The organism is Pseudomonas monteilii (assembly GCA_001534745.1).
GTDB classification, from domain to species: domain Bacteria; phylum Pseudomonadota; class Gammaproteobacteria; order Pseudomonadales; family Pseudomonadaceae; genus Aquipseudomonas; species Aquipseudomonas alabamensis.
Window position 1 is genome coordinate 1,149,362 of sequence record CP013997.1, and the last position, 230,686, is coordinate 1,380,047.

General features: G+C 63.9%; 193 protein-coding genes, 10 tRNA genes and 2 pseudogenes (2 of these 205 cut by a window edge). 111 read left to right on the forward strand and 94 right to left on the reverse strand.

Annotated features, from left to right (window positions below):
- Window positions 1–1,328, reverse strand: partial view of a ribosomal protein S12 methylthiotransferase RimO gene (rimO, locus tag APT63_05155; GenBank protein ID AMA45066.1) — the 5' portion only. The gene continues 10 nt to the left of window position 1, outside the view; only the first 1,328 of its 1,338 coding nucleotides appear in the window; it begins with the start codon at window positions 1,326–1,328; the stop codon falls past the left edge of the window.
- A gap of 506 nt (window positions 1,329–1,834) precedes the next feature.
- Here rimO and APT63_05160 point away from each other — a divergent pair.
- Window positions 1,835–2,122, forward strand: a complete 288-nt coding sequence (locus APT63_05160; protein AMA45067.1) for a hypothetical protein — start codon at window positions 1,835–1,837, stop codon at window positions 2,120–2,122.
- 756 nt (window positions 2,123–2,878) lie between these two features.
- Window positions 2,879–4,777, forward strand: coding sequence for a potassium transporter Kup (locus APT63_05165; protein ID AMA45068.1), 1,899 nt, complete (start codon window positions 2,879–2,881; stop codon window positions 4,775–4,777).
- 31 nt (window positions 4,778–4,808) lie between these two features.
- On the opposite strand, the gene APT63_05170 is transcribed toward APT63_05165, so the two are convergent.
- From APT63_05170 to APT63_05190, 5 genes are all read right to left on the reverse strand, one after another.
- A complete protein-coding gene (locus APT63_05170) occupies window positions 4,809–6,101 on the reverse strand; it encodes a virulence factor family protein (GenBank protein ID AMA45069.1) in 1,293 nt (430 codons plus the stop codon).
- Window positions 6,101–8,743, reverse strand: a complete 2,643-nt coding sequence (locus APT63_05175) for a hypothetical protein (protein AMA45070.1) — start codon at window positions 8,741–8,743, stop codon at window positions 6,101–6,103. The genes APT63_05170 and APT63_05175 overlap by 1 nt, the downstream gene beginning before the upstream one ends.
- Before the next feature lie 257 nt (window positions 8,744–9,000).
- Window positions 9,001–9,077, reverse strand: a tRNA-Met gene (locus tag APT63_05180).
- Window positions 9,078–9,197: 120 nt separating this feature from the next.
- Window positions 9,198–9,274 (reverse strand) — tRNA-Met (locus APT63_05185).
- 134 nt (window positions 9,275–9,408) lie between these two features.
- Window positions 9,409–9,485: transfer RNA gene (locus APT63_05190), tRNA-Met, on the reverse strand.
- 206 nt (window positions 9,486–9,691) lie between these two features.
- Between APT63_05190 and APT63_05195 the strand changes: the two genes are divergently transcribed.
- Entirely contained in the window at window positions 9,692–10,756 is a 1,065-nt protein-coding gene (locus tag APT63_05195) for a DNA polymerase IV (protein ID AMA45071.1), read from the forward strand.
- A gap of 117 nt (window positions 10,757–10,873) precedes the next feature.
- On the opposite strand, the gene APT63_05200 is transcribed toward APT63_05195, so the two are convergent.
- The 3 genes from APT63_05200 to APT63_05210 form a co-directional block, all read right to left on the reverse strand.
- A complete protein-coding gene (locus APT63_05200) occupies window positions 10,874–11,827 on the reverse strand; it encodes a hypothetical protein (GenBank protein AMA45072.1) in 954 nt (317 codons plus the stop codon).
- Window positions 11,828–11,848: 21 nt separating this feature from the next.
- The gene (locus APT63_05205) at window positions 11,849–13,564 is read right to left on the reverse strand and encodes a proline--tRNA ligase (protein AMA45073.1); all 1,716 of its coding nucleotides are present in this window, start codon (window positions 13,562–13,564) and stop codon (window positions 11,849–11,851) included.
- 150 nt (window positions 13,565–13,714) lie between these two features.
- Window positions 13,715–14,989 (reverse strand): porin, encoded by a 1,275-nt coding sequence (locus tag APT63_05210; GenBank protein ID AMA45074.1) that lies wholly within the window; start codon window positions 14,987–14,989, stop codon window positions 13,715–13,717.
- Window positions 14,990–15,700: 711 nt separating this feature from the next.
- Here APT63_05210 and APT63_05215 point away from each other — a divergent pair.
- On the forward strand, window positions 15,701–16,132 hold the full coding sequence (locus tag APT63_05215; GenBank protein ID AMA45075.1) for a histidine triad (HIT) protein: 432 nt from the start codon (window positions 15,701–15,703) through the stop codon (window positions 16,130–16,132).
- A complete protein-coding gene (locus APT63_05220; GenBank protein ID AMA45076.1) occupies window positions 16,129–16,335 on the forward strand; it encodes a hypothetical protein in 207 nt (68 codons plus the stop codon). The genes APT63_05215 and APT63_05220 overlap by 4 nt, the downstream gene beginning before the upstream one ends.
- 79 nt (window positions 16,336–16,414) lie before the next feature.
- Here the strand turns inward: APT63_05220 and APT63_05225 are convergent, their stop codons facing one another.
- On the reverse strand, window positions 16,415–17,005 hold the full coding sequence (locus APT63_05225) for a cold-shock protein (GenBank protein AMA45077.1): 591 nt from the start codon (window positions 17,003–17,005) through the stop codon (window positions 16,415–16,417).
- 267 nt (window positions 17,006–17,272) lie between these two features.
- Between APT63_05225 and APT63_05230 the strand changes: the two genes are divergently transcribed.
- The 18 genes from APT63_05230 (at window position 17,273) to APT63_05315 (ending at window position 30,896) form a co-directional block, all read left to right on the forward strand.
- On the forward strand, window positions 17,273–17,746 hold the full coding sequence (locus tag APT63_05230; protein AMA45078.1) for a DNA starvation/stationary phase protection protein: 474 nt from the start codon (window positions 17,273–17,275) through the stop codon (window positions 17,744–17,746).
- Window positions 17,747–17,908: 162 nt separating this feature from the next.
- The gene (locus APT63_05235) at window positions 17,909–18,277 is read left to right on the forward strand and encodes an aryl-sulfate sulfotransferase (protein AMA45079.1); all 369 of its coding nucleotides are present in this window, start codon (window positions 17,909–17,911) and stop codon (window positions 18,275–18,277) included.
- 63 nt (window positions 18,278–18,340) lie between these two features.
- Window positions 18,341–18,562, forward strand: a complete 222-nt coding sequence (locus APT63_05240; GenBank protein ID AMA45080.1) for an FmdB family transcriptional regulator — start codon at window positions 18,341–18,343, stop codon at window positions 18,560–18,562.
- Window positions 18,563–18,659: 97 nt separating this feature from the next.
- Complete coding sequence (locus APT63_05245) at window positions 18,660–20,435, forward strand: aspartate--tRNA ligase (GenBank protein AMA45081.1); 1,776 nt, start codon at window positions 18,660–18,662, stop codon at window positions 20,433–20,435.
- A gap of 111 nt (window positions 20,436–20,546) precedes the next feature.
- Complete coding sequence (locus APT63_05250) at window positions 20,547–21,293, forward strand: hypothetical protein (protein AMA45082.1); 747 nt, start codon at window positions 20,547–20,549, stop codon at window positions 21,291–21,293.
- 100 nt (window positions 21,294–21,393) lie between these two features.
- Window positions 21,394–21,918: a crossover junction endodeoxyribonuclease RuvC gene (locus tag APT63_05255; protein ID AMA45083.1), complete on the forward strand. Its 525-nt coding sequence runs from the start codon at window positions 21,394–21,396 to the stop codon at window positions 21,916–21,918.
- Window positions 21,919–22,026: 108 nt separating this feature from the next.
- Window positions 22,027–22,644, forward strand: a complete 618-nt coding sequence (locus APT63_05260) for a Holliday junction ATP-dependent DNA helicase RuvA (protein ID AMA45084.1) — start codon at window positions 22,027–22,029, stop codon at window positions 22,642–22,644.
- Window positions 22,641–23,687, forward strand: a complete 1,047-nt coding sequence (gene ruvB / locus APT63_05265) for an ATP-dependent DNA helicase RuvB (GenBank protein ID AMA45085.1) — start codon at window positions 22,641–22,643, stop codon at window positions 23,685–23,687. Before APT63_05260 ends, ruvB begins: the two co-directional genes overlap by 4 nt.
- 125 nt (window positions 23,688–23,812) lie before the next feature.
- Window positions 23,813–24,265 carry a 4-hydroxybenzoyl-CoA thioesterase gene (locus tag APT63_05270; protein ID AMA45086.1) on the forward strand — a complete coding sequence of 151 codons (453 nt, stop codon included), beginning with the start codon at window positions 23,813–23,815 and terminating at the stop codon, window positions 24,263–24,265.
- A gap of 2 nt (window positions 24,266–24,267) precedes the next feature.
- Window positions 24,268–24,963, forward strand: a complete 696-nt coding sequence (locus APT63_05275) for a protein TolQ (protein ID AMA45087.1) — start codon at window positions 24,268–24,270, stop codon at window positions 24,961–24,963.
- Between the two features lie 14 nt (window positions 24,964–24,977).
- Window positions 24,978–25,430 (forward strand): protein TolR, encoded by a 453-nt coding sequence (locus APT63_05280; protein ID AMA45088.1) that lies wholly within the window; start codon window positions 24,978–24,980, stop codon window positions 25,428–25,430.
- Window positions 25,430–26,584: a protein TolA gene (locus tag APT63_05285; GenBank protein AMA45089.1), complete on the forward strand. Its 1,155-nt coding sequence runs from the start codon at window positions 25,430–25,432 to the stop codon at window positions 26,582–26,584. The genes APT63_05280 and APT63_05285 overlap by 1 nt, the downstream gene beginning before the upstream one ends.
- Window positions 26,585–26,610: 26 nt before the next feature.
- On the forward strand, window positions 26,611–27,882 hold the full coding sequence (locus APT63_05290) for a translocation protein TolB (GenBank protein AMA45090.1): 1,272 nt from the start codon (window positions 26,611–26,613) through the stop codon (window positions 27,880–27,882).
- A gap of 53 nt (window positions 27,883–27,935) precedes the next feature.
- Window positions 27,936–28,445, forward strand: coding sequence for a peptidoglycan-binding protein (locus APT63_05295; protein ID AMA45091.1), 510 nt, complete (start codon window positions 27,936–27,938; stop codon window positions 28,443–28,445).
- 6 nt (window positions 28,446–28,451) lie between these two features.
- Window positions 28,452–29,261, forward strand: coding sequence for a tol-pal system protein YbgF (locus APT63_05300; protein ID AMA45092.1), 810 nt, complete (start codon window positions 28,452–28,454; stop codon window positions 29,259–29,261).
- A gap of 159 nt (window positions 29,262–29,420) precedes the next feature.
- Window positions 29,421–30,068, forward strand: coding sequence for a 7-carboxy-7-deazaguanine synthase (locus APT63_05305; GenBank protein ID AMA47792.1), 648 nt, complete (start codon window positions 29,421–29,423; stop codon window positions 30,066–30,068).
- Between the two features lie 16 nt (window positions 30,069–30,084).
- Window positions 30,085–30,759: a 7-cyano-7-deazaguanine synthase gene (locus tag APT63_05310; GenBank protein AMA45093.1), complete on the forward strand. Its 675-nt coding sequence runs from the start codon at window positions 30,085–30,087 to the stop codon at window positions 30,757–30,759.
- Window positions 30,760–30,820: 61 nt separating this feature from the next.
- A tRNA-Lys gene (locus APT63_05315) sits at window positions 30,821–30,896 on the forward strand.
- 126 nt (window positions 30,897–31,022) lie between these two features.
- On the opposite strand, the gene APT63_05320 is transcribed toward APT63_05315, so the two are convergent.
- Window positions 31,023–31,625 carry a heme oxygenase gene (locus APT63_05320; GenBank protein AMA45094.1) on the reverse strand — a complete coding sequence of 201 codons (603 nt, stop codon included), beginning with the start codon at window positions 31,623–31,625 and terminating at the stop codon, window positions 31,023–31,025.
- Between the two features lie 173 nt (window positions 31,626–31,798).
- On the opposite strand from APT63_05320, the gene APT63_05325 reads away from it, so the two are divergent.
- Window positions 31,799–33,301: a hypothetical protein gene (locus APT63_05325; protein AMA45095.1), complete on the forward strand. Its 1,503-nt coding sequence runs from the start codon at window positions 31,799–31,801 to the stop codon at window positions 33,299–33,301.
- A gap of 227 nt (window positions 33,302–33,528) precedes the next feature.
- Complete coding sequence (locus tag APT63_05330; GenBank protein AMA45096.1) at window positions 33,529–34,587, forward strand: quinolinate synthase A; 1,059 nt, start codon at window positions 33,529–33,531, stop codon at window positions 34,585–34,587.
- Window positions 34,588–34,659: 72 nt separating this feature from the next.
- Here the strand turns inward: APT63_05330 and APT63_05335 are convergent, their stop codons facing one another.
- Window positions 34,660–36,093: a peptidase M48 gene (locus tag APT63_05335; GenBank protein ID AMA45097.1), complete on the reverse strand. Its 1,434-nt coding sequence runs from the start codon at window positions 36,091–36,093 to the stop codon at window positions 34,660–34,662.
- Window positions 36,094–36,217: 124 nt separating this feature from the next.
- On the opposite strand from APT63_05335, the gene APT63_05340 reads away from it, so the two are divergent.
- Both APT63_05340 and APT63_05345 read left to right on the forward strand, forming a co-directional pair.
- A complete protein-coding gene (locus tag APT63_05340) occupies window positions 36,218–36,457 on the forward strand; it encodes a response regulator SirA (GenBank protein ID AMA45098.1) in 240 nt (79 codons plus the stop codon).
- Between the two features lie 20 nt (window positions 36,458–36,477).
- Window positions 36,478–37,548 (forward strand): permease, encoded by a 1,071-nt coding sequence (locus tag APT63_05345; protein ID AMA45099.1) that lies wholly within the window; start codon window positions 36,478–36,480, stop codon window positions 37,546–37,548.
- A 511-nt stretch (window positions 37,549–38,059) separates the two neighbouring features.
- Here the strand turns inward: APT63_05345 and APT63_05350 are convergent.
- A complete protein-coding gene (locus tag APT63_05350; GenBank protein AMA45100.1) occupies window positions 38,060–38,536 on the reverse strand; it encodes a peroxiredoxin in 477 nt (158 codons plus the stop codon).
- 10 nt (window positions 38,537–38,546) lie between these two features.
- Window positions 38,547–39,107 (reverse strand): glycine cleavage system protein R, encoded by a 561-nt coding sequence (locus APT63_05355; GenBank protein ID AMA45101.1) that lies wholly within the window; start codon window positions 39,105–39,107, stop codon window positions 38,547–38,549.
- 256 nt (window positions 39,108–39,363) lie between these two features.
- Between APT63_05355 and APT63_05360 the strand changes: the two genes are divergently transcribed.
- From APT63_05360 to APT63_05395, 8 genes are all read left to right on the forward strand, one after another.
- Window positions 39,364–40,242 carry a 4-hydroxy-tetrahydrodipicolinate synthase gene (locus tag APT63_05360; GenBank protein ID AMA45102.1) on the forward strand — a complete coding sequence of 293 codons (879 nt, stop codon included), beginning with the start codon at window positions 39,364–39,366 and terminating at the stop codon, window positions 40,240–40,242.
- A 17-nt stretch (window positions 40,243–40,259) separates the two neighbouring features.
- Window positions 40,260–41,375 carry a hypothetical protein gene (locus APT63_05365; protein ID AMA45103.1) on the forward strand — a complete coding sequence of 372 codons (1,116 nt, stop codon included), beginning with the start codon at window positions 40,260–40,262 and terminating at the stop codon, window positions 41,373–41,375.
- Window positions 41,376–42,134: an MBL fold metallo-hydrolase gene (locus APT63_05370; protein AMA45104.1), complete on the forward strand. Its 759-nt coding sequence runs from the start codon at window positions 41,376–41,378 to the stop codon at window positions 42,132–42,134. It abuts the gene before it with no gap.
- A gap of 29 nt (window positions 42,135–42,163) precedes the next feature.
- A complete protein-coding gene (locus APT63_05375) occupies window positions 42,164–42,874 on the forward strand; it encodes a phosphoribosylaminoimidazolesuccinocarboxamide synthase (GenBank protein ID AMA45105.1) in 711 nt (236 codons plus the stop codon).
- Window positions 42,875–42,966: 92 nt separating this feature from the next.
- Window positions 42,967–43,056, forward strand: a tRNA-Ser gene (locus APT63_05380).
- 520 nt (window positions 43,057–43,576) lie between these two features.
- Window positions 43,577–44,065 carry a DNA-binding protein gene (locus tag APT63_05385; protein ID AMA45106.1) on the forward strand — a complete coding sequence of 163 codons (489 nt, stop codon included), beginning with the start codon at window positions 43,577–43,579 and terminating at the stop codon, window positions 44,063–44,065.
- A 247-nt stretch (window positions 44,066–44,312) separates the two neighbouring features.
- Complete coding sequence (locus APT63_05390; GenBank protein ID AMA45107.1) at window positions 44,313–44,822, forward strand: hypothetical protein; 510 nt, start codon at window positions 44,313–44,315, stop codon at window positions 44,820–44,822.
- Complete coding sequence (locus APT63_05395) at window positions 44,822–45,130, forward strand: hypothetical protein (GenBank protein AMA45108.1); 309 nt, start codon at window positions 44,822–44,824, stop codon at window positions 45,128–45,130. The genes APT63_05390 and APT63_05395 overlap by 1 nt, the downstream gene beginning before the upstream one ends.
- Window positions 45,131–45,154: 24 nt before the next feature.
- Here APT63_05395 and APT63_05400 read toward each other — a convergent pair whose 3' ends face one another.
- Window positions 45,155–46,024: a hypothetical protein gene (locus APT63_05400; protein AMA45109.1), complete on the reverse strand. Its 870-nt coding sequence runs from the start codon at window positions 46,022–46,024 to the stop codon at window positions 45,155–45,157.
- A gap of 438 nt (window positions 46,025–46,462) precedes the next feature.
- Here APT63_05400 and APT63_05405 point away from each other — a divergent pair, with 438 nt between their 5' ends.
- Window positions 46,463–47,371, forward strand: a complete 909-nt coding sequence (locus APT63_05405) for a hypothetical protein (GenBank protein AMA45110.1) — start codon at window positions 46,463–46,465, stop codon at window positions 47,369–47,371.
- 76 nt (window positions 47,372–47,447) lie between these two features.
- Here APT63_05405 and APT63_05410 read toward each other — a convergent pair whose 3' ends face one another.
- Both APT63_05410 and APT63_05415 read right to left on the reverse strand, forming a co-directional pair.
- Window positions 47,448–47,993, reverse strand: a complete 546-nt coding sequence (locus tag APT63_05410; GenBank protein ID AMA45111.1) for a lipocalin — start codon at window positions 47,991–47,993, stop codon at window positions 47,448–47,450.
- A 478-nt stretch (window positions 47,994–48,471) separates the two neighbouring features.
- Window positions 48,472–51,123: an excinuclease ABC subunit A gene (locus tag APT63_05415; GenBank protein AMA45112.1), complete on the reverse strand. Its 2,652-nt coding sequence runs from the start codon at window positions 51,121–51,123 to the stop codon at window positions 48,472–48,474.
- Window positions 51,124–51,441: 318 nt separating this feature from the next.
- Between APT63_05415 and APT63_05420 the strand changes: the two genes are divergently transcribed.
- Both APT63_05420 and APT63_05425 read left to right on the forward strand, forming a co-directional pair.
- Window positions 51,442–51,693 (forward strand): hypothetical protein, encoded by a 252-nt coding sequence (locus tag APT63_05420; GenBank protein ID AMA45113.1) that lies wholly within the window; start codon window positions 51,442–51,444, stop codon window positions 51,691–51,693.
- Between the two features lie 59 nt (window positions 51,694–51,752).
- Window positions 51,753–52,655 carry an Mn-containing catalase gene (locus APT63_05425; GenBank protein AMA45114.1) on the forward strand — a complete coding sequence of 301 codons (903 nt, stop codon included), beginning with the start codon at window positions 51,753–51,755 and terminating at the stop codon, window positions 52,653–52,655.
- Between the two features lie 69 nt (window positions 52,656–52,724).
- Here APT63_05425 and APT63_05430 read toward each other — a convergent pair whose 3' ends face one another.
- The 7 genes from APT63_05430 to APT63_05460 form a co-directional block, all read right to left on the reverse strand.
- Window positions 52,725–53,234 (reverse strand): hypothetical protein, encoded by a 510-nt coding sequence (locus APT63_05430; GenBank protein AMA45115.1) that lies wholly within the window; start codon window positions 53,232–53,234, stop codon window positions 52,725–52,727.
- A 40-nt stretch (window positions 53,235–53,274) separates the two neighbouring features.
- A complete protein-coding gene (locus tag APT63_05435) occupies window positions 53,275–54,372 on the reverse strand; it encodes a peptidase M42 (protein AMA45116.1) in 1,098 nt (365 codons plus the stop codon).
- 30 nt (window positions 54,373–54,402) lie between these two features.
- Window positions 54,403–55,071: a hypothetical protein gene (locus APT63_05440; GenBank protein ID AMA45117.1), complete on the reverse strand. Its 669-nt coding sequence runs from the start codon at window positions 55,069–55,071 to the stop codon at window positions 54,403–54,405.
- 358 nt (window positions 55,072–55,429) lie between these two features.
- The gene (locus APT63_05445) at window positions 55,430–56,314 is read right to left on the reverse strand and encodes a LysR family transcriptional regulator (protein AMA45118.1); all 885 of its coding nucleotides are present in this window, start codon (window positions 56,312–56,314) and stop codon (window positions 55,430–55,432) included.
- Window positions 56,315–56,377: 63 nt separating this feature from the next.
- A complete protein-coding gene (locus tag APT63_05450; protein AMA45119.1) occupies window positions 56,378–57,277 on the reverse strand; it encodes a bestrophin in 900 nt (299 codons plus the stop codon).
- A 21-nt stretch (window positions 57,278–57,298) separates the two neighbouring features.
- Complete coding sequence (locus APT63_05455; protein ID AMA47793.1) at window positions 57,299–58,243, reverse strand: cyclic pyranopterin phosphate synthase MoaA; 945 nt, start codon at window positions 58,241–58,243, stop codon at window positions 57,299–57,301.
- 190 nt (window positions 58,244–58,433) lie between these two features.
- Window positions 58,434–58,892, reverse strand: coding sequence for a transcriptional regulator (locus APT63_05460; GenBank protein AMA45120.1), 459 nt, complete (start codon window positions 58,890–58,892; stop codon window positions 58,434–58,436).
- Window positions 58,893–59,050: 158 nt separating this feature from the next.
- Between APT63_05460 and APT63_05465 the strand changes: the two genes are divergently transcribed.
- The 4 genes from APT63_05465 (at window position 59,051) to APT63_05480 (ending at window position 62,628) form a co-directional block, all read left to right on the forward strand.
- Window positions 59,051–60,226: a cystathionine beta-lyase gene (locus APT63_05465; GenBank protein AMA45121.1), complete on the forward strand. Its 1,176-nt coding sequence runs from the start codon at window positions 59,051–59,053 to the stop codon at window positions 60,224–60,226.
- 61 nt (window positions 60,227–60,287) lie between these two features.
- Window positions 60,288–61,013, forward strand: a complete 726-nt coding sequence (locus tag APT63_05470) for a hypothetical protein (protein ID AMA45122.1) — start codon at window positions 60,288–60,290, stop codon at window positions 61,011–61,013.
- On the forward strand, window positions 61,010–61,705 hold the full coding sequence (locus tag APT63_05475) for an allophanate hydrolase (protein ID AMA45123.1): 696 nt from the start codon (window positions 61,010–61,012) through the stop codon (window positions 61,703–61,705). The genes APT63_05470 and APT63_05475 overlap by 4 nt, the downstream gene beginning before the upstream one ends.
- On the forward strand, window positions 61,702–62,628 hold the full coding sequence (locus tag APT63_05480) for an allophanate hydrolase (protein ID AMA45124.1): 927 nt from the start codon (window positions 61,702–61,704) through the stop codon (window positions 62,626–62,628). The genes APT63_05475 and APT63_05480 overlap by 4 nt, the downstream gene beginning before the upstream one ends.
- 351 nt (window positions 62,629–62,979) lie before the next feature.
- On the opposite strand, the gene APT63_05485 is transcribed toward APT63_05480, so the two are convergent.
- From APT63_05485 to APT63_05495, 3 genes are all read right to left on the reverse strand, one after another.
- Window positions 62,980–64,158, reverse strand: a complete 1,179-nt coding sequence (locus tag APT63_05485) for a hypothetical protein (protein AMA45125.1) — start codon at window positions 64,156–64,158, stop codon at window positions 62,980–62,982.
- Between the two features lie 12 nt (window positions 64,159–64,170).
- A complete protein-coding gene (locus tag APT63_05490) occupies window positions 64,171–65,016 on the reverse strand; it encodes an AAA family ATPase (GenBank protein ID AMA45126.1) in 846 nt (281 codons plus the stop codon).
- 444 nt (window positions 65,017–65,460) lie between these two features.
- Window positions 65,461–66,534: a hypothetical protein gene (locus APT63_05495; GenBank protein AMA45127.1), complete on the reverse strand. Its 1,074-nt coding sequence runs from the start codon at window positions 66,532–66,534 to the stop codon at window positions 65,461–65,463.
- 124 nt (window positions 66,535–66,658) lie between these two features.
- Here APT63_05495 and APT63_05500 point away from each other — a divergent pair, with 124 nt between their 5' ends.
- Entirely contained in the window at window positions 66,659–67,633 is a 975-nt protein-coding gene (locus APT63_05500; protein AMA45128.1) for a cysteine synthase, read from the forward strand.
- Between the two features lie 202 nt (window positions 67,634–67,835).
- Window positions 67,836–68,771, forward strand: coding sequence for an aspartyl beta-hydroxylase (locus APT63_05505; protein ID AMA45129.1), 936 nt, complete (start codon window positions 67,836–67,838; stop codon window positions 68,769–68,771).
- An 80-nt stretch (window positions 68,772–68,851) separates the two neighbouring features.
- On the opposite strand, the gene APT63_05510 is transcribed toward APT63_05505, so the two are convergent.
- From APT63_05510 to APT63_05520, 3 genes are all read right to left on the reverse strand, one after another.
- Window positions 68,852–69,298: a hypothetical protein gene (locus tag APT63_05510; GenBank protein ID AMA45130.1), complete on the reverse strand. Its 447-nt coding sequence runs from the start codon at window positions 69,296–69,298 to the stop codon at window positions 68,852–68,854.
- A 137-nt stretch (window positions 69,299–69,435) separates the two neighbouring features.
- Window positions 69,436–70,314 carry a multidrug DMT transporter permease gene (locus tag APT63_05515; protein ID AMA45131.1) on the reverse strand — a complete coding sequence of 293 codons (879 nt, stop codon included), beginning with the start codon at window positions 70,312–70,314 and terminating at the stop codon, window positions 69,436–69,438.
- Window positions 70,315–70,781: 467 nt separating this feature from the next.
- Window positions 70,782–71,654, reverse strand: a complete 873-nt coding sequence (locus APT63_05520; protein AMA45132.1) for a hypothetical protein — start codon at window positions 71,652–71,654, stop codon at window positions 70,782–70,784.
- 126 nt (window positions 71,655–71,780) lie between these two features.
- Here APT63_05520 and APT63_05525 point away from each other — a divergent pair, with 126 nt between their 5' ends.
- Entirely contained in the window at window positions 71,781–72,617 is an 837-nt protein-coding gene (locus APT63_05525; protein ID AMA45133.1) for a GntR family transcriptional regulator, read from the forward strand.
- Here the strand turns inward: APT63_05525 and APT63_05530 are convergent, their stop codons facing one another.
- The 4 genes from APT63_05530 to APT63_05545 all read right to left on the reverse strand — a co-directional run bounded on the left by APT63_05530 (window position 72,618) and on the right by APT63_05545 (window position 76,721).
- Window positions 72,618–72,998, reverse strand: a complete 381-nt coding sequence (locus tag APT63_05530) for a hypothetical protein (GenBank protein AMA45134.1) — start codon at window positions 72,996–72,998, stop codon at window positions 72,618–72,620. It lies immediately after the preceding gene.
- 129 nt (window positions 72,999–73,127) lie between these two features.
- Window positions 73,128–74,966 (reverse strand): multidrug ABC transporter ATP-binding protein, encoded by a 1,839-nt coding sequence (locus tag APT63_05535; GenBank protein AMA45135.1) that lies wholly within the window; start codon window positions 74,964–74,966, stop codon window positions 73,128–73,130.
- 54 nt (window positions 74,967–75,020) lie between these two features.
- Window positions 75,021–75,578 carry a peptidylprolyl isomerase gene (locus tag APT63_05540; GenBank protein ID AMA45136.1) on the reverse strand — a complete coding sequence of 186 codons (558 nt, stop codon included), beginning with the start codon at window positions 75,576–75,578 and terminating at the stop codon, window positions 75,021–75,023.
- 219 nt (window positions 75,579–75,797) lie between these two features.
- Window positions 75,798–76,721: a LysR family transcriptional regulator gene (locus APT63_05545; GenBank protein ID AMA45137.1), complete on the reverse strand. Its 924-nt coding sequence runs from the start codon at window positions 76,719–76,721 to the stop codon at window positions 75,798–75,800.
- A 129-nt stretch (window positions 76,722–76,850) separates the two neighbouring features.
- Between APT63_05545 and APT63_05550 the strand changes: the two genes are divergently transcribed.
- Together APT63_05550 and APT63_05555 are read left to right on the forward strand one after the other, a co-directional pair.
- Window positions 76,851–77,450, forward strand: coding sequence for an FMN-dependent NADH-azoreductase (locus APT63_05550; protein AMA45138.1), 600 nt, complete (start codon window positions 76,851–76,853; stop codon window positions 77,448–77,450).
- 1,008 nt (window positions 77,451–78,458) lie between these two features.
- Window positions 78,459–79,196, forward strand: coding sequence for an amidotransferase (locus APT63_05555; protein ID AMA45139.1), 738 nt, complete (start codon window positions 78,459–78,461; stop codon window positions 79,194–79,196).
- Between the two features lie 107 nt (window positions 79,197–79,303).
- On the opposite strand, the gene APT63_05560 is transcribed toward APT63_05555, so the two are convergent.
- The 3 genes from APT63_05560 to APT63_05570 are packed head-to-tail and all read right to left on the reverse strand — an operon-like array spanning window position 79,304 to window position 85,041.
- Complete coding sequence (locus tag APT63_05560; protein ID AMA45140.1) at window positions 79,304–80,731, reverse strand: multidrug transporter; 1,428 nt, start codon at window positions 80,729–80,731, stop codon at window positions 79,304–79,306.
- A complete protein-coding gene (locus APT63_05565) occupies window positions 80,728–83,880 on the reverse strand; it encodes a multidrug transporter (GenBank protein AMA45141.1) in 3,153 nt (1,050 codons plus the stop codon). The genes APT63_05560 and APT63_05565 overlap by 4 nt, the downstream gene beginning before the upstream one ends.
- Before the next feature lie 3 nt (window positions 83,881–83,883).
- A complete protein-coding gene (locus APT63_05570; GenBank protein AMA45142.1) occupies window positions 83,884–85,041 on the reverse strand; it encodes an efflux transporter periplasmic adaptor subunit in 1,158 nt (385 codons plus the stop codon).
- 288 nt (window positions 85,042–85,329) lie between these two features.
- On the opposite strand from APT63_05570, the gene APT63_05575 reads away from it, so the two are divergent.
- On the forward strand, window positions 85,330–85,962 hold the full coding sequence (locus APT63_05575) for a TetR family transcriptional regulator (protein AMA45143.1): 633 nt from the start codon (window positions 85,330–85,332) through the stop codon (window positions 85,960–85,962).
- Window positions 85,963–85,997: 35 nt separating this feature from the next.
- On the opposite strand, the gene APT63_05580 is transcribed toward APT63_05575, so the two are convergent.
- Window positions 85,998–87,452, reverse strand: a complete 1,455-nt coding sequence (locus APT63_05580) for a disulfide bond formation protein DsbA (protein AMA45144.1) — start codon at window positions 87,450–87,452, stop codon at window positions 85,998–86,000.
- Between the two features lie 360 nt (window positions 87,453–87,812).
- Here APT63_05580 and APT63_05585 point away from each other — a divergent pair, with 360 nt between their 5' ends.
- Both APT63_05585 and APT63_05590 read left to right on the forward strand, forming a co-directional pair.
- Window positions 87,813–88,682 (forward strand): oxaloacetate decarboxylase, encoded by an 870-nt coding sequence (locus tag APT63_05585; GenBank protein ID AMA45145.1) that lies wholly within the window; start codon window positions 87,813–87,815, stop codon window positions 88,680–88,682.
- 55 nt (window positions 88,683–88,737) lie between these two features.
- Window positions 88,738–88,980: a hypothetical protein gene (locus APT63_05590; GenBank protein AMA45146.1), complete on the forward strand. Its 243-nt coding sequence runs from the start codon at window positions 88,738–88,740 to the stop codon at window positions 88,978–88,980.
- Between the two features lie 42 nt (window positions 88,981–89,022).
- Here the strand turns inward: APT63_05590 and APT63_05595 are convergent, their stop codons facing one another.
- The 5 genes from APT63_05595 to APT63_05615 all read right to left on the reverse strand — a co-directional run bounded on the left by APT63_05595 (window position 89,023) and on the right by APT63_05615 (window position 96,835).
- Window positions 89,023–89,628: an Asp/Glu/hydantoin racemase gene (locus APT63_05595; protein ID AMA45147.1), complete on the reverse strand. Its 606-nt coding sequence runs from the start codon at window positions 89,626–89,628 to the stop codon at window positions 89,023–89,025.
- A gap of 128 nt (window positions 89,629–89,756) precedes the next feature.
- Window positions 89,757–91,076: an MFS transporter gene (locus tag APT63_05600; GenBank protein ID AMA45148.1), complete on the reverse strand. Its 1,320-nt coding sequence runs from the start codon at window positions 91,074–91,076 to the stop codon at window positions 89,757–89,759.
- A gap of 330 nt (window positions 91,077–91,406) precedes the next feature.
- On the reverse strand, window positions 91,407–92,741 hold the full coding sequence (locus APT63_05605) for a C4-dicarboxylate ABC transporter (protein ID AMA45149.1): 1,335 nt from the start codon (window positions 92,739–92,741) through the stop codon (window positions 91,407–91,409).
- Window positions 92,735–94,492: a two-component system sensor histidine kinase gene (locus tag APT63_05610; GenBank protein AMA45150.1), complete on the reverse strand. Its 1,758-nt coding sequence runs from the start codon at window positions 94,490–94,492 to the stop codon at window positions 92,735–92,737. The genes APT63_05605 and APT63_05610 overlap by 7 nt, the downstream gene beginning before the upstream one ends.
- Window positions 94,493–94,549: 57 nt before the next feature.
- Complete coding sequence (locus APT63_05615) at window positions 94,550–96,835, reverse strand: beta-glucosidase (GenBank protein AMA45151.1); 2,286 nt, start codon at window positions 96,833–96,835, stop codon at window positions 94,550–94,552.
- A 186-nt stretch (window positions 96,836–97,021) separates the two neighbouring features.
- On the opposite strand from APT63_05615, the gene APT63_05620 reads away from it, so the two are divergent.
- The 4 genes from APT63_05620 (at window position 97,022) to APT63_05635 (ending at window position 100,330) form a co-directional block, all read left to right on the forward strand.
- Complete coding sequence (locus APT63_05620; GenBank protein AMA45152.1) at window positions 97,022–97,624, forward strand: hypothetical protein; 603 nt, start codon at window positions 97,022–97,024, stop codon at window positions 97,622–97,624.
- Window positions 97,624–98,376 carry a methanol dehydrogenase gene (locus APT63_05625; GenBank protein AMA45153.1) on the forward strand — a complete coding sequence of 251 codons (753 nt, stop codon included), beginning with the start codon at window positions 97,624–97,626 and terminating at the stop codon, window positions 98,374–98,376. The genes APT63_05620 and APT63_05625 overlap by 1 nt, the downstream gene beginning before the upstream one ends.
- A 27-nt stretch (window positions 98,377–98,403) precedes the next feature.
- The gene (locus tag APT63_05630) at window positions 98,404–99,021 is read left to right on the forward strand and encodes a hypothetical protein (GenBank protein ID AMA45154.1); all 618 of its coding nucleotides are present in this window, start codon (window positions 98,404–98,406) and stop codon (window positions 99,019–99,021) included.
- 361 nt (window positions 99,022–99,382) lie between these two features.
- Window positions 99,383–100,330 carry a transposase gene (locus APT63_05635; protein AMA45155.1) on the forward strand — a complete coding sequence of 316 codons (948 nt, stop codon included), beginning with the start codon at window positions 99,383–99,385 and terminating at the stop codon, window positions 100,328–100,330.
- A 200-nt stretch (window positions 100,331–100,530) separates the two neighbouring features.
- On the opposite strand, the gene APT63_05640 is transcribed toward APT63_05635, so the two are convergent.
- Window positions 100,531–101,364: a hypothetical protein gene (locus APT63_05640; protein ID AMA45156.1), complete on the reverse strand. Its 834-nt coding sequence runs from the start codon at window positions 101,362–101,364 to the stop codon at window positions 100,531–100,533.
- A gap of 141 nt (window positions 101,365–101,505) precedes the next feature.
- Between APT63_05640 and APT63_05645 the strand changes: the two genes are divergently transcribed.
- On the forward strand, window positions 101,506–102,741 hold the full coding sequence (locus APT63_05645; GenBank protein AMA45157.1) for a methyltransferase: 1,236 nt from the start codon (window positions 101,506–101,508) through the stop codon (window positions 102,739–102,741).
- A 12-nt stretch (window positions 102,742–102,753) separates the two neighbouring features.
- Here APT63_05645 and APT63_05650 read toward each other — a convergent pair whose 3' ends face one another.
- Both APT63_05650 and APT63_05655 read right to left on the reverse strand, forming a co-directional pair.
- Entirely contained in the window at window positions 102,754–103,767 is a 1,014-nt protein-coding gene (locus tag APT63_05650; GenBank protein AMA45158.1) for a hypothetical protein, read from the reverse strand.
- An 87-nt stretch (window positions 103,768–103,854) separates the two neighbouring features.
- Window positions 103,855–106,059, reverse strand: a complete 2,205-nt coding sequence (locus tag APT63_05655) for a protein involved in RimO-mediated beta-methylthiolation of ribosomal protein S12 YcaO (GenBank protein ID AMA45159.1) — start codon at window positions 106,057–106,059, stop codon at window positions 103,855–103,857.
- Window positions 106,060–106,317: 258 nt separating this feature from the next.
- Here APT63_05655 and APT63_05660 point away from each other — a divergent pair.
- The 5 genes and pseudogenes from APT63_05660 to APT63_05680 all read left to right on the forward strand — a co-directional run bounded on the left by APT63_05660 (window position 106,318) and on the right by APT63_05680 (window position 109,377).
- Window positions 106,318–106,704, forward strand: a pseudogene (locus tag APT63_05660) (hypothetical protein).
- A 77-nt stretch (window positions 106,705–106,781) separates the two neighbouring features.
- Entirely contained in the window at window positions 106,782–107,675 is an 894-nt protein-coding gene (locus APT63_05665; protein ID AMA45160.1) for a hypothetical protein, read from the forward strand.
- An 84-nt stretch (window positions 107,676–107,759) separates the two neighbouring features.
- The gene (locus tag APT63_05670) at window positions 107,760–108,194 is read left to right on the forward strand and encodes an oxidoreductase (GenBank protein AMA45161.1); all 435 of its coding nucleotides are present in this window, start codon (window positions 107,760–107,762) and stop codon (window positions 108,192–108,194) included.
- 199 nt (window positions 108,195–108,393) lie between these two features.
- Window positions 108,394–109,113 carry a hypothetical protein gene (locus APT63_05675; GenBank protein ID AMA45162.1) on the forward strand — a complete coding sequence of 240 codons (720 nt, stop codon included), beginning with the start codon at window positions 108,394–108,396 and terminating at the stop codon, window positions 109,111–109,113.
- Window positions 109,114–109,197: 84 nt separating this feature from the next.
- Complete coding sequence (locus APT63_05680; GenBank protein ID AMA45163.1) at window positions 109,198–109,377, forward strand: Fe-S oxidoreductase; 180 nt, start codon at window positions 109,198–109,200, stop codon at window positions 109,375–109,377.
- A gap of 340 nt (window positions 109,378–109,717) precedes the next feature.
- Here the strand turns inward: APT63_05680 and APT63_05685 are convergent, their stop codons facing one another.
- Window positions 109,718–110,665, reverse strand: coding sequence for a transposase (locus APT63_05685; GenBank protein ID AMA45164.1), 948 nt, complete (start codon window positions 110,663–110,665; stop codon window positions 109,718–109,720).
- A gap of 404 nt (window positions 110,666–111,069) precedes the next feature.
- The gene (locus APT63_05690) at window positions 111,070–113,142 is read right to left on the reverse strand and encodes a TonB-dependent receptor (GenBank protein ID AMA47794.1); all 2,073 of its coding nucleotides are present in this window, start codon (window positions 113,140–113,142) and stop codon (window positions 111,070–111,072) included.
- Between the two features lie 303 nt (window positions 113,143–113,445).
- On the opposite strand from APT63_05690, the gene APT63_05695 reads away from it, so the two are divergent.
- The 3 genes from APT63_05695 to APT63_05705 all read left to right on the forward strand — a co-directional run bounded on the left by APT63_05695 (window position 113,446) and on the right by APT63_05705 (window position 116,197).
- A complete protein-coding gene (locus tag APT63_05695; GenBank protein ID AMA45165.1) occupies window positions 113,446–113,874 on the forward strand; it encodes a hypothetical protein in 429 nt (142 codons plus the stop codon).
- Complete coding sequence (locus tag APT63_05700) at window positions 113,871–115,166, forward strand: sorbosone dehydrogenase (protein AMA45166.1); 1,296 nt, start codon at window positions 113,871–113,873, stop codon at window positions 115,164–115,166. The genes APT63_05695 and APT63_05700 overlap by 4 nt, the downstream gene beginning before the upstream one ends.
- Before the next feature lie 134 nt (window positions 115,167–115,300).
- Entirely contained in the window at window positions 115,301–116,197 is an 897-nt protein-coding gene (locus APT63_05705; GenBank protein AMA45167.1) for a kinase, read from the forward strand.
- Between the two features lie 39 nt (window positions 116,198–116,236).
- Here APT63_05705 and APT63_05710 read toward each other — a convergent pair whose 3' ends face one another.
- Both APT63_05710 and APT63_05715 read right to left on the reverse strand, forming a co-directional pair.
- A complete protein-coding gene (locus APT63_05710; protein ID AMA45168.1) occupies window positions 116,237–117,139 on the reverse strand; it encodes a hypothetical protein in 903 nt (300 codons plus the stop codon).
- A gap of 553 nt (window positions 117,140–117,692) precedes the next feature.
- Entirely contained in the window at window positions 117,693–117,992 is a 300-nt protein-coding gene (locus APT63_05715; protein AMA47795.1) for an ArsR family transcriptional regulator, read from the reverse strand.
- A 91-nt stretch (window positions 117,993–118,083) separates the two neighbouring features.
- On the opposite strand from APT63_05715, the gene APT63_05720 reads away from it, so the two are divergent.
- Both APT63_05720 and APT63_05725 read left to right on the forward strand, forming a co-directional pair.
- On the forward strand, window positions 118,084–119,175 hold the full coding sequence (locus APT63_05720) for an NADH:flavin oxidoreductase (protein AMA45169.1): 1,092 nt from the start codon (window positions 118,084–118,086) through the stop codon (window positions 119,173–119,175).
- Window positions 119,176–119,298: 123 nt separating this feature from the next.
- Complete coding sequence (locus tag APT63_05725; protein AMA45170.1) at window positions 119,299–120,414, forward strand: mechanosensitive ion channel protein MscS; 1,116 nt, start codon at window positions 119,299–119,301, stop codon at window positions 120,412–120,414.
- A gap of 650 nt (window positions 120,415–121,064) precedes the next feature.
- Here the strand turns inward: APT63_05725 and APT63_05730 are convergent.
- Window positions 121,065–122,027: a LysR family transcriptional regulator gene (locus tag APT63_05730; protein AMA45171.1), complete on the reverse strand. Its 963-nt coding sequence runs from the start codon at window positions 122,025–122,027 to the stop codon at window positions 121,065–121,067.
- 109 nt (window positions 122,028–122,136) lie between these two features.
- Here APT63_05730 and APT63_05735 point away from each other — a divergent pair, with 109 nt between their 5' ends.
- On the forward strand, window positions 122,137–123,327 hold the full coding sequence (locus APT63_05735) for an MFS transporter (protein ID AMA45172.1): 1,191 nt from the start codon (window positions 122,137–122,139) through the stop codon (window positions 123,325–123,327).
- A gap of 42 nt (window positions 123,328–123,369) precedes the next feature.
- On the opposite strand, the gene APT63_05740 is transcribed toward APT63_05735, so the two are convergent.
- Window positions 123,370–125,724 (reverse strand): formate dehydrogenase, encoded by a 2,355-nt coding sequence (locus APT63_05740; GenBank protein ID AMA45173.1) that lies wholly within the window; start codon window positions 125,722–125,724, stop codon window positions 123,370–123,372.
- A 108-nt stretch (window positions 125,725–125,832) separates the two neighbouring features.
- Window positions 125,833–127,011: a diguanylate cyclase gene (locus APT63_05745; GenBank protein AMA45174.1), complete on the reverse strand. Its 1,179-nt coding sequence runs from the start codon at window positions 127,009–127,011 to the stop codon at window positions 125,833–125,835.
- Between the two features lie 218 nt (window positions 127,012–127,229).
- Here APT63_05745 and APT63_05750 point away from each other — a divergent pair, with 218 nt between their 5' ends.
- The 4 genes from APT63_05750 (at window position 127,230) to APT63_05765 (ending at window position 129,920) form a co-directional block, all read left to right on the forward strand.
- Window positions 127,230–128,324: a catalase gene (locus APT63_05750; protein ID AMA47796.1), complete on the forward strand. Its 1,095-nt coding sequence runs from the start codon at window positions 127,230–127,232 to the stop codon at window positions 128,322–128,324.
- A gap of 82 nt (window positions 128,325–128,406) precedes the next feature.
- A complete protein-coding gene (locus tag APT63_05755) occupies window positions 128,407–128,913 on the forward strand; it encodes a damage-inducible protein CinA (GenBank protein ID AMA45175.1) in 507 nt (168 codons plus the stop codon).
- A 29-nt stretch (window positions 128,914–128,942) separates the two neighbouring features.
- The gene (locus APT63_05760; GenBank protein ID AMA45176.1) at window positions 128,943–129,446 is read left to right on the forward strand and encodes a hypothetical protein; all 504 of its coding nucleotides are present in this window, start codon (window positions 128,943–128,945) and stop codon (window positions 129,444–129,446) included.
- A 9-nt stretch (window positions 129,447–129,455) separates the two neighbouring features.
- Entirely contained in the window at window positions 129,456–129,920 is a 465-nt protein-coding gene (locus APT63_05765; GenBank protein AMA45177.1) for a hypothetical protein, read from the forward strand.
- Between the two features lie 242 nt (window positions 129,921–130,162).
- On the opposite strand, the gene APT63_05770 is transcribed toward APT63_05765, so the two are convergent.
- The 3 genes from APT63_05770 to APT63_05780 form a co-directional block, all read right to left on the reverse strand.
- On the reverse strand, window positions 130,163–131,161 hold the full coding sequence (locus APT63_05770) for an NADP-dependent oxidoreductase (GenBank protein ID AMA45178.1): 999 nt from the start codon (window positions 131,159–131,161) through the stop codon (window positions 130,163–130,165).
- A 133-nt stretch (window positions 131,162–131,294) separates the two neighbouring features.
- Entirely contained in the window at window positions 131,295–132,029 is a 735-nt protein-coding gene (locus APT63_05775; protein AMA47797.1) for an ABC transporter, read from the reverse strand.
- Window positions 132,030–132,102: 73 nt separating this feature from the next.
- Window positions 132,103–133,401, reverse strand: coding sequence for a serine/threonine protein kinase (locus APT63_05780; protein ID AMA45179.1), 1,299 nt, complete (start codon window positions 133,399–133,401; stop codon window positions 132,103–132,105).
- 233 nt (window positions 133,402–133,634) lie between these two features.
- Here APT63_05780 and APT63_05785 point away from each other — a divergent pair, with 233 nt between their 5' ends.
- Complete coding sequence (locus APT63_05785) at window positions 133,635–133,994, forward strand: hypothetical protein (protein ID AMA45180.1); 360 nt, start codon at window positions 133,635–133,637, stop codon at window positions 133,992–133,994.
- Window positions 133,995–134,754: 760 nt separating this feature from the next.
- On the opposite strand, the gene APT63_05790 is transcribed toward APT63_05785, so the two are convergent.
- Window positions 134,755–136,329, reverse strand: a complete 1,575-nt coding sequence (locus tag APT63_05790) for a beta (1-6) glucans synthase (GenBank protein ID AMA45181.1) — start codon at window positions 136,327–136,329, stop codon at window positions 134,755–134,757.
- 217 nt (window positions 136,330–136,546) lie between these two features.
- Between APT63_05790 and APT63_05795 the strand changes: the two genes are divergently transcribed.
- The 11 genes from APT63_05795 (at window position 136,547) to APT63_05845 (ending at window position 151,952) form a co-directional block, all read left to right on the forward strand.
- A complete protein-coding gene (locus APT63_05795; protein AMA45182.1) occupies window positions 136,547–137,395 on the forward strand; it encodes a glycine/betaine ABC transporter substrate-binding protein in 849 nt (282 codons plus the stop codon).
- A 517-nt stretch (window positions 137,396–137,912) separates the two neighbouring features.
- Window positions 137,913–138,224 (forward strand): hypothetical protein, encoded by a 312-nt coding sequence (locus APT63_05800; protein AMA45183.1) that lies wholly within the window; start codon window positions 137,913–137,915, stop codon window positions 138,222–138,224.
- Complete coding sequence (actP, locus tag APT63_05805; protein AMA45184.1) at window positions 138,221–139,885, forward strand: cation acetate symporter; 1,665 nt, start codon at window positions 138,221–138,223, stop codon at window positions 139,883–139,885. The genes APT63_05800 and actP overlap by 4 nt, the downstream gene beginning before the upstream one ends.
- A 277-nt stretch (window positions 139,886–140,162) precedes the next feature.
- A complete protein-coding gene (locus tag APT63_05810; protein AMA45185.1) occupies window positions 140,163–140,639 on the forward strand; it encodes an adhesin in 477 nt (158 codons plus the stop codon).
- Between the two features lie 104 nt (window positions 140,640–140,743).
- Entirely contained in the window at window positions 140,744–143,248 is a 2,505-nt protein-coding gene (locus tag APT63_05815; protein AMA45186.1) for a pilus assembly protein PapC, read from the forward strand.
- Between the two features lie 212 nt (window positions 143,249–143,460).
- Window positions 143,461–144,501 (forward strand): hypothetical protein, encoded by a 1,041-nt coding sequence (locus APT63_05820; GenBank protein AMA45187.1) that lies wholly within the window; start codon window positions 143,461–143,463, stop codon window positions 144,499–144,501.
- 184 nt (window positions 144,502–144,685) lie between these two features.
- Window positions 144,686–145,423 (forward strand): pilus assembly protein, encoded by a 738-nt coding sequence (locus tag APT63_05825; GenBank protein AMA45188.1) that lies wholly within the window; start codon window positions 144,686–144,688, stop codon window positions 145,421–145,423.
- A 33-nt stretch (window positions 145,424–145,456) separates the two neighbouring features.
- On the forward strand, window positions 145,457–146,083 hold the full coding sequence (locus APT63_05830) for a LuxR family transcriptional regulator (GenBank protein ID AMA47798.1): 627 nt from the start codon (window positions 145,457–145,459) through the stop codon (window positions 146,081–146,083).
- A complete protein-coding gene (locus APT63_05835) occupies window positions 146,080–149,778 on the forward strand; it encodes a hypothetical protein (GenBank protein ID AMA45189.1) in 3,699 nt (1,232 codons plus the stop codon). Before APT63_05830 ends, APT63_05835 begins: the two co-directional genes overlap by 4 nt.
- On the forward strand, window positions 149,775–150,983 hold the full coding sequence (locus APT63_05840) for a hypothetical protein (GenBank protein ID AMA45190.1): 1,209 nt from the start codon (window positions 149,775–149,777) through the stop codon (window positions 150,981–150,983). Before APT63_05835 ends, APT63_05840 begins: the two co-directional genes overlap by 4 nt.
- 636 nt (window positions 150,984–151,619) lie before the next feature.
- Window positions 151,620–151,952, forward strand: a complete 333-nt coding sequence (locus APT63_05845) for a hypothetical protein (GenBank protein AMA45191.1) — start codon at window positions 151,620–151,622, stop codon at window positions 151,950–151,952.
- A 3-nt stretch (window positions 151,953–151,955) separates the two neighbouring features.
- Here the strand turns inward: APT63_05845 and APT63_05850 are convergent, their stop codons facing one another.
- The 6 genes from APT63_05850 to APT63_05875 all read right to left on the reverse strand — a co-directional run bounded on the left by APT63_05850 (window position 151,956) and on the right by APT63_05875 (window position 158,130).
- Window positions 151,956–152,183, reverse strand: a complete 228-nt coding sequence (locus APT63_05850; GenBank protein ID AMA45192.1) for a hypothetical protein — start codon at window positions 152,181–152,183, stop codon at window positions 151,956–151,958.
- 87 nt (window positions 152,184–152,270) lie between these two features.
- A complete protein-coding gene (locus tag APT63_05855) occupies window positions 152,271–153,464 on the reverse strand; it encodes a peptidase M42 (protein AMA45193.1) in 1,194 nt (397 codons plus the stop codon).
- A 15-nt stretch (window positions 153,465–153,479) separates the two neighbouring features.
- Window positions 153,480–155,225 (reverse strand): GNAT family acetyltransferase, encoded by a 1,746-nt coding sequence (locus tag APT63_05860; protein ID AMA45194.1) that lies wholly within the window; start codon window positions 155,223–155,225, stop codon window positions 153,480–153,482.
- Between the two features lie 3 nt (window positions 155,226–155,228).
- Window positions 155,229–157,016, reverse strand: coding sequence for an asparagine synthetase B (locus APT63_05865; protein ID AMA45195.1), 1,788 nt, complete (start codon window positions 157,014–157,016; stop codon window positions 155,229–155,231).
- A gap of 163 nt (window positions 157,017–157,179) precedes the next feature.
- Window positions 157,180–157,539: a hypothetical protein gene (locus tag APT63_05870; protein AMA45196.1), complete on the reverse strand. Its 360-nt coding sequence runs from the start codon at window positions 157,537–157,539 to the stop codon at window positions 157,180–157,182.
- A gap of 3 nt (window positions 157,540–157,542) precedes the next feature.
- Window positions 157,543–158,130, reverse strand: a complete 588-nt coding sequence (locus APT63_05875; protein ID AMA45197.1) for a hypothetical protein — start codon at window positions 158,128–158,130, stop codon at window positions 157,543–157,545.
- Window positions 158,131–158,372: 242 nt separating this feature from the next.
- On the opposite strand from APT63_05875, the gene APT63_05880 reads away from it, so the two are divergent.
- The 3 genes from APT63_05880 to APT63_05890 all read left to right on the forward strand — a co-directional run bounded on the left by APT63_05880 (window position 158,373) and on the right by APT63_05890 (window position 161,731).
- A complete protein-coding gene (locus APT63_05880; protein ID AMA45198.1) occupies window positions 158,373–160,511 on the forward strand; it encodes an ATP-dependent DNA helicase RecQ in 2,139 nt (712 codons plus the stop codon).
- 456 nt (window positions 160,512–160,967) lie between these two features.
- The gene (locus tag APT63_05885) at window positions 160,968–161,405 is read left to right on the forward strand and encodes a MarR family transcriptional regulator (GenBank protein ID AMA45199.1); all 438 of its coding nucleotides are present in this window, start codon (window positions 160,968–160,970) and stop codon (window positions 161,403–161,405) included.
- 44 nt (window positions 161,406–161,449) lie between these two features.
- Window positions 161,450–161,731 (forward strand): selenoprotein, encoded by a 282-nt coding sequence (locus APT63_05890; protein AMA45200.1) that lies wholly within the window; start codon window positions 161,450–161,452, stop codon window positions 161,729–161,731.
- An 11-nt stretch (window positions 161,732–161,742) separates the two neighbouring features.
- Here the strand turns inward: APT63_05890 and APT63_05895 are convergent, their stop codons facing one another.
- Window positions 161,743–162,510, reverse strand: coding sequence for a hypothetical protein (locus APT63_05895; protein ID AMA45201.1), 768 nt, complete (start codon window positions 162,508–162,510; stop codon window positions 161,743–161,745).
- A gap of 275 nt (window positions 162,511–162,785) precedes the next feature.
- On the opposite strand from APT63_05895, the gene APT63_05900 reads away from it, so the two are divergent.
- The 5 genes from APT63_05900 (at window position 162,786) to APT63_05920 (ending at window position 163,345) form a co-directional block, all read left to right on the forward strand.
- Window positions 162,786–162,861 (forward strand) — tRNA-Glu (locus APT63_05900).
- Window positions 162,862–162,863: 2 nt separating this feature from the next.
- Window positions 162,864–162,939 (forward strand) — tRNA-Gly (locus tag APT63_05905).
- 91 nt (window positions 162,940–163,030) lie between these two features.
- Window positions 163,031–163,106, forward strand: a tRNA-Glu gene (locus tag APT63_05910).
- Window positions 163,107–163,109: 3 nt separating this feature from the next.
- Window positions 163,110–163,185, forward strand: a tRNA-Gly gene (locus APT63_05915).
- A gap of 84 nt (window positions 163,186–163,269) precedes the next feature.
- Window positions 163,270–163,345 (forward strand) — tRNA-Gly (locus APT63_05920).
- 97 nt (window positions 163,346–163,442) lie between these two features.
- Here the strand turns inward: APT63_05920 and APT63_05925 are convergent.
- The 4 genes from APT63_05925 to APT63_05940 all read right to left on the reverse strand — a co-directional run bounded on the left by APT63_05925 (window position 163,443) and on the right by APT63_05940 (window position 172,793).
- Window positions 163,443–164,525, reverse strand: coding sequence for a fimbrial protein (locus APT63_05925; GenBank protein ID AMA45202.1), 1,083 nt, complete (start codon window positions 164,523–164,525; stop codon window positions 163,443–163,445).
- 46 nt (window positions 164,526–164,571) lie between these two features.
- Window positions 164,572–166,944 (reverse strand): ferrous iron transporter B, encoded by a 2,373-nt coding sequence (locus tag APT63_05930; protein AMA47799.1) that lies wholly within the window; start codon window positions 166,942–166,944, stop codon window positions 164,572–164,574.
- Between the two features lie 447 nt (window positions 166,945–167,391).
- The gene (locus APT63_05935; protein ID AMA45203.1) at window positions 167,392–172,518 is read right to left on the reverse strand and encodes a hypothetical protein; all 5,127 of its coding nucleotides are present in this window, start codon (window positions 172,516–172,518) and stop codon (window positions 167,392–167,394) included.
- A gap of 2 nt (window positions 172,519–172,520) precedes the next feature.
- The gene (locus tag APT63_05940) at window positions 172,521–172,793 is read right to left on the reverse strand and encodes a hypothetical protein (GenBank protein AMA45204.1); all 273 of its coding nucleotides are present in this window, start codon (window positions 172,791–172,793) and stop codon (window positions 172,521–172,523) included.
- Window positions 172,794–174,040: 1,247 nt separating this feature from the next.
- On the opposite strand from APT63_05940, the gene APT63_05945 reads away from it, so the two are divergent.
- The 4 genes from APT63_05945 (at window position 174,041) to APT63_05960 (ending at window position 184,826) form a co-directional block, all read left to right on the forward strand.
- Window positions 174,041–175,351, forward strand: coding sequence for a hypothetical protein (locus tag APT63_05945; protein AMA45205.1), 1,311 nt, complete (start codon window positions 174,041–174,043; stop codon window positions 175,349–175,351).
- 81 nt (window positions 175,352–175,432) lie between these two features.
- Window positions 175,433–177,886 carry a hypothetical protein gene (locus APT63_05950; GenBank protein ID AMA45206.1) on the forward strand — a complete coding sequence of 818 codons (2,454 nt, stop codon included), beginning with the start codon at window positions 175,433–175,435 and terminating at the stop codon, window positions 177,884–177,886.
- Window positions 177,887–178,000: 114 nt separating this feature from the next.
- Complete coding sequence (locus APT63_05955; protein AMA45207.1) at window positions 178,001–180,778, forward strand: hypothetical protein; 2,778 nt, start codon at window positions 178,001–178,003, stop codon at window positions 180,776–180,778.
- Window positions 180,779–180,857: 79 nt separating this feature from the next.
- Window positions 180,858–184,826: a hypothetical protein gene (locus tag APT63_05960; protein AMA45208.1), complete on the forward strand. Its 3,969-nt coding sequence runs from the start codon at window positions 180,858–180,860 to the stop codon at window positions 184,824–184,826.
- A gap of 309 nt (window positions 184,827–185,135) precedes the next feature.
- Here the strand turns inward: APT63_05960 and APT63_05965 are convergent, their stop codons facing one another.
- On the reverse strand, window positions 185,136–185,858 hold the full coding sequence (locus tag APT63_05965; protein AMA45209.1) for a pilus assembly protein: 723 nt from the start codon (window positions 185,856–185,858) through the stop codon (window positions 185,136–185,138).
- A 64-nt stretch (window positions 185,859–185,922) separates the two neighbouring features.
- Window positions 185,923–186,477: a type 1 pili subunit FimI gene (locus tag APT63_05970; protein AMA45210.1), complete on the reverse strand. Its 555-nt coding sequence runs from the start codon at window positions 186,475–186,477 to the stop codon at window positions 185,923–185,925.
- Window positions 186,478–186,739: 262 nt separating this feature from the next.
- Between APT63_05970 and APT63_05975 the strand changes: the two genes are divergently transcribed.
- Complete coding sequence (locus APT63_05975) at window positions 186,740–188,254, forward strand: hypothetical protein (GenBank protein AMA45211.1); 1,515 nt, start codon at window positions 186,740–186,742, stop codon at window positions 188,252–188,254.
- A 12-nt stretch (window positions 188,255–188,266) separates the two neighbouring features.
- Here APT63_05975 and APT63_05980 read toward each other — a convergent pair whose 3' ends face one another.
- The 11 genes from APT63_05980 to minC form a co-directional block, all read right to left on the reverse strand.
- Window positions 188,267–188,677 (reverse strand): dehydrogenase, encoded by a 411-nt coding sequence (locus tag APT63_05980; GenBank protein ID AMA45212.1) that lies wholly within the window; start codon window positions 188,675–188,677, stop codon window positions 188,267–188,269.
- A gap of 64 nt (window positions 188,678–188,741) precedes the next feature.
- The gene (locus APT63_05985; GenBank protein AMA45213.1) at window positions 188,742–189,731 is read right to left on the reverse strand and encodes a spermidine/putrescine ABC transporter ATP-binding protein; all 990 of its coding nucleotides are present in this window, start codon (window positions 189,729–189,731) and stop codon (window positions 188,742–188,744) included.
- Between the two features lies 1 nt (window position 189,732).
- Window positions 189,733–190,542 (reverse strand): ABC transporter permease, encoded by an 810-nt coding sequence (locus APT63_05990; GenBank protein AMA45214.1) that lies wholly within the window; start codon window positions 190,540–190,542, stop codon window positions 189,733–189,735.
- Entirely contained in the window at window positions 190,532–191,365 is an 834-nt protein-coding gene (locus APT63_05995; GenBank protein AMA45215.1) for an ABC transporter permease, read from the reverse strand. The genes APT63_05990 and APT63_05995 overlap by 11 nt, the downstream gene beginning before the upstream one ends.
- A gap of 46 nt (window positions 191,366–191,411) precedes the next feature.
- Window positions 191,412–192,482 (reverse strand): ABC transporter substrate-binding protein, encoded by a 1,071-nt coding sequence (locus tag APT63_06000; protein AMA45216.1) that lies wholly within the window; start codon window positions 192,480–192,482, stop codon window positions 191,412–191,414.
- 478 nt (window positions 192,483–192,960) lie between these two features.
- Window positions 192,961–195,120: a mechanosensitive ion channel protein gene (locus APT63_06005; protein ID AMA45217.1), complete on the reverse strand. Its 2,160-nt coding sequence runs from the start codon at window positions 195,118–195,120 to the stop codon at window positions 192,961–192,963.
- 972 nt (window positions 195,121–196,092) lie between these two features.
- Window positions 196,093–197,382 (reverse strand): aminopeptidase, encoded by a 1,290-nt coding sequence (locus APT63_06010; protein AMA45218.1) that lies wholly within the window; start codon window positions 197,380–197,382, stop codon window positions 196,093–196,095.
- A gap of 190 nt (window positions 197,383–197,572) precedes the next feature.
- A complete protein-coding gene (locus APT63_06015) occupies window positions 197,573–198,208 on the reverse strand; it encodes an RNA pseudouridine synthase (protein ID AMA45219.1) in 636 nt (211 codons plus the stop codon).
- An 89-nt stretch (window positions 198,209–198,297) separates the two neighbouring features.
- Window positions 198,298–198,552, reverse strand: a complete 255-nt coding sequence (locus APT63_06020) for a cell division topological specificity factor (protein ID AMA45220.1) — start codon at window positions 198,550–198,552, stop codon at window positions 198,298–198,300.
- A gap of 3 nt (window positions 198,553–198,555) precedes the next feature.
- Window positions 198,556–199,368 carry a septum site-determining protein MinD gene (locus APT63_06025; protein ID AMA45221.1) on the reverse strand — a complete coding sequence of 271 codons (813 nt, stop codon included), beginning with the start codon at window positions 199,366–199,368 and terminating at the stop codon, window positions 198,556–198,558.
- Between the two features lie 98 nt (window positions 199,369–199,466).
- Complete coding sequence (gene minC, locus APT63_06030; GenBank protein ID AMA45222.1) at window positions 199,467–200,228, reverse strand: septum formation inhibitor; 762 nt, start codon at window positions 200,226–200,228, stop codon at window positions 199,467–199,469.
- A gap of 111 nt (window positions 200,229–200,339) precedes the next feature.
- Here minC and APT63_06035 point away from each other — a divergent pair, with 111 nt between their 5' ends.
- Window positions 200,340–201,272, forward strand: coding sequence for a lipid A biosynthesis lauroyl acyltransferase (locus APT63_06035; protein ID AMA45223.1), 933 nt, complete (start codon window positions 200,340–200,342; stop codon window positions 201,270–201,272).
- A 100-nt stretch (window positions 201,273–201,372) separates the two neighbouring features.
- On the opposite strand, the gene APT63_06040 is transcribed toward APT63_06035, so the two are convergent.
- Both APT63_06040 and APT63_06045 read right to left on the reverse strand, forming a co-directional pair.
- Window positions 201,373–201,831, reverse strand: coding sequence for a MarR family transcriptional regulator (locus APT63_06040; GenBank protein ID AMA45224.1), 459 nt, complete (start codon window positions 201,829–201,831; stop codon window positions 201,373–201,375).
- A gap of 56 nt (window positions 201,832–201,887) precedes the next feature.
- Window positions 201,888–202,844, reverse strand: coding sequence for a LysR family transcriptional regulator (locus APT63_06045; protein ID AMA45225.1), 957 nt, complete (start codon window positions 202,842–202,844; stop codon window positions 201,888–201,890).
- A gap of 121 nt (window positions 202,845–202,965) precedes the next feature.
- Between APT63_06045 and APT63_06050 the strand changes: the two genes are divergently transcribed.
- The gene (locus tag APT63_06050; GenBank protein AMA45226.1) at window positions 202,966–203,712 is read left to right on the forward strand and encodes a hypothetical protein; all 747 of its coding nucleotides are present in this window, start codon (window positions 202,966–202,968) and stop codon (window positions 203,710–203,712) included.
- Window positions 203,713–203,924: 212 nt separating this feature from the next.
- Here APT63_06050 and APT63_06055 read toward each other — a convergent pair whose 3' ends face one another.
- On the reverse strand, window positions 203,925–205,274 hold the full coding sequence (locus tag APT63_06055) for a phospho-2-dehydro-3-deoxyheptonate aldolase (GenBank protein AMA45227.1): 1,350 nt from the start codon (window positions 205,272–205,274) through the stop codon (window positions 203,925–203,927).
- 114 nt (window positions 205,275–205,388) lie between these two features.
- Here APT63_06055 and APT63_06060 point away from each other — a divergent pair, with 114 nt between their 5' ends.
- Both APT63_06060 and APT63_06065 read left to right on the forward strand, forming a co-directional pair.
- A complete protein-coding gene (locus APT63_06060; protein ID AMA45228.1) occupies window positions 205,389–206,144 on the forward strand; it encodes a spermidine synthase in 756 nt (251 codons plus the stop codon).
- A gap of 318 nt (window positions 206,145–206,462) precedes the next feature.
- Window positions 206,463–208,133 (forward strand): RNA helicase, encoded by a 1,671-nt coding sequence (locus tag APT63_06065; protein AMA45229.1) that lies wholly within the window; start codon window positions 206,463–206,465, stop codon window positions 208,131–208,133.
- Between the two features lie 638 nt (window positions 208,134–208,771).
- Here APT63_06065 and APT63_06070 read toward each other — a convergent pair.
- Window positions 208,772–209,659, reverse strand: a complete 888-nt coding sequence (locus APT63_06070) for a zinc metalloprotease HtpX (GenBank protein ID AMA45230.1) — start codon at window positions 209,657–209,659, stop codon at window positions 208,772–208,774.
- Window positions 209,660–209,885: 226 nt separating this feature from the next.
- Complete coding sequence (locus tag APT63_06075) at window positions 209,886–211,097, reverse strand: aminotransferase (GenBank protein ID AMA45231.1); 1,212 nt, start codon at window positions 211,095–211,097, stop codon at window positions 209,886–209,888.
- Between the two features lie 168 nt (window positions 211,098–211,265).
- Between APT63_06075 and APT63_06080 the strand changes: the two genes are divergently transcribed.
- Both APT63_06080 and APT63_06085 read left to right on the forward strand, forming a co-directional pair.
- Entirely contained in the window at window positions 211,266–211,661 is a 396-nt protein-coding gene (locus tag APT63_06080) for a peptide methionine sulfoxide reductase (GenBank protein AMA45232.1), read from the forward strand.
- 43 nt (window positions 211,662–211,704) lie between these two features.
- Window positions 211,705–212,193 (forward strand): glutathione peroxidase, encoded by a 489-nt coding sequence (locus tag APT63_06085; protein ID AMA47800.1) that lies wholly within the window; start codon window positions 211,705–211,707, stop codon window positions 212,191–212,193.
- Here the strand turns inward: APT63_06085 and APT63_06090 are convergent.
- Entirely contained in the window at window positions 212,153–214,471 is a 2,319-nt protein-coding gene (locus APT63_06090) for a hybrid sensor histidine kinase/response regulator (protein ID AMA45233.1), read from the reverse strand. The two genes, APT63_06085 and APT63_06090, sit on opposite strands and share 41 nt — an antisense overlap.
- A 103-nt stretch (window positions 214,472–214,574) precedes the next feature.
- Here APT63_06090 and APT63_06095 point away from each other — a divergent pair, with 103 nt between their 5' ends.
- Both APT63_06095 and APT63_06100 read left to right on the forward strand, forming a co-directional pair.
- On the forward strand, window positions 214,575–215,465 hold the full coding sequence (locus tag APT63_06095; GenBank protein ID AMA45234.1) for an AAA family ATPase: 891 nt from the start codon (window positions 214,575–214,577) through the stop codon (window positions 215,463–215,465).
- Window positions 215,462–215,944 carry a GAF domain-containing protein gene (locus tag APT63_06100; GenBank protein ID AMA45235.1) on the forward strand — a complete coding sequence of 161 codons (483 nt, stop codon included), beginning with the start codon at window positions 215,462–215,464 and terminating at the stop codon, window positions 215,942–215,944. The genes APT63_06095 and APT63_06100 overlap by 4 nt, the downstream gene beginning before the upstream one ends.
- A gap of 68 nt (window positions 215,945–216,012) precedes the next feature.
- Here APT63_06100 and APT63_06105 read toward each other — a convergent pair whose 3' ends face one another.
- Entirely contained in the window at window positions 216,013–217,467 is a 1,455-nt protein-coding gene (locus APT63_06105) for a potassium transporter TrkH (GenBank protein ID AMA45236.1), read from the reverse strand.
- Window positions 217,468–217,710: 243 nt separating this feature from the next.
- Here APT63_06105 and APT63_06110 point away from each other — a divergent pair, with 243 nt between their 5' ends.
- Window positions 217,711–218,265, forward strand: coding sequence for an NAD(P) nitroreductase (locus tag APT63_06110; protein ID AMA45237.1), 555 nt, complete (start codon window positions 217,711–217,713; stop codon window positions 218,263–218,265).
- A 794-nt stretch (window positions 218,266–219,059) separates the two neighbouring features.
- Here the strand turns inward: APT63_06110 and APT63_06115 are convergent.
- From APT63_06115 to APT63_06135, 5 genes are all read right to left on the reverse strand, one after another.
- Window positions 219,060–220,394 carry a histidine kinase gene (locus APT63_06115; GenBank protein ID AMA45238.1) on the reverse strand — a complete coding sequence of 445 codons (1,335 nt, stop codon included), beginning with the start codon at window positions 220,392–220,394 and terminating at the stop codon, window positions 219,060–219,062.
- Window positions 220,395–220,460: 66 nt separating this feature from the next.
- The gene (locus APT63_06120; protein AMA45239.1) at window positions 220,461–220,877 is read right to left on the reverse strand and encodes an LTXXQ domain protein; all 417 of its coding nucleotides are present in this window, start codon (window positions 220,875–220,877) and stop codon (window positions 220,461–220,463) included.
- Window positions 220,878–221,096: 219 nt separating this feature from the next.
- Window positions 221,097–221,774 (reverse strand): two-component system response regulator, encoded by a 678-nt coding sequence (locus APT63_06125; protein ID AMA45240.1) that lies wholly within the window; start codon window positions 221,772–221,774, stop codon window positions 221,097–221,099.
- Between the two features lie 46 nt (window positions 221,775–221,820).
- Window positions 221,821–222,120, reverse strand: a complete 300-nt coding sequence (locus APT63_06130; GenBank protein ID AMA45241.1) for a hypothetical protein — start codon at window positions 222,118–222,120, stop codon at window positions 221,821–221,823.
- A gap of 1 nt (window position 222,121) precedes the next feature.
- Window positions 222,122–222,730 carry a septation protein A gene (locus APT63_06135; GenBank protein ID AMA45242.1) on the reverse strand — a complete coding sequence of 203 codons (609 nt, stop codon included), beginning with the start codon at window positions 222,728–222,730 and terminating at the stop codon, window positions 222,122–222,124.
- Between the two features lie 67 nt (window positions 222,731–222,797).
- Between APT63_06135 and APT63_06140 the strand changes: the two genes are divergently transcribed.
- The 6 genes and pseudogenes from APT63_06140 to APT63_06165 all read left to right on the forward strand — a co-directional run bounded on the left by APT63_06140 (window position 222,798) and on the right by APT63_06165 (window position 229,218).
- Window positions 222,798–223,658, forward strand: a complete 861-nt coding sequence (locus tag APT63_06140; GenBank protein ID AMA45243.1) for a phosphoesterase — start codon at window positions 222,798–222,800, stop codon at window positions 223,656–223,658.
- Between the two features lie 13 nt (window positions 223,659–223,671).
- Window positions 223,672–224,301: a threonylcarbamoyl-AMP synthase gene (locus APT63_06145; protein ID AMA47801.1), complete on the forward strand. Its 630-nt coding sequence runs from the start codon at window positions 223,672–223,674 to the stop codon at window positions 224,299–224,301.
- Window positions 224,298–225,119, forward strand: a complete 822-nt coding sequence (locus tag APT63_06150; GenBank protein AMA45244.1) for a chromosome segregation protein ScpA — start codon at window positions 224,298–224,300, stop codon at window positions 225,117–225,119. The genes APT63_06145 and APT63_06150 overlap by 4 nt, the downstream gene beginning before the upstream one ends.
- 22 nt (window positions 225,120–225,141) lie before the next feature.
- Window positions 225,142–225,948, forward strand: coding sequence for a segregation and condensation protein B (locus APT63_06155; protein ID AMA45245.1), 807 nt, complete (start codon window positions 225,142–225,144; stop codon window positions 225,946–225,948).
- A 151-nt stretch (window positions 225,949–226,099) separates the two neighbouring features.
- A pseudogene (locus tag APT63_06160) lies at window positions 226,100–227,122 on the forward strand (pseudouridine synthase).
- 716 nt (window positions 227,123–227,838) lie between these two features.
- Window positions 227,839–229,218: an aromatic amino acid transporter gene (locus tag APT63_06165; protein AMA45246.1), complete on the forward strand. Its 1,380-nt coding sequence runs from the start codon at window positions 227,839–227,841 to the stop codon at window positions 229,216–229,218.
- A gap of 25 nt (window positions 229,219–229,243) precedes the next feature.
- Here APT63_06165 and APT63_06170 read toward each other — a convergent pair whose 3' ends face one another.
- Window positions 229,244–230,128, reverse strand: coding sequence for a LysR family transcriptional regulator (locus APT63_06170; GenBank protein ID AMA45247.1), 885 nt, complete (start codon window positions 230,126–230,128; stop codon window positions 229,244–229,246).
- Between the two features lie 185 nt (window positions 230,129–230,313).
- Between APT63_06170 and APT63_06175 the strand changes: the two genes are divergently transcribed.
- Window positions 230,314–230,686, forward strand: the 5' end (the start) of a protein-coding gene (locus APT63_06175) for a hypothetical protein (protein ID AMA45248.1). It continues 2,648 nt past the right edge of the window; only the first 373 of its 3,021 coding nucleotides appear in the window; its start codon is at window positions 230,314–230,316; its stop codon lies off the right edge, out of view.

The following is a 230,686-nucleotide window of genomic DNA, read 5'->3' on the forward strand; positions in this document are numbered from 1 at the left end:
TCGGCCCACAGGTCGTACTCGTCGGCATCGACCACGCGGCAGCGTACCGTGTCGCCGGGCTTGAAGCCGTGATCACCATCGATGAACACGCTGCCATCGATTTCCGGCGCGTCGAAGAAGCTGCGGCCGACCGAACCTTCGGTTTCCACTTCGTCGATCAGCACGTCGATTTCCCGGCCGATGCGCTGCTGCAGGCGTGCCGCGCTGATGGCCTGCTGATGCGCCATGAAGCGGTCCCAGCGATCCTGCTTGATGGCATCGGGTACTTCGTCCAGGCCCAGCTCGTTGGCCGGTGCGCCTTCGACCGGCGAGTACTGGAAGCAGCCGACGCGGTCCAGCTGCGCCTCGGTCAGCCAGTCCAGCAGGTACTGGAAGTCCTCTTCGGTTTCGCCTGGGAAGCCGACGATGAAGGTCGAACGGATCACCAGCTCCGGGCACTGTTCACGCCACTGCTTGATGCGCGTCAGGGTGCGGTCTTCGAACGCCGGGCGCTTCATCGACTTGAGCACCTTGGGGCTGGCGTGCTGGAACGGGATGTCCAGGTACGGCAGGATCTTGCCGGCGGCCATCAGCGGGATCACGTCGTCGACGTTCGGGTACGGGTAGACGTAGTGCAGGCGCACCCAGGCGCCCAGCGTGCTCAAGGCTTCGCACAGCTCGAACAGACGCGTCTTGACCGGGCGGCCGTTCCAGAAGTCGGTCTTGTAGCGCACGTCCACACCGTAGGCGCTGGTGTCCTGGGAGATCACCAGAAGCTCTTTGACGCCGGCCTTGACCAGGCGCTCGGCCTCGCTCAGCACCTCGCCGACCGGGCGGCTGACCAGCTTGCCGCGCATCGACGGGATGATGCAGAAGCTGCAGCTGTGGTTGCAGCCCTCGGAGATCTTCAGGTACGCGTAGTGACGCGGGGTCAGCTTGACGCCCTGGGGCGGCACCAGGTCGATCAGCGGGTTGTGATCCTGGCGCGGCGGCACCACCTCGTGCACCGCATTGACCACCTGCTCGTACTGCTGCGGACCGCTGACCGAGAGCACGCTCGGGTGCACGTCACGGATGTTGCCTTCCTCGACGCCCATGCAGCCGGTGACGATGACCTTGCCGTTTTCCTTGATGGCTTCGCCGATGACTTCCAGCGACTCGGCCTTGGCGCTGTCGATGAAGCCGCAGGTGTTGACCACCACCACGTCGGCGTCTTCGTAGGTCGGCACGACTTCGTAGCCTTCCATGCGCAGTTGCGTGAGGATGCGCTCGGAATCGACCAGCGCTTTCGGGCAACCCAGCGAGACGAATCCGACCTTCGGGATGGAAGATGCAGGCGTGGTGGACATGGCTAACCTCGGTATTGAATGCAGGTCGTCCGCCGGAATCGGGGACGAGCTTGACGGGCGCTTCTGGCGCCTCTGATCAAAAAGTGCGCAATTCTAGCGATCACGGGGGCGCTTGACCAGCGGAAATACGACGAGCGTGCGTGTGTGCGGTAAAAGAGCTGCATGTGTCGAGTGACCGTGCATGACCAGAGATTCAGAACAAATTCTGTGGGGTAGCAGCTTTCATTCGATATCATCCGCATCGGAGAGATGTGTGTAGCAACCGGCTATACGTGTATTCTATAGCTACACATCATGCTATTGTCTCATGTGTTGAGCCATGGAGCAGGCGGCGCTCTGCGTAACCAGGTCCAGCTGCTCTATGTGAGTAACCTGTGGCTCGGCCTACCTTTATAGCTACATATGGCAGAAGACGCCGTCATGGAAACGTCTGGAAAACGCGGCTGTTTCCAGGTGAAAACGAACAGGGATAATTGATTGCTTCACAAACGATCGGAGTCATAGCCATGGAGCGAGTCACACCTACAGGCGTAAAGCCTGTGTCCATCAATATGAGGGCTGATCCAAAGCGACGGGACCTTATTGATGCGGCAGCTGAGATTCTCAGCGTTGATCGGACCAGCTTTATTCTTGATGCGGCCTGTCGGCGCGCTGAAGAGGTCATTGTGGACCGTAAGCTTTTTGTGCTTAGCGAGGAGGCGTTTGACCGCTTCGAGAAAGCGCTCGATGCACATCCCATCAAGAGTAACGAATGCGTCAAAAGACTGCTTGCAAGACCGAAACCTTGGAGCTGACGCCTCCGGAGAAATTGGCCGAGCATCATGTGGTTTCTGAGTTCGATTGCGGTGAACTGTCGATCAACGAGTTTCTGCGCCACAGAGCATTGAAGGCCCAGGCTGCCAGGCACACAGTGGTCTACGTTGTGTGCTTCAAGGGCACCTGTAATGTAGCGGCGTATTACACGCTTTCCAACAGCGCGGTTGATCGCCGATACGGCGCTACCGCCAAGATCCGCCGTAATGCACCAGATCCATTACCTGTTACCGTCTTAGGTCGTATGGGCGTGACAGCCTCCGCTGCAGGTCATGGCTTATCGCTGGCATTGCTCGCAGATGCGGTCGAACGAAGTCTGATCGCCTCTGAAATGATCGGATCCACCGCGTTGATCGTGCATCCATTGACCGAACGACTTGCCACGTACTATGCAAAGCATGGTGGATTCGTACCGTGTCCTGATCTTGCTCCCATGACGATGATGCTCCCCCTGCGATGACACACTGCGTAAGTCCGCTCTTGATAGGTGTGTCGCTGTCGTGAAAGCCGAACGCCCGATTGGCTGGAAATCGCCAAAGGGTCATTCGAGAGGGCGCTATCGTGTCTACGACCAGGCGGCTAACCGTTCTGGCAGACGTTACGCTATGCTTCGCGCCATTGGCTCGGTAGGGCCCAAGAGGCTCTCGGCATTCGCCGTGCAGCTGTGCCGATCCGGTAAGGTCCGACCGGTGGCAACCTGTCATCTCGGCCTCGCAGGCCATCAGTAGGAGCAGTCGATGGTTCAGGCAAGCAGCTCTGCCGAAGGCGGGCAGGGCATCACGCGTTCGGTCAGCCTGTTGGTGGCGGCGGTGGGTGTGGTCTATGGCGATATCGGTACCAGTCCGCTCTACACGCTCAAGGAGGTGTTCTCCGGTGGCTATGGCGTGGCCGTCAACCATGACGGGGTGCTGGGCATCCTGGCGCTGATCTTTTGGTCGCTGATCTGGGTGGTGTCGATCAAGTACATCCTGTTCATCCTGCGCGCCGATAACCAGGGCGAGGGTGGCACCATGGCGCTGACGGCGCTGGCCCGTCGCGCCGCAGCGCCGTACCCGCGCCTGCGCATGCTGATGGTCGGGTGTGGCCTGGTGGGCGCCTCGCTGTTCTACGGCGACAGCATGATCACCCCGGCCGTCTCGGTGCTCTCGGCGGTGGAGGGCATGGGGCTGGCCTTCGACGGCATCGATCACTGGGTCGTGCCGATCTCGCTGGTGGTGCTGGTGGCGCTGTTCGTCGTGCAGAAGCATGGCACCGCCAAGATCGGCACCTTGTTCGGGCCTGTCATGGTGCTGTGGTTCGTGGTGCTCGGCGCACTGGGCATCCATGGCATCCTGCAGAGCCCGGAAGTGCTCAAGGCCGTGAACCCGGCCTGGGCGGTGCGGTTCTTCGTGGTCCACCCGGGCATGGGCGTGGCCATCCTGGGGGCGGTGGTGCTGGCCTTGACCGGTGCCGAGGCGCTGTACGCCGACATGGGCCACTTCGGCCGCAAGCCGATCGCCCGCGCCTGGTTCCTGCTGGTGCTGCCGGCGCTGGTGCTCAACTATTTCGGCCAGGGCGCCCTGTTGCTGCAGAACCCGGAGGCCGCACGCAACCCGTTCTACCTGCTGGCGCCGTCCTGGGCCCTGCTGCCGTTGATCGGCCTGGCGACGCTGGCGACGGTGATCGCTTCGCAGGCAGTGATCTCGGGTGCGTTCTCCTTGACCCAGCAAGCCATCCAGCTGGGCTATATCCCACGCATGCAGGTGCAGCACACGTCCAGCGCCGAGCAGGGGCAGATCTACATCGGTGCGGTGAACTGGACCCTGATGGTGGGCGTGGTGCTGCTGGTCTTGGGCTTCGAATCGTCCGGCGCCTTGGCCGCTGCCTACGGCGTCGCCGTGACCGGCACCATGCTGATGACCACACTGCTGGTGGCGGTGGTGATGCTGTTGCTGTGGAAGTGGCCACCGCTGCTGGCGGTGCCTGTGCTGCTCGGCTTTCTGGTGGTCGATGGGCTGTTCTTCGCCGCCAACCTGCCCAAGGTGCTGCAAGGTGGCGCGTTCCCGGTGATCGCCGGGATCGTGCTGTTCGTGCTGATGAGCACCTGGAAGCGCGGGCGGCAGATTCTCGTCGAACGCATCGATGAAGGCTCGCTGCCCCTGCAGGTGTTCATCAGCAGCATCGCCGTGCAACCGCCGCACCGCGTCGAGGGCACCGCCGTGTTCCTGACCGCCCGCGCCGATGCCGTGCCCCACGCCCTGCTGCACAACCTGTTGCACAACCAGGTGTTGCACCATCAGGTGGTGCTGCTGACGGTGATCAGCGAGGACCGTCCGCGGGTACCGGAGGCCGAGCGCTTCGAGGTGCTGGCCCATGGCAACGGCTTCTTCCGTGTGCTGCTGCATTACGGGTTCATGGACGAGCCTGACGTGCCGGCAGCGCTGGCGCTGTGTCAGCGGGACGACCTGGACTTCAGCCCCATGCGCACCACCTACTTCCTCAGCCGTGAAACGGTGGTGGTGTCCCGTCTGCAGGGCATGGCGCGCTGGCGCGGCACCCTGTTCGCCTTCTTGCTGAAGAACGCCAACGGCACCTTGCGTTTCTTCAAGCTGCCGTTGAACCGGGTGATCGAGCTGGGTACCCAGGTGGAGATCTGAACCCGATCTCCACCGGGTTAGCGGCCCTGATTCAGGGCTGCTTGGTCGTACCGGCCTTGTCCTGGCGTGCGTCGATCTCGCCGATCAGGCGCTTGGCCAGGGCCGGGTAGTTTTCGTCGAAGTGATGCCCGCCAGGCAGCTTGACCCGCTCGCCGACGGCGGTGCTGTCGGTGCAACCACTCTCGGCGGCTTCCTCTTCACCGTAGATGCACACCACCTTGTTCGCGGGCAGGCGCGCCATGTCCGGACCGGTAGGCGCCTCCTGGCCTTCCTTGCCCAGCCAGCCCTCGACCTCGATCTCGAAGCTGCCGCTGCGGGCGAAGGCGAGCAGGATGATGGCGTCGACGCGCTGCTGGTCTTCGGCAGGCAAACGGTTGTAGATCGCGGGCAGTACATCGGCGCCGAACGAATAACCGGTCAGTACGAAGCGCTTGGTGCCCCACTTGTGGCGGTAGTGCTGCATCAGCTCCACCAGGTCGGTGGCGCTCTGCTCGGGCGTCTTGTGCTGCCAGTAGTAGCGCAGGGTGTCGATGCCCACCACCGGATAGCCGAGCTTGGCCATCTCCCCGGCGACGTCGCGGTCCAGGTCGCGCCAGCCGCCGTCACCGGAGAGGAACAGCGTGACGGTGTCGCTGGCCTGGCCGGCGGGCACCTCGACCACCGGAATGCTCAAGGCGGTACCGTCCGGGCCGACCAGGGCCTGGGTCAGCTGGTTCTTAAGCACCTGTGGCAAGTGGATGTCATAGTCGCTGATGCTGGTGTCGGCATTGGGCTGGTTGCGCACGAACGCTGCACTGGCGTCGTCCGGGTTGTCGTTCCAGGCCACGCTCCAGTGGCCGTGGGCGGCCGAGGCGGGCAGGGCCTGCGAGCAGCCTGGCTGTTCGGTCTTGAAGTCCACGGAGATCGCATGGGCCTGGTCGTCGTTCTGGCTGGCCAGCCAGCGCCAGGCCTCGCTGGCCCCCGCGCCGATACCGGCGACCAGGGACGGCGGGCTGGACAACGCGCCGAGGGCCTCGGTCATGGCCGTGTGCTGGGCCGTGCAGTCCGTATCCTGCAGCACCACCTGGACCAGTTGCGCATCGGCCGCCTGGCTCAGGTCGAGCAATTGCCGCTCGGTCAGCCCTTGGCCTGCCGGCACGCCGATGGCCACATGGGTCTTGGCATGACCAGCAGGGGTGACCTTGATCAGGTCGCCGCCCTGGCCCAGTGTGAGGTGTTCGAGCCGCGGCGCAGGCGCCGGGCGTGTCCAGAACCAGAAGCCGACCGCAGCGATGGCCACGAGCAGGAGTACGCACAGCAGAGACAGTCGAAAGCGTCGAGTCATCAGCGTTTCACCAATCCGGTCAGGCCGCCCGCGATCAGGGCGGCAGTATCAGCCAGGGCCACCAAGGGGTCGAGCCCGGCAGGAACGGCCATGTAGCGCGGTTCCCAGTCAGGCTGGAACTTGTCCTTGAAGCGGCGCAGGCCTTGGAAGTTGTACAGGTGCTCGCCACGGCGGAACACCATCGAGCCCAGGCGCTGGGTCAGCGGCGCACCCCGGCGCGGCTGCAGGCCGGACAGCGGCACCATCCCCAGACTGAAGCGCTGATAGCCCTCGGTCTTGTAGTGCAGGATCAGCCCCAGCATCATGAATTCCATGGTCAGCTTCGGCGCTTCCGGGTGTGCGCGCATCAGGTCCAGGCTGGCCAGCTCCTTGCTGTGGGTTTCCAGCAGGTTAGCGAACGCCACCGGCCGCCCCTGGAAGCGAATCAGCGCGATGCGGAAGTAGCGCAGGTACTCGGGGCTGAAGCGGCCCAGGGAGAAGCCTTTCTCGCGCACGTTCTTGTTGCCCAGCCAGGCGTCGGAAATCACCTTGAGTTCGTCCAGCGGCGCCTTGCCGGGCTCGTGGATCTCCAGGCTCAGGCCATCGCGTCCACCCCGGTTCCAGGTGTAGCGCAGGTCTTTCATTTCCTTGCCCTTGGCGTCGAGGTCGAAGGCGCACAGGTCGACCCTGGCTTCCTCGCCGAGCTTGATCGCGGTCAGGCCGATGTCCATGTAGAACGGCAGGTTCTCGGCGCGGACCTGGTAGAAGACCGGGCGCGCATGGTGCACGTCGCACAGGTCGCGGAACTGCCAGATCATCTCGGCGCGTTCCTGGGGCGGGCCGATCGGGTCGTACAGGGCCACCAGGCTGCGCCCGCGCCGGGCGTACATCAGGAAGGCATTGTCGCTGGGGTGGAACAGCAAGGCCTTGTCGCCGGTCAGGGCCAGGCCGCCATCTGGCTGGTCAGAGGCCTGCAGGATGCGATTGGCACGGTCCAGTTCCTGCTCGGGCGGCAGATGGATCATCGGGCGTGCGGTGCGCAGCAGCCAGGTCAAGGTGACGAACACCAGCAGCACGGCGCTGCCCAGGGCCGCGCGCAAGGCCCGCGGTGCATCGGCATCGAGGGTGAACTGCCACCACAGCTCGCGATCGTAGGGCACGTCTTCGAAGGCGAACAGCAGCAGCCAGATCGACGCGCCGATGACGCAGGCGCTCGCCACCAGGTAGACCGGCGAGAAGGGCAGTTCGAGCAGGCGACTGGGCCGGTAGAACGAACGCCGGAACAGCGCCAGCAGGGCCGCCGTGACGGTCAGGATGCTGGCTTCCTCCCAGTCGAAGCCTTTGAGCAACGAGAGTACGGCGCCCAACAACAGCAGCACCGTGGTCAGCAACCAGGCAGCCGACAGGCGTCGACGCAGCCCCTGGGCCAGCAGCAGGCACAGCACGCCGACCAGGCTGGCGCCAAAGTGCGAGGCATCGATCAGCCGATGGGGGATCAGAAAGCCCATGTGTTCCAGGCGGGTGTCGATCTCCGGCGTGGCGCCCGAGAAGAGCAGCACCACGCCCGACAGGAACACCAGGATCGCCAGGACCGGTGCGGCCAACCCCGAGGCGGCCTTGAGGGCTTGCTGGGCGAACAGCAGGCGACGTGCCTCGCTGGCCAGCAGCACGGCGCAGGCGACCAGCAGGGGCAGCACCACGTAGATCAGCCGGTACAGCAGCAGGGCGGCGGCCAGCGGCGCGGCACCGAGCTGGTTGGCGAAGGCCGCGAGCAGGATGGCCTCGAACACGCCGACGCCGCCGGGCACGTGGCTGAGCACGCCGGCTGCCAGCGCCAGCAGGTACACCAGCACGAAGGCACCGAAGGGCGGCGCTTCGGGCAGCAGCAGGTAGAGCACGGTGGCTGCCGCCAATACGTCCAGGGCGGTGATCAACAGCTGCAGGGCGGCCAGACGTGGCGCGGGCAGGCGCAAGGTGTGACGGCGGACCTGCACCAGCAGGTTGTCGGCCAGGGGCTGTTCCGGCAGGCGACGACGGTACAGGCCGATGGCCAGGGCCGCGCACAGTACCAGGGTGGCCGTGGCAAGGGTGGCCAGCACGCCGATCGGCAGACGCAGGGCCGTCGAGGCCGCAGGCAAGTCGCTCAGCAACGCCACGGCCGCCAGGGGCGGCAGTGCACAGCCGAGCGACAGGCTGGCGAACACGGTCATTCGTGCCACTTCGCCTGCGCCCAGTCCATGGCGGGCGTACAGGCGGTAGCGAACCGAGCCGCCTGACAGCATCGACAGCCCTACGGCGTTACCGACGGCGAAGGCACAGAAGCCACCCATCACCAAAGTACTGCCCGGCAATTTGGCGTTGGCGTAGCGGCTGGCCGACCATTCGTAGCCGAGCAGGATCACGAAGCCCGTGGCCGTCGCCAGCAGGGCGCCCGACAAGGAGGAGGCGGGGACCTCGGTGACGGCGTCGCGCAGGGCATTGAGGTCCAGTTCGCTGAGCAGGTGCCAGCAGGCCAGCAGGGCGATCGCGAACAGGACCAGGGTCAGGCCCAGGCCGATCGGTTGCCGGTAACGGCTGAGCCGTTCCAGCCATGGCAGGCGTTGGGCGGCGGCAGGCAATGCGGCCGTGACCGGTGAAGAGGTGTCAGGTGCCGGCGTGTTCATGTCATACCCCACGCGGCACGGTGGAGGCAAAAGCGGAATGCGGCCAAGTGAAAATCCCTTTGGAAAACGTGTCCTGATAGTACTCTGTGGCAGAGGGGTTGGATTGGTTCAGGATAGTTAAAGAATGTTCATATGGTAGGGCGAGGATGACGGCGCAAGGCAGGCCTGTCATGAAGAGGGCAAGGCGACAAGAATACGAGACGCCAGAAACAACAAACCCCGCACTACCGAAGTAGGCGGGGTCTGTTCTGACGATATGGTTGCGGGAGCCGGATTTGAACCGACGACCTTCGGGTTATGAGCCCGACGAGCTACCAGGCTGCTCCATCCCGCGTCAGTGGGGCGCATTCTACAGTGTGCGGCCCTGGTGTCAACATTTAAATCGTTGATCTGCCTGGGGTTTTCGAGCGGGCATGAAAAAGGCCACTGTGTGAACAGTGGCCTTTTTCCAAGATGGTTGCGGGAGCCGGATTTGAACCGACGACCTTCGGGTTATGAGCCCGACGAGCTACCAGACTGCTCCATCCCGCGTCAGAGGTGCGCACTATACAGCGTATGGCGGTCACGTCAAGCGCGATCGGCCCAGTCGCGCGAACAGGGATTGGAAGCCTTGTTCGGGCAGAAACGAAAAAGGCCACTGCGTGAACAGTGGCCTTTCTCTAAGTTGGTTGCGGGAGCCGGATTTGAACCGACGACCTTCGGGTTATGAGCCCGACGAGCTACCAGGCTGCTCCATCCCGCGCCTGTGAGATGGGATTCTACGGATATTCCTTCCCCTGTCAAGCGATCGTGTGAAAAAAAGCGTTTTGACGTCAGGATGTTAGCGCCTCATGGGGCATTGCCAGGCAGCCCGCGTCCAGGTTCCGACACGCCGACAGTCGCAGTGGCTGCCGCCGTGTTCGAGGATGGGGTACTATCTGTATGAATTTACAGTGGTGTCCGTCATCCATGTCCACGCGCAAGATCATTCATATCGACTGCGACTGCTTCTATGCCGCCATCGAAATGCGTGACGACCCGCAGCTTGCGGGGCGACCCATGGCCGTGGGCGGGTCGGCCGAGCGGCGCGGTGTGATCGCCACCTGCAACTACGAGGCGCGGGCCTACGGTGTCCGTTCCGCCATGTCGTCACGGCATGCCTTGAAGCTGTGTCCGGACCTGGTCATCGTCAAGCCGCGTTTCGATGCCTATAAGGAAGCGTCCCGCGAGATCCAGGCCATCTTCCGTGACTACACCGAGCTGATCGAGCCGTTGTCCCTCGACGAGGCCTACCTCGACGTCACCGACAGCCACTGGTTCGCCGGCAGTGCCACGCGCATCGCCGAAGACATTCGTCGGCGGGTGGCGCGCACGCTGCACATCACCGTGTCGGCCGGCGTCGCCCCCAACAAGTTCCTGGCCAAGATCGCCAGCGACTGGCGCAAGCCCAATGGCCTGTTCGTCATCACGCCGCTGGAGGTGGAGGCCTTCGTCGCGCAACTGCCGGTCAATCGTTTGCACGGCGTGGGCAAGGTGACCGCCGACAAGCTGGCTCGCCTGGGCATCGTCACCTGCACCGACCTGCGCGCCTGGTCGCGCGTGGACCTGGCGCGGGAGTTCGGCAGTTTCGGGGAGCGCTTGTGGGGCTTGGCGCGCGGCATCGACGAGCGGGTCGTGCAGAACGACAGCCGACGGCAATCGGTCAGCGTGGAGAACACCTTCGACACGGATTTGCCCGACCTCGAGGCCTGCCTGGACAAGCTCCCGGGTCTGCTGGCGACCCTGGACGAACGCATTGGTCGCATGGACAGCAGCTATCGGCCAGGCAAACCCTTCGTCAAGGTCAAGTTCCACGACTTCAGCCAGACCACGCTGGAACAATCGAGGGCCGGGCGTGACCTGGACAGTTACCGACAATTGCTGGGTCAGGCCTTCGCCCGTGGCGGCAAGCCGGTCAGGTTGCTGGGGGTCGGGGTGCGCTTGCAGGATCTGCGGGGTGCGGCCGAACAGCTGGAGCTGTTTCAGGAGCCTTGAACCTGTGGCCAGGCAGGCACGGTCGATCCGAGGGGGGATAACGAGACGATCGATTCGGCGGACACCGCAGGGTTCACGCAACAGGCGGGCGGGGGCCTGCTGCGTGACAACGCTGCCTTAGCGAGCGCCGGGGTCGGCCACCAGGCGGCCGGTCTGCTGCCGAAGCGACTGCAGGAAGTCATGCTGCAGCTCGGGGTCGTTGCGCGTGAGTTCCACCAGGCTCTGCTCCAGGTCGCTGGCTTCTTCCTCGAGCCCCAGTTCGGCCAGACGCTTGATCCGATGCACCCAGTGCGACACGTCATCGTCCTCCAGGTCATCGAAGACCAGGCGACGCGCCTCGGGCAGCGCACGGCGCAGCTTGTCGCTGATCAGCAACGTCGCGTCGCCGCGTATGCCGTTCTCCTCGTCGGCGGCCTGCAAGTGCAGGGTACCGATACGGCTCAGGTCCTGTTCGGCGAACGGGCTTTCCAGCAGGTTGAGGCGCACCACGCCATTGTCGTCGGTGGCGAACTCGTGGGTCAGTTTGCCCGCCTTGACCTCGAGCGGGTGCTCGACCCAGGGCAGGTTGGTGAACTCTTCGCGTTGCCCCTTGCGTGTTTCGCTCAGGCTGGCGAGGTTCTGCTGGGCGCGGCCATTGGACTGGACGTTCATGAACGGGTTGAGGCCCGCCACGCCGTATTCCAGCCAATCGCGTGTCACGCTGTCAGGCAGCTTGCCCAAGGCGAAGACGTTCACCACGTTGGCGCCGAGCCCTGCGACCACCGCCACGGCGCCCAGCGGGATCTCATAGACCTCCCGCCAGGGCTGATACGGCGTGTAGCGATCGTAGTGGCGAGTGACCTCGAACTCGGTGACCTCGAAGCGACGCCGCTCGGTCACGCGAACGCGACGCTGCGGCAGCTCCATGACCTGGGGTTCGCCCGCGTCGATCTGCAAGGTGTGCTCGAGCAGCTTTCGCTCGACCCGGTCTTCATGCTCGCTGCGCTGGGACATCTGGTTGGCGCAGCCGCTGACGAACAGGGCGCCGCTCAAGGCGGCTCCTGCCAGGGTATGGGTACTTCGCTTGGACATGTTCACTCGCGCAAGGTGGGGTCAGCGGCGCACGCGCGCTTGCAGGAACGTCAGCACCTCTGCCAGCGGCAACGGTTGGGCATCCTGCTCGGTACGGTGCTTGTATTCGACATTGCCTTCGGCCAGGCCGCGATCGGACACCACCACGCGGTGGGGGATGCCGATCAGTTCCATGTCGGCGAACTTGATGCCGGGGCTGGTCTTCTTGTCGCGGTCGTCCAGCAACACCTCGAAGCCGGCAGCGGTCAGCTCGGCATACAGGGTGTCGGTGGCCTCGCGCACGGCTTCGGTTTCATAGCGCAGGGGGACCAGGGCGATCTGGAAGGGCGCCAGGGTGTCGTTCCAGATGATGCCCTTGTCGTCATGGCTCTGTTCGATGGCTGCGGCCACGACCCGCGAGACGCCGATGCCGTAGCAGCCCATGGACAGCACAACCGGCTTGCCGTTCTCGCCCAGCACCTGGCACTTGAGCGCCTCGCTGTACTTGGTGCCCAGCTGAAAGATGTGGCCCACTTCGATGCCGCGCTTGATGACCAGAGTGCCCTGGCCGTCCGGGCTCGGGTCGCCCTCGACCACGTTGCGCAGGTCGGCGACTTCCGGAACGGGCAGGTCACGTTCCCAGTTCACGCCGAAGTAGTGCTTGTCATCGATGTTGGCGCCGACGACGAAATCGCTCATCAGCGCGACCGAACGGTCGATCACGCATTCCAGTGGCAGGTTCATCGGGCCGAGCGAACCGGCGCCTGCGCCGATGGCCTCGCGCAGGTCGGCGTCGGTGGCCATGACCAGCGGCTCGGCGACCTGAGGCAGCTTGACCGCCTTGATTTCGTTGAGCTCGTGGTCGCCACGGATCACCAGGGCGATCAGCTTGCCTTCCTCGGCGCCGCGCACGATGAGCGTCTTGACGGTCTTCTCGATCGGCGTGTCATGCTGCTCGACCAGTTGCGCGATGGTCTTGGCGTGTGGCGTGTCGATCAGGCGCAACGCTTCGGTGGGCGCTGGACGCACGGTCTCGCGGGGGACCGCCTCGGCCTTCTCGATGTTGGCCGCGTAGTCGGAGCTGTCGCTGAAGATCACGTCGTCTTCGCCGGACTGGGCCAGGACGTGGAATTCGTGGGAGTAGCTGCCACCGATCGAGCCGGTGTCGGCCTGCACCGGACGGAAATCCAGGCCCAGGCGGGTGAAGACGTTGGTGTAGGCCTGGTGCATGCGGTCGTAGGTTTCCTGCAGGGAAGCCTGGTCGGCATGGAAGGAATAGGCGTCCTTCATGATGAACTCGCGGCCGCGCATCAGGCCGAAGCGTGGGCGGATCTCGTCGCGGAACTTGGTCTGGATCTGGTACATGTTCAACGGCAGCTGCTTGTAGCTCGACAGCTCGTTGCGTGCCAGGTCGGTGATCACTTCTTCATGGGTCGGGCCGACGCAGAAGTCGCGGTCGTGACGATCCCGAATTCGCAGCAGCTCCGGACCATACTGCTCCCAGCGTCCCGACTCCTGCCACAGTTCGGCAGGCTGGATGCTGGGCATCAGCACCTCCAGGGCACCGGCGGCGTTCATTTCTTCGCGTACCACGGTTTCGACCTTGCGCATCACGCGCAGGCCCATCGGCAGCCAGGTGTAGAGGCCGGAGGCCAGCTTGCGGATCATGCCGGCGCGCAGCATGAGCTGGTGGCTGATGACGACCGCGTCGGCGGGGGTTTCTTTCTGGGTGGCGAGCAGATATTGACTGGTGCGCATGGTGGGCCGTGTCGATTGCCTGGACGTTGAAGATGACCGCACATTGTACGGGGGTGGGGCGAGCGCGTACAGGATGCCCCAGGGCGGGGCGATTGTCAGCCAAGAAAAAGCCCGGCATCGCTGCCGGGCCTCGGGACACTCGCTGAAGGCTTACAGGATGCTCAGCGGGTACTCGACGATCAGGCGCAGTTCGTCGATCGAGGACGAACCGTAGTACACGCCGTCCGAAGAACGGTAGGTGGCCTGGCGGACGCGGAAGCTCAGGTCCTTGGCAGGGCCTTCTTGCAGCACGTACTTGACGTCCACGTCGCGTTCCCATTCCTTGCCGTTGTCGGTGGTGGCGGTGTTGGCGCCGGTACCACGCACGTAACGGGTCATGAAGCTCAGGCCGGGAATGCCGTACTCGGCGAAGTTGAGGTCGTAGCGGGCCTGCCAGGAACGCTCGTCCTCGGCGTTGAAGTCCGAACGGGCCACGGAGTTGTTCAGGTACACGGTACCGCCGCCATCGACGCCGTAGCCGTAGTCGCCGTCACCGCTGACGCGCTGGTAGGCCAGGGTGAAGGTGTGGGCGCCCAGGTTGTAGGCGCCGGACAGGCTGAAGGCGGTGTTGTCGAGCTTGGTCACGCCATCGTTGGCGGCGCGCTGCAGGCCGGCGCCATCGCTCTTGGTGTCGTAGATGTTGAAGTCGAACACCAGGCCTTGCTTGTCGGACAGCGGCAGGGCGAAGTTCACGTTGCCGTACACCTTGCGCCAGTAGTCCTCGACCTTGGAGTAGTAGAGGCTGGTGCTGAGGGTGTCGGTGAAGGCGTAGGTGCCGCCGACGACGTTGGCCGACTTCAGGCCCAGGCTGTCATGGTAGGTCTGGTTCTGCGCGTTGACGGCGGTGAAACGACCGGCGTGCAGGGTCAGGCCCTTGATTTCCTTGCTGGTGATGAGTGCGCCCTGGGCGACTTCCGGCAACAGTCGGCTGTCGTCGGTGGCGAACACGGGCAGGGCGGTGATCTGGTCGCCGACCTTCAGCACGGTGTCGGAGATACGCAGCTTGACGGCGCCGCCGACTTCCGAATATTCGTCCTGCGCACGGCCATCGTCACCGTACGGGAACAGGCCGGTGCCGGCACGGCCACGACCGCTGTCGAGCTTGACGCCGAGCATGCCGATGGCATCGAAGCCGACGCCGACGGTGCCTTGGGTAAAGCCGGACTCGTAGGTGCCCAGGAAGCCCAGGCCGGTCTCTTCGGCGCGGCTCTTGGAACCAGGAGGCGAGTTACGGAAGTCACGGCTGAAGTACAACATGCGGGTCTTGAGGGTCAGCGTGCTGTCTTCGATGAAACCCTTGGCTTCGTCCTGCGAAGAGGCGACGGCCAGTTGCGAAGTCCCCGCCGCAACGGCCAGGGCGATCATGCTCCACTTCATCACGCGCATCGTGATGTGCTCCTTTGTGTATAGAGGAAGAGTCTACCGCGGCCCTTTTCTTGTTATGGGCGCGGCTCTTTTCTTGTTATGCCGGCGCAGCATATAGCACGCCGACCTGGCCTTGACGAGAGGTGGGATTTCACTTTTCGTGTCATTCGTTACCCCTTGTCGCATCTAGTGTTTTTAAGGCACATGCCGCAGGCCAGATCGTGGGTGCAGTCATTGCGATCCCACCTCTGCACCGTGCGCGGCACAGGCAAAAAAACAGACCTTTTCGACGTTCTTCCTGGGTCGCTACAGGCTGTCGTTGTCGATCTCGTGTTCCGGGTTACCGGTGACTGCCGACTCTGATTGAGCAAATGCAACAAGCGTGCTCAAAGTGAGTTTGAGCTAATGAATTTTTCACATTTTTTTATCGAGTCATGGACCTTCCCTGAAAACACGAGGGTTTGCGTCCGTCAGGATGGGCGCCGACACGGGTGAGCAGACCGTCGCTGTGGCGAGCGTTGTTACCGGCTGCTGGCCATTGTGCTACTTCGGCAAGGTCGGTGACGCGCGACGTGCCTTCTTATGGTGCGAAAGGTAGCGCTGTGTTACCGATTTCGGTGCGTACGTTCGCGCGGGCACGGCATGTGCCTGGGCCGGGCAAGCCATGTATCCTGGCGGGCTCAGAAGGTCGTCGTGCCCTGGCCACCTTCATCGTCTGCAAGGAGAGACCCCGTGTTCAGCCTCGATCCACGTCTGCAACAGGACACGCATGTCCTGGGTGATTTTCCACTCTGTCGCCTGTTGCTGAGCAACGATGCCAACTACCCCTGGTTCATCCTCGTGCCGCGGCGTGCCGACATCAGCGAGCTGTTTCAGCTCGATGAAGCCGAGCAGCAGACATTGTGGCAGGAAACCACGCGCCTGGCGCAGTGGCTGGGCCAGGCGTTTCGTGCCGACAAGATGAACGTGGCGACCCTGGGTAACGTGGTCAGCCAGCTGCACATGCATGTGGTCGTGCGACGCAGGGACGATGCGGCCTGGCCCGCCCCTGTGTGGGGCAAGGTGCCTGCGCTCGCCTATGCCGACGGACAGGTGGAGGCCATTCGCCAGCGCCTGCGTACGATACTGCCCGCCGACTGTCAGTTCGTGGAGGTCGGTGCATGAGCCTGGACGCGCGCATGGTCGACCTCGAAAGCCGACAGGCCTTTCAGGACGACACCCTTCAGGCGCTCAACGACGTGGTGGTCGAGCAGGCACGGATCATCGAGCGCCTGCAATTGCAGATGGCCGAGTTGCTCAGGCGCCACGAAGAGTTGAGCAGCCAGTTCGGCATCGGCGAGGAGGAAGCGCCGCCGCCTCATTATTGAGGTGTGACGACGTAGGGCAGGAATGGACAGGAGGAACGATCACCGGGTCATTGCCCGGCGATCGTGAAGGGGAGGCCGCTCAGCGACGTGGGACGGCGATGACGTCTTCGGCCTGCAGCCCCTTGTCGCGGTGCATGACCGAGAACTCTACGCGCTGGCCTTCCACCAGCACCCGGTGGCCGTCGCCGCGGATGGCCCGGAAGTGAACGAAGATATCGTCCCCCGAGTCTCTGGAAATGAAGCCGAACCCCTTCGAGGTGTTGAACCACTTCACCGTGCCGGTATCGCGCTCGGTGGTGTCGAAGGGGGCGCTGGAGGTCGAGCGCGCCGGACGTGGTGCACGGGCCAGGCTCGCGTAGAGGTGCAGGGCAACCGCCAGCAGCGCGCACAGCAGGGCGAGCGTGGCGCCCGGTTCCGGCAGGGCGAGCAGGGCGATGGTCTGCAGGATCACCGCAGCCACCAGCAGGGTGCTGCTCAGGCGCTGAACCTGCAGGCGTGTCCCGGACAGGCGCGGAATGACCGGCGCCAGCGTCAGGTTGAGCAGGCCGAGCAGGCCCAGGTAGACCGCCAGGGGTTGTTGCAACGGGGGCATGGCGTCCATGCGCAGGCTGGGAATGAGTGCCAGCAGCAAGGCGGCGACGCCCGTCACGAGATGAAGGATCTTGAACATGTCGATTGACTCACATTGATAAGGCCGATCACAGGAAGAGCTGGCGCCGTGGCATGCGGGAGAGATAAGCAAGGGTGCGACGAGCCAGCCTATGCACCCGGGCATTGACGATCCGCACGGGTGGCACGCTGCCTATTTAACCGCAAAGGCAGGGGCTTCTCAAATCAGGACGCCTGCGCCGCCATGGCGCATGCGGGCATCGGCAGGTCTTGATACAGTGTGACCTGCCCATTCGATCAACACGATTTACGGTACAAGGGGAATGCAATGGCAATCGATATCGGTATCAGTGAAGAAGACCGCAAGTCCATCGTCGACGGGCTGTCGCGTCTGCTGTCGGACACCTACGTGCTCTACCTCAAGACCCACAACTTCCATTGGAACGTGACCGGGCCGTCCTTCCGTACGCTGCACCTGATGTTCGAGGAGCAGTACAACGAGCTGGCGCTGGCGGTGGACTCGATCGCCGAACGCATCCGTGCGCTGGGCTTCCCCGCGCCTGGCTCCTACGCCTTCTACGCCCGTCATTCGTCCATCAAGGAAGAAGACGGCGTGCCACCGGCCGACGAGATGATCCGTCAGCTGGTGCAGGGCCAGGAGGCGGTGGTGCGCACGGCGCGCAGCATCTTCCCGGTCGTCGACAAGGTCAGCGACGAGCCGACCGCCGACCTGTTGACCCAGCGCATGCAGGTGCACGAGAAGACCGCCTGGATGCTGCGCGTGCTGCTCGACGGCAAGTGACAGCCTTCGGCCGGGCGAGTGCCTGACGAACGTGCCCGCCCCGAAAAGGCGGGCATTTTCATGGCCGCAGGAAAACCTTGCCGCTGCTCTCCCGGGCGCTGGCGTCGCTTCATGGGCTTCGTGCAATGACGCACGGGACCTGTGCAATCGGGAGCGACGACCATGCAAGCACTGCCGGCAACCACCAAGCCTGCGCCGCGCCAAGGGCGCTGGCCCAGCAAGCCCTGCATCGACCCTTTCGACAACCAGTTCGACATGAGCCAGGCGCGGCCGGTCTCGCGCTCGGTCAGGCTCAACGGCTTCGCCACCTGCCTGCGCCTGGAGCGCGTCTACTGGCGCATCCTCGAGCGCATCGCCGCGGCCAACGACTGTTCGGTGAGCGCCGTGCTGTCCTACCTCGACCGTGAAGTGCACCTGCGTCATGGCGGCGTGAAGAACTTCAGTGGCCTGGTGCGCGTGGTGTGCGTCAACTGGCTGCTCGATCCGCCGCCGGGGCTTCGCGCGGCTGGCAGGCTGCACAGCCAACCCTAACCATATATAATCCCGCTCTTTGCTCCCAGTAACACTCAGCGTTGCGGTTGACGAGAGACGTCCATGCCCCTTTACGACTACCACTGTGCCTCCTGCGATCATCGCCTGGAGGCCCTGCAGAAGATCAGCGCCGCGCCGCTGGTCGATTGCCCGGCCTGCCAAGCGCCGACCTTGAAGAAGCAACTTTCGGTGCCCGGCTTCCGTCTGGGCGGTACCGGCTGGTACGAAACCGACTTCAAGACCGGTGCCAAGAAGAACCTGGCTGGCGGCGACAAGCCCGACTGAGTTGAATTGCATCGACCGGTCTTGCAGTATCGGCCCCTCAGGGCAGGCGCTCGAGGCCTCCACGACTACACGAATCACGAGAAGCGAAACCACCATCATGATGCGCAGCCACTATTGCGGCCAATTGAACGAGACCCTGGATGGTCAGGAAATTACCCTTTGCGGCTGGGTTCATCGTCGCCGCGACCACGGCGGGGTGATCTTCCTCGACATCCGTGATCGTGAGGGCATGGCCCAGGTCGTGTTCGATCCCGATCGCGCCGACACCTTCGCCGCCGCCGACCGCGTGCGCAGCGAGTACGTGGTGCAGATCACCGGCAAGGTACGTCCACGCCCGGCGGGTGCGGTCAACCCGAACATGGCGTCCGGCGCCATCGAGGTGCTGGGTTACGAGCTGAAGGTGCTCAACGAGGCCGAGACCCCACCGTTCCCGCTCAACGAATTCTCCGACGTCGGTGAAGAGACGCGCCTGCGCTATCGCTTCATCGACCTGCGTCGCCCGGAAATGGCCGAGAAGCTGCGTCTGCGCTCGCGCATCACCAGCAGCATCCGTCGCTTCCTCGACGAGAACGGCTTCCTCGACGTCGAGACACCGATCCTGACCCGCGCCACGCCCGAAGGCGCCCGTGACTACCTGGTGCCGAGCCGCACCCACGCCGGCAGCTTCTTCGCCCTGCCGCAGTCGCCCCAGCTGTTCAAGCAGCTGCTGATGGTCGCCGGCTTCGATCGCTACTACCAGATCGCCAAGTGCTTCCGTGACGAAGACCTGCGTGCCGACCGCCAGCCTGAATTCACCCAGATCGACATCGAGACCAGCTTCCTCGACGAAAGCGAGATCATGGGCCTGACCGAAGGCATGATCCGCAAGCTGTTCAAGGAAGTGCTGGACCTGGAGTTCGGTGACTTCCCGCACATGACCTATGAAGAGGCCATGCGTCGCTACGGTTCCGACAAGCCGGACCTGCGCAACCCGCTGGAGCTGATCGACGTCGCCGACCAGCTCAAGGACGTGGACTTCAAGGTCTTCGCCGGCCCGGCCAACGATCCGAAGTGCCGCGTGACCGCGCTGCGCCTGCCAGGCGGCGCGAGCATGCCGCGCAGCCGCATCGACGAGTACACCAAGTTCGTCGGCATCTACGGTGCCCGCGGTCTGGCCTACATCAAGGTCAACGAGCGCGCCAAGGGCGTCGAAGGCCTGCAGTCGCCGATCGTCAAGAACATCCCCGAGGCCAACCTGAACGTGATCCTCGATCGCGTCGGTGCGGTCGATGGCGACATCGTGTTCTTCGGCGCCGACAAGGCCAAGGTGGTCAGCGAGGCGCTGGGTGCCCTGCGTATCCGCCTGGGTCACGACTTCGAGCTGCTGACCTGCGAGTGGGCACCGCTGTGGGTCATCGACTTCCCGATGTTCGAAGAGAACGACGACGGTAGCCTGAGCGCGCTGCACCACCCGTTCACCGCGCCGAAGTGCTCGCCACAGGAACTGGAAGCCAACCCGGCCACCGCCCTGTCGCGCGCCTACGACATGGTGCTCAACGGCACCGAGCTGGGTGGCGGTTCGATCCGTATCCACCGCAAGGAAATGCAACAGGCGGTGTTCCGCCTGCTGGGCATCGAGGCCGACGAGCAGCAGGAGAAGTTCGGCTTCCTGCTCGACGCCCTCAAGTACGGCGCGCCACCCCATGGTGGCCTGGCCTTCGGCCTGGATCGCCTGGTGATGCTGATGACCGGCGCCCAGTCGATCCGCGAAGTGATCGCGTTCCCGAAAACCCAGAGCGCCGCCGACGTCATGACCCAGGCCCCAGGCCAGGTCGATGCCAAGGCGCTGCGTGAGCTGCACATCCGTCTGCGTGAGCAGGCCAAGGTCGAGTAAGCCGGTCCCGAGACGCGCCCAACCGGGCGCGTCTTGCATTGGGTCGACAGGTTTCCGGCAACGCCCGTGGTCGGGCGCTGCCTTGTACGTTTCAAAGAATTCGGAGTCGTTATGGCCGGTCATTCCAAGTGGGCGAACATCAAGCACCGCAAAGAGCGCCAGGATGCCAAGAGAGGCAAGGTCTTCACCAAGTGGATCCGCGAACTGACCGTCGCGGCCAAGCAGGGCGGCCCTGACCCGGCCTCCAACCCGCGTCTGCGCCTGGCGCTGGACAAAGCGCTCGGCGCGAACATGAGCCGGGACATCATCGACCGTGCCGTGGCGCGGGGTGCGGGCACCAACGAGAGCGACAACGTCGAGGAGCTGACCTATGAAGGGTACGGCCCAGGTGGCGTGGCGATCATGGTCGAAGCCATGACCGACAACCGCAACCGGACGGCCGCGGCGGTGCGCCATGCGTTCACCAAGTGCGGCGGCAACCTGGGTACCGACGGGTCGGTGGCCTACCTGTTCGAGCGCAAGGGTCAGCTCAGCTTCGCCCCCGGTGTGTCCGAGGACGCGCTGATGGAAGCGGCCATGGAGGCCGATGCCGACGACGTGGTCAGCCATGACGATGGCGCTTTCGACGTCATGACCTCGTTCAACGCGTTCTATGCCGTGCGTACCGCGCTGGAAGAGGCCGGGTTCAAGGCGGACGATGCCGAAATCATCATGCAGCCGACCACCAGTGCCGAGCTGGATCAGGAGGGCGCCGAAAAGGTACTCAAGCTGATCGACATGCTCGAGGACCTGGACGACGTGCAGAACGTGTATTCCAACGCCCAGATTTCCGACGAGATCCTGGAACGGCTCAACTGAGTTAGACTCCAGAGGCCGGAGCTTTCGCAGCGCACAGCGCTCTGAAGGCTGCGGCCTTTGTCATTTCGTGGCGCCACCGCGCCTCATGCATGCAGGCTTTATGACTCTCATCTTAGGTATCGACCCCGGGTCGCGGATCACCGGCTACGGCGTGGTCTTGCAGACCGCGCGTGGCTGCGAGTACGTGGCATCGGGCTGCATCCGCACGGGTGCCGGGGAATTGCAGGAGCGCCTGCAAATCGTCTTTCGCGGCGTGCGCGACATCATCCGCCAGCATGGCCCGGTCACCATGGGCATCGAACGGGTGTTCATGGCCCGCAACCCCGATTCGGCGCTCAAGCTGGGCCAGGCACGGGGCGCGGCCATCGTCGCCGCCGTCGAGGAGGGCCTGGAAGTCGCCGAATACAGCGCCACCCAGGTCAAGCAGGCCGTGGCCGGTACGGGCGGCGCCAACAAGGAGCAGGTGCAGCTGATGGTGATGCACTTGCTCAAGCTCACCCAGAAGCCGCAGATCGACGCGTCCGATGCCCTGGCCATCGCCATGTGCCATGCCCACACGCGCTCCAGCCTGGTGCCGCATGGCCTGGCCACTGCCCGGCGACGCGGCGGACGCTTGCGTCTGTAGCGGCTTCATGCCCTGATACATCTTTTGGCCGGGCGGCGCGTCCGTGCGGCCCATTTGCTGATAGGGTGGCTCGGTCTCTGGTCGAGCGCCCGTTAAAAGGATCGAAACGTGATTGGACGTTTGCGCGGCACCCTGGCGGAAAAACAGCCGCCGCACCTGATTGTCGACATCAACGGCCTGGGGTACGAGCTGGAAGTGCCGATGACCACGCTCTATCGCCTGCCCAAGCTTGGCGAGACGGTGACCCTGCACACCCACCTGGTGGTGCGCGAAGACGCCCACCTGCTGTACGGCTTCTTCGAGAAGCGCGAGCGCGAGCTGTTCCGCGAGCTGATCCGGCTCAATGGCGTGGGTCCCAAGCTGGCCCTGGCCCTGATGTCCGGCCTGGAGGCCGACGAACTGGTGCGCTGCGTGCAGGCCCAGGATGCTTCGGTGCTGGTGCGTGTTCCGGGTGTCGGCAAGAAGACCGCCGAGCGCCTGCTGGTCGAGCTCAAGGACCGCTTCAAGGCCTGGGCCACGTCGCCGGCGATGTTCACCCTGGTGTCCGACGGTCCCCTGGCGGCGAGCACCGCGCCAAGCGCCGAGGCCGATGCCATCAGTGCCCTGGTGTCGCTGGGCTACAAGCCCCAGGAAGCCAGCAAGGCCATCGCCGCCATCGACGGCAAGGCCGGCATGACCAGCGAAGAACTCATTCGTCGTAGCCTCAAGGGGATGATCGTCAAGTGATCGAAGCCGACCGACTGATCGCCGCCAGCGGGCGTGATCGCGAAGAAGTGCAGGACCGGGCCATCCGCCCGCTGCGCCTGGAGGACTATATCGGTCAGCCGGTGGTGCGTGACCAGATGGGGCTATTCATCCAGGCGGCCCGTGGACGCAACGAATCGCTCGACCATACGTTGATCTTCGGGCCACCCGGGCTGGGCAAGACCACCCTGGCCAACATCATCGCCAACGAGATGGGCGTCTCGGTCAAGAGCACGTCCGGGCCGATCCTGGAGCGGCCGGGTGACCTGGCGGCCATGCTGACCAACCTCGAGCCGCACGACGTGCTGTTCATCGACGAGATCCACCGGCTTTCGCCCGTGGTCGAGGAAGTGCTGTACCCGGCGATGGAGGACTTCCAGCTCGACATCATGATCGGCGAGGGGCCGGCGGCGCGTTCGATCAAGCTCGACCTGCCGCCGTTCACCCTGGTCGGGGCGACCACCCGTGCTGGCATGCTGACCAACCCCCTGCGCGACCGCTTCGGTATCGTCCAGCGCCTGGAGTTCTACGGCAACCAGGACCTGGCCACCATCGTCGCCCGCTCGGCCGGCATCCTGGGGCTGGTCATCGAGGAGCAGGGCGCCTACGAGATCGCCCGCCGGGCCCGTGGCACGCCGCGTATCGCCAACCGCTTGCTGCGGCGCGTGCGTGACTACGCCGAGGTGCGTGGCAAGGGCCAGATCACCAAGGCGGTCGCCGACATGGCGCTGAACCTGCTGGATGTCGACGAGCGTGGCTTCGACCACTCCGACCGGCGCCTGCTGCTGACCATGATCGAGAAGTTCGATGGCGGGCCGGTCGGCGTGGACAACCTGGCCGCCGCCATCAGTGAAGAGCGCCACACCATTGAGGACGTGCTGGAACCCTACCTGATCCAGCAGGGCTACATCATGCGCACGCCCCGTGGCCGGGTCGTGACGCGCCACGCCTACCTGCACTTCGGCCTCAACATCCCCGGACGGCTCGAGGACCCCCGTACATTTTCCGAGCCGAGCGACGGATGACCGATCGAAATCGGGTTTTTGCGGTCCTACCGCTGGCGTGGCGACAGGCCGGCCCTGCGCTGGATCGGTGCGTGAAAAAACAGTTGTCCGGGCGGATTGGCAAGTCGAGGAGTAAGCACTAGAGTATGCGCGCGCAAAATGGACTGGAACCGTTCGCACATCAGTGTCGCGTGTACTACGAGGACACCGATGCGGGCGGCGTGGTGTATTACGTCAACTACCTCAAGTTCATGGAGCGTGCACGCACCGAGTGGCTTCGCCAGCTGGGGTTCTCCCAGTCCGCGCTCGCTGCCTCGAACCTGTTGTTCGTCGTTCATTCCAGCCAGGCGCGCTACCACGCGCCCGCACGCCTGGACGACGCCCTGCGGGTGACTGCCCAGGTGCTCGAGCTCAACCGTGCCAGCCTGCGCTTCGTGCAACAGGTCTGGCGCGAGGCGGACGGGCAGTTGCTCTGCGAAGGGCAAGTGCTGGTGGCCGCCGTACGTGCCGATACATTCAAACCCCGGGCCCTTCCTCCTGAACTGCGCGACGCTTTCATGGCGAGCGGCCTGGGTACTCAATCGAACGCAGGAGATTAAGCGTGGAAGCTAACGTCGTCGACCATACCTCCATGTGGAGCCTGGTCAGTAATGCCAGCGTTGTCGTACAGCTGGTGATGCTGACCCTGGTGGCCGCATCGGTGACCTCGTGGGTCATGATCTTTCAGCGCAGCACCATGCTGCGCGCCGGTCGTCGTGCGCTGGATGCCTTCGAGGAACGCTTCTGGTCAGGCATCGACCTGTCCAAGCTGTACCGCCAGGCCGGCAGCAACCCGGACCCGGACTCGGGCGTGGAGCAGGTGTTCCGTGCCGGCTTCAAGGAGTTCTCGCGCCTGCGTCAGCAGCCGGGCGTCGATCCCGACGCGGTGATGGAAGGCGTGGGCCGTGCCATGCGCGTGGCCATCTCCCGCGAGGAAGAAAAGCTCGAACAAGGGCTGCCGTTCCTCGCCACCGTCGGTTCCACCAGCCCGTACATCGGTCTGTTCGGCACCGTGTGGGGCATCATGAACTCGTTCCGTGGCCTGGCCAGCGCCCAGCAGGCCACCCTGGCCACCGTGGCACCCGGCATCGCCGAAGCCCTGATCGCCACCGCGATCGGCCTGTTCGCCGCGATCCCCGCCGTCATCGCCTACAACCGTTTCGCTGCACGCAGCGAAGTGCTGATCGGCCGTTACTACACGTTCGCCGACGAGTTCCAGGCAATCCTGCACCGTAAAGTGCACACCAGCGAAGAGTGAGCAGGTAGAAGCCCATGGCCCGAGTTCGCCACAAACGCAAGCCGGTCGCCGAGATGAACGTGGTGCCCTACATCGACGTGATGCTGGTGCTGCTGGTCATCTTCATGGTGACCGCTCCCATGCTCAACCAGGGTGTGAAGGTCGATCTGCCCAAGGTGTCCAGCGAGGCTTTGCCGCAGGACAACAACGTGCAGATCCTCACCATCTCGATCAAGGCCGACAAGACCTACTACTGGAACCTCGGCAGCGAGGTCGATACCGACAAGCAGATGGACAAGGCCATGACCTTGCCGGACATGACCAGCGCCGTGACCAAGATCATCGCCGCCGGGCGCGACCAGGGCAAGCAGACCCAGGTCTTCATCCGCGGCGACAAGGCGGTCGACTACGGCGCGGTCATGGGCGCGATGGGCGGTTTGCAGCAGGCCGGTGTCGGTAACGTTGGCCTGATCACCGAGGCGCCCTGATGCAGCAGCGAGAGCCATCCGCCTCGGAGAGCTACTTCTGGCCCACGGTCTGGGCCGTCGGTCTGCACGTACTGGTGTTCGGCCTGCTGTTCGTCAGTTTCGCCATGACGCCAGAATTGCCGCCGTCCAAACCGATCGTTCAGGCTACGCTCTATCAACTCAAGTCCAAGAGCCAGGCGACCACCCAGACCAATCAGAAGATCGCCGGAGAGGCCAAGAAGACTGCCGCACGCCAGACCGAAGTCGAGCAGCTCGAGCAGAAGAAGGTCGAGCAGCAGGCGGTGAAGGCCGCGGAACAAAAGAAAGCCGACGCCGCTCAAAAGGCCGAAGCCGCGCGCGAGGCCGCCGAAGCCAAGAAGGCCGAAGAGGCCGCCAAGACCGCCGAAGCCGCGAAAGCTGCCGAAGCCAAGAAGGCGGAAGCGGCGAAGGCTGCCGAGGCGAAGAAGGCCGACGAGGCCAAGAAGGCCGCGGAGAAGCAGAAGGCCGACATCGCCAAGAAGAAGGCTGAGGAAGAGGCCAAGAAAAAGGCCGACGAAGAGGCCAAGAAGCAGGCCGAGGACGCCAAGAAGCAGGCGGCCGAGGAGGCCAAGAAACAAGCGGCCGAGGACGCCAAGAAAAAGGCGGCCGAAGACGCGAAGAAGAAAGCGGCCGAGGACGCCAAGAAGAAAGCGGCGGCCGAGGACGCGAAGAAGAAGGCTGCCGAGGAGGCCAAGCAGAAGGCCGCCGCGGATGCCCAGAAGAAGAAGGCTCAGGAAGCGGCGCGCAAGGCGGCCGAGGACAAGAAGGCACAGGCGCTGGCCGAACTTCTGTCCGACAGCACCGAGCGTCAGCAGGCGCTGGCCGATGAGCGTGGTGACCAGGTGGCCGGCGATTTCGACGACCTGATCCGCATGCGCGCATCCGAAGGGTGGGCACGTCCGCCTTCGGCACGCAAGGGCATGGCCGTGGTGCTGCAGATCAACATGCTGCCCGATGGCACCGTCACCAACGTGAGCGTGGCACGCTCCAGTGGCGATGGTCCGTTCGACAGTTCGGCAGTGGCAGCGGTGAAGAACATTGGACGCTTGACCGAGATGCAAGGACTGAAGCCTAACGATTTCAATCCCTACCGCTCATTCAAGATGACATTTACACCTGAGGATCTCGCGTTGTGATTAAAGTGCTCAGAGGATTGCTGGTGATGGTCTGCTGTTTCGCAGGCCTGGCGCTGGCAGAAGAAAAGAACATCCTGGTCACCAGCGGTAGCGACCGGGCCACGCCCATTGCCGTCGTGCCCTTCGGTGTGCAGGGCGGCAGCGTGCTGCCCGAGGACATGGCCGACATCATCGGCACTGACCTGCGCAACTCGGGCTACTATTCGCCGATTCCCCGGCAGAACATGATCAGCCAGCCGAGTCAGGCCAGCGAAGTCATCTTCCGCGACTGGAAAGCCCTGGGCGCGCAGTACGTGATGGTCGGTAGCATCGCCCCCGCAGGCGGCCGCCTGCAGGTGCAGTACGCACTGTTCAACGTGGCCACCGAGCAGCAGGTCATGACCGGCAGCGTATCGGGCACCGTCGATCAACTGCGCGACATGTCCCACTACATCGCCGACCAGTCGTTCGAGAAGCTCACCGGCATCAAGGGGGCGTTCTCGACGCGCCTGCTGTACGTGACCGCCGAGCGTTTCTCCACCGACAACACCCGCTACACCCTGCAGCGTTCGGACTATGACGGTGCCCGCGCCGTGACCTTGCTGCAATCGCGCGAGCCGATCCTGTCGCCGCGCTTCGCACCCGATGGCAAGCGCATCGCCTACGTGTCGTTCGAACAGCGCCGTCCGCGCATCTTCGTCCAGCACATCGACACGGGTCGTCGTGAGCAGATCACCAACTTCGAAGGCCTCAACGGCGCACCGGCCTGGTCGCCGGATGGTTCGCGCCTGGCCTTCGTGCTGTCCAAGGACGGCAACCCGGACATCTATGTGATGAACATGGGTTCGCGTCAGATCAGCCGCGTCACCGCAGGTCCTGGCATCAATACCGAACCGTTCTGGGGCAAGGATGGCAACACCCTGTACTTCACGTCCGACCGTGGCGGCAAGCCACAGATCTACAAGACCGGTGTGAATGGCGGTGGTGCCGAGCGTGTGACCTTCGTCGGCAACTACAACGCCAACCCGAAACTCTCGGCCGATGAAAAGACGCTGGTGATGATTCATCGCCAACAAGGGTTCACCAACTTCAAAGTGGCGGCGCAAGACTTGCAACGGGGAAGTGTAAAGATTCTCTCCGACACCAGTCTTGATGAATCGCCTACTGTTGCACCCAACGGCACCATGCTAATCTACGCCACCCGCCAGCAGGGCCGGGGAGTCTTGATGCTCGTCTCTCTCAACGGACGCGTGAGGCTCCCGCTTCCTACCGCTCAAGGCGAAGTCAGAGAACCGTCCTGGTCCCCCTACCTGAACTGATTGCGGCGTAATAACTTTGCTTAACACACTGGGGTTTCATTAGGAGTTTCACGATGGAAATGCTGAAGTTTGGTAAATTCGCTGCGCTGGCTCTGGCCATGGCTGTGGCTGTAGGTTGCTCCTCCAAGGGCGGTGACAATGCAGGTGAAGGTTCGGGCGCGGTAGACCCTAACGCTGGTTACAGCTCCGGTTCCAACAGCGGTGCCGTCGATGGCAGCCTGAGCGAAGAAGCTGCTCTGCGCGCTATCACCACCTTCTACTTCGAATACGACAGCTCCGACCTGAAGCCAGAAGCCATGCGCGCTCTGGACGTTCACGCCAAAGACCTGAAAGCCAACGGCAACCGTGTCGTTCTGGAAGGCAACACCGACGAGCGCGGTACCCGTGAGTACAACATGGCTCTGGGCGAGCGTCGTGCCAAGGCCGTTCAGCGCTACCTGGTACTGCAAGGCGTTTCCCCAGCTCAGCTGGAACTGGTTTCCTACGGCGAAGAGCGTCCAGTAGCAACCGGTAACGACGAGCAGTCCTGGGCTCAGAACCGTCGCGTCGAGCTGCGTAAGTAATTCGTCATGCGCATCGGCCGTCGTGTTGTAACCGTCCTCGCCCTCAGCCTGCCGCTTGCGGCCTGGGCTGCGGTCCCTGTCATCAATGACAATGCCGGCAGTGGTGGCTCCAGCAGCTATCCGCCGGCAGGTTACGGCACGAACGGCGCCTATGCCGGAGGTGGGGTTTCGACCCCGCCTTCGGCACAGGGTCAACTGTTCATGCAGTTGCAGCAAATGCAGGACCAGATTTCAAGGCAACAGGGCATCATCGAAGAGCTGCAAAACGATGTGGCGCGCATGAAACAGGAAGGCCTGGAACGTTACCAGGACCTGGATCGTCGCCTCAGCAGCGCTCCGGCCCCCACCGTACCATCCGAGAATTCCGCCAGCGGCGCTGCTGCTGGCACCCCTGCGTCGAATGCGGCAGCGCCTGCCGCTGCCAGCGCCGAGCCCGGTGATCCGGCCAAGGAAAAGCTGTACTACGACGCTGCCTTCGACCTGATCAAGGCCAAGGATTTCGAAAAGGCCAGCCAGGCGTTCAATGCGTTCCTGCGCAAGTACCCCAATAGCCAGTACGCCGGCAATGCCCAGTACTGGTTGGGTGAAGTGAACCTGGCCAAGGGCGATCTGCCCAGCGCCAGCCAGGCTTTCGCCAAGGTCAGCCAAGCCTATCCCAAGCACAGCAAGGTGCCGGATTCGCTGTACAAGCTGGCTGACGTAGAGCGTCGCATGGGGCATACCGACAAGGTCAAGGGCATCCTCCAGCAGGTGATCAGCCAGTACCCCGGTACGTCGGCCGCCCAGCTCGCCCAGCGCGACCTGCAAAAGCTCTGATCCACGCCGTTCGTGAGAAACCCGCGCCCGTCGCGGGTTTTTCCGTTAGAATTCCCACCCTTTTTTTCACCTACGCTGTCGCGGATAACGCTCTGTCGAGTTCGCGTCAGTGCCTGACGGAGGCGGTCAGCCTGTTCAGCTGGCCAGCCCATGGCGATCATGCAAGACACATTACGCATCACCGAAGTGTTCTATTCACTCCAGGGTGAAACCAGAACGGCTGGCCTGCCGACCGTTTTCGTCCGCCTGACCGGCTGCCCGCTGCGCTGCCAGTACTGCGACAGCGCCTACGCCTTCACCGGCGGCACGCAGCGCACCCTCGATGACCTCCTCGAGCAGGTCGCCGGCTTCCGCCCGCGCTACGTCTGCGTCACCGGTGGCGAGCCCCTGGCCCAGCCCAATGCGTTGCCGCTGATGCAGCGCCTGTGCGACGCCGGCTTTGAGGTGTCGCTGGAAACCAGCGGTGCGCTGGACATCTCGGTGGTGGACCCGCGCGTCAGCCGCGTCGTCGACCTGAAGACGCCCGGCTCGCTGGAAGCCCATCGCAACCGCTACGAGAACATCGAGCACCTGACCCGCAACGACCAGGTCAAGTTCGTCATCTGCTCGCGCGAGGACTACGACTGGGCCGTGTCTCGGCTGATCCAGCACGATCTGGCGCAACGCGCTGGCGAGGTGCTGTTCTCGCCCAGCCATGGCCAGGTCAGCGCTACCGACCTGGCGGACTGGATCGTCGCCGATAACCTTCCGGTTCGCTTCCAGTTGCAGCTGCACAAGCTGCTGTGGAACGACGAGCCTGGCCGCTGACCCAAGAGGACATCCCATGACAGAAAAACGCGCAGTCATCCTGCTGTCCGGCGGGCTCGATTCGGCGACCGTGGTGGCCATGGCCCAGGCCCAGGGGTACCGCTGCTACACCATGAGTTTCGACTACGGCCAGCGCCATCGCGCCGAGCTGCAGGCCGCTGCCCGGGTCGCACGTGACCTGGGTGTCGTCGAGCACAAGGTCATCGGCCTGAACCTCGACGGCATCGGTGGCTCTGCCTTGACCGACAGCACCATCGATGTGCCGGAAACACCCGGAGAAGGCATCCCGGTCACCTACGTGCCGGCGCGCAACACCGTCTTCCTGTCACTGGCGCTCGGCTGGGCCGAGGTGCTCGAGGCGCGGGACATCTTCATCGGCGTCAACGCCGTGGACTACTCCGGGTACCCCGACTGTCGGCCCGAGTTCGTCGAAGCCTTCGAGCGCCTGGCCAACCTGGCGACCAAGGCCGGGGTGGAAGGGCAGGGCTTCCGCATCCAGGCGCCGTTGCAGAACATGAGCAAGGCGCAGATCGTCCAGGCGGGGCTGGCGCGCGGTGTCGACTACAGCCTGACCGTGTCCTGCTACCAGGCCGATGCCGATGGGCGTGCCTGTGGCAAGTGCGACAGCTGCCGTCTGCGGGCGGACGGCTTCAGAAACGCCGGCGTCGCCGACCCGACCCGTTATTTCTGAAAAAATGTGCGCAGGGGTGTTGATTTCCCGTTAGAAATCAGTATTATACGCGCCATCCAACGGGTCGTTAGCTCAGTTGGTAGAGCAGTTGGCTTTTAACCAATTGGTCGTAGGTTCGAATCCTACACGACCCACCATATGCAGCACGAAAAAGCCCGCGTCCAGTCTTGGACGCGGGCTTTTTCCGTTTAGCGCCTTTACCTTGCTCGGCGCCGTCCGCACCGTCCGGCGCCTCACCGCCAAGGCGACACACGGTTCAGGGTTCAGGCCGTGGCGGCCTCCAGCTCGAACACCTCACGCACATGCCGACGGTAACTGTCGAAGGCCGCGATGGCGCCTTCGATGGCGTGCGCCTCCTGGGCGTCGTTCAAGTCCAGTCCATCCAGGGCGGCGACGAACTCACGCCAGTGCAGGGCGCGCCCGTCCGGGTGAGGGGCCAGGTGCCGGGCACCCCGCTCGGCGTCCAGGCCCAGCCGTTGCGTCTGCTTGAACAGGAACGCCGCGCCCAGGTTGGAGCCTTCGCTGCAGTACAGCCAGCCCAGCGCCTGGGCGACGGTGGCATCTACCGGCTCGGGCGCTGGCGGTACCGTCACACCCAGGTCGCGAAGGTCCTGCTGCACGGCGTCGAAGCGCGAGAGCAGGGCCAGGCCAGGCAAGCGACGGTTGAGGGAAGGGTCGCTGTACAACGCCTGCAGACTGCCGTGAAAACGGTGTTGCACGGTCAGGAAGCGCACGTAGCGCTCGCGATCGTCGAATGGCCGTACCGACATCACCAACTGGTCGACGGTGTCATGCTCGCTGCTGCTGGCCGCCTTGAGGCGCTTGCAGCGTCCTGGGGCCGACGGGGAGGGCGCGGGTGCGTTCATGAAAAGCCTGTCGTCTCGAAGTAGAGCGTCATGATGCAGCTAGGCCCGTGCCGACACAATACTGCCCTGGCCCAACCGCCGATTGGCAGGGCAGCGCAAGGTGGTATCCTTGGGCACCCTCGTGCGCGGCGCAGGTGTCGCGCGTTCCCCAAGGACAGCAATCGGTTCATTTCATGAAGAAATCTGTAGGTATTCTTTCCGGCCTGGTCGTCGCCATCGCCGTGGCCACCACAGCCGGTGCCTGGTACACCGGCGAGCGGCTTCCTGCCGAACTCCAGCGCGCGGTGGAGCAGGGCAATCACGAACTGAGCAAGGCCGTGGTCGGTACCGGTGGGAGCGTGACGCTCGAGCTGGCCTCCCTGGAGCGGCACTGGTTCAGCAGCGTCGCCCACTACCGCCTGATCGCACGCAACGTGAACCTGGGCGCCGAGCCCCTGAACCTGGATGTCGGCATCGTCGATCACATCGAGCACGGCCCCTTCCCCTGGTCGCGGGTCAAGCGCTTGCAGCTGCTGCCGGTCATGGCCGCCAGCAACAGTGAGCTGGAGCGCTCCGAGCAGACGCAGCCCTGGTTCGACGCCGCTGGCGGCAAGAGCCCCCTGAAGGCCCATACCGCCCTGGGTTATGGCGGCGGCGTGAACACCGAGCTGGAGGCGTTGCCGGTCAAGTTCACCGCCGATGACGGCAGCGCCGTGGACTTCTCGGGCCTGAAGCTGTCGGTCGAGGGCGACCGCGAAGGCAGCAAGGCCAAGATCCATGCCGATGCCCAGCAGTTGCAGATGACCCTGGTCGTGCCCGAGCAGTTGCCGGTGAAATTCCAGCTCGACGGCATGAAGCTCGGTGGCGAGCTGGAGCGCAAGAACAAGGCCGACTTCTTCTTCGGCCACATCGACATGAGCGTGGACGAAATGCGCATGGTCTTCGGGCCTGAGCAGAAGACGCTGCTGTTCAAGGGCGTCGAGCAGAACAACGTCTACACCGCCGAGGGTGAAGAGCACCTGGGCGGCAGCGTGGAATACAAGACCAGCGAGATCAGCTACGACGGTCGCGCGCTGGGCAGTGCGGCCATGGTCATGAGCTTCAAGTCGCTGGACGTGCCGGCGCTGCAGTCGCTGAGCGAGTGGTACCAGCAGTTCCTGCCCGAGATGCAGCAGGCCGCGGCCGAAGGGCGCCAGTTCGTCCCGACCCTGTCGCCCGAGGACAAGCCCAAGGTCCATGCCGACCTGCACAAGGCCTTGTCGGCCAAGCCGCAGATCGCCCTGGAGCAGTTGTCGTTCAAGACCGCCCGAGGCGAAAGCCGCCTGGTGCTCAAGACCCAGCTGAGCGACCCGGCCTCCTTCGATGTGCCCAACGATCAACTGGCCCGCGAGATCGTCAGCACCGTGCACGGCAAGCTGGTGCTGTCCAAGCCGATGATCGCCGACCTGGTGGCCTTCCAGGGCCTGCTCGAAGGTCAGGCCGATCCGCAGTCCATCGCCATGCAGTCCAACCAGGCCGGTGAGATGGTCGGTGTCATGGCCGTGCAGAGTGGCCTGGCGACGGCGCAGGGCGATGACGTGCTGGCCAGCTTCGACTACGCCGATGGCGCGGTCGAGTTCAACGGCCAGAAGATGACCGTCGAGCAGTTCGCCGCCTTCCTGCAAGCCCGTCTGGGCATGCTCGCACCGCGCGGCTAAGGCACGCGTCGGTCCCCCCAGGTGACGCCCGTCATCTGGGGGTTTCCCTGCAAAAAAACGCTTTTGCCCGACTGCGATTGGCTGTAGCCTTCGGCGGCCATAATAACCCGTGCCCGCAGAGGGGCCGTGAAGGTCGCCGTGAGACCGTCCAGCCCTGCCAGCCGATCTGCCAGGGCCCGGCAGTACACTCGATTGACGCGCGTGCATGCGCTCAGGGTCCCGCGATCATGACTCAGATTTCCGAACGCCTGTTGGTTCAAGCCCACCTCGACGCCAAGCAGCCCGTCCCGCTCACGCCCGAGCAGGAAGCCGACTACCGCCAGGCCATCGCCGCTGAACTCAAGGCACGGGACGCCGTGCTGGTGGCGCATTTCTACTGCGACCCGGTGATCCAGGCCTTGGCCGAAGAGACCGGCGGCTGCGTGTCCGACTCGCTGGAAATGGCCCGCTTCGGCAACCAGCACGCCGCCAGCACCGTGGTGGTGGCCGGCGTTCGCTTCATGGGCGAGACGGCGAAGATCCTCAATCCGGAAAAGCGCGTGCTGATGCCGACCCTGGAGGCGACCTGCTCGCTCGACCTGGGGTGCCCGGTGGGCGACTTTTCGGCCTTCTGCGACCAGCACCCCGAGCGCACCGTGGTGGTGTACGCCAACACCTCGGCGGCGGTGAAAGCCCGCGCCGACTGGGTGGTGACGTCCAGTTGCGCCCTGGAGATCGTCGAAAGCCTGATGGACAACGGCGAGACCATTCTCTGGGGGCCGGATCAGCACCTGGGGCGCTACATCCAGAAGCAGACCGGGGCCGACATGCTGATGTGGGATGGTGCCTGCATCGTGCACGAGGAATTCAAGTCGCGGCAGTTGGCCGACATGAAAGCGTTGTACCCCGACGCCGCGATCCTGGTGCACCCGGAGTCGCCCGAGTCGGTGATCGACCTGGCCGATGCCGTAGGTTCCACCAGCCAGCTGATCGCCGCCGCGCAGACCTTGCCTCACCGTACGTTCATCGTCGCCACCGACCGAGGCATCTTCTACAAGATGCAGCAGCTGTGTCCGGACAAGGTGTTCATCGAGGCGCCTACCGCCGGGAACGGCGCGGCCTGCCGCAGCTGCGCGCATTGCCCGTGGATGGCGATGAACACCCTGGAGCGGACGCTGGAGTGCCTGCGCCAGGGCAGCAATGAGATCACCGTCGACCCGGCCCTGGTGCCTCGGGCGATCAAGCCGCTCAAGCGCATGCTGGACTTCACCCAGGCGGCGCGCATGCGCGTGGCGGGGAATGCCTGAGGTGGCGTGAGCTTTCGGCTCGTCGAATAGACAGTGAGGGCGTGATGTATTCAGGGCGCTGATGCCACGGCCTCAGCGCATCATGTCCTTGACCATCCGCTCCTGCTCCAGCATCTCGCGCTGGCGCGCATCGATCCGCGACGCCAGCTGGAAGTTGTCGCCCGCCCGGCGCTTGGCGAAGTCGAGCTGCTGGATCGCCTGGTCGAAGTCCCCCACCAGCGCGAAGTATTCGGCCCGGGCCTGGTGCAGCCCGATGGTGTTGCCCGACAGGCCTCGCACTTCCGCCATGTCGTACCAGACATCCGGGTCGTCCGACCGGCTCTTGAGCAGGTCCTCGAGCACCTTTTCCGCCTCGGCCGGGCGCTTGAGCTTGACCAGCAGGTCGGCGCGCGCCTGCTTGAGCGGGTAGTTGCCAGGATAGGAGGTGCGCAGCCGCTCGATGCGCTGCTCGGCCTCGTCCAGGCGGTTGTTGGTGATCTCCAGCTCGATCTGCGCCAGGTTGTAGGTGATGTCGTCAGGCGCCTTGGCCAGTAGCGGCTTGAGGCTGGCACGGGCCTCGTTCAACTGCCCGCCCTGGATCTGCGCCAGGGCCAGGCCGTAACGCGCGGCGTCCAGGTTGGGGTTCTCGTCGAGCTGGGCGCGGAAACGTTTGGCCGCCAACCCTGGGGTGCCTTCATAGGTGAGCGCCACGCGGGCGCGGATCAGCTGGTAGCGCAGGCTGTCCTCGACGCCGCCTTTGGGAGCCTGTTCGGCGCGGTTGCGGGTATCGGCGATCCGCGATTCGGTGACCGGGTGGGTCAGCAGGAATTCCGGCGGCTTGCCATCGAAGCGGTACTGGCGCATGAGTCGCTCGAACATGGTCGGCATGTTGCGTGGATCGTAACCGGCCTTTTCCAGGTTCTGGATGCCGATGCGGTCGGCTTCCTGTTCGTTCTGCCGCGAGAAGCGTCGTTGCTCCTGGATCGCGGCGGCCTGGGTACCGGCGATGGTGGCGATCCCGGCATCGCCACCCCCGGCGGCGGCCAGCACGATCCCCGCGAGCAGGGCGGCCATCATCGGCATCTGCATGCGCTGCTGGGCTTCGACGCCGCGGGCGAAGTGGCGCTGCGACAAGTGCGCCAGTTCGTGGGCCAGCACCGACGCGTATTCGCCCTCGGTCTGGGCGTTGAGGAACAGCCCGCCGTTGACCCCGACGATGCCGCCCGGTGCGGCGAAGGCGTTGAGTTCGCGGCTGTCGATCAGGATGAATTCCAGGCGCCGGTCCTGCAGCTGGCTGGTCTCGGCCAGGCGATAGACGCTGGTCTCCACATAGTCCTTGAGCTGCGGGTCGCTGAGCTGGCGTACCTGGCTGCGCAGCAGGCTGAGCCAGGCGCGGCCCAGCTGGTGCTCCTGCTGCGGCGAGACGATCGCGGAGCTGGCATCCCCCAGTGACGGCAGGTCGTCGGCATGCCCCGGCAGGGCCATCAGCAAGGCCAGCGTCAGCAGGGCGGGGCGCAGTGGATTCATGCAACGAGCTCGCGTCGGTCAAAGACGCCTACTGTAGCCCGCTCGCACGGCAACGACCAGTGGCGGTATCCTAGGCGGCCCTGGCGCGAGCGTCAGGGCCAATCGTTCGCCCTGGAGACCGACCATGTCCGACCCTTTGACCTGCGCTGCCGAACTCGACGCGCGCGGCCTCAATTGCCCGCTGCCCTTGCTCAAGGCCAAGATGGCGCTCAATGGCCTGGAGAGTGGTGCCGTGCTCAAGGTGGTGGTCACCGACGCCGGGTCACAGCGCGACTTCCGCACTTTCGCGCAGCTCTCCGGGCATGCCCTGCTGCAGGAGACGGCCGAGGCCGGCGAGTTCACCTACTGGCTGCGCAAGGCGTGAGCCGACTTCAAGGAACCCCGATGTTCAACGTGTTTCGCACCTGGATCCAGCGCTACTTCTCCGACGAAGAGGCCGTGGTGCTGGCCGTCCTGCTGTTGCTGGGTTTCACCGCCGTCCTGACCTTGGGTGGCATGCTCGCGCCTGTCCTGGCCGGCATGGTGCTGGCCTTTCTCATGCAGGGGCTGGTCAACGCGCTGGAGCGCCTGAAGGTGCCGACGGGCGTGGCGGTGGGGTTGGTGTTCACCCTGTTCATGGGTGCGCTGGCGGTGTTCCTGCTGGTGCTGGTGCCCTTGCTCTGGCACCAGTTGATCACCTTGTTCAACGAGTTGCCGGGCATGCTCGGCAAATGGCAGTCGCTGTTGCTGCTGCTGCCGGAGCGCTACCCGCACCTGGTGTCCGACGAGCAGGTGCTGCGCGCCATCGAGTCGGTGCGCGGCGAGATCGGCAAGTTCGGCCAGTGGGCGCTGACCTTCTCGCTGTCGAGCCTGCCGTTGCTGGTCAACGCCATGATCTACCTGGTGCTGGTGCCGATCCTGGTGTTCTTCTTCCTCAAGGACCGCGAGCTGATCGCGCGTTGGGTTAGCGGCTACCTGCCGCGCGAGCGTGCGCTGCTCACCCGCGTGGGCGACGAGATGAACCGTCAGATCGCCAACTACATCCGCGGCAAGGGCATCGAGATCCTGATCTGCGGCATCGCCACCTACATCGCCTTCATCAGCCTGGGGCTCAACTACGCGGCGCTGCTGGCTCTGCTGGTCGGTCTGTCGGTGGTGGTGCCCTACGTGGGCGCGGTGGTGGTGACCGTGCCGGTGACCCTGATCGCGTTGTTCCAGTGGGGATGGGAGGATCAGTTCATCTACCTGATGGCCGTATACGCGATCATCCAGGCGCTGGACGGCAACGTGCTGGTGCCGCTGCTGTTCTCCGAGGCGGTGAGCCTGCACCCGGTGGCGATCATCTGCGCGGTGCTGCTGTTCGGCGGGATGTGGGGGTTCTGGGGGATCTTCTTCGCCATCCCGCTGGCGACGCTGTTCAAGGCCGTGCTCGACGCCTGGCCACGGCGCGAGCCAGAGGTGGCGCCGTTGCTCTGACGGCGTCCTGGCAGAGGGTAGGGGCCTTCGAAGGCCCTATCGCTGGCAAGCCAGCTCCCACAGTAGGGCGTCAGGCCGTCAGATCAGCCAGGCGGTCCAGGCTGTGGGTGCTGATTGATTTTACGGCCGCCTTGCGGCTCATCGCGGCCGGTCCGGCGCCCTGGCACCCGTAGCCACACCACAGTGTCGCAGGCTGTCGCGGTCACCTGTGAGAGATTCTATGGTTTTTGCCAAGTGCTAATGTGGGCCCTGGCGGACCCAATCGCGGTCGGTCCGGCGTCCCGGCAGGGGCCGCTCCTACACCCGTAGCCCCACCGCGGCTATGCAGGTCGCCGCGGTCCCTGTGGGAGCGGCCCCTGTGCCGCGATTGGGCCCGCAGGGCCCATAAGATCAGCGCCTGCTCTGTATCAGGCGAACCTCCACCGATACCGCCTCACTGAACCGTATCCCTGACACGCAGCGCCCACACACCAAGCCCCTCTACCCCCGGCGCCTTATCACGCCACGGCGCTCAGCCCTGGCGATTCAGTGCTTGGGCAGCGGCCAGCACCGCCTCCACATGACCCGGCACCTTGACCCCACGCCAGGCCTGGCGCAACACGCCGTCCCGGTCGATCAGGAACGTGCTGCGATCCACGCCCAGGTACTCCTTGCCGTAGAGCTTCTTCAGCTTGATCACGTCGAACAGCTGGCAGAGCGCCTCGTCCTTGTCGCTGATCAGCTCGAAGGTGAAGCCCTGCTTGGCCTTGAAGTTCTCGTGGGACTTGAGCCCGTCGCGCGAGATGCCGAACACCACGGTGTTGGCCGCCTCGAAGGCGTCGAGCTGGTCGCGAAAGCCCTGGCCCTGGGTGGTGCAGCCGGGGGTGCTGTCCTTGGGGTAGAAGTACAGCACCACCTGCCGGCCCTTGAACGCCGACAGCGTGACGGTCTGGCCGGCGGTGGCCTGGGCGGTGAAGTCCGGAACGGGTTGATCGATCTCGACGGTCACGAGGGGCTCCTTACATCGGGTTCTGCGGGCGCCACGGTTCGATCAGCGCATCCAGGTTGAGGGCGTCGGCGAAGTCCAGGAACTGGTCGCGCAGCCAGCTGATCTGCGTGCCGGCCGGCAGGATCACGGTGAAGGTGGCGTTGAGCATGCTGCTGCCGGTCTGCGGCGCCAGGTAGGTGTCGCAGGTCATGGCGTCGAGCTCGATGCGGTGGTCGAGGAAGAACTGGCACAGCTCGCTGACGATGTCGGGGCGGTAGGCCGCGCTGACGTAGGCGACGTACGGCAGCGCCTGCGGGCGCACCTCCAGGTCGGCGCTGCGCACCACGTTGAGGGTGAAGGCGTGCTTCTTGCCCAGGCTGGGCAGGCCGGCTTCCAGGCGCGCCAGGGCGTCCCAGCTGCCGCCGACCTGCAGCACCAGTGCACTGGTTTCACCATGGCGGCTCAGGCGCGAGCTGACCACGGCGCAGCGGTTGTCGAAGGCGGCCTGGCTCAGTACGTTGGCCAGTACCATGGGATCGGCGCCCAGGGCGCTGATGACGAGAAATTGTTCGCGGACGGGGGCGGTGGACATGCAACATTCCTAAAGCGATGGGCGGTCGGTAAGGCGACGTCGGACCTGCAGGTGACAGGCCCCTGACCCATGCACGAGGGCCTGGGCGCTGGCAGTGGGCATCGTCGACGGCCCGGCGGGCCGGATTGTACCGAGCAAAGGAAGAAGGGTAGCGAAAACCGGCGCTCAGGGGAATGCTCCGACCGCCACCTTCGCTTGTACAAGCCCGATGGCGCCAGTACCATTACCGCTCTCTTTTTCCGGCAGGAGCAGCTTCATGATTGCGGGCAGTATGGTGGCATTGGTCACACCCATGGATGCACACGGGCATCTTGACTGGGACAGCCTGGGCAAACTTGTCGACTTCCACCTGGACAACGGCACCCACGCGATCGTTGCTGTCGGCACCACCGGCGAGTCCGCCACCCTCGACGTCGAAGAACACATTCAGGTCATCGAATTCGTCGTCAAGCGTGTCCAGGGCCGCATCCCGGTCATCGCCGGCACGGGCGCCAACTCCACCCGCGAAGCCGTGCACCTGACCCAGAACGCCAAGAACGCCGGTGCCGATGCCTGCCTGCTGGTGGTGCCGTACTACAACAAGCCGACCCAGGAAGGCCTGTACCAGCACTTCAAGCACGTCGCCGAAGCCGTCGACATCCCGCAGATCCTCTACAACGTGCCGGGCCGTACCTCCTGCGACATGCAGGCCGAGACGGTGATCCGCCTGTCGAGCGTGCCGAACATCATCGGCATCAAGGAAGCCACCGGCGACCTGGCCCGCGCCAAGGCGATCCTCGACGGCGTCAGCAAGGACTTCCTGGTGATGTCCGGCGACGACCCGACGGCGGTCGAGCTGATGCTGCTGGGCGGCAAGGGCAACATTTCGGTGACCGCCAACGTCGCCCCGCGCGAAATGGCCGACCTCTGCGAGGCTGCACTCGCCGGCGATGCCGAAAAGGCCCGCGCCATCAATGACCGACTCATGCCGCTGCACAAGCAGCTGTTCGTCGAAGCCAACCCGATCCCGGTGAAGTGGGCGCTGGCCGAAATGGGCCGCATGCACACCGGCATCCGCCTGCCGCTGACCTGGCTGAGCGATTCCCAACACGACGTCGTCCGCCAGGCCCTGCGCCAGTGCGGCGTACTGGCTTAATCGAGGAAGTACCCCGCATGAAGCGACTGGCTGGTCTTACCACCCTTGCCCTGATCATCTCCAGCACCAGCGGTTGCGGCTGGCTCTGGGGCGAGGACGGCTATTTCCGTGACCGTGGCAGCGATTACCTGCAAGCGCGCCAGCAGGCGCCGATGCAGCTCCCGCAGGACGCCACCCACGTCAAGCGTCTCGATCCGTTGCTGCCGATCCCGCGCAACGTCGCCGACGACAATGCCACCGGCGAATTCGAAGTCCCGCGTCCGCAGTCGCTGTCGGTGGCCGGCGCAGCCAGCGACTATTCCCTGCAGCGCAGCGGTGCCAACCGCTGGGTACTGGCCCAGCACGCCCCGGCCGAAGTCTGGCCGCTGGCGCGCCAGTTCTTCGAGGACAACGGCCTGCGCATCGCCGAAGAGCGTCCGCAAACTGGCGAGCTGAGCAGCACCTGGCAGCGTTTCGACGAACTGTCCGCTGCCCTCGGTCAGCGCCTGGCCAGCAGTGCCAGCAGCCGCGACAACGAAGTGCGCATCCGTGTGCGTGTCGAGCCCGGCGTGCAACGCAACACCAGCGAAATCTACGTGGTCAGCGCCGAGCGTCCTGCTGGCAGCAGCGAGGACGTGGACTTCCCGTCCAGCTCGAACAACCCTGGCGCCGACGCGCTGCTGGTCGACCAGTTGCTCGCCAGCATGAACCGTTCGGCCGAGCAGGGCGGTTCGGTGTCGCTGCTCGCCGAACGCGACTTCGACACCCCGAGCCGCGTGAGCCTGACCGAAGACGGCAGCGGCAACCCGGTGCTGAACCTGGGCGCCGACCTGGATCGCGCCTGGTCGAGCGTCGGTCGTGCGCTGGAGCAGGGCGAGTGGCGCGTCGAAGACGTCAACCGCAGCCTGGGCCTGTACTACATCAACCTGTCCGAGAAGCCCGAGGACAAGGAGCAGAAGCCTGGCCTGCTGAGCCGCGTGTTCGGCAGCGCGCCGACCGCCGAAGAGCGCGAAGCCCGCGCCGAGCGCTTCCAGATCCGCCTGAGCAAGGTCGGCGAGAACGTCCAGGTCACGGTCGAGAAGAACATCAATACCGTAGCCCCGGCCGATGTCGCACGCCGCGTGCTGAGCGCCATTCAGGACCGTCTGGGTTAAGTGCGCTTCGCCGTCCTCGGAAGCGGAAGCCAGGGAAACGGCACGCTGATCGCCAGTGGTGACACGTACATCCTGGTCGACTGCGGCTTTTCCCTGCGCGAGACCGAGCGGCGGCTGGCGCTGCTCGGGGTGTCGGCCGCCCAGTTGAGCGCCGTGCTGGTCACCCACGAACACGCCGATCACGTGCATGGCGTCGGCCTGCTGTCACGGCGCTACGGCGTGCCGGTGTACCTCAGCCAGGGCACGCTGCGTGGCCTGCGCAAGCCGGTCGAAGCCCGTGGCTTCCTGGCCTGCGGCCAGAGCCTGGAGATCGGTGCGTTGCGGGTCAGTGCGGCGCGGGTCGAGCACGACGCGCTAGAGCCGCTGCAGTACGTGATCAGCGACGGCCAGCGACGTTTCGGCATGCTCACCGACCTCGGCACCTACGACGGCTGGCTGCTGGACCGCTACCAGGACCTCGATGCGTTGCTGATCGAGTCCAACCACTGCCGTGACATGCTTGCCCGCGGGCACTACCCGTATTTTCTCAAGCAGCGCGTCGGTGGCAATCTCGGGCACTTGAACAACCACCAGGCGGCCAACCTGGTCGCCGAGCTGGGTTGGCAGGATTTGCAGCACCTGGTCCTGGCCCACCTCAGCAGCAAGAACAACCTGCCACACCTGGCGCGTCAGCAGTTCGTCGACACCTTGGGGTGCGACCCGGACTGGCTCCAGGTGGCCAACCAGGAACATGGGCTCGACTGGCGCGAGATCGCCTAGCCCACCACTCAAGCAAGCGGAGCCCAATCATGGAAAAACGCGAAGAACTCTACCGCGGCAAGGCCAAGTCGGTGTACAAGACCGACGACGCCGACCGCCTGGTCCTGCTGTTCCGCAACGACACCTCGGCGTTCGACGGCAAGCGCATCGAGCAGCTCGACCGCAAAGGCACCGTGAACAACAAGTTCAACGCCTTCATCATGCAGAAGCTCGAAGCCGCCGGCGTGCCGACCCAGTTCGACGCCCTGCTGAGCGACAACGAGTGCCTGGTCAAGAAGCTCGACATGATTCCGGTCGAATGCGTGGTGCGCAACTACGCCGCCGGCAGCCTGGTCAAGCGCCTGGGCGTCGAGGAAGGCATCAAGCTGGAGCCCTCGACCTTCGAACTGTTCCTGAAGAACGACGAGAAGGGGGACCCTTTCATCAACGAGTCCCACGTCGTCGCATTCGGCTGGGGCACCGCTGACCAGCTGGCGACCATGAAGACCCTGTCGCTGAAGGTCAACGAGATCCTCACCCAGCTGTTCGATGACGCCGGCCTGCTGCTGGTCGACTTCAAGCTCGAGTTCGGCGTGTTCCACGGCCAGATCGTCCTGGGCGACGAATTCAGCCCGGACGGCTGCCGCCTGTGGGACAAAGAAACCCGCAAGAAGATGGACAAGGACCGCTTCCGCCAGGGTCTGGGCGACGTCATCGAAGCCTACGAAGAAGTTGCCCGCCGCCTGGGCGTGCCGCTGTAAGCGCACGGGCGACGCAAGCGCCTGATACCGCGTGATTTTTTTTGCGATAGGGGTTTGCCTTTCGCGAAACTGCTGGTATGATGCGCGCCATTGGAGAGATGCCGGAGTGGTCGAACGGGACGGATTCGAAATCCGTTGTACTGGCAACAGTACCTAGGGTTCAAATCCCTATCTCTCCGCCATACATCGAGAAGCCCCGCAGATTAACGTCTGCGGGGTTTTTTCGTTTCTGGAGCTGTGCTTTTCAGATTCTTGCCTCATCTCATGCCCTATCACGCTACCCCTGGTTGCCGTATCAGCGGACGTGTTAGGCCTGTTCGAATCCGCAACGGCATTGACCGCAAATAGATCTACGTAAAGAAGCTGCATGCTTAGTTCCGTGCCTGAGTTCAGCTCGTCATTGACCCTAGTCGATCCGTGGTGTGACGCATTTTAGAAAAACCGGCATTAAAATGCCGGTTTCTTTGGGCTGACGCTTATAATCAGCATAGTAATGCCGGTTATTCGATGTGCCCCTTGATAATCAGCATTAAATTGCTGACGGGTAGTGGAGTGCTAGAGGTAAGATTCACTACTGATGAGTACGTCCGAGGCAGTCGAAGTGTTATCCGATCTGCTGGTCGATGCGCCTGAATCGATACGGAACGCAACGTCTCGACCCGTGAATAATCTGGACAAGCGACTCATGGAGTGGGAGCTGCTATGAAAAAGCTACAGCCTGAGGAGCGTGCTCAACTCATAAAGGAAATCGTCGAGCACAACGCCGTGGGACTCGACTCCATCGGGACCTCCATCCGCCGTTTGCGGCTCGAAGTCACAGGACTTGACCAAGAGACCTTCGCAGTGATGTGCAAGATGTCCACGAAAAGCCTGTACGAGCTGGAGAGTGGGAAGTCGAACCCGAAGCTCAGCACGCTGGAGGGCGTGCTGCGTCTCTTTGGTGTGAGGATGGGTATGGTGATGACTGTCAAAGATAAGCCTGCTCGATTGGTCTTCGGTAAAAACTCCGATCCATTGAGGGCTGATGGTCCAGTCACTCGGCTTACGCAGTTTGGGGCGAATCTTTCGCCGCAGGCTCATTGTGACAGGGCGTCTGGACCGAAGCGGGGGAAAAGTCCTGCGGCAGCCAAGGCGAAGAGGGCGATGTCGAAAGCGGCGCCACAGTCACGGAAAAGCAGTCAGAATGAGTGAAAACAGTAAGATGACAGTGTGAGATCGGTGCCGCTGGCCGGGCCGCGCCATTGTGTCAGGCGACCGGTGCTGTCCTCATTAGCGGCCGGACGTTTCCGGTGCAGCAGCCATTCCCAAAGGTTCAGCTAAGTCGGCAGCAAAGTCGGATACCGTCCAATGCAATCTGACAGCGTCCTCAGCACGGCATCTACTTGTAGCGCGCACTGTTTCGGTCAAGAATCCGCGCTCACACACAGAGTATGCCGTCATGAAATGGAAAGCGTTTTGTCTGCTCGCCCTCTCTCTGTCTACTGCCCCGTCATTTGCGGATTCCACGCATCGCTTCGAAGACTCGCCCGTCGAGCCCATTGCCGCAAAAAGCTTGAAGTACCCGCTGAGCGGGGCGAATGATCAGATCCGTGCGCGGTTCGCCTTCGTTCGCGAGGGTGTCCAGACGCCAAATTTTGCGGGCCATTACGTGTTCAGCACTTATGGTTGCGGCACGGGCTGCACGGCGAGCGGACTCGTCGACCTGAATACGGGCGTGGTCTACCGCGCACCCTTCAATGAAGCGCTGAGCGAGGATGCGTTCAATCAATTCGGCGTGAAGGAAGCCTACCGCGCCGACAGCAATGTGTTGTTCTTCTCGAACTATCGCTATATGCAAGCGGGCTCACCTGAGATGAGCCAGGAGAACGGCGTCGCCCAGTGGAACGAGTCGAAGAAACGGTTCGAGATGCTCGAGACGCGCAAGCCTTACAAAATGAACGTTGAGTGATGGCGATGGATAAAGACCGAAACGGGCATTATGTCACCCACGATGTACAGACATTTGAGACGGAGTGGGAGGCGCTCAATCACGAAAAGAAACGTCGGCATGAACAGTACGCGTTCGATGCAGGGCTCGATAAACACCCGAGCGACCGTGGGTTGTCCAAACTGACCTTTGCGGAGTGGCTAATCTGCTTGCCTGCCGCCGTGATGACCCTCGCGTTTGTACTGACGTGGAATCCTTGGCTTTTTTTGTGTCTGATCGTCTGGGTAGTGGGTGGTGGCGTGGTTCTGCACCGTAAAAAGAATGCTTGAGCACAACACTATGCTGGACGGGCGTCAGACGTTGCCATCCGACACCCTTTCTCTGGAGCGAGCCTGAAAATAGTCACGCGCCTGTTCAGCGAAACGAGTCGCCAGCGAGTCGGGCGAGGTGTCGTGGTACGCGAGCGAAATCTCCACATGACCCAGAGAGGGTAGCCCTTCGACTTCACCCAACTGGCGAAAGCCAAGCTGGGCAGTGCTGGGTAACAGGGCCGAGACGTAGCAACCTGAGGCCACCGCTGCGAGAAGTCCGGCGTGACTGGTACTGTGGTAGCCCACCCGATAGGCCCTGCCGGCTCTATGCAGCGCATTGATGATCCGTTCCCGATCCCCGCAACCCTTGGTGAACAGTGCCAAGGGAAGAGGGTCTTGCTCGAATGCCTGACTGTCGCCTGCGCAGACCCAGTTCAGGGGCTCAGAATGCAGCAGCTCCGAAGGTATGCGCTCAGGACAGCCTTGGGTGAGTACGATATCGAGATCACCTGCCTCGTAGCGTTCCCATAACAGGCGGCTGTAGCCACATTGAACGTCGAGGTGCAGGTCTGGAAAGCGCAGGGCGCAGCGTTTGATGAGATCGGTGAAGTAGTGCGAAGCGTAGGTGTCGGAAGATCCGATTTTGAGGATCCCGGTACATGAGCGGTCCGCCAGGGTCGTGAGGGCTTGGTCATTGATCGCCAGAATGCGAGTGGCGTAGGCCAATAGCTGGTCACCGCGCGCCGTCAACTCAAGAGGACGCGTGTCTCTGATGAAGAGATCAGCCTGGAGTTGTCGTTCCAATTGCTGAATCTGCTGGCTGATGGCGGATTGAACACGGCACAGCTTCTGGGCGGTTTTGGAGAAGCTTTTAAGCTCTGCCACCGTGACAAACGCGCGGAGTTGATTCATGTCTAGATTCATTTTTTACTTATTGATCACGTCTGGAGATAGGGGTGATCATAATTATTGGTGTGCGCTCGGTCAACGGATGAATTAGTATCAAGTCCTGACGAAAGGAAGTGGCGCTCTGTCATCAGGAATAGTGGGTGCTATTGAAGTGCATGATTTTAACGTTGGGTGGGGTATTGAATATTTCCGCATGCTTGGCAAGTTGCATGGAAAGTATGATAGGGCGCAGGGGTGGTAATTCGCCCTCTCTAAATATCACTTCACATATGAAGTGCCTGTCTCTGCTTGTTACGATTGGCTTGTGCAAGCCACGGAACAAGTAGGTAAAGAAGATCTTTTAATCAAGGTTGAATCGCTGCGCCGCTATCTGCTTGAAAGCAGAGTAGTGGGCGAGCGTTACAGTATCAATCAGTGGGCATCATAAGGCAGCTCCTCTCAATGATCAGTTTTGACAGATGTGCACCTTTACTCTTTCTTCTCCTATGGAGCAGCGGCGCCATCTTCGTCAAGCTGGGCCTTGAAGATGCTTCTGTCTCGGTCTTTCTGGCATTGCGCGCGGCAGGGGCCATGATGGCGTTGGGCATAGGCTGGGTCTGGCTGACCAGACAGGGGCGCCTGGCTCGCCTATCACCGTTGCCCAGGTCCGTCTTGGGTCGAGTAATGATCACTGGCGTGTTGTTGCAGGTGGTTTATCAAGCTGCCTATTTTCTGGCACTGGACCATCACCTGACACCGGGTGTACTCGCCCTCATTCTGGGGCTACAGCCTATCCTGACGCCGGTACTGGCGCGTGAGACGATAGGCAAGGCAGGGTATGGCTATCTCGGCTTGGGATTGGTGGGCTTGGCAGTGGCGTTATGGGGCGCGCGTGATCTGGGGGCTGTGACAATAGGGGGGCTGGTCTTTGTTCTTGCTTCTGTACTCGCCATCACGGTGGGCTCGATCCTGCAAAAGAACTCCACCCTTGACCCTGTCATGTCTGGCTTCTATCAAGCTGTCACGGCGACAGGGCTATTCCTGATCGTTTTGCCATTCACCGAACTCAGGCTGACGGTGACGCCGCAGTTCGTGCTGTCGGTGTCCTGGATGGCGATCGTGGTCTCGACGCTGGCAGTGGTTCTGCTGTTTCGACTGCTGGAAAAAGGTTCGGCCAGCCAGGTCAGTGTGCTGTTCTATCTGGTCCCATTGGTCACGCTGTCGTTGGATTATCTGGTGTTCGGTAACACCGTATCTTGGGTGACCGCGTTCGGCGCCTTGCTGGTAGTCGTTGCCGTCAGAGGCTTTGGGCAGGGACGACGGGCTGCGCCTGAGCAGAAACCGGCAGCCCGCGAGCAAAACGCGAACTAATAGACATCCAAACTTTGGGTACACCCTTCGCCCGGATCAGTGCGGCTCACCCGCACTGATCCCCACTGTCACGCCCTCACGGCTCGCGCCACACCAACTCGCTCGTGTCATACCCCTGATCTCGCGCCACCCGGAGCAACTGTTCCCGCGCCGAGTCGCTGACGATCGGCGTGCGCGACAGTAGCCACAGGTATTTGCGGTTAGGATGCCCGACCAGCGCTACACGGTAGCTGTCGTCGTGGTACAGCACCCAGTATTCGCCCTTGGTCAACCAAGGCGCCAGGCGGCTGAACCAGTTGTCGAACTGCACCCACAGCTTGTCGGTCTGCCCTGGCACCTGCTCCTCGGCGATGCCCTTGACCTCGTTCCATTCGCCATCGGCTTCACGGCAGCGGTTGGTGACGTCGATGCGGCCGTCGTCGCGCAGGGCGTAATGGGCCTCGGACTGCACGCACTTGCGCTGGAAGAACATCGGCAGGCGGGCCAGTTCGTACCAGGTGCCCTGGTAGCGTTGCAGGTCGACCTGGGTGGTGGCCGGTGGCTTGGCGTCGTCGCCGGAGCCCGCGCAGCCGGCCAGGGCCAGCAGCGCACAGGAAAGCAGCAGGGTCTTGCGTATCGCCATGGGAAGGTCTCCAGGAGCGGGTCACCTTGGCCGGGTCGCCGGAGGGGCGGACCAGGCATTGTTGAAGGTTGGATGTCGGAAGGCGGCTAAAGTTGTGCGCAGTCCGTGTGTCATCTCGGCGCTGCGTTGTCGCGTAGTGGACCGGCTATCACGGGCATGTGGGAGCAACTGTCTTTTTTCTACTGGGTACATGCCCGACCGTATGGGCTGATGTGTGGGCTTACCCGCGACGCAGGCGGCGCCTGACAGGGCCCTATCGCTGGCAAGCCAGCTCCCACCCAGACCTCTGCAGCCATTGGTTTAGGCATGTGCGGTGGTCAACTTTTTTCCGGCTGCGCAAGCAGCTTGTGGGAGCGGGCTTGCCCGCGATGGCGGCCGATCCGTCACCGGCTGCATCGCGGGCAAGTCCGCACACATAGAGCCGCGATCACCTGTAGTCACCGCAGTGTGACCCCGGGTTTAGATGCCCACCCGACCCTTACCCCTCACGCAGCGCCTGCTTCAGGTAAGGCGCCGTCCGGCTGTCCTTGCAGGCCGCCACCTCGCTCGGTGTCCCGCTGGCAACCACCGTCCCGCCCTCGGCGCCCGCGCCTGGCCCGATGTCGATGACCCAGTCGCTTTGCGCGACCACGCGCATGTCATGCTCGACCACGATCACGCTATGGCCGGCGTCGACCAGGCGGTTGAGTTGGACCAGCAGGCGGTCGACGTCACGCGGATGCAGCCCGTTGGTGGGTTCGTCCAGCACGTACAGGGTGGCGCCGCGAGCTGAGCGTTGCAGTTCGGTCGCCAGCTTGATGCGTTGCGCCTCACCGCCGGACAGCTCGGTGGCCGGCTGGCCCAGGCGCAGATACCCCAGGCCGATGTCCTGCAGCAGTTGCAGCGACCGCTGCGGCGCGGGCTGGTCGGCGAACGCGGTCAGGGCTTCGTCCACCGTCAGGCGCAATACGTCGGCGATGGTCAGGCCGTTCCAGGTGACCGCCAGCGTCTCGGGGTTGTAGCGGGCGCCTTGGCAGGTGGGGCAGGGCGCATACACGCTGGGCATGAACAGCAGCTCCACGCTCACCGAACCTTCGCCCTCGCAGGTCTCGCAGCGGCCCTTGGCCACGTTGAACGAGAAACGCCCGGCGTCGAAGCCCCGCGCCTTGGCCGCGTCGGTGGCGGCGAACAGCTTGCGCACGTGGTCGAACAGGCCGGTGTAGGTCGCCAGGTTGGAGCGGGGTGTGCGGCCGATGGGTTTCTGGTCGACCTGCACCAGGCGCTTGATGCGCTCGAGGCCTGCCGTCACCTGGCCCACGCTGGTCGGCTGGGGCTCGTCCTCCAGGCTCGGCTGTTCGCTGTCGTCGGTCTCGGCCACCTGGCCCAGGTGGGTGCCGACCAGGTCGAGCAGGGCTTGACTGATCAGGCTGGACTTGCCAGAACCGGAGATACCCGTCACCGACGTGAAGCACCCCAGGGGAAACGCGGCCGACAGGTCCTGCAGGTTGTTGCGCGTCACGCCGTCGAGGCGCAGCCAGTGCTCGACCGGGCGAGCGGTACGCGGCACCAGGGTCTTGGTGGCGAACAGGTATGGCCGTGTCCGCGAGGCCTCGACCTGCTCTAGGCCGGCAGGCGGACCGCTGTACAGCACGTGGCCGCCCAGCTCGCCGGCATCCGGGCCGACGTCCACCAGCCAGTCGGCGCGGCGCAGCATTTCCAGGTCATGCTCGACCACGAACACCGAGTTGCCAGCGGCCTTGAGCCGTTGCAGGGCGTCGAACAATGCCTCGCTGTCGGCCGGGTGCAGGCCGGCGGAGGGCTCGTCGAGCACGTACACCACCCCGAACAGCTGCGAGTTGAGCTGGGTCGCCAGGCGCAGGCGTTGCAGCTCGCCGGAAGACAGGGTCGGGGTGCTGCGGTCCAGTGCCAGGTAGCCCAGGCCCAGGTCGACCAGGGTGGTGATGCGTTCGAGCAGCTCGGCGGCGATGCGCTGGGCGGCCAGGCGCTTTTCCAGGGACAGGTTGTGGGTATGGCGCACGTCCTGGCCCCCTGGGTGAGGGTTGCCGCCCTGGGCGACCCGTTGTGCCCGGGCCTCGCGCGTCTGCTGGTGGGTCAACACCGGGCCGGCCTCTTCGGCCTGATCGAGATAGTCCGCAGCGGCGACCTCGTCGAGCAGCCGGGCCAGGTCCAGCAAGGGCAGACGCGACAGGTCGGCGATGTCCAGCCCGGCGAAGGTCACACTCAGCGCCTCGCGTTTCAGGCGCTTGCCGTCGCACTGCGGACAAGGGCTGGCCTGCAAGTACTGGCCCACCCGTTTGCGCATCAGGGCGCTCTGCGAATGCATGAAGGTGTGCATCACATAACGCCGTGCCCCAGTGAAGGTGCCCTGATAGCTGGGTTCGAGTTTCTGCTTGAGGGCTTTTCGCGTCTGCTCCGGCGTGAGACCCGCATACACCGGCACGGTAGGGGTCTCGTCGGTGAACAGGATCCAGTCGCGCGTCTTTTTCGGCAGGTCGCGCCAGGGCACGTCGACGTCATGCCCCAGGGTCACCAGGATGTCGCGCAGGTTCTGCCCTTGCCAGGCCATGGGCCAGGCGGCCACCGCACGCTCGCGAATGGTCAGGGACGGATCGGGGACCATCGACGCTTCCGTCACCTCGTACACCCGGCCCATCCCCTGACACTGTGGGCAGGCGCCATGGGGGGTATTGGGCGAGAAGTCCTCGGCATAGAGCATCGGCTGCTCGGCCGGGTAGCTGCCGGCACGCGAATAAAGCATGCGGATCAGGCTGGACAAGGTCGTGACACTGCCCACCGACGAGCGCGCGTTGGGGGTGCCACGCTGCTGCTGCAGGGCGACTGCAGGCGGCAGCCCTTCGATGGCATCGACGTCTGGCACGCCCACCTGATCGATCAAGCGACGTGCATAGGGCGCCACGGATTCGAAGTAGCGGCGTTGCGCTTCGGCATACAAGGTGGAGAAGGCCAGTGACGACTTGCCCGACCCTGAGACACCACTGAAGACCACCAGCGCGTCGCGGGGAATGTCCACGTCGACGTTGGCCAGGTTGTGCTCGCGGGCGCCCCGTACCCGCACCAGGCCAGATGGCGTCGTGGAAGAGGTGGCAGGAGGTTGTCGACGTGCAGGCATGAAGGTGTCCTTATGAAGATCGTCGCAGCAGGCCGACCAGGAGGGCCGGCGTGCCTGTGCGGCAGTAAGGCAACTGACTCGGTCGATCGAAGGCGGGTTCCACGTGGGAACCGCCAGGGCTCGGCCCATTGCAGGCAAGTGCTATCAATGTGCCCTGTTTTCGAGGGCAGCCGGGTGTTGGCGCGCAAGACATTGTCCTGGGCAATCTTTAATGCAATTCGTCAGGCTTTGGAAAAACAAAAGAACGATCGTTCGCCTCGAACGCGTCACACAGAAACACAGACCTTCCTGTGTAGGACTGACATGAGGTGAAAGATCATGGCTAATCGTCAAGACCCCTCCAACACGCAGAACCCTGGCAACTTTGCCAATGACCGTGAGCGTGCGTCGGAAGCCGGACGCAAGGGCGGTGAACGTTCCGGGACCAGTCACGGCACCGAGACCGGTCAGCAGGGCGGGCAGGGCAAGAGCGGCAACTTCGCCGACGACCCGCAGCGCGCCTCCGAAGCTGGCAAGAAGGGTGGCCAGATGAGCCACGGGAATGGTCAACAGCGTGACGACAAACGCTGATTTCCAATGAAGAACCCAGGGCGAATGTGCGTCCTGGGTGCCTGAAGAGGAACACGTACATGTTCATGCACAACAAGCGACTGCAATACACCGTCCGCGTAGCCGGCCCCAATCCAGGCCTAGCCAACCTGCTGCTCGAGCAGTTCGGCGGCCCCCAAGGCGAACTGGCCGCGGCCATGCGTTACTTCACCCAGGCCGTATCGGAAGACGATGCAGGCCGCAAAGACATGCTGTACGACATTGCCACCGAAGAATTGAGCCACCTGGAAGTGATCGGCTCGATCGTGGTCATGCTCAACAAGGGCGCCAAGGGCAAGTTGGCCGAAGGGGTCGAGTCCGAAGGCGAGCTGTACCGCTCCTTGACCGGCGCGGGCAACGACTCCCATATCACCAGCATGCTCTACGGCGGCGGCGCTGCCCTGGTCAACTCCGGCGGCATCCCCTGGACGGCCGCCTACATCGATACCATCGGTGAACCGACCGCCGACCTGCGCTCCAACATCGCTGCCGAGGCACGGGCCAAGATCGTCTATGAGCGCCTGATCAACGTGACCGACGACGCCGGCGTGCGCGATGCGCTGCAGTTCCTGATGAGTCGCGAGATCGCTCACCAGCAGTCGTTCGAGAAGGCGCTGCACAGCATCCAGCCCAACTTCCCGCAAGGCAAGCTGCCTGGGGTGGCGGAGTTCAACAAGACCTACTTCAACATGTCCCATGGCGACGACATGCGCGGTGCCTGGAACCAGGGCGAAGCGCAGGGCGTACCCGGCCAGATGGACGAGTGGATCTACGTCGAGAACCCGCAACCTGCGGTGGACGGCGGCGACGGCAATGCCTCGGTCAAGCTGGACGAGACCTCCTTCGACGCACTGGAAGCCTTCAAGGAAAGGACCATGTCCGATCCAGAAGCTCAACCCCTGACGGGCGCCCATCTGGGCAGCGGCGCGGCATTGAAGCGCTGATCGGCTTTAACCGCCTGCCCCTCACGCGCCGGGTCCAAGACCCGGCGCGTTTTCATCTACTTCAGGCGTTCAACGCTTGGCTTCGGCCTGCGGATCGGCCGAACGCGCCAGGAAGGCGCGCGTCACTTCAGGCAAGTGCTCGTGCAGCCATTTCGCCATGGCTTTCTCCTGTTCGAGGATGGCACGGCAGGCATCAGCCGTTTCCTGATCACCCACCTGCTCGGCAGCTTCGATCAGGACGGTGTACATCGCGATCTCGAGGTTTTCGAACACATAGCCCGACATCGCGCCTTTGACCACCTCGTCGCTCATCACCATGCCACCCAGGGCCTGCCCGAAGGCCATGACCTTGCCTGCCAGGTCCTTGAAGGTGGAAGTACTGCCGCCAAGACGCGCGATGCACGCTTCGAGCGACTTCTGCTGACCCTTCGTTTCCTCGATGTGCTCGACGATGCGTCGTTTCAGGATGGGGTAGTGCTCCAGCCGTTCAGACTGGCCCTTGAGCATGCTTTCGGCTTGTTGTTCCATCGCGTGGGCATCACGCAGCCAGTCCAGCAGGTTGTCCTTGGGTGTGGCCATGGGTGTCGCTCCTTTCGGGGTGGGAATCTGGGTAGCGAATCTAGCGCGCAGGACCGTCCGGGCGCGGCGACCGCTGGTGCGATTCGAGCGCTGGGTCCAGCAGGAAGGCAGCCAGGGTCTGGGCACAGGCCTGGATACCGCGCTCGTGGATGACCTCGAAACCATGGGTGTTGTCGGTGGGAATCGCCAGGCAGCCGGCCCGTGCTGCGATGCCGCTGCTCATGATGGCGCTGGCATCGGAGGCGAAGTCCACCAGCAGCGCCGCCTGGGGCGCGTAGCCCGCCCGGCGTGCGGCACGCATCAGCGAGGTGACCACGGCCGGGGTGTAATAGCCTTTCTGGTCACCGGTGTTGACGATGGGGTCGGCGCTCAGGCATGTGCCGTACTCTTCGAGGACGGGGCCGACTTCCAGGGCGATCGTGGTGTCGCCTGGCAACCGTGAAGCGGCATACATGGCACCGGCGTTGGACTCTTCTTCCAAGGTGGTGAGCACGAACCAGACGTCCTGGCGCAGCCTGTCACGCCGGGCACGCACCAGTGCCGCCGCGTCGAGTGCAGCCACCAGGGGTGCACGGTCATCCATGAAATGCGCGGCAATGGCATCGTTGACACGGAACGGCTGGCGCCAGTGACGGCTGAGTACCACCCGTGTGCCCGGGCGCACGCCCATGGCCTGCAACTCGTCCACGCTGCGGCGGGTCACGATGCGCACATCGTTCCAGTGCACATCGCCCGACAGCACGTCCCGCCCGGTGGGCGTGGCCTGGGACGCGTGCATCGATCCATAGGACAGCACACCCGGCAGGCGCTGTGCGTCGCCCAGGATCTCCACCGGGCAGGCACCGAAGCAGATCGGCTGGGCACCGCCCAGGGCCACCACGTCAAGGTTGCCGTCGGAGCGGACACGTTTGACGATCATGGCGATTTCATCCAGATGCGCCATGACCCGGATGCTGTCCTCGGGGTCGCTGGGCTGTGCGGCCCGGATGACCCCGGCGACGTTGCCGGCCCGGTCCACCTCGACCTCGTCGCAGTGCTCACGCAGGACGTCCAGGCACACGGCCCTGACCTCGTCTTCCTGTCCGCCGGGTCCATAGGCCGCCAACAGGCGTTCCAGCAATGCGACATCCTGCAACATGAAGTGAGTTCTCCCTCATTCGTCGAAGGTTCAGCGGGCAGTCGAGGCAAACCCGCGCTTGGCTTGGAACAGCTGCTCCAACCGATCCACACCCAAGGCATGGGGCAACACGTTTTGCTGGGCCTGCTCCCAGTCCAGGTCCGGGGCCAGCCAAGCCTTGGCATGGGCTTCGTCGAGCACCACCAGGCGCTGCTGGCCTGCCGTGTCCAGGGTCGTCACCAGGGCCAGGCCATCGCAGCCGCTGGGTTCGACGCCAACATGGGCCAGGCCGGCCAGGTACAAGGGGCCAGGGTGGCGCGCGGTGATGTAGGCCAGTTGTCGACGGGCACTGCCAGCGCCTTCGCTGGCCGTCTCGTACCATCCTTCGACCGGGATCAACGCCCGGCCATCCCGGCGCAGGCGCGCGTACTGGGGCGAGCGCAGCACCTGCTCCAAGGACAGCCGCGTGATCGGCGAGCGCGGGGCCATGGACCATTCAGGTGTCCAACCCCAGCGCACGTCGCGCGTCACCGGCTGGCCAGCACGCATCAGGATCGCCTGCACACGCATCCTGGGTTTGACCAGGGATTCGCGTGCAGGGCCCGTGCCCGACAGCGGGGCACTGATCCGATCAGCCTCGCTGCGGGCATCGAGCACGGGTGGAGCGAAGGGTGCGAGCGCACCCTGGACGTTGTGGGACTGGACGATGCATTCGCACATGATGACCACCTGCTGCGAAGAGTGCCCGAAGCGCTCTGGAAAAGGGGTTCCGCCCGGGCTTGCCGGTTCGGCTTGTAAGGATTCCGAAAGGCAGGAGCAGGGCTTCGTTCAGGTGAGCGGTCGCTGGCCCCGATGAATGGCAGACGTGAAGGGCGTATGAAGAGAGGCAGGGCGCGGTGGGAGCCAATCGCCTGAGGGGGTGAGCCAGCGAACGCTGCGCAAGAACCACCGGCAAGTGACCGTTCGTCACCCCCGTGGACTTCTCCCGTCAGCGTTCAGGTCAATGCTTGCGAGGTATCCCTCCCTTACCTTTTCGACCCGCCAGCGTGCGGGTTTTTTTTGCCTGCGCGTTCGTCGCTCACCGGGTGAACCACTCCTGTGCCCGCAGGAAGCACTGTTCGGCGATCGCCGAACGGGGGGCGCTGCGCCGTTGCAGCAGGCCCAAGGGGCTGTGGATGCTGGCATCGACGATGGGCACGATGCGCAGGTGCTCGTTCAGGCGCTCCAGGCCGCACCCCAGGGGCATCACCGCGCAGCAGATCCCGGCCTCGATCGCCTGCAGCACGTGGAAGGTGGAGTCGCTTTCCAGCACCACCAGAGGGTGCAGGCCGCGGCTTCTGAAACTCAGGTCCAGCGACTGGCGGTAGTGCATGCCCTGGCTCAGCAGGCCCAGCGGCAACGGGTTCAGGTCTTCCCAGTGCAGGGTCGCCTGGTCGAACTGGAAATGCCGGGTATCGTGCAGCAGGCCCATGGTCGTCGTGCCCAGCTCGAGCACCTCGAAGAAACTCGTATCGACCTGATCCAGGTAGCACAGGCCCAGGTCGAGCTGGTTGCGGCTCAGGCCGTCGATGATCTGCTCGGAGCTGAGGGCCGACAGCTCGAAGCGCAGCTCGGGGTAGTGGTCGCGCAGGGGGCGCAGCAGGCTCATGCTGTCGAAGCTCGACAGCGGTACCGTGCCCAGGCGCAGGCGGCCGACCACCTGCCCACGGCAGCTGGCGGCCTCGGCCTGCAAGCCGTCATGGGCCGCCATCAGCGTGCGGGCCCAGGCCAGCACGCGCTCGCCGGCCTCGGTGAAGCCCTCGAAGCGCTGCCCCCGCTCGACCAGCACCAGGTCCAGTTCCTCTTCGAGATTGCGCAGGCGCATCGACAGGGTCGGCTGTGTGACGTGGCAAAGCGCGGCGGCCTGACCGAAGTGCCGGGTCTGGTCGAGGGCGATGAGGAACTTCAGTTGTTTGATGTCCATGCCGGGGCCTGGTGAAGGAACGTGCGCCGACCATAACCAAGTCCATCGTGCCTGGCCAATGCTTTAGCTCAGCACGTGGCCGCGCGGCGTCAGGGGCTCGGGCAAGGGCGTCTGGCCCAGCGCCGCCAGGATGTCGCGCTCGAGGGTGCGCACTAGCGCGTCGGTCGCCAGGTCGTTCTCTTCGTGCCCGAACGGGTCCTCCAGCTCGTTGCCGATGGCGTCCAGGCCGAAGAAGGTGTAGCTCACCAGCAGGGTGAACACCGGCGCCAGCCACCCCAGCGGTTCGGCCAGCGCGAACGGCAGCAGCAGGCAGAAGATGTAGATGGTGCGGTGCAGCAGCAGGGTATAGGGGAAGGGCAGAGGGGTGTGCTTGAGGCGCTCGCAGGTGGCCTGGACTTCGCTCAAGCCCACCAGGCGTTGTTCGAGCAGGGTGTAGCGCCACTCGCTGATCTGCCCTTGTCGGGCCAACTGCGAGCACTGCTCACCGACGGTCTGCAGAATGCCGTCGCACAGGTTGTGGGGACTGGGCTGAGCCCAGGCGGGCAGCCAGGGTGCAGCGGCCTGTGCCGGCGCCTCGCCACGCAGCCCGGCGTTGAGCGCATGGGCGAAGCCGCACAGGCTGCGCAGCAGGTCGGCGCGTACATGGGGTTCGGCGATGATCACGCTTTCGCGCACGAACGAGCGCGTCTCGATCAGCAGTCGGCCCCAGGCCTTGCGGCCCTCCCACCAGCGGTCGTAGCAGGCGGTATTGCGAAAGCTCATGAAGATCGACAGGGACAGGCCCAGCAGGGTGAACGGGGTAGCGCTGACGGGGTAGAACAGGGCGGGGTAACGCTGTTCGACCAGCACGATCAGCGCCGCCAGCAGCGTCACCAGCAGGCAGCGGCCGGCGATGCGCTTGACGATCGAGCCTTTCAGGGTGAACAGCACACGCAGCAGGTTGACGCGCGGTGGAACGATCATGGCACTCCAGAGGCGACGCGATCAGCCGCCGGTCATGTTCATGAAGCGCAGGATCTGCACCTCGCCGCCGACCTCGAAGTGGTGCCGGTACGGCTTGAGCTGCACCGCCTTGCGGATGGCCTGCTCGAGGCGCTCGCTGTCGCCGGGATGCGCCCGCAGCACCTGTTTGAGGTCGAGCGAGTGCTCGTTGCCCAGGCACAGCAGCAGGCGGCCTTCGACCGTCAAGCGCACGCGGTTGCAGGTGGCGCAGAAGTTGTGGCTGTGGGGCGAGATGAAGCCGACCCGCGTGTTCGGCGCCTCGGCCAGGCGCCAGTAGCGCGCCGGGCCCAGCGACGACTCGGCCGACTCGATCAGGGTGAAGTGCCGGGCCAGCTGCGCACGGACTTCGTCGCTGGAGCAGTAGGATTCGCCACGCTCGTGCTCGCTGATCACGCCCAGGGGCATCTCTTCGATGAAGGAGATGTCCAGCTCGCGGTCGATGGCGAAGCGCACCAGGTCCACGATCTCATCGTCGTTGCGACCCTTGAGCACCACGCAGTTGAGCTTGGTGCGACGAAAGCCGGCGGCGCGGGCCGCATCGATGCCGTCGATGACCTGGTGCAGGTCGCCGGTGCGGGTCAAGGCACGGAAGCGCTCGGGATCGAGGCTGTCGAGGCTGATGTTCAGGCGCGTGACCCCGGCGTCGAACAGTGGCTGGGCCAGGCGACCGAGCTGCGAGCCGTTGCTGGTCAGGCACAGCTCACGCAGGCCTGGCAGGCTGGTGATGCGGCCGCACAGGTCGACGATGCCTTGGCGCACCAGCGGCTCGCCGCCGGTCAGGCGGATCTTGCGCGTGCCCAGCGCGACGAAGCGCTCGGCGACCTGATAAAGCTCTTCGAGGGTGAGGATGCGTTGTCGCGGCAGGAACTGCATGTCTTCGGCCATGCAGTAGACACAGCGAAAGTCACAGCGGTCAGTGACCGACATGCGCAGGTAGTCGATTTTCCGGTCGTAACCGTCGATCAAGGGCGAGCTGTGCGATTCCACGTCTATGCCTGAGTGCTGGGGCGCCTGGCGCCATGTCTGAAAACCAACCTATCGCCGGTACGGGGGTGCGTCAAATTGCTTTTGCCGACCGGCCGATCAGCCTGCTCTATCACGGCATCCGCGCATCGCGTCAGCGTCGCACGGGCAGCGCCGTGGTGAACTTCATCTGTTCCATGGCGAAGCACGACGTGATGTTGGACAACCCATCGGTGTGGGTGATCAGTTTCTTGTAGAAGCGATCGTAGGCGGCCACGTCGGCGACCACCACGCGCAGCAGGTAGTCCCAGTCGCCGGCCATGCGGTAGCACTCCATGACCTCTTCGTAGGCGGTCACCGTCTCGGCGAAATGCGCCAGCCATTCGCTGTCGTGGCGCTGGGTCTTGAGCTGCAGGAACACGGTCAGGCCCAGGTTGAGCAGGGCCGGGTCGAGCAGGGCGACGCGCTGGCGGATGTAGCCGTCTTCCTCGAGGCGCTTGACCCGTTTCCAGCAGGGGGTGGTCGACAGGTTGACCGCCTCGGCCAGGTCCTTGATCGACATCGAAGCGTCGCGTTGCAGCAGGGTGAGGATGTGCTGGTCGTAGCTGTCCATGGGGTCGGCGGCAGGGTCGCTGAAGAAGGGAGGGTGTCGAGCCTAGCCAAATGTCACCGGGGCGACCAGCGGTTTCCGCGAGCGGGCCTGCGCCTCACACTGGCCGTCGAATATGCCATAGTGAATCCCTTCACCGCCGACCCGCCACAGGCCCGACCATGTCCGACAAGCCCCGTCACTTCGCCACCCGCACGCTGCACGCCGGCGATCCGCACTGCGCCGCCGACAACGCCATCGTCCCGCCCATCGTCACGGCCAGCTCGTTCACCAAGCGCAGCCTCGACGAACACCCCGACTACGCCTACAGCCGCGTGCGCAACCCGACCCGCGACGCCTATGAAAGCTGCGTAGCGGCCCTGGAGGAGGGTGCTGGCGCGGTGGCCTGCGCCTCGGGCGTGAACGCCACGGCCACGGTGCTCGAGCTGTTGCCGAAGGACGCTCACGTCATCGTCATGCGTGGCGTCTATGGCGGCACCTTCCGCCTGATGGAAGACTACCGCGCCCACACCAGCGGCCTGACCACCAGCTACATCGACCTCAACGACCTGCAGGCCGTGGCGGCGGCGATCCGGCCGAACACCCGGCTGATCTGGATCGAGTCGCCGACCAACCCGCTGCTGCAATTGGTCGACATCCGGGCGCTGTGCGACCTGGCGCGTGCCCGAGGCGTGCTGACCTGTATCGACAACACCTTCTGCTCGCCCTGGAACCAGCAGCCGATTCGCCTGGGCGTGGACCTGGTCATGCATTCGGCGAGCAAGTACATCGGCGGTCACTCCGACCTGATCGGCGGCCTGGTGGTGGCCGCGGATGACACGCTGCTGGCCCGGCTGCGCAAGATCAGCATGGCCGTCGGCGCGATCCAGGGCCCCTTCGATTGCTACCTGGCCCTGCGCGGTCTGAAGACCCTCGACGTCCGCCTGGAACGCCAGTGCGCCAATGCCCTGAAGGTGGCGCAGTTCCTCGAGGCGCATCCCCAGGTCGAGCAGGTGTTCTACCCCGGCTTGCCGAGCCACCCCCAGCACGCCCTCTGCCAACGGCAGATGCGCGCTGGCGGCGCGGTGGTGGCGCTGCGGGTCAAGGGTGGCCGCGCCGGCGCCGAACAGGTGGTCCGGCGGCTGTCGATCTTCGTGCTGGCCGACTCCCTCGGCGGCGTCGAAAGCATGGTCAACCATGCCTGGACCATGTCCCACAATTCCCTGAGCCCCGAACAGAAACAGCAGATGGGGATCGGCGAAAACCTGCTGCGCCTGTCGGTCGGCGTGGAGGACGCCCGTGACCTGATCGACGACCTGGACCAGGCCCTGGCGGCCGTCGACGTCCAGCCTGCCTGACGACTGTCCACCGCACGTGACCAAGGAGCCAACGGTGCCACGACTGCTACTGAACTGCGACATGGGCGAAAGCTTCGGCGCCTGGCACATGGGCCTGGATGCCGAGGTCATGCCCTACATCGATTGCGCCAACATCGCCTGCGGCTACCACGCCGGTGACCCGAGCGTCATGCGCCGCACCGTGGCCCTGGCGCTGGCCCACGGGGTGACCATCGGCGCGCACCCGGCCTACCCGGACCTGGTCGGCTTCGGCCGTCGCAGCCTGGCCTGCGACCCCGACGAGTTGCGCGATCTGCTGCACTACCAGATCGGTGCGCTCGACGGTATCTGCAAGGCGGTCGGCACCCGCGTGGCCTACGTCAAGCCCCATGGCGCGCTGTACAACGACATGATGGCCAACCCCAAGACCCTGCGCGTGGTCATGCAGGCCGTGGGCGCCTATGACCGCGACCTGCCGCTGATGCTGATGGCCACCGCCGACGACCGCTGCGCCCAGGCGCTGGGCGGCGAGCTGGGCATGACCCTGTGGTTCGAGGCGTTCGCCGACCGTGCCTATACCGCCAGCGGGCACCTGCGCTCGCGCCGCTTGCCGGGCGCGGTGCACCACGATCCGGCCCAGGTCGTTGAACAGGCCGTGCGCCTGGCCCGTGGCCACTGCCTGGAGGCCGACGATGGCAGCGCCTTGCACCTGGCTGCCCGTACCCTGTGCGTGCATGGCGACAATGCCGGCTCCGTGGCCGCGGTGCGGCAGATCCGTGAAGCGCTCGATGCGCTGGAGCAAGCATGACCCCGCGCCTGGAAGTGGTCGCGGTCGATACCTTCATGGTGCGCCTGTTCGAGCGCATCGACCCGGACAACATGCCCTGGCTGCTGGCCGCCACGCGTTGCGTGTCCACGGCCCTGGCCGGACACGTGATCGACTTGGTGCCGTCTTATACCACCCTCATGATCCAGACCGACCTGCCACCCCTCGAAGCGCGTCGCCTGATTGAGCAGGCACTGCGCGACGTACGGCCGAGCGATCAGATGGAGGGGCAGAGGCATGAGATTCCCGTCTGGTACGACCCCCAGGTCGGCCCTGAGCTGGACCTGATCGCTAGGCGCGCCGGCCTGTCCCGCGAGGCAGTGATCGCCCTGCACAGCGGCACCGACTATCCGGTGTTCGCCCTGGGCTTCGCGCCGGGCTTCGGCTTCATGGGCCTGGTCGATGAGCGCCTGGCCAGCCCACGGCTGCCGACGCCGCGTCAGCGGGTAGCTGCCGGCAGCGTCGGCATTGCCGAGCGCCAGACCGCCGCCTACCCGGCCGTGTCACCAGGGGGCTGGAACCTCATCGGGCGCACGCCGGTGACGCTGTTCGACCGCCACCGCGAGGGCTACAGCCTGTTGCAGCCGGGCGATCGCGTGCGTTTCGTCGCCATCGACCAGGCCCGGTTCCTGGCGCTGGGCGGCGATGACACCCCCTTGGAGACCCGACCATGAGCCGCTTGCACATCGAGGCCAGCACCGCCTTGTGCCAACTGCAGGATGGCGGCCGATTCGGCGTCCGCCACCTGGGCGTTACCCAGGGCGGCGCGCTGGACTGGGTCGCCTTGCGCTGGGCCAACTGGCTGCTCGGCAACCCCCTCAATGCCACGGTGGTAGAAGTGACGCTGGGTGGTTTCTGCGTCGTGGCCGAAGCCTCGTGCAGCTTGGCGCTGGCCGGTGCCGACCTGGGCGCCTGCGTCGACGGCCAGCCCATTGCCCCTTGGTCCAGCTTCACCCTGTCTGCTGGGCAGCGCTTGACCCTGACGCAGCCGCGCCAGGGCGCCCGCGCGTACCTGGCGGGCAAGGGCGGCTTTCAGGCGCCCTCGGTGCTGGGCAGTGCTTCCACGGTGGTACGCGAGGCACTGGGTGGGCTCGACGGCCAGGGCCAGGCCCTGAGCCAGGGGCAGGTGCTGCAGTGCGAGACGGGACCTGCTGTCCGCCAGGCGGTGCCAGCGGCCTGGCGTCCCACGCTCTCCGAGTATCCCGTGCTCGATGTGGTGATGGGCGCACAACTGGGGGCCTTCAGCGGGACCAGTGTGTTCGAGGCCTTCAACGCGACCTGGACGCTCGACACCCGCGCCGACCGCATGGGCGTGCGCCTGCTCGGGCCGGCGCTGGTCTACCAGGGCGAGCCGATGATTTCCGAGGGCATTCCGCTCGGGGCGGTGCAGGTGCCGCCGGACGGGCAGCCGATCGTGCTGCTCAACGATCGACAGACCATCGGCGGCTACCCGCGCCTGGGTGCCCTGACGCCCCTGGCGCTGGCCCGCTTGGCGCAGTGCCTGCCGGGCGAGCCGGTGAGGTTCAGGGCCGTGGTGCAGATACAGGCCTGGGAGCAGCAACAGGCGTACGTGCGGCGGTGGCAAGAGGCGCAGTAGGCAGGGCAGGGCGTCGCGGGATTTACGGCCCCTGCGGGCCCGATCGCGGGCAAGCCCGCTCCCACACAGACAAGCGACATCCTGATGAACACGCAGGGAGGCGATCCCTGCAGCGTCAGCGCTGCGGTCGACCTGTGAAAGAGTCTATGGTTTTGCCAAGTGCCAATGTGGGCCCTGACGGACCCAATTGTGGCCGGCGCCCTGGCAGGGGCCGCTACCCTGTAGTTACATCACAGTGGTACAAGTGATCGCGGTACTGTGGGAGCGGGCTTGCCCGCGATCGGGCCCGCAGGGGCCGCAGACCCGTCGGCCGACCCAATCGCTCGACGGCATACGCGCCTGTGCCCCACGCTACTTGGCCAAGTAGCGCATCGCATCCTCCAGCCCCTGCAGGCTCAACGGATACATCCGCTCGCCTATCACCTCGCGTACCAGTGCATTCGACGCGCTGTAGCCCCAGGTCTCCCGCGGGTAGGGATTGATCCACACCAGCTTGCCGAACCGCTCGACGAACCGCCGCAGCCAGACATGCCCGGCTTCCTCGTTCCAGTGCTCGACACTGCCGCCCGGTTGGGTGATCTCGTAGGGCGCCATCGAGGCATCGCCGACGAACACCACCTTGTAGTCCTCCCCATAGGTGTGCAGCAGATCGAAGGTCGACACCCGCTCGACATCACGCCGCAGGTTGTCCTTCCACAGCGTCTCGTAGACGCAGTTGTGAAAGTAATAGGACTCCAGGTGCTTGAACTCGCTCCGGCACGCCGAGAACAGCTCTTCGCAGACCCGCACATGGGCGTCCATCGAGCCGCCGATGTCGAACAGCAGCAACAGCTTCACCGTGTTGCGCCGCTCGGGGCGCATCTGGATGTTCAGCAGGCCGGCGTCGCGGGCGGTCTGGTCGATGGTGCCGTCAATGTCCAGCTCCTCGGCCGCGCCGTCACGGGCGAACTGGCGCAGGCGTCGCAGGGCCAGCTTGATCGTGCGCGTGCCCAGCTCGACCTGGGCGTCGAGGTTGCGGTATTCGCGCTGCTCCCAGACCTTCACCGCCTTGCCCTGCCGTTGGCCGGCATCGCCCACGCGAATGCCTTCAGGGTTGTAGCCGCCCGAACCGAACGGGCTGGTGCCACCCGTGCCGATCCACTTATTGCCGCCGGCGTGACGTGTCTTCTGTTCATCCAGGCGCTGCTTGAACGCTTCGATCAAGGCGTCCAGACCGCCCAGCGACTGGATCTGCTCGCGCTCCTCGGGGCTGAGCGAGCGCTCGAACGTCTTGCGCAGCCATTCGTCCGGAATGAGCGCTTCCAGGTGCTCGTCGAGCCGCTCCAGGCCATGGAAGTAGGCCGCGAATGCCCGGTCGAACTTGTCGAAATGCCGCTCGTCCTTGACCAGGATCGTGCGCGCCAGGAAATAGAATGCGTCCATGTCGGCGAACGCCACGTGCCGTTGCAGCGCTGCCATCAGGTCGAGCAGTTCGCGCAGCGAGACCGGCACCTTGGCCGCGCGCAGTTCGTTGAACAGGTTGAGCAGCATGGTCAGCTCCCGTCAGCGGTGGCCGCGCCGACTCATGAACGCCAGGCGTTCGAGCAGGTGCACGTCCTGTTCGTTCTTCACCAGCGCGCCGGCCAGGGGCGGGATGGCCTTGGTCGGATCGCGCTCGCGCAGCACGGCCTCGCCGATGTCGTCGGCCATCAGCAGCTTGAGCCAGTCGACCAGCTCCGAGGTCGAGGGTTTTTTCTTCAGGCCCGGGACCTTGCGCACATCGAAGAACACCTCCAGCGCTTCGTTGACCAGCGTCTGACGGATGGTGGGGAAGTGCACGTCGACGATCCGCTGCAAGGTGGCGCGGTCGGGGAAGGCGATGTAGTGGAAGAAGCAACGACGCAGGAAGGCGTCCGGCAGCTCCTTTTCGTTGTTGGAGGTAATGATGATGATCGGGCGGTGTCGAGCCTTGATGGTCTCGCCGGTTTCGTAGACATAGAACTCCATGCGGTCGAGTTCCTGCAACAGGTCGTTGGGGAACTCGATATCGGCCTTGTCGATCTCGTCGATCAGCAACACCACGCGCTCCTCGGCCTCGAACGCCTCCCAGAGCTTGCCCTTCTTCAGGTAGTTGCGCACGTCATGGACCTTGTCCACGCCCAACTGCGAATCCCGCAGACGGCTGACCGCATCGTACTCGTACAGGCCTTGCTGGGCCTTGGTGGTGGACTTGATGTGCCAGGTGATCAGGCGGGTCCCGAAGGCGTCGGCCAGTTGCTCGGCCAGCAAGGTCTTGCCGGTCCCGGGCTCGCCCTTGATCAGCAAGGGGCGCTCCAGGGTGATGGCGGCGTTCACGGCCAGCTTCAGATCATCGGTGGCGATGTAGGCAGAGGTGCCTTCGAACTTCATGCAGGGCTCCTTGGGTGACCGGCGCGCACAGGGGGCGCCTGGATGGATGGGTCCGACTATAGCGTGGCGACCCAGGGTGGGGAATGCCTGAGCCGGGCAGGGCACCCCGACAGGAGCCGCTCACCCGTAGTCCCACAGCGGGGCTGCAGGCTATCGCGGTCACCTATGGGAGTCCGCCCGCCGCCTTGGCGCCGCGCTATCGCAGAGAACATGACGATAGCTGGCAGGATCCGAAGCTTCATTGCTGATCGATTTAGGGCCGCTTTGCGGCCCATCGCGGCACAGGGGCCGCTCCTACACCCGTAGTTCCACCGCGGGGTTGCAGGCTATCGCGGTCACCTGTGGGCCCCAGCCGGGGCGCCGGACCGGCCGCGATTGGGCCCGCAGGGCCCACCAAGTCAAACGACTCCATCTCCCACGTTACCGCTACGCTCCAAACCACCTTCACGACGCCTCCGGCTTGGGCTGCTCGTACCGCGCATTGAAGGCCTTCACGAACCCATTGCGCAGAATCTGCAGGAAAGCCTCCAGCGCACTGATGTCCTGCTGGTGCACGTTGCCGCTCAGCTCCACGCGCGTGGCGAACTGGTTCTTGGGCTGATTCTTCAGCACGCTTTCGGTGCCGCCGACCACGGCCTCCCAGATCGAGCGGAAGAAACCTTTGTCCTTGTCCTCGACGTCCTGCTGCCAATTAAAGACGTCCACATCGCGCAGCAACGGCTTGATGTAACCGTTCAGGCGGCCGTTTTCGGCCTGGGCCTCGATCACCAGGTCGCCATGCCCGGCATTGAAGTCGAACTTGCCATAGGCGCTGGCGAAGTCGTTGATCTTGCGCAGTTGGATGTCCGTGGCACGCAGACGGAACTCGAAGTCATCGAAATCGCTGAACGGATCGAACGTTGCGGTACTGTCGACCCGCGCGTCGCCGAACAACCGGGCCTTCGCCTCGAAGCTGGCATCGCGACGCCCTTGCTGGTCACGCACGTTGGTCAGGTTACGGATACTGGCCTCCAGTTGCGTGGCCTTGAGGTTCACCTGAGGTTTGCTGTTGAAGTTGCGAAAGCTCAGCGTCCCGTGCTGGATGCGCACTTCGTTCAAGGTGATGGGCAGCAGTTTGTCCAGCTGCTGGCGCCAGTCGGTGCCACGGCCGGTCTGCGAGTTCTGTCGGCTGCCGCCGTCGACGAAGTTGAGCACCGGCTGATCGAAGGTCACCTCGGCCACTACCGCATGGTCTTCCCACAAGGCCTTCCAGCTCACCGACAGGTCGATCAGCGGTGCCTCCAGCAGCGGTACCGGAACCTTGCCGGTGGTCTTGACGATCTTCAGGCCCTTGATCTGGTAGGCGCCGCGCCACCAGGCCAGGTCCACGTCCTGCACCTGGCCGCGGTACTCGCCCATGTCGGCCAGCTTGTCGTTGAGGGAGTTTCGCACCAGCGAGGGCAGGGCCAGGTGCACGATCAGCAGCAGCAACGCGAGACTCAGCAGACCGATCAGCGGCCAACGGTATCGACCTTTCATCGAAGGCTCTCCAGGACAGGTATGTGGTGGACCTTGAGCGGGAGAGGGGAGTTCTGGTGGGCTTTACGCTCCGCACGGGCAGGCTTACCCTTTGGGTTTTCCCGCACGGTTACAAGGACCTGCCATGAGCCGTATCTACGCTGACAATGCCCACTCCATCGGCAACACGCCGTTGGTGCAGATCAACCGCATCGGCCCGCGCGGGGTGACCCTGCTGGCCAAGATCGAAGGGCGCAACCCCGGCTACTCGGTCAAGTGCCGGATCGGCGCGAACATGATCTGGGAGGCGGAAACCAGTGGCAAGCTCAAGCCCGGCATGACCATCGTCGAACCCACCTCGGGCAATACCGGTATCGGCCTGGCCTTCGTCGCGGCCGCCCGCGGCTACAAGCTCATGCTCACCATGCCGGCCTCGATGAGCCTGGAGCGGCGCAAGGTGCTCAAGGCCCTGGGCGCCGAACTGGTGCTGACCGAACCGACCAAGGGCATGAAAGGGGCCATCGAGAAAGCCGAGGAGCTGCTGGCCAGCGACCCGGCGCAGTATTTCATGCCGGGCCAGTTCGACAACCCGGCCAACCCGGCCATCCACGAAAAGACCACGGGCCCCGAAATCTGGAACGACACCGACGGCGCGGTGGACGTGCTGGTCGCCGGCGTCGGCACCGGCGGTACGCTGACCGGCATTTCCCGCTACATCAAGCACACCCAGGGCAAGCCGATCCTGTCGGTGGCGGTGGAGCCGATCAGCTCGCCACTGATCACCCAGGCCCTGGCCGGTGAGCCGCTGACCCCCAGCCCGCACAAGATCCAGGGCATCGGCGCCGGTTTCGTGCCGGGCAACCTGGACCTGTCGCTGGTCGACCAGGTCGAGACCGTCGGCGACGAGGAAGCCAAGGCCATGGCCCGGCGACTGATGCAGGAGGAGGGGATTCTCTGTGGCATCTCCTGTGGCGCGGCGATGGCCGCAGCGGCCCGCTTGGCCGAGAAGCCCGAGATGCAGGGCAAGACGATCGTGGTGATCCTGCCCGACTCGGGCGAGCGCTACCTGTCGAGCATGCTGTTCAGCGACCTGTTCACCGAGCAGGAAATGCAGCCGTAATACAGGCGTGACCGGCCTGTCGCGATCGGTGGCAGGTGCGTGGTCATTGCTCTGGCGCAAGGCACGGGCGCCAGCGCCAGTGCATCATCGCCCGTCCGCTCGATGGCCTGGGCTGTTCTTACCGGCCTCGGATGGGTTTATGATGCACGGCTGATTTCCCAGGCAGGCCGTCATCGCTTGCTTGTTCCCGAAGGAGTGTCGCATGACCGTTTCATTCGCCATCAAGGCGGCTGTGCTGCTGGTGTTCTTCGGCAGCGTCCTGTTCGTGCACCTGCGCGGCAAGGCGCGTCTGCCGGTGCTGCGCCAGTTCGTCAATCATTCGGCGCTGTTCGCGCCGTACAACAGCTTGATGTATCTCTTTTCCGGCGTGCCATCCAAGCCGTACCTGGACCGCAGCCGCTTCCCCGAGCTGGACATCCTCAAGGACAACTGGCAGGAAATCCGCGAAGAGGCCATGCGCCTGTTCGACGAGGGCTACATCCGTGCCGCCGAGAAGGACAACGATGCCGGGTTCGGCTCGTTCTTCAAGAAAGGCTGGAAGCGGTTCTACCTGAAGTGGTACGACAAGCCGCTGCCGTCGGCCGAAGCGCTGTGCCCGCGCACTGTGGAGCTGGTCAATCGCATCCCCAACGTCAAGGGCGCGATGTTCGCGCTGCTGCCCGGCGGCAGTCACCTGAACCCGCACCGTGACCCGTTCGCCGGTTCGCTGCGTTACCACCTGGGCTTGTCCACGCCGAACTCCGACAACTGCCGGATCTACGTCGATGGCGAGCCCTATGCCTGGCGCGATGGGCAGGACGTGATGTTCGACGAGACTTTCGTGCACTGGGTCAAGAACGAGACCGACGTGACCCGCGTGATCCTGTTCTGCGATGTGGAACGGCCGCTCACCAGCCCGCTGATGACCCGCATCAACCGCAAGGTCAGTGCCTTCCTCGGCCGCGCCACCGCACCGCAGAACACCGACGACGAACGCGTGGGCGGCATCAACCAGGCGTATGCCTGGAGCAAGCGCTTCAGCAATCGCATCAGTGGTCGCGTCAAGACGTTCAAGCGCGCCAATCCGAAGGCCTACCGCGTGCTGCGGCCGGTACTGGCGGTGGTGGTGGCGTACCTGTTGTTCCGCTGGTTGTTCTGATTCCAGCGTCCCAGGGCGGCTTCCCTCGCGGCGTCGACGTACGTGTCGAACCTGGGAAGCGGCCCTGGCCCCAGCGTCGTTCAGCGGCCCGCCTGGGCCCGACGCTGAGGTTCGACGGCCAGCTCCGCCACGCGCTCGCGCAGCGCCAGTACGCCGTCACGCCAGGCGTCGTTCTTGTCGGATTCCTCATACAGCTCCGCCAGTTCCGACGACCCACCCAGCAGCCGGTCGATGGCCTGCAGGGCGGTATCGTTCGACACCTGCGCGTCGCGCCCAGCCTGCGCGTTCAACCATTCAGGCAAGTCTTTCTGCGCCAGGAAGAGGGGTGACGGGCTGCCGCGCAGTGCGCAGAGTACCTCGATCGCCGCCAGGGCCAGCTCGGCCGAAGGGGCCTCCAGATAATCTTCCTGCTCGACCGCGTCCTGCACGGCCTGGGTGACCAGTTCGAGGTCGCCCTTGGCGGTCAGGTCGTCGAGAAAGTCAGCGGCTTCGTCGTTGCCGAATGCGTGTAGTGCCCAAGTGCCCATGGTGAGTATCCCTGTCTAAAAAGTCGCTGAGAGATGGCGCCAGAGGCGGTGCCGGGAGTCGCACCCACAGGGTAGCCGCAATCGTGCGGCTGTGTATCGGCCGTGCATCACAAAACGTACCTCTCAGCGACAGGCGACTACCGCATCTTCGAGGGTTTCAGTACCAGCCACAGCGCCGCTGCGATCAGCGCCCCACCATAGGCATGGGCCCAGGACAACGGTTCACCCAGCAACCAGGCGCCCCACAACACGCCAAACACCGGGATCAGAAAGGTCACGGTGCTGGCCTTGACCGGGCCGATCTCGGCCAGCAGGCGGAAGTACAGGATGTAGGCGAACGCCGTGCAGATCAGCCCCAGGCCAAGCAGCGACAGCCACACCGCCCAACCGCCCCAGTGCGCCGGCGGTTGGGTGAAGACGCTCCAGGCGAACAGCGGTGTCAGCAGTAGCGTGGCGCCCAGCATGCTGCCCAGGGCCGCCAGCCGACTGTCCAGGCCACCGACCCAGCGACGTGCCAGGTAGCCTGCAAAGCCATAGCACGTGGTGGCCCCCAGGCAGGCCAGGGCGCCTTGCAACAGGTGGGCGTCCAGTGCCACCGGCCCGGCGCCGCTGAGGATGCCGACGCCCAGCAGACCGAGAAAGATGCCGCCCAGCTTGGCCAGGGTCATGGGCTCCTTGAAGCACAGCACGCCGATCAGCACGCCCATCAGCGGCGTGGTGGCGTTGAAGATGGCCGAGTAGCCGGCGGGCAGTACCTGCGCGGCGACTGAGTAGAGGGTCGCAGGGATGCCCGAGTTGATCATGCCCAGCACGATGCAGACCGTCAGCTTGCCCTCGAAGCGCCATTTCACCCCGGCCACGCCCAGGATCAGCAACAGGCCCAGGCAGGCGATCGCCACCCGGAAGAACGCCGTGGGCACGGTGCCCAGCTCGGGCGCGATGATGCGCATGAAGAGAAAGCTGGCACCCCAGACGGCGGCGAGGGTCAGCAGACGGGCGAGGGCGATCGGGGGCACACGAAACTCCGGCAGAAAGAAGCGCCTGGTGGGCGTCGGCCCGGGAGTGTACGCGACTCCTGCCGTTTGGGTCGCATGGGGGCTCTGGCAGGTCGAATCGATTTCTCGGTTGGGATGGGGTTATCTGTGATGCAGGCGGTGGCGGACCTGACGCCATCGCGGGCAAGCCCGCTCCCACAGGGGACTATGGGAGCAACTGTCTTTTTCTACTGGGTACATGCCCGACCGCATGGGCTGATGTGTGGGCTTGCCCGCGACGCAGGCGGCGCCTATCGCTGGCAAGCCAGCTCCCACCCAGATCTCTGCAGCCTTCGGCCTAGGCATGGCTGCGCAAGCAGCTTGTGGGAGCGGGCTTGCCCGCGATGGCGTCCGATCCGTCATCGCCTATCCCACAGGCAAGCCCGCTTCCCCAGATTTTGACCCAGGCCACCTACCACCCCGATGATTGCCATCGTTCACGGTGTGCATCACGCCTCCTTGAGGCACTTCAGCGCGCTGAAGTCCTGGCGCACCTTGTCCAGTCGGTTCTGGAGGCGCTGGCGCTGCTCGGGCGAGCTGTCCTGAAGCAGGTCGACCATCAGGCTGCGCGCCTGGGTTTCGGTCTGCTCGAAAGCCTGACGGTATGCAGGCGTCCAGAGGCTGTCCTTGTGTTGCAGCAGTTGCGCCATTCGTGCCGCGAAGCCCGGGGTCTGGCGCTGCTCGACGGCCGACAGCAGCTGTTGCTGCCATTCGGCGCGGTTGGTGATCCAGGCGCGGTTCTGGTCGCCCAGCGCCTGCGACCACTGCACCACGCGCTGGTGCTGGGCCGGGCTGAGCGCACCCAGCCACGGCTTGAGGCGTTTCTCCATGCGCTCGGCACGTTCGTCGATCTGCTGCGCCAAGGGGGTGTCGACGTACTCGGCCCGCCGCTCACGGATGTCCTTGGCGAAGGCCTCGCGCAGCTCGCCCACCTGTGCGTCGCTCAAACCGGCCAGCAATTCGGTGGCCGAGGGGGTGATCGCTTCGGCGACCCGCCCGATGGCCTCGCGTGCCTCCTCGGTGCGCTGGCGCAAGGCAGCGTCGGTGACGGCATTCTGGGCCACCATCGTGCGCACGCGGTCGAGCCAGTGCAGATAACCCGGCAGCTGGGTCTGGCAATGCCAGGCCAGGTGCTGGTGCAGGCGCTGGTCGAGCCAGCGCTTCTGCTCGCGGTCCATGTCCAGGTAGTCGTTCAGCGACCAGGGCACCAGGACGTCGAGGTTGCGGTAGGCCAGGTCGATGCGGCTGCAGGCCGCCAGGCTCGACAGCACGAGGACGGTCAGCAGCAGGGCGCGTAGGCGAAGCGAAAGGCGAGTGGGCATGGGCGACTCCTGGCCAGGGCATGCCCAGGTGTAGACGGGCGCTGGTCGGGACGGTTCCACCACGGTTCGGGCAGTGTCCCCGGTTCGGGTGTAGAATGGCGGCCTTGTCTGGAGGATTTATCGGTTATGGCTCTGCTCGGGCGCTTCAACAGTTTGCAAATCGTGAAACACACGGACTTCGGCCTGTACCTGGACGGTGGCGCCGACGGCGAGATCCTCTTGCCACGTCGCTACATCCCGAAGGACACCCCGACCGAGGTCGACGACTGGCTGAACGTGTTCATCTACCTCGACAGCGAGGACCAGCTGATCGCCACGACCGAAAAGCCCAAGCTGCAGGTCGGCGGCTTCGCCAGCCTCAAGGTCAAGGACATCAACAACGCCGGCATCTTCCTCGACTGGGGCCTGTCCAAGGACCTCCTGATGCCGTACTCCGAAGAGCAGCGCCCGCTGAAGATCGGCGACTACTGCGTGGTGCATGCCTACCTCGACAAGCGCACCCGGCGCATCACCGCCACGGCGCGGCTGGACCGCTACCTGGACCGCACACCGGCCAACTACGCGCCTGGTCAGGCCGTGCGGCTGCTGATCGCCGGCGAGACGCCGATGGGCTTCAAGGCGATCATCGAAGACCGCCACTGGGGCCTGATCCACAAGAACGAAGTGTTCAAGTTCCTGCGCTCGGGCATGCAGGAAAGCGGCTTCATCAAGGAGGTGCGCAGCGACGGCAAGGTGTCGTTGAGCCTGCAGCCGGTCGGTCAGGCGCTGTCCGATGACTTGCAGCAGCAGATCCTGACGCGCCTGGACGAGGCCGGTGGCACGCTCGAGGTGTCCGACAAGAGCGCCCCCGAGGTGATCAGCCGCCTGTTCGGTGTCAGCAAGGGCAACTTCAAGAAGGCCATCGGCGGCCTGTTCAAGCAGGGGCGTATCGTCATCCATGACGACCGCATCGAGCGGGCCTGATCAGGCCTGCACGAACGGCGCGAAGTCCAGCTGCTCGCCACCGGGACGGGTGTCGCGCAGCAGGGAGTCGCGGTCGGCGCTCAGCGCCAGGCTGATGGTCGAACGGCGCTTGCCGGCGTTGCGCACTTCCATCTGCTCCTGATGCGCCCGCAGGAAATTCACCGGGACTTTCAGGTGTTGCAGGGTGTCGGTGTCCGGCGTGTGCAACAGCAGGTTGACCCAGTCCGGCTGCCCCTTGCGCAGCAGCGCGACAGGGACTTCGAACCACCACAGCTGGCGCTTGGGGTCGAGGATCGCGAACAGGGTGTTGTCGCGGGTAAGCACCGGGCGCGTCAGCGTTTCGTTGCGACGGGCGATGGCAGAGGGTTTGTCCAGTTTCATGCGGGTTCCTGCGGCGAAGCGGAAGGGGGCGGAGCGGGCAGGGCGGCCACGTGATGCGGGCGCCAGCCCCGGCGAGGTGCCAGGCGCGCATTGTGCGGCCAGCCACCTCGCCAGACAACCCTGGCCTGCTCAATCGACCCCGACGAAGCCACCGGTCTGATGCTGCCACAGGCGCGCATACAGCCCGCCCTTGGCCAGCAGCTCGGCATGGCTGCCGATTTCCACGATCTGGCCCTGCTCCAGCACCACCAGCCGGTCCATGCGCGCGATGGTCGACAGGCGGTGGGCGATGGCGATCACCGTCTTGCCCTGCATCAGCGTTTCGAGGCTTTCCTGGATCGCGGCCTCGACTTCCGAATCCAGCGCCGAGGTGGCTTCGTCCATGATCAGGATGGGAGCGTTCTTCAGCAGCACGCGGGCGATCGCGATGCGCTGACGCTGACCGCCGGACAGCTTCACGCCACGCTCGCCGACGTGTGCGTCGAAGCCCGTGCGCCCTTCGGCATCGGACAGCAGCGGGATGAACCCGTCGGCCCGCGCGCCACGCACGGCCGCCCAGACCTCTTCTTCGCTAGCCTCCGGCCGGCCATAGCGCAGGTTCTCCCGGATCGAGCGGTGCAGCAGCGACGTGTCCTGGGTGATCATGCCGATCTGCGCACGCAGGCTGGCCTGGCTGACATGGGCGATGTCCTGACCGTCGATCAGGATCCGTCCGCCGTCCAGGTCGTACAGGCGCAGCAGCAGGTTGACCAAGGTCGACTTGCCGGCACCCGATGGGCCGATCAGGCCGATCTTCTCCCCCGGTCGGATCTGCAGGTCCAGCCCGTCGATCACCTTGTTGCCCTGGCCGTAGTGGAAGGCCACGTGTTCGAAACGCACCTCGCCGCGCCGCACCTGCAGCGGTGGGGCATCGGGCCGGTCGGTCACCGTCACCGGCTGGGCGATGGTGCGCAGCCCGTCCTGTACCATACCGATGTTCTCGAAGATGCCGTTGACCACCCACATGATCCAGCCGGACATGTTGACGATGCGGATCACCAGGCCGGTCGCCAGGGCGATGGCGCCAACGCTGATCAGCGAGCGACTCCACAGCCACAGCGCCAGGCCGGTGGTGAGCACCACCAGCAGGCCGTTGAGCGTGGTGATGACCACGTCCATGCTGGTGATCACCCGCGAGGCCAGCTGGGTCTTCTCGGTCTGCTCGCGGATCGCCTCGCGCGCGTACTGGCGCTCGTGGTCGGTGTGCGCGAACAGCTTGAGCGTGATGATGTTGGTGTAGCCATCGACGATGCGCCCCATCAGCCGCGAGCGGGCATCGGACGAGTCCACCGAGCGTGCCTTGACCCGCGGCACGAAGTGCATCAACGCAGCGATGTACAGGACGATCCAGGCCAGCAGCGGCAGCATCAGGCGCCAGTCGGCCTCGGCGAACAGCACCAGCGCGCTCATGGCATAGACCAGCACGTGCCACAGCGCGTCCACCGCCTGCACCGCAGAATCGCGCAGCGAGTTGCCGGTCTGCATGATGCGCTGGGCGATGCGGCCGGCGAAGTCGTTCTGGAAGAAATTCAGGCTCTGCTTGAGCACATAGGTGTGGTTCTGCCAGCGGATCAGGCTGGTCATGCCAGGGTTGATGGTCTGGTGCACCAGCAGGTCGTGCAGGCCGAAGAAGATCGGCCGCAGCACCAGCACCACCACCAGCATCCAGGTCAGTTCGCCGGCATGGGCGCTGAAGAAGCCGGGGTCAGGGGTGCCCTGGGCCAGGTCGATGATGCGGCTGAGGAAGCTGAACATCGCCACCTCGATCAACGAGGCCACCAGCCCGACCACCAGCAAAGCGACGAAGCTGGGCCAGACCTGACGCAGGTAGTAGAGGTAGAACGGCAATACCTTGCCAGGCGGCGCCTCGGTGGGCGCCTCGCGGAAGATATCGATCAATTGCTCGAAACGGCGATACAGCTTGGACATCTGGGCTCCTGTTCAGCGCGACCGGGGTCGTTCACGTCCGTGTGATACCCCGGTTCAGTCGAGGCGCTTGGCCGACTGGATCAGGATGGGATCCTTGGGTACGTCGCGCATGCCTTTCTGCATGCCGGTGGGGGCGTGGACGATCTGGTCGACCACCTCCATGCCCTTGGTCACCTTGCCGAACACGGCATAACCCGCATCCCGGCCAGGGTCGAGGAAAGCGTTGTCAGCGACGTTGATGAAGAACTGGCTGGTGGCCGAGTTCGGGTTGGCGGTGCGTGCCATGGCCAGGGTGCCGCGAGTGTTGTGCAGCCCGTTGCTGGCCTCGTTGCGGATCGGGTCACGCGTCGGCTTCTGCTCCATCTGGGTGGTGAAACCACCGCCTTGCACCATGAAGCCTGGAATCACGCGGTGGAAGATCGTGTTGTTGTAGAAACCGCTGTCGACGTAGGCCAGGAAGTTCTGGGTGCTGACCGGGGCCTTTTCGGCATCCAGTTCGATCTCGATGGTGCCCAGGCTGGTGCTCAGCTGGACGTGCGGCTGCTTGTCGGAAGCCAGGGCATGGGTGGCGAAGGCGAGCGAGCAGGCAGCCAGGAAAAGGGGTTTCAACATGGGTTCAAGGGTCCTTGGGAAATGGATACGGCCACCGCGCTTGCCGGACGGGCCTGGCCAGACGCGGCGATGACGCGGGTAGGGTGCCGCGAAACGCCGACTACCGCCAGTCACGCGTGGCGCGTTGTCAGGCGGCCAGTGGCTTAAGCTGTGACACGATGTGACCGTCCCGGCATGCCCTCACTGTCCGACCCTGTCAGTCGTCAGGCGTTCCGAACGTCAGGCCTGAGCAGGCGCGACGAAGGGCACGTCCAGCGGGGCGGTGTCGAAACGGTGCAGCAGGTCGATCAGGATCTGCGTGGCCGGGCCCAGGGCCTTGTCCTTGCTGGCATACAGGTAGAACAGGGGATGACGGCTGCCGCCCTGGTCCAGCGGCAGAGGCTTGAGCAGGCCTTCGCGCAATTCGCGTTCGATCATGTGCCGCGGCAGCCAGGCGAACCCCAGCCCACTGCCGACGAAGGTTGCGGCTGTGCCGAGGCTGCCCACCGTCCAGCGGTGTTCGGCACCGAGCCAGCCGACGTCGCGCGGCTGTGCACGCCCAGAATCGCGGATCACCACCTGCAGCTGGCTTTCCAGGTCCTGGAAGGTGAGCTGGCGATCGAGGCGGTGCAGGGCATGCTGAGGGTGTGCGACGGCGACGAATTCCACGGCGCTCAGTTCGGTGCCCAGGTAGCCCTGCAGGTTGAGGCTGCTGATGGCCAGGTCGGCGATGCCGTCCTTGAGCACTTCCTCGACACCTGACAGTACTTCTTCGCGCAGACGGACCCGGCAACCCCGGCTCTGCGGCACGAAGGCGGCCAGGGCCCGAACCAGCCGGGCGCTGGGGTAGGCGGCATCGACCACCAGGCGCACTTCGGCTTCCCAGCCCTGTTCCATGTGATGGGCCAGGTCCTCGAGCTGGCTGGCCTGCTTGACCAGTTGCCGCGAACGTCGCAGCAGCATGTCGCCGGCTTCGGTGAGCACGGCCTTGCGCCCGTCGATGCGCAGCAGGGGGACGCCCAGTTGCGTCTGCATGCGCGCCACGGTGTAGCTGACCGAGGATTGGGAACGGTGCAGGGCTTCGGCGGCCTGGGCGAATCCGCCGTGATCGACCACGGCCTGGAGGGTTCGCCACTGATCCAGGGTGACGCGAGGCGCTTTCATGCAGGGCTCCTGAGCGGTTAAAGAACGGTTTTATCGATAGGTTGACCCGAACTTTTGCGCTTTTTTATCGATAGGTCAATCGCTAATCTGCGCCCATCGAATCGCCACCCTTCATTTCCGGAGTCTTCCATGTCCCACGCCCTGATCATCGAAAGCAGCGCCCGCCAGCAGGATTCGGTGTCCCGCCAGCTCACCCGCGACTTCATCGCCCAATGGAAGGCCGCGCACCCTGAGGATGTACCGACGGTGCGCGATCTGGCGGTCACGCCGGTGCCGCACATGGCCATGGACCTGCTAGGCGGGTGGATGAAGCCTGAGGACCAGCACAGCGCCGAGGAGCGTCAGGCCCTGGCGCGGTCGAACACGTTGATCGATGAGCTGTTGCAGGCCGATGTGCTGGTGCTGGCCGCGCCCATGTACAACTTCACCATTCCCAGCACCTTGAAAGCCTGGCTGGACCATGTGCTGCGTGCCGGCGTGACGTTCCAGTACACCGCCAATGGCCCAGTGGGCCTGCTCGAAGGCAAGCGGGCGATCGTGCTGACCGCACGGGGCGGGCTGCATGCCGGCGCTGCCAGCGATCATCAGGAACCCTACCTGCGTCAGGTCCTGGGGTTCATCGGGATTTCCGATGTCGCCTTCGTCCATGCCGAAGGCTTGAACATGGGCGGCGATCATCAGGAGAAGGGCCTGAGCCAGGCTAAGGCGCGCATGGCCGAGCTGGCCTGAGGCCGACCAGGCCCGCAAAGAGGTGAGGGGCAAGCCAACAGGTTCGACACCGTGTTGGCTTCATCGCCGGTAAGCCAGCACCTACCAGCACAAGCGCGGCCTGCCGAGAAATATGGGTTTGAGCGACTTCCTGTGGAAGTCCGCCCGCCGCCTTGGCGCCGCGCTGTCGCGCAAAGAACATGGCGATAGCTGGCAGGATCCGAAGCTTCATTGCTAATCGATTTTAGGGCCGCTTTGCGGCCCATCGCGGCACAGGGGCCGCTCCTACACCCGTAGTCCCACCGCAGGGTTGCAGGCTGTCGCGGTCACCTGTGGGAGCGGCCCCAGTGCCGCGATTGGGCCCGCAGGGCCCACAAATCCTGAAGTTATTCCTTTTAAAATTAACAAGATATTTTATGTTCTATGAAAGCTGGCTTGCCAGCGATGAAACCCATGCGGTGTCGACCTTTTCAGGCATGCACCCAAGCCACGGCGAATCGCTGAGCGAGCGGCAAGATCCGCGCCTGGTGGCGTGCAGACAACTGAGCGTCGCCCTCCAACCCATGCCCTCGTCACCCAAACAAACGCGTCAGGTTCGGCAAGATCAACAACAGGGTCGTGGCGAACAGGATGAGACCTGCCTGGCGGACTTTCGAATCTCTGAACATGGCGGACTGCCTTCTTTTTGTTATTCCTGAGAGAGCCTGGTTTTCCTTGTCATGCAGGTAGAACGTGACAGCATCCCCCGCTGTTTCACGCCCTGTCTTTCATACTGCGTATATAACCTACCGCAGGGTCAGCGCGACGATCCCTTGAGAACGCTTTGTTCTAACCTTATGCCCATTCATGCAAGAACAGCAGGGCATGTTCGGTGAACACGCTGACATACCTGAACTAGACACGGGTGATCGCCGAACATGCGGACGACCCGACGAACGCCACTCGTCAGGTGGCTTCCCCTTGCTTGTACGTGGCTTTCGCGGCACGCTCTACCGGTCCATCCACTTCATGTCGTTCAGGATTACCCCTATGTCGCTACGCCTCTGCATCCTGGAAACCGACGTCCTGCGGCCAGAGCTGATCGCGCAGTACCAAGGCTACGGAAAGATGTTCGAACAGCTGTTCGCACGCCAACCGATCGCCGCCGAGTTTCAGGTGTACAACGTGATGAACGGCCAGTACCCAGACGAGGCCGAGGTGTTCGATGCCTACCTGGTGACGGGCAGCAAGGCCGATTCGTTCGGCGATGATCCCTGGATCCAGACGCTCAAGGTCTACTTGCTCGAGCTGTACGAACGGGGCGAAAAACTGCTGGGCGTGTGCTTTGGGCACCAACTGCTGGCCCTGGTCCTGGGCGGGCAGGCAGAGCGTGCGCCGCAGGGGTGGGGGGTCGGCGTGCACCGCTACACGTTGGACGCGCATGCACCCGGGATGGATGAAGCGGTATCGGAGCTGACCTTGCTCATCAGCCATCAGGATCAGGTCACGCGCCTGCCCAAGGGCGCCCAGGTCATCGCCTCCAGTGAGTTCTGCCCTTACGCGGCCTACCACATCGGCGATCAGGTGCTGTGCTTCCAGGGGCATCCCGAGTTCGTGCACGACTATTCCAAAGCCTTGCTCGAAGCGCGCCAGCACCACTTCGACGAAGCCGTCTACGAGAGAGCCATGGCCAGCCTGGCCGAGGCACATCAGGGCGATCTGGTGGGGTTGTGGATGTTGCGCTTCATCGGCCATCCGCCTGCCGAGGCGCGCCAGGCCGCGCAGTAGGCAGGAGACGCCCGGCAGCACGGCGGGCAGCAGACACACAGCGGCCCCAGGGCCCGCACCTTCGATGAAACCTCCGTCGAAGGTGCGGGCCCTGGGGCCGTCTGGTCTTACAGCTGGGCCTGACCGGTACGCTCGTACCAGCCGCCACCCAAGGCCTTGTACAGGTTGACCTCGCTGGTCAGCTGCGTCAGGCGATCGGTGATCAACGACTGCTCGGCGCTGAACAGGTTGCGCTGGGCGTCGAGGAAGGTCAGGTTGCTGTCGATCCCGATCCGGTAGCGACGCTCGGCCAGGCGGTAGTAGTCCTGGTTCGCGGCGACCAGGTCACGTTGCGCCTGGACCTGATCCTGGAAGGTCTTGCGCGCCGCCAGGCCATCTGACACTTCCTGGAAGGCCGTCTGGATGGTCTTCTCGTAGCGGGCCACGTTGATGTCCTTCTGGATCTTGGCGTAGTCCAGGCTGGCCTTCAGGCTACCGGCGGTGAAGATCGGCAGGTTGATCTGCGGCTGGAACAGCCAGGTGCCCGAGCCGCCCTTGAACAGCCCGTCGGCGTCGGCACTCAAGGTGCCGGCGTTGGAGGTCAGGCTGATGCTCGGGAAGAACGCCGCACGGGCTGCGCCGATGTTGGCGTTGGCAGCCTTGAGCAGGTACTCCGCTTCCTGGATGTCCGGACGCCGTTGCAGCATGTCCGACGGCAGGCCAGCCGGGACATCGGCCAGCTTGGTGTCGTCCAGCTTCGGCGGCTCGGGCAGATCGTCCGGCAGGCCGGCACCGAGCAGCACGGTCAGGCTGTTGATGTCCTGGGCGACCAGGCGCTGGTACTGGGCCAGCTTGACCTTGGCGGTTTCCACCGAGGTCCGTGCCTGGCTCAGGTCCAGCGCCGACGAGACGCCCACCTCGGTGCTGCGACGGGTCAGCGAATAGCTCTGTTCGAACGCCTTGAGGGTGTCCTGGGTCAGCTTGAGCAGCTCACGGTCGGCCTGCCAGGTGTAGTAGGCGTTGGCCACGCTGGCGACCAGGCTGATCTGCGTCGAGCGCCGTGCCTCTTCGCTGGACAGGTAGGTCTGCAGCGCCTGCTCGGACAGGCTGCGTACCCGACCGAACAAGTCCAGCTCATAAGCGCTGATGCCCAAGGTGGCGGAGTACTGGCTGCTGATGGCCGATTGCCCTGTTGGCGAGACCCCGCTCGGCAAGCGCTGGCGCGAGCCAGCGGCGGTGGCCGAGACGGTCGGCAGCAGGTCGGCACGCTGGATGCGGTACTGCGCGCGATAGGCCTCGGTGTTCAGGGCCGCGACGCGCAGGTCGCGGTTGTTCACCAGGGCGGTCTGGATCAGCTGCTGCAGCGCCGGGTCGCGGAACACCTGGCGCCAGCCTTGCTCGGCAGCCGCCACCTCGGCCGACTCAGCCGGGGAGTACTGCGGGCCCTGCGGCCATTGCGCCGGAACCGGCGCCTCCGGCGTCTGGTAGTCGGGAATCAGCGAGCAGCCGCCGAGGATCAGGGCGGTAACCGCCAGGGACAACAAAGACTTGGTCATTGCCCAGCCTCATTACGTGAAGTTTCAGGGGTGTCTGGATGCTTGGGCTCTTTGCTGCCAAACAGCGACGACACGGCGACGAAGAACAGCGGGACCCAGAAGATCGCCAGCACGGTGGCGCTGAGCATACCGCCGATCACGCCGGTACCGATCGCGTGCTGGCTGCCGGAGCCGGCGCCACTGGCGATGGTCAACGGTACCACGCCCAGGATGAACGCCAGGGACGTCATGATGATCGGGCGCAGTCGCATGCGGCAGGCCTCGATGGTCGCGTCGTACAGGCTCTTGCCCTGTTCGTGCAGCTCCTTGGCGAATTCCACGATCAGGATCGCGTTCTTCGCCGCTAGGCCGATGGTGGTCAGCAGCCCGACCAGGAAGTACACGTCGTTGGACAGGCCACGCAGGCTGGTGGCGATCAGTGCCCCGATGATGCCCAGCGGCACGACCAGGACCACGGCGATCGGGATCGACCAGCTTTCGTACAGCGCTGCCAGGCAGAGGAACACGAACAGCAGCGACAGGGCAAACAGCGCCGGCATCTGCGAACCGGACAGTTTTTCCTCGTAGGACATGCCCGTCCAGGCAAAGCCGATGCCGTCCGGCAGTTCGCCGGCGATGCGCTCGACCTCGGCCATGGCGTCACCGGTGCTGTAGCCCGGTGCCGGCGTACCCAGGATCTCGACCGCTTCGACGCCGTTGTAGCGTGACAGCTTGGGCGAACCGTAGGTCCACTCGCCACGGGCGAACGAGGAGAATGGCACCATCTCGCCCGCACCGTTGCGCACATACCACTTCTGCAGGTCTTCCGGGCTCATGCGCGCATTGGCCTGGCCCTGGATGTAGACCTTCTTCACACGACCGCGGTCGATGAAGTCGTTGACGTAGCTGCCGCCCAGCGCGATCGACAGGGTGTTGTTGATGTCGGCGATGGTCACGCCCAGGGCGCTGGCCCGCTCGTCATCGACGATCAGCTGATACTGCGGCTCATCGTTCAGGCCGTTGGGGCGCACGCCGGCGAGGATCTTGCTTTGGGACGCCTTGGCCAGGAACTGGCCCCGCGCTTCCATGAGTTTCTCGTGGCCCAGCCCGGCGCGGTCCTGGAGGAACACGTCGAAGCCGGTGGCGTTACCCAGTTCCAGCACCGCCGGTGGGGCGAAGGCGAACACCATCGCGTCGCGGAAGCTGAAGAAGTGCTGCTGGGCGCGCTCGGCCAGGCCGAACACGCTGTTCTCGGCCGAACGTTCTTCCCACGGCTTGAGCATGATGAACGCCATGCCCGAGCTCTGGCCACGGCCGGCGAAGTTGAAGCCGGTCACGGTGAACACCGACGACACGGTATCGGACTCGTCGCGCAGCAGGTATTCGCGCATCTGGTCGACCACCGATTGAGTACGCTCGGCACTCGAACCGGCCGGGGTCTGCACCTGGGCGAACAGCACGCCCTGGTCTTCTTCCGGCAGGAAGGCGGTCGGGATGCGGGTGAACAGCCAGATCATGCCGACCACGATCAACGCGTAGGCCAGCAGGAACGGCGCCTTGTGCCGCAGGATACCGCCGACGCTGCGCTCGTAGCCGTTGACGCTGCGGTCGAACTGGCGGTTGAACCAGCCGAAGAACCCGCCCTTGGCTTCGTGATGCTGGCCCTTTTTCAGCGGCTTGAGCAGGGTGGCGCACAGGGCCGGCGTGAAGACCAGCGCCACCAGCACCGACAGGCCCATGGCCGAGACGATGGTGATCGAGAACTGGCGGTAGATCACCCCGGTGGAACCGCCGAAGAAGGCCATCGGCAACAGGACCGCCGACAGCACCAGCGCGATGCCCACCAGAGCGCCCTGGATCTGCCCCATGGACCGCTTGGTCGCCTCCTTGGGCGGCAGGCCCTCCTCGGACATCACCCGCTCGACGTTCTCCACCACCACGATGGCATCGTCCACCAGCAGGCCGATGGCCAGGATCATGGCGAACATGGTCAGGGTGTTGATGTTGAAACCGGCCGCCGCCAGGATGCCGAAGGTACCCAGCAGGACCACTGGCACGGTCATGGTGGTGATGATGGTGGCGCGGAAGTTCTGCAGGAACAGGTACATCACCAGGAACACTAGCACCACGGCCTCGATCAGCGTGTGGATCACGCCGCTGATCGATTCGGTGACCACGGGCGTGGTGTCGTACGGGAACACAGCCTTGACGCCCGCCGGGAAGAACGGCTCCAGGTCGGCGATGGTCTGGCGCAGCGCCTTGGCGGTTTCCAGGGCGTTGGCCCCGGTGGCCAGCTTGACCGCCAGGCCCGAGGCCGGCTTACCGTTGAACTGTGCGCTGACCGCGTAGTTCTCGCCCCCCAGGCCCACCTCGGCGACATCGCCCAGGCGCACCTGGGCACCGTCGCGGTTGACCTTGAGCAGGATGTTCTTGAACTGCTCGGCGGTCTGCAGACGGGTCTTGCCGATGATGGTGGCGTTGAGCTGGGTGCCCGGCACGGCCGGCAGGCCGCCCAACTGACCGGACGAGACCTGGACGTTCTGCGCGGTGATCGCCGTGCGCACGTCGACCGGGGTCAGCTGGTACTTGTTCAGCTTGGCCGGGTCGAGCCAGATGCGCATGGCGTACTGGGCGCCGAAGACCTGGAAGTCACCGACCCCGGAGGTCCGCGAGATCGGGTCCTGCATGTTCGAGACGATGTAGTTGGCCAAGTCTTCCTTGGTCAGGCTGCCGTCCTCGGACACCAGGCCGATCACCATCAGGAAGTTCTTGACCGCCTTGGTCACGCGAATCCCCTGTTGCTGCACTTCTTGCGGCAGCAGCGGGGTCGCCAGGTTGAGCTTGTTCTGCACCTGGACCTGGGCGATGTCCGGGTCGGTGCCCTGCTCGAAGGTGGCGGTGATGGTCATGCTGCCGTCGGAGTTGCTCTCCGACTGCACGTAGCGCAGGTTGTCGATGCCGTTGAGCTGCTGCTCGATGACCTGCACCACGGTGTCCTGCACGGTCTGCGCCGAAGCGCCCGGGTAGGTCACGGAAATGGCGATGGCCGGTGGCGCGATGCTGGGGTACTGGCTGATCGGCAGCTTGAGGATCGACAGGGCGCCGACCAGCATGATCACCAATGCGATCACCCAGGCGAAGATCGGGCGATCAATGAAGAACTTGGACATGACTTACTCCCCTTTGCCGCCCGCGTCGGCGGCGCCGGCCTGGCCTTGCTCGCCCGGTTGCTTGACGTTGGTGGCCTCGCTGACCTTGACCTCGGCCCCAGGACGCACGTACTGCAAGCCCTCGGTGATCAGGCGATCGCCCGGCTTGAGACCGTCCTCGATCAGCCAGTCGTTGCCCAGCGTGCGGCTGGCCTTGAGCGAGCGCTGCTCGACCTTGTTGTCCTGGTTGACCACCATCGCGGTCGCCTGGCCCTTGATGTCGCGGGTCACGCCTTGCTGCGGCGCCAGGATGGCGTTCTGGTTGACGCCCGCGCTCAGGCGCGCATGGACGAACATGCCCGGCAGCAGGGTGTGGTCGGGGTTGGGGAACAGCGCGCGCAGGGTCACCGAGCCGGTGGTCTCGTCGACCGACACCTCGGAGAACTCCAGACGGCCTTCCTGTGCGTAGACGGTGCCGTCTTCCAGTACCAGCTGGACCTTGGCGGCGTTGTCGCCGGCGCGCTGCAGCTGACCGTTTTCCAGGTCGCGGCGCAGCTTGAGCAGCTCGGCCGAGGACTGGGTGACGTCGACGTAGATCGGGTCGAGCTGCTGGATGGTGGCCATGGCGTTGGTCTGGGCATTGCTCACCAGTGCGCCTTCGGTGTAAGCCGAGCGCCCGATGCGACCGCTGATCGGCGCCAGCACCTTGGTGTAGCGCAGGTTGATCTGGGCATTCTTGAGCGTGGCCTCGGCCTGCAGCTGCTTGGCGCGCGCATCGTCGTATTCCTGCCGGCTCACGGCCTGCTCGTCGATCAGCTGCTTGTAGCGACCGGCCAACGAGCGGGTGGCCTGGACATCGGCCTGGGCGTTGGCGAGGGTGGCTTCATAGACCGCAGGGTCGATCTGGTAGAGCTGCTGCCCGGCCTTGACGTCGCTGCCTTCCTTGAACAGGCGCTTGAGAATGATGCCGTTGACCTGAGGGCGGACTTCGGCGACCCGATAGGCGCTGGTGCGGCCCGGCAGTTCGGATGTCAGGGTGAAGGGTTGCGCTTTCAGGGTGACGACGCCGACCTGAGGCGCCTGCGCGGGGGGCGCGGCGTCTTCTTTTTTCTGGCAGCCACCGAGCAGGGTGGCCAGGGCGACGGCGGAAACCAGAGCGGAAACGGCTGGCTTGAGTTGCATGACAGTCCTCGGGTCGCAAGAGCAGGGGGACGCTCAGAAGTGATGAAGTGTGCTGTTGGCAATCGGGCGACCCGGCAAGTACCGCTGGGTCAGCAGCGGTATCACCGAGTGGATAAATAGCTTGCTAATGAATATACTTACATTCATGGTTGTTTGTAAACAGCGCTGGTGCGGCCATTTGCCCGCCCCAGCCGTGATAAACGAGACCGGATGCCGCCTTTCGGGACGAGCCCGGCACGATCGCCCCGCGCTCGCACAGCGCAGGGGCGCTGATGAGGTTGTACTGCCATGGTTCGTCGTACCAAAGAGGAAGCCCAGGAAACTCGAAACCAGATCCTCGAGGCCGCGGAAAAGGCCTTCTACAACCGCGGCGTCGCCCGCACCACGCTGGCGGAGATCGCTGAGCTGGCCGGGGTGACCCGGGGCGCGATCTACTGGCACTTCAACAACAAGGCCGAGCTGATCGAAGCGCTGCTCGAAAGCCTGCGCGAGACGCTCGACCCGCTGGCCCGCGCCAGCGAAAGCGAAGACGAACTCGACCCCCTCGGCTGCACGCGGCAACTGCTGGTACGCCTGTTCCGGGAGGTGGTGCAGGATTCGCGCACGCGGCGAATCCACGAGATCCTGCATTACAAGTGCGAATTCACCGACGACATGTGCGAGATACGTCAGCAGCGGCAGAGTTCGATCGTCGAATGCCATGAGAGTATCTCGTTAGCCGTCACCAATGCCGTGCGCCGTGGCCAATTGCCAGATGCCTTGGACACTGACCGCGCCGCGCTCGCGCTGTTCGCTTACATCGACGGGCTGGTCAAGCGTTGGCTGTTGCTGCCGGACAGCTTCGACCTGCTGGGCGATGCCGACAAATGGGCCGACACCGGGCTGGACATGTTGCGCTGGAGTCCGGCATTGCGCAAATGACCTTTTGTGAAGGTGTGTGAAGACGTGTTTCCCTGCTAGCTGCGCCCGCGCAGCGGTCGATCCGGCAGCGCCAGCGCAGCGAGCGTCCCCAGCAGCGAGACGGCGGCGCTGCCGATCAGCAGGTGACGGAACACGCCTGATAATACGGTGGCCACCCCATGGCCCTGGCTGTGCACACTGCCCAACAGCAGGTTGCCCCCTTCGAACCGTCCCAGGCCAGCCTGCAGCATCAGGGCCAGCAGCGCGCTGGACATGCAGGCCACGCCCACGGCACCGCCCAGTGACCGGAACAGGTTGGTGGTGCTGGTGACCACGCCCATGTCGTGAGGCGCCACCGCGCTCTGGGCACCGACCAGCGAGGTGGGAAACTGCAGGCCACAGGCGATGCCGATCAGCAGCAGGCACACCGCACTGGGCAGACCGGCCTGGACGGGGGTGAGGGCCAGGCCCAGGATCGCCACCGGCATCAACAGCGCACCAGTGAGTATTTGCGGCTTGTATCGGCCGGTCCTGGAGGTCAGGCGTCCGCCACTGAACGCGCCAATGGGCAGGCCCATCGCCAGCGGCAGCAGGTGCAACGCGGCGCTGTCGGCACCCGCGCCGGTGACGCTCTGCATGCGCAGCGGCTCGAGCATGGTCAGGGAAATCGACTGGAAGCTGGCGAAGAACAGCGTGGTCCAGCACAGCACGGCCACCGGGTTGCCGAACAGGTGCAGGGGCATCAGCGGTTGCGCGGTGCGACGCTCATGGGCGACGAATACGATCAGGCCGACCAGGGCGACGGCAGCCAGGCCGACCACGGCCGGGCTGGTCCAGGGGTGACCCTGGCCGACCCAGGTGATGCTCAGCAGCAGGCTGCCCAGGCCCAGCGTCAGCAGGACGGCACCCGCATAGTCCACCCGTGCCTCGGGGCGCGTCCGGCCCGACCGGCCCAGCGCACGGTGCAGCGCCCACCAGGTGCACAGGCCCAGGGGCAGGTTGACCCAGAACACCCAGTGCCAGGACAGGTATTCGGTCAGTCCCCCGCCCAGCACCGGTCCTGCCACGCTGGCCACGGCATACATGCCACTGAAATAGCCCTGGTAGCGACCCCGCTCACGGGGCGGCACGAGGTCGCCGACGATCGCCTGACTGACCGAAATCATCCCGCCTGCACCCAGCCCTTGCAGCACCCGCGCCGCGATCAGCTGCGGCATGTCCTGGGCCAGGGCACAGGCCACCGACGCCAGGGTGAAGATCGCCGTGCCGGTCAGGATCATCAGCCGACGCCCGTACAGGTCGCCGAGCTTGCCATACAGGGGCACGGCGATGGTCATGGCCACCATGTAGCCGGACACCACCCAGGCCAGCAGTCCGACATCGCCGAATTGTGCGGAAATGGCCGGCAGCGACACGGCGACGATGGTTTGATCGAGGGCGCCCAGCAGCGTGGCCAGCATAAGGCCGACCAGCGTGGCGCGAGGGATGTTCGGTGCAAGCGAGGCGGTCATGGGGCAGGCCTGGGCAAGGTGGACGTGTCAGTGACGAAACGCAGGATAGCGTACCTGATTCGATAGCTAACTATGTAGTTCCGGCATCCCCTATGCCGGATCTGCATAGGTGCTTTCATTTTGGTATGCCACCTGGCGTGGTAAGGTGACAACGCCAGACAGGCCGAATCACGGGGCTTTGCACCATGACGGTGCGTCAAGAGGTCGCCTGATCATCCACTGCTGTAACCCAAACCTTCTATTCCTCTGCCACCATGTCCAGCATGGCTGCCTGATGGCGTCGGCGAGAAAGAGCCAGGTGGACCTCATCCAGAGGTCGGTCGTCAGCCCGTTCACCTTCACTGTTATTGCGGAGTGACCATGCCCAAGGCTTCACATCACGATTTGCGTACCGACTTCCGCGCCTTGCTTGCCTCGGGCTCGTGCTACCACACCGCCTCGGTCTTCGACCCGATGTCGGCGCGTATCGCCGCCGACCTGGGCTTCGAGGTCGGCATCCTGGGTGGCTCGGTGGCCTCCCTCCAGGTGCTGGCTGCGCCGGACTTCGCGTTGATCACCTTGAGCGAGTTCGTCGAGCAGGCCACGCGCATCGGTCGGGTCGCCCAGTTGCCGGTACTGGCCGATGCCGACCATGGCTACGGCAACGCTCTCAACGTCATGCGCACGGTGGTCGAGCTGGAGCGCGCCGGCGTCGCCGCCCTGACCCTGGAAGATACCCTGCTGCCGGCCCAGTTCGGCCGCAAGTCGACCGACCTGATCTCGGTGGAAGAGGGCGTCGGCAAGATCCGCGCCGCACTCGAGGCCCGGGTCGACCCGGCCTTGTCGATCATCGCCCGGACCAATGCGGGTGTGCTGCCACTGGAGCAGGTCATCGCCCGCACGCGGGCTTACCAGGAGGCCGGTGCCGACGGTATCTGCATGGTCGGCGTGAAGGACTTCGATCAGCTCGAGGCCATCGCCGAACACCTGAGCGTGCCGTTGATGCTGGTCACCTACGGCAACCCCAAGCTCACCGACGACGAACGCCTGGCCAGCCTGGGCGTGCGCATCGTGGTCGACGGGCATGCGGCCTACTTCGCCGCGATCAAGGCGACCTACGACTGCCTGCGCCAGCAGCGTGGCCGTCAGACCCAGGCCGAAAGCCTCAGCGCCACCGAGCTGTCGCACACCTACACCCAGCCCGAGGACTACATCCGTTGGGCCAAGGAGTACATGAGCGTCGAGGAGTGACCGCGCGTCACGACGTGTGCGGTGTGACTCGTTCGTCCTGATCAGGAGGCTCCCCATGGCCCGCAAAGTGTTCCCCGGCTTCGAAGCCGTCTCGGCCATGGTGCCGACCGAGGGCGGCTATCACGCCGCCATCGCCGTGAAGGCCGCCCACGGTCCCGGCGCCCCCCGTTTCCACAAGGTGCTCGACGCGCAGGTCTTCCCGCGAGCCGATGCCGCGGATACTGCCGCCGCCGAGGTGCTGGAGCGGTTGGCGGGGGTGGATGAAGAAGGTGGGCTGGTCTGGGGGGAGGGCGCGTAGTCGGCGCCTCCCTCTGCTCGACCCATACGATCGGGCAGTGCCTTACACCTCGGGTCGGCGCATCTTGAACAGCTCGCCCAGCTCGAAGTAGTCCGCCGGGCCACCGCCACGCAGAATCGGCTGCGCGGCCGCCGTGTCATAGATCCCGTCCTTGAGCAGGTGCTCGGCGATGTGCACCGCCACCACCTCACCCAGAATCAGCCAGCTGGGCACCAGTGCCTGGTCGGCGCGCTTGAGCTGGATGATCTGGCTCACCTTGCACTCGAAGGCCACCGGGCTTTCCCCCACCCGGGGGACGCCCACCAGCCGCGAAGGCGTCGGCGTCAATCCGCTCAGCTCGAACTCGTCGACCTCTGCCGAGACCGCCGCGCAGCTCTGGTTCATGGCCTCGGCCAGCGGGCGCGTCGCCAGGTTCCAGACGAACTCGCCGGTCTGCTCGATGTTGTTGAGGCTGTCCTTGCGCCCGACACTGCAAAAACCAATGATCGGCGGCACATAGTTGAAGGCGTTGAAGAAGCTGTACGGCGCCAGGTTCAGGCGGCCTTCGCGGTCGTGGGAGGAAATCCAGCCGATCGGACGCGGGCCGACGATGGCGTTGAAGGGATCGTGGGGCAGGCCATGGCCCTGGGCGGTTTCGTAGGAGTACATAGGCGCTGGGCCAGGTGGCCCTTCCTCTCGGTAGACGGGGCCCTAGTGTGCCAAGCCTGGGACGATCTGCAAATGCACAGAAGGGCATCGTGCGATGCCCCTCTGTGCGATTCACGCCACGCGCCGGATCAGTCGGTGTTGATGCGCGAGTGCGTGCGGGTGTCCTTCATTGTCGCGTAGACCAGCAGGGAACAGGCGATGCACCCGGTGACGTACCAGTAGAAGCCGCTTTCCATGCCGATGCTCTTGAACCACAGCGCCACATACTCGGCGGTCCCCCCGAAGATCGACACGGTCAGCGCATAGGGCAGGCCCACGCCCAGTGCGCGGATCTCGGTCGGGAACAGCTCGGCCTTCACCACCGCGTTGATCGAGGTGTAGCCGCTGACGATGATCAGCGCCGCCATGATCAGGAAGAACGCGCCCCACCAGCTCTGGATGGTGTGCAGGGTGCTGAGGATCGGCACGGTGAACAGCGTGCCCAGGACCCCGAAGGCGATCAGGATCGGACGCCGCCCGATGCGGTCCGACAAGCCGCCGATCAGCGGTTGCAGGCACATGAACAGGAACAGCGTGGCCGCCGAGATGGTGGTCGAGTCGCTGATGCTCATGCCCACCGTGTTCACCAGGTACTTCTGCATGTAGGTGGTGTAGGTGTAGAACGCCAAGGTACCGCCCATGGTCAGGCCGACCACGGTCAGCAGTTCCTTGGGGTGACGCAGCAGCGTGCGCATCAGGCTTTCGTCGGACGCCTTCTTCTTGGTGAAGGACGCGGTCTCTTCCATGCCACGGCGCAGGTACAGCGCCACCACCGCACACAGCGCGCCGATCACGAAGGGTACGCGCCAGCCCCAGGCGTAGAGCTGCTCGGTGGTCAGGGTCTGCTGCAGGATGATCAGCACCGCCAGGGCGATGAGCTGCCCGGAGATCAGGGTCACGTACTGGAAGCTCGAGAAGAAGCCACGGCGTTCCTTGGTGGCCATCTCGCTCAGGTAGGTGGCTGAAGTGCCGTATTCACCGCCAACCGACAGGCCTTGCATCAGGCGCGCCACGACCAGCAGGATCGGTGCGGCCACGCCGATGGTCTCGTAGCCGGGCGTCAGGGCGATCACCAGGGAGCCGGCGCACATCAGCAGGACCGACGCCATCAGCGCCGCCTTGCGCCCTTTGCGGTCGGCGTACAGACCCATGAGCCAGCCGCCGATCGGACGCATCAGGAAGCCCACGGCGAAGATCGCGGCGGTGTTGAGCAATTGCGCGGTGGTGTCGCCGGCCGGGAAGAAGGCCTTGGCGAAGTACAGCGAAAACGCGGCGTACACGTACCAGTCGTACCATTCGACCATGTTGCCGATGGAGCCGCTGAAGATCGACTTGAGCCGTGAGCCGGTTGTCTTGTGCACAGCAGGCGAGATGCCTTCACTGCGCGGCAGGGAAGTGGTGTTATCCATCAGGGATGACCTTCTCTTTGTTTTTGTGGGGTGCACCGGGATGCGGTGACTGCCCGGGTCATTGCAGAAGGTGTGCCAAGGCGTGAACGCGTGGCGTTCATGCAGGCTTTGTCGCCTTCGTGCAGGTGCCCGCCTGCTGCTCCTTCACCCACAGCCACACCTTAATGAGACCCGTTGCCACGGGCCTGTGGGAGCGGGCTTGCCCGCGATTGCAGGCGGCGACGGCCCTGACGCAATCGCGGGCAAGCCCGCTCCCACAAGGAGGTCGCGTCAATCTGCTAGATCAGCAAATTTCCGCCGATCTGCCTGTTGTCATCGGCAAGAATCCGCCTATTCCCGTGCAAGAAACGCCTCCCGGACCAGCCCGTGCCGCTGCATTTTCTCGTTGAGCGTGCGCCGTGGCAGGTTCAGCTGCTCCATCACCGCCTTGATCTCGCCTCGATGCTGGCGCAGGGCCGCGCGCAGGCATTGGGCCTCGAACGCTTCCATCTGTGCCTGCAGCGAACCGGCATTGCCCGGCGCCTCGAGTTCAGGGGCCTCCAGGCCCAGCGCATGGCGCTCGGCGGCATTGGCCAGTTCGCGCACGTTGCCGGGCCAGTCATGGCCCAGCAGGCGCGCCAGTTGCCCGTCCGACAGGGGCGGCACCGAACGGTCGAGACGCTGCGCGGCAGCCTGGGCGAAGTGCTCGAACAGCAGCAGGATGTCCTCGCGACGCTCGCGCAGCGGCTTGAGGCGCAGTTCGGCCACGTTCAGGCGGTACGCCAGGTCTTCGCGGAAATGGCCGGCCCGCGCTGCCTCCAGCAGGTCCGGCTTGGTCGCGGCGATGATCCGCAGGTCCACCCGGATACTGCGGTTGGCCCCCAGCCGTTCCAAGGTCTGCTCCTGGATCACCCGCAGCAGCTTGGCCTGTTGCGCCAGCGGCATGCTCTCGATCTCGTCGAGGAACACCGTGCCGCCGTCGGCGTACTCCAGCTTGCCGATCCGCTTGCCCTGGGCGCCGGTGAATGCGCCGCTCTCGTGCCCGAACAGTTCGGCTTCGAACAGCGCCTCGGGGATCGCCGCGCAATTGAGCGCGACGAAGGGCTTGCCGGCCCGTGGACCGAATTCGTGCAGGCAGCGCGCGACACGCTCCTTGCCGCTGCCGGTCTCGCCGCGGATCAGCACGTTGACCGGTAGCGCGGCCAGGTCCAGCACCTGCTGACGCAACTGGCGCATGCCCGGTGACATGCCGAGCAGGCTGTTTTCCAGGCGCGTGCGCAGGTCAGCCTGCTCGTGCAGGCGGCGGTTCTCCAGCACCAGCCGGCGCTTGTCCAGGGCGCGCCTGAGGCTGCCGAGCAGGTGCTGTGGGCTGAAGGGTTTTTCCAGAAAGTCGTAGGCACCCGCGCGCATGGCTTCCACCGCCATCGGCACGTCACCGTGTCCGGTCAGCAGGATGACCGGCAACTCGGCGTCGAGCGCCTGCAGGCGTTCGAGCACCTGCAGGCCATCGAGGCCCGGCAGGCGCACATCGCTGATCACCACGCCCGGAAAATGCGCCGGCAGCGTCTCCAGGCACGGCTCGGCGCGCGCGAACAGCTGCACCTGGAAACCGGCCAGCTCGAGCCATTGCTCGATGGCGGTGCGAATACTGAGTTCATCGTCGATGACGATCACCGAATTCAACATGCAGGCTCCAGGTCACGCGGCAGAAGAAGGCTAAAACGGGCGCCGCCCGGCGCGTTGTCGACGCGTAGCTGGCCACCGGCCTCGGTCACGATCCCGTAGGAGATCGCCAGGCCCAGGCCCAGCCCTTCGCCGACCGGCTTGGTGGTGAAGAAAGGGTCGAAGACGTTCGGCAGGTGCGCCGGGTCGATCCCGCCGCCGGAATCCTGCACGCTCAGGCACCAGGCGGTGTCCTGGGCGTCGATGCGGATTTCCAGGCGCTTGTAGGGCTTGTCGGCCATGGCATCCAGGGCATTGTGCAGCAGGTTGATCAGCACCTGCTCCAGGCGGATCGCATCGCCCCGAACCCAGGCCGGACGCGCCAGGTACAGCGCCAGCTCGACCCCGTCGTCACGCAGGCGGGTGGTCAGCAGGTGCAGGGCCTGGTCGACCACCTCGGCCAGGTCCAGGCGCTCGCGCAGGCCGCCCGGGCTGTTACGGGCGAAGGTCTTCAGATGATGGGTCAGGGCGCTCATGCGCGTCAGCATCTGTTCGAGCGGTTCCAGCGCCTGGCGCGCATCGGCGTGACGGCCATGGTCGAGCAGCAGGCGCACGGTCTCCAGCTGCATGCGCTGGGTGGTCAGCGGCTGGTTGATCTCGTGGGCCAGGGCCGCCGACATCTGCCCCAGCGCTGCCAGCTTGGTCGACTGCACCAGGCCTTCCTGGGCCAGACGCAACTGTCGGGTGCGCTCCTCGACCTGCTGCTCGAGCGCCTCGCGGCTGCGCACCCGCAGGCGTGCCAGGCGCAGGCGCTGGTTCACGAACAGGGCGGCGAACACCAGGCTCAACCAGGCCAGGGCACCGGTCAGCGCCGCATTGATGCCTTCCTTGCCGACCTGAGGCGTACGCAGCAGGTGCAAGGTCCAGCCATCGTCGGGCAGCGGCAGGCTTTCCCATAGGTAGTCGGCCGTGCCGCTCGGCCCCTGGACCCGGCTCAAGCGGCTGTTGTCCTGGAACTGCGTGCGCACCTGATGCTGCAAGGGCGTCAGCGGCTGTTTGTCGTATTGCCGGGTGGCGGCGATGTCGGCGCGGTCCTCGGGCGTCAACGGTTGCAGTTCGCGGTAGCGCCAGCCTGGCTGATTGGCGATGAAGGTGATGCCGCGTGCATCGCTGACCAGCAGGATGTCGTTGCCCTGGCGCCATTCCCGCTCCAATTCGGGGAATTCCAGCTTGACCACCATGGCCCCGAGAAAGCGCCCACCTTCATCGGTGACGGCGCTGGAGAGGAAGTAACCCGGCACGCCACTGGTCACGCCCACGGCATAGAAACGCCCGCTGCCGTGGCTGATGGTCTGCTGGAAATACGGGCGAAAGCCGTAGTTGGAGCCGACGTAGCTGGTCGGCAGGCGCCAGTTGCTGGCCGCGACCGCCAGCCCCTGGCGATCGAGCAGCTCAAGGGTGGAGGAGGCCGCTGCGCCGTTGATGCGTTCGAGCTTGCGGTTGAGCCGGTCCTGCGTCGGCGCGTCCACTGGCCCCTGCAGGGCCTGCACCAGCTCCGGGTCGAGCGCCAGCACCGCCGGCAGCGCCCGGTACCGCTCGATCAGGGTGTGCAGGGCGTTGGCATACACGTGCAGTTGCTCGCTGGCCCGTCGCGCGTCGGCTTCCAGCGCCTGGCGCTCGGCCCGTTGCAGGGCCCAGCTGGCGCACAGGACGGCGCCGGCCACTACCACCAAAATGATCACGAGCAGGCGCAGCGAACGCATCAGGGAGGGCATGGACGGTCCTCAGGAGGCAACGGTTCAGCGAGCCCGGCAGGGGCCGGGCCATCAGGGTCACAACAGCTCGAAGCGCGCGTCGTTCACCGCCTGGGCGTCGAGCCCGACCTGGACTTCGAACACGCCCGGTTCGGCCACGTGTTGCAGACGACCGTTGTAGAACTTCAGGTCGTCCGGCGCCAGGGTGAAGGTCAGTTCCCGCGCCTCGCCAGCCTTGAGCGCCACCTTCTGGAAGTGCTTGAGCTCCTTGACCGGGCGGCTCATGGACGCAGTGCTGTCGCGCAGGTACAGCTGCACCACGGTCTCGCCGTCGCGATCGCCGGTATTGCGCACGGTGACCGTGGCGCTCAGGCCCTGACCCTGCTGCACGCGATCCGTCGACAGCGTGACCTGGCCCAGGGCGAACTGGGTGTAGCTCAGGCCATAGCCGAACGGGTAGAGCGGGCCGTTGGGTTCGTCGAAGTACTGGGACGTGTAGTTGCCCGGAGTGCCCGGGTTATAGGGACGGCCAATACTCAGGTGGTTGTAGTAGGTAGGGATCTGTCCGACCGAACGGGGGAAGGTGATCGGCAGCTTGCCGGACGGGTTGTAGTCGCCGAACAGCACGTCGGCGATGGCGTGTCCTCCTTCGGTACCGCTGAACCAGGTTTCGAGCAGGGCGTCGGCCTGCTCGCGCTCCCACGCCAGCGACAAGGGACGACCGTTCATCAACACCAGCACCAAGGGCTTGCCCGTGGCCTTGAGCGCCTTGATCAGTTCGCGCTGTACGGTCGGAATCTCCAGGCTGGTACGGCTGGCCGACTCGTGCGACATGCCCCGTGATTCACCCACCACTGCGACCACCACATCGGCCTGCCGGGCGGCCTCGACTGCTTCTTGGATCATCACCCCAGCCGGTCGCGGATCGTCGACGACTTCCTTGGCATCCCAGTTGATGAAGTTCAGGTAGTCGACGACCGCCTTGTCATCCGTCAGGTTGGCGCCACGGGCGTGCAGCAGGCGACCCTTGCCCGCCAGGGCCTCGGTCAGCCCCTGACGCACCGTGATCGACTGCTCGCCGCGGCCAGCGGCGGCCCAGCTGCCCATCATGTCGAAGGGTGCATCGGCCAGCGGGCCCACCAGGGCAATGGTGCTGGCTTTCTTCAAGGGCAGGGTCTGGTCGCGATTCTCCAGCAGCACCAGGCTGCGCCGCGCCACGTCGCGGGCCGCCTGACGGTGCAGGCGATCGTCGGCATGGACGTCCTTGGGGTCATCCTTGGCCTGACCGATGCGCAGGTAAGGGTCCTTGAACAGGCCCATCTCGTACTTGGCGCCGAGCACTTCGCGCACCGCCTGGTCCAGCTCGGCCTGGGTGACCTCGCCGGCAGCCAGCAGCCCTGGCAACTCCTGGCCGTACAGCGAGTCGTTCATGCTCATGTCGACCCCGGCCTTGAGCGCCAGCTTGGCGGCCTCGCGTCCATCACGCGCCACGCCGTGACGGATCAGCTCCTCGATGGCGCCGTGGTCGCTCAGGGTCACGCCCTTGAAGCCCCACGACTGGCGCAGCAGGTCGCGCAGCAGCCAGGTGTCGGCGGTGGCCGGCACTCCGTTGATCGAGTTCAAGGCCACCATCACGCCACCCGCCCCGGCATCGAGGCTGGCCCGGTAGGGCGGCAGGTAGTCGTTGTACATCTTCGGCACGCTCATATCGACCGTGTTGTAGTCGCGCCCGCCCTCGACGGCGCCGTACAACGCGAAATGCTTGACGATGGCCATGACGCTGTCGGCCTGGTCCGGGCCCTTGCCCTGCAACGACTGGACCAGGGTCCGGCCCATCTGCGAAGTCAGGTAGGTGTCCTCGCCGAAGCCTTCGCTGGTCCGGCCCCAGCGCGGGTCGCGGGCGATGTCGACCATGGGCGCGAAGGTCATGTCGATACTGTCGGCCGCCGCCTCCCGTGCCGAGACGCGCCCCACCTGGGTCACGGCGTCCAGGTCCCAGGTGGCGGCCAGGCCGAGGCTGATCGGGAAGACGGTACGGTGGCCGTGGATCACGTCATAGGCGAAGAACATCGGAATCTTCAGGCGGCTGCGCAGGGCGGCGTCCTGCATGGCCCGGTTCTCGTCGCGGGTGATCGAGTTGAAGGTGCCGCCGATGCGGCCGGCGGCGATCTCTTCGCGGATCCGTTCCCGCGTCATGTCGCCGCCGATGCTGATCAGGCGCAACTGGCCGACCTTTTCCTGGACCGTCATCTGCGCGAGCAGGTGGTCGATGAACGCCGCCTTGTCGCGAAGGTCAGGTGTCGCAGCCAGGGCCGATTGACCGGTCAGCGCGATGACCAGGCCCAGCACACGGAGATTTTTCATGAATTCTTTTCTCTGGGCCGCTGTCCCTATCCACGGCGACGGGCGCGCGGTGAGAGAAGCTCAGCGACTATTGTTGTAGAGTCTGCCGGGGCCTTTTTAGCCGATCGGGCCAGCCTGATCCAGCGGCGACGGCCGATTATGCCCGATTCATGATTATTCGAGAGCGAACCAGGGAGCGTGCGCGACATGCAGATGACTCAGATCAAGTCGATCCAGATGGTGGTGTTGCTGATGCTGGGCAGCCTGTTGGCCGGCTGCGGCATCAACAACATCCCGCAATACGATGAGCAGGTCAAGGCAGCCTGGGGCCAGGTCCAGAACCAGTACCAGCGTCGTGCCGACCTCATCCCCAACCTGGTGGAGACCGTCAAGGGCTACGCGCGTCAGGAGCAGGAGACGCTGACCGCCGTGATCGAGGCGCGGGCCAAGGCCACGTCGATCCAGGTCGACGCCAATACGCTGGACGACCCGAACAAGCTCAAGCAGTTCGAGCAGGCCCAGGGCCAGTTGACCAGCGCCCTGAGCCGCCTGATGGTGGTGTCCGAGCGTTATCCGGACCTGAAGTCCAACCAGAACTTCCTGGCCCTGCAATCGCAGCTCGAAGGCACCGAGAATCGCATCGCCGTGGCGCGCCGCGACTTCATCGCCGCCGTGCAGCAATACAATACCGAGATCCGTACCTTCCCCGGGCGGCTCTGGCACAGCGTGATGTACAGCGACCTGAAGGTGCGCGAGAGCTTCGAGGCGACCAGCGCCAACGCCGACAAGGCACCTGAAGTGAAATTCTGATGCGTCGGGCGATGGCGTTCGTCTGGCTGGCCCTGTGGCTGGTCAGCGCCAGCCTCCAGGCCGAGCCGCCGTTCCCGGCGTTGACCGGGCGCGTGGTGGACACGGCCGGGCTGCTCGATGCAGCCAGTACCCAGCAACTCGACAGCATGCTCAAGGCCCACGAGCAGGCCACCGGCGACCAGCTGGTGGTGGTGACCGTGCCGGACCTGGGTGGCGACAGCATCGAGGACTATGGGTATCGGCTCGGTCGGCACTGGGGAATCGGCCAGAAGGGCAAGGACAACGGCGCCCTGCTGATCGTCGCTCAGCAGGAGCGGCGGTTGCGCATCGAGGTGGGGTATGGCCTGGAAGACCGGCTGACCGATGCGCAGTCTTCGGTGATCATCAACAGCGTGATCACCCCGGCCTTCCGCAAGGGCGCATTCGCCGACGGCATCGTCGCCGGTGTCAGCGCCATGCTGCAGGTGCTGGGGGGTGACCCGCTGGCCGAACCCCAGCGCGCGGCCGGGGGCAGGTCGGGTCATGAGTCGGTGCCTTGGGGTGCCGGCATGGTGATCCTGCTGATCGTCTTCGTGCTGGTGGTGCAAGGGCTCGGCTCTGGCGGCGGTCCACGTCGCGGCGGGCGCGGCGGCGGCTTCGGTGGCGGCCTGGGAGGCGGTTTCGGCGGCGGTGGCTTCGGCGGCGGAGGCGGGGGTGGTTTTGGCGGAGGCGGCGGCAGCTTCGGTGGCGGCGGCTCGTCCGGTGGCTGGTAGAACGACAATCGACGGGAGGACGACGGCATGACACTGCTCAGTGAACACGAACAACGCCAGGTGGCCGAAGCGATCACCCGCGTCGAGCGAAACACCGACGCCGAACTGGTCACGGTCCTGGCGCGGCGCGCCGACGACTATGCCTACATTCCGCTGCTCTGGGCCAGCCTGGTGGCGCTGATCGTGCCGGGCGTGCTGCACTACGTGTTCGGCTGGCTGAGCGTGAACCTGTTGCTGCTGATCCAGTGGCTGACGTTCATCGTGCTGTGCCTGGTGTTTCGCCTGCCTGCCCTGACCACGCGCCTGATTCCCCGTCGCGTGCGGCACTGGCGGGCCGCCAACCTGGCGCGCCGGCAGTTCCTCGAGCAACGGCTGCACCACACGGTGGGGGGCACCGGGGTGCTGATCTTCGTCAGCGAGGCCGAGCGCTACGTCGAGATCCTGGTGGACCAGGGCGTGGCCGAACGCCTGGGCGATGGCGCCTGGGACGGCATCATCGCCCGGTTCGCCGAGCAGGTGCGCCAGGGCAGGACCCTGGATGGCTTCGTCGAATGCATCGAGGCCTGTGGCGCGCTGTTGGCGGTGCATGTGCCGTTGACGCATGCGCGGGATGAGTTGCCGAATCGGTTGGTGGTGTTGGACTGAGGAGGGGTGCCTGGGCACTGGGGAGGTTACGGGCTTTTTGAGGTCTGGTCTCGGTTCATGACGTTTGCTTGCAGGGCGATGCCAATGCAAGTGTGCCTGGGGGATGGGAGGCGCGGATTTTATGGGCCCTGCGGGCCCAATCGCGGCACTGGGGCCGCTTGTATGGTAGGACTTGAAGGGAGGAGGAGGGACTAGATCCGCTTCTGACTGTTCGCGCAGTACAGACCGTGGGAGATTTCGCCCCTCCTCCCTTCACCCAAGCGCCGATAAGGAATGCTTCCGGTTTTGACCGACGAAAGTACAAGCCTGCGCCTCTGGGTGGCCCTTCAAGCCCTTAGACCTTACCTGCGGAGACGCGCTCATGGCAATGCCATCATCCGAACACAGCACGATCATAGGCGTCGACGTTGCTAAGGCTGAGCTCGTCATTTACGAAGACAGCTCCGGACAGTTGAGCACTATTGCCAACAACAAGACGGCTATTAAACAATGGATCAAGGCATTGCACGGCAAGGTCTCGATTGCAATCGAGGCCACCAATGTCTATCACCTGCTGTTTACCGATATGGTCCATGAAGCAGGACATACCCTTTACTTGATGGATGGTTATGCCCTGAGTCACTACCGAAAAGGTATTGGCTCACGCGCCAAGACCGACCCGATCGATGCAAGGGTACTGGCCCGGTACCTCAAGAACGAAGGCGCTAATCTTACCCCCTGGATCCCCCCTTCGACACTCTATCGCGACCTTGTCAGCCTGTTTCGCAGGCGCGCGATGCTCGTCCAGACGCGTACAGCGCTGAGACTGAGCTGGGAGGGTGAGCCGCTGCTCAAGAACCTTTTGAAGTCCCAGCTCACCTCGATGAAGCGCCTTGAAGACCTCATTGAAAACATGATCAAGAAGCTGCTCGACCAGGCAGGACTGATGCCGTTAGTAAAGCAGTGTATGAAAGTTGAAGGTATTGGTTTTCTTACCGCTGCGCGTTTGGTCGCCACCTACCAGCGAGGCGAGTTCAAGAGTGCCGATGCCTTCATCGCCTTTTTAGGAATGGACCTGCGAGTGGCTCAGTCGGGCAAGAAAAAAGAACGCTCGACGTTGACCAAACGAGGCGATCCAGAGGTCCGTCGTTTGCTGCACAACGCGGCGATGTCAGCAGGCAGGACAGCTGCTTGGAAAACGTTTTACGAAGACAAGCAGAGCCGCGGTTTTAAAAAGACTCAAGTCCTGGTCATGCTGGCCCGCAAGCTGGCTCGAGTGGTCTTTGCCCTGATCAGAAGCGGAGAGGAATATCGCCCCAAAGCCGCTTAAGCGCTTGGCAATTACCATAGAATCTCCCACAGGAGACCGCGTCAGCCTGCAACGCCGTGGTGTCGCTACGGGTGTGAGCGGCCCCTGCCGGGGCGCCGGACCGGCCGCGATTGGGCCCGCAGGGCCCACCCATCAGCCCACGCGGTGGTCCATGTGCCGCGCAGGAAAAGACCGCAACTCATGGAAACCCGACCCACCCCTCACGCCAACCGCAACACCACCACCCCCGCCAGAATCACCCCCACTGCCACCCAGCGCGCCCGGCCCACCGGCTCCTTGAGCACCCACCAGGCGATCAGCGTGGCGAACAGGATCGAGCTTTCGCGCAAGGCGGCGACCATCGACACCGTTGCCAGGGTCATGGCCTGCAGGGCCAGGGCATAGGCCGCCAGCGTGCCGAACCCGCCGATGGCGCCCAGGTGCCAGTTGCCCCGTGCATAGCGCAGCAAGCGCCGTCCGCGTGTGAACCCCGCCCATCCGGCGATCGCCAGGCCGCCGAGCAGGAAGATCCACAGCGTGTAGGCGATCGGCGAATGCGACAGGCGCACGCCCGCGCCGTCGACCAGGGTGTAGGTCGCGATCAGCAGCGCGGTGAGCAGTGCCAGCCCCAGGCCTCCCCGGCGCTGCGCGCGGGCGCCCGCCAGGGTCAGCAGGATGCCCAGGCAGATCACGCCGATGCCCAGCCAGGCCCCCGAGGTAAGGTGCTCGCCCAGCACGAAGGTACCGATCAATGCCACCAGCAGCGGTGCCACGCCACGCATCAAGGGGTAGGTCTGGCTCATGTCCGCGAGGCGGTAGATGCGCGCCACCAGGGCGTAGTAGAGCACCTGCAAGAGCGCCGAGGCGGCGATGAAGGGCCAGCTTTCGGGTCGTGGCAGGGGCAGGAAGGGCAGGGCCAGTGCCGCCCACAAGGCGGCGCAGGTGGTCACCAGCACCGTGGTGAGAAAGGTGTCCTGGCCGGCCTTGACGATGGCGTTCCACAACGCGTGGAGGACGGCGGCCAGCATGACCAGTTCGAAGGCGTACGAAGACATTCGGTGCTTCCTCGTTGAAGTGATGCAGGGCTACAGGCGCCGCGCCCATCGACAAAGGCTTCGCGTGACGCGGGCCGCGACGTAGAATGCCGGCCACGGCGCCGTTGGCGCGTCATTCGTCATCCGAGGCACCCTGTTCCCATGTCCGTCACACCCTCTGCTTCTTCCACGCCCGATGCGCGTGACCGATTCCTTGCCATGCTGGCGGCCGCGCTCGACGGTCAGCACCTGAGCAAGCTGGTCCTGGCGCGCCATGTCGGTGCCGACGAGAGCCTGCAGCGCATCATCGCCAAGCCGGTGCGGATCAAGGAGCAGGACTGCCTGTCGCTGGTCTATCGTCACCAGACCCGCGATATTACCCGCAACCTGCCGACGGCGCAGGCGCTCGAGGCCATTGCCGAGCTGCTGCCCGGCAGCTTTCGCAATGCGCACCTGTTCAGCGACGACGGTGAAACCCAGCTGACCTTCAGCAAGAAAGGCAAGCCGATGCTCCAGCAGCATGGCGCGCCCGTGGCCCGGGAGCAGGCCTCCACCGGTCATGACCGGGAGAAGAAACGCTACCTGGACCTGGCGCGCCCGTTCCTGCGCGACCTGGGCGTGACCGATGCGCAAGGGGCGTTGATCCCGTCGATGTCGCGCAAGTGGAAGCAGATCAACAAGTTCATCGAAGTCTTCGACCATGCCCTGGCCAACGCCCCGCTGGCGGCCGACCAGGCGCTGAAGGTCGCCGATTTCGGCTCCGGCAAGGGGTACCTGACGTTCGCCATCCACGACTACCTGTGCGACCACTTGGGCCGCCCGGCCCAGGTCACCGGCGTGGAACTGCGCCAGGACCTGGTGACGCTGTGCAATGGCGCTGCCGCGCGCCTGGATCATCCGGGCCTGGATTTCCAATGCGGTGACGTGCGCAGCGTGGTGCCTGCGGCGATCGACGTGATGATCGCCCTGCATGCCTGCGACGTGGCCACCGATTACGCGATCCACACCGGCATCCGCTGTGGTGCGTCGATCATCATGTGCTCGCCGTGCTGCCACAAGCAGATCCGCCCGCAACTGCACAGCCCCGATGTGCTGCAGCCGATGCTGCAGTACGGGCTGCACCTGGGGCAGCAGGCCGAGATGCTCACCGATGGCTTGCGCGCGCTGTACCTCGAGGCCTGTGGCTACGAGACCAAGGTCTTCGAGTTCATTTCGCTGGAGCACACCAACAAGAACAAGATGATCCTGGCGGTCAAGCGCGCCCAGCCGGGCGACAACGCGGCGCAGCTGGCACGGATCGAGGACCTCAAGCGCTTCTATGGCGTGCAGGAGCACTGCCTGGAAACCTTGCTGCGCGCCGATGGCTGGCTCGCCGGGATGGCCACGGCGGCACGCTGAGGCGCGCAGCCGCTAGCGACGCGGTGTCGGCACGGCCACGGCCAGGTCCGGCAGCGTCAAGGGATGGCTGGCGGCATCGAAGAAGTGCACCGGTGTGTTGGCAAGCCCGGCGAAACGCTCGCTGAAGTGACGTTTCTGGTTGAGCACCGCCGCTTCGCCCAGGGGCCGAAGACCAATGGCCACGTGCTTGGGACGCGCCTGGCGAAGGGCGTGGAGCAGGTGCTGGTCAGCGTTGTCCAGATGCTGGCCCAGCAGGCACAGCCCACGCCGTTCACGCGCCAGCTCGCCCAGGCACGCGCTGAGGTAGTCCGAATGCCGGATGACCCGCAGCTTGTCGTCGCTCGGCCCCTCGTTGACGAACAGCGGGACCTCCCCCGGCAGGTTGACGGCGAAGCCATCGAGCAGCTCGCTGCCACGCGCCGCGCGCTGGCGTGTGCTGCCATCGGGCAGCTTGAGCAGGTGCAGGCCACCATGCAGGTGCAAGACCTGTGTGCCCGTACCGGTAGGCTGGCGCACATCGAAGAAGCCCTGCTCGTCGAAGCGACTGGCGAAGCCGTCCGGCGCCTGCTGCACGGCCCACGGCAGGAGCAGGTCGTAGTTGCTGGTGTAGACGCTGGCGTAGCGGCGCAGCTCGGCGTTGAGGTGCAACAGCGTCGCTTCGGGCATCCGGGTGAAGGGCACATGCACCGCGCGCACGGCGTGGATCAGCGCTTCCTTGATCGAATAGTAGCGATTGAGCGGCGCCGTCGAGCCGATGGCCAGGGCGGCGTTGGCGCGCACCGTGGTGTTGAGCGCGCTGAGCACCGGTTCGAACAGTTCGCTGCCCAGGGACTTGAACAGGGCCTGGTCGCTGACGCCCAGCGCCTTGTGCCGGACCTGCTGGGCCTGCTCGAACAGCGAGAAGTAGCCGAACGGCTTCCAGATCGCCCGGCTGGCACCGTTGCCCAGGAGCAGGGCGTCGCACGGATGACGGTCGCTGACTTCGGCCCAGCTGGGCAGGTGAGCGTCTGAAGAGGGCTGTGGCATGGGAGAGATCCTGCAGGCGATGAACGCGCGCACTCTACCACGCGAGGGGCGGCCGCCGGGCCGCCCGATCGTGTCGCAAGGGCAGGATCAGTCGCCCAGGCCGGCGGCACGGGCACGGGCCGCGTGCAGCTTCTTGTAGCTGTCGATCAGGCGCAGGTGACGGTCCAGCCCTTCGAGCTTCGAGTTGGTCGGCGTCAGGCCGTGGAAGCGCACGCTGCCGTCGACCGATCCCAACACCGCGTCCATGCGCGCATCACCGAACAGACGACGGAAATTGCCCTCGAAATCGGCCATCTCCAGCTCGTCGTCCAGCACCACTTCCAGCACGGCGCTCATGGCCTGGTAGAACAGGCCGCGGTCGAGCGTGTTGTCGTTGTACTGCAGGAAGGCACCGACCAGGTCCAGCGCCTCCTCGAACTGCTGCAGCGCCAGGTGGATCAGCAGCTTGAGCTCGAGGATCGTCAGCTGTCCCCAGACCGTGTTGTCGTCGAACTCCACACCGATCAGCGTGGCGATGTCGGTGTAGTCGTCCACCTCGCAGTCTTCCAGGCGTTCGAGCAGCGCCTGCAGGCGCTCGTCATCCAGACGGTGCAGGTCGAGGATGTCGCTGCGGAAGGCCAGCGCCTTGTTGGTGTTGTCCCAGATCAGGTCATCGACCGGGTAGATCTCCGAATAGCCCGGCACCAGGATGCGGCAGGCCGCAGCGCCCAGGTCGTCGTACACCGCCATGTAGACTTCCTTGTCGAGCGCTTCGAGGATGCCGAACAGCGCGGCGGCCTGGTCGGCGGTGGACGCCTGGCCCTGCTCGGAGAAGTCCCACTCGACGAAGTCGAAGTCGGCCTTGGCGCTGAAGAAGCGCCAGGACACTACACCGCTGGAATCGATGAAGTGCTCGACGAAGTTGTTCGGCTCGGTCAGCGCCTGGCTCTCGAAGGTCGGGCGCGGCAAGTCGTTCAGGCCTTCGAAGCTGCGGCCTTGCAGCAGTTCGGTGAGGCTGCGCTCCAGTGCCACTTCCAGGCACGGGTGTGCGCCAAACGAGGCGAACACGCCGCCCGTGCGTGGGTTCATCAGGGTGACGCACATGACCGGGAATTCACCCCCGAGCGAGGCGTCCTTGACCAGCACGGGGAAGCCCTGCTCTTCGAGACCCCGAATGCCGGCCAGGATCGACGGGTACTTGGCCAGCACCTGCTCGGGCACGTCGGGCAGGGCCAGCTCGCCCTCGAGGATCTCGCGCTTGACCGCACGCTCGAAGATTTCCGACAGGCACTGCACCTGGGCTTCGACCAGCGTGTTGCCGGCGCTCATGCCATTGCTCAGGTACAGGTTCTCGATCAGGTTGGACGGGAAGTACACCGTCTCGCCATCGGACTGCCGCACGAAGGGCAGCGCGCAGATGCCACGCTCGGTGTTGCCGGAGTTGGTGTCGTACAGGTGCGAGCCGCGCAGTTCGCCGTCAGGGTTGTAGATCGCCAGGCAGTGGGCGTCGAGAATTTCCTTGGGCAGGGCGTCGCGGCGACCCGGCTTGAACCAGCGCTCGTTGGGGTAGTGCACGAAGGCGGCGTTGGCGATGTCCTCGCCCCAGAACTGGTCGTTGTAGAAGAAGTTGCAGTTCAGCCGTTCGATGAACTCGCCCAGTGCCGACGCCAGTGCGGCTTCCTTGCTGGCGCCTTTGCCGTTGGTGAAGCACATCGGCGACTGCGCATCGCGGATGTGCAGCGACCACACGTTGGGCACGATGTTGCGCCAGGAGGCGACCTCGATCTTCATCCCCAGGTCGGCGATCAGGGCGGACAGGTTGGCGATGGTCTGTTCCAGCGGCAGGTCCTTGCCCAGCACTTCGGTGCGACCCGCTGCATCGAGGGCCGGCATCAGCAACGCCTGGGCATCGGCGTCGAGGTCGTCGACCGCCTCGATGACGAACTCGGGGCCGGTCTGCACCACTTTCTTCACCGTGCAGCGGTCGATGGAGCGCAGGATGCCCTGACGGTCCTTGTCCGACAGGTCGGCCGGCAGCTCGACCTGGATCTTGAAGATCTGCTGATAGCGGTTCTCGGGGTCGACGATGTTGTTCTGCGACAGGCGGATGTTGTCGGTCGGGATGTCGCGGCTCTGGCAGTACAGCTTGACGAAATACGCTGCGCACAGGGCCGAGGAGGCCAGGAAATAGTCGAACGGGCCCGGCGCGGAGCCGTCGCCCTTGTAGCGAATCGGCTGGTCGGCCACCACCGTGAAATCGTCGAACTTGGCTTCAAGTCGCAGGTTGTCGAGAAAGTTGACTTTGATTTCCATTGCGGAGGGCACCGTGAGCACGAGTGAAACGAAAAGGCATGACGCAGCCGCCATCCGCTACGGATGAAGACCACGAAGAGAACCTGGGGAACGATGGGCCGGCATTATCCGGGTTTTGCCGGGCAAAGTCTTGCGTCAGCCGGCGGCTGGTGTGTGGACCATTCGTCGGCCGACAAGGGCGATTCGGTTGAACCGAGGCGTCTTCGCGTCACTCAGGTTAAGGGCAACCCTTGAGATGTCGAGGAAACGAGACCCGTCATGGACACCCGGCCCGATCACCACGAAGCGTCCATTCCTGTCGTGGAAGAAGTCGCCAGCCTGTCGAAGCGCACCGTCGTCACGGGTACCACCACCGTGGACAAGCACGTGCAGGTGCACGAGCAGGTGATCAGCGACACCTTGCGCAGGGAAGGGGCGTCGGTCGAGCGCGTCGCCAAAGGCACGCCGGTCGACCGGGACCATCCGCCGCAGACGCGTATCGAGAATGGCGTGACCATCATTCCTGTCTTCGAAGAAGTACTCGTCGTCGAAAAACGCCTGGTGCTTAAGGAAGAGCTGCACATCCGGCCTTTCGTCGAAGACGTCCCGTTTCAACAGACGGTCAGCCTGCGCCGTGAAGACATCGTGCTCACGCACCGTGACGCAGCGACCGACGACCCGTCTGGCGACGCGCCTGCCGCCACCCGGACTTCCAGTTCCATTATCCGCAAAGAGAGAGACGCATGACTCATACACTCGTTGCCGCTTTCGACACCCTTACCGAAGCCCAGGCTGCCAAGCGCGATCTGCTGGCCCAACAGGTACTCGAGAGCAATATCGAACTGTCGTCTTCCGAATTGCATGCCGCCGAAGGCCGTGCCGACGACACCGCTCACCATGAATCCTTTGGTGAAAAGGTCAGCCATTTCTTCAGTTCGCTGTTCGGCACCGACGAGCACGATGCCAACAAGCCGCACCGCTACGCCACCGCCTACCCGGAGCTGTCCCGCCGCGGTGCAGCGGTCCTGACCGTGACGGTCATGAGCGATGAGCAGGCCGACAAGGCCGAAGCGATCCTCGAGCGCAATGGCGCCATCGACGTCGACGAGCGCGTCGCCGGTTGGAGCCGCGAAGACACCGGCGCTACGACGCATATCGCTGGCACTCACCTGGGTGCCGACCGTGCCCAAGTCGTGGACCGTACCCTTGATACACCTGGAGGCGGTGCCGCGATTCCAGTGATCGAGGAAGACCTGCGTGTCGGCAAGCGTGAAGTCACCACCGGCCGTGTCCGTGTGGTCTCGCGTCTCACCGAGCGTCCCGTCGAAGAGACGGTGAACCTGCACGAAGAGCACGCTCACATCGAGCGCCGCCCGGTAGACCGTCCGGCGACCGCGGCCGATCTGGACGGCTTCAAGGCAGGCTCGATCGAGATTCAGGAAACCGCCGAGCAGGCCGTGGTCGAGAAGTCGGCGCGCGTGGTGGAAGAAGTCAGCGTGGGCAAGCAGTCCAGTGACCACCAAGAAACCATCCGTGACACGGTGCGTCGCACCGATGTCGAGGTTCAGAACGATCCAGGCACCGTGCGTCACGAGGCCTCGATCACTCCACCGAACGATCCGCTCAAAGGCCGTTGATCGTAACCGGCAGGTCGGTAGGCATTCAGGCCTGTCGGCCATGCCTCTTGCTTGCGTCATTCAATCTAGAGAAAGGAAATCGACATGAGTCTCTTCGGCACGATCCTCGAAAAACTGGGCCTGCGCAAACATGATCAGGGCACCGTCTCCGGCAACGATGCTCCCACCTCCAGTGGCGGTGCCGCTTCGTCTGACGCCTCGGCCTCGACCACACCAGGTGCGACCGCCTCGACCTCGACGCCCGCACCGGCTTCGCTGTCGCAGGTAGACGTCGCGGCCAAGCTCGACGACCTGGCAGCGCAGCACAGCGAGAAACTGAACTGGAAAACCTCGATCGTCGACCTGCTCAAGCTGCTGAACATCGACAGCAGCCTGACCAACCGCAAAGAGCTGGCCAAGGAACTGAACTACACCGGTTCGACCGACGACTCGGCGGCCATGAATGTGTGGCTGCACAAGGCTGTCCTGAAAAAACTGTCGGAAAACGGCGGTCAGGTGCCTGCCGACCTGCTCGACTGATGGGCCGAGGGCCCCTCGCAAGAGGGGCCTCTCGAGAGGTCGTTCGCTCGCCAGGACGTGCGCCTGGCAAGTGGACGACCTTCTTGTCGATGCAGGAAACGTTGCCGCTGCGACGTGAGACATCGACGAACGGTCATCTGCCGATGGCCGACGCAGGTATCCTCCTTCCCCTCTAGCACAGACTTTTCAGGAGACCGGCATGACCAGGCCTCTTCTGCTGGTGGCGGCCTTGGTCTTCGTCAGCCCAGGTGCCTGGGCCCAGCAGATCCAGCGGCAGTTGGGCGATTTCGACTTCAAGCTCGGTACGACCCCCTCACGCAGCATGGCCCAAGGGCTGATCGCCCCGAGTGCGGTCAGCTCGTTCCACGGTGGCCTGGATTTTACCCACCCCAGTGGGCTGTATTTCGGCCAGTTCGCCCCGAGCATGGGCATCGCACCGACCTCCACCTTGCAGCTGGACAGCTACCTGGGCTATCGCCACCGCTTCGACACCAGCCTGGGATATGAAGTGGGCATGATCCATTACAGCTATCCCGAAATCTCCGGGGGCGACAGCCATGCCGTGTACGGCGGGCTGACGATGCTGGGCAGTCGCCTGGGGGGTGCGCTCAACGACAATCCGGACAACCGCACCGGCACGCTGTATGCCGACCTGGGGCAGGTGCCGTTGCTCGACATTGGTGTGACGTTCAAGGTCGCCCATCATCGTCTGGGCACGCCTTTCACCATCGGCGGTGGCGGTGAGGTCAACGCGTTCAGCGACTGGTCGGTGAAGCTGTCTCGGCCTTGGCTGGGCATGGACCTGGACCTGATCTACAGCGGGTCGGACCTGAGCGGCAGTGGCTGCGACGTGTATTCGGGCATCAATGCCCAGTGCGACAGCATGGTCATGCTCAAGGCCCAGCGCAGTTTCTTCTGACGGCCTGACTGGCGCGGTTGAGTCGTTGCCTGGGCGATCGTGTCCAATGGACAGGCATGCTCGCCACCTGTGGGAGACGATGAGTTGGGCAAAGACAGCGAGAACCCCTGCACCTCGAACTGCAAGATCCGCGACGGCGTGTGCACCGGGTGCGGGCGGTTGAAGGACGAGATCCGTGAATGGAAACGCCTGAAGAAAGGCGAGCGCGCCGAGGTGGTCAGGCAGGCCAAGGCCCGCTTGAAGGCGTTGAAGAAAAAGAAGTGACCCGCCTGGCTGGCGAGGGCGCCTGCGCTGCCGTCATCGCGGGCAAGCCCGCTCCCACAGGGGAGTGCTTTGAACAGAGCTTCGATGCAGTCTAGACCCTCATGACCACGCCGCGGTAAGGCCGGCCACCATGGACCTGTGGGAGTCCGCCTTGGCGCCGCGCTGTCGCGCAGAGAACATGGCGATAGTTGGCAAGATCCGAAGCTTCATTGCTAACTGATTTTAGGGCCGCTTTGCGGCCCATCGCGGCACAGGGGCCGCTCCTACACCCGTAGCCCCACCGCGGGGTTGCAGGCTATCGCGGTCACCTGTGGGAGATTCTATGGTAATTGCCAAGCGCTTAAGCGGTTTTGGGACGATATTCCTCTCCGCTTCTGATCAGGGCAAAGACCACTCGAGCCAGCTTGCGGGCCAGCATGACCAGGACTTGAGTCTTTTTAAAACCGCGGCTCTGCTTGTCTTCGTAAAACGTTTTCCAAGCAGCTGTCCTGCCTGCTGACATCGCCGCGTTGTGCAGCAAACGACGGACCTCTGGATCGCCTCGTTTGGTCAACGTCGAGCGTTCTTTTTTCTTGCCCGACTGAGCCACTCGCAGGTCCATTCCTAGAAAGGCGATAAAGGCATCGGCACTCTTGAACTCGCCTCGCTGGTAGGTGGCGACCAAACGCGCAGCGGTAAGAAAACCAATACCTTCAACTTTCATACACTGCTTTACTAACGGCATCAGTCCTGCCTGGTCGAGCAGCTTCTTGATCATGTTTTCAATGAGGTCTTCAAGGCGCTTCATCGAGGTGAGCTGGGACTTCAAAAGGCTCTTGAGCAGCGGCTCACCCTCCCAGCTCAGTCTCAGCGCTGTACGCGTCTGGACGAGCATCGCGCGCCTGCGAAACAGGCTGACAAGGTCGCGATAGAGCGTCGAAGGTGGGATCCAGGGGCTAAGGTTGACGCCTTCGTTCTTGAGGTACCGGGCCAGTACCCTTGCATCGATCGGGTCGGTCTTGGCGCGTGAACCAATACCTTTTCGGTAGTGACTCAGGGCATAACCATCCATCAAGTAAAGGGTATGTCCTGCTTCATGGACCATATCGGTAAACAGCAGGTGATAGACATTGGTGGCTTCGATTGCAATCGAGACCTTTCCGTGTAATGCCTTGATCCATTGCTTGATGGCCGTCTTGTTGTTGGCAATAGTGCTCAACTGTCCGGAGCTGTCTTCGTAAATGACGAGTTCAGCCTTAGCAACGTCGACGCCTATGATCGTGCTGTGTTCGGATGATGGCATTGCCATGAGCGCGTCTCCGCAGGTAAGGTCTAAGGGCTTGAAGGGCCACCCAGAGGCGCAGGCTTGTACTTTCGTCGGTCAAAACCGGAAGCATTCCTTATCGGCGCTTGGGTGAAGGGAGGAGGGGCGAAATCTCCCACGGTCTGTACTGCGCGAACAGTCAGAAGCGGATCTAGTCCCTCCTCCTCCCTTCAAGTCCTACCATACAAGCGGCCCCAGTGCCGCGATTGGGCCCGCAGGGCCCACAAAATCCTGAACTTATTCCTCTTAAAATCGAAAAGATATTTTATGTTCTGTGGGAGCGGGCTTGCCCGCGATAGCGTCCGTCCCGTCGCCGCCGCCTTCATCGCGGGCATGCTCCATAAAAGCCAACGCCGTCGACAGCGTCGGCGCCCCCAGGTCTGGCACCTTCAGTAGGTCCAGGTCACCGATGCCGTCAGATTGCGCGGCGCCCCGTAGTTCGAGCTGCTACCGGTCTGCAGCGATTGCAGGTACTTGCGGTCGGTCACGTTGTTGAGGTTCAGCGACGTGCTCCAGTGCGCGTCGATGTCGTAGGTGGTCATCAGGTCCAGCAAGGCATAGGCCTCCTGGCGCGCTTCATGGTACGTGTCGCTGCGCACCGCGCTCTGCCAGCTCAAACGGCCACCGACCTTGACCTGCGGCAGGGTCGGCAGGCGGTAGGTGAGCAGGCTGCGCACGCTATGGCTGGGGACGAACTGACGCGCCTTGTCGCCCTCAGGGTCTTCGATCCGTACGTAGGTGTAGCCGGCCAGCACGTTCAGACCAGGCAGCAGCTCGCCCGACGCCTCCAGCTCGATGCCGTGGCTCTTGTAGTCCACCCCTTCGTACAGGTAGCGGTTGCCCTCGTACACCGGGTTGGCGGCCACGTTCTCCTGGCGGGTCTTGAACAGCGCGGCGGACAGGTCCAGGCGCTGGTCCATGAGGCTACCCTTGATCCCCACCTCGGCACTGGTGCCTTCCAGCGGGTCGAGCAACCCACCGTCCAGGGCTGCGTCGTATTGCGGGCTGAAGATCTGCGTCCAGCTGCCATACACCGCCCATTGCGGGGTCAGGTCATACACCAGGCCGGTGTACGGGGTGACCTTGCCGTGCTCGCGGGTGTAGTGCGAGCTGCCGTAGCTGTCGCCTTCGCCGTCGGCGCTGAGCATCCGTGCGCCGAGGATCCAATGCAGGTCGTCGATCACGCTGAAGCGGGCCCCGGCGTACAGGCTCTTCTGGCGGTCGGTGAAGTTCTGGGTATTGGCTTCGCTGGTATAGGCCAAGGAGGGTCGAAGGATGCGGCCGGCCAGCGCTTCGGAGAAGGACGAGTCGAAATAGCCGTCCTCACTGACGTTGTAGCCGCGTTCCGTGTGGTGCGTACGCCCGTAATTGGCCCCCAGGGTCAGCTCGTGATCCCGGCCCAGCAGCGTGAACGGCCCGGAGAGCTGCGCTTCGCCGATCAGCTGATGCTCGTCGCTGGTGGTGTCGCTGGCGTACGAGGTCGCGGCGTCGCCGACCACGTTGTACAGGTAGAACATGTTGGTGTCCTGCTTCTGCGAGACACCGGTCACCGTCAGTTTGCCGTTCCAGCCGTTGCCGAACGCGTGGGTCAGCTCGGCGAACGCCCGTTGCGTGTGTAGGTTCCAGTAGGTCCAGGGCTGGCCCACGCTGGTGCTGCGGCTGCTGTAGTGAAGGGCCCGGCCGCTGGCATCGACCAGGGGCAGGTTGCCCCAACTGCTGCCATTGGCATCGCTGTTGTGCTGGGAGAAACCCACGGTCAGGGTATCGGCGTCGGAAAGGTCGAACGCCAGCAGCCCGGCGGCCACGTTCAGCTCGTGGCCATAGCGATCCAGGTAGGAATTGCCTTTGTCATGGGCATAAATGAAGCGCCCACGCACGTTCCCGCTGTCGGTGAGCGGGCCGGACACGTCGGCGGCGATGCGCCGGTTGTCCCAGGCACCGGCGCTGACGCCGATCGAGGCCTGGGGCGTGAGGGTAGGGCGCTTGCGCACGAAGTTGACCGTGGCCGACGGATTGCCCGTGCCGCTCATCAAGCCATTGGCGCCGTGCAGCACGTCGATCTGCTCGTATTCGGCCAGGTCCTGCGCGCCGATCAGGGTCGTCGCTGCGAACGGCATGCCCATGCCGTCGTACTCGAACGTGTCGATGGTGAAGCCGCGCGAGGTGAAGATCGTGCGATCGGTCTCGATCTGCTCGACCGTGACCGATGGCGCGGCACGCAGGGCCTGCCTGACGTCGTTGATGCGAAAGTCATCGATCTGCTCACGCGTTACGGTGGTCACCGCCTGCGGCGTTTCCTGCTTGGACAGCCCCAGGCGCGTGGTGCTGCTGGCGGTCCGGCCCTGATAGCCCTCGCTCAAGCCGCCGTCGGCTTCACTGTTGCTTTCGACCTGAATGTTGGGCAGGACCACTTCGGTGGCGGCCATGAGGGACTGGGGGTGGCTACAGACACCGGCAAGCAGTACGAGGGCAGAAAAACGAGGGTTCAAGGGAGCCTGTTCCTGAGTCGAGCGAAAGGACGCGAATGAAGCAATTTCGCAAATGAGAATTCGACGCAGATAATATCAATTCTTTTATATTGTTCTCACAATGTGTTAACAAAATTTTCCCCCGCGCAACGGGCCCGACGAGGCTGGGCAAGGGCAGACGGTGAACTAAAGCTGTCAAGGTGCAATCACTTTCTCTGCAACGTCCGCGCGACCCTGATGGCCCAGCGTATCCACGTCAAGCCGTGATCCAGGTCGCTGAACCCTGAGGAGACCGCCGTGACCGCAACTGCCTACCCCCTTCATCGCTGCCGGCCCGGGCCGCTGCATGCGATCCTGCTCGCCGGCGCCGTACCGCTGTTTCTGGGCGCGCTGCTCAGCGACATCGCCTATGCCAAGACCTACCAGATCCAGTGGAGCAACTTCGCCTCGTGGCTGATCGCAGGCGGGCTGCTGTTCGCCGGGCTGGCCTTGCTGTTCGCGCTGGTCAACCTGGTGCGTGCCGAGCGCAAGGGCGGTCGCCCGGCGCTGTACTTCGTGCTGCTGCTGGTGACCTGGGTGCTGGGTCTGGTCGGTGCCTTCGAACACGCCAAGGATGCCTGGGCGATGATGCCGTCGGGCCTCGTGCTCTCCGCCATCGTCACCGTGCTGTCGCTGATCACTGCCTGGATCGGTCTGACCGGTCTGCGCTCGGAGGATGTGGCATGAAACCGACCTATGCATTGACGGCCCTGAGCATGGCCCTGCTGCTGAGCGGCTGTGGCGACACCAACCCTGACGCGACCCAGGCCCGCGGGCCGGACCCGAAGCTGCCCGAGCAACAGCGCGGCCTGCTGCCGAGCATGAAGATCGCCGAGCCGAGCGCCTGGGGCGACCGTACCCCCACGGTGCCGGAGGGCTACGCGATCACGGCGATCGCCAAGGACCTGAAGATTCCGCGCCAGACCCTGGTGCTGCCCAATGGCGACATCCTGGTCGCCGAAGGCCGCGGTGGCAATGCCGCCAAGCTCAAGCCCAAGGACGTGATCGCCGGTTACATCAAGGCCAAGGGCAATACCCAGGTCAAGGGCGGCAACCGCCTGACCTTGCTGCGTGACGCCGATGGCGACGGGCGCTACGAGGTGCAGACGGTGTTCGCCGAGAACCTCAATGCGCCGTATGGCCTGGCCCTGGCCAACGGCAAGCTGTACGTCGCCAACCAGGACGCCCTGGTGACCTTCGACTACACCGAGGGGCAGACCCAGGCCAGTGGTGCCCCGGTCACGCTCACCGAGCTGCCGTCGCAGATCAACCACCACTGGACCAAGTCCCTGGCGGTCAGCGACGACGGCCGCTTCCTCTACGTGGGCATCGGCTCGAACAGCAACATCACCGAGCGTGGCATGGAGGCCGAGGTGGACCGCGCCGTGGTCTGGCAGATCGATGCCCAGACCGGTGCGCACAAACCCTACGTGACCGGCATCCGCAACCCCACGGCCCTGACCATCCAGCCTGGTACCGGGCAAGTGTGGGCGGTGGTCAACGAGCGTGACGAACTGGGGCCGGACCTGGTGCCGGACTACCTCAGCTCGCTGAAGGAAGGCGCCTTCTATGGCTGGCCCTACAGCTACTGGGGCCAGAACGTCGACCCGCGCGCCCAGCCGCAGGATCCGGCCAAGGTCGCCGCCGCCATCAAGCCGGACTACAGCCTGGGTTCGCACGTGGCCGCGCTGGGCGTGGACTTCTCGCTGCCGGCCATGGGTGAGCGCTTCGCCGATGGCGTGTTCGTCGGCGAGCATGGCAGCTGGAACCGCTCCGATCCGGTGGGCTACAAGGTCATCTTCGTGCCGTTCCGCGATGGCAAGCCAGCCGGTGAACCGGTCGACTTCGCCACGGGCTTCCGTGACGACGACGGCAAGACCCGTGGCCGTCCGGTGGGCGTGACGGTGGACCCGAAAGGCGCGCTGATCATCGCCGACGACCTGGCCAACACGGTCTGGCGGGTGACGCGTACGCCATGACGGCAAAGGCTGCCCGGCTCAGGCGGGGCAGCCTTGCAGGTCCGGGCCTTGGGTTTCTCGACAGGCAAGCGTATTGCCGTCACCTGTGAGACCATGGCCCGGTGTTCGGCCATGCAGTCACCAGAAAACACCCGATGAAGACACCAAAACGGATTGAGCCGCTGATCGAAGATGGTCTGGTCGACGAAGTCGTCCGGCCTTTGATGAGTGGCAAGGAAGCAGCGGTCTACGTCGTCCGCTGTGGTCAGGCCCTGCGCTGCGCCAAGGTCTACAAGGAAGCCAACAAGCGGAGTTTCCGCCAGGCGGCCGAGTACCAGGAAGGGCGCAAGGTCCGCAACAGTCGCCAGGCCCGGGCCATGGCGAAAGGGTCCAAGTATGGGCGCAAGGAGGCCGAAGACGCCTGGCAGAACGCCGAAGTGGCCGCGCTGTTCCGCCTGGCCAGCGCCGGTGTACGCGTGCCCAAGCCCTACGACTTCCTGGACGGTGTGCTGCTCATGGAGCTGGTTACCGACGCCGACGGCGATGCGGCGCCACGGCTCAACGATGTGGTGCTGGAGCCGGAGCAGGCCCGCGAGTACCACCAGTTCGTCATCCGCCAGGTGGTGCTGATGCTGTGCGCGGGCCTGGTGCATGGCGACCTGTCCGAATTCAACGTGCTGCTCGGCCCCGACGGGCCGGTGATCATCGACCTGCCGCAGGCCGTGGATGCGGCGGGCAACAACCATGCCTTCAGCATGCTGGAGCGTGATGTCGAGAACATGAGCGGTTATTTCGGCCGCTTCGACCCGTCGATCAAGCAGACGCGCTACGCGCGCGAGATCTGGTCGTTGTACCAGGCCGGCCAGCTCACCCCGGAGTCACCCTTGACGGGGCTGTACGAAGACGACACCCACGAGGCGGATGTCGGGGGCGTGCTGCGGGAAATCGAGGCGGCCCGCTTCGAGGATGCCCGCCGCCGCGCAGGTCGGGCGGAAGCGGAGCAAGGCCCGACCCGGGAGCAGGAGCCGCCACCGCCGCCCTGGTTGCAGTAAGGCAAGGGCTGCCGTCGCATGCGAGGGCAGTCCGTGATTTCAGTGAGCCGGTGCCTGGCGTGTCGCGCTCATGAGCGTGGCGAGCACGATCACCGACGCGCCACACAGCATCCGCAGCGAAGGCTGTTCGCTGAACAGCCACCAGGCGCCCGCGATCGCGTACACCGGTTCCAGCGCGATGATCATGCCCGCCGTGCGCGCCTGAAGACCCTCCAGACTCTTGACGAACAGAAACTGCGCCAGGCCCGTGCAGAACACGCCGAGCAGGATCAGGTGCGTCCAGTCATCGGCCTGCAGCGCGAGGGTACCTGAAGTGCCGAGCGCCAGCGGGCCGACCAGCGCGGCCACCACCACGTTCTGCCAAAAGGCGACCTGCAGGGCGTTCATGCTGGCGCCGCGGCGTCGGTTGACCACGGTCAGCACGGCGAAGGCCAACCCGGAGGCCAGTCCCCAGACCAGGCCCAACGTCCCCTGATCGAACAGGTCGAGCGATGGCACCACCAGGACCAGCCCGGTCGAGACCAGCATCAGCAGCAAGGCATCGAGGGGGCCAAGCCGATCGCGAAAGACCAGCACGTCGATGAGCGCGATGAACGCCGGAAAGGCTGCGAACCCCAAGGTCGCCATGGCCACCCCGCCCACCTTGACGGCGACGAAGAAGGTGACCCAGTGCGCGGCGAGCAGGGCGCCGGTCAGGAGAATCACCGGCAGGTTGCGCCAGGTCAGCGCATCCAGCAGGCGCGTGCCCTTGAGACCGGCCACGAAACCCAGGGCGATGAACGCGACGGCGGCGCGGCCAAAGGTGATGACACTGGCGTCGGCCTGGATCAGAGCGCCGAGGATGCCGGTGAGGCCGAACAGCACGGCGGCAAGGTGCGCCACGAGCAATGCGGTGCGCGGACCGGTCGAGACGCGGGCGCCGGGGAGGGAGGTAGCGAGCATGGGCAGTCAAATCTTCACGAAGGCGCGCGCGGGCTCTTGCTGGCCGCGTGGCGCGAGGTTGTTCGAACGAGGGTGGAAAGGCATGCGGACGCAAGGACCGATGCACAGGGGCGCCGCAGCGTTGGAATTGTGAAGCGAGGCTGCCGACTCGCGGTGTCGCGCAGAACGGCCCATGGCGCAGGGCGGCTCTAGGGCGGGAGTATGAGGGGGAGGTGGGAGGGGCGATCGATTGCCAGAGACAGGGCGTTGTCTGATTGCGACATGCGGGTATCAGAGGGCGCCATTCAGGTAGAGGCGCATGGGGCATGGCTGAGACAGCCGTGTTTGGCGGTCATAGAGGTGGGGCGGGTTTTGTGGGCCCTGCGGGCCCAATCGCGGCACGGGGGCCGCTCCTACACCCGTAGCCCCACCGCGGGGTTGCAGGCTATCGCGGTCCCCTGTGGGAGCGGCCCCTGCCGGGGCGCCGGACCGGCCGCGATTGGGCCTGAAAGGCCCATAAAACAGCCCTGTAACAGCATCCCCTCACCGCACCCCTGCAGCCAAGCCATCTACCTCACTGCTGCGCCAGCACCGACGCCAGCAACCCCGGAAACCGCGCCTGCATGGCCTCGGCCCGCAGCGAGTTCATATGGGTGGTCCCCACGTTGCGGGTCTGCACCAGCCCGGCGTCGCGCAGCACCCGGAAATGGTGGGACATGCTCGACTTCGGACGACCGCCGTCCAGCTCGCCGCAGCTGGCTTCGTCCACTTGGGCCAGGCAGCGCACGATGTCCAGGCGAACGGGATCGCTCAGGGCGTAGAGAACACGCTCGAGCACGAAGTCGTCAGGGTGGGGGTGTTTGTAGGATCGCATGCCGCACATGATAACGGGGGTTTCATCAAATGCCATAGTTCGATTATGATCGAACTATCGAAAACACATGAGCCTCCCAAGGAGCTTGTCCATGTCTGCATTGTTTCAACCCTATACCCTCAAGGACGTCACGCTGCGCAACCGCATCGCCATCCCGCCGATGTGTCAGTACTCGGCCGATGACGGCCTGATCAACGATTGGCACCACGTGCACCTGGCCGGGCTGGCCCGCGGCGGCGCTGGGCTGCTGGTGGTCGAAGCCACGGCCGTGGCGCCGGAAGGTCGCATCACCCCCGGTTGCGCAGGCATCTGGACCGACGAACAGGCCGATGCGTTCGTTCCCGTGGTCAAGGCCATCAAGGCCGCTGGCTGCGTGCCCGGCATCCAGATCGCCCACGCCGGCCGCAAGGCCAGCGCCAACCGTCCCTGGGAAGGCGATGACCACATCGCCGAGGACGATCCACGGGGCTGGCAGACCATCGCCCCCTCGGCCATCGCCTTCGGCGAGCACCTGCCGAAGGTGCCGCGCGCCATGACCCTGGAGGACATCGCCCGCGTCCAGCAGAACTTCGTCGATGCCGCCCGCCGCGCCCGTGACGCCGGTTTCGAGTGGATCGAGCTGCACTTCGCCCATGGCTACCTGGGCCAGAGCTTCTTCTCCGAACACTCCAACCAGCGTACCGACGCCTACGGCGGCAGCTTCGACAACCGCAGCCGCTTCCTGCTCGAGACCCTGGCGGCCGTACGCGAGGTCTGGCCAGAGCACCTGCCCCTGACCGCTCGCTTTGGCGTGATCGAGTATGACGGTCGCGACGAGCAGACCCTGACCGAGTCCATCGAGCTGGCGCGCCGCTTCAAGGCCGGTGGCCTGGACCTGCTGAGCGTCAGCGTAGGCTTCACCATCCCCGACACCAACATTCCGTGGGGTCCGGCCTTCATGGGGCCGATCGCCGAGCGTGTACGTCGCGAGGCGGACCTGCCGGTGACCTCGGCCTGGGGCTTCGGTACGCCGCAACTGGCTCATCAAGCCGTCGAAGCGGGTCAGCTGGACCTGGTCTCGGTCGGTCGCGCGCACCTGGCCGATCCGCACTGGACCTATTTCGCCGCCAAGGAGCTGGGCGTCGACAAGGCGTCGTGGACGCTGCCAGCCCCCTATGCACACTGGCTCGAACGCTACCGCTGAGCCTGCCAGCTGGCCGGTCGCCATGACCCGGCGAGCCGGCCGCGGTCACATCGACGGGAACTTCTGAGGCCTGAGCCTTCCGAAAAAAGAACTGTTTACCGGTGAATTTTTCGAGGAGGCACGATGCAGTGGCAGACATGGCTGGACACGACGGTCTGGCTGAACATCGGAATCGTCGCCACGGCGACCGTGATCATCCACTTGGTGCTGCGCAGCCTGGTGTCGTTGCTGCGCAGACGCCTGACCCGTGACGAAGACACGGCCGCAGGTCACAAGGGCCGTATCTGGGCGAAGGCCATCGTTACCCGGACCAGTGGCGTTCTGCTGTTCGCCTTTTCCCTGTTGTTGGCCCTGAAACTGATCGACCTGCCCAGCAATTGGCAGGCCGGGCTGTCCCATGGTTGGTTCGTGGTGCTCGCGCTGCAGGTGGCCCTGTGGCTTGACGCCTGCGTGCGGCTGTGGGGCCGTGGGCTGCTCTTCCACAAGGAGAAAGGCCATTTCAACCCGGTCATGACCACCATCGTCTCGGTCCTGGGGCTGATCGTGGTCTGGGCGATCATGCTGCTGTCGATCCTGGCCAACCTGGGGGTGGACATCACCGCGCTGGTGGCCAGCCTTGGCGTCGGCGGTATCGCCGTGGCCCTGGCGGTGCAGACCGTGCTCAGCGACATTTTCGCGTCCCTGTCGATCGGCTTCGACAAGCCGTTCGAGATCGGCGACTTCGTGGTCTTCGGCGATGTGGCCGGGACCATCGAGCACATCGGCCTGAAGACCACCCGCATCCGCAGCCTCAGTGGCGAGCAGGTGGTGTGCTCCAACGCCGACCTGCTCAAGCAGACCCTGCACAACTACAAGCGCATGGACACCCGCCGTATCGTCTTCACCTTCGGCATCAGCTACGACACGCCGTCCGACAAGGTACGCGCGGTCTCACCCATGCTGCGCGGGATCATCGAACGTCAGCCGGACACGCGTTTCGATCGGGCGCACTTCCTGTCGTTCGACGAGAGCCGTCTGCTGTTCGAGGTCGTGTACATCGTCCAGAGCCCGGACTACAACCGCTACATGGACCTGCAGCAGGAGATCAACCTGCAACTGCTCGAAGGGCTGCGCGACCTGGAGGTCCGCTTCGCCCATCCGGTGCGCAACGTGCGCGTGATGAACAACCGGTTGCCGGAGATGCCGGTGACAGTGGAGGCGCAGGGCGTGCCTCGGCAGAGTGCTGGGGTGGCGCATTAACACCGGCCTGCCTGCCGATCCATCAGCGCCTGCATCGCGGCACAGGGGCCGCTCCTACACCCGTAGCTGCACCGCGGGGGGGGACAGGCGACCACGGACCTGTGGGAGCGGGCTTGCCCGCGATGCAGACGGCGTCTGACTGGGCGCTATCGCTGGCAAGCCAGCTCCTACCCAGATCTCGGCAACCTATCCCGTGGGGGTACAGACGACCACGGATCTGTGGGGCTTGCCCGCGATGCAGACGGCGCCTGACTGGACGCTATCGCTGGCAAGCCAGCTCCCACCCAGACCCCGGCAACCTATCCCGTGGAGGTACAGGCGACCACGGGCCTGTGGGAGCGGGCTTGCCCGCGATGCAGGCGGCGCCTGACAGGACGCTATCGCTGGCAAGCCAGCTCCCACCAGATCTCGGCAACCTATCCCGTGGGGGTACAGGCGACCACGGACCTGTGGGAGCGGGCTTGCCCGCGATGCAGACGGCGCCTGACTGGACGCTATCGCTGGCGAGCCAGCTCTTACCAGATCTGGGCAACCTATCCCGCGGGGGTACAGGCGACCACGGACCTGTGGGAGCGGGCTTGCCCGCGATGCAAGCGGCGCCGGACAGGACGCTATCGCTGGCAAGCCAGCTCCCACCCAGACCTCGGCAATTACGGCAGACGTGATGCCTGAACGGCCGGCCCGCTGTCCGGCTCGAGGCTGCCGAACGGGGCCAGCCGCTCGGCCAGGTGATCCAGCAGGGCCCGCACCTTGGGCAGGCCCTCTCGGCTCTTGAGCCAGACCAGGTTCATCGGCAGGCCATCGGTGGCCAGGGCCGGCAGGACTTCGACCAACGCCCCGGTGTCCAGATGCCGCTGCACCAGCCAGGTGGGCAGTTGCCCCACGCCATGGCCGGCGAGCACGGCGGCGACTTCGCCCTCGCCATCGCCGACCGCGATGCGTGTCTGTACCACCCGACGTTCCTGATCGCCTGCCTGGCGGCCCTTGAAGAACCACGGGCTGACCTGGCCGTCGCCATGGGCGTAGCCCACGCAATGGTGATGGTCCAGGTCGGCGGCCGACTGCGGTACGCCATGCGCGGCCAGGTAGGCAGGCGAGGCGCAGAACACCAGGCGTTGCGCACCGAAGTAGCGGTGCCCCAGCGCGGCAGGCCAGGCATCCGAGCCGCCGATGCGTACGACGATGTCGATGCCTTCGTGGGCCGGGTCGACGAAACGGTCGGAAAACGACACGTGCGGTTGCAGGCGAGGGTGCTGACGCACGAAGTCCAGAATCAGCGGCAACACATGCAGGCGTCCATAGGACGCGGGCAAGTCGATCCGCACCCGCCCTTGCGGTTCGTGGTCATGGGTAACCAGGGCCATTTCGGCCTCTTCCAATTCGGCTAGCACCGACACGCAGGTCCGGTAGAACGCCGTGCCCGCCTCGGTCAGTGTCAGCCGCCGCGTGGTGCGCTGAAACAGACGCGCGCCCAGGCGTTCCTCGAGCCGCGCGATGCTCTTGCCCACGGCCGAGCTGGTCAGGTTCAGGCGCTCGGACGCCGCGGTGAAGCCACCCAGGTCCGCCACGGCGACGAACACATCCAGGCCCTTGAGCCGTTCGGAACCCTGCATCGCTCACTCTCCATTCAGGACAAAAAATCCGAACAATCAGGATTTTTTACCCGAGATCATCCGTAGATTCTCTAATAGCCTGACGGCAAATCGTTTGGAGTCAAGTGTCATGTCGTCCACCTCTACCCTCGAGGCGCCGTCGTTCGCCTCGGCGTCTACCCGTTCGGGCTTGCCGATCCTGATCATGGCCGTCGCTGCCTTCATCATCGTCACCACCGAATTCCTGATCCTTGGCCTGCTGCCGGCCTTGGCCCGTGACCTGGGCATCTCAGTGGCCCTGGCTGGCCAGACCGTCACCTTGTTCGCCTTCACCGTCATGCTGTGCGGGCCCTGGCTGACGGCGCGCCTGGCGCGGGTCGAGCGCAAGCGGCTGTTCACCTGCATCCTGCTGGTGTTCGCCGCTGCCAATGCCCTGGCTGCGGTGGCCCCGAACCTCTGGGTCCTGGCCCTGGCCCGCTTCATCCCGGCGCTCGGCCTGCCGGTGTTCTGGGGTACGGCCAGCGAAACGGCCAGTCAACTGGCCGGCCCCGGCAACGCAGGCAAGGCCGTTTCACGGGTGTACCTGGGCATCTCGGCTGCCTTGGTGTTCGGCGTGCCGCTGGGCACCGTGGCGGCCGACACCCTGGGCTGGCGCGGCAGCTTCTGGCTGCTGGCCGGTGTCTGCCTGGCCATCGCCTTGCTGATGCACCGGGTCATGCCGTCGCTACCCGGTGCCCCGCCCGCTGCCGAAGGTGAACGGCAGACCGCCATCCTGCGCGAGCCGCGTTTCCTCGCCCACGTGCTGCTGTCGGTGCTCACCTTCACCGCCATGTTCACGGCCTACACCTACCTGGCCGACACCCTCGAGCAGCTGGCCGGGGTGCCGGCAGGGCAGGTGGGCTGGTGGCTGATGGGCTTCGGTGCGGTCGGCATGGTCGGCAACCAGCTGGGGGGCCATCTGGTCGATCGCAGCCCTCTGGGGGCGATGCTGCTGTTCCTGGTGATACTGGCCATCGGCATGCTGGGGGCCGTGCCCGCCGCCCGTCATGGGCTGTGGGTGGTCGTCGCGCTGATCGCCTGGGGCGTGGCCTACACGGCGCTGTTCCCGATCTGTCAGGTGCGCGTCATGCAGGCCGGGGGCAAGGCCCAGGCATTGGCCGCGACCTTGAACATCTCGGCAGCCAATGCCGGCATCGGCCTGGGTGCGATTCTGGGAGGCGCGGGCATCACGGCTTTCGGCCTGGACCAGCTGGGGGTGATCGCCACGGGGATCGCGCTGCTGGCCATCCTGCTGACCCTGATGATGCTCAAACGCCGCTGACCGCTTCCCAGACCCTGAGGGCCTGGGAAGCAACAGGCGACCCTAGACCACCTGGTCCTTCTCCGGGACCGCATGGTCCAGGTCGCTTCGCTGCGGCTGCGCAGGGTGCAAGGTGATCGGCACGGATTTGGCGGCCGGCACCTTGCTACGCTCGGCGTAGTGCCACAGCGGAATCAGCGGGTTGGCTTCCGGGTAGTAGGCGCCGGCGCAGCCTTCGGGAATGTCGTAGGCGATGATCTGCAAGGGCCCGACTTCACGGCGCACCTGGACATCGACGGCCGTGCGCACGCGCACCCAGTCCCCGGCAGCGAAGCCCAGGCGCACGATGTCGTTGCGGTTGAGGAAGATCACGCTGCGGGTACCGCTGACGCCACGGAAGCGGTCCTCGTAGCCGTAGACGGTGGTGTTGAACTGGTCGTTGCTGCGCAGCGTCATCAGCTGGATCACGTCACGGCGGCTGTCATCGAGCGGCATGTCGGGGTTTTCGTCCAGCCCGTTCGGTACCTTGAACTGCGCCTTGCCCGAAGGCGTGGCCCATTCCCGGCGGGTGGCCGGGAGCGGTCGATGGAAGCCGCCGCGTTCCCACATCCGGGCTTCCATGTCATGGAAGATCTCGGGGTAGACCTGGCCGATGGCCTGCCGGATCAGTGCGTAGTTCTGGCGCCAGGCCTCCCACGGGATCTGCGTGCGCCCCTCCAGCATGACCTGGGCCAGGCCGGCGACGATGGCCACTTCCGAGCGCAGGTGCTCGCTGGCCGGCTCGGCCGTGCCCCGCCAGCCGCGGATGCAGCCGGTGCTGTCCTCGGTGCTGTAGGCCTGTTCAAGACCATCCTGACGATCGATCTCGATGCGACCTAGGCAGGGCAGCAGCCAAGCGTCGGCGCCCGGCACCAGGTGCGTACGGTTGAGCTTGGTCGCCACCTGCACGTTCAGCTTCAAACCGGCCCAGGCCGGCTCCATGCGGTCGGTGTCGGGGATGGCGCGCAGGAAGTTGCCACCCAGGCCGATGAACGCCTTGACCTGGCCGGCGACGATGCCTTCGCAAGCGTCCACGGTCGCCATGCCCTTGTGCTCGGGCACCTTGAACCCGAACAGCGACTCGATCTTCTCCACCGGCACCTTGGCCGGGTCTTCAGTGATGCCGACGGTGCGCTGGCCCTGCACGTTGGAGTGCCCACGCACCGGGCAGATGCCGGCACCGCGCTTGCCGATGTTGCCGCGCAGCAACAGCAGGTTCACCAGCATCTGCACGTTTTCCACGCCATGACGGTGCTGGGTCATGCCCATGCCGTAGACGATCATCACCCGCTCGCTGCGGGCGTAGACCGTGGCGGCGGCTTCCAGCGCGCCCCGGCTCAGGCCGCTGCGCTGCTCGAGCGCTTCCCAGCTGTGGCGATCGATGCTCGCCAGGAAGTCGTCGAACCCTTCGGTATGGGTCTCGATGAAGGCCCGGTCGATCACGGGTGCCTGCCCTTGGGCCGTGGCCTGACGGTCCATCTCCAGCAGTGCCTTGGCGATGCCCATCACGGCCGCCGTGTCACCGCCGACTGCTACCTGGTGGTACTGGGTGCTGATCACGGTGGACTGAGGGCCGAGCATCTCGCTCGGGGATTGCGGGTTGACGAAACGCTCCAATCCCCGCTCGCGCAGCGGATTGAAGGTGATGATCGGGACGTGGCGCTTGCGGGCTTCCTGCAGCGGATGAAGCATGCGGGGGCTGTTGCTGCCCACGTTCTGGCCGAAGAAGAACAGGCAGTCGGTGTGCTCGAAGTCCTCCAGCGTCACCGTCCCCACAGGCACGCCGATGCTTTCCTGCAGCCCGACCGAGGTGCTTTCGTGGCACATGTTCGAGCTGTCCGGCAGGTTGTTGGTGCCATAGGCCCGTGCCAGCAACTGGTACATGAAGGAAGTTTCCAGCGATGCACGCCCCGAGGCGTAGAACACGGTCTCGTCGGGGTGCAGCGTCTTCAGCGTGGCGCCGATGCGCGCGTAAGCCTCCTCCCAGGACGTGGGCAGGTAGCGGTCGCTGGCCGCATCGTAGTGCATCGGGTGGGTCAGGCGTCCGTGCTGCTCGAGCGCATAGTCGGTCCAGCCGCGCAGCTCGGTCAGGGTATGGCGCTCGAAGAAGGAGGGCTCGGTGCGCAGGGCGGTCAGCTCCCAGGCCGTGGCCTTGGCACCGTTCTCGCAGAACTCCAGCGCGTGCGGATCGCCCGGCTTGGCCCAGGCGCAGCTGACGCAGGCAAAGCCTTTGGGCTTGTTCTGCTTGAGCAGGGCCAGCGGGCCCTTGCGCAGGGCCTGCTCGCGCCAGAGGATGTTCATCACCGAATGGGCCGAGCCCCAGCCGCCGGATGCAGAGGTGTACGGACGATAACGGGCAGCGGGGTGGATGAGCCGCATACGAGGGTGCTCCCTTCAAAGACTGACGTGTCGTGTGCCTAAAGCGTACGAGTGAGCCGTACGAAGAAAGGTTCTGCCAGCCTGTCGAGCGGTGCGCGGCCCTGCGTATCAGTCGATCTGAAGCAGCACTCCCATGGCGGCCGTTTGGTCGATCAGCCGTACGCTGTCACGGCCTGCCCGCTTGGCGGCGTACAGCGCCCTGTCGACGCGCTCGATCACGTCCGTGAGGCTGGCGCCCGGCGTGTCGAACAGGCTGGCGCCGATGCTCAGGGTCACCGCGTCTGGTGTCTCGAAGGCCAAGGCTGCGGCGGCGTGGAAACGTGCGCGCAACGTCTCGCCGACATGGCGCAACTGCTCGGCCGAGGTGTCGGCCAGCAGGATCACGAACTCGTCACCGCCCAGGCGCGCGGGCAGGGCACCATAGGGCGGCACTGAGCGCATCAGCTCGCTCAACATCACCAGCAACTGATCGCCGGCAGCGTGACCGTGCAGATCGTTGACCTGCTTGAAGTGGTCGATGTCGATCAGCAGCAATCCACCGGGGCACGAGGGCGACACCTCATCGAGTAGCCGAGGCGCGCGGACTTCCAGTGCGCGCCGGTTGTAGAGGGCGGTCAATGGGTCGCGGGCGGCCAGGCGGGCGATGCGTTTTTCCCGACGATGGCGCTCGGTGCCGGTCATCGACAGGGCGATCAGCATGATCGCCATGGCCCCTTCGACCAGGGACACCTGGATGATCTCGCCGCGCAGTGCCGCCAGGTCGAGCAGGGTGCCGGGCATGACCGCGATGACTGCCTTGGCCACGTAGAAGGCGCCATGGAAGAACAGTACGTAGCGTAGCTGCACGGCCCCCACACTCAGGGAGCGGCCATGCGGGCGCAGCAGAAAACTGGCGCGCAAAGACAGCAGCGCTACCAGGGAGGCGTTGACCATCGTCATGACCTTGGACCAGTACGGCTCCGGCGGCAGGGCGAGCATGGCCAGCCAGCAGACGAAGATCAGGTACCAGGCCCGTGACAAGCGCCCTTCGGTAAAACGCGCCACCCCCAGCAGGAACAACCAGTGCGCGGTGATCAGTAAGCCATTGGCGAACCAGATGCCGACCACCAGCAGGCCCTGGCTGCGCAGCAACGACAGGGTGCAGCCCACGCTGATGGTGGCGAACCCGGCACTCCAGTACAGCAAGGACTGCTCGCGCACGCTGCCCCACTCGATGGCCAAGTACAGGGCCGCGGCGGCCGCCAGGGCGATGGTCAGGGTGAGCATGGTGATGGGGTCGAGCGCCATGGACGGCAGGCCTGCAGGGGTGCGTGATATCACGGTGATTGTAAGGGGCGGGCGGCAGGCTGCAAGCGGCAGGCGATAAGCCGTCCGTGTCGCTGGCAGCGCATGGCGGGCAGCCGACGAAGTACAGGGGGCCAGGAGGAACACTCCCTGATGGCCAAATGTCATCTGAGAAGCCCGAAGGCGCCCTTCGACGCCTGGCCGACGCAGGACTGACCATGATGACCGTGACCCCCAAGCCGCTGCCCTTTCGCCCTGAGTTCGAGCAGGTCGCTGAAGACGAGCAGGAGACCACCCAAGGGCTGATCGAAGCCTTGCATTCGATCCTCGAAACCACCAACGCGCACTATGGGCACCCCGTGCGCAGCGTGCATGCCAAGGCCCATGCCTTCCTGCACGGCCAGCTGCAGGTGTTCGACGGGCTGCCCGAGCCGCTGGCCCAAGGATTGTTCAGTCAGCCCGGCAGCTACCCGGTCGTGATGCGCCTGTCGACCAACCCGGGTGATCTGCTGGATGACCGGGTCTCCACGCCACGTGGCCTGGCGCTGAAGGTGATCGGCGTGCCCGGCGAGCGCTTGCCCGGTAGCGAAGGCGAGGTCACCCAGGATTTCGTCATGCAGAACGCGCCTGCCTTCACGGCCGCCGACCCCAAGGCGTTTCTCAAGACGCTCAAGCTGTTGGCCAAGACCACCGATCGCATGCCGTTGACCAAGCGGGTGCTGTCTGCGGGCTTGCGTGGCGCCGAGGCGGTGGTCGAGGCGGTCGGCGGGGAAAGCGGAACCCTCAAGAGCCTGGGCGGGCACCCGCTGACCCACCCGCTGGGCGAGACGTTCTACACCTCGGTGCCGCTGCTGTACGGGCGCTATTACGCCAAGCTGAGCGTGGCACCCGTGTCGCCCGGTCTGACGGCCCTGACCGATCAGAAGATCGAGCTGAACGGTGACGAAAACGGATTGCGCCGGGTGATCGATGAGGTACTCAGCCAACAGGGTGGCGAATGGGAGGTACGCATCCAGTTGGCCACCGACCTGGCGCAGATGCCGGTGGAAGACGCGTCGGTGGTCTGGCCGGAGGACGTCAGCCCTTACGTGGCCGTGGCGCGAATCCAGATCCCGGCGCAGCCTGGTTATACCGAGGAGGGCGTGCGCAAGGTCGATCAGGACATGGCCTTCAGCCCCTGGCAAGGTTTGGCTGCACACCGGCCCATCGGAGGGGTGATGCGGGTGCGCAAGGCTGCCTATGAGCACTCGGCTGACTTTCGCCGCCAGCACAGTGGCTGCCCCCTCCACGAACCCAAAGGCCCCGTGGCGTTTTGAAGCAAGGCACCGACAGCCCTGGCCTGAACCATTGTCCGACCCCCGACGTCTATCGCCAGACAGACAGCGCGAGGGACAGGTCATGGGCGTCGACCCCATCGAGCAGGTGCTCAACTATCTGAAAGATCACGAACTGACGCTGACCACGGCCGAATCATGCACGGCCGGGCGCATCGTGGCCTTGTTGTCCGAGAAAGCCGGCACTGGATGCGTGCTGGAAAGCGGATACGTGGTGTATTCCCCCGAGGCCAAGCAGCGTTTGCTGGGCGTGCGGGCACGAACGATCGAGCGCTGTGGTCTGACCAGCGAAGAGGTCGCCCGGGAAATGGTGGCCGGTGCCTTGCGCGACAGCCCGGCCAGCGTGGCGATTGCCACCACCGGCGTCGCGGGCCCGGACCCGCAGGGTGATATCGCACCGGGTACGGTGTGCTTTGCCTGGGGGTTCGCCGATCAAGGCGCACCGGCTCTCTTCAGCCGCACCGAACGGTTCTTCGGTGAGCGCCAGGCGGTGCTGCACCAGGCGGCCGTGCATGGGCTGGTTCAATTGATTCACTTTCATCAACGTTGGTTGCAGGGCGAACGGGCCTGAGGGCCGCGCCGGAGTAGAGCGTCATGGCAATGGAGCAGGACGAGGTGTCCAGGGAATTCCCGATCCGGGAGGACGTCCGCATGCAGCGGCGGGTGTGGCGGTTCGAGCGAATCGGCTGGTACGTCTTGGTGGCGGTGGTCATCGCCGCCTTGGCCGGGGTGTTCGGCAATGGTCCGGCCAGCCACCGCACGGTTACCAGTACCGATGGCCGTGTGGAGGTCGAGTACGCGCGCTTCAGTCGCAATGGCGCGGCTGAGCACGTCGACATCCGCGTCAAGGGCGCACCGGACGCCCAGGTCAAGTTGCTGCTCGACGGCCCGATGTTCCGTGACCTGACGGTGGAATCGATGCAGCCACAGCCCATGGCCTCGGTCAGTCAGGGGCGGGCCTTGCTGCTGCACCTGAAGACTGACGCCGACGGTATTGCGCGGCTCTACCTGAGCTTGCGCAACGACAGCGTCGGCTCGATCGTCGGCAAGGCCCGGGTCGGCTCGGGCAGTGCAGTGCGTTTCGCCACCTTTGTCTATCCCTGAGGAGCCACCATGGATGCCGTGCTGCGCGCGGGGGCGATGTACATTGCCTTGATGGTGCTGTTCCGGGTCGCCGGTCGTCGTTCGCTGTCCGACCTGACCACGTTCGATTTCGTGTTGCTGCTGATCATCGGCGAAGCGACCCAGCAGGCGTTGTTGGGGGACGACTTTTCCTTCACCAATGCCGTGCTGGTGATCAGCACGCTGATCGTGCTCGACGTCGGGTTGTCATTGATCAAGGTGCGCTCGACCCGCGCCGCACGCCTGCTTGATGGGCATGCCACGGTGGTGGTCGAGGATGGACGCTTCCTGCGCGGTCGCATGCGAAGGTGCCGGTTGACCGAGGACGACATCATGGAGTCGGCGCGGGCCAACCAGGGGGTGGAGCGGGTGGCGCAGATCAAGTATGCGATCGTGGAACGCAATGGCAAGATTTCGGTGATCATGCGGGATGATGCGGAGGGAGGGGGAAAGTGAGCGGGTATAGGCGGGGCTTGGCGGGCGGGTTTGCCTGAAGCACAAGGGGGCTGATTTTACGGCCCCTTCGGGCCCGATCGCGGCACAGGGGCCGCTCCCACAGGGGACCGCGCTTGCCTGCATCACTGCGGTGGGACTACGGGTGTAGGAGCGGCCCCTGTGCCGCGATCGGGCCCGCAGGGGCCGTAAAGTCAGCCCCGCCGAGTCGCAGGCGTACTGCCATCCAGCCGCCCCCAACCTGCCTAGACCTTCAACACCAACTTGCCAAAGTTCTCGCCCTTGAACAGCTTCTGCAGCGTTTCAGGGAACGTCTCAAGCCCTTCGACCACGTGCTCCTTGCTCTTGACCTCGCCGCTCTGCAACCAGCCGGCCATCTCGCGCGCCGCCTTGGGGTATTCGCCGAGGTGATCGGTGACGATGAACCCTTCCATGCGCGCGCGATTGACCAGCAGCGCCAGATAGTTGGCCGGGCCCTTGACGCCGTCCTGGCTGTTGTACTGGCTGATCGCACCGCAGATCACCACGCGTGCCTTGAAGTTGAGGCGGGCCAGCACGGCATCGAGGATGTCGCCGCCGACGTTGTCGAAGTACACGTCGACACCCTGGGGGCATTCACGCTCCAGCCCGGCCTTGACGTCCTCGGCCTTGTAGTCGATCACGCCATCGAAGCCCAGGGTCTTGAGGTAGTCCCCTTTCTCCTGGCCTCCGGCAATGCCGATCACGCGGCACCCCTTGAGCTTGGCGATCTGCCCGGCGATGCTGCCGACGGCACCGGCTGCGCCAGAGATCACCACGGTATCGCCCGCTTTGGGCTGGCCGACGTTCAGCAGCGCGAAGTAGGCGGTCATGCCGGTCATGCCCAGCGCCGACAGGTAGCGCGGCAACGGCGCCAGTGACGGGTCGATGGGTTGCAGGCCCTTGGCCTCGCCGACGTAATAGTCCTGCATGCCCAGCACGCCGCTGACCGTGTCGCCGACCTTGAAGTCGGGATGGCGGGACGCCGTGACTTCACCGACGCCCAGGGCGCGCATGACCTCGCCCAGGCCCACCGGTGGCACATAGGACTTGCCCTCGTTCATCCAGCCGCGCATGGCCGGATCGAGCGACAGGTACAGGTTCTTGACCACGACATGCCCTTCGCCCGGTTCGGTGACAGGCACCGTCTCGAACGTGAAGTCGTCTCGGCGCACTTCGCCTTGCGGACGCTTGGCGAGCAGGAAACGGCGATTGCTTGCGGTCATGGGAACTCCTTTGGAGAGAGGGAGAGGAGGGGGGAGGTGCATGTGGCTAACTGCAAGCTGAGCGTGGGTGCGGTAATGGCGCGCAGATGCTCCATACCGCACCGCTTGTAGCTTGTAGCGCCCAACGCCCCCTTTATTCGGCGATCTGCAACTTGCGCGCTTGGGTATAGACGTAACGCACCTTCTCGTACTCGAACGGCGAGTTCATCTGGCCGTAGCGGAAGCTGGTGGTGTAACGACGGTCCACAACGCGCAAGGCGAAGATTTCCGGGTGCTCAGTGGTCGACCGGGGGACGCCGAGGTAGTTCACCGATTGCTCGCCGGCGTAGTCCACCACCAGGCCGGCGGTGTCACGCAGGTTCGACGGGCCGAGGATCGGCAACATGATGTACGGGCCCTCGGGCACCCCATAGAAGCCCAGGGTCTGGCCGAAGTCTTCGCTCTGGCGTGGCAGGCCCATGTGCGTCGCCGGGTCCCACAGGCCGCCCACGCCGATCACGGTGTTGAACAGCAGGCGCGCAGTGATCTGCCCGGCGCGCTCGGCCTTGAGCTGCAGCACGCTGTTGAACAGGTTGGGCACGTCGCCCAGGTTGTTGAAGAAATTGCTCACCCCGGTGCGCACGAAGCTCGGCGTGACGCGTTTGTAACCATCGATCACCGGCAGGAACACCCATTGGTCGAACCGGTAGTTGAAGTGGTACACGCGCCGGTTGAACGACTCGAACGGGTCCGGCACGTTCAGCGCATCGAAGGTCGAGCGTTCGAACTCGCGCTGGTCCAGGCCAGGGTTGAACTTCAGGGCCTGCAACGGATTGGTGAAGCCGTCGCTCTGCGCGCCATGGGTGTCGAGTGCGTCGGCCTCGAGCACGCTGGTGCGCGGCGCGGTCTCCTGGGCCATGACGGGGGCAGCGGCCAGCAGGGCCGTGACGAGCAGCAGTCGATTAACCACGGAAGAACTCCAGCATGGCGTCGCTGTTGACGCGGTAGTTGAGGTTGCCGCAATGGCCGCCATGGGGGTAGAGCGTCAAGCGATCGCCGAAGACCTGGCGCAGGAAGCCGATGTCGCCCGGGCCGAGAATGACGTCGTCGGCGTTGTGCATCACGGCGATCTTCGGGCTCTGGCTCAGGTAGTCACGCAGGGCGTACAGGCTGACCTGGTCGACCAGCTGCAACAGGCTGCCACCATCGCTGCGAGCACGCCACATGGGGATCACCTGCTCGGTGAGGTAGCACTCGAAGTCACATTGCAGCGCGCGCTTGAAGAACGGCGTCAGGCTGCTGCCTTCGGTGATCGGGTACTTAGGCGGCGTGATCAGCCCGCGGCGGTTGATCAGGTCGGAGGTGAAGGCGATGTCGGCTGCCGAGAAGCGGAACGAGGTGCCGATCAGCATGGCCATCTGCTCGTTAGACAGGTGCTGTCGCGACTGCTGGAAGTCGTACAGCAGGGCTTCGTTGAGGTCGACGTAGCCTTTCTGACGGAAGTACATGGTCAGCTTGTGCAGCATCAGCTCATAGAAGTTGGTGCGGCTGTCGATGCCTTTCACGCTGGTCTGCACCAGCTTGTCCAGGTTGGACACCGAGGTCTGCAGGTTGACCGGTGGATTGAGCAGCAGCACGCGCTTGAAGTTGAAGCTGCGGCGCGTTTCGTCCAGGTGGCTGACGAACGCTGCGTCGAGCGCGCCCAGGCTGTAGCCGGTCAGGTAGAACTCGCTGACCGGCAGGCGCGGGTGCTGGGCGCGCACCGACTGCATGACCCGGTACATGTCTTCGGCATCTTCCTGGCTGATGCCGGGGGTGGCGGTGCGCGAAGCGGCGCTCATGAAGTCCCAGCTGGTCGGCGAGGACAGCTGCACCACGTGGTAGCCGGCCTGATAGTACAGCTTCTTCAGGTATTCGTTGATACTGCTGGAATACGGCGCACCGGTACCGGCGATGATGAAGATCAGCGGCGCCTTGTGGTCCTGGCGAGCCAGGCGGTAGGTGAGTTTCTTCACGGGCCAGAAGTTGTCCGGCAGGGTGAAGGCGCGCTCGGGGCGCAGAGTGAGGCTATAGTCGTCCTGGTCGATGTCCTCGTCGTGCGGCAGCGTGGGGCGCTGGTCGGGCGGCGTGGTGGCGATGGTCGCCTCGAAGGGGTTGGTCAACGGATAGCCGTAGGTGGCGGCGTCGATGTCCCGCGCCGTGGCGACCGCGCTCAGGAACAGGCCGCCCAGCAAGGCTGCAAGGCGTAAGGATCGAAGCATGAGTTCCCCCAGGGACGGCAGTGGTGCGATATGCAGGCTAAGACTGTGACTGCCCCGGCAAAGTTGCCGAAGGCGGCCTATTTATCTGCGCGAAATAGTGCCGTGCTAACGATCGGGCGACAAGCCTGTGCAATGGGGTGAAACAGCATTCACGGGGTCGAACGATGCGACCCGCCCGCCGTCGGCTGTGGGTGGAATCGAAGCTGACCTGGAACGATGGAAAAGGACGCTGCATGAACCGTTGGTCATTGTGGGTAGGGGTGATCGCGATGCTGGTCGCGTGCCTGCTCGGCAGCTACGCCGTGCGCTATGGCCTGATGGAGGACGGGCACTGGGTGGGCCGCTGTGCAGGCGAGGGCAGGCCTTGGGTGTGCGAGGTGCGCGCAGGCGTGGGGTGGATGATTCATTATCAAGCGCTTGCCTGGGTAGCGTTCGGACTGGCGTTGCTGGCCCAGGTGCTGCGCGGTGCGGTGGGCAAAGGAATGGGGCTGGCCGCCGTGCTGGTGGGAATCCCGGCGATGGTGCTCTACACCGCCAGCCTGGCGGTGTTCGCGATCGTGCTGGGGGCGTTACGGGGCGTGCGGCGGGGGTAGAGGTTGTCCGGTCGGTTAGCACCGCAGCAATGTCGACTGTCACGGACCCTGTGGTCCCTGTGCCGCGATCGGGCCCGCAAGAGCGGCAGCATTAGCCCATACGCGCGTCCAGTCCACCTCACGCTTTCAGCTTCAGGTTACCGCGATGGCGTCCGGTCCGGCGGCGCCTGCATCGCGGGCAAGCCCGCTCCCACAAGCTGCTTGCGCAGCCATGCCTATATTGATACTGCAGAGGTCTGGGTGGGAGCTGGCTTGCCAGCGATAGGGCCCTGCCAGGCGCCGCATGCGGTCGGGCATGCACCAAATAGAAAAAGACAGTTGCTCTCATAGAACATAAAATATCTTGTTGATTTCGAAGGAAATAATTTCAGAACCTTGTGGGCCCTGCGGGCCCAATCGCGGCCGGTCCGGCGCCCCGGCAGGGGCCGCTCAGGTGATTGCGATAGCCTGCAACCCCGCACGGTGGGGCTACGGGTGTAGGAGCGGCCCCTGTGCCGCGATGGGCCGCAAAGCGGCTCTAAGATCAGTTAGCAATGAAGCTCCGGATCCTGCCAGCTATCGACATGTTCTCTGCGCGACAGCGCGGCGCTAAGGCGGCGGGCGGACTCCTACAACGGACTGCGTCGGCCTGTCGGACTTGCATGGCAATTCAATGTGCGCGGTCTCTGCCGGACCAACTTCAGTGGGGCCTGCGAGGTCCCTGCAAGGTCCACAACCTAGCCAGTCAGTGCCTGCCCTGTCCCGCCCTGCATACCCTCGCTCACCCACGACCCCGCGTGCCCTCGTCAGCCGATGACCGCCACCCTCGCCACAACGCCCCGACCATCAGTGCGCTGACGCCCGCCCAGCCCAGCGCCTGAGCATTGGCCAACCCTTCCTGGTACAGCTGCGGCACGATGCACAGGCCCACGAGCGTGCCCAGCAGCGCCACTTCGCGCCGTGGAGCCGCGGCTGGCCTGAGCAGGTACACCACCGCCGGCAGGAGCAATGCCGCGCTGGGGAAACTGCGGTAACGGGGCTCGAACACCAGAGCCAGGGCGCTGACCGCCGTCGCGAACCCTGCCGCCAGCAGCCACCACCCGGCGCGTGCCTGCAACCAGGCCTGGACACGCGCGCGCCAGCCCTTGTGCTGACCCAGCGCCAAGGCGGTCTGGGCCAGCACCATCAGATTCAGCCCCACCAGCAGCGCGGCCCAGAGCCATTCACTGGCGAAACGGGCGTGACTGCGGGTCAGCTCGCCCCACAGACCCAAGCCCAAGGCCGCCACGGCGGCCAACGACGGCAGCCACAACGCGGCACGGTGATCACGCGGTTGCCCCGCCAGCGCCAGCGTGAGTGCCAGCACCCCCGCACCGAACCACCACCACGCCTGCCAGTGGGGCAGATCGCTCACCGGGCCTTCCAGAATGCCTTTGTCCTGCCGGTCGGCATCGTACAGCCCCCAATAGCCCCCCACGGCGCCTTCATTGGCCCGCTTCCATGGCTGGTCGAAGGCTTCGATGAGGTTGTACTGCCAGCCCTCGATCTCCGCCTGGGCAACGAAACCCCGAATGAAGCGTGCTTCGTTGACACGGCTCGGTACGGCAGTTTCCCGTTGTCGGCCTTCGCTAGGCCAGCCGGTCTCGCCGATCAGGATGTTCTTGGGTGCGAAGCGCTGGCCGAACACGCGGCGCACGTCGGCGACGTGGGCCAGCGCATCGTCGATGCTGCGGGGATCGTCTTCCCAGTAGGGCAACAGGTGGAGGGTCAGAAAGTCCACGGCTGGCGCAATGCTGGGGTGCTGCAGCCAGAACTCCCACACGTCGGCATAGGTCACAGGCACCCGCACTTCGCGCTTGACCCGTTCGATCAGTTCGACCAGGCGTGCCTCGGTCACTTCCTTGCGCAGCAGCGTTTCATTGCCGACGATCACCGCCGTGACGACGTCCGGGTTGGCGTTGGCTGCGGCAATGAGCTTCGTCACTTCCCGGTCGGTGTCCACCGGGTTGGCGTTGACCCAGGCCCCGAGCATGACCTTGAGGCCATGCTGGCGAGCCAGCGCCGGAATGGCTTCGAGCCCGGTCATGGAGTAGGTCCGAATGCACTGGAAACGGCGGGCCAGCAAGGCCAGGTCGGCATCCAGGCGTGCTGGGCGCATGACAAAGGGCTGGTCGAGCGGTGACTGGTCCTTGTCGAACGGTGTGTAGGACACGCATTGCAGCCGATGCGCCGCGCTGGCGGCATCGGGCAACTGCACGGGTTTGCCGCGCGCCTGCCATAACCCGCCCAGTGCGAGCAGCACGCCCAGGCTGGCCAGCAGGCAGGTGAACCAAGGGTGGCGAACGAAAGCGGGCATCGAGGCGGTCCGTCGTCAGGTGCGGGTCACTAGCTAGGCACTGCCATCGCCCAGCGTCAAGTGCCCTCATGCAAAGATCGCGCTGAACGTTCGGCGTCGATGGCGTGGATAGCCATGTGCGGTCGCGCAGTGCTCGCTGGAGGTCGCATGCAGACCCGGACGTGACGGGGCGCAGGCCGATGATGCAGTCTCCAAGACCTGAAAGAGGCATGCCGTGATGAAGCTGCGACGTTTTCTGGGGGTGGGTACTGCGATGGTTCTGGCCATGGGCGCTGGGCAGGCCATGGCCAAGCAAGTCAGCATCGGTTACGTGGATGGTTGGTCGGACAGTGTGGCGACCACCCATGTGGCCGCCGAAGTGATCAAGCAGAAGCTGGGCTACGATGTCGATCTCAAGCCCGTGGCCACGGGCATCATGTGGCAGGGGGTGGCCACCGGCAAGCTCGACGCCATGCTCTCGGCCTGGCTGCCGGTGACCCATGGTGAATACTGGGCCAAGAACAAGGACAAGGTGGTCGACTATGGCGCCAACTTCAAGGAAGCGCGCATCGGTCTGATCGTGCCGGAGTACGTCAAGGCCACCAGCGTTGCCGATCTAAAAGGCAGCGATGAGTTCAAGCAGAAGATCGTCGGCATCGACGCCGGGTCCGGGGTCATGCTCAAGACCGACCAGGCGATCAAGGACTACGACCTGACCGGCTACAAGCTGCAGGCCAGTTCGGGTGCGGCGATGACCTCCGAACTGGGCCGTGCCTATGCCAAGCAGCAGCCGATCGTGGTCACCGGTTGGGTACCGCACTGGATGTTCGCCAAGTGGAAACTGAAGTTCCTGGACGATCCGAAGGGTGTGTACGGCGCTGCCGAGACCGTCAACAGCATCGGCAGCAAGGAACTCGAAGGCAAGGCACCGGAAGTGGCGCAGTTCCTGCGCAAGTTCTCCTGGCAGTCCAAGGACGAGATCGGCGAAGTGATGCTGGCCATCCAGGAAGGCGCCAAGCCTGACGCGGCGGCGAAAGACTGGGTCGCCAAGCACCCGGAGCGCGTGAAGGAGTGGGTAGGGCAGTGACGCACGCCCTGGGTGGTTGATCCTCTGGGGATGACTGCCCGATCCGCTTAGAGTCTCGCGGCCCCTCCAGGGCCGCATCGCGGGCAAGCCCGCTCCCACAGGTGGAGCGGCTATCGCAGTGATGCATGCCAGGAAAGCGGGCAGGTGGGAGCTGGCTTGCCAGCGATGAAATTCGATCTGTTACCCCCCACATCGCAGGCAGACTCCCACAGGTGGAGCAGCTATCGCAGTGATGCATGCCTGTAAAGCGGGCAGGTGGGAGCTGGCTTGCCAGCGATGGCATTCGATCAGCCACCACTGACATCATGGGCAAGCCCTCTCACAGGCCCGGTCCCAGGCCCTGGCCTGCCAACAATTCAGGCGCATGAACGCCGCAATGCCTCCTCCTTGCCTGTCGCATTGTTACTCCTTCTGCAATACACCCTTACCTATAAGACTAAGGTCGTCTGGCTGGGCGCCCCTGGCAGCCTAAAGTGGAGGTGGGTTCTACCTACTCTGTGCTGCTAGGACAAAAACAATGAACGACAGCATTTACCTTTCGATACAGAACAGTCCACGGTTCAAGGAGCTGGTCGCCAAGCGCGAACGCTTCGCGTGGATTCTCTCGGCCATCATGCTCGGCCTGTACTGTGCCTTCATCCTGTTGATCGCCTACGGTCCGCAGGTACTGGGCACACGCATCGCCGCCGACTCGTCGATCACCTGGGGCATTCCCCTGGGCGTCGGCCTGATCCTCTCAGCCTTCGTCCTGACCGCCATCTACGTGCGCCGCGCCAATGGCGAGTTCGATGAGCTGAACAAGGCGATCCTGAAGGAGGCGCAGCCATGAGCCGTCCTTTCCATGCCTTGGCCGTGCTGGCCATCGGGGCCTTCGCGCCCGCCGTGTGGGCCGCCGACGCGTTGACCGGCGAGGTGCAGAAGCAGCCGCTGAACGTGTCGGCGATCGTCATGTTCCTGGCCTTCGTCGGGTTCACGCTGTGCATCACCTACTGGGCCTCCAAGCGCAACAAGTCGGCGTCCGACTATTACGCGGCGGGTGGTCGCATCACGGGCTTCCAGAACGGCCTGGCGATCGCCGGTGACTACATGTCGGCGGCGTCCTTCCTGGGCATTTCCGCCCTGGTGTTCACCTCCGGCTATGACGGGCTGATCTACTCCATCGGCTTCCTGGTCGGCTGGCCAATCATTCTCTTCCTCATCGCTGAGCGTCTGCGCAACCTGGGCAAGTACACCTTCGCCGACGTGGCGTCGTACCGCCTGGGGCAAAAGCAGATCCGTACCCTGTCGGCCTCCGGCTCGCTGGTGGTGGTGGCGTTCTACCTGATCGCGCAGATGGTCGGCGCCGGCAAGCTGATCCAGTTGCTGTTCGGCCTGGACTACCACGTCGCGGTGATCCTGGTGGGCATCCTGATGTGCCTGTACGTGCTGTTCGGCGGCATGCTGGCCACCACCTGGGTGCAGATCATCAAGGCGGTACTGCTGCTGTCGGGTGCCAGCTTCATGGCGCTGATGGTCATGAAGCACGTCAACTTCGACTTCAATGCCCTGTTCTCCCAGGCCATCGACGTGCACCCCAAGGGTGAGGCGATCATGAGCCCGGGCGGTCTGGTCAAGGATCCGATCTCGGCGTTCTCCCTGGGCCTGGCGCTGATGTTCGGCACCGCCGGCCTGCCACACATCCTGATGCGCTTCTTCACCGTCAGCGATGCCAAGGAAGCACGCAAGAGCGTGCTGTACGCCACCGGCTTCATCGGCTACTTCTACATCCTGACCTTCATCATCGGCTTCGGCGCGATCCTGCTGGTCAGCACCAACCCGGCCTTCAAGGACGCCGCCGGCGCCCTGATCGGCGGCAACAACATGGCGGCGGTGCACCTGGCCGATGCCGTGGGTGGCAGCGTGTTCCTCGGCTTCATCTCGGCCGTGGCCTTCGCCACCATCCTGGCGGTGGTCGCCGGCCTGACCCTGGCCGGTGCCTCGGCGGTGTCCCATGACCTGTACGCCAGCGTCTGGCGCAAGGGCAAGGCCAACGATCGCGACGAGATCCGCGTGTCGAAGATCACCACCGTGGCCCTGGGTATCCTGGCGATCGGCCTGGGCATCCTGTTCGAAAGCCAGAACATCGCCTTCATGGTCGGCCTGGCGTTCTCCATCGCGGCCAGCTGCAACTTCCCGGTGCTGCTGCTCTCGATGTACTGGAAGCGCCTGACCACCCGTGGCGCGATGATCGGCGGCTGGCTGGGCCTGATCAGCGCGGTGACGCTGATGGTCCTGGGCCCGACCATCTGGGTGCAGATCCTCGGTCATGCCACGCCCATCTACCCGTACGAGTACCCGGCGCTGTTCTCGATGCTGATCGCCTTCGTCGGGATCTGGTTCTTCTCGGTCACCGACAAGTCGGCTGCGGCCGAAAAAGAACGGGCGCTGTTCTACCCGCAGTTCGTCCGCTCGCAGACCGGTCTGGGCGCCAGCGGAGCGGTGTCGCACTAACAGGTCCTCGGTTGCCTGAACCGATGATCGCTGTACCGAGCCCTCGGCCCTATGCCGGGGGCTCGGCGTTTGGGACGGCGTCGCCCATGGCATTGTGCAACCCTGCACATGCTCACCTCCTTCCGAACACGCTCTGTGGGAAATTTCCACAAATCCTTCGGAACGGTCTGGATGTTGGCCTACACCCTTTCCCGAATAATCCCCTGGGTCAGCGGCACATCGCCGACTGATGGTTTGCCTGCCTTTTGAAAGCAGGCCCAACAAGGAGATCGAATTCGTGAAACACATCCTTCTGGCCCTTCCGCTTGCGCTTCTGAGCGCGACTTCCGCCCTGGCGGCCGATCCTATCGAGAAGCAGGTGCAGGTCATCGCCACGGTGCCGACCGGGCAGTTCTACGTGGAGCCGGTCGGTGACTGGATCAACGATCCGCAGGAGCTTCAATGGAATTCGTTCCAGTCCTCCTTCGGCACCATCGACAAGCAGCTGCAGGTCAAGAGCTCCGTCGGCCCGATCACGGCCTACATGCCATCGCCACCGGTCATTTCCAGCGGCGCCGATTCCATCAGCCTGGACGTCAAGGTCGGCGGCACCTCCCTCTCCACCACCGCCGCCGAGGTGGTCAGCGCGGCTCAGGCCTTGCCTGGTCACACCGTCTCCCTGCAGATCGCGGCCAAGCAGCCTGGCTCCGGGGCATTCATCCCTGGCAGTTACCAAGGCCTGGTGAGCATGGTCTTCGAAACCGCCGCGCCCTGATCCGTCCGGCGCGTCCGGGCCGTCCTTAATCCGTCATTGTCGACCTTCGCTCCTTTCGCTGCGGCGTTCAGGGGCGAGGGGAGACGTTGCCTACGGAACGCTTCATGGCCATGTTCTTTCCACTCCGTATTCCTCGCCACGCCAGCAGGGGCGCTTGCCTGTGTATCGTCCTGCTGGCGATGGCAGGCCCTGCGCCGGCATCCGTGCTCAGCGCCATCGCCGAGGGCCAAGGCCTGCCCAAAGAGTTCGAGGCCCATTTCTTCGATGTCCCCCTGGCGGTACGCGTCGACCTCGATGGGCGCTACCTGGGCGATGCCATGGTCGTGCTCTCGCGTGACGAGCGCGTGCAGTTGCTGGAATTCACCGACACCCAGGAAAGCCAGGAGGCGCCAGCGCTGCGCCGACGCTGGCAGGAACGCCTGGCCGACGGACGATCGCTGGGCGACTGCCAGACCGACTGTCCCGATGGCCTACGCGCGATTCACTACAGCCTGGTCAATTCGCAGCTGTCCCTGCTGACCACGCGCGCCGAACTCAAGGACGATGTGCCGCGCTATCACGCGTTGCCCGAGGCCCGGGGCGTCGGGATTCTGCTGCGCAATCAGCTCAACCTGGTCGGCGGCGAGCGCAATACCACCGGTCGCTATGCCTTCCAGGGGCAGGGCAGCCTGGGGAGCTGGACGACGCTGGCCGAGGCCCAGGTCGACCGTGGCAGCGACCAGCAGGTGGGCACCCGGCACAGGCTGGACCAGCTGTACGGCGAGCGCGTCATCGACGACCACTTCTACCGCCTGGGGTATTTCAGGCCCGATGCGCAAGGGTTGACGCGCCAGCCACGCCTGTACGGCAGCAGCCCCGATACCACCCTGGGCCTGATGTTCGGCAGCAGCGACAGCCTGCTGATCGACAACGGCCGCCCCAGCGCCACGCCGATCTACGTCACGCCCAACCGGCCGGCCATCGTCGAGATCTATCGCAATGGCGTGCTGATCAACAGCCAATCCGTTCAGCCTGGCCTGCAGACGCTGGACACCCGCGTGCTGCCGGTCGGTATCTACGAGGTCGAGGTACGCCTGGTCGAAGACGGGCAGGAAACCTCGCGCACTCAGGAATTCATCTACAAGCCGTCGAACTGGAGCAACACCGACAGCCGCTGGCGCTACAACGTCTATCTTGGCCAGCAATCGACGCTGCTCACCAACTGGGACCAGGAGCGTGAGGGCAGCCTCAGCGCCGGTGTGCTGACCAACTACCTGCTCCATCCCAGCGCCGTGCTCGGGCTGTCCGCCCAGCGGGTGGACCGGACGCTGCAATACGGCACGTCTCTGGACTGGGATATCCACGACCGGCTCAAATTTTACGGAAACGTCTACCAGACCGATGGCCGCGGCCAGGGTTATGACTTCCAGCTGATCCAGAGCCATGCGCTGGGGTCACTGGTGTTCAGCCACAGTCGCAGCCGGGTGTTGTCGTCGCGCACCGTGCAGGACACGCTCGCCGAGCAGCAGGACGTGGTCCAGACCTCCCTGGCGCTCAACCACCGTGTCACCGAACGCAGCACTGCCACGTTGCGACTGGCCCACAGCGACGGCGCGGCCAGTGGCCTGGGTGTCGATCTGGGGTGGGCCTTCTACGGCAAGGTCCTGGGGTCGGACGCCAACTGGCGTTTGTCGCTGTTCGACCGCCCCGGTTCGCTGAGCACGGGCAACGCACGTAACCGCGGCGTCAACCTCAGCCTGAGCATGAGCCTCGGTCGGCCTGGGCAACGGGTCGGGTTCACACTGGGCAGCCGCACCTCGCGCGATGGCGGGCGTGACCAGAATGCCTCGCTCAACTACCAGCAGGATGTCGACTTCGGGCCTGTTCAGACGCTGTCCGGCACCGCCACGTTCGACCGCTATGGCACGGGCCTGTCGGGACGTGCGCAGCTGTACAACCAGTACATGTACGGCGATGCGTACCTGCAGAGCTCGTCCTATAACAACAAGCTCAACGGTGGCCTGAACCTGCAAAGCCTGGTGGCACTGGGGGACGGCAAGCTCGCCATGAGCGGTCAGTTCATGCCTCAGGAGGCGGGGCTGATCGTGGATGTGGAAAGCGATCAAGCCGATCTCGTGCTGCGCGCCGACGACAATCAAGGCGGCAGCACGCGGCTGCGCCCTGGGCGCAACGTCGTCCCCGTGGCGGCCTACAAGGCAGGGCACGTGCAGTTCGACTTCGCGCAATCCCAGGATCCGGGCGCCGTCATCCAGCCGACGACGCTCGACTACCACCTCAACCGGGGCGGCGTGGCCTACCAGCAGGTGCGTGTGATGCGCACGGTGACGGTCCTGGGGCGTCTGGTCGATGCCCAGGGGCAGCCGTTGCCCGGCGCCTCGGTCATCAACCATGCCAGCCGTAGCGTCAGCGAGGCGGACGGGTACTTCGCGGTGCAGATGAGCCGGTCGTCGCCCACGCTGGAGGTCAGGCGCAACGGTCAGCCCTTGTGCTCCCTGCAGCTTGATCTCGACAAGCTCGCGAGCGACGACGATGTGCTGCTGGCCGATGACCTCGCATGTGTGCGCGCGCCTCTGGCGCAGGTCGGGCAGCGCCAAGGAGGCGAGTCGTGATTCCCTCGACACTGTCGCGCCGCGCCTGCCCGTTGCCTGCGGCCATGCCTCGACCTGCCCGGGCATCAGCCGATCATTCGTCCTGGAAACGGAGCCAACCCATGCCCCACGACGCTTCACCTCCACCGTGTCCAGCCTGGCGCCGCCTGCTCGGGCTCGGATCGTTCCTGCTCCTCATGGCTGGGCTGGCTGCGCCGGCTTGGTCTGCGGACATGACCATCACCGCGCGCTACCTGGGCGAAAGCGACACGGATTTCGAGAACACCACGCCGCCTTCAGGGTTTTGCGCGGACCTGCCGGAATTCTGCGGAAACCACGAGACGATCGGCGTGCCGATCACCTACACCAAATCGACGATTCGCGGTGCCAGCAACGTACGCGACAAGTTCTACATTCGCATGCCGGCCGCCCAGAAGGTCACGGTCACCAGCCAACGGGGGGACACCTATGACCTGACCATGATGTTCACCGTGATCAGCCAGAACGTCACGGTGGAGTCCGGAGGCGGCGTGCCCGTCTATACCTACAACCCGGGCGGTGGATGCAGCTACCTGTCGGACGAGATCGTCGACGGCCCTGACTACCCAGGCATGCGCTACGCCTGGACCATCAAGAACCCCAACAACCCCCAGGAGTGCTATTCCGACTCGGACTATGGGAACAATGGCGACCGGCGTCGCTCGTACGTCGATGAGCTGACCATCGGCTACCGCCTGTTGCTGCCCCGACCCTTCAACATGCGTCAGGGGCTCTACCGCGGCAGTGTGAGCTACCGGGTCGGCCCGGGAGGGGACATCGACCTGGGCGACGGGGTCAGCGGGCTCAACACCAATATCCTGACCATCCACTTCGAGGTCGACGTCCAGCATGCCATGGACGTGCGCTTCCCGCCTGGCAGCGATCATGCCGTACTCGAGCCCCCAGGCGGATGGCAGGCCTGGCTGGCAGGCCGAGGCTCGCCGCCGCTGCTGCAGCGAGACCTGCCTTTCCACCTCTGGTCCACGGGCCCCTTGAGCCTGTTCACGCGCTGTCAATACGAACGGGCGGGGCAGTGCTGGATTCGCAATGGCAACGGAGATGAGGTCCCCGTGGAGGTGGCCATCAGCATGCCGCCCGCGGTGCACATCAACCATCGCCCGGTGCACCGAGTGCCCATTCCCCCGAGTCCGGTACACCCTTGCAACTGGACCAGTCGATGCCGATCGACAACCAGCGTGGCCAGGTGCATTTCAGGGTCGACGGGCAGGGCGTGAGCGCCATGACCAAACAGCCGGGCACGACCTATACCGGGCAGGTTGGTGTCGTGTTCGACGCAGGCCTGTGAAAGAGCTATCAGAAATTTCTCATTTTCTTTGGGAAATGTCCCACAGGCCATGCGGGAAAACCCAGCAATAATAGGCCAGTGATATTGTCTGGCTACCATGCAAGGAGGATGCAATGAGGGTTCGTGGATGGGTGATGCTGGTAGCCGCGCTGGCGTACCCATGGCCGGTACAGGCAGCGCCCGAGATCAACGTCGGGACGCTGTACGACTACCTGGATGCCGGCTCCAGCACCTTGCTCAAGCGCGTGCGCAACGGCGGCGACAGCACGGCCTTCGTCAAGGTCAGCGTGGCCGAACTGGTCTACGACGCTGACGGCAAGTCTCGCGAGATACCTCTCGACGACCTGCCGTTGGCCGAACGCGGGCTGGTGGTCAGCCCGGCACGGTTGATCGTGCCCGCCCGCGGCATGCAGGCCATGCGCGTGCTGTACCGGGGCGATCGCAGCCGCGAACGCTACTTTCGCCTGCGCTTCATCCCTGTGCTGCCCGAGCGCGGCGACGGGTTCGCCGTCAGCGCCGAAGAAGCCAAGGCCTATGGGAACAGCCTGAAGGCCGGGGTGCAGCTGCTGACCGGCTACGGCACCTTGCTGTTCGTGCGACCGAAGGAGGTTCACTACGACACGCCGGTGCGCATGCAGGACGGGCGCCTGCAGATCAGCAACCGCGGCAACAGCACCGTGGTGCTGGATCATTTCCGTCACTGCGCGCCACAGGGCCATGAATGTGCAGCGGCGGCCAAGCACCACCTGTTGCCGGGGCGGACCCGCGAGTTTCCTGGCCAGCCCGGCCGTCTCTATCGCTTCGAACTTCAGGAAGGCGACAAACGCCAGGAAATGGCCATCAACGAATGAGCTTGCATCGGATTCGCATCGGAGCACATGGACATGTACAAAGCCCTGGTGGTCGACGACCACCCCTTCATTCGTTCCAGCGTCCGCTTGCAGCTGCAGCGTGACCAGGTGGAAATCGTCGGCGAGACCGACAACGGCGTGGATGCCTTGCGCCTGGCCCGCGAGCACAGTCCCAATCTGGTGATCCTGGACATCTCGCTGCCAGGCCTGGACGGCATGCAGGTGCTGCAACGGCTCAACGCACTGTCGCCCCCCCCACGGGTGCTGATGCTCACCTCGCAGCTGGCCGATACCTTTTCCCTGCGGTGCATGAAGGCCGGCGCGGCCGGCTTCATCTGCAAGACCGACAACCTGGGCGAGCTGAGCAAGGCCGTGCTGGCGATCCGTTCAGGCTTCACCTATTTCCCGGATGTGTCGCTCAGCTCGGTCTGCCGGCAGGACATGCAGACCAGCGAGCGCGCCTGCCTGGCCAGCCTCAGCGACCGCGAGCTGGTGATCCTCCAGTACCTGGCACGGGGCCTGAGCAACAAGGCGATCGGCGAGCTCATGCTGCTCAGCAACAAGACCGTGAGCACCTACAAGGCGCGCCTGATCGAGAAGCTCGGACTGAGGTCGTTGATCGATCTGGCGGACCTCGCCAGGCGCAATGGCCTGGTGTGATCACCCAGCTGATTCGCCTCGTCGCGATCCTCTGGGTGCTGCTGGGGCCCTTGCTGCCGCTGGCCCGCGCAGACGAGCCCAAGGTGCAGCTGCACGGGCGCGCCGTCCTGGGGCGCAAGCTGGCCCCTCCGGACGAAACGCAACTGCGCTGGCTGTGGGCACGTCGCAAGGTCAGCCTGGGGGTCGTGCAGGCGGATGAGCCGCCGCTGGGCGTGATCGGTCCGAACCACGACTATGAAGGCATCACGGCGGACTACGCCGGGCTGTTGTCCGAGTACCTGCGTCTGCCGATCGACGTGCACCCCTTCGACTCGATGGCCGAGGCGGTCGTCGCCCTGCGCGAAGGTCGGGTCGATGTGCTGGGCGGCATGACCCGGCAGCAGGCCGAGGCGGGCGGGCTCACGCTGTCGCACGCCTATGCCGAGGACATGCCTCGGTTGGCGGTGCGTGACGACAACCGCCTGGACTGCCAGGCCGAGGGCGTCGTGCGCGTGGCGATGCGCGAGGGCTACCGCGATCTGGAACAGGTCCGCGCTCACTATCCGCAGGCGCAGGTGCGACTGTACGCCTCGACCCGACAGGCCATGGGCGCCGTGGCGTTCGGTGAGGCCGATGTGTTCATCGGCAGCGCCCTGGAAAGCCATTACCTGGTCGGTCGCGCACAGATGAACAACCTGCTGCTGCGCGAATGCCCCGGTTGGCCACGTCAGCCGATCGGCTTTGCACTGGCGACCCCGCGCAAGACCTTGACCGAATTGATCAACACCTTGCTGGCCAACGTGTCCGATAGCGAGCACGCCCACATTCGTCAGCGCTGGATGCCATTCATCGAGCAACTGGCCGACCACACCCCGACGATCCTGACCCTGACACCGGCCGAGCAACGCTGGCTGCAGCGGCGCCCCCGGGTGCGCGTGCTGCTCGACGAGCAGATGTTGCCGCTGAGCTACCGTGACGCCGAAGGCCAGTTCCGGGGGCTGACCGTCGATGTGCTGGAGCGCATCGCCCGGGCCACCGGGATCACGTTCGAGTTCGCCAGCGGCGGTACGGTCGAGCAGATGATCCGTCAACTGCGCCAGGGGCGCGCCGATGTGATCGGTGCGCTGACCCCAAGTACGGCGCGCGACCAATACCTGGCCTTCAGCCGCGCCTACCTCACGTCGGCGCGGGTGCTGGTCACCGCTGCCGACCAGGTCACGGTCTCCAGCCTGGAGCAGTTGCAGGGCCAGCCAGTGGCCGCGCTGCCCAGCGGTTTTCCAAGCCGGTACCTGCGCGAGCATTATCCTGGCATCCCCCAGGTCGAGACCCAGGGGCCGCTGGACGCGGTGCAGATGATCGGCGATGACCGTGCCAAGGCGGCGATCCTGCCGCTGGTGTGCGTGCGCTCGCTGTCCGCGCGCCTGCCGCACGGCAGCTTTCGCATCGGCGCCAGCCTGGCCCTGCCGCCTGCGCAGTTCGCCTTGGCGACACGCCGCGACGACGTCGAATTGAGCGCCATCCTGAACAAGGCGCTGGCCAGTCTTTCCCCTCAGGAGCTCGACGCCCTGGCGCGTCGCTGGCAGGGCGAGCTGATCGTGGGCGACAGCTTCTGGCATCGCCACCGTCAACAGTTCCTGCAGGGGTTCATGGCCATCGGCGTGCTGCTGATGCTGGCCTTGGTCTGGGTGCGTTACCTGCGTCGTCTGATACGGGTCCGCGAGCAGGCCGAACGGGCCCTGGCCGACCAGCTGGAATTCATGCGGGTGATGATCGACGGCACGCCCCATCCGTTGTATGTCTGCGACCGTGACGGCCGGCTGCTCACCTGCAACAGCTGCTACCTGGAAACCCTGGGCGTGCGCCGCGAGGAAGTGATCGGCCAGTGGCTCGGCTGCCTGCCGCACCTGGCCTGGCAACGAGGCTGGCGCGAAGTGCTGTGCAGTGGAAAGGCGCAGGTCGAGGACCGTGTGGTGAAGCTGGCCGATGGCCGGGAGCGCATCTTCTATCACTGGATGCTGCCATGCCGCAGCGATCACGCCGGGGCCAGCGTGATCGCCGGCTGGATCGACGTCACCGAGCGCTACCAGCTGCAGGCGGACCTGCAGCGGGCCAAGGAAGAGGCCGAGCAGGCCAATCAGGCCAAGACGCATTTTCTGGCCACCATGAGCCATGAGATCCGCACCCCCATGAATGCCGTGCTCGGCACCCTGGAACTGGCGTTGCGCAAGGCCGAGCAGGGCATCCTCGACCGGGTCTCCATCGAAGTGGCCTCCGAGGCTGCGCGCAGCCTGCTGGCGCTGATCGGCGATATCCTCGACGTCACCCGGATCGAGTCCGGGCACCTGGAGATCAACCGCGAGCCGGTGCAACTGGCCCGCCACGCCGGCAACGTGGTGCAGCTGTTCCAGCCCCAGGCCCGGGCCAAGGGCTTGCACCTGGACCTGGAGCTGGAAGGGGAGGTCGAGCGCGAGGTGCTGATCGACCCGCTGCGCTTCAAGCAGGTGCTCGCCAACCTGGTCAGCAACGCCATCAAGTTCACCCAGCATGGCTCGGTGTGCGTGCGTCTGCGCCTGATGCCACGGGAGGATGCGCTGCTGGCCTTGAGCGTGACGGTCGAGGACACCGGGATCGGCATCCCGCAAGCCGACCTGGCCCGGTTGGGGGAGCCGTTCTGGCAAGCCTGCAATCACCGGCAATCCTCAGGCCCCGGAGCGGGTCTGGGCTTGTCGATCAGCCGTACGCTCTGCCAGCTGATGGGCGCGAGCATGACCCTGGACAGCACGCTGGGGGTGGGCACGCGCATCGAGATCGACATGACCGTCGAGCCTGTGCTGCAGGCCCGTTCCGACGAGCCGTCACCCACCCCGCGTGCCCTGTCCGACGCCTCTGCACGGCCGGGCCTGCGGGTTCTGGTGGTGGATGACTATCCGGCCAACCGTGTGCTGTTGGCCCATCAGCTCGGTTACCTCGGCCATCAGGCAAGCGTGGCTGAAAACGGCGCCCAGGCCTTGCGCCAATGGATTGCAGGCCGCTTCGATCTGGTCATCAGCGATTGCAGCATGCCAGGCATGGACGGTTACAGGTTGTGCCAGGCGATCCGTTTGCATGAGCAGCGCCAGGGATGGCCACGGTGTCGGGTCGTGGGCATCACCGCCAACGCCGTGGTCGAAGAGCGGCGACGCTGCCTGGCCGCCGGCATGGACGACTGTCTGTTCAAGCCCCTCAGTCTCGAGGCGCTGGCGACGCTGCTCGACACGGCCTACCCGCACGCGCCTGATCGAACGACGGCGAGCGAAGCGCCTGTCGAGGCCGACCTGGGCCACCTACGGCGCCTGACCGGCAACGATGCCGAGGCGCTCGATGCCTTGCTGCGCGACCTGCTCGACAGCAATCGCCACGACCTCGCCGAGCTCACGCGACTGGCCGAGTGCGGTGACCTGCAGGCGCTGGCCCGGCTGGCCCACCGGATCAAGGGCGGCGCGCGCCTGGTCCGTGCCAGCGCCCTGGTCGAGGCCTGCGAGCAGATCGAGCGCAGTTGCCTGGGCAAGCCTGTCTCGTTGGAATGGGTACAGGTCCGCATCGGGGCGATTGGCGAGGCGATGCGCCTGCTCGAAAGCCAATTGCAGGGCCAGGAGGGTGAGGAGGCACCTGAGGGTGCGAGTGTGGAGGCACGCGATGACGCCGGGGACGATGCCCGCCATGAAGGTCGGCGATGAGGGCTGAACGGTGGCGGGTGCTGGTGCTCGAACCGCACGGCTTCCAGCGTGCCGTGGCCGTGCGGACCTTCAAGCACCTGGGGTGCGCCACGGTCCTGCAGGCCACCTTGGCCAGCGAAGCCTTGACCCTGTTGCGCCAGGTCGGCGGTGTGGACCTGGTGGCCTGTGGCTTGCGCGACGACGACCCGGACATGGATGGGCTGGAGTTCATCCATTGGATCGGCCGCGATGGCCTGGCCAAGGGCGTGCTGGTCAGCGGCCGCCTGGGGTCGAGCCTGCGCCGGGGCTTGCAGAGCATGGTCGAGCAGTTGGGCATGCGCTTCTTCGGCGATGTCGAGCCACCCTTGCCCTTGGACCCGTTGCGCCAATGGCTGAACATGCCCCTCCTGCCGGTGACGGCACCCGCGCCGCCCGAGCGTCTGTGGCCCGACGAGGGCCAGATCCGCGGCGCCTTGCGCGAGCATCAGTTCGCCGCCTGCTACTTTCCGGTCTTCGAGCTGGCCACGGGGCGGATCGAGTCGGTCGAACTGGTGATGCGCTGGCACCACCCGTTGCTCGGCGCCCTGGCGCCTGATCTCTTCCTGCCGGTGGTGGAGCGCTGCGGGCTGTTCGACGACCTCTGGATGGATACCCTCGAGCAAGGGTTGGCGCTTTACCAGAGGCTCAGGGACGAAGGCCATACGCTACCGCTGTCGATACGGATCCTGACCACGCAGTTGGGTGATCGCCAGTTCTGCGTGCGCGTACGCACCTTGATGCAGCGGTATGGGTGTTCGCACGAACACCTCTGCCTCGACCTGGCGGGTCAGGGGTTGTACCAGTTGACCGTGATCGAGCAGGAGAACCTGCTGCGACTGCGTCTGATGGGGTGTGAGCTTGGGTTGGCCGGGTTCGGCAGCGGCAAGGGCAGCAGTCAGTTGCTGTGTCAGTTGCCGTTCACGCGGATTCGGCTGGATGAGCAGTTCATCGAGGGCTTGCCCCATGAGGCGCGTTGTCGTGCCGTGGTGCACCACTGCCTGCGCTTGGCCGTCGAGTTGCAGCAGCGCCTGACGGCCGTGGGTGTCACTATGGCCGAACAGCACTTGGCTTTGCTGACGCTGGGCTGCGAAAGCGCCCAAGGCGCCTACCTGGCGCCGCCGCTCGATCGCGAAGAGTTGCTCAGACGGGTGCGTTGCGAGCGACGCACCGGGCCTGATCGCGACTGAGCGGGCGGCTCAGGCGGGGGTCATATGCGTCCGAGCAGCAGCAACACCAGCAGCACGACCAGGATCACGCCAATGATGCCGGACGGCCCATAGCCCCAGCTGCGCGAGTGCGGGAATACCGGCAAACCGCCCACCAACAGCAGGATCAGAATGATGATGAGGATCGTGGTCATGTCGAAGTCCTTGTGATGTCCAGGGGGAGCGGTACGGAGCCGCCTATTCTTCCGACTGCCGGGATGAAGGGAAGATTCCATCTGAATGCAGGCGAGAAACCGGCGCGCCAAAGACTGGGGCATGGGTGTCGTCACCTTTGCGCTTGGTCTTCATGTCGCGATGCGTATTTGCGTGTGTCGTCGAGTTTTTGCGCGAGTTATGTGGGCCAATCGCGACACAGGGGTCGCGCCTACACCCGTAGTCCCACCGCGGGGTTGCAAGTCATCGCGGTTACCTGTGGGAGCGGGCTTGCCCGCGATAGCGGCCGGTTCGTCACCGCCTGCATCGCGGGCAAGCCCGCTCCCACAGGGTCCGCAAGGTTCTGAAATCATCAACGAGTTATTTATTTGCCATGGGAGAAGGGCCCGAGTGCGGGCACTGGCTTGCGGTATGCTGCTCAGCTTTTCCGAGACGAGGCGTCCGATGGTCAACTATTGCTGGTTCTTGCTGGCCGCGGTCTTGGAGATCGCCGGCTGCTATGCGTTCTACCTGTGGTTGCGCCTGGGCAAGAGCGCCTGGTGGATCGTGCCGGCCTTGCTCAGCCTGACCTGCTTCGCGCTGGTGCTGACGCGTGTCGAGGCTGCCTATGCCGGGCGGGCCTATGCGGCTTACGGGGGGATCTACATTGTCAGCTCGTTGGGCTGGCTGGCGCTGGTCGAACGTGTGCGGCCCTTGGGCAGCGACTGGCTGGGCGCGCTGTTGTGCGTGATCGGCGCCAGCCTGATCCTGTTCGGTCCGCGCTTTCAGGCCGCCTGAGCCTTACTCCAGCAACTCCTTGGGCACGTCGTGGCGGGCCAGCAACTGGCACTGCTGGCTTTCCGGGTCAAACAGGATGAACGCCTGGCCCTTGGCCAGGGCCTGACGCACGCGCAGTACACGGGTCTGCAACGGCGTGTCGTCGCCATTGTCGGTGCCGTCGCGGGTAACGAAGTCCTCGATCAGGCGGGTCAGGGTCTCGGCTTCGAGCTGGTCGTAGGGAATGAGCATGGGAAGGTCGTCCGGTTCAGGTCAGACGATAGTACGTCAATTGTAGGAAGAAGAGGGGCTCGGCAGAGAGCCCCTTCCTGTCCATGGTCAGTGCGGTTCGGTCTTGTGGCCCAGCAGGCTGTCCACGGCCGGCACCCGCGTCTCGCTTTCCATCTGCGTGTCGTGCTCCAGCTGATGGCTGAACTGCTCGAGGGACGCGGTGGACGGGTGGGAGTCGCTGGCGAACACCGGCGGGCTCATCAGGTAAGCCCCCAGCAGGCGGCTCAGGGCTGCCAGGCTGTCGATGTGCGTGCGCTCGTAGCCGTGGGTGGCGTCGCAACCGAACGCCACCAGGGCCGTGCGGATGTCATGGCCTGCCGTCACGGCCGAGTGGGCATCGCTGTAGTAGTAGCGGAACAGGTCACGGCGCACCGGCACCTCGTGCTCGCCTGCCAGCTTCAGCAGGTGGCGTGACAGGTGATAGTCATAGGGGCCTGAGGAATCCTGCATGGCCACGCTGACGGCATGTTCGCTGGAGGCCTGGCCGGGCGCCACGGGCGCGATGTCGATGCCGACGAACTCGCTGACGTCCCAGGGCAGGGCGCCAGCCGCGCCGGAGCCGGTCTCTTCGGTGATGGTGAACAGCGGGTGGCAGTCGATCAGCGGCTGCTGGCCGCTTTCCACCACGGCCTTGAGCGCGGCCAGCAGCGCCGCGACGCCAGCCTTGTCGTCCAGGTGACGGGCGCTAATGTGCCCGCTTTCGGTGAACTCCGGCAGCGGGTCGAAGGCCACGAAGTCGCCCACGCCCACGCCCAGCGATTCGCAATCGGCGCGGGTGGCGCAGTAGGCGTCCAGACGCACTTCCACGTGGTCCCAGCTGATCGGCATCTGGTCGATGGCGGTGTTGAACGCATGACCGCTGGCCATCAACGGCAACACGCTGCCGCGGAACACGCCCGCGTCGGTGAACACGCTGACCCGGCTGCCCTCGGCGAACCGGCTCGACCAGCAACCGACCGGGGCCAGGGCCAGACGGCCATTGTCCATCAGTTGGCGCACGCTGGCGCCGATGGTGTCCAGGTGCGCGGAGACGGCACGGTCCGGTGAGCTTTGCCGGCCCTTGAGGGTGGCGCGGATGGTGCCGCGCCGGGTCAGCTCGTAGGGGATGCCGAGTTCTTCCAGGCGCTCGGCGACGTAGCGCACGATGGTGTCGGTGAAACCGGTCGGGCTGGGGATGGCAAGCATCTCCAGCAGCACCTTGCGCAGGTAGTCCAGGTCGGGTCCCAGGGTGGATTCAGGCATGCACGCTCCTTCGGGTCAGGTGATCGAACGGCTGTGCGGGAACAGCAAGTCAACGAAACGTTCGGCAGTGGGTTGCGGTTCATGGTTGGCCAGGCCAGCGCGTTCGTTGGCCTCGATGAACACGTACTCGGGCTGGTCGGCGGCGCTCACCATCAGGTCCAGGCCGACCACGGGGATGTCCAAGGCACGAGCGGCGCGGATGGCGGCCTCGGCGAGCACCGGGTGCAGGCGTTCGGTGACATCCTCGAGGGTGCCGCCGGTGTGCAGGTTGGCGGTGCGACGCACGTTCAGGCGTTGGCCGTTGGCCAGGATATGGTCGTAGTCCAGGCCGGCATCGCGCAGCGTGCGCTCGGTTTCCTCGTCCATGGGGATGCGGCTTTCACCGCCAGTGGCCGCCTGGCGACGTCGGCTCTGCGCCTCGATCAGGGCCTTGATGGTGTGCGTGCCGTCGCCGATCACCTGGGCCGGGTGACGCACGGCGGCGGCCACGACTTCATGGCCGATGACCACGATGCGCAGGTCAAGGCCGGGGTGGTAGCTTTCCAGCAGCACACGGCTGTCGAACCGTCGGGCCTGTTCGATGGCCTGGGTCAGTTCGTCCACGCGGGTGATGTTCACGGCCACGCCCTGGCCCTGCTCGCCATCGACCGGCTTGACCACGATCGCGCCATGGCTCTCCAGAAACGCCAGGTCTTCCTCGGCATCGCCCGCCAGCTGTTGCGCAGGCACCTGCAGGCCGACACCATGCAGGGCTTGTCGGGTCAGGCGCTTGTCCTGGCACAGGGTCATGCTCACCGCGCTGGTCAGGTCGCTCAACGACTCGCGGCAGCGCACGCGGCGCCCACCCAGGCTCAGGGTGAACAGGCCCGCCGCCGCATCGTCGACCTGCACCTCGATACCCCGACGGAAGGCCTCGTCGACGATGATGCGGGCATAGGGGTTGAGCTTGGCCTCGGGGCCTGGGCCCAGGAACAGCGTCTGGTTGATGCCGTTCTTGCGCTTGACTGCGAAGGTCGGCAGGTTGCGAAAGCCCAGCTTGGTGTACAGGCGCTTGGCCTGGCGATTGTCATGCAGCACCGACAGGTCCAGGTAGGCCAGGCCACGGCTCATGAAGTGCTCGATCAAGTGACGCACCAGCACCTCGCCCACGCCGGGGCGCGTGCAGTGCGGGTCCACCGCCAGGCACCAGAGGCTGCAGCCATGCTCGGGGTCGTCGAAGGCCTTGCTGTGGTTCAGGCCCATGACGCTCCCGATGATCGCCTGGGTGTCTTCGTCTTCGGCCAGCCAGTACACCGGGCCGCCCTGGTGCCGCGGCGTCAGGCGCTCGGGGTCGATGGGCAGCATGCCGCGGGCCTGGTAGAGCGTATTGATCGCCTGCCAGTCGCTCTCGGCTTGTGCGCGCCGGATGCGGAAGCCGCGAAACACGCGCTGGGCGGGCCGGTAGTCGGTGAACCACAGGCGCAGGGTGTCGGAAGGGTCTAGGAACAGTTGCTGGGGTGAATAGGCCAGCACCTGCTGGGGCGCGGCGACGTACAGCGCAATGTCGCGCTCGCCGGGCTGCTCGTCGAGCAGCGCCTTGGCCAGGTTGGCTGGGTCCGGGTAGGTGTGGCCGATCAGCAGTCGTCCCCAGCCACAGTGCACGGCACGCGGGTGATGATGCGGCTCGCTGCCATCCTCGGCCAAGCGCGCTTGCAGGCGCTCGTAGGACGGGGTCTGGCCGCGCAGCAACCGCTGGCCGTAGGACGTTTCATGGGGTTTCATCGGTCAGAGTCCTTGCTCGCTGAGCCACAGGTTCAGCGCCGCCAGTTGCCAGAGCTTGGAGCCGCGCAAGGGGGTCAACTGACCGTGGGGGTTGCTCAGCAAGGTATCGAGCATGGCCGGATCGAACAGGCCGCGGTCCTGGCTCGGGTCGGTCAGCAGGTCGCGGACCCAGCCCAGCGTGGCGCCTTCGAGGTGCTTGAGGCCGGGGACCGGGAAGTAGCCTTTCTTGCGGTCGATGACCTCGTGGGGGATCACGCGGCGCGCGGCTTCCTTGAGCACCTGCTTGCCGCCGTCGGGCAGCTTGAAGCGCGCCGGAATGCGCGCCGACAGTTCGGCCAGGCGGTAGTCGAGGAACGGCGTGCGCGCTTCCAGGCCCCAGGCCATGGTCATGTTGTCCACGCGCTTGACCGGGTCGTCCACCAACATCACCGTGCTGTCCAGGCGCAGGGCCTTGTCCACCGCCGCGTCGGCACCGGGCTTGGCGAAGTGTTCGCGCACGAAGTCGCCCGCCGCGTCGTAGTCCAGCGCCCAGGGCGCCTTGACCGTCTGCCGGTACTCGTCGTAGCTGCGGTCGAAGAAGGCATCGCGGTACGCCGCATAGGGGTCCGCGGCGCCATCGACCTGCGGGTACCAGTGGTAGCCGGCGAACAGCTCGTCGGCGCCCTGGCCGCTCTGCACGCCTTTGCAATGCTTGGCCACTTCACGGGACAGCAGGTAGAAGGCGATGCAGTCGTGGCTGACCATCGGCTCGCTCATCGCCCGGAAGGCGGCCGGCAGCTGGTCGATGATCTCGTGCTCGGCGATGCGCAGCTGGTGATGCCGGGTGCCGTAGTGGCGGGCGATGAGGTCCGAATACTGGAACTCGTCGCCACGCTCGCCACCGGCATCCTCGAAGCCGATGGAGAAGGTCGACAGGTCATCCACGCCGACCTCGCGCAGCAGGCCGACCAACAGGCTGGAATCGACGCCACCGGACAGCAGCACGCCGACGTCGATGGCCGCGCGCTGGCGAATGGCCACGGCGTCACGGGTGGCGTCCAGTACACGGTCGGTCCAGTCGTTCAGGGTCAGGTGCTGCTCATCGGCGTTGGGGCCGTACTGCAGCGACCACCAGGTCTTCTGTTCGACCTGGCCATGGGCGTCGATACGCATCCAGGTGGCCGGCTCGAGCTTCTGCACGTTGGCCAGCAGCGTGCGCGGTGCCGGTACCACGGCATGGAAGTTCAGGTAGTGGTTCAGGGCCACCGGGTCGAGCATCGGGTCGATGTCGCCGCCCTTGAGCAGCGCCGGCAGGCTGGAGGCGAAACGCAGGCGCTCGCCGTTGCGCGACAGGTACAGCGGCTTGACGCCCAGACGGTCGCGGGCCAGGAACAGGCGCTGAGTGTCACGCTCCCAGACGGCGAAGGCGAACATGCCGTTGAGCTTGGGCAGCAATGCTTCGCCCCAGGCGTGGTAGCCCTTGAGCAGCACTTCGGTATCGCCGTCGGAATGGAAGGCGTAACCCAGGGCCTGCAGTTCTTCGCGCAGCTCGGGGAAGTTGTAGATGGCGCCATTGAACGCCAACGCCAGGCCCAGGTTGCCATCGGTCATCGGCTGCGCCGAACCGTCGGACAGGTCCATGATCTTCAGGCGTCGATGGCCGAGCGCAACCGGCCCTTGGCTATGGAATCCCCAGGCATCCGGGCCGCGTGGCGCCAGGTGGTGGGTGATCCGCTCCACGGCGGCGAGGTCCGCCGGACGTGGGGCTTGATTGAAAGGGGTGAAGCGCAACTCGCCAGCTAATCCGCACATAAGTCCTTACCGGTTTTTCCGTTGGGGAAGGTGCTCCAACGTGGAGCACTCAGGTAGTGACCTGACGTGGGCGCCGAGAGTTTTAGAGCTTTTGGTTATATAGGTCCAGGATACGGCTTGCAGCCGTGTGTCGATGGGCTGCAGGAACGCTGCACATCAGGGGTTATCGACGGGTTTTCTGACGAAGGATGTAGACCGTGACGCCGACCGCGCTGGCCAGCATGAACACCCGCGCCCACGGCATGGGCACCAGGTAACAGGACAGGCCGATGCTGGCCCACATCAGCCCGATGGCCCAGGCCTTGCCCTTGAGGGGGATGCCTTCACCGCCCAGGTAGCCGCGGATCCAGGGCCCCAGGCGGGGATGCTCGATCAGCCAGGTGTGAAAGCGCGGCGAGCTGCGGGCGAAGCAGGCGGCAGCCAGGAGCAGGAACGGGGTGGTCGGCAGCAGCGGCAGGAAGATGCCGATCACCCCCAGCGCGACGCTGAGCCAGCCCAGGGCCAGCAGCAGGTAGCGCGTCACGGATCAGTGGTGGCGGGGCTTGAGCAGGGCAGGTTTTTCGTCCGGTGCCTGCAGCAGCAGGAACAGCGCGGTCAGTGCTTCGGGGATCTGCACGATCATGTCGTCCTGCAGGCTCGGCGTGCGGGCGATGTCCTCGAACTCCGGCTGCTCGTCGAACAGGCCCGAGCCGACCATGATCGGCAGCAGCATCTCGCTGACTTCTTCCTCGGCGTTCTCGAACCAGGCTTCCTCGCGCAGGAACACGCCTTCCATGAAGCCGATGCACCAGCCACGCAGGTCGGAATCGTCCGGCTCGTCGCCCAGGTCCAGGTCGCACGGCAGCTCGAATTCCTCGTCGCTGGCCAGTTGGCGCGCGATGTGGCCCTTGAGCGACGCCAGGGTGGTTTCGATCTCGGTGCGCTGCGCTTCGCTGGTGTAGCGCGGCTGTTCGGCGAACAACGCATCGATCCATTCACGTTCCGGCACGTCTTCGGCACAGATCGACAGCGCGGTCAGGTAGCCGTGGGCGGCGACGTAGTCCAGCGCTTCTTCGTGCAGCTCATCGGCGTCGAGGAAGGCTTGCAGGCGGGTCAGTTGCTCGGCGAAGGACATTACAGGGCTACCTTGGGAATAAACGATACCGAATTCTAGCACCTTGCAGTCGCCACGGGGCAAAGGGAACGCCTGTCAGCGAAACGCCTGTCGGAACCTGTGCTGGGGTATACTCGGCGGTTTTCCACCGACGTGGGCGTCCGGCCCGCGCGGCAAAAGCCGCTTACGCATTCGTGGGTGTGCCAGGCTGGTTTTTCCGTCAGCCTGTCCCCCGCAGGATCAAGCGATTCGTGGAGTTTCCAATGCTCGAACAGGCTCAGCGCGTCCTCAAGGACGTCTTCGGCTACGACAGTTTCCGCGGGCGACAGGCCGCGATCATCGAATGCGTGGCCAATGGCGGCGACGCCCTGGTGCTGATGCCCACCGGGGGCGGCAAGTCCCTGTGCTTCCAGGTGCCCGGCCTGTTGCGACCAGGGCTGACGGTGGTGGTCTCGCCACTGATCGCCCTGATGGACGACCAGGTGGCCACCCTGGACGAACTGGGCGTCGCTGCGGCCGCGCTCAATTCCACCCTGAACACCGACCAGCAGCGTGAGCTGGCCGCACGCCTGCGTCGTGGTGAAATCAAGATGCTGTACCTGGCGCCGGAGCGTCTGGTGCAGCCGCGCATGCTGGACTTCCTGAATTCCCTGCACATCTCGCTGTTCGCCATCGACGAAGCCCACTGTGTGTCGCAGTGGGGCCATGATTTCCGCCCCGAATACCTGCAGCTCGGGCAACTGGCCGAGCTGTTCCCGAACGTGCCGCGCATCGCCCTGACCGCCACCGCCGACATGCGCACCCGCGAAGAGATCGTCCAGCGGCTGCACCTGCAAGGCGCCGAGCGGTTCCTGTCGAGCTTCGACCGGCCGAACATCTTCTACCGCATCGTGCCCAAGGAGCAGCCCCGCAAGCAGCTGCTGGCATTCCTCGGTGAGCGCCACGGCAACGCCGGTATCGTCTACTGCCTGTCGCGCAAGAAAGTCGACGAAACCGCGGCCTTCCTGTGCGATCAGGGGTTCCCGGCGCTGCCGTATCACGCCGGGCTCGCCGCCGAGACGCGTGCGGCCAACCAGCACCGCTTCCTCAACGAGGAAGGCCTGATCATGGTCGCCACCATCGCCTTCGGCATGGGCATCGACAAGCCCAACGTGCGTTTCGTCGCCCACCTGGACCTGCCCAAGTCCCTGGAAGCCTACTACCAGGAGACCGGGCGTGCCGGGCGTGACGGCCTCCCCGCCGATGCCTGGATGGCCTACGGCCTGCAGGACATGGTCATGCTCAAGCAGATGCTGCAGAACTCCGAAGGCGACGAACGCCACAAGCGCATCGAGCAGCACAAGCTCGACGCCATGCTCGCCCTGTGCGAAGAGAGCGGTTGCCGGCGTCAGGCGCTGCTGGCCTATTTCGACGAGCGACTCGAGCAGCCGTGCGGGCATTGCGACAACTGTGTCGACCCGGTGCAGACCTGGGATGCCACCGAGCCGGCTCGTCAGGCGCTGTCGGCGATCTATCGCACTGGCCAGCGCTATGGGGTCGGGCATCTGATCGATGTGCTGCTGGGCAAGAGCACCGACAAGGTACGCAACTTCGGCCACGAGAAGCTGGCCGTGTTCGGGGTAGGCAAGGCCACCAGCGAGCACGAATGGCGCTCGCTGTTCCGGCAGCTGGTGGCCCGGGGCCTGGTGGACATCGACATCGAAGGCTACGGTGGCTTGCGCCTGTCCGACAGCTGCCGTCCGTTGCTGCGGGGCGAGGTGACGCTGCAACTGCGCCGCGACCTCAAGCCACAGACGGTGGCCAAGAGCGGCGGCGGCAGCCCGGCCAGCCAACTGGTGCGGGGCGAGGAGCGCGAGCAGTGGGAAGCCTTGCGCAGCCTGCGGCGCAAGCTGGCCGAGGAGCACAGCGTGCCACCCTATGTCATCTTCCCTGACTCGACCTTGCTGGAAATGCTGCGCAGCCAGCCCACCAGCATGGCCGAGATGGGCCGCGTCAGCGGGGTCGGTGCGCGCAAGCTGGAGCGCTACGGCCAGGCGTTCCTCGAGGTGCTCAACGGCGCGGGCGGCCACGACGAGGCGCCCAAGGTGGTCGTCGATCTGCGCCATGAGCTGGTCAGCCTGGCCCGCGCGGGCATGACGCCATTGCAGATCGCTGGACAGTTGAACTGCAGCGAGAAGAACGTCTACAGCCTGCTGGCCGAATCGCTGGGGCGCCAGGAGCTGAGCCTGGAGCAGGCGCTGGATGTGCCGGAGGATCTGCTCAGCGAGATCCAGGATGCGTTTCTCGACGGCGAAGGCGAGCTGCCACCCGTGTCGAGCATTGCCGCACAGTTTACCGGGCGCGTACCGGATGGCGTGCTGCATTGTGTGCGGGCGGCGCTGGCGGCTGAGTTCGAGCTGTAGTCGATCACCTTTAGCAGCGCGGTGCCTCGGCCGGCGCCATCGCCGGCAAGCCGGCTCCCACAGGAGCCAAGTCAGGCAGGGCAGGGCACAGCGATCTAGACCTCCGCACTCATGCATCGGGGCATCGCTATCCCGTGTGGGAACAACTGTCTTTTCTACTCGGCACATGCCCGACTGCATGCGGCGCCTGGCTGGGCCCTATCGCTGGCAAGCCAGCTCCCATCCAGACCTCTGCAGCCATCAATGTAGTCATGGCTGCGCAAGCCGCTTGTGGGGGCTTGCCCGCGATGGCGGCGGTGCAGTCAGCCTCGGTATCGCTGGTCTGTCGAAATGATCCACGCCCGCCAGCGTGCCAGGCCACGAAACGGTAGGACGTTCCCTACATCGAAAGCCTTGCACGCTGCCCAAGGCCATGGTTAGCTGCCTAATAATTAGTTTCGATGATCGAGTGACCCTATGCCGCTGACCAACAACCAACACCGTTTCGGCATGCAGCTGGCCCAGATGTCGCGCGGCTGGCGCGCCGAGCTGGACCGTCGGCTGGCCGGGCTCAACCTGTCCCAGGCCCGCTGGCTGGTGTTGTTGCACCTGGCCCGTTTCGAGGAAGCGCCGACCCAGCGTGCATTGGCGCAGAGCGTGGGGGTGGAGGGGCCGACCCTGGCCCGGCTGCTGGACAGCCTGGAGGCGCAGGGGCTGGTGCAGCGGCAAGCGGTGGCCGAGGATCGCCGGGCCAAGAAGATCCAGCTGTGCGCGCCCGCCAAGCCCCTGATCGAGCAGATCGAAACCATTGCCAACGCGCTGCGCGTGGAGCTGTTCGAGGGCGTCAGCGAGGCGGATCTGGAAGTGTGCATGCGCGTGCATGCCAAGATTCTCGACAACCTCGAGCGTTCCTGACGCTGCGGGCGCCTCTTCATCTACGAACAGGAAACCGTCTTCCCATGAGCCTGCACAAACCCGAAGTCGTCATCACCTACTGCACCCAATGCCAATGGCTGCTGCGCGCCGCCTGGCTGGCCCAGGAACTGCTGTCGACGTTCGCGGACGAACTGGGCCGGGTCGCCCTGGAACCGGCCAGCGGCGGCACCTTTCGCATCACCTGCGGCGGGGTGCAGGTCTGGGAGCGCAAGGCCGATGGCGGCTTCCCCGAAGCCAAGGTGCTCAAGCAACGCATTCGCGACCAGATCGACCCTGAGCGCGACCTGGGCCACAACGACCGTTAAGGCAGTTATCTTCAGTCGTACAGCGCTCTTTTCTTCCAGTTCTCGTCTTCGTCCGTCTTGAGGCCCTGGGTCAACTGGTTGTCCTCGTCCTCGGTCGGCTCCAGCTGATCCAAGGCCTGTGCATTGGCACGGGCCAGCAGTTTCTCCAGATAGGTCAGCTGCTCCTTGTACACCGCAGGCTCAGGCTGCTTGCTCAGGTACTGCACGCCGCGCTCGAACGCCAGCCGTGCCTGGCCGGGCTCCCCCTTGACCAGGCACTGCTGGCCCAGGTTGTTGAAAAACTCGATGTGCAGCAACACCAGTATGTGCTGGATCTGCTTGACCCAGTACTTGCCTTCCTCGCGCGTGAGCACGTTCTCGTGGGTGGCGCGCACCACCTGATGGTGCAGCACCTCGAGCAGCACCCGGATGTCCTTGGCCTTGGCTTCGCTGCCGATCGGGCTCGGCGGGTTGTTCACCGGGATCTTCTCGCCCAGCGCGACCAGTTGCTCGAGTTCGGCGATGCGTGTCTTGAGCCGGACATCGCGCTTGTCCAGTGCCAGCAGGCGCTGGTTCAGGTCCAGCTCGATACGCGCCAGCAGCAGCTTCAATGCAGGGCTCATGAACTGCCCGGGGAAGGTCTCGCTGATATCACCACAACGCCGCTGACGCTCGTTGAGGTCGATCTTCAGGCGTGCGCGGTCGAGCCGGGTGTTTTCCACCAGATTGTTGAGGTAGCCGATGACGATCAGCAGGGCAATGCCCGCCACGACCAGCAGGGTGATCAGGAATGGTGTCACCGGTAACGCCTCTGTCAGATTTTGCCTGCTTGGAGTGTAGTGAGTTCGCGTCGCAGCGAATAGCGTCCGAATGAAAGAGAAGAGGGCTTCTGGGTACAGGCTTCATGTTTGGCCCTGAATAGAGGGGGACATCGCACTGACAGCGGGCGCGAAGTGATTGATTTGAATAAATTTATACAAAGGGCTTGACGCTTCTTCGTGGCCTCCCTAGAATGCGCGCCACTTGCAGCGCAAAGCATAACGCCAGGCGATGCAGGCAGTGAATGTTGTAGCGTGTCCCCTTCGTCTAGTGGCCTAGGACACCGCCCTTTCACGGCGGTAACAGGGGTTCGAGTCCCCTAGGGGACGCCATTGCGGGAATAGCTCAGTTGGTAGAGCACGACCTTGCCAAGGTCGGGGTCGCGAGTTCGAGTCTCGTTTCCCGCTCCAGTTTCTCCGGCAACGCCTCACGGCGGGGCAGGAAAAGAAAATCCAGGCTGAATCGTGAGGTTCATGTCGGGTGCACTGAAAAGTGTCGCGTGTCCCCTTCGTCTAGTGGCCTAGGACACCGCCCTTTCACGGCGGTAACAGGGGTTCGAGTCCCCTAGGGGACGCCATTTGCGGGAATAGCTCAGTTGGTAGAGCACGACCTTGCCAAGGTCGGGGTCGCGAGTTCGAGTCTCGTTTCCCGCTCCAGTTCAAGACTGTGGCGTCTATACGGTGCAGAGGTGGTGAAGGTCGTCATGGCGCTTCACGCCAAATGTTGTAAAGCGTAACACTGCGGGAATAGCTCAGTTGGTAGAGCACGACCTTGCCAAGGTCGGGGTCGCGAGTTCGAGTCTCGTTTCCCGCTCCAATACAGAAGCGCACCAGGGAATCTAACATTCCTCTGGTGCGTTTTTTTTTGCCTCATGAAAAGCCTGGCCATGGTGAGCAGACCATGGCCAGGTTGCTCAGCGGTATTCGATGGTGAAGTTCAAGGCACCTTTGGCTTCGCCAGGCGTCACCCTCGCGTCTGTCTGGTAGTAGCGGGCGCGCAAGTCGAGGCGCGTGATCCCAGGCGTGACGCCGACCATGTCCACGAACTCCTCCAATCTCAACGGCGTATTGTCACTTCGCAGGACTTGAATACCGATCCCGTTGGCGGTCGAGTCCGTGGTCAAGCTGATGATGCCCCTGTCCCGATCTACCGGTATCGAGCCGTCCACGCCATCCAGGCGCATGAATGCGCGCGAGACACTGCCTGCCGGGTCATCCTCGCAGTCGCTCAATGTGATGAAGAAATCGACCGGGTTGGTGGTGCTGCCCTGGCCCGTGAACTGGGCAAGATCATGGGTACCCAGTTGTACCGGGTTGGCGCTGACGGCATCGGCCTTGAGCGTGCACTGAGCTTGCTGGACTTGCCCTGTCAGCGTCAATCGCACGGCATCTCCGACATCGGTGATGGCGCCTCTTACGACTTCCTGATTAAACGTATGGACGCCTGGCGGTATGGCATCGGTCTTGATCAAGGCCACATACTTGATGAAGAGGTTTCCCATACGCATTGCTACAGGAAGCATTTTTTGCTGGTTTTCGCCTATGTAAGGTACCGCACCGACACCATTGTCGTTTGCCTGAAACGCGTTGCTGGCAGGTGCGTTGAGGAAACTGCCCAGCTCAATGTACAGACCCACCCCTGGGATGCTGGTTTGCAGTACCTTGCCATCCACCCTTTTTCCATCTACATCCGGGAAGGGGCCGGGAGCGATCGGCAAGGGTGTGTTCATGTTCGCTGTCAGTAAACGATTTCCCTCATTGTCACAAGTCAAAAAAAAGCCAGGCCCTGGTACGCCGATGAAATCGGCGGAGTAGATCTTGCTACCTTTGAGGGCATCACGTGCCACCCATAGAGGGCCGCCCAGGTTATGTGTGAACTGCAGGGGGCCAGGGGTCGTCTCCCATTTGCATTCTGAATCGGCAAGCGCTTGACTCGACAGAGTCATTAACGTGGCCGCAGCTGCGATGCCGATGAAATGACGTGAAAAAGAAGGCATGATCGATTCCTGTGGCAAAGTCTGTGGCATTTTCGTACAGACCCGGTCATGGCGCAGGGCAGCGCAAGGTCTGTACGCGGTAGCCTTGGTCTTGCGGCATGGTTGCCGGGTCTATTTGCAGCAGACAACGTTGTTGAGTGCGATCACCCCAGCGCGCTTCAAGGACTTGTGCGTGGGTGTCTGTGGCAATCAGCGCCTGGCCGGCCTGACCTACCACTGCCAGGTGCTGACCCTTTTGATCGTTCACCTGTGTGCCGAAGGGCAGAGGGCTGCCGTCTGCGTGCTGCAGGGTCAGCACCAGGCGAGTGACTTTGCGCGCCTTGAAGCCTGCCAGGACGACCGCGCCTCGGCGGGGGACGACCTGCATGGCGCCGTTCTCGATTTCCACCTCCGGATCGAGCTGATCGGTTTGCAAGGTGACTTGATTGACCCGGTAGGGGCGCATATGAGGTGCCAGGATGTAGCCGCTCTCGTCGGTGCTTGCCCCAGGGGCATTATCGACGCCAACGCCAGGTACGTCAGGCACATGTACCAGTGCACTGGTCTCGCTCAGGAACTGCCCCAGCACGAGGCCATCGGCGTGCGCCAGCACTGCGCCACTGGCATTGATCGAGACGCTACGGAAGTTGTCTGCCTCGGTATACCCGGCGCCTACGTTCACCTTCTGTGTCCGGTAGCTCATCGAGACGGCAGTCGTCTTGCGCTGCTGCTCGTCATTGGCCAGCGATGCCAGGTAACTCAACCGGTTGTCCTGTGAACCGCTGCTCAGGGTCGCCCGTTCGCTGAGGCGACCATTGCTTTGTTGTACATCGAAGCCCGCAGTGGAAGGCGCGCTCCAATCCAGTGGAACGGTGACCCCGAGCCCCAGGATGCGGTCGCTGCCACGGTTGTCGCTCAATGCCTGCGAGGCATACAGGTTGATACTGACCCGACGGTAGTGGGTGTTGAACTGCAACTGATACTGGCGTCGTTGGCGATCGGTGTTCCAATAGTCGTCCTGAGACAGGGTCAGGCTCAACGAGCTGCGGTTTCCGAACGACTGGTAGATCGAGCTTTCCAGACGACTGCGACGGTTGCCCTGAAAGCGACTCGAGGCGTTGCGTTGCTGCACGGCTTCATCGAACTCACGGTAGCCTTCCGTGGAGTAGCGATAGCCTGCGAAGCGCAGGCTGGTGCCGGTCTGGAAAGCCTTGCCGTAACGCATGGCATAACTTTGTCCCTGTACGCGCCCCCCTTGCTCGCCCAGGTCGGTGTTGGCTTGAGTGGCGTCCAGGGAAATGGCGCCCAGAGTGCCGAAGTCGCGTGCAATACCCACATTGGCGGCGTCGTAATACTCGCTGCCCATCAGACCGCCATACAAGGTGGTACCCCACCGGCCACCGCGAGCGAGGGTGGCTTGCCACAACGCAGGGTTATCGGTCTTGTCTGCACCGTTGTAGCGCCCGACCACCAGGTTGTAGCGCCATACCCCTTCGCGCAGCAGGTTGCTGAGGGTAGAGTAAGGTTGTATGAAGCGGCGTACCTGGCCATCGGCCTCGGTAAGAACGATTTCAAGGTCGCCATTGCTGCCACTGACACCCAGGTCGTCGATTTCGTAAGGGCCAGGGGCTACATAAGTGGAGTAGATCGGGTAGCCGTTCTGCAGGACTTCCAGCTTGGCGCGGGTCTGGGCCACGCCGCGTATCACCGGCGCATAGTTTTGCATCACGTCAGGCAGCATATCCATGTCAGTGGCCAACTGGACGCCTCTGATCGGCACGCTTCGGAAGACATCGCCGCGGCTGAAGGCCTCGCCCAGGGTCAGCGTGCCCCACTGCCCGGGCAGATCATGTTGGGCATAGGTGTTGAAATGTACCCAGTCCTGACCTTTACCGCTGTCACGCCAGCTCTGGCTACTGCGCAAGCGCCAGCCACCGAGGTTGATACCGCTATTGAGGTAGAGTTCGTGGCTGCTGTGCGAGGCGGCGGCAGCGCCGCTGAAACGCTGCGCAGAGGCCTGGTAATTGACGAAGGCGACATTGATACCGTTGTCCCAACGTTCGGGTGCGACGTTGCCGGCCACATCGCGGCGCAAGGCTATCTGTGGGATGGAAAGCGCCAGTCGCAGCTGTCCAGCGTCCAGGTCGTACGTGGCTTCTGGTACCCGTGCAGGCAAGTCCACACAACGCTCGTCGCTGGGCAAGGGTTCTGCCAGGCCCTGTTCACGCAGGCCCAGTTCGCGCAGCAGATTGGCGCTCAGGCAAGGTTCCAGCCCCTTGCCATCGTCGCGTGCTTTGAAGTCGATGTCATGCTTGCCGGCAGGCGCCAGGTTGACCAGCACGTCGACCGAATACCGACCAGGCGCAAGGGAGGCCTGAGGAGTCAGAGTCTTCAAGGCGGCGACGCTGGCATCTTTGGCTTGGCCAGGGGACTGGCGCATGAAGTTGGGGTTGAAGTGCAAGGGGCGCTCTTGCGCAATAGCCCTGTCGGCAAGCAAATAGGAAAAGCTGTAGCTTACAATAGGAAGTAGCAAAAGCGTCCGAAAGTAAGTCGGTGGGAGGCTGCACTGTAGGGATCTTTGCATGCTCAGGCACCGTGGATGTGAGTAGCTTGAAAGGCTTCCCTCCACTAGAAGGTTAGAGCCAATTTGCCAGCGGAATGAAAAGAAGCAGCACGTTACAGATCTGGAAAATAAAAAAATGTAAGAAAATTCCGATATGTAAGGCGATAATTTCAGGGTGCCTTGGTGTATCGAAACAGTGTCGCGCTGGACGGTGTAGGTAAAGTCCAGCGCGACGACCGTGCTGCGTTGATAAAGACGTGAAGTGCTCGTTACGCTACGTGAAGTCGAGCGTTATCCAAGCAATCCTCGCCGTTTTGATATTGCCTACTTGCCGAATCCCAGACTATATGGCCAGCCCTGATAACTAGAGAACCCAGTTTCCTCCCAACGGCCAGTTTTTGGGTTGCGAACAAAGCCCAACTGTGAACCCACGCTAACAATTTGTTTAGGTGAGCCCGGTGGTGAAGTCACAGTTTCACCGAACAATAGCTTGAAATGATCGTCGTCAAGGGAGTCTAGTGATCTTGTAGAGCCAACGCTTCGGAGTGATGGCGCTGGGGTCATGGATGTTGCGGCATCTGCGGTCATGGATGTTGCGGCATCTGCGGTCATCCTAGATGCAGTCTGTGTGGACACCTCAGCGCTGACACTCATGGCGGTCGTTTGAGTGGCTGCATCAGCCTGGTAAGGTAGCGCTATCGCACGCTTTACAGGGAAGCGAGCAGGAGTCGTACTTTTGACACGTATCCTGTAGAAGACATCTCCTGCTTTGGCATTGGCTGGCGCCCCCATGTCCGCACCCTTGGCACGGGCTGGCATCCTCAGGCCCGCACCTTTGGCCCCCAGCCGGCTATAAGCCATGACCCCGAGAGTACTCAGCGCGCTAGCCACTCCCAGATAAAACGACCAGTTATAGGCCGCCTCGCTCCCGGTCGCCAATGCCGCCACGGACGTTGCCGTAGAGGCTACGTCTAGGGCAAGGCTGGCAGCCCCCAATGCAAAGGCCATGGTCAAACCTACAGGCGGCAACAGCACGAAGCTGATCACTGCAAAGACAACACCCAGTGCTACACCAAGCCAGGATCTCCAATCCCCCTTGGGCTTCAAGGGAATGGGGGGAATGTAGGGGTACTCCACACTATTGCGCATGCCGTAGTGACCACTGGGGTCGTGCCAGTTGACCGGGTTGGCGCCGCAGTACACGTACGGATTGATGCCGGCCAGTTCAGGCGAAGCCGTGTCCGGACTGTGGAAGCGCATGAGCCCAGGGTTGTAAGCGCGATAACCACGCCCTAGCAGCGACCAACCCAAAGCGCGTTCACGGACCTCTCCGTTGAAACCGAGCAGGCCTATCAACTGATCGTTGTCCGGCGCGTCACCATAGGGCGTGTACGTCGTGTCATGCAGAGCGTCGGGGCCACATTCGGCTGTCACGCTGTTTACCGCGTCGGTCAGGAATAGCCGGTTTTCCGCAGTGCACCCTGGGCGCTGCAAGCCCATCGGGCGATCTCCGGCATAGAAGTAGTCGGTGGCGCCTGATGCGTCGCACGTACGGGTTAACCGATAACCTTGGTAGCGACGAGAAATCTCCGCGGCTTGTCCATGGGTCACACCGATCAGATCGTTGTGACCGTCGTAACGGTAGCGGTACAAGAGTTGACTTTCGTCCGCGCTCCTGACTTCACTCAAACGGCCACGATCATCGTAGACCAGGCGGTTGCCTTGCTCGTCGTTGAGCAAATTGCCTTCGGCGTCATGGTCGAACGTCCGGCATACCGGGTAGTCAGGTTGTAGCGAGTGCACGACTTTTGTCAGGATGAAACCTTCGTAGGTGTACAAGGCTGTGTCGGACGTGCCGTCGACGAAGTCGGTGTAGCACTCAGTAAGGTTGTTCAGCGCGTCATAGACGAAGATCTGACTGGTGATAGCCCGTCCCGCCGCATTTCGCGGCAGAAGGTGCTCGTCGCCGGTGCATTGATACTCCTCCAGTCGGTCGAGGGTATCGTAGATAAAGGTTTCGGCGAGTACCTGTTGGCTGTCACGAATAAGCTTACGAGTGTGCAGTTGGTCATCGTCCTGCCACGTCAGCACGATCTGTTGTGTCAGCACCGTGTCGTCTTTGCGACTGAGCGTTTGCTCGCGTTTCTCTTCTCGACCTAGCGCGTCGTACGTTTGTTCGCATACCAGCGTCTGTTGATGGACCAGATCCTGAGTCGTGGTTTTCCAAAGCCTTCCGAGCGTGTCGTATTCTAACGTAGCGACCAGATTACCTTGGTTGATACATTCCAACTGACCCATGTCGTTGTAGGTGTGACTGACAGCGATGCCGTCACTTTCGCTGTAACCCAATAGCAGGCCTTGCAGCGAATGGCGGTAATCGCAGTGATGCGCACCGGCGTCCTGGCCCTTCCATTGGGCCTTGTGCAAATAACCCTGGTCAGTGTAGGTGTAGTGGTGCTGGCCCTGTTCATCTTTAGTCATGCTGAGGGCCGCGGTTTTTGTATCGTAATCGAATGTCGTGCGTTGCTCGGTGTCCACGTCGATCTGCGTAGGTTGAAGGGAGCGCGTGGCGCGGTAGTGGTAGGTAAAGGTACGCTGTGCAGTCGTGCGGCTTTCCAGCAACGATGTGTTGGGTTTGTACCCGTAGGTTTCCTGCTGTTTACCCGCTGTCAAAGACTTCAGGCGATCAAGACCATCGTATGTCCGTTTCCAGGCGAGCGCAGGCTTGGCGCCTTTGCGCGGCTCGACCAGCAGCTGTTCGGCCAGGGGGGCGGCGCTGTGCAGCGCGAACTGGCTGAGCACGGCCGACTGGTCCGGCCGTTCGGTACGGGTTACTCGGCCTTCAGAATCGTAGGTATACGTATTGACCCGGCTAACCAGCTTGCCGTCCCGCTTGAACGTGTGTGTTTCATGCGTGCAGCGTCCCAGTCCATCGTAGCTGAACTCACGTTTACCCGTATCGTCCACGCGGTATTGGCAAGCCGGCTTGTCGAAGCGGTTGCTCTCGATGACGTGCTGCTGCTGGCGGACCTGCGGCTTGTCCGGTGACTCCATCCAGCGAGTAACCACATCGCCGGTTTCGCCAAACGGCGAGAATTCACTGTGCTGGGACGCACCATTGGGCAGTGTGGTCTTGCACAGTCGGCCCCAGGCATCGTATTCGAACAGGGAGGTCAATGTCAGCGTCTTGCCGTCATGGTAATCGAACGTCGTTTCTTCGCGCAGTTGGCCCAGTTCATCGTACGTGCGCTCTGTGACGAGCTGGCACCGCCGTGGCTTTTCAGTGTCTGATGCGGTCTCCGGAGGCGTTGGGTCTTCCGTCTCGCGCTTCTCGGTCACCATTCGGCTGCAGCCATCGTGCGTGATGATGGTGACCACGCCCGTGCTGCTGGTGATAGTCTGGGAGGCCAGTCCGGCAGCGCCTGCTTCGGGGTGGGTGACCAGTCCATATGCATAACTGACGCTGGCTTCATCCACGCCCTGGCCTGGGGCAACGGTTTCCTCCACCAGGCGAGAAAGGACGTCGTAACGCCGACGAATGCTGTTGCCGGTCTCGTCCTCTTCATACACCGGCTGGCCATGCAGGCTGGAGGCGGCCGAACGCGTAGTTTTCTGCGTCAGATCAAAGCCTGTGATCGTTTCGTCGGTCCAATATTCAAGACCGTACGTTTCGTCGGTTACTGTGCGGTACGTCCACTCGACCCGAGCACTACGACTTTCGATGGCTCGACGTACCGGATCCTCACCGTCGTCGTCGCCGTAGCGGGTCGTCACTTGATAGTCGGGACGGCCATGCAGGAAGGCATTGTCAGGCGTGTTCAGGTACGTCCGCTCCACCTTCAGCAACACCTGCTCGCGCTCCTCGCAGCTGTCAGGGTCAAGCACAAGCAGCACCTTTTCTTCGCAAGGCGCCAGCCATTGGCTCACCTGGCCAAGCCCAGGCAATACTGGATAGGCCTTGTAAGTCAGCCGCGTGCGCTGTACCGGTGCCTCGCCAGGCAAGCCCTCTGCGGGGTAGACCGTCTTGGATTTGACGTTTCGGACAAAACCCTGCGGGTCGGGCGGACATGCCCAGGCGTCACCGTCTTTTTCGCCTTCCTTGTCGTAATACGTATAGGTGGTGCGCACGCCCGTGGGGGCTTGCTCTTCGATGACGTTGCCATAATCGTCATACGATGTGGTGGCGGTTTCCACCTTCAACTGGCTGGCATCATCGTGCAGCGTCCAACGCTTGGTAATGGTTTTAGGCAACTGGAAATAACGCGGCTGGTCATCGAAGCCATACCCAAGGCGTTCGTGAAAGACAGTTTCGGTTTCTTCGACATGGCCTGCCTGTTCGAGCGTTTGCCGAGTCAGCAGGTGGTAGCGATTGAATGTCTGGGTCTGTTTGCGTACGACCTTGCCTGCTTTCCAGTAGTGGGCGGTGACGCTGTACCGATACGAGGCAGATGCGCGGTATAGATTGTCCTCGCCATCGTCGCGCCAACTGATCGTACTGTTGCTGCCCACGAAACTGTGCTCGACCTGGGCGCCACTCTGTTCATCCCGGTGACTGTAGGTGTAGGTCGTTTTCAACGGCGGCTGATTGGCGCGCGGCTTGACCTCATGGGTCGTGACTCGCGGCAAGGCCCTTTGCGGTTGCGTGCCCGGCAGCAGGTGGCCCGGATCGCCATTCTCGCCGTAGTACACATCTTCAATGGCGCCTGAAGGCGTATGCACCTTGGAGAGGCATCTCAGGCCTTGGGCTGTGGTATAGCCGAAGCGCCAGTTACCCCCTGTTTCGGAAGGCAACATGACCTGCACCAGGATCCGATTCTCAAGTTTGAGCTGATAGCGTGCGAAAGGCTGGCCATCGTCGCCGGTCCCAGGGCGTATATCGAAAAACACCGAGCCGTTGGAGTACGACAGCGCAATCAACACGTGCCCCTTGTCATCGACGATCTTTTCCAAGCGCCGGTTTTCAGGAATGTAGCTGAGCGTGATCCCATGGCCGGAAGGCGCCATGACCCGGGTGGGCAAGGCAATGGGGTTGTCAACGCCGTGCAAGGTCAGGACTTCCACGAGGCCGGACTTGTGCATTACACGGTAGGGTCCCTTGTCATCGGCGCCATCGTCATGAAAGTGAAAGCTATGGATTTTCTTTTCACGAATCGAAGGTTGAGGACCTGTACCGGTGACTTTGTAGCTTTCACCAGTATGTAAGCTCAGCATTCGGGTAGCCGGCACATAATGGGTCATAGCCAATTGCCAACCCTTGCCAAACCCTACGTCCGCTTGGTTATACGGGCTGTATGACAAGCGCAGGGGCAGGCCAGGACCGATCAAGTCATTGCCGGTCGGCATGGGCAGGTCGATGGATAACATGTACTGGCCCGTGCGCTGATCGACATGGTTACGCACGAAACTTTGGAAGTTGGTGGCGTTGCTGTGCATTCCAGAGACGTCGGCCATGATCAGTTGCTCCTAGGTGCCATGGTGACCACGACGCACGTCAGATAATAGTCCCACATAGGGGGGCGTTTGCCGCCGAGGAGCCTAAAGCCTTTGCTGTCCGCTCCGCTGTCGATGCCTTTGTTGTACACGTAGCCAGGACGCTCCGCAGTGCCTGAGTAGTCCAAAATTTTGTCGATGCCTAGTTTTTCCAGTGAAGCGTTGGGTCTGGTCGTGTCGAGCTCAATCCAGCCAGCAAAATCGACTTTGTTACAACTGGGATCGTTAGTCAGCAAAAACTTCGATTTGATCGGTACATTTCGAATACGAATAGAATCGGGACGCATAGGTTTTTTATCGACTCGCGGACACAGGTTCGGGACGATTAGATTGACGGTCTCACCACTGCCCACTGCAGGCAGTTCCAGCCTACATGACTTTTCTGTGTCGTTATCGACTTTTTGATAAAGCACGAACTCAGGTATCAGGTCATCGGAGGGCGTCGTCCCCGGGCTGGCCGACACAAGGGCACTGCCGAGAAACAGCGGTGTGATAACCAGAAGGCGCTGAAGAGATGAGGGGGCGGCGAGAGAACAAGTCAGGGAACGTTTCATCGTCGAGGCTTCCAATAGGGAATAGTTGAAAAGGCGTGCAGGTGAATGAATCGTTTTAACGGCACGCGGTCGTTGTCTACGCGAAGCTTAGTGAATCTAGGGTGCTGGAACACCTGTCAGAATTAACAGGTTCGTGCAGCGATAACGCTCCGTGGGTGTGTCTTTAGCACGTCTTTGAATGTTTCATCACCTGGCAGATCTATCAGGTTGGCATGTTCGTGGAAATCGTGATGCCTAGTAATTTTGCCAGTAGCTGTAACGGCAGAAAGCCTTGAGACTCGGGACATCTTGATTTCGTAGAGGACAGGGTCATGGCTTCCCAACCATCACAGCCAACAGATAGGGCTTCCCAGCCATTGCAGACAACGGATAGTGCTTCACAACCATCACAGCCAACAGATAAGGCTTGCCAGCTATGGCAGCCACTGAACATAACGATTGGCAAGGCTCCCCTTCAACCCGCGCCTCACATACCTCTGCGCAATGCAAGAGGTGAGATTGATGTGAGTCAGTTAGGAGATAAAGACCCCCTGAACTGTGTGATCGAAGATGCTGACGTTAAAGGCGGCCAACCGCTTTATCCGGTCTGGCGTGGCCTGGCCGCTGACGGTACGCCATTCGACTACGTGAGCGGCTTTGTAGAAGTGCCTATCGATTATGAGCAGACTCGACGAATGTGCTTTTCCATCGAGAACCGGTATGTAACACCTTATGCCGGTGGTTGGGCCTTCCTGTCTTATAAAGTGGGAAGTCCAGCAGAAGCTATACCGGACTCAAGACGTATTTTTTGCTACATAGGCCTGCGTGATCACGACACGGAGGCTGAGGCTTTACCTGTGGCGCAGGTGCCCCTATCGCATGCGCGCGTCATCGGGTTTTCAACCATAGGCAGGGATGGCGTGAACGTATGGGCATCACCTTACCGTGCCATGCAAGTGGGTGATACGGTCGAGTTGACCATGCGTAAGTTTGATAAGGCAGGCGGTGAAGTCGATCCGGTTCGCGTCGTGCATGAGGTGACCGAGGCGAACAATCATGAGCCTTTGCAATGGCAGTTCTCCAAGTCGCAATTTATCCGGATACTAGGCGGACGCGTGGAGTTTCAATACCGCATCACATTGGCCGCGGGTGGGACGCAGGTTGAATCGCCAGTACAGACCATGGAGGTCCTGGATGATCCGAGTCCTACGGAGCGATTGCCTGCGCCTTGTGCCGACGACGTTGCGGATAAGCCTGTTGATCCCGGTGACTTTCTGGAGGGCGTCGTTCTCCGTGTACCTGTGTATCCAGACATCCAGGCAGGTGACCATCTGTTAGTGAGTTGGCACCGACCCGATCAGTCAGAACCGCATGTGCAATTTGCACGCATGGACGCCAGTAGTCTGAAAAGCAAGGAGACCGTATTCCGGATCGATGCAAGTATGCTGGTGCTTGGCGAGCATGAGATTGTTTACCAGTACGCACGCACAGGCGTTGAGTTGACCTCCCATCCCTTGCGTATCGAATTCGAAACTCCCCGCGTCCTGCCAGCGCCTACGATCACCAAGGCTCGAGCGGACGCTATTACGGGTACCCAGGTACTACGGGCTGACGACGTGCCTATGGGGGCCTACGTGGAGGTACCCGACGTTTCGCTGCGGGATGGCGAATACTTTGAAGTTCATTGGGATGGCTATATTCACAATGGCAAGCAAATCACGCACACGCCAGTCGAAACAGGGGGGCGAAAATTCAAGATAGACCCTGGCGTCGTGGCTGCAAACATGCACCCGCTCTACGAGAATAACAGCCGGCGTTTCAATGTGTTTTACGTGATCGTCGATAAAGACGGCAAGCGCTCGGCACCTTCTCAAATGGTCGACTTGCGTGTTCACCCCGCTACCCTGAACACCAACATCACATGCCTAGAGGCGAGAAGCAACGGCGAACTGTGGGCTTCCGACCTCCAGCCCCGGCAAGCGGCGAGGCTTCAGGTCAGTGGCGCACGGCTCTGGACATTCGCGGCGCCCGGTCAACTGTTTAGGTTGGCCATTGAAGAAGGTCCGGTATTGCGTGATGGGCAGCCGGTAAGCGGAAACGAAAATAACCAGGGCCTGATAGAGGTACTCCTGCGCAAGGCAGTGTACGACACCCTCCCAGACAATCGGCAATTCACCGTGCTGGGGACGGTCAGTTTTGATGAGGGCGACAGTTGGCACGCGCTTCTGCCGTTGCGCTTGATTCCTAGGAAAAACAAGTGAATGAACGTGTCGCACGCGCCCGCATTGAAAACGGCGCAGGCGAACGACGCCTGACGGTTATGCAAACTACGGAGAACGAGCATGAAGACTAACGAAATAAGTGAGCGCCCATCCGATCAGGGAACCCAGTCGCTGGAGGACTTCCTTATAAAACTGGAGGCGGGGCCGAGCACCTTTGGCTGGGACGCGCTGTTGGTGTTCGATCGAGGTGCGACCAATACACTGTTGTCGCAAGAATATATCGATCGCCTTGTTGTTAAAGACGAGGGGTTCCCTACGTTGCCCGAGGGCGTGGTCGAGGCAGTGAGGGGTATTAAATATGAGCTCAAGAATTTTGTGTTCGACAAGCCTCGCTTGTCATTTGAGAATGCAAGTATTCTAGAGTCGAAAGCCAAGTTAAAAATGTTTCTGGTGGGCGGGTGGCAACTCGAAGTCCACGAACGGTCTGTGGGTGGCGAGCGCATCAGGCAGGTGGCCTCTCTGGCCGTTTACAATGCCGCCAACCGCAGTGTTCTGGACATGAATATCAACCTGAGGGCGGTGAAGGGTTCTGTGAGTGAACCGGGCAAGGTATTGCTCGATTTGAAGGATGCGACGGATCATGCTTTCAGTGGTGGAGGTACGCGCTTTGAACAAGAGCGCCTAGGCCTGTATCTTGAACAGGTGCTGAATAGCTGGAACGACCACCTTACAGAATTCCCCCTGAGCGAGATCGTGGTCGATGGCACATCGCCGATCAATCCAAGGGAATTCGGTTTGCGCACGCACGCAGCGCCTGGTGCCGTTGTACGGTCGAGTCAGAACTATGGTGAGGGCGCCGTGGTTGTGTTTGTCGCCATGAACGACAACGACAAGGGCACCTACCCTGCTGACGATGCGGCGATGATCTACATGCTGCCTGAGGCGTCAGCACCCTACACCAGTAACTTGTTACTGTCGAATAAGTTTATGGTCTCCCAGGTCATCAAACCAGGCCTTGATCAATTTGAATGGCTCAAGGACAAGTTCTATGTTCAGGAGCTGCTAGGCGGTCGTCATGAACTGGTGGCCAGCGAAACTATAACGATGTATTTTCCGTTCACTTATCGTAGCAATGGAAACGGTGGGACGCTTCAACCGTGGAGTTGGAGACTCGCTGTCGATGGAATGGAGCCTCATATCCTCGAAAAAGGCGGCAAGTTCATTATTGAGCATCGAACCCTCAAAGCACACTGGTCCTCGAATTCAGTGGCCGGCTACCTGGTGTATTGGGTTCAACAGGGCCTTGGGGCAGGCCGTACCGTCACCCTAGACATTCGAGCGGACATGTCTATTTCTGCTGACTACAGGTTCGTGATGTCCCATGACAGTGGTAAGCCGATGTTGAAGCTTGAGCTGGCGAACGCTCATGTCGAGGCGACGATTTCTATCGACGATGGATTTGGGTCTGGGGGCGCTGCGTCATCGGCGAGAGCGGATGCGGCCAACCTGGAGCGTAAGCTAGAAGCTGAGGTGAAAGGCGAACTTGAAAAGAAAGCCAGAAGCCTTCTAGACATGACGTTCGAGGTCGACGCATTACGCCTGAACAAGTTGCTGTTCCGTGGTGACAACGTTGTTGAACCCCGTGACGTGAGCTTGCCCACCGACCTGACCCTGTTGGGCAATCTCGCGCCTAAACAAACAGGACTGGTCATCAGCCCATTGGAGACGATCGTTGCCGGTGGTCAGCGCTTCGAGTTCAACACCACCCCCGTCCTGAGTGGTACCACCTGGACAGTGGAAAACCTGAAGGACGAAACGGGCGAGACGGGTGAGTTCAAGGACCCCTCAGTAGGCGTATATACGGCCCCTTCCGATAATGCATTGCGCATGGAAGGTCATCGCCGGTTGATTGTGACGGCCACGTATGGCGAGCAGGTCGCCAAGGCATTGGTCAGCGTCGTGCCTAGCCCCGTTTCGGTGAGTCCTTGGGTGGCACAGGTCAATCTAGGCGATGACTATGCACTGACTGCAGGCACCACGGATGGAACTGTGTTGGAGTGGAGTGAGCCTGAGTTGGGTGATCTGAAGCCTGATTACAGCGACTCGAACCTGGGCGGTAAAAAGTATACCGCACCCGACTCGCTACCCCTACCCCAGGAGCATGAACCGTTGTATTACCATGGTATGCGTCTAGTTCCGATCACTGTAAGGTCGGCTGCTGGCGGTGCCGAAGCAACGATCGATCTGTTGGTACTCGGCGTTAAAAATCTCAACTATTGGTTGGAATCGCGCATCAACGATGATGGAAGCGTGCATCTGTCGTTCTATAAGAAGACCCGTCAAGACAAAGTCGAATTGCACGACTCCGTTGAATGGACGGTGCTGCGTGGCAGCGGCACCATCGATCCCGTTACCCACGTCTACACGCCTGCGCCTGACACCATCGATCGATACTTGATCATCACGGCTTTCTACGACGACGACGTGTCATCGGACACTTTCGATTGTTTGATTCTACCCATGCCCCTTCGTGACCCTGTGCCGGCACATCAACTTCAACCTTCCCAGCCGTGAGGTGCAAACAATGAACAACTCCATGAGCAAGACACCTTCGACGTCAGATACAAGCTTGTCGGCGCGTCGTGATTGGGGGGGCTGCTAGCCCTGGACAGTAGACTGCTTAATTACGTGCTGCGTGAACAGTATCTGAAAACGCTCGCCGATTTTGGAGCGGTGATTCCTCTCGATCTGGAGGCCGCCCTTGAAGAGGGCGGGCGAACCCGTGTTTCGCTGCGGAAGGTGGTCTTTGGCCCGCCCCAGGTCCGCTTCGAGAGTACAGGTGTACAGGATTCAACGTTGAAGGTACGGATGAACATCGTCGCCGGAGACTACATGCAGGTACAGCAGCGTCCTGGTAGCCCCAAGCGCATCATCGAGCGCAGTACCCTCACCGAGGGTGCCGGCTATTACGTGGAGACGGATCTGACAGTGCGTCTGGTCCGATCCGACAGCGGTCGGTATACCTCGCTTGTGCTCGACCTCGAAAGCGCGACTGACTTTTCCACCAACTTGGGACCGACCTGCTATGCAAACAAGATGCTGGGCATGCATCTGCAGGAATCGATCCAATACATGCACGCCTACCAGAAGACCTACCAGCTGGGCCGCTTCGTCATGGACGATTATCATCCGTTGAGTCCGGACCAGTTCGTGGTGCAGACCCAAGTAGCACCTTGGGGGCAGAACGAAAGCAGCCCCCGATTCGGAGAAGGCGCCGTGCTGGTCTTCATGAAATTGGACATCGACTTGTACCCTGGGTCTTTGCCCGATCCAAACGTCGACCTGGCTTATCCCATCCTGGAGCAAGCGACGGGCTTACCGAGTACGTTGGTTCTCGCTGCGGATTTTACCGCACTGGACGCTGGTAAACCTGAAGATGTCTTGAGAACCTTCAAGGTACCTGCCGATCTCGAATTCGTCGTATTAGAAACAGCGCCTGATGTCGTCGATTTTGTGGCACACGGTACATGGCAAGCAACACGACATGCCGTGAAGGTCGAGCCTGCGTTTGCACAAGTCGTGTCGGGTAACAGCATAACGTTCACTGCCGAGGGAGCGGCTGGCGCATTGCAGTGGTCGGCGGTCAACTTGAATCGCCCTGCGGCAACCGGTAGCTTCAGCGGTACGCAGTATACGGCCTGTGAAAGCGACCGCTTCGTCGAGGACCAGCAAATGGTACTGGTGACCGCCACGGCATCAGGAGCAGGCAATGATAGGGCTGCGCATGCGCTGGTGATGGAAAGTGCTCGAGCAGTACAGATTGCTCCACGCGTTGCCACATGGGCAGGGGGCGAGGATTCGATTGAGCTTCGTGCTTCAAACACCAGTACAGGTAAGCTGCGTTGGGAATTGAGGGAGGCCGTCCTGCTGGGGGACGGCGAACAGCGGCTTCAGAGGCTTGAAGGATCGCTTGGCGACCTCGAAGACAAAGGTGACGGGTGTGCCATTTTTACGCCGGATCCTGACCAGGATGACGGGGATCTCTTCAAGGTACAACTGATCCGCTGCACCAATCTGTCGACCGATGAGTATGCCGAAAGCGCAGTGATGATCATCCACTGGCCAGCGAATTTACAAGTTTCGCCTTTCCACGTCCCTCAGGGTCTATCGATTCAACCCACGCGCTTTGACACAATTCCCGCAGGTGGCAGGCCCGTGACCTGGACTGTAAGAGGCGAAGGGTCGTTCGATGAGGGCAACCTGTATATGCCGCCTGAGAATCCGCAACTGCCCGTTGCAGTGGTGGTAGCGGACGATGGCGACGAGCGCAACGGTTACGCCATTGTGGAATTCAACGAAGGGCTGCAGTCGACCGCAGGTCTGTTGTCCTGGGAGACCCTGGATACCTTCGAGCTCAGAGCCCTAAGTGCGCCTCAGTGCTTCGCCAATGGCTGGCAACAAATCGAGATCGAGGTGAAGGTCGCTGCTGCAGATGACTATGATGGGAAACCGGTTGAAATTTCCGATGCCGACTTGGCAACGCTGAAGTTCTTGAACCTGGAAAGCAATAATGATCTGCCCTTCCTCGCCCCCTTGGAAGAAGCCTTGTATGACAAGGAGGCCAATAATGCGGATTGGGCGGTCAACCGGGATGCCAACATGATCGGTCGGCAAGAGGCCATGAACGGGGGCAGTGTGATCACGCCTTTGCGAGCCAGGACACGTCGATTTTACCTTCATTCGCGCAAGGCTGGAATGATCACGGTCATTGCCTCGATACAGAATACATTGACGGGCAAGACGGTTCTGTCTTCAGAGAAAGCAAACGGCGAGCTCGAAGTGCGCGCCCTGGACCGGCCGTCCTACACGCGGGACGTCTACAGCTTCAAGCGTACTCGCGCTGCGGGGGGAGATAGCTCGCCTTCCGATGGCGATGAGTTCGCTTACGTCGATAGAAGCACGGACAACTGGTTGCTCGAGCATGTATCACGCAGCGGGAAAGTCATAAAGTTTGCCCGTGTGTTTATCAGTGCGCGTGATCGAAAATCCTTGTTGAGTTGGTCATGGGTGCCGGGATCCTCCACGACGCCAATTGCCGACGACGATTTCGTCAGCTACACCAGTTTCACGTTCAAGTCGCTCGATGCGCGTATTGATAATCCCCTGGTGTTCGATGGATTGTTGTACCGCATGGCCTTGCACCGTCAGTATAGACTGCCTAAGGAGGTGAGGGGCAACGAACCGGGTGCCGGGGAATTCATGATCAGCCTGTATCGAGACGTGGGGTTCAAGATGGGCCATCGGAGCGAAGATCCTTACATAGCGGCACTTGAAGGTGAATTGATATTTAGCTTGCTGGATGAAGAGGGGCACGAACATAAACTGCGTGTCTGCTTCGAAGCGACGGCGGCGGAGCAAAGCCAGGGCATCACGCGCCGCGATCTGCTGCAACTCTATCTTCGCTGAACATAAGGTGTTGCCTCGGTGCCTCGGTGCCTCGTTGCGCTGAGGCAAGACCGTGTCCTCTCATCAAGGTGATTATGCCATGGCTATTGAAACCGTCATCCATTCCAATGCATTGAATGCGACTGAACTCGTGCAAAACGACGTAGACCCGCGCACGGGGCAATACGCGTTGAGCATCAACTTGCCTCTGCTGGCAGGTAATGAACAGCGCGGGCCAGCGCTGCCCATCCGCTTGGTGTTCAACCCGTTCAGCGATAAGAATGTGGGCTTTGGCCGCGGCTGGTATCTCGAACTCACTCAGTTCGTGCCCAGTACGCGCATGCTCCGGCTTCACACTGGCGAAAGCTTCAAGGTGACCGGCTCAGGTACAGAACCCAGCATCAGGGAGCGCAAGCTCGAAAGTTTTCGGTTCTTCGATGACAGCAACGGCAATGAGAAGCGCTACCGTGTGGTTCACCGCACCTATCTGGAAGAGATCCTCAGTGAATATGGTACGGGCGATCGCCGGGTGGCCTTGCCGTCCGAAGTGCGTGCTGCCTCTGGCCACCGTCTGTTGTTGAGCTACACCCCTGACACACAACGACTGGAACGTATCGTCGACGGTACCGGCATGGAACTGCTGCGCATCCGCTATGGCAGTTCGGTGATTTTCGATCTGCACCCTAACGCGAGGGGGGCCAATAAGCCCCTCGCGCAATACACACTCCTTCTGTCCAATGAGCAGTTGAATCAGATCAACTTGCCGACTGACGTCGGCGGCAATTGGCGTTTCGAATACACCCCTGTCTTTGGCCTGACGTGTCTGAGCAAGGTGTCTACACCCTATGGGAGTATCGAAGACATCCGCTACGGAGAGCGCGGTGATAAAGGCCATCTGTTACCAGGTGGTGGAACCCGCAGCGCGATACCGCGGGTTACCACTCACGTGGTCAACCCTGGGGCCGGGCAGCCACCCATGAAGACCACCTATACCTATACCGTCCTGCAAGAGGGCGTAGAGGTGTCGCATAACTTCGTGGGTTACGGCAGCGATGTGACGTGGCGTGACGACGGCGAAGACAACCTGTATCGCGCTTCCTCCGCTTACCAGTATGGCAGCACCGCCCACCAGTGGGGCAAAGGTGCAGACGGCAAGGATCAGGTCATCCGCACCGTCCAGCGTGTGTATAACCGCTTTCATCTGCAGGTGCGCGAGGTCGTTGTACAGGGGCATAAGCGACTCGCCACGGACACGACCTATCATGGTAAGGTGACGGATGGATTCGATAACCAGCCGAAGAATTTCCAGCTCCCATTGGAACAGACCCGCAGCTGGTCGGAGCTAAACGACGCTTCTCGCGTTCGCTACGAGCCCGCTACCAGAACCGAGTGCGACCTGCACGGCAATTTGATTGCCCAGACGCTGCCCTCTGGTCAACGCACCGAGATCGAGTATTACGCTGCAGGCGGAGAAGAGGGCTGCCCCCCAGACCCTGACGGTTTCGTACGTAACCAGAAGTGCGTGACGGAACATCCTGCACCGCAGGGAGACAAGCCTGCACCCGTGCTGCGCAAGCGCTACGAGTATGAATCGCTGGCTCGAGTGGGTGATGGCGCGGTCAAGGCATCCGCTTCCAATTGGCTGGTGCTGAAACAAGAAAGCCTGCATGAAGTCGTCGGGGAAAAAGAATCGGCGGCGCTGCAAACCACGTTCCTGTCACCCGTGGATGACCTCAACGATCCATTGCGTCATGGTCGCCTTAAACAGCAGATCGTGTGCATGCAGGATAAACAGACCACGACCGACTTTGAGTACAGTACAGAGGTCGTCAAGGAACATCCTGCGTTGGTCACCCAGCAGAAGGTGACGGGGTTCGATCACGACGAATGCGACCCCGAAACCGGTCAGAAGCGCAATGTGTCCAAGACCATCACGCTCAAGGAGTCGATACTCATTGGCCAACCGTTGCTTAGTCTCGATGACAATGATGTAGAGATCGCGTACGAATACGACGCCTTGCGGCGGGTCGTTCGTGAGACCGTATCGCCCGGTAAGCCGTTCGAGGCCTCTCGCACCTATGCGTATGGACTGGTGAGTGCCGTAGGGGATAAAGCGTCACAAGAACAGGTTGACGTCAAGGGCGTCTGTATTCGCTCTTGGATCGACGGCCTGGGGCGTGTCAGCAGCGAAGAGCGTCACGATGCTGACGCCGACAACAGCCATTTACACCAGGTTTTCCGACCACGCAACGCTTTCACCTACGATGAACTTGGTCAGCTGATCCAAGCGACCGAGTATGACTGGCTCGAGGACAAGGAGCCGTCACGGATGAACCAGTACGAAGAAGGCAAGGAGTTGTCGCTGACGACCCGGTACGACTATGACGACTGGGGACAGCAATGCTGTGAAATCGGGCCAGATGGGGTCAAGCATTTCCAATACGATGATCCAATCGGTTCCAATCCTTTGGGTTCTGGTCCTTCGAACATATTGCCCACCCAGACACGCTGGAGTGAATCGGCCGACGGTACGTTGAAGCTAGGTAAAACCACGACGTGGCTGAACTTGTTCGAGCAACCTGCCGTGGTCCAGCGGTTCGACCTAGCGGATGGGCCATATGCCAAGCAGCAGTTTTTCTACGACGGCCTGGGACGCACCGTACGTACTGTACGTGAGATTGATACCCGACGTGCTGTACCTGAGGTTAATGCTCGCAGTGAGACCGTTCATTACAGCTATGATCACTTCGGCCGCCTGGTTGAGCATACCCTGGCCGATAAGTCGGTGGTGAAGCGCACGTATGCTGAGCACAGCAGCGACGACCTGCCCGTCTTTATCAGTGTCAATGGCAGCGAGTTGGGCAGGCAAACGTTCGACGGTCTGAACCGCATGATCACCTCCGTCACCGGCGGTCGAACAAAGCACTTGTACTACGCACCAGGTCAAATGCAGCCAAACGAAGTAAAAACAGCTTCCGGCCATGTCATCAGCTACGAGTACATTCCACAGTTGGGAGAGGAGCCTAAACTACGACGCATACCAGGGAAACAGGCCGAGTATGAGTTCGACCCTCATAATGCACGGTTGACGCGGTGTAAGGAGGAGGGAGAAGAGCTGTCGCGTGCCTATTTCAGTACTGGCGAAATCAAGCAGGAGTGCCGCACGATTGGCGATCAGACGTGGACGATGGAATATGGCACCAGTCTGTTAGGCCGTCAGTTGTCCTACCAGGATGTACTCGGTCAGGTGCAGACGTACACCTACTATGCCAGTGGTTTGCTGGAGCGGACTGAACTGGGCACCACCAGCAGCCAGTTCTTCTACGACGGTCTGAGCAACATTCAATGCATCCTGACCCTCGACGGTACCCAGGGATTGGCAACGGAAATCGAATATGACCACCAGGGCCGCGAGTGTCTGCGCAGGTTCGTATTCCTCAACGAGGTGGTCGAGACTCCCATCGATGACTTTATCTTCGCCAACGAAACCGTTAAAGCCCTGGTCGAAGCAGCAGGGTTACAGGTACAAGGCGTGCAGACATTGACGCAGGCGTACAGTATGATCGACCAGATCACGTCCAAGTGCTTGAGCGAAAGAAGCCCTGTTGTGCGTAACGGCAAGATTCTGCGTACCAGAGACCGGGTATTGCGCCAAGAAACGTACGTCTACGACGTGCGGGGTCGCCTGGAGGAATACAGCTGCGAAGGATTGCCTTCCTACAGTCCGCAAGACCCGGCTGGAAAAATCATCCGTTATCAGCTTTTCGAATTCGATGCCTTGGATAACATCACGTGGGTATTTACCCAGTTCGAGGAAGCAGACGGAAGTCTTGATGACAACAGGGCTACATACCATTTTGACAATGACGATCCTGCGCAATTGACCCGCGTGGAAAACACCCATGCGGATTACGCCGATTTCACCTTGACGTATGACATGGACGGCAATATGACGCGCGATGATAAAGGCAAGGTGTTGATGTACGACGCGCTCGGTCGCTTGAGCAGCTATGACGGCAATGGTTATGGCTATGATCCGTTGGACAGGCTGGCAAGCCAGGAAGCATGAAACCCGCAAGCTGACAATCGGGCCGTAAGGCCCGATTTCATTGGTGCGCAGAATGTCCGCCTTCGACTTCACATCGCCCACGTTAAAGCCGGCAGTCACACGCATCGATCGCTTTGAGGCGGCAGAGAACAGCAGGGAGTGGATTGGCTGTCAGCCTACGGGTAGCGTTTGGACGCTACCTGTCGTCTGTCGGAGGTCTGTATCCTCGGTAATGACCAAGGCCAGATCTGTCAGGTCGACTGGTGCCAAGGCAGGCAATAGACCACTGGCCCCGATAACGTCCTGGGGCCGATGTGCAGTGACGGTACGTCAAGGGATGCTTGGCAATGCCCTGTGCACTGGGGGGGTGGCCACCCCATAGTCATTGATGGTGGTGAAGGTCAGCTGCGCGCCCTGGGCTGATTGGATACGGGTGAGGTCGTACACCTGCTGCCCGAACGGTGGAGCCATGTCCAGGGTCTGGATCGCTTCCGTAATCCCTGCAGCGCTGACTTCAAGGCGGGCGAAGGTGTAATGGTAGGGTGTCGGATTGTCCACTATCAACTGGAGGCGCCCAGCGCCTTGGCGCAATGACCATTTCAGTGCATCGATACGATCGGCTGGCCGGTCTTTCAACTGGCTGGGTCGGTAAAAAAGCTTGAGGCGGGTACGCAGTGCAATATTGAGCACATTGACCTCTTCAGAGGCTTCCGGGATTTCCTGAACATTAAAGTAAAACAGCGTTTCCCGATCCTGCGGCAGGCGGTTGGGTAAACGACTGATTTGCACCATCTGTTCTTTACCGGGCGCCAACGTGAACAGCCCTGGCGAGGTCGCCAAGGGGACTGCCGTCTGGGTATCGTCCTTGGCGGTATTGATCCAGCTCTGTACTGCGTAAGGGCGGGGGCTGGGATTGGCGATCACCACTGAGGCGCTGCGTTTGTCGCTGTCGAACACAATGCGTGTGGTATTGACGGTCAGCGCTGCCTGAGCGGGTTGCAGGATGGCTGTGAGGCATGCACCCAAGGCGAGGCGGCTCAAGCGGGTCTTCATCTGGCGGTACCTTTTGAATGGGACGAGACACCCTGAGCGATTTCAACCCGCCCAGGGTATTGTCTCATTGAACGTCGACGATAAATGACACGTCGGTATCGGCGGAGCCAGCACTCACGGGTGCACCTATGGATTGATACGCGGCCGAGAAGATGATGGTCGTAGGTTTCGTATCGTCTAATGGGAACGCTCTGGATTGTCCACCATTGGATATCGGCTTGTTGTTACTGTCCTTGATGACCAAGGCCAGATTGGTGGCGCTCCCTGGCTGCAGTGCATACAGCGTGTTCCCTGCACCCGCGCCCCCATAGGCGCCGGTGAAGGTAACTATAGCGCTCTGGCCTGCTGAAATTGAGCAGTTCCCTCCTGGGGTGAGGCGCATGCCAAAGGTACGTTGCGCCGCTTCAACGCCCACGTTGTTGAACTGCGCGGCATTGACGTTGCCCATGTTGATGCGCGCCACCGGGAGGCCGGTCGAGGGGTCGATGATTTCGATCGGGCAACTGCCCGAATTGATCTGGCCGTAGAAGTTGATCGAACCTCTACCGATTTCAGCGGCGAAGGCGGTACTGCTGGCCAGACCAAGCCCGATGGCAAGAGGGATGAGCATGTGTTTCATGGTGAACTCCACTGTGGAACAGTCGTTATAAGGACGTGAGTCCTCTGGGTGTCTGCCGAACAACTGCACGGCAGGGGAGCCGAATGTTAATTGTGGTGCGAGGGGCACGCCTGTAGGAAAAATCGGATATTTATAGAGGGACAACTGAAACAGCGTAGGCTTTAGGGTATTTTAATTTCCCACGTGGGGTAACTGATAAAAATGTCAGTTTTCAATAAGGGGGCTTACGTGCACATTAGAACTTTCTCACGAGGTTCGGCATATGAGCATGTCAACCGCAGAATCCATCAGTGGGTCGTCAAGCGGCCCCTCTGTTGTCGCCTTCATAACAGTGGCCGACCTCAACCGCTTATGGGCTGAGCGCTACGCAAGTCAGGGCCGCAACCTGGGCCTGTCAGTCCCTGTCATCGCCGAGCGTGAAATGGCTGGAAACACCTGGGAGCTCAGTGTGGTAAGGCTGGGGTATCCGAACATGCAGTTCGATACCTCAAGGCACAGTTTGACAGTCAGCAGGCGCCTGCTGACCGACCTGCGGGTGTACTTGACCGAATCCAGTGGCATGTCTATTCGGCAAGCGTTCAGAATCGAACAGTCGGGCGCCGACGGCGACAACGTGCTTCAAGTCACTCTCGAGCTTCAGGACCTGCACATGGAGTACCACACGGCCAAGAGTCAAGGCCTCTACGTGCACTGGTCAAAGCCGGCCGTCTATGTGATCGAGCAGGATCGACTGAGCGCCAGCAAGTTCAGGCAACACTTTGAGCCATTGAAGCAAATGAGGCTGACGACCCTGTCGGCACCCCTGGGACTTGCTCTTCATTATGTCAGGATCTACTACAAAGACTACGATGCGACTCTACTACGGCCTGCAGTGCAAGCTTCCTTCCGTTATAGTCGGGTCGATCAAGAAGCGCGCCCGTCCCAGTCGATCCAGTCAGGAGCTGCACTGCTGTGGTTCAATATCGATACATTCCCAAGGGTTTTGGATGGCATGCCGCCGCTGGATAGGCACTGGATCACCAGCCTGTTCGCGCCCAGTGGTTCGATGAAGTGGAGTGCTGGAGACTATCCAGGAGGGCAATATTATCTAGGTGGTTACACGCATGTGGAGCCCACATCGGCGTTAGCCAAGACTCAGCTTGCTACCCCTGTGTGCGATCTGATGCTTACTCCCCTCGTTACCTTTTCCGATGCCGGGGGCGGACCCATTGAGTTCGAGTCATTGTCCTACGTCGATGAGGTGAGGTGGAGACCAGAAGGGGGAAGGTTTTATGGCATGTTTCGGCCACATGGCAGCAAGTGTCGCTACACTCCGCCCGTAGCCTTAAAGCCGGCCGTGCGATTCAACCAGGCAGGGGACACCTTGATACCTGCTGCCTACCGCAGCAGCCTGTCCACACCAACGATCACTGAAGTCATTAGCGCCAAGGCACAAGATTACGAAGCGTACGTGAGCATCGTGGTCCGCTGGGTGTATCCGACACATTTTATCCGGGTTGCCAAACACACGCTTAGCGAACTCAAGCTTTCGCTGTGTTACCTCAACCGCGATCAGAAAGAAATAGCAGTGCCGGACTCGCAGATATCCTGGCATGTGGTGGCAGGCAATGGCTCGGTGAGTTCAGGTGTGTTCAAAACCGCCGAGTCCGACCCCAGCGCTTATTCTGTCGTGATCGGGATAGACGAATCCAGGCAGGATGAATGGCGTTGGGGGATGACGATCATTGCTCTGCCGATGCTCGACATCGATACATTGGTGGAGGCCTATTCGCGATAAAACAAGACTCGATCAGTGTCGAGTCGTCGGCGATGCCTGGGTCAGCAGTTGCTGCTCCTGATGCCAGTCGAAGGGTTCGTCGTTACGCTCGGCCTCGTAACGGCGTTCCTCGAGCTGCTGATACACGTGCAGCTCTTCGTCAGGCATGAAGTGCAGGCAATCGCCCCCAAAGAACCACAGCAGATCGCGGGGCACCAGATGAGCGATTTGCGGGTAACGTTGAATCACCTGGCACATCAGATCCTGGCCCAGGTACTGGCTTTCCAGCGGATCTTGCGGCAGTTGAGCCAGCAGGTCATCGAAGCGTTCGAGGAACAGGGCGTGGCTTTCATCCGGCACCTGCTCGGCCTCGCCCAGCGCCACCAGGATGGTGCGCAGGTGCTGGAGCAGTTGCAGGTGGTAGACCAGATGTGGATTGGCCATGGGAAGGTCCTCGATTGACTGAAACGGAGGCGGAGTATACGCCTGATCGGGTAGCGCCGGGGCGTCAGTCGATCTCGATCAGGGCCGACGGTTCGATGGTCAGGCGCACGTCGCGCCCAGTGGCATAGAGGTCGGCCGCCGTACGGTTGAGCACATCGACGCGCAGCTCGCTGCCCTCGACCTCGACACGGTAACGAATGACGTTGCCGAGCAGGCTATGGTCGAGAATACGGCCCGCGAGCGCGCCTTCCACACCTAAGCGGATGGCCTCTGGACGAATCGCCAGGCGCCGGGTGACGGGGCGCCGTAGCAGCTGCGTGGCGCTCGGCGCCTCGAGCAGGTTGTAGTGACCGATGAAACCCACCGCGAAGGCGTCCACCGGCGCGGTGTACAGCGTTTCGGCATCGCTGCTCTGGACGATGCGGCCCTCGTTCATCAGCACGATGCGATCGGACAGCGTCAGGGCTTCTTCCTGGTCATGGGTGACGAACAGGGTGGTCAGCCCCAGTTCGCGCTGGATGGCCCGGATCTGCTCACGCAGGTGCCGGCGAATGCGTGCGTCCAGGGCCGAGAGCGGTTCGTCGAGCAGCAGCAGCCGCGGCCGGGTCACCAGCGAGCGCGCCAGGGCGACGCGCTGACACTGCCCGCCCGACAGCTGATGCGGGTAGCGCTTGGCAAAATCTGTCAGCTCGACCAGCGCCAGCATCTCGCGGACGCGTGTCAGGCGTTCCGGGGAGGCGGTCTTCTGCATGCGCAGGCCAAAGGCAACGTTCTGCTCCACGGTCATGTTGGGAAACAGCGCATAGCTCTGGAACACCATGCCTATACCGCGCTGCTGTGGGCTGAGCGGCACCAGGTCCTGGCCCTCGAGCAGGATACGCCCACCGTCGACCGGCGTCAGGCCGGCGATGCAGCGCAGCAGGGTCGACTTGCCGCACCCGGAAGGGCCGAGCAGGGTCACGAATTCACCACGCTGGACTTCGCACGTGATGTCCTGGAAGACTGGATTGTCGCCGTAGTGTTTGTGCAGGTGCTGCACGCTGAGAAAGCTCATCTCAGGACTTGTCCTTGTTCAGGCGGTGGGCGACCCAGGTCAGCACCAGCACGAAGGCGAAATAGGAGATCACCAACGCGCTGTTGAAATGCCCGCTGCTGTTGCGCATGTTGTTGAGGTAGACCTGCAGGGTCTCGTAGCGTGTGCCGACCAGCAGGTTGGCGAAGACGAACTCGCCGAACAGGAACGAGAACGACAACAGCAGTGCCACCAGCAGGCCCTTGCGCAGGTTGGGCAGTACCACCAGCAGTGCCGCCTGCCAGGGGCTGGCGCCCAGCAGTTGGGCGGCGTCCATCAGGTCATGCAGGTTGATCGCCCGCAGGTTGTCGGTGATCGCCCGGTACATGAAGGGCAGGGCGATGGTGAAGTAGCAGCCGATCAGGATCCAGGGCGTGCCGACCATCGCCAGCGGGCCGCTGCCATACAGCTGCAGCAGGCCGACCGACGACACCACCGGGGGCACGGCGAACGGCAGCAGGATCACCACGTTCATCCAGGCATCCAGCCGCGGGAAGTGGTAATGCACCACGAACAGCAGCGGCAGGATCAGCGCCACCGACAACAGCAAGGCGCCGACGCAGATCAGCAGCGATCGACCGAACGCCGCCAGAAAGCGCGGCTCGCTCCACAAGGCGACGTACCACTTGAAGGTCAGCCCGCTGGGCAGCAGGCTGGCCGACCAGCTGGTGGCCAGGGAATAGAGCAGGGTGCCGGCCAGGGGCAGCAGCAGGATCAGAAACAGCAGGTACACCACCGTGCGGTGGTAGGCCCGGTTGGCGCGCGAGTCGGTGAGCGAACGGTCAGCGCGCATGGTAGCTCCGCTTCAGCAGCCCGTGATGAACCACGGCGACGAGCGTCATCAGCCCGACCAGGATCATGGCCAGGGCACTGGCTAGATTGGGATCGAGGGTGATGTCGCCGGCCACCAGCGCGGCGATGCGGATCGGCACCATGTTGAAGTTGCCGGTGGTCAGGGCGTAGACCGTGGCGTAGGCGCCCAGGGCGTTGGCCAGCAGGATCACGAAGGTGCCCATCAGCGCCGGTGCCAGTACCGGCAGGCCGATGTGCCGCCAATAGCGCCACGGGCTGGCCCCCAGCAACGCGGCCGACTCCCGCCAGTCTTCGCGCAGCGCATCGAACGCCGGGTAGAGCAGCAGCACGCCCAGCGGAATCTGGAAGTAGCTGTAGACCAGGATCAGGCCGCTCTTGGAGTACAGGTTGAAATCTCCGATCAGGCCCGCCTGCTTGAGCAGCAGGGTCAGGGCACCATTGAAGCCGAGCAGGATGATGAAGGCGAAGGCCAGCGGCACCCCGCTGAAGTTGCTGGTCATGTTGGCGAAGGCGCTGACCACATCGCGCAGCCGAGAGTCCACACGGGTCAGGGAGTAGCTGCCGAGCAGGGCGATGAGGATCCCGATCAGGCTCGACCAGAAGGCGATCTCCAGGCTGTGGCCGATGGCTTGCCGATGAAATTTCGAGGTGGCGATGCGCACGAAGTTGTCCAGGCCCCAGCCGTCGTCGGTCTGCACGCTGTGCACCATGACCCACGCCAGTGGCGCGATCTGGAAGACCAGCAGGCACAGGGCGAAGGGCGCCCCGCACAGCAGCGCCCAGCCACGCGTGCGCGTGTTCATGACACGGCCTGCCGTGGACTCACCTCGACCATGGTCGGGCCTCGGCTCATTGCATTTCCACGATGACCTGCTCCTGCCACAGCTGCGGCAGTTTCTTGGCCGTCGCCTCCCAGGCCTCGGCGTTCTTGATCGGCTGGGCTGCGCGGTATTGCTCGTTGGGCAGCAGTTTGGCCTGCACCTCGGGTGCCAGCTTCAGGTATTCGGCGCGGATCGGTCGGGCGTGGCCGATGGCCAGGTTGGTCTGGCCCGCATCGCTGAAGATGTACTCACGGGTGAGCTTGGCGGCATTCGGGTGCTTGGCGTATTTGTTGATGATCGTGGTGTAGCCGGACATCACCGAGCCGTCGGCGGGAATGACCACCTCGAAGCGTTTGGGGTCGATCTGTTCCCGGTAGCTCAGGCCGTTGAAGTCCCAGACCACGCCCACTTCGACTTCGCCTTTTTCCAGGGTCTGGATGGTCGGGTTGGCCATGGACAGGCGACCTTGCTGGGCCAGCTTGGTGAACAGTTGCAGGCCTGGCGTGATGTTGCGTTCGTCGCCCTTGTAGGCGATGGCCGCGGCCAGCACGCCATTGGCGGCCTGGGCGGCCGTCCCGACGTCACCGATGGCGACCTTGTAGCTGCCACGCTCCAGGTCGTGCCATTGGGCCGGTCGGTCCTTTTCCTTGACCAGGTCCTTGTTGATGATGAAGGCGATGGTCCCGGTGTAGGCCAGCGCCCAGTGCCCGTCCTGATCCTTGGCCCACTGGGGAATCTGCTCCCAGGTCGTGGGCTTGTAGGGCTGGGTGACGCCCTTGGCGACCGCGATGGGGCCGAACGAGGCACCAACGTCACCGATGTCAGCGCTGGCGTTGTCTTTTTCGGCCTCGAACTTGGCGACCTCCTGGGCGGAACTCATGTCGGTGTCGCTGTGCACCAGGCCATAGCGGCTGGCCAGATCGGCCCAGGTGCCTTTCCAGTTGGCCCAGGCGTCCGGCATGCCGACGCTGTTCACGGCGCCTTCCTTGCGCGCCGCGTCTTCCAGTACCTTGAGGTCGACGTCGGCGGCCTGCACGCTCGTGCAGAAGGCCAAGGTCAGGGCCGAGCCCAGCAGTGATGCCATGAACCGCTGTTTCATCCAGAACTCCTTGCGTGGGAATCTACGATCAAGGTGAGGCCTTCGATCGAACGGCGCTGCAAGGGGCCATGCTGACGAGGGTGCATGACCGTTTGATGTCCGTTGGATGACAGCCCGCTGGAGGTATAGCGTAGTTCAGATCTCGACGATCGGTTGCATCGCCGGCAAGCTGGCTCCCACACCCGTAGCCGTACCGCGGCGTTGCAGGTTATCGCGGGACCCTGCGGGAGCGGGCTTGCCCGCGATGCAGGCGGTGTCGGACCGGGCGCTATCGCGGGCAAGCCCGCTCCCACAAGCTGCCTGCGCAGCCCTGCCTACATCGATGGCTGCAGAGGTCTGGGTGGGAGCTGGCTTGCCAGCGATAGGGCCCTGCCAGGCGCCGCATGCGGCCGGGCATGTGCCGAGTAGAAAAGACAGCTGCTCCCACCTCGTTCAGCGCGGGGCTGAGCCGTGTGGGAGGGCTTGGTGAGAGCAAGAATCAGGTGGTCGCTTCGCTCGCCGGCTTCGGCGTGCCCCCGCCTGCCGTCACTACCTGCACGGAAAGCCGTGGCGTGGCCAGGTCCAGGCCGGCTTCGTCGAGCTTGCGCTTGAGCGCCAGGTTGAAGGCCCGGGACACTTCCCACTGCTTAATCGGTGCGGTCTTGAAGCGGGCACGCAGGATGGCCGACCCCGATTCGAAGCTCTCCACGCCCTGCAGCTCTAAGGGCGACCAGATGTTGCGACGCATCAACGGATCGGCGCGCAGCTTCTGGGCCACGTCGCGGATCAGGCCGATGGCCTGGTCGATGTCCATGGTGTGCGGGATGGCCACGCGGAAGATGGCGTAGCCGAACTCGCGCGAGTAGTTCTTGATGCTCTTGATCTCGCTGAACGGGATGGTGTGCACGATGCCGTCGATGTCGCGCAGGCGCACGGTACGGATGGTCAGCCCTTCGACCGTGCCCAGGTGTCCGCCCAGTTCGACGTAGTCGTCGATGGCCAGCGAGTCCTCGATGATGATGAACAGGCCCGTGATCAGGTCGGCCACCAGCGACTGAGCGCCGAAACCCACCGCCAGGCCGATGACACCGGCACCGGCGAGCAGCGGCGTGACGTTCATGCCCATGTTGGCCAGGGCCACGATCAGCGCGATGATGAAGATGGTGATGAACAGCACGTTGCGCACCAGCGGCATCATGGTCTGCGCGCGGGCGTTGGCCAGGCCGCGGCGCGAACGCACCAGGGCATGGTGCACGGCGCTGTCGGCCAGGATCCACACCAGCCAGGCGATGATCAGCGTGGTGGTCAGGCCCATGACCCGCAGGCTGACCTCATGCCCATCGCCCTCGGCGAAGCGGATCATCGACAAGCCCCAGACCCGCAGGCCGATTTCCAGGAACACCAGCCAGATGAACAGGTGCAGCAGGGCATAGCCGAAGCTCTTCAACCGCTCGACATAGACCTGCTGACGCCGGTGAGTGCGCCGGGGGCTGACGGCATGCCGCCGGACCAGACCGTTGAGCACCATGCACACCACCACCAGCACCGTGCACATCAGCGACTGGCGCAGTGCGGTGCTGGTGTCGCCTGCCGAGATGAAGGTGGCGAACAACGAGATCGCCACCAGCACCAGCGCCGGGACGTACCAGAAGCTGCCCAGGACGCCGATGGTGTCGCTCAGGGTGCGCCGCGTCAGACGACGTGACAGCGGCTGGTTGCGGATCAGGTGGGCGATGGGCCGACGGAAGCGCAGGATGAACAGGCCCGTGCACACCGCCGCCACGATGTTGGTGACGGTGGCCAGGGTGTGCGCCAGATGGATCCCGAGCGCCGCGGTCAAACGCGGATCGCTCATGGCCTCGCCGAAGGCGGCGAAGCTACCGATCAGCCAGAGCGGGTTGAAGGCCCGGTGACGCAGGATGTCCAGCGCACGGTGGCGGTGGGGGCCGTCGAGCAGGGAGAAGGCGATCACGCAGATGGCCGAGAAACAGGTGCCGACCACCAGGGCATAGGCCAGTACCATGGCCAGGGACTTGCCCAGCGAGGAGGGCAGGGCGAAGCTCAGGTAGACCGTGAAGATCAGCGCCACCAGCCAGGGCCCGAGCTTGCGCAGGGCAAAGCGCAGAAGGTCCCACGGGCGCGGATGCTGTGGCAGCTCCTCGGGCAGCCCGAAGCGCACCTGCAGGCGGTGGCCGATCCAGTTGAAGGTCATCGCCAGCAGGCTCCAGACCGCGATGATGGCGGCGAAGCCGAAGAGGATCATCGGCCATTCCTGCATCGGTACGGCCAACGCCGCCAGCTCTTGCCGGGCCTGGTCGAGTTCCAGCGACCAGCGCCGGAACGGGCTGGCCTCGCCGCTGAACTGCTTCTCGACATCGTGCAAGGTGCTGCCGATCAGCCCGAGCACACCTTGTGCCTCGGTCGGCTGGGCCTGGCGCGTGCTGTCACGCAGCTTTTTCAGGTCCGCCAGCAGCTTGCCACGCTGCTGGTCGTTTTCCAGGGTGGTGATGACCTCGTCGAGCGACTTGCCCAGGGGTTCGGAGGCTTGTTCCTGATGGGACGAACCCGACCCCAGCAGGCTGGGCAATCCGGCCGCCTGAGCGGGCACGACGAAGGCGAACAGGCACAACAGATAGAGACAACGCAGGAGAACAGGCACCGGACACACTACCTCGGGACAGACGATGCCCGAGTGTAGAGGATTTCAGGCCAGTTTCTCGAGGATCTTCCAGCACATGATGCCAAAGATGCCCAGCGTCCCCAGCCACATCATCAGCACACCCAGGTCACGCTCGCGCAGGCCGAAGCCCACGGTCAGCAACGACAGGCCCGCGATGACGGGAATCAGCATCGAATGCAAGGCGGACATGGCAGGCTCCTTCTGCGAAGACACAAGATCGACAGGGAAAGTGTAGCCAAGGCGAGGGGGCCGGGCATTGAGGTAGGACAAGGGATGTCCTCCTGTCCATGCCACGGTGGAATGGGGTGTCACGGACCGTGTGGGAGCGGGCTTGCCCGCGATAGCGTCCGGCCCGTCACCGCCGGCATCGCGAGAACGTTTGCTCTTATTGAGTACAAATATCTTGTTGATTTTATAGGAGATAAGTTCAGGCTTGTGTGGCCCCTGCGGGCCCAATCGCGGCCTGTCCGGCGCCCCGGCAGGGGCCGCTCAGATGACCGCGATAGCCTGAAACCCCGCGGTGGGGCTACGGGTGTAGGAGCGGCCCCTGTGCCGCGATGGGCCGCAAAGCGGCCCTTAAATCAGTTAGCAATGAAGCTCCGGATCCTGCCAGCTATCGACATGTTCTCTGCGCGACAGCGCGGCGCCAAGGCGGCGGACGAACTCTCATTGAGCACAGATATCTTGTTGATTTTATAAGGGATAATTTCAGGATTACGTGGCCCCTGCGGGCCCAATCGCGGCCGGTCCGGCGCCCCGGCTGGGGCCGCTCCTACACCCGTAGCTACACCGTGATGAGTCAGTACATTGCGGTACGTGTGGGAGCGGGCTTGCCCGCGATAGCGTCCGGTCCGTCACCGCCCGCATCGCATGCAAGCCTGCTCTCACAAAAGACGTGCATCGTTCTGTCAGGCCAGCCAAGCCGTCCAGGCTGTGCGTCGCCACGTCTGCCTACGGCAGCTCCACACTCCGGTAGAACGCCGTCAGCACTTTCACCAAGTGCGCCAGGTCATGGCTGCCGCACAGCTCGCGGATCGAATGCATGGCAAAGGTCGGCAGGCCGATGTCCACCGTCCGCACGCCCAGGTGGCCGGCGGTGATCGGGCCGATGGTCGAGCCACAGCCCATGTCGCTGCGCACCACGAAGCTCTGCACCGGGACTTCCTCGGCCATGCACAGGTGACGGAAGAACCCGGCCGTCTCGCTGTTGGTGGCGTAGCGCTGGTTGCTGTTGACCTTGATCACCGGCCCGGCGTTGAGCTTCGGGCCGTGGTTGCCATCGTGCTTGTCAGCGTAGTTGGGGTGTACGCCATGGGCGTTGTCGGCCGAGATCAGCAGCGAGCGCTGGATGCAGCGCACGTACTCGTCATGACCCGGCAGCAGACGCTGCAGGGTCTGCTCGAGCATCGGACCGTCCGCGCCACAGGCCGAGCAGGAACCGACTTCTTCATGGTCTGTGCAGACCAGCACGCAGGTCTCGTCGCTGTCGGCATTCAACAGGGCCTGGACGCCGGCAAAGCAGGAGAGCAGGTTGTCCAGGCGCGCGCCGGCGATGAACTCACCATGGAGGCCAATCTGCGCGGCCTCCTGAGTGTCGTAGAAGCTGAGTTCGTAATCGAGCACCACATCGGCATTGAGCTCGTGCTCGCGCGCCAGTTGTTCGGTCAGCAGCGCGCGGAAGTCGACGCGCTCGTCACCGGCCACCTGTGCCAGGATCGGCGGCAGCTCGTGCTGCGCATTGATCGGCCAGCCTTCGTTGGCGGTGCGGTTCAGGTGAATGGCCAGGTTGGGAATGACGGCGATCGGCAACTTGAAATCGACCAGCTGGCTCTCGACCTTGCCATCGCGGCGGAAGGTCACGCGCCCGGCCAACGACAGGTCACGGTCGAACCACGGGGCCAGCAAGGCGCCGCCGTAGACCTCCACCCCCAGCTGCAGGAAGCCATGGCGCTGCAACTCCGGTTGCGGCTTGACCCGCAGGCACGGGCTGTCGGTATGGGCACCGACCAGGCGCATGCCGCCTTCGAGCGGCGACTGCTTGCCCAATTGGATGGCGATGATCGAGGAGTCGTTACGCGTGACGTAGTAGCGGCCGCCGGGCACCGTGGTCCAGCGCTCGCGTTCGTCGAGGCGCTTGTAGCCGGCCGCTTCCAGACGCTGGGCGATCGACGCGGTGGCATGAAACGGCGTCGGCGACGCCTTGAGGAAATCGATCAGGCCTCGGTTGAGGGTGTCGCGCATAAGGTACTCCAGACCAGCGGCAAGCGTTGAGCTGCAAGCTTCGGGTAATGGGGGAGGAGTTGCAAGTCGTAAGCTACAAGCTACAAGCAAGTGTGCAGGGCTTCGGTTCAGCGCTTGGTGACTGAGTCCTTGTCGCTGTGCCATCGCTCTGAAGGTCAGCTTGTCACTTGCAGCTTGTAACTTGCCCCCTCTAAAAGGGCGCGGGACAGGTAAAGCACAGCCGCTCGCCCGACACCGGGTGGGTGAACGCCAGCATGCTGGCATGCAGGCACAGGCGTTCATGGGCGGCCAGGGCTTCGGGGTTGGCGTAGAGGCGGTCGCCCAGCAGCGGGTGGCCGATCGACAGCATGTGCACGCGCAGCTGGTGCGAGCGTCCGGTGACCGGCGTCAGTTCGACGCGGCAATGATCGACATGCCGTTCGAGCACGCGCCAGAAGGTCAGGGCGCGCTTGCCCAATTCGTGATCGACCACGTGACGCGGCTTGGTCGGCGGATCGTACCGCAGGGGCAGATCGATGCTGCCGCTGTCGCGGTCCGGTTGCCCCCAGCACAGGGCCGTGTAGGCCTTTTCCGTTTCCCGGTCGTGGAACTGTCGGGACAGCTCGCGGTGGCTGTCGGCGTCGCGGGCCAGCAGGATGATGCCCGAGGTCTCCCAGTCCAGCCGGTGCACGATCAGCGCGTCCGGATAGCCGTTTTCCTGCAGGCGGGTGATCAGGCAGTCCTTGTTGTCGTCGGCACGGCCGGGCACCGACAGCAGCAACGTCGGCTTGTTGACCACCAGCACGGCGGCATCTTCATGAAGGATCTGGACGTTCGACAACGGCATTGCGGGTTCTCTGCAAAACGCAACGGCGACGGCAGGCACGGCAGTGGAACTGCCGGCCTGACCGTCGCCGTGCACGTGACCCGGGGCGATCAACGCTCCGGGAGGGTGATGTTCAACTCGAGGATGGAGCAGTTGCCTTGGTCTTCCAGAGCGACCTGCACATCGTCGTTGCCAATGTTCACATACTTGCGGATCACCTCGACCAGTTCCTTCTGCAAGGCCGGGAGGTAGTCCGGGGTGCTGCGCTGTCCGCGCTCGTGCGCCACGATGATCTGTAGACGCTCTTTCGCCACCGACGCGCTGCTCTGTTTCTGTCTGCCACGAAAGAAGTCAAAAAGGTTCATGGTTTATTTGCTCCCGAAAATGCGCTCGAAGAATCCCTTCTTCTGTACGTCGATGAAGCGCATTGGCTTCTCTTTGCCCAGCAGGCGGTCGACGGCGTCGCTGTAGGCCTGACCGGCATCGCTCTGGTCGTCGAGGATGACCGGGATGCCCTGGTTGGAGGCCTTGAGCACCGCCTGGGATTCGGGGATCACGCCCTTGAGCTTGATCGAGAGGATCTCCTCGACGTCGGCGATGCTGAGCATCTCGCCTTTCTCGACGCGCTCAGGGTGGTAGCGGGTGATGAGCAGGTGTTCCTTTATCGGCTCTTCGCCGTTCTCGGCGCGGCGCGATTTGCTGGCCAGGATACCCAGCATGCGGTCGGAGTCGCGGACCGACGAGACTTCCGGGTTGGTCACCACGATGGCTTCGTCGGCGAAGTACATGGCCAGGTGCGCACCCTTTTCGATGCCGGCAGGGGAGTCGCAGACCACGTAGTCGAAGGATTCCTTCAGCTCGTTCAGTACCTTCTCGACGCCTTCCTGGGTCAGCGCGTCCTTGTCGCGGGTCTGGCTGGCCGCCAGCACGAACAGGTTCTCCAGGCGCTTGTCCTTGATCAGGGCCTGCTGCAGGCCGGCTTCGCCGTTGACCACGTTGACGAAGTCATACACCACGCGGCGCTCGCAGCCCATGATCAGGTCCAGGTTACGCAGGCCGACGTCGAAGTCGACGATGACCGTCTTGTAGCCGCGCAGCGCGAGCCCGGTGCCGATGGCGGCGCTGGTGGTGGTTTTGCCCACGCCCCCCTTGCCGGAAGTAACGACGAGAATCTTGGCCAAGGTGTTTCACCCCTAGATGAACGGGACAGCAGTCCCTGCAAATACACAAAAACGGCAACATGAAAAGAAGTTGCACTAAAAATGACGGCAAGTATCCGTCAAAGGCGGGTGATGTTCAACACATCGCCAGACAGGCTGACCTGGACACCGAACCCCCAGAGCGGGTCGCGGCGCAGCTCTTCGCACACGCGGTATTGACCCGCGATCGACAGCAGTTCGGCGGTCATCTGCTGGCAGAAAATCCGTGCGCGGGTGTTGCCCTTGACGCCGGCCAGGGCCCGACCCCGCATCGCGCCGTACACATGGATGTTGCCGTCGGCAAGAAGTTCCGCACCCGGGCTGACCGAAGAGGTCACGATCAGGTCGCCGCCCTGGGCGTAGATCTGCTGGCCTCCGCGCACCGGGGAGCTGACGATGCGCGTCGGGCGCACCTCCGGCTCGCTGGGCGGCGGAGGCGGTGGCGGGGCAGGCTCGGGTGGCTTGACTTCCGGCTCGGGCTCCAGGGGGCGCTCCCGTGCACCCGAAGGGGGCAGCACGGGCAGGTCGATGGCGATCGCCGCAGCGATGTCCTCGATCCGGTTGGCGCGAATGGCCAGGGTGCGCAGGCCATGGTGGCGGCAGATGCGCATCAGGGCAGGCAGGTCGAGGGGGCCGCAGGCGATCGGCAGTTTGTCCAGCGCCAGCACCAAGGGTGTGTTGCTGAAGAAATTCGGGGCCTGCGCGACTTTCGCCGCCAACTGCCGGTCGAGCGCGTCGAGGTCGTTGTGGGCGAGCTCCAGCACAGTGATGGCAAGCATGCTGCCCTTGAGCTGGAACACGGGTACGGCGTCGGGTGTCTGGTTTGGGCTCATGGTCTGCATAGACGGCTTGTTACGAAAAAAGTGCCCTGACTTATAACGAGAACGCCCGTTGGCCGCAACTCGCGACGATCCGTTGTAGAATGCCCGGCCTTTGTCTGACCGGATGCTTCAATGGAACGCCCGCGTTTTCGTCTTCAGTTCTTCCATCCGCGCTTCTGGGGTCTCTGGCTGGGCCTGGGGCTGCTCTGGCTGATCGTGCAGCTGCCCTATCGTGCCTTGCTGGGGCTGGGCCGCGTGCTGGGCGCGGTGATGTACCGTGTCGCCGGCCCGCGTCGGCGCATCGCGGCGCGCAACCTGGAGCTGTGCTTTCCCGAGCTGTCCGAGGCGCAGCGCAAACGATTGCTCAAGGAAAACTTCGCCTCCACGGGCATCGCCTTCTTCGAGATGGCCATGAGCTGGTGGTGGCCCAAGGCCCGGCTGGCGCGCCTGGCCCATATCGAAGGGTTGGAGCACCTGCGCGACGCTGAGCGCGACGGGCAGGGCGCCATCCTGATGGCCGTGCACTTCACCACCCTGGAAATCGGCGCGGCGCTGTTGGGTCAGGCGCACACCATCGATGGCATGTACCGCGAACACGGCAACGCGCTGTTCGACTATGTCCAGCGGCGTGGTCGCGAGCGGCACAACCTCGATGCCCTGGCGGTCGAGCGAGACGACGTGCGCGGCATGCTCAAGCTGCTGCGCAGCGGGCGGGCCATCTGGTATGCGCCGGACCAGGACTACGGCACCAAGCAGAGCGTGTTCGTCCCGCTGTTCGGCATTCCGGCGGCCACGGTCACGGCCACCACCAAGTTCGCGCGCCTGGGTCGGGCGCGGGTGATTCCCTTCACCCAGCGTCGGCTCGAGGATGGCAGCGGGTATCGGTTGGTGGTGCATCCGCCGCTGGAGGACTTCCCAGGGGAGAGCGAGGAGGCCGACTGCCTGCGGATCAACCAATGGGTGGAAGGGGTGTTGCGTGAGTGCCCCGAGCAGTACCTGTGGGCGCATCGACGGTTCAAGTCACGGCCGGAAGGGGCGCCACGGTTGTATGAGCGCAAGCGATAACAGGCGGGCGGATGAAGTTGTACATTCGCCTGTTGCCTGGCAGATCCAAGTCGGCTGATTTCATGGGCCCGTAGGGCCCAGAGGAAACACGACAGCCGCCTCAGGCCAGGTTCTTCTGCAAGCTGGCTCGCAGCTCGAGCAAGTCTTCCTGCAACTGACGCAATCGCTCCTGGCTGCGCCCGCTGGCCCCGAGGATGTCACCGGGTACATGGCGCGCGTCCTCGCGCAGCTGGCGGCCCTTGTCGGTCAGTTGCACCTGCACCACCCGCTCGTCCTCGCGGCTGCGGTTGCGCTTGAGCAGGCCTTCGCTCTCCAGGCGCTTGAGCAGCGGCGTCAGCGAGCCGGGGTCGGTCAACAAGCGTTGGCTGATTTCACCCACCGTCATGCCATCGTGTTCCCACAGCACCAGCATGGCCAGGTACTGGGGGTAGGTCAGGCCCAATGTCTGCAACAGGGGTTTGTACACCTTGGTCATCAGCAACGAGGTGGAATGCAGGGCGAAACAGACCTGGCTGTCCAGCAACAGCTCATCGCTGGGGGATCGGATATCGGCGTTCATGCATGTCCTTCACTGCTAAGTGGATATCAATCTGGCATGCGCGCAATGCGTTAGGTTCATTGTCGATGCAGCCCACTGCGCAAGGCCAGGTCCCAGGGCGGGATCGGGCTGAAGCGGTGCTTGAGAAATTCGAGCAGCAATCGGCTGCGAGAGTTCGTTTCATGTTCGAGGCGCAAGGCATAGATGCCGCTGGCTTCCGGTGAGGGCAGGCCGTTTTCGCAGAACAACGGCATCAGTTCGCCGCGCATCAGGTGCTCGCTGGTCAACCAGGTAGGCAGGTGCGCGATGCCCAGCCCGGCCAGCGCGCCACACAGCAGCGCCTCGGCATTGTTGGCCGTCATGCGCACGCGGCGTGGCCGATACAGGCGGGTGCTGTCGCCTTCCTTGAAGCGCCAGGCGAAGGGCGGCGCCAGACCGTCCCAGTCCAGGCCGTCGTGCTCGGGCAGTTCGGCCGGTGTGGAAGGGATGCCGCGTCGGGCCAGGTAGGCTGGGCTGGCGCAGGCGATGCGGACCATCGAAGCCAGTGGGGTGGCGACGCGCCGCGTATCGGCCAGGGGACCGGCGCGCAGCACCAGGTCGAATTCGCCCAGCAGGCTGCCTTGCAGGTCGACGAAGCTGTCGATCAGCTGCAGCTGAACGTCCAGCCCAGGGTAGGCGACCAGAAAATCGGCGATGGCCGGCGCCAGGTGGCGGCGGCCCAGGGCGGCGGGCGCATTGAGTCGGATCAGCCCCTCGGGCGACTCGCTGAGCGACACGGCTTCGGCACGGGCCAGGCGCCACTCTTCGAGGATGCGCCGCGCGCGCTCGGCGAACGCCCGGCCCGACGGCGTCGCCTCGATCCGGTGCGTGCTGCGCACGAACAGGCGGCTGCCCACGGCGTTTTCCAGGCTGTCCATGCGCCGCGCCACTGCCGAAGGCGTCAACGGATGACGCCGTGCAGCGGCCGAGAAGCTCCCGGTTTCCAGTACGTCCAGGAACAGAGCGAACTGGGCGGACAACACGTCGGGCGTCATGGAAAAACCTTTTTGACTGTGCGAAATGTGCACAGCCATTGTGCGGGGTTGTGCGTTTCCGTGCAAAGCGCGACCCGTTAGCATGACAGCCTACTGGGTGAAGACAAAAAAGTGAGTCAGGATGGAAACGGTGATGTTCGTGGCGCTGGGCGCCGCCCTGGGGACCATGGGGGGCTTGTTCGGCATCGGTGGTGGGTTGATCGCCATTCCGGCGTTGGCCGTCCTGTTCGGGCTCGATCAGCAGATGGCGCAAGGCACGGCCTTGGTGATGGTGGTGCCGAACGTCATGCTCGCTCTGTGGCGTTACCACCAGCGCAATCGCATCGAATGGCGCCATGCCTTGCCCCTGTCGGTGTGCAGCCTGGTGTTCGCCTGGCTGGGCTCGATCTGGGCGGTAGGGCTCGATGCCCATGTCATGCGCCTGGGGTTCGTCGGTTTTCTGGTGGCGCTGGCACTCTGGAACGGGGTGCGCCTGCTCATGCGTCGCGCGGTGGCCAGCGACCGTCTGCGGCACCCTTGGCCTTGGCTGGGTGTGCTGGGGGCCTTCGCCGGAAGCATGGGTGGGCTGTTCGGCGTGGGCGGCGCGGTGGTAGCGACGCCGGTGCTGACCAGCGTCTTCGGCACCACGCAAGTGGTCGCCCAGGGTCTGTCCCTGGCGCTGGCCGTGCCGAGCACGTCCATCACCCTGCTGACCTATGGCGTGCACCACAGCGTCGACTGGAGCATCGGCCTGCCCTTGGCCGTGGGCGGGCTGCTGAGCATCAGCTGGGGCGTGAAGCTCGCCCATGCCCTGCCCGAAAAAGTCCTGCGTGGCCTGTTCTGCGGGTTTCTCGTGGTGTGTGCGGTGTTGCTGGCGTTCGAGGTGTGAGCCGCAAGCCGCCAGCCGCCAGCTATAAGTTGCAAGCTGCAAGCTGCAAGCTGCAAGCTGCAAGCCGTGGCAGGGCTGAACACTTGGCGATTGATTGAACGGCATCAGGGCTGAAGTTGATGCCGAACGTCAGTGCAACGCCTCTCAGCTTGTAGCTTGTAGCTTGTAGCTTGTAGCTTGTAGCTTGTAGCTTGTAGCTTGTAGCTTGCCACTCACCGCTTGAGACTGCTCTTCAACGTGTCGGCAATCATGAACGCCAGCTCCAGCGACTGATCGGCGTTCAGACGCGGGTCGCAGTGGGTATGGTAGCGATCCGACAGGCCGGCTTCGGTGATCGGCCGGGCACCGCCGATGCACTCGGTCACGTTCTGGCCGGTCATCTCGATGTGAATGCCGCCGGCATGGGTGCCTTCGGCGCGATGCACGTCGAAGAAGTGCCGGACCTCCGCCAGGATCTGCGCGAAGTCGCGGGTCTTGTAGCCGCTGCTGGCCTTGATGGTGTTGCCGTGCATCGGGTCGCAGCTCCACAGCACCTGGCGGCCTTCGCGGGTGACCGTCTGCAGCAACCGGGGGAAATGCTCGGCCACCTTGTCCGCGCCCATGCGCACGATCAGGTTGAGGCGGCCCGGGTCGTTGTCGGGGTTGAGCACATCGATCAGCCGGAGCAGCTCCTGCGGGTCCATGCTCGGGCCCACCTTGACCCCGATGGGGTTGTGCACGCCGCGCAGGAACTCCACGTGAGCCCCGTCGAGCTGGCGTGTACGGTCGCCGATCCACAGCATGTGCGCCGAGCAGTCGTAGGGGTCGCCGGTCAGGCTGTCGTGGCGCACGAACGCTTGCTCGTAGTTGAGCAGAAGCGCTTCATGCGCGGTGAAGAAGCTGGTCTCGCGCAGCTGCGGCGCGCTGTCCAGGCCGCAGGCACGCATGAAGGCCAGGGTCTCGTCGATGCGATCGGCCAGTTGATGGTACTTGGTGGCCAACGCCGAGTTGGCGATGAAGTCCAGGTTCCAGCGGTGCACCTGGTGCAGGTCGGCAAAGCCACCCTGGGCGAAGGCGCGCAGCAGGTTCAGGCTGGCGGTGGCCTGGTGGTAGGCCTGCAGCAGGCGCTCAGGGTCCGGCACGCGGCTGACGGGGTCGAAGCCGATGCCATTGACGATGTCGCCCCGGTACGCCGGCAGGGTGACGCCCTCGAGGGTTTCGTCATTGGCCGAGCGCGGTTTGGCGAACTGGCCCGCCATGCGACCGACCTTGACCACCGGCAGGCCGGCGGCAAAGGTCATGACGATCGCCATCTGCAGCAGCACCTTGAAGGTGTCGCGGATCTTCGCGGCAGAAAACTCCGCGAAGCTTTCGGCGCAGTCGCCCCCTTGCAGCAGGAAGGCCCGGCCCTGGGTCACCTCGGCAAACTGACGGCGCAGTTCCCGCGCTTCGCCTGCGAACACCAGGGGCGGGTAGCTGGCCAGGGTCTGCTCGACCCGGCCCAGGTGGGCGGCGTCAGGGTAGATCGGCTGCTGCTGGATCGGCAAGGCGCGCCAGCTGTCGGGGCTCCACGGTCTGTTCATCAGGGCTCTCGGGCAAGGGAAAAGGGCGATGGCCCATGGTAGCAGGTGCGCGTTGGGTTGTTGCGCCCTCGGCATTGACGGACAATGCCCGCTTTTGCGCACGTGGACGGGGCAATGACGAACGAGCGGCAAGAGCGGCTGCTGGAGCGGGTCGAGGATGCCTTCGGCGTCATCAGTGTGCTCGAGGTGGACGAGTACCGATTTCTGGAATTCGGCGATGCCATCGAGCAGAGCTGTGTGTTCACCGCCGACCCGGCCTGGCTCGAGTACGACTACACGCGGGCCATGCTGCTGGGGGCGCTGTGCCATGAGGCGCCGGACAGCGCGCTGTTCCTGGGGCTGGGCGCCGGCACCCTGACCCAGGCCTGCCTGAAATTCCTGCCGCTGGAAGACGTCGAGGCCATCGAACTGCGTCCTGACGTGCCGCGCCTGGCCATGCAGTACCTGGGGCTGGACGATGACCCGCGCCTTTATGTGCGCATCGGCGATGCCATGGCCTTGTTGCCGGACGCCGAATGCGCGGACCTGATCTTCGTCGACCTGTATACCGATCACGGCCCCGGCGTCGCGCACCTGGCCTGGAATTTCCTGCAGGACTGCCAGCGCAAGCTCAATCCGGGCGGTTGGCTGGTGATCAACCAGTGGGCCAACGACGACGGCAAGCCGCTGGGCGCTGCCTTGCTGCGGGGGCTCTACCACCGGCATTACTGGGAGCTGCCGGTCAAGGAGGGCAATGTGGTGCTGCTGGTGCCCGCCGACCTCGACCAGACGCTCGACCTGCCCGCCCTGCGCCAGCGCGCCCAGGCGTTGGCCCCTCGTCTGGGGTATGACCTGGAGCCGCTGATCCGGGTGGTGCGTCCGGCCACCTGAGCGATGGACTAAACGATTCAGCCGCCAGCAATGCCTGGCGCACGACTTGACCGGTCGGTAAAAAAAATCTCACCGCGAATCGCCGATTCGGGTATAGTACGCGCCGGTCTTTCAGCGGGCCCCCGTTGCAGGTGGTGCAAATCCTCCGAATTCAGCTACGGCTGCGCGTCCGCTCGTCGGACTTTCCCAAGATGTTCCCTTTTCAATCGTCTTCGCAAATCCCCGCCGCCAGAGCTGCCTGGGTGACCTTAGGGTCTTTCAAGGCATGTGCAGCTTTGGAGCATGGGTCTTTGCGGATGCACCTCTAGAGGCAGACCCATGACCCAGGAAACCGGCGGATTCGCCGCTCTCGATCTCAATCCCAGCATCGTTGCCGCCGTACTGGCCACCGGCTATGAAGAGCCGTCCGCCATTCAGCAGCAATCGATCCCGATCATTCTCGCCGGTCACGACATGATCGGCCAGGCGCAGACCGGCACCGGCAAGACCGCTGCCTTCGCCCTGCCCATCCTGAATCGTATCGACACGAGCAAGCGCGAACCGCAAGCCCTGATCCTGGCGCCAACCCGTGAGTTGGCGCTGCAAGTAGCTACAGCCTTCGAAACCTACGCCAAGCAGATGCCGGGCGTGAACGTGGTGGCCGTGTACGGCGGCGCCCCGATGGGCCCGCAGCTGCGTGCCATCCGCAACGGCGCCCAGATCGTCGTCGCCACCCCCGGTCGCCTGTGCGACCACCTGCGCCGTGACGAGAAGGTCCTGTCGACCGTGCGTCACCTGGTCCTCGACGAAGCCGACGAGATGCTCAAGCTCGGCTTCATGGACGACCTGGAAGTGATCTTCGCCGCACTGCCGGAAACCCGTCAGACCGTACTGTTCTCGGCCACGCTGCCGTCGTCGATCCGCTCGATCGCCGAACGTCACCTGCGCGAGCCCAAGCACGTCAAGATCCAGAGCAAGACCCAGACCGTCACCGCGATCGACCAGGCCCACCTGATGGTGCACGCCGACCAGAAGATCCCGGCCGTGCTGCGCCTGTTGGAAGTGGAAGAGTTCGACGCGCTGATCGCCTTCGTGCGCACCAAGCAAGCCACCCTGGACCTGGCCAGCGCGCTGGAAGCCAAGGGCTACAAGGCCGCTGCCCTAAACGGCGACATCGCCCAGAACCAGCGTGAGCGCGTCATCGACTCGCTCAAGGACGGTCGCCTGGACATCGTCGTCGCCACCGACGTCGCCGCCCGTGGTCTGGACGTTCCGCGCATCACCCACGTGTTCAACGTCGACATGCCGTACGACCCCGAGTCCTACGTGCACCGTATCGGCCGTACCGGCCGTGCCGGTCGTGAAGGCCGTGCCCTGCTGCTGGTCACGCCGCGCGAGCGTCGCATGCTGCAGGTGATCGAGCGTGTCACCGGCCAGAAAGTCGCCGAAGCGCGTCTGCCCAATGCCCAGGCCGTGCTGGACGCCCGCATCAAGAAGCTGACCAACAGCCTCGCACCGCTGGTGGCCGATTCCGAAGCCAGCCATGGCGAGCTGCTCGACCGCCTGACCACCGACCTGGGCTGCAGCCCACGTGCCCTGGCCGCGGCCCTGCTGCGCAAGGCCACCAATGGTCAGGCCCTGGACCTGGCCAGCGTCGAGCGTGACCAGCCGCTGGTGCCGTCGCACACCCCGCGCGAGCGTACCGGTGAGCGCAGCGACCGTGGCGAGCGCGGTGACCGCGAGCGTCGCGCGCCGCTGCCACTGGCCGAAGGCCGTGTCCGTTGCCGTACCGCCCTGGGTGCCCGTGACGGCATCGCCGCCAAGAACCTGCTGGGCGCGATCCTCAACGAAGGTGGCCTGGCCCGTGATGCGATCGGTCGCATCCAGGTGCGTGACAGCTTCAGCCTGGTCGAGCTGCCGGAAGACGGCCTCGAGAAGCTGCTGACCAAGCTCAAGGACACCCGTGTCGCCGGCAAACAGCTCAAGCTGCGTCGCTATCGCGAAGATTGATGCACAGGTGATGTAGAAAACCCCGGTTCGAGGCAGCTCGAACCGGGGTTTTTTTATGGCGGGCGTTCAAGCAGGTAGGCTGGATTTGCATGCAGTCAGGGCGCCAGGTGACGGATTGGCACAACCCTATGAGAGCGGGCTTGCCTGCTATGCAGGCAGTGATGGGGCGGACGCCATCGCGGGCAAGCCCGCCCTTATAGGGCATAAAGTATCTTTCTGATTTTAAATGAAAAATTCCAGAATTTTTGTGGGCCCTGCAGGCCCAATCGCGGCACAGGGGCCGCTCCTACACCCGTAGTCACACCGCAATGAGGCAGAGTGTTGCGATCACCTGTAGGAGCGGCCCCTGTGCCGCGATGGGCCGCAAAGCGGCCCCAGAAATCAATCGGAGATAAAGCCTCTGAGCCATGCCAGCTATCGTCATGTTCTCTGCGCGACAGCACGCCGCCAAGGCGGCGGGCGGACTCCCACAGGACCGCGATGCTTTGCCTTATCGCAGTGTGGCTATGGGGTGTTGAAGCGCTCCATAAGTCGATTGACCATAAAGCCTCCGGACGCGGCAGGCGAAAGCTCAAGGTCACGAAACCGCAGGCAAAAAAAGAGGCGACCGAAGTCGCCCCTGTAGGGTAACGCTGAGCTCAGCCGCGACGACGCAGCGCCTCGATGCGCTCCTCGAGCGGCGGGTGGCTCATCAGCAGGCCGGCCAGGCCATGTTTGAGGCCGCCGTTGATGCCGAAGGCCTTGAGGGTGTCGGGCATCTGCGCCGGCATGCCTTGCTCCGAACGCAGGCGTTGCAGGGCGCTGATCATGGCACCGGTGCCGGCCAGTCGTGCACCGGCGTCATCGGCACGGTATTCGCGACGGCGCGAGAACCACATCACGATGATGCTGGCGAGAATGCCCAGCACCAGCTCGGCGACGATGGTCGCCACGTAATAGGCGATGCCCTGGCCTTCTTCGTTCTTGAAGATCACCTTGTCGACGAAGTTGCCGATGATCCGGGCGAAGAACATCACAAAGGTGTTGACCACACCCTGCACCAGCGCCAGCGTGACCATGTCGCCATTGGCGACGTGACCGATCTCGTGTGCCAGCACCGCACGCACCTCGTCGGGCGAGAAGCGTTCGAGCAGGCCCTGGCTGACCGCGACCAGCGCGTCGTTGCGGTTCCAGCCGGTGGCGAAGGCGTTGGCCTCGTAGGCCGGGAAGATGCCGACCTCGGGCATCTTGATGCCCGCTTCGCGCGACAGCTCCTCGACGGTCTGCAGCAGCCATTGCTCATGACGCGTACGGGGCTGGGTGATGATCTGGGTGCCGGTGCTCATCTTGGCCATCCACTTGGAGATGAGCAGCGAGATGATCGAGCCGGCGAAGCCGAACACGGCACAGAAGACCAGCAGTTGGCCAAGGTCGAGGTCGACCCCGTTGGCGGCCATGAACCCGTCGAAGCCGAACAGGCTCAGGGTAATGCTTGCAACCAGCACCACCGCAAGGTTGGTGGCTACAAACAACAAGATGCGCATCATGGTTGTCACGTTCTCCTGACGGATGAAATATTGCTCACTGCCGGGGTATATAAGGCGCAAGGCGCGCGGATTCAACCGGGGGACTATTTCAAACTGTGTAGGGCGAGGGCTGAGCGAGGTGTCGACACGTGTTGTAGGACGTGTCTGACTTCAAGGCGGGACATGACGATCGTGACACCCGATGCCGAAAGGGCCGTCCAAGCAGGCTCGGACGGCCTCCTCGAGGCTACTGGCGGTAGGTGCGCAGGAACTGGCCGATCCGGCCGATGGCCTGCTCCAGGTCGTCCACCCGTGGCAAGGTCACTACACGGAAGTGGTCGGGCCATGGCCAGTTGAAGGCCGTGCCCTGGACCACCAGCAGGCGTTCGGACAGCAGCAGGTCGAGCACGAACTTCTCGTCGTTGAAGATCGGGCAGACCTTGGGGTCGATGCGCGGGAAGGCGTACAACGCGCCCATGGGCTTGACGCAGCTGACGCCGGGGATGTCGTTGAGCAGTTCCCAGGCGCGGTTGCGCTGCTCGAGCAGACGGCCGGGCGGCAGCACCAGGTCGTTGATGCTCTGGTAGCCGCCGAGGGCCGTCTGGATCGCGTGCTGGGCCGGTACGTTGGCGCACAGACGCATGTTGGCCAGCATGTCGATGCCTTCGATGTAGCTCTGGGCATGGTGCTTGGGCCCGGAGATGATCAGCCAGCCGGAACGGAAGCCCGCGACCCGGTAGGACTTCGACAGGCCGTTGAAGGTCAGGCAGAGCAGGTCCGGTGCCAGGGACGCGGTGCTGACGTGCACGGCCTCGTCGTACAGGATCTTGTCGTAGATCTCGTCGGAGAACACCACCAGGTTGTGCTGGCGGGCCAGTTCGAGCATGCCCAGCAGCAGTTCGCGGGAATAGACCGCGCCGGTGGGGTTGTTCGGGTTGATGATCACCAGGGCCTTGGTGTTCGGGGTGATCTTGGCCTTGATGTCGTCCAGGTCCGGGAACCAGTCGGCCTGCTCGTCGCACAGGTAGTGCACCGGCTTGCCGCCGGCCAGGCTGACGGCAGCGGTCCACAGCGGATAGTCCGGCGCCGGGATCAGCACTTCGTCGCCATTGTTCAGCAGCGCCTGCATGGACATGACGATCAGCTCGGACACGCCGTTGCCCAGGTAGATGTCCTCGATGCCGACGCCGTCGATGTCCTTCTGCTGGCAGTACTGCATCACCGCCTTACGCGCGCTGAACAGGCCCTTCGAATCGCTGTAGCCCTGGGCGGTGGGCAGGTTGCGGATCACATCCTGGAGGATTTCCTCGGGCGCCTCGAAACCAAAGGGCGCCGGGTTGCCGATGTTCAGCTTGAGGATGCGATGGCCTTCCTCTTCCAGGCGTTTGGCGTGCTTGAGCACCGGGCCGCGAATGTCGTAGCAGACATTGGCGAGCTTGTTCGATTTGCTGAACTGCATGTTGGAAATCCCGAATGGAGAGGTCGCAGCGGCCCGCCGACGAATAGACCGAAAAAAGGCGGAGCGTGTGTGACTGGCTGATGTCAGACACAGAGCACACTAATATACGTGCCCCCCGCGCCAGCGAAAAGACGGCGCGATGCAAATTCAAGCCTGCCGAGGTGCTGTATGCAGAAGATCGAAAAGACATTGGAAGAGTGGCGCGCGATGCTCGACCCCGCGCAGTACGAGGTCTGCCGCCTGAAAGGTACCGAGCGGCCCTTCACCGGCAAGTACAACGACGAAAAGCGCGCAGGCACCTATCAGTGCATCTGCTGCGGCGCGCCGCTGTTCGATTCTTCGACCAAGTTCGACTCAGGCTGCGGCTGGCCGAGCTTCTACGCACCGATTGGCCAGGAAGCGATGATCGAGATGCGCGACATCTCCCACGGCATGATCCGCACCGAGGTCACCTGCGCGCGCTGCGACGCTCACTTGGGGCACGTGTTCCCCGATGGTCCGCCACCGACTGGGCTGCGCTACTGCATCAACTCGGTCTGCCTGGAGTTCAAGCCTCGTGACTGAACGCAGACTAGGGGTGCGTGACGAACTGCTGGGCATTGCCTGCATGACCTTGAACGGTGAGCAGAAGTGCCTGGCCGACTTTTCCGCCAAGGCCGTGCTGGTGGTCAACACCGCCAGCCAATGCGGCTTCACGCCGCAGTACGAAGGGCTCGAGGCGCTGTGGCAGAGCTACCAGGCCCGTGGGCTGGTGATCGCGGGCTTCCCGTGCAACCAGTTCGGCCAGCAGGAGCCCGGCGATGCGCGCTCGATCGCGCACTTCTGCCAGCGCACGTTCGGCGTGAGCTTTCCGATGTTCCGCAAGGTCGAGGTCAACGGCCCCCGTGCGCACCCGCTGTTCGTGGCGCTCAAGCGCCGTGCGCCAGGCCTGTTGGGCACCGAATCGATCAAGTGGAACTTCACCAAGTTCCTGCTCGACCCGGCCACTGGCCAGGTGGTGCGTTTCGGGCCACTGACCAAGCCCAAGGCGCTGGAAGCGGCGATCGAGGCGGTACTTACCGGGCAGGTGGCACCAGCCAACGCTCGATCAGCGTGAGCAGGTTCTCGCGACGGAAGGGCTTGGCCAGGTAATCGTTCATGCCGGCGGCCAGGCAGCGGTCACGCTCGTCGGGCATGGCATTGGCGGTCAGCGCGATGATCGGCAGGTCGGCCCAGCGCGGCATCTGACGGATGCGACGGCTGGCTTCGTAGCCATCCATCACCGGCATGTTGCAGTCCATCAGCACCATGTCGAACCGCTGCTGCTCGAGCAATTGCAAGGCTTCGGCACCCTGCGTGGCCACCTGCACCTGGCAGCCCAGACGCGTCAGCATGCCTTGGGCGACCATCTGATTGACCGGGTTGTCCTCGACCAGCAGGATGCGTGCGCAGGGCCCCGGCGCGTTCGCGGTCTGTCCTGGCACGATCTGGCCGGTCTCGCTGCCGGGCAGGGCGCGGCGCAGCATCTGGTACAAGGTGGCACGGCTGACGGGGCGGGCCAGTTGCTGCAGCGGAGAAAGGCGGGCCAGCTGAGGCCCGCGCAGAAATTCGCCATAGGCCGTGACCAGCAGGATCGGTGCCGTGAAGGCCGGACGCAGCGTGTCGAGCAGGGCGCGGTCGTTGATGATCAGCACGTCCGCCGAGGCTTGCGTGCGTTCATCGAAGCCATCGTGCTGGACGTAGTCCAGGCCCCAGGCCGGCAGGATCGCCGCTAGCCACTCGGCCAGCCCGCTGCTGCGGTCGCACACGGCAGCCACGCGGCCCTTCAGCCGCCCAGGCGTGCCGGCATCGGTCTGCACCGGCAGGGGCAGCTCAATGCTGAAGCGACTGCCAAAGCCCATGCGCGACTCGATGTGCAGGTGGCCCTGCATCGCGCTGCACAGGTTGCGCGCCAGGGTAAGGCCCAGGCCGGTACCGCCATACTGCCGCGTGATGCCATCGCCGGCCTGCACGAACGGTAGGAAGATTCGCTCCTGGGCCTGCTCGGGGATGCCGATGCCCGTGTCGCAGACCTCGAGCCGGACGCAGCCGACACCCCGACTCAGGCGCACGTCGACCCGCCCGAACCGGGTGAATTTCAGGGCATTGGCCAGCAGGTTGCTGACGATCTGCCGCACGCGGGTGGGGTCGCCCAGCACAGTGCCAGGGAAGTCCGGCGCCACCAGGCAAGTCAATTCCACACTGGCGGCGGCGTTTTGCGACAGCAGGCTGGCAGTGTCCTCGACCAAGGTGCCCATGTCGAAGGGAATGCACTCGAGCGTGAGCTGACCGGCGTCGAACTTCGACAGGTCGAGGATATCGTTGAGCAGCTCCACCAGCACCTTGCCCGACTCATGGGCGATGGACAGCTGCTGGCGTTGCTCTCCAGGGTCGGGGCTGTCCAGCGCCAGCGCGATCATGCCAAGCATGCCGTTGAGCGGCGTGCGGATCTCATGGCTCATGTTGGCCAGGAACGCCGCGCGGGCCTGGGCCATGTCCAGGGCCTGGTGGCGCGCCTGTTCCAGTTCCAGGTTGGACTGGCTCAGGCGGGCGTTGCTGGCCTCCAGGGCCTGGGTGCGGGCCGAGACGATGTTTTCGAGTTCGCCCAGGTACTCGGTCAAGCGGTTTTCGGCGGTGCGGCGCTGCTGGATCTCGGTCGCCATGCTGACGAACTGGCGGTTGGCGACCTTGACCAGTACGCCGATCTCGTCGGTCTCGTGGCCGGGCGGGTAGGTCAGCTTGGCCTGGTCGGGTTGGCGTGGGTCGGCTCGGCTCAGCGCGTTGATCACCCGTACCAAGGGCTGGGTGAGCATGGTGTAGAACAACGCCAGCAGGATCACGGTCAGGACCAGGCTGCGCGCGAAGCCGTTGACCAGGGTGATCCCGGCACGGTTCAGGAAGCGGCTGCCGAAGGCGAAGGTGTCCACGTCCAGGTGCAGGGTGCCGAGGTGATCGCCGGGCATGTGCGCCAGGTACAGCGGATCGGTGAACTGCCGGTAGGCCCCGAACAGAAAGTCGCTGATCGGCCGGTAAGGGCTCTGCAGGCGCGCCCGTCGCTCGTCGGCCAGCACCGTGTCAGTGTTGTCGATCAACCGTGCGCGCAATACCGCCGGGGAGCGCAGCAGCCCGGCCGCCAGCTCGTGGGCCAGTTCCGTGTCGATGTTGTAGGCGATTCGCGAGGCCGGGTTGTGGCTGATTTGCAGCAGTGCGTCTATTTCACGGTTGATGGAGGCGTCTTCGCTGGCATAATCGATGCCGATCTGGATGAGGCTGAGCAAGGTTCCAAGAACGAAGCCCGCAAGGACCGTCAGGCGGGCCTGCTTGTAGGACAGACGATGGGTGAACTTGATATCCATGGGTTCTCGAACCAGTTGTACGTTCCCTGCGCTGCGCAAGCATAGCCGACTCGACGTGTCCCGAACCGTCCATCCTGCCGTTGATCTGACATGAGGAGTGGTCATGGACCCCCGCTTGAGTGCTTTCCTGGAGCGTGCCGAAACGGTACTGGCACGCCTCGAACCCCTGTTGCCCGCGCCGCGCCCCAGCATCGACTGGAACCGCTGCCTGGCCGCACGCTGGCAGCGCGATGCGCGCAGCGGCTACCTGATGCCGCTGGAGGTCAGCCTGGACATCCGCCTGAGCGACCTGATCGGGGTCGACAAGCAGCGTGAACAGCTGGGTCGCAACACCCACCAGTTCATCACGGGTCTGCCGGCCAACCATGCGCTGCTCTGGGGTTCGCGCGGCACCGGCAAGTCCTCGCTGGTGCGCGCCTTGCTGGCCGAGCATGCCGAGGCCGGGTTGCGCCTGATCGAGATCGAGCGCGATCACCTGGCCGACCTGCCGCGGGTGGTCGAACAACTGCAAGCGCTGCCCCAGCGTTTCATCCTGTTCTGCGACGACCTGTCGTTCGAGGCAGGCGAGGGCGACTACCGGGTGCTCAAGAGCGTGCTCGACGGCTCGCTGGAGCAGGCGCCGGACAATGTGCTGCTGTACGCCACCTCCAACCGTCGCCACCTGGTGCCCGAGAAGCAGAGTGACAACGAGCATTGGAAGATGATTGACGGCGAGCTGCACCCCAACGAGGCGGTGGAAGACAAGATCGCCTTGTCGGACCGCTTCGGTCTGTGGCTGTCGTTCTATCCCTTCAGCCAGGCGCATTACCTGGATGTGGTGGCGCACTGGATCGACCAACTGGCCGGTGCGGCCGGCCTGACCTGGCAGCGCGACGAAGCGCTGGAAACCGAAGCTGTGCGCTGGGCGACCGGGCGCGGCAACCGTAATGGCCGCTGTGCCTATCAGTTCGCCCGCTATTGGGTCGGGCTGCACTTGCTGGAGCAACACCCATGATCGACCTCAATGCCAATGGCCAAGGCCTGGATGGTTACGACCTGCTGGTCGCCCAGGTACGTGCCCTATTCGCCGACGAGCGCGACTTCATCGCCAACGCGGCCCAGCTGTCGGCGTTTCTCTACCACCAAGTGGAAGACCTCAACTGGGCCGGCTTCTACCTGGTGCGCGACGAGCAACTGGTACTCGGCCCGTTCCAGGGGCAGGTCGCCTGCGTGCGCATTCCCTTCGGCAAGGGGGTCTGCGGTGCGGCGGCCGCCACGCGGCAGACCCAGCGCGTCGAGGACGTGCATGCCTTCCCGGGGCACATCGCCTGCGACAGCGCGTCCAACAGCGAGCTGGTGATCCCGCTGGTCAAGGCAGGGCGCCTGATCGGCGTGCTGGACCTGGACAGCCCACGCCTGGCGCGTTTTGGCGTCGAGGACCAGCAGGGGCTGGAACGGTTGGTGGCAGCGTTTCTCGAGCTGACCGACTGCTGAGTGCGCAGTGAGTCATGGCGGGCGACCTGTCGATGCCTGCCATGACGACGTTGCTTTGGCGCCTGGGTTCAGTGCCGCCAGAACGCGGGCATGCACAGCACCAGCACGGTGATGATCTCCAGACGCCCCAGCAGCATCCCGCCGGCCAGGATCCACTTGGCCGCATCCGGCAGGGTCGAGAAATTGCCCGCCGGGCCGATGACCTCGCCCAGCCCCGGCCCGACCCCCGACACGGTGCTCGCCGCGCCCGTCAGCGCCGTCATCCAGTCCAGGCCCAGCAGCGACAGCGACAGCGCGATCAGGCAGATGGTGATGGCGAAGAAGAACGAGAACGTCAGGATCGAACGCACGATCTCTTCGTCGAGCCGATGGCCGTTGTACTTCTGCTTGATCACGGCGCGAGGATGGATCAGCTGGTTGAGGTTGGCCTTGAGCAGGATGTAGGCCACCTGGAAGCGGAAGATCTTGATCCCGCCGGCGGTGGAGCCGGAGCAGCCGCCGATGAAGCCGAGGTAGAAGAAGAACATCAGCGAGAAGTTGCCCCACAGGCTGTAGTCGCCCAGCGCGAAGCCCGTGGTGGTCACCACCGAGGTGACGTTCAGCGCCACATGGCGCAAGGCGTCCGTCCAGGGCAGGTTGGTGGTCAGCCAGTACCAGGTGCCCAGCACGATCCAGGTGGCGACCAGCAGCACCAGCAGGCCTTGCACCTGCTGGTCGCGCACCAGCGCGCCCCGGTTGCCGCGCAAGGTGGCCACGTACAGGGTGAAGGGCAGGCTGCCCAGGATCATCACCACCACGGCGACCCAGTGCACCGCCGGGATGTCCCATTTGGCCAGCGACAGGTCCGAGGTGGAGAAGCCCCCGGTGGAGATGGCCGACATGGCGTGGTTGATTGCGTCGAACAGGCTCATGCCCGCCCACCAGAACGCCAGGCTGCCGAGCACGGTGATGCCCACGTAGACCAGCACGATGGACTTGGCGACCATGTGCGAGCGCGGCATGACCTTCTCCGACCGGTCGGACGACTCGGTCTGGAACAGGCGCATGCCACCGATGCGCAGCAGCGGCAGGATCGCCACGGCCATGGCGATGAAGCCGATGCCGCCGAGCCAGTGCAGCATGGACCGCCACATGAGGATCCCCGGCGACATGTCGTCCAGCCCGCTGAGGACGGTGGAGCCCGTGGCGGTGATGCCGGACATGCTTTCGAAGAAGGCGTTGGTGTAGCTGATGTGCTGGGTGAACAGGAACGGCAGCGCGGCGAACACGCACACCACCACCCAGCTGCAGACCGTGAGCAGGTACATGTCCCGCGGACGCAGGTGCACCTGCTCAGGCCGGCCCTGCGCCAGCATGGCCAGACCGGCCACCAGGGTGATCAGGCTGGCCCAGCCGAAGGAGGGCAGGTCATCGGTACGGTCGAAGATCAGCAAGGTCGCCATGGGCACGAGCATGCTCACGGCCAGGGTCACCAGGAAGATGCCGATGATGAACGCGATGATCCGGAGGGTCGGCAACGCCATGTCGTGGGCTCAGAGTCGAAAACGAAGGGGCGCCATTTTCGGGGGAGTGGGTGCGGGCTGCAAGGGGCAAGCTTTGAGCTGCACGCTTCGAGCGACAAGCTACAAGCGGACGGTAGTGCGGCACTTCAGGTGTGGGCAGGACGTTGAGGCGACGCCGACGCTCTGACTTGCAGCTTGCAGCTTGCAGCTTGCAGCTTGCAGCTTGAGAATGCCCCTCATCTTTCCATGACCAGGAGAAAGCCGATGGAGGCTCTCGATGCATTGCTCAACCGCGTGTCGGTGGCGCGTCTGACCGAACCGGCGCCCAATGCCGCACAACGCGAAGCGCTGTTTCAGGCCGCCCTGCGCGCGCCGGACCATGGCCAACTGCGGCCGTGGCGCTTCCTGACCATCGAAGGCACGGCGCGCGAACGACTGGGCGAGCTGTATGCCGAAGCGGTGCAGCTCAAGGGCGATGCCAGCCAGGCAGCCTTGGACAAGGCCCGCGCCATGCCGCTGCGGGCACCGTTGATCATCGTGGTGATCGCGTGCCTGAAGGAACACCCCAAAGTGCCGCTTGTGGAACAACGCCTGGCAGCCGGCTGTGCAGCCCATGGCATCTTGCTTGCCGCCCATGCGCAAGGGATCGGGGCGTTGTGGCGAACCGGGGACATGGCGTTCGACGCCCATGTGGCCCAGGGGCTGGGTGTGCAAGACAATGAGGAGCTGCTGGGCTATCTGTACGTCGGTACGCCGGCGAACGAACCACGGACGGCGCCAGTGTTGGCGACCGAGGACTTCGTCGCTTCGTGGGGGTGACGTTCAGGGGAGGGTGACGCGTGGCGCAGTCTGCGCCGTTTCGTACACCTTGCGCCATAGGGATCGCTGGTTCTATGGGCCCTGCGGGCCCAATCGCGGCACGGGGGCCGCTCCTACACCCGTAGTGACACCGCGGCGATGCAGGTCATTGCAGTCCCTGTGTGAGCAGGCCTGCGATAGCGGTAGTCAAGCCAACCCCATGGCTGACAGGTCGAACGCTGGCCTGTCAGCCCTGAAGCGGATGAACAGGCCCTATCGCTGGCAAGCCAGCTCCCACAGGTGCCCATTTCAAGCAGGCAGTTGTACAGTGGCAAAGCCCATTTCAAGCAAGCAGCCCCATGCCGGCAAAGCCGCCTGTGGGAGCGGGCTTGCCCGCGATAACGGTGGTAACGCCAACCCATGCTGACGGGTCGAACGCTGGCCTGTCAGCCCTGAAGCGGATGAACAGGCCCTATCGCTGGCAAGCCAGCTCCCACAGGTGCCCATTTCAAGCAGGCAGTTGTGCAGTGGCAAAGCCCATTTCAAGCAAGCAGCCCCATGCCGGCTAAGCCGCCTGTGGGAGCGGGCTTGCCCGCGATAGCGGTAGTCATATCCAACCCTGCGGTGGGGCTACGGGTGTAGGAGCGGCCCCTGTGCCGCGATGGGCCGCAAAGCGGCCCTAGAAATCGATCAGAGATAAAGCCTCTGAGCCATGCCAGCTATTGCCATGTTCTCTACGCGACAGCACGGCGCCAAGTCGGCGGGCCGACTCCCACAAACACGATCAGCGTGTGAGTGTAGGCATCACCTCCCGGTCAACCCGCCACCACCGGCTCGACCGGCAGCACCAACCGTGCCTCGAAGCCCCCTTGCGCATGGTTCGACAGCTCGAGCACCCCACCATGGCGCTCCACCGCCTTGCGCGCGATGGCCAGCCCCAGCCCATGACCGGCAGCCGTCTGGCCCGGCGCCCGGAAGAAGGGTTCCCCTAACTGCGCCAGGTGTTCCGGCGCGATACCCGGCCCGTGGTCGCGCACACTGACCACGACGCCACGCGCCTCCTGCTCGGCCATTAGCTCGATGGGCTTGCCCTCGGGATTGAAGCGCAAGGCATTGCGCACCAGGTTGTCCACCGCGCGCTCGATCAGCGTCGGCCAGCCCTGCACGCTCACCTGGGGGGCGACCGTCCAGCGGATGTCCTGTTCCGGCGCCGCCAGCTGGGCATCCTTGCACACGCTGCCGAGCAACGCCGGCAGGTCGACCGGTTCGGGATGCGCCTGCTCGGCGTCGACCCGCGCCAGCTCGAGGATCTCGCTGATCAAGTCTTCCAGGCGATCGCACTCGCGCGTCAGGCGTGGCCAGAGCGCTGCACGCTGTTGCGGTTCGGCACGCTCGGCCAAGGCCAGGGCTACACGCAGACGCGCCAGGGGCGAGCGCAGCTCGTGCGAGACGTCCCGGAGCAATTGCCGTTGACTGCCGATCAGGCTTTGCAGGCGAGCGCCCATCTTGTTGAAGTCGGTCGCCAGTACGCCGAATTCGTCACGGCGATCGGCCAGCCGGGCCAGGCTGTTCTGCTGGTAGCTGGTCTGGCCTAGGTCATGCACCGCACCGCGCAGGCGGCTCAGGGGGCGGGTGATCGACAGCGTCACCAGCAGGCTGAACAAGGTCAGCACCACCAACGCAATGCCCAGGGCACTCAAGGGCCAGAGCAGGCTGTCCCGGTGCCAGGCATCGAGTTCGGGGTGGGGGATGCGGTAGATCAGCAGGTAGGTCTGGCCGCTGCGTGGGCTGGTGTATTCCTCGGTCAGCCGACGCCAGGGCAGGGGACGCGCGTCATTGGTCTGGCGCGCTTCGAAGTCGGCGGCGCGCCGTGGGAAGGTACCGGGGACCACGGCCTGGCCGCTTTCGTCGAGCACTTGCACATCGACCTTGTAGCGTTGCTTGCGCTGTTCCAGAAAGCGCTGCGCAGGCTCCAGGCCTTCCTGCTCGTAATGTTGCGCCCACTGGCTGGCCAGGGTGTTCAGCCCGGGATGCCGACTGAGGATCCAGGCATCCTGGTTGAGCATGTGGCCCAGCAGGATCGACAGCCCCGCGACCAGGGTGATGGCCAGCCAGAAGCTGGCCAGGATTCGCCAGAACAATGAGCGCACGCTCGCACCTCCGCACACGAAAAAAACCCGACCCGCCAAGCGGCGGGTCGGGCGGTCAGCGACAGCTTACTGGGCCTTCTTGGCTTTTTCAGCTTTCCAGGTCTGGAATTCCTGCCACTCGGCCTTGCGGGCGGCGCGTTCCTTTTCCATGTCGTCGAACTTCTTCTGCTGTTCCGGCTTGAGCAGCGCGCGGATGGCGCTCTGGCTCTTCTCGCGGTTGGCCTTGATGTCGTCCTGCATGGCCTTCTTGTCCGCGGCGGACAGCTTGTCCAGGTAACGGTCGGTGATGTCGTGGCGTGCCTTCATCTGATCGCGCATCAGGGTGTCCACTTGGTGGCGCTGTTCCGGCGTCAGGTCGAGCTGGGCGAACGGTGCACCGCCGCGGTGGGGCGGGCCGTCATGACGTGGGCCACCGTCTGGCATGGCCATGGCCACGGTCGGCAGCGCGGCGGCGAACAGCAGGGCGGTCAGGGTCTTGCGCATGGTGTCTCTCCTCTCATGGGCCGGCGATTACCGGATGAGCCCAGTGTAGGGAAGATAAGGTCAAGGGCGGTCAGGGGTCGGTAAAGGATTGGTAAAGCGGGGGGGTGAGCTGCAAGCGACAAGCTACAAGCTACAAGCGGACGGTAGGGCGGCACGTCAGGTGTCAGCAGGACGTTGAGGCGACGCTGACGCTCTGGCTTGCAGCTTGCCGCTTGCCGCTCAAGGGCTGTAGTAATACCCGCGACTGCGCAGGGCGACAACGCGCGGTCGGCCGTCGGCATGGGGGCCGACCTTCTTGCGCAGGTTGCTGACGTGCATGTCCAGGCTGCGGTCGTAGAGCGTCAACTTGCGCCCCAGGGCCAGCTGCGCCAGTTCCTGCTTGTCCAGCGGCTCGCCCGGTTGGCGCAGCAGGGCTTCGAGGATCCGGCTCTCGGACAGGGTCAAGGTCATCTCCCGGCCCTCGATGGCCACGACGCCGCGAACCGGGCTGAAGGCCAGGTCACCGATCTCCAGTTGCGTGGTCGGAGCGGCGGGGTGGCTGCGGCGCAATACGGCCCGCAGGCGCGCCGTCAGCTCACGCGGGTCGCAGGGCTTGGCCAGGTAGTCGTCGGCGCCCAGCTCCAGGCCGAGAATGCGATCCAGAGGCTCGCCCCGTGCCGAAAGCATGAGCACCGGCAGCTCGGCATGCTCGGTACGCAACTGCTTGAGCAGTTCCAGGCCGCTGCCATCGGGCAACATGACGTCCAGCACCACGGCCGCCGGTGCTCGCTCGGCCAGGGCCTGGCGCGCGCTGTGCCCGTCGTGGCAGGCACGTACCTCGAAGCCTTCCTGGCTCAGCCAGCTGCCCAGCAGCTCGCAGAGCTCCTGGTCATCGTCAATCAGTAACAGCTCACTCATGACTCACTCGAAACGAAGGGCGGCCACAGGCAGCCGCCAAGAAAGATCAGGGCAACACGTGCTTGAAAGGCTTGACCAGGACCTGGTCATAGACGCCCGCCGCCACGTAAGGGTCGGCATCGGCCCAGGCCTGGGCTGCGGCCAGCGAATCGAACTCGGCGACCACCAGGCTGCCGGTGAAACCGGCTGGGCCCGGGTCGTTGCTGTCGATGGCCGGGTGCGGCCCGGCCAGCATCAGGCGGCCTTCGTCCTTGAGCTGTTGCAGGCGCTCGAGGTGGGCAGGGCGCACGCTCAGGCGCTTTTCCAAAGAGCTTTCGACGTCGCTGGCGATGATGGCGTAGAGCATGTCAGTCCTTGTTCTGGGTGGAGGAAGGCGGGGTGGGCGTGTCGTTGTCGCGCAGGTGGCGCGACAGGTAGAGCCCCTGGGCGACCATGAACAGAACGGTCAGGCCCAGGCTGCCGAAGACCTTGAAGTCGACCCAGAAACGTTCGAAGGTGAAGGCCACGAACAGGTTGGCCGCGCCGCAGAACACGAAGAACACGACCCAGGCCAGGTTCAGCCGCACCCAGATCGGGTTCGGCAGGTTCAGGGCATGGCCCATGATGCGCTTGACCAGCACGCGATCGCCGACGAAATGGCTGCCCAGGAACGCCAGGGCGAACAGCCAGTTGACCACCGGCGCCTTCCACTTCAGGAAGGTCTCGCTGTGGAAGGCCAGGGTCAGTCCGCCGAACACCAGGCAGGCCACGAGGGTGAGCCACTGGCCCTTCTCGAGCCTGCGCTGGCGCAGGAACAGCAGGCCGTACACCACCACGGAGCTGAGAATCAGCACCTTGGTCGCGCTGTAGATGCCGCCGAGTTCGAACCCATGGCCGCCGACGTCGACCAGGCGAGGGTCGAGCTTGTAGACGATGAAGAACAGCAGCAGCGGTATGAAATCGATGAATTGTTTCACGGTGGCAGCCAGAAGCGAGAGGTGGCGGCATAATAACAAACATCGAATACGACGAAAGCGTTCCCCTATGAATGTTGATCTGCACTGCCACAGCACGGCTTCCGATGGCGCCCTCACGCCCACGGCGTTGGTCGCGCGGGCGCACGAGCACGGCGTGCGCACGCTGGCGCTGACCGACCACGACACCCTCGACGGCCTGGTGGAGGCCCGGCAAGCCTGCCAGGCCCGCGGCATGCAGTGGGTCAGTGGCGTGGAACTGTCCTGTACCTGGGGTGGCGCGACCATCCATGTGCTGGGCTACGATTTCGCCCTGGATGCGCCCCCGCTGCTCGAGGCCGTGCAGGCCTTGCACAAGGGCCGCTGGCTGCGCGCCGAAGAGATCGACCGACGGCTGGCGGCCAAGGGCATGCCCGGTGCCCTGGACGGTGCACGCGCCCTGCAGCAGGCGCTGGGCGACAGCGACAATGCCCCGGCCCGGCCGCACTTCGCCGAGTTCCTGGTCCAGGCCGGGCACGTCAAGGACCGTGGCGAGGCGTTTCGCAAGTGGCTGGGGGCCGGCAAGCTGGGCGACGTCAAGCTGCATTGGCCGACCCTGGATGAAACCGTCGCGACCCTGCGCCGGTCCAACGCATGGGTCAGCCTGGCGCACCCGATGCACTACGACCTGACGCGCAGCAAGCGTCGCCGTCTGATCGCCGACTATCTGCAGGCCGGCGGTCAGGCGCTGGAAGTGGTCAACGGGATGATGCCGGCCGAGCAGGTCGGCACGCTGTCCATCCTCACCCGCGAGTTCGGTCTGCTGGCAAGCGCTGGCAGCGACTTCCACGGCCCCGGCGCCTGGGGCGAGATCGGCGCCTATCGGCCAGTGCCCGAGGACCTGCCACCGTTGTGGCGTCGATTCCGACATGAACAGCCAACTGCGCTATGAACAGGACAACGACGTGAGCCAATTTTTCCAGATCCATCCGGAAAACCCTCAGCCGCGGTTGATCCGCCAGGCTGTGGAGATCATCCGCAAGGGCGGCGTGGTGGTGTACCCGACCGATTCGGCGTACGCCCTGGGCTGCCAGATCGGCGACAAGGCGGCGATCGAGCGGGTCCGACGCCTGCGCCAGCTCGACAAGAACCACAACTTCACCCTGATGTGCTGCGACATGTCCCAGCTGGGCCTGTACGCCAAGGTCGACACTCGGCTGTTCCGTCTGCTCAAGGCCCACGTGCCAGGCCCCTACACCTTCATCCTCAACGGCACCCGTGAAGTGCCGCGCCTGCTGCTGCACGAAAAGCGCCGTACCATCGGCCTGCGCGTCCCGGACCATGCGATCACCCTGGCCCTGCTGGCCGAGCTGGGCGAACCACTGATGAGCGTGAGCCTGATCCTGCCCGGTGATGACGAGCCCATGACCGATCCCTACGAGATCCGTCAGCGCCTGGAGCACCACGTCGACCTGATCATCGACGGCGGTTTCGGTGACCTGAAGGCCTCCACCGTGATCAGCCTGGTCGACGACGAGCCGGAAGTGCTCCGTGTGGGTTGCGGCGACCCCGAACCCTTCCTCGCGCCCGCATGAGCGAGGTGCCTGAACACGCGAGCGAGGCAGAACAGGCGCCCCGCCCGGCGCCCGCGCCGCTGGTCTATGGCCAGGCGCTCACCGAGCTGCCGGTCGACCTGTACATCCCGCCCGATGCGCTGGAAATCTTCCTGGACGCCTTCGAGGGACCGCTCGACCTGCTGCTGTACCTGATCCGCAAGCAGAACATCGACATCCTCGACATCCCGGTGGCCGAGATCACGCGCCAGTACATGGGCTATGTCGAGCTGATGAAGAGCGTGCGCCTGGAGCTGGCCGCCGAATACCTGGTGATGGCCGCCATGCTCGCCGAGATCAAGTCGCGCATGCTGCTGCCCCGGGCGGTCGTGGCCGAGGAAGAGGAGGGCGATCCGCGTGCCGAACTGATCCGCCGCCTGCAGGAATACGAGCGGTTCAAGACGGCGGCCGAGGACCTGGACCGCCTGAGCCGGGTCGGGCGCGACATCGTCGTGCCGCGCCTGGAGGCGCCGCAGGCCAAGGTGCGCAAGGTGCTGCCCCAGGTGCTGCTGGAAGAGGTGCTGCTGTCGATGGCCGAGGTCATGCGCCGCAACGACCTGTTCGAAAGCCACCAGATCAGCCGCGAGACGCTGTCCACGCGCGAGCGCATGACCGAGGTGCTCGAACGCCTCAAGGGCCAGGGTTTCGTGCCCTTCGCCACGCTGTTCGGCGCGGCCGAGGGCAAGCTGGGGGTGGTGGTGACGTTCATGGCGGTGCTCGAGCTGGTGAAGGAATCCTTGGTCGAACTCGTGCAGAATGAGCCTTTTGCCCCCATTCACGTGCGCGTGCGCGCCGAGTGACCCACGAGCCAAGTCCTGCCCCATGAACCTCAATGAACCGCGCGACCTGGCGTCGCTGATCGAAGCCTTCCTGCTCGCCTCGGGCAAGCCGCAGTCGCTCGAGCGCCTGTACGAACTGTTCGAAGAAGCCGAACGACCGGCCCCGGCCGTGTTCAGGAAAGCCCTGGACGTGCTGGGCAAGTCCTGTGCGGGCCGGGCCTTCGAACTCAAGGAGGTGGCTTCCGGCTACCGCCTGCAGATCCGTGAGACGTACGGCCCCTGGGTCGGCCGCCTCTGGGAGGAGCGGCCGCAGCGCTATTCGCGTGCCTTGCTCGAGACCCTGGCGCTGATCGCCTACCGCCAGCCGGTGACGCGCGGCGAGATCGAAGAAGTGCGCGGTGTGGCGGTGAACAGCAACATCACCCGCACCTTGCTCGAGCGCGAGTGGATCCGCGTGGTCGGGCACCGCGACGTGCCCGGCCGACCGGCCATGTTCGCCACCACCAAGGCGTTTCTCGACCACTTCAACCTCAAGAGCCTCGACGAGCTGCCCGCGCTGGCCGAGTTGCGCGAGATGGAGCCGGAACCGGCCTTCGACGATGACGACGCCCCGGTGCCGATCCACCTGCAGGCGCTGGCCGATGCCAGCCTGGGTGATGACCCAGAGGTCGAGGAGGACGCCCCGGAAGAAACCAGCTTCCGCTCGCTGCTGGTGGAACTCGATGCCATGGAAGACGGGCTGAAGACCGACTTCGACGACCTGCAGCTGCCGGGCGAAGATGAAACCGAGCAGGCCGAGGCCGTGCCTGGCGAGGCGCCGGACCCCGTGGAGACGCCGCCTCGCGACTAGGCTGCCGCCACCGGGCGGAAAGTGCAGGGGCGTGCCTGAAAAGTGACCACCCGACTCGTGCATGCGGGACGCGAAGGGCGTATGATGCGCGCCCGCTCGACGCGATCGACGTCGACACTGGTTTGACTGCATACACCGGGAGGTGCCCAGAATGAACGATAACGACCTGCAAGAAACCCCACTGACCCCACCGGCTGGCGAGAAGCTGCAAAAGGTACTGGCGCGCATCGGCGTCGGTTCGCGCCGTGACGTCGAGGCCTGGATCGGCCAAGGCCGCATCAAGGTCAACGGCGTGGTGGCCACCCTGGGCCAGCGCGTCGACCTGCACGACGCCATCGCCGTCGACGGCAAGCTGATCAAGCGTGAAGAGTCCGCCGAATCGGTTCGCCGGGTCATCATGTACAACAAGCCCGATGGCGAGATCTGCACCCGTGACGACCCGGAAGGCCGCCCGACCGTGTTCGATCGCCTGCCGCGCCCCAAAGAGGGCCGCTGGATCAACATCGGCCGTCTGGACATCAACACCACCGGCTTGCTGCTGTTCACCACCGATGGCGAACTGGCCAACCGCCTGATGCACCCGTCCTACGAGATGGACCGCGAGTACGCGGTGCGTGTCCGGGGCGAGGTCGATGACGACATGGTCAAGCGCCTCACCGACGGCGTGATGCTCGAAGACGGACCGGCCAAGTTCACCGACATCCAGAAGGCGCCGGGCGGCGAAGGCTTCAACCACTGGTTCCACTGCGTGGTGATGGAAGGTCGCAACCGGGAAGTCCGCCGTCTGTGGGAATCCCAGGGCGTGGTGGTGAGCCGCCTCAAGCGCGTGCGCTTCGGCCCGGTATTCCTCAATTCGGACCTGCCGATGGGGCGCTGGCGCGAAATGACCCAGGGCGAGATCGACATCCTCGCGGCCGAAGTCGGGTTGCAGCCCGTGGCGCTGCCGGCCCTGAACCTCAAAGCCAAGGACAAGCTCGAGCGCCTGCAGCGCAAGTCCACCCGGCCCATGGGCCGCAACGAGCGCGTGCGTTCCCTGCGCCCGGCCCAGGATGCCAGCCCGGCAGCCGAGCGCCCGGCGCGCCAGCCGCGTGAGGAAGCGCCCCGCAAGGGCGGTCGTGGCAGCAGCACCGTGGCCGAGCGCCCGAGCGACATGCGCAAGCGTCCGGGGCGTCCGGACGGTGGCCGCACCGACGGCGGCAAGCCTTCGGGTGGTGGTCGCAGCGACGGTGGCAAGCCTTCGGGTGGCGGTCGCGGCAAACCGCGCGGCTGAGTCATGCCGGGCAGTCGGGGCCACATCGTGGCCCCCTCGCGGGCAAGCCCGCTCCCACAGGGTGGGTGCACGTCCCTGCCTGTGGGCAGGCTGCAGGGGCCTTTGTGGGAGCAACCGTCTTTTCTACTCCGTGCATGTCTGACTGCATGCGGCGTCTGGCAGGCCCCTATCGCTGGCAAGCCAGCTCCCACCCAGACCTCTACAGCCGTCAATGCAGGCATGGCTGCGCAAGCAGCTTGTGGGAGCGGGCTTGCCCGCGATAGCGTCCTGTCCCTCGCCGCGCCTTGAGCAGTCAGCCCTCATGGCAGAAGCGCCTCTCCTGCGCCAAACACTTCCCCTGACCACCGCAATCTCGACGAAACGTCTGATTTTCATCGAGAAAATACCTACCGCGTTGACGCTCTCGGTAACCTGGGGGTATACAATGCGCCGCGTTTTACCTGTGACCTCCCTCGCATATCGCGCTTTCCCGTCACCCTCGTCTTCATGTCGCCCGGTCCTGGCCTGGGCCAGTCGGCAGGCTCGGGAACCCAAGGTGCCTCACCTTGCCCATTCCGCCACGCCCTGCGCGCGGTGGGTCCGATTTCGTCACAGCTAGCAACAGGCAGGTGACCTCGTTCATGAGTGGACCACACACATCCTCCGGCGAATTCAAGCGCGGCTTGAAGAATCGCCACATCCAGCTCATCGCCCTGGGCGGCGCCATCGGCACGGGCCTGTTCCTCGGCTCGGCCGGCGTGATGAAATCCGCCGGGCCGTCGATGATCCTCGGCTATGCCCTGTGCGGCTTCATCGCCTTCATGATCATGCGCCAGCTGGGTGAAATGATCGTCGAGGAGCCGGTGGCCGGTTCCTTCAGTCATTTCGCCCATCAGTACTGGGGCGGTTTCGCCGGTTTCCTGTCGGGCTGGAACTGCTGGGTGCTGTACATCCTGGTGGGCATGTCCGAGCTGTCCGCGGTCGGCAAGTACGTGCACTACTGGTGGCCGGAGATCCCGACCTGGGTGACGGCCGCGGCGTTCTTCGTGCTGATCAACGCGATCAACCTGACCAACGTCAAGGTCTTCGGCGAGACCGAATTCTGGTTCGCCATCATCAAGGTCATGGCCATCGTCGGCATGATCGCCCTGGGCAGCTACCTGCTGGTCAGCGGCAACGGCGGGCCCGACGCCTCGGTCAGCAACCTGTGGAGCCATGGCGGGTTCTTCCCCAATGGCATCAGCGGGCTGGTGATGGCCCTGGCGATCATCATGTTCTCGTTCGGCGGGCTGGAGATGCTCGGGTTCACGGCGGCCGAAGCCGATCAGCCGAAGACGGTGATCCCCAAGGCGATCAACCAGGTCATCTACCGGATCCTGATCTTCTACATCGGCGCCCTGGTGATCCTGCTGTCGCTGACGCCCTGGGACGGTCTGGTCAAGAGCATCGACGCCGCAGGCGGCAGCTATGGCAGCAGCCCGTTCGTGCAGGTGTTCTCGCTGCTGGGCAGCGACGCGGCGGCGCACCTGCTCAACTTCGTCGTGCTCACCGCCGCGCTGTCGGTGTACAACAGCGGCACCTACTGCAACGCCCGCATGCTGTACGGCATGGCCGAGCAGGGTGACGCGCCGGCCGGGCTGGCCCGGGTTGACCGGCGCGGTGTGCCGGTACGGGCAATCCTGGTGTCGGCTGCCGTCACGGTGGTGGCGGTGCTGCTCAACTACCTGATGCCGCAGAATGCCCTGGAGCTGCTGATGTCGCTGGTGGTCGCGGCGCTGGTGATCAACTGGGCGATGATCAGCTACTCGCACCTCAAGTTCCGTCAGCACCTGAACCGCACCGGCCAGACGCCGCTGTTCAAGGCACTGTGGTACCCCTACGGCAACTACCTGTGCCTGGCCTTCGTGGTACTCATCCTGGGCATCATGCTGCAGATCCCGGGCATCAACGTGTCGGTGTACGCGATCCCGGTGTGGCTGGGGGTGATGTTCGTGTTGTACTGGCTCAAGACGCGCCGCTGAGGGAAAGGGCCCGCGGGCCCAGGCTTCAGATCTGCCCCAGCAGCCACCCGCGAAACGCCCGCAACGAGGGTAACCCTTCGTTGCGCGGCGGGTAGATCAGGTAATAGCTGCGCTGACTGGCAAACGCCGCTCCCGCGCTGATCAGCTCCCCGCTGGCCAGTTCGTCCTCCACCAGCACCCTCGGCACCAATCCCACCCCGATCCCGGCGCGCACGGCCTGGATCAAGTGCGACGTTAGTTCGAAACTCGGCCCCAGGCGCATGCTGCGGTGGGGCAGGGCATGGTGCGAGAACCATTCGCCCCAGGCATGGGGGTTGTTGGCCACGTTGAGCAGCAGGTGCTCGCTGATGCGCGTCGGCGTCCAGGTGTCCTCGGTCGCTCGGGCCGAAGGCGGCAGGATCACCACCAGTTCCTCGGCCTGCAAACGGTGGCAGACCAGCCCGGGCAGGTCATGGTGGGCGACGCCGATCGCCGCGTCGATCTCGCTGGTCTCGAAATCGATCGTCTCGATGCGTGAATGGATGTGCACCAGCATGCCCGGGTGCGCCGCGTAGAACGCGTGCAGCCGTGGCAGCAGCCATTTCGAGCCGAAGGTGGGCAGGGTGGCCAGCCGCAACGTGCCGACGCCCGACTGATAGGCCAGGGCCTGCAGGGTCGCGCTGCGGATGCGCCCGAGCGCCTCGTTCAATTCACGCTGGTACAGGCGCCCGACATCCGTCATTTGCACATGGCGGCCTTCGCGACGAAACAGGGTCAGGCCCAGTTGATGCTCCAGGGCTTGCACCTGGCGGCTGACCGCGCTCTGGGTCAGCGACAGCTCCACTGCTGCACGGGTAAAGCTTTCATGCCGGGCCGCCGCCTCGAAGGCCAGCAGCAGTGACATGGACGGTGTCAGGTGGCGGTAATTCATTCATGGAAGTCATCGATAGCGGCAGGATTATCCGTTTGCCCCGGTCGCGAAACTACAGGAACATGGGTCCATTCGTCACCTGGGCTGGATCGATCCATGCCGACGTGACACCAACGAGAGCAGGCGCCCGCCAGTTGCCGCCTGCCATGTGACCGTGAATTCGCCGATAAAGAGGCCATCCATCGATGATCGCCCCATTGCAGCCCCAGCCTTCCGCCGCCCGCTACACGGACTTCCTCGAGGCCCTGCGCGGCAGTGGCTTCCGTGGGCAGATCAGTGCCGATTACGGCACCCGTACGGTGCTCGCCACCGACAACTCGATCTACCAGCGCCTGCCCCAGGCCGCCGTGTTCCCGGTGGATGCCGACGACGTAGCCCGCATCGCCACGCTCATGGGCGAAGCGCGCTTTCGCCAGGTCGTGCTCACACCCCGCGGCGGTGGCACGGGCACCAACGGCCAGTCGCTGACCGACGGGATCGTCGTCGACCTGTCGCGGCACATGAACACGATTCTCGAGATCAACGTCGAGCAGCGCTGGGTCAGGGTCCAGGCGGGCG

Excerpts from the sequence above, each read along its gene's own strand:
- APT63_05160 (AMA45067.1), top strand. The coding sequence starts at position 1,835 with ATGGAGCGAGTCACACCTACAGGCGTAAAGCCTGTGTCCATCAATATG.
- APT63_05165 (AMA45068.1), top strand. The coding sequence starts at position 2,879 with ATGGTTCAGGCAAGCAGCTCTGCCGAAGGCGGGCAGGGCATCACGCGT.
- APT63_05170 (AMA45069.1), bottom strand. The coding sequence starts at position 6,101 with ATGACTCGACGCTTTCGACTGTCTCTGCTGTGCGTACTCCTGCTCGTG.
- APT63_05175 (AMA45070.1), bottom strand. The coding sequence starts at position 8,743 with ATGAACACGCCGGCACCTGACACCTCTTCACCGGTCACGGCCGCATTG.
- APT63_05195 (AMA45071.1), top strand. The coding sequence starts at position 9,692 with ATGTCCACGCGCAAGATCATTCATATCGACTGCGACTGCTTCTATGCC.
- APT63_05200 (AMA45072.1), bottom strand. The coding sequence starts at position 11,827 with ATGTCCAAGCGAAGTACCCATACCCTGGCAGGAGCCGCCTTGAGCGGC.
- APT63_05205 (AMA45073.1), bottom strand. The coding sequence starts at position 13,564 with ATGCGCACCAGTCAATATCTGCTCGCCACCCAGAAAGAAACCCCCGCC.
- APT63_05210 (AMA45074.1), bottom strand. The coding sequence starts at position 14,989 with ATGCGCGTGATGAAGTGGAGCATGATCGCCCTGGCCGTTGCGGCGGGG.
- APT63_05220 (AMA45076.1), top strand. The coding sequence starts at position 16,129 with ATGAGCCTGGACGCGCGCATGGTCGACCTCGAAAGCCGACAGGCCTTT.
- APT63_05225 (AMA45077.1), bottom strand. The coding sequence starts at position 17,005 with ATGTTCAAGATCCTTCATCTCGTGACGGGCGTCGCCGCCTTGCTGCTG.
- APT63_05230 (AMA45078.1), top strand. The coding sequence starts at position 17,273 with ATGGCAATCGATATCGGTATCAGTGAAGAAGACCGCAAGTCCATCGTC.
- APT63_05235 (AMA45079.1), top strand. The coding sequence starts at position 17,909 with ATGCAAGCACTGCCGGCAACCACCAAGCCTGCGCCGCGCCAAGGGCGC.
- APT63_05240 (AMA45080.1), top strand. The coding sequence starts at position 18,341 with ATGCCCCTTTACGACTACCACTGTGCCTCCTGCGATCATCGCCTGGAG.
- APT63_05245 (AMA45081.1), top strand. The coding sequence starts at position 18,660 with ATGATGCGCAGCCACTATTGCGGCCAATTGAACGAGACCCTGGATGGT.
- APT63_05250 (AMA45082.1), top strand. The coding sequence starts at position 20,547 with ATGGCCGGTCATTCCAAGTGGGCGAACATCAAGCACCGCAAAGAGCGC.
- APT63_05255 (AMA45083.1), top strand. The coding sequence starts at position 21,394 with ATGACTCTCATCTTAGGTATCGACCCCGGGTCGCGGATCACCGGCTAC.
- APT63_05270 (AMA45086.1), top strand. The coding sequence starts at position 23,813 with ATGCGCGCGCAAAATGGACTGGAACCGTTCGCACATCAGTGTCGCGTG.
- APT63_05280 (AMA45088.1), top strand. The coding sequence starts at position 24,978 with ATGGCCCGAGTTCGCCACAAACGCAAGCCGGTCGCCGAGATGAACGTG.
- APT63_05285 (AMA45089.1), top strand. The coding sequence starts at position 25,430 with ATGCAGCAGCGAGAGCCATCCGCCTCGGAGAGCTACTTCTGGCCCACG.
- APT63_05290 (AMA45090.1), top strand. The coding sequence starts at position 26,611 with ATGGTCTGCTGTTTCGCAGGCCTGGCGCTGGCAGAAGAAAAGAACATC.
- APT63_05295 (AMA45091.1), top strand. The coding sequence starts at position 27,936 with ATGGAAATGCTGAAGTTTGGTAAATTCGCTGCGCTGGCTCTGGCCATG.
- APT63_05300 (AMA45092.1), top strand. The coding sequence starts at position 28,452 with ATGCGCATCGGCCGTCGTGTTGTAACCGTCCTCGCCCTCAGCCTGCCG.
- APT63_05305 (AMA47792.1), top strand. The coding sequence starts at position 29,421 with ATGCAAGACACATTACGCATCACCGAAGTGTTCTATTCACTCCAGGGT.
- APT63_05310 (AMA45093.1), top strand. The coding sequence starts at position 30,085 with ATGACAGAAAAACGCGCAGTCATCCTGCTGTCCGGCGGGCTCGATTCG.
- APT63_05320 (AMA45094.1), bottom strand. The coding sequence starts at position 31,625 with ATGAACGCACCCGCGCCCTCCCCGTCGGCCCCAGGACGCTGCAAGCGC.
- APT63_05325 (AMA45095.1), top strand. The coding sequence starts at position 31,799 with ATGAAGAAATCTGTAGGTATTCTTTCCGGCCTGGTCGTCGCCATCGCC.
- APT63_05330 (AMA45096.1), top strand. The coding sequence starts at position 33,529 with ATGACTCAGATTTCCGAACGCCTGTTGGTTCAAGCCCACCTCGACGCC.
- APT63_05335 (AMA45097.1), bottom strand. The coding sequence starts at position 36,093 with ATGAATCCACTGCGCCCCGCCCTGCTGACGCTGGCCTTGCTGATGGCC.
- APT63_05340 (AMA45098.1), top strand. The coding sequence starts at position 36,218 with ATGTCCGACCCTTTGACCTGCGCTGCCGAACTCGACGCGCGCGGCCTC.
- APT63_05345 (AMA45099.1), top strand. The coding sequence starts at position 36,478 with ATGTTCAACGTGTTTCGCACCTGGATCCAGCGCTACTTCTCCGACGAA.
- APT63_05355 (AMA45101.1), bottom strand. The coding sequence starts at position 39,107 with ATGTCCACCGCCCCCGTCCGCGAACAATTTCTCGTCATCAGCGCCCTG.
- APT63_05360 (AMA45102.1), top strand. The coding sequence starts at position 39,364 with ATGATTGCGGGCAGTATGGTGGCATTGGTCACACCCATGGATGCACAC.
- APT63_05365 (AMA45103.1), top strand. The coding sequence starts at position 40,260 with ATGAAGCGACTGGCTGGTCTTACCACCCTTGCCCTGATCATCTCCAGC.
- APT63_05375 (AMA45105.1), top strand. The coding sequence starts at position 42,164 with ATGGAAAAACGCGAAGAACTCTACCGCGGCAAGGCCAAGTCGGTGTAC.
- APT63_05385 (AMA45106.1), top strand. The coding sequence starts at position 43,577 with ATGAAAAAGCTACAGCCTGAGGAGCGTGCTCAACTCATAAAGGAAATC.
- APT63_05390 (AMA45107.1), top strand. The coding sequence starts at position 44,313 with ATGAAATGGAAAGCGTTTTGTCTGCTCGCCCTCTCTCTGTCTACTGCC.
- APT63_05395 (AMA45108.1), top strand. The coding sequence starts at position 44,822 with ATGGCGATGGATAAAGACCGAAACGGGCATTATGTCACCCACGATGTA.
- APT63_05400 (AMA45109.1), bottom strand. The coding sequence starts at position 46,024 with ATGAATCAACTCCGCGCGTTTGTCACGGTGGCAGAGCTTAAAAGCTTC.
- APT63_05405 (AMA45110.1), top strand. The coding sequence starts at position 46,463 with ATGATCAGTTTTGACAGATGTGCACCTTTACTCTTTCTTCTCCTATGG.
- APT63_05410 (AMA45111.1), bottom strand. The coding sequence starts at position 47,993 with ATGGCGATACGCAAGACCCTGCTGCTTTCCTGTGCGCTGCTGGCCCTG.
- APT63_05415 (AMA45112.1), bottom strand. The coding sequence starts at position 51,123 with ATGCCTGCACGTCGACAACCTCCTGCCACCTCTTCCACGACGCCATCT.
- APT63_05420 (AMA45113.1), top strand. The coding sequence starts at position 51,442 with ATGGCTAATCGTCAAGACCCCTCCAACACGCAGAACCCTGGCAACTTT.
- APT63_05425 (AMA45114.1), top strand. The coding sequence starts at position 51,753 with ATGTTCATGCACAACAAGCGACTGCAATACACCGTCCGCGTAGCCGGC.
- APT63_05430 (AMA45115.1), bottom strand. The coding sequence starts at position 53,234 with ATGGCCACACCCAAGGACAACCTGCTGGACTGGCTGCGTGATGCCCAC.
- APT63_05435 (AMA45116.1), bottom strand. The coding sequence starts at position 54,372 with ATGTTGCAGGATGTCGCATTGCTGGAACGCCTGTTGGCGGCCTATGGA.
- APT63_05440 (AMA45117.1), bottom strand. The coding sequence starts at position 55,071 with ATGTGCGAATGCATCGTCCAGTCCCACAACGTCCAGGGTGCGCTCGCA.
- APT63_05445 (AMA45118.1), bottom strand. The coding sequence starts at position 56,314 with ATGGACATCAAACAACTGAAGTTCCTCATCGCCCTCGACCAGACCCGG.
- APT63_05450 (AMA45119.1), bottom strand. The coding sequence starts at position 57,277 with ATGATCGTTCCACCGCGCGTCAACCTGCTGCGTGTGCTGTTCACCCTG.
- APT63_05455 (AMA47793.1), bottom strand. The coding sequence starts at position 58,243 with ATGTCGGTCACTGACCGCTGTGACTTTCGCTGTGTCTACTGCATGGCC.
- APT63_05460 (AMA45120.1), bottom strand. The coding sequence starts at position 58,892 with ATGGACAGCTACGACCAGCACATCCTCACCCTGCTGCAACGCGACGCT.
- APT63_05465 (AMA45121.1), top strand. The coding sequence starts at position 59,051 with ATGTCCGACAAGCCCCGTCACTTCGCCACCCGCACGCTGCACGCCGGC.
- APT63_05470 (AMA45122.1), top strand. The coding sequence starts at position 60,288 with ATGGGCGAAAGCTTCGGCGCCTGGCACATGGGCCTGGATGCCGAGGTC.
- APT63_05475 (AMA45123.1), top strand. The coding sequence starts at position 61,010 with ATGACCCCGCGCCTGGAAGTGGTCGCGGTCGATACCTTCATGGTGCGC.
- APT63_05480 (AMA45124.1), top strand. The coding sequence starts at position 61,702 with ATGAGCCGCTTGCACATCGAGGCCAGCACCGCCTTGTGCCAACTGCAG.
- APT63_05485 (AMA45125.1), bottom strand. The coding sequence starts at position 64,158 with ATGCTGCTCAACCTGTTCAACGAACTGCGCGCGGCCAAGGTGCCGGTC.
- APT63_05490 (AMA45126.1), bottom strand. The coding sequence starts at position 65,016 with ATGAAGTTCGAAGGCACCTCTGCCTACATCGCCACCGATGATCTGAAG.
- APT63_05495 (AMA45127.1), bottom strand. The coding sequence starts at position 66,534 with ATGAAAGGTCGATACCGTTGGCCGCTGATCGGTCTGCTGAGTCTCGCG.
- APT63_05500 (AMA45128.1), top strand. The coding sequence starts at position 66,659 with ATGAGCCGTATCTACGCTGACAATGCCCACTCCATCGGCAACACGCCG.
- APT63_05505 (AMA45129.1), top strand. The coding sequence starts at position 67,836 with ATGACCGTTTCATTCGCCATCAAGGCGGCTGTGCTGCTGGTGTTCTTC.
- APT63_05510 (AMA45130.1), bottom strand. The coding sequence starts at position 69,298 with ATGGGCACTTGGGCACTACACGCATTCGGCAACGACGAAGCCGCTGAC.
- APT63_05520 (AMA45132.1), bottom strand. The coding sequence starts at position 71,654 with ATGCCCACTCGCCTTTCGCTTCGCCTACGCGCCCTGCTGCTGACCGTC.
- APT63_05525 (AMA45133.1), top strand. The coding sequence starts at position 71,781 with ATGGCTCTGCTCGGGCGCTTCAACAGTTTGCAAATCGTGAAACACACG.
- APT63_05530 (AMA45134.1), bottom strand. The coding sequence starts at position 72,998 with ATGAAACTGGACAAACCCTCTGCCATCGCCCGTCGCAACGAAACGCTG.
- APT63_05535 (AMA45135.1), bottom strand. The coding sequence starts at position 74,966 with ATGTCCAAGCTGTATCGCCGTTTCGAGCAATTGATCGATATCTTCCGC.
- APT63_05540 (AMA45136.1), bottom strand. The coding sequence starts at position 75,578 with ATGTTGAAACCCCTTTTCCTGGCTGCCTGCTCGCTCGCCTTCGCCACC.
- APT63_05545 (AMA45137.1), bottom strand. The coding sequence starts at position 76,721 with ATGAAAGCGCCTCGCGTCACCCTGGATCAGTGGCGAACCCTCCAGGCC.
- APT63_05550 (AMA45138.1), top strand. The coding sequence starts at position 76,851 with ATGTCCCACGCCCTGATCATCGAAAGCAGCGCCCGCCAGCAGGATTCG.
- APT63_05555 (AMA45139.1), top strand. The coding sequence starts at position 78,459 with ATGTCGCTACGCCTCTGCATCCTGGAAACCGACGTCCTGCGGCCAGAG.
- APT63_05560 (AMA45140.1), bottom strand. The coding sequence starts at position 80,731 with ATGACCAAGTCTTTGTTGTCCCTGGCGGTTACCGCCCTGATCCTCGGC.
- APT63_05565 (AMA45141.1), bottom strand. The coding sequence starts at position 83,880 with ATGTCCAAGTTCTTCATTGATCGCCCGATCTTCGCCTGGGTGATCGCA.
- APT63_05570 (AMA45142.1), bottom strand. The coding sequence starts at position 85,041 with ATGCAACTCAAGCCAGCCGTTTCCGCTCTGGTTTCCGCCGTCGCCCTG.
- APT63_05575 (AMA45143.1), top strand. The coding sequence starts at position 85,330 with ATGGTTCGTCGTACCAAAGAGGAAGCCCAGGAAACTCGAAACCAGATC.
- APT63_05580 (AMA45144.1), bottom strand. The coding sequence starts at position 87,452 with ATGACCGCCTCGCTTGCACCGAACATCCCTCGCGCCACGCTGGTCGGC.
- APT63_05585 (AMA45145.1), top strand. The coding sequence starts at position 87,813 with ATGCCCAAGGCTTCACATCACGATTTGCGTACCGACTTCCGCGCCTTG.
- APT63_05590 (AMA45146.1), top strand. The coding sequence starts at position 88,738 with ATGGCCCGCAAAGTGTTCCCCGGCTTCGAAGCCGTCTCGGCCATGGTG.
- APT63_05595 (AMA45147.1), bottom strand. The coding sequence starts at position 89,628 with ATGTACTCCTACGAAACCGCCCAGGGCCATGGCCTGCCCCACGATCCC.
- APT63_05600 (AMA45148.1), bottom strand. The coding sequence starts at position 91,076 with ATGGATAACACCACTTCCCTGCCGCGCAGTGAAGGCATCTCGCCTGCT.
- APT63_05605 (AMA45149.1), bottom strand. The coding sequence starts at position 92,741 with ATGTTGAATTCGGTGATCGTCATCGACGATGAACTCAGTATTCGCACC.
- APT63_05610 (AMA45150.1), bottom strand. The coding sequence starts at position 94,492 with ATGCCCTCCCTGATGCGTTCGCTGCGCCTGCTCGTGATCATTTTGGTG.
- APT63_05615 (AMA45151.1), bottom strand. The coding sequence starts at position 96,835 with ATGAAAAATCTCCGTGTGCTGGGCCTGGTCATCGCGCTGACCGGTCAA.
- APT63_05620 (AMA45152.1), top strand. The coding sequence starts at position 97,022 with ATGCAGATGACTCAGATCAAGTCGATCCAGATGGTGGTGTTGCTGATG.
- APT63_05625 (AMA45153.1), top strand. The coding sequence starts at position 97,624 with ATGCGTCGGGCGATGGCGTTCGTCTGGCTGGCCCTGTGGCTGGTCAGC.
- APT63_05630 (AMA45154.1), top strand. The coding sequence starts at position 98,404 with ATGACACTGCTCAGTGAACACGAACAACGCCAGGTGGCCGAAGCGATC.
- APT63_05635 (AMA45155.1), top strand. The coding sequence starts at position 99,383 with ATGGCAATGCCATCATCCGAACACAGCACGATCATAGGCGTCGACGTT.
- APT63_05640 (AMA45156.1), bottom strand. The coding sequence starts at position 101,364 with ATGTCTTCGTACGCCTTCGAACTGGTCATGCTGGCCGCCGTCCTCCAC.
- APT63_05645 (AMA45157.1), top strand. The coding sequence starts at position 101,506 with ATGTCCGTCACACCCTCTGCTTCTTCCACGCCCGATGCGCGTGACCGA.
- APT63_05650 (AMA45158.1), bottom strand. The coding sequence starts at position 103,767 with ATGCCACAGCCCTCTTCAGACGCTCACCTGCCCAGCTGGGCCGAAGTC.
- APT63_05655 (AMA45159.1), bottom strand. The coding sequence starts at position 106,059 with ATGGAAATCAAAGTCAACTTTCTCGACAACCTGCGACTTGAAGCCAAG.
- APT63_05665 (AMA45160.1), top strand. The coding sequence starts at position 106,782 with ATGACTCATACACTCGTTGCCGCTTTCGACACCCTTACCGAAGCCCAG.
- APT63_05670 (AMA45161.1), top strand. The coding sequence starts at position 107,760 with ATGAGTCTCTTCGGCACGATCCTCGAAAAACTGGGCCTGCGCAAACAT.
- APT63_05675 (AMA45162.1), top strand. The coding sequence starts at position 108,394 with ATGACCAGGCCTCTTCTGCTGGTGGCGGCCTTGGTCTTCGTCAGCCCA.
- APT63_05685 (AMA45164.1), bottom strand. The coding sequence starts at position 110,665 with ATGGCAATGCCATCATCCGAACACAGCACGATCATAGGCGTCGACGTT.
- APT63_05700 (AMA45166.1), top strand. The coding sequence starts at position 113,871 with ATGAAACCGACCTATGCATTGACGGCCCTGAGCATGGCCCTGCTGCTG.
- APT63_05705 (AMA45167.1), top strand. The coding sequence starts at position 115,301 with ATGAAGACACCAAAACGGATTGAGCCGCTGATCGAAGATGGTCTGGTC.
- APT63_05710 (AMA45168.1), bottom strand. The coding sequence starts at position 117,139 with ATGCTCGCTACCTCCCTCCCCGGCGCCCGCGTCTCGACCGGTCCGCGC.
- APT63_05715 (AMA47795.1), bottom strand. The coding sequence starts at position 117,992 with ATGCGATCCTACAAACACCCCCACCCTGACGACTTCGTGCTCGAGCGT.
- APT63_05720 (AMA45169.1), top strand. The coding sequence starts at position 118,084 with ATGTCTGCATTGTTTCAACCCTATACCCTCAAGGACGTCACGCTGCGC.
- APT63_05725 (AMA45170.1), top strand. The coding sequence starts at position 119,299 with ATGCAGTGGCAGACATGGCTGGACACGACGGTCTGGCTGAACATCGGA.
- APT63_05730 (AMA45171.1), bottom strand. The coding sequence starts at position 122,027 with ATGCAGGGTTCCGAACGGCTCAAGGGCCTGGATGTGTTCGTCGCCGTG.
- APT63_05735 (AMA45172.1), top strand. The coding sequence starts at position 122,137 with ATGTCGTCCACCTCTACCCTCGAGGCGCCGTCGTTCGCCTCGGCGTCT.
- APT63_05740 (AMA45173.1), bottom strand. The coding sequence starts at position 125,724 with ATGCGGCTCATCCACCCCGCTGCCCGTTATCGTCCGTACACCTCTGCA.
- APT63_05745 (AMA45174.1), bottom strand. The coding sequence starts at position 127,011 with ATGGCGCTCGACCCCATCACCATGCTCACCCTGACCATCGCCCTGGCG.
- APT63_05750 (AMA47796.1), top strand. The coding sequence starts at position 127,230 with ATGACCGTGACCCCCAAGCCGCTGCCCTTTCGCCCTGAGTTCGAGCAG.
- APT63_05755 (AMA45175.1), top strand. The coding sequence starts at position 128,407 with ATGGGCGTCGACCCCATCGAGCAGGTGCTCAACTATCTGAAAGATCAC.
- APT63_05760 (AMA45176.1), top strand. The coding sequence starts at position 128,943 with ATGGAGCAGGACGAGGTGTCCAGGGAATTCCCGATCCGGGAGGACGTC.
- APT63_05765 (AMA45177.1), top strand. The coding sequence starts at position 129,456 with ATGGATGCCGTGCTGCGCGCGGGGGCGATGTACATTGCCTTGATGGTG.
- APT63_05770 (AMA45178.1), bottom strand. The coding sequence starts at position 131,161 with ATGACCGCAAGCAATCGCCGTTTCCTGCTCGCCAAGCGTCCGCAAGGC.
- APT63_05780 (AMA45179.1), bottom strand. The coding sequence starts at position 133,401 with ATGCTTCGATCCTTACGCCTTGCAGCCTTGCTGGGCGGCCTGTTCCTG.
- APT63_05785 (AMA45180.1), top strand. The coding sequence starts at position 133,635 with ATGAACCGTTGGTCATTGTGGGTAGGGGTGATCGCGATGCTGGTCGCG.
- APT63_05790 (AMA45181.1), bottom strand. The coding sequence starts at position 136,329 with ATGCCCGCTTTCGTTCGCCACCCTTGGTTCACCTGCCTGCTGGCCAGC.
- APT63_05795 (AMA45182.1), top strand. The coding sequence starts at position 136,547 with ATGAAGCTGCGACGTTTTCTGGGGGTGGGTACTGCGATGGTTCTGGCC.
- APT63_05800 (AMA45183.1), top strand. The coding sequence starts at position 137,913 with ATGAACGACAGCATTTACCTTTCGATACAGAACAGTCCACGGTTCAAG.
- actP (AMA45184.1), top strand. The coding sequence starts at position 138,221 with ATGAGCCGTCCTTTCCATGCCTTGGCCGTGCTGGCCATCGGGGCCTTC.
- APT63_05815 (AMA45186.1), top strand. The coding sequence starts at position 140,744 with ATGGCCATGTTCTTTCCACTCCGTATTCCTCGCCACGCCAGCAGGGGC.
- APT63_05820 (AMA45187.1), top strand. The coding sequence starts at position 143,461 with ATGACCATCACCGCGCGCTACCTGGGCGAAAGCGACACGGATTTCGAG.
- APT63_05825 (AMA45188.1), top strand. The coding sequence starts at position 144,686 with ATGAGGGTTCGTGGATGGGTGATGCTGGTAGCCGCGCTGGCGTACCCA.
- APT63_05830 (AMA47798.1), top strand. The coding sequence starts at position 145,457 with ATGTACAAAGCCCTGGTGGTCGACGACCACCCCTTCATTCGTTCCAGC.
- APT63_05840 (AMA45190.1), top strand. The coding sequence starts at position 149,775 with ATGAGGGCTGAACGGTGGCGGGTGCTGGTGCTCGAACCGCACGGCTTC.
- APT63_05845 (AMA45191.1), top strand. The coding sequence starts at position 151,620 with ATGGTCAACTATTGCTGGTTCTTGCTGGCCGCGGTCTTGGAGATCGCC.
- APT63_05850 (AMA45192.1), bottom strand. The coding sequence starts at position 152,183 with ATGCTCATTCCCTACGACCAGCTCGAAGCCGAGACCCTGACCCGCCTG.
- APT63_05855 (AMA45193.1), bottom strand. The coding sequence starts at position 153,464 with ATGCCTGAATCCACCCTGGGACCCGACCTGGACTACCTGCGCAAGGTG.
- APT63_05860 (AMA45194.1), bottom strand. The coding sequence starts at position 155,225 with ATGAAACCCCATGAAACGTCCTACGGCCAGCGGTTGCTGCGCGGCCAG.
- APT63_05865 (AMA45195.1), bottom strand. The coding sequence starts at position 157,016 with ATGTGCGGATTAGCTGGCGAGTTGCGCTTCACCCCTTTCAATCAAGCC.
- APT63_05875 (AMA45197.1), bottom strand. The coding sequence starts at position 158,130 with ATGTCCTTCGCCGAGCAACTGACCCGCCTGCAAGCCTTCCTCGACGCC.
- APT63_05880 (AMA45198.1), top strand. The coding sequence starts at position 158,373 with ATGCTCGAACAGGCTCAGCGCGTCCTCAAGGACGTCTTCGGCTACGAC.
- APT63_05885 (AMA45199.1), top strand. The coding sequence starts at position 160,968 with ATGCCGCTGACCAACAACCAACACCGTTTCGGCATGCAGCTGGCCCAG.
- APT63_05890 (AMA45200.1), top strand. The coding sequence starts at position 161,450 with ATGAGCCTGCACAAACCCGAAGTCGTCATCACCTACTGCACCCAATGC.
- APT63_05925 (AMA45202.1), bottom strand. The coding sequence starts at position 164,525 with ATGCCTTCTTTTTCACGTCATTTCATCGGCATCGCAGCTGCGGCCACG.
- APT63_05930 (AMA47799.1), bottom strand. The coding sequence starts at position 166,944 with ATGCGCCAGTCCCCTGGCCAAGCCAAAGATGCCAGCGTCGCCGCCTTG.
- APT63_05935 (AMA45203.1), bottom strand. The coding sequence starts at position 172,518 with ATGGCCGACGTCTCTGGAATGCACAGCAACGCCACCAACTTCCAAAGT.
- APT63_05945 (AMA45205.1), top strand. The coding sequence starts at position 174,041 with ATGCAAGTGGGTGATACGGTCGAGTTGACCATGCGTAAGTTTGATAAG.
- APT63_05950 (AMA45206.1), top strand. The coding sequence starts at position 175,433 with ATGAAGACTAACGAAATAAGTGAGCGCCCATCCGATCAGGGAACCCAG.
- APT63_05960 (AMA45208.1), top strand. The coding sequence starts at position 180,858 with ATGGCTATTGAAACCGTCATCCATTCCAATGCATTGAATGCGACTGAA.
- APT63_05965 (AMA45209.1), bottom strand. The coding sequence starts at position 185,858 with ATGAAGACCCGCTTGAGCCGCCTCGCCTTGGGTGCATGCCTCACAGCC.
- APT63_05970 (AMA45210.1), bottom strand. The coding sequence starts at position 186,477 with ATGAAACACATGCTCATCCCTCTTGCCATCGGGCTTGGTCTGGCCAGC.
- APT63_05975 (AMA45211.1), top strand. The coding sequence starts at position 186,740 with ATGAGCATGTCAACCGCAGAATCCATCAGTGGGTCGTCAAGCGGCCCC.
- APT63_05980 (AMA45212.1), bottom strand. The coding sequence starts at position 188,677 with ATGGCCAATCCACATCTGGTCTACCACCTGCAACTGCTCCAGCACCTG.
- APT63_05985 (AMA45213.1), bottom strand. The coding sequence starts at position 189,731 with ATGAGCTTTCTCAGCGTGCAGCACCTGCACAAACACTACGGCGACAAT.
- APT63_05990 (AMA45214.1), bottom strand. The coding sequence starts at position 190,542 with ATGCGCGCTGACCGTTCGCTCACCGACTCGCGCGCCAACCGGGCCTAC.
- APT63_05995 (AMA45215.1), bottom strand. The coding sequence starts at position 191,365 with ATGAACACGCGCACGCGTGGCTGGGCGCTGCTGTGCGGGGCGCCCTTC.
- APT63_06000 (AMA45216.1), bottom strand. The coding sequence starts at position 192,482 with ATGAAACAGCGGTTCATGGCATCACTGCTGGGCTCGGCCCTGACCTTG.
- APT63_06010 (AMA45218.1), bottom strand. The coding sequence starts at position 197,382 with ATGCGCGACACCCTCAACCGAGGCCTGATCGATTTCCTCAAGGCGTCG.
- APT63_06015 (AMA45219.1), bottom strand. The coding sequence starts at position 198,208 with ATGCCGTTGTCGAACGTCCAGATCCTTCATGAAGATGCCGCCGTGCTG.
- APT63_06020 (AMA45220.1), bottom strand. The coding sequence starts at position 198,552 with ATGAACCTTTTTGACTTCTTTCGTGGCAGACAGAAACAGAGCAGCGCG.
- minC (AMA45222.1), bottom strand. The coding sequence starts at position 200,228 with ATGCAGACCATGAGCCCAAACCAGACACCCGACGCCGTACCCGTGTTC.
- APT63_06035 (AMA45223.1), top strand. The coding sequence starts at position 200,340 with ATGGAACGCCCGCGTTTTCGTCTTCAGTTCTTCCATCCGCGCTTCTGG.
- APT63_06040 (AMA45224.1), bottom strand. The coding sequence starts at position 201,831 with ATGAACGCCGATATCCGATCCCCCAGCGATGAGCTGTTGCTGGACAGC.
- APT63_06045 (AMA45225.1), bottom strand. The coding sequence starts at position 202,844 with ATGACGCCCGACGTGTTGTCCGCCCAGTTCGCTCTGTTCCTGGACGTA.
- APT63_06050 (AMA45226.1), top strand. The coding sequence starts at position 202,966 with ATGGAAACGGTGATGTTCGTGGCGCTGGGCGCCGCCCTGGGGACCATG.
- APT63_06055 (AMA45227.1), bottom strand. The coding sequence starts at position 205,274 with ATGAACAGACCGTGGAGCCCCGACAGCTGGCGCGCCTTGCCGATCCAG.
- APT63_06060 (AMA45228.1), top strand. The coding sequence starts at position 205,389 with ATGACGAACGAGCGGCAAGAGCGGCTGCTGGAGCGGGTCGAGGATGCC.
- APT63_06065 (AMA45229.1), top strand. The coding sequence starts at position 206,463 with ATGACCCAGGAAACCGGCGGATTCGCCGCTCTCGATCTCAATCCCAGC.
- APT63_06070 (AMA45230.1), bottom strand. The coding sequence starts at position 209,659 with ATGATGCGCATCTTGTTGTTTGTAGCCACCAACCTTGCGGTGGTGCTG.
- APT63_06075 (AMA45231.1), bottom strand. The coding sequence starts at position 211,097 with ATGCAGTTCAGCAAATCGAACAAGCTCGCCAATGTCTGCTACGACATT.
- APT63_06080 (AMA45232.1), top strand. The coding sequence starts at position 211,266 with ATGCAGAAGATCGAAAAGACATTGGAAGAGTGGCGCGCGATGCTCGAC.
- APT63_06085 (AMA47800.1), top strand. The coding sequence starts at position 211,705 with ATGACCTTGAACGGTGAGCAGAAGTGCCTGGCCGACTTTTCCGCCAAG.
- APT63_06090 (AMA45233.1), bottom strand. The coding sequence starts at position 214,471 with ATGGATATCAAGTTCACCCATCGTCTGTCCTACAAGCAGGCCCGCCTG.
- APT63_06095 (AMA45234.1), top strand. The coding sequence starts at position 214,575 with ATGGACCCCCGCTTGAGTGCTTTCCTGGAGCGTGCCGAAACGGTACTG.
- APT63_06100 (AMA45235.1), top strand. The coding sequence starts at position 215,462 with ATGATCGACCTCAATGCCAATGGCCAAGGCCTGGATGGTTACGACCTG.
- APT63_06105 (AMA45236.1), bottom strand. The coding sequence starts at position 217,467 with ATGGCGTTGCCGACCCTCCGGATCATCGCGTTCATCATCGGCATCTTC.
- APT63_06110 (AMA45237.1), top strand. The coding sequence starts at position 217,711 with ATGGAGGCTCTCGATGCATTGCTCAACCGCGTGTCGGTGGCGCGTCTG.
- APT63_06120 (AMA45239.1), bottom strand. The coding sequence starts at position 220,877 with ATGCGCAAGACCCTGACCGCCCTGCTGTTCGCCGCCGCGCTGCCGACC.
- APT63_06125 (AMA45240.1), bottom strand. The coding sequence starts at position 221,774 with ATGAGTGAGCTGTTACTGATTGACGATGACCAGGAGCTCTGCGAGCTG.
- APT63_06130 (AMA45241.1), bottom strand. The coding sequence starts at position 222,120 with ATGCTCTACGCCATCATCGCCAGCGACGTCGAAAGCTCTTTGGAAAAG.
- APT63_06140 (AMA45243.1), top strand. The coding sequence starts at position 222,798 with ATGAATGTTGATCTGCACTGCCACAGCACGGCTTCCGATGGCGCCCTC.
- APT63_06150 (AMA45244.1), top strand. The coding sequence starts at position 224,298 with ATGAGCGAGGTGCCTGAACACGCGAGCGAGGCAGAACAGGCGCCCCGC.
- APT63_06155 (AMA45245.1), top strand. The coding sequence starts at position 225,142 with ATGAACCTCAATGAACCGCGCGACCTGGCGTCGCTGATCGAAGCCTTC.
- APT63_06165 (AMA45246.1), top strand. The coding sequence starts at position 227,839 with ATGAGTGGACCACACACATCCTCCGGCGAATTCAAGCGCGGCTTGAAG.
- APT63_06170 (AMA45247.1), bottom strand. The coding sequence starts at position 230,128 with ATGAATTACCGCCACCTGACACCGTCCATGTCACTGCTGCTGGCCTTC.